Source organism: Algibacter sp. L4_22 (assembly GCF_023473045.1).
GTDB lineage: Bacteria > Bacteroidota > Bacteroidia > Flavobacteriales > Flavobacteriaceae > Algibacter.
Genome location: NZ_JAMCOK010000001.1, coordinates 807,401 through 1,038,086 on the forward strand (window position 1 = coordinate 807,401; position 230,686 = coordinate 1,038,086).

Below are 230,686 nucleotides of genomic sequence, written 5' to 3' on the forward strand. Positions count from 1 at the left end.
ATTGTTTCTAACTCCTGTAGGTTTAAGCGCAGGACAAAGTCTAGTTTCTGCTATTCAAGAACACGGTGCTGTTTTGTTTCTTTTTGGAGCTTTAATTACTTTAATTCCAATGATTACCACGGTGCTTACAGGGCGTTTCATTCTAAAAATTAATTTTTTATCTATACTAGGTGCGTTAACAGGAGGAATGACATCTACTCCTGGGTTAAGTGCTACAGATTCAATGACCGAATCTGAAGCGCCACAAATTGCCTATGCTGCAGTTTATCCTTTTTCATTAGTACTTATAATAATTGTTGCTGAAATAATGGCAATCTTATAAATGATTATGGGTTAAATATAAAATTGGAGTAATTAAAAATTAAGTGATATGGGTTATTAAACTTTTTAAGAATTTAGTAACTCGAGTATTATAATAACATTGATGATTTGGCTTTATTATTAAATTGAAGCCTATTAAAAATCATCTTAATTTTATGTAGCTTTTCGACTATCATAAATCGTGAAAACATGCGTTTATATGAAAAATTTGTAGGCGTAAAAGCTTGTGGAATAAAGAGATGTGTTGAGTTACGGGCTCTTTGTTATAACGATTCTAAATAGTTAAAAAAAGGGATTTTTATTTCAGTAAATAGTATCTAAATAGTACATTTGTTATCAACTAAAATAATTTAAAATAATGGGCGGATTTTTTAAATCTTCAATTGGAAGAAAAGTTGCTATGGCACTTTCTGCATTCTTCCTCATGTTTTTCTTAATAATACATTTAGCAGTAAATATTACTTCTTTATTTGGTGAAACGGTCTTTAACGACATGTCTCATTTTATGGGAACCAATCCTTTAATACAATTTGCTTTGCAGCCTGTATTAATTTTTGGAGTTGTATTTCACTTTGTAATGGGATTTGTATTAGAGTTGAAAAACAAAAAGGCAAATGGAGTTGCTTATGTAAAAAACAATGGTGCAGCTAATTCTACTTGGATGAGTAGAAACATGATTTACAGTGGTCTTGCTATATTAGCATTTATTGTGCTTCACTTTATTGATTTCTGGATACCAGAATTAAACACTAAATACGTAGTAGGTGATATGTCTGGTATGCATGATGGTAATTTTAGATATTACCATGAGTTGGTGGAGAAATTCCAAAACCCAGCAAGAGTTGTTGCTTACGTTGTAGCATTTGTACTTTTAGGATTGCATTTAGCACACGGATTTACATCTGCATTCCAATCGATGGGAGTAACGGCAGGACGTAAAAAAACACTTCAAAGTATAGGGAAAGGATATTCTATTATAATACCATTAGGGTTTATAATAGTAGCAATTTCTCATTATTTTAACCATTAATCTTATTATATATGGCTTTAGATTCAAAAGTACCAGAAGGTCCAATTAAAGATAAATGGACAAATTATAAAGACAAAATTAATCTTGTTAACCCTGCAAATAAACGTCATATTGATATTATTGTTGTAGGAACAGGATTAGCAGGTGGTTCTGCTGCTGCAACATTAGCAGAATTAGGATACAATGTAAAAGCTTTTGCTTATCAAGATTCTCCTCGTAGAGCGCATTCAATTGCAGCTCAAGGAGGGATTAATGCAGCAAAAAATTACATGGGAGATGGAGATTCTAATTACAGATTATTTTACGATACTGTAAAAGGAGGAGATTACCGTTCTCGTGAAGCAAATGTTTACAGGTTAGCAGAAGTTTCTTCAAATATTATTGATCAATGTGTAGCACAAGGGGTTCCTTTTGCACGTGATTATGGTGGTTTGTTAGACAATCGTTCTTTTGGAGGGGTTTTAGTTTCAAGAACTTTTTATGCAAAAGGACAAACAGGACAACAATTATTATTAGGATGTTATTCGGCAATGAACCGCCAAATTGCTCGTGGTAAAATTGAAATGTTCAATCGTCACGAAATGTTAGATGTTGTAAAAGTTGATGGTAAAGCAAGAGGTATTATTGCTCGTAATTTAATTACAGGAGAAATAGAACGCCACTCTGCACACGCTGTTGTAATTGCAACTGGAGGATATGGAAACGTTTATTTCTTATCTACCAATGCAATGGGTTCTAACGCAACTGCTGCTTGGAAAATTCATAAAAAAGGAGCGTATTTCGCAAATCCTTGTTTTACACAAATTCACCCAACGTGTATTCCACGTTCTGGAGATTACCAATCTAAATTGACGTTAATGTCAGAGTCATTACGTAATGATGGTAGAATTTGGGTTCCAGCAAAAATAGAAGATGCAAAAGCAATTCAACAAGGTACATTAAAGCCAGTACAGATTGCGGAAGAGGATAGAGATTATTATTTAGAGCGTCGTTATCCTGCATTTGGTAACTTGGTACCTCGTGATGTAGCTTCTAGAGCTGCAAAAGAACGTTGTGATGCTGGTTATGGTGTAAATGCAACAGGAGAAGCTGTTTATTTAGATTTTGCTTCTGCTTTTCAGCGTTATGGAAAACAACAAGCTAAATTAAAAGGAATAAAAAATCCTTCTAAAGAAGAAATTGTAAAATTAGGACAAGAAATTATTGAAGAAAAATATGGGAATTTATTTCAGATGTATGAAAAAATCATCGCTGAAAACCCGTATGAAACTCCAATGATGATATATCCAGCAACACACTATACAATGGGTGGTGTTTGGGTTGATTATAACTTAATGACTACTGTTGAAGGTTTATATTGTATTGGTGAAGCAAACTTCTCTGATCACGGAGCAAACAGATTAGGTGCTTCCGCATTAATGCAAGGTTTAGCCGATGGTTATTTTGTTCTACCTTATACTATTGGAGATTATTTATCTGATGATATTAGAACAGGAGAAATTGCTACGGATACAAAAGAGTTTGATGAAGCAGAAAAAGAAGTAAAAGATAAAATAGATTTCTTTATCAATAACAAAGGAACTAAAAGTGTAGATTATTTCCACAAACGTCTTGGTAAAGTAATGTGGGATAAAGTAGGAATGTCTCGTAACGAAAAAGATTTAAAAGAAGCTATGGCAGAAATTAAAGCGATTCGTAAAGAATTCTGGAAAGACGTAATGGTTCCTGGAAGCGCAAGCGAAATGAATGCTGAATTAGAAAAGGCAGGTCGTGTAGCAGACTTTTTAGAATTAGGAGAGTTATTTGCTAAAGATGCTTTAGTAAGAAATGAATCTTGCGGTGGACACTTTAGAGAAGAATCTGTAGAGTTAGATGGTGAGCAAAAAGGAGAGGCGAAACGTAATGATAAAGATTATGCTTTTGTATCTGCTTGGGAATATAAAGGAGAACCTGCAGATGCAGTTTTACATAAAGAAGAATTAGAATTTAAAGATATAGAACTAAAACAACGTTCATACAAATAATAAAGACATTATGAATTTAACACTTAAAATTTGGAGACAAAAAGACGCTGGTTCAAAGGGTCAAATGGTAGACTATAAAGTGACTGATATTTCAGAACATATGTCTTTCTTAGAAATGATGGATGTTTTAAATGAACAATTAGTAAATTCTGGTGAAGAACCTGTTGCTTTTGATCATGATTGTAGAGAAGGTATTTGTGGTGCGTGTTCTTTATACATAAATGGTGAAGCTCATGGTCCTGATAGAGGTATTACTACTTGTCAGTTACACATGCGTATGTTTAACGATGGAGACACTATTACTATAGAGCCATTTAGAGCATCAGCATTTCCTGTAATAAAAGATTTAATTGTAGATAGAATGGCTTTTGAGCGTATTCAACAATCAGGTGGTTTTATTTCTGTAAATACTTCTGGTAATACGCAAGATGCTAATGGACTTCCTATTTCTAAGCATGCAGCAGATGAAGCTATGGATGCAGCGGCTTGTATTGGTTGTGGTGCTTGTGTAGCTACTTGTAAAAACTCTTCTGCAATGTTATTTGTGGGCGCTAAAGTATCTCAATATGCTTTATTACCACAAGGGCAAGTAGAAGCTGCAGATCGTGTACAAAACATGGTTGCACAAATGGATTTAGAAGGTTTTGGAAACTGTACTAATACAGGTGCATGTGAAGTTGAGTGTCCTAAAGGAATTACTTTAGAGAGTATTGCAAGAATGAATAGAGAGCTTATGAAAGCTTCTATATAATTTCAAAATAATTTATATTTATAAAAAAAGCTTATATCTAATTGATATAAGCTTTTTTTTATGTCTTAAATTGTCGTTTAAAATAAATTAAACATATTGGCATAAGTATGAAGTTTGAACGCTAACTTTTACTTGAAACTTTTCATTAGCATCAATAGAGTAAGATGCACCGGCTTTATAAATTTTCCATTCAGGTGCGTTTGGTAGTTTAACTTCCATTTCACCTTCAATAACACTCATAGTTTCGTGTGTAGATGTGCCAAATTCGTATGTTCCAACTTCCATAACACCTATGGTCGATTTTCCTGTTGCAGATGAATAGGCTAAAGATTTTACGTTGCCATCAAAGTATTCGTTTGCAGATATCATATGTTTAAAATTTTCAATTAGTTACAAAAATAAAAAAGCACCTAAATTTTAGGTGCTTTTTTGAACTATAATTTTACGTTTTTATTATTCCTCTTCTTCAGAACCAGAAATAGTGGCCGGTTTTACCGAGGAATCATGTGCGTTATAATATTCTTCTAGTAAGCTCATTGTTGCCTTAAGTAAATCCTTAGTTTCTAACAATACACTAAAGTATAAAGTCGTGTTTTTAGGACTTGATTCTTCAGTTCTAGTACGTTCTACTTGCTTCTGGATTTTTTCGGTTACAATATTAAACACTTCATCTTTTCTGCTTAAAATTTTTCCTATTTGTTCAAATGAACGAGAATCGAAAGCTGTTTTTGTGTCAAAAAATAATTGCTCTAACGCTATATCAACTTCTTTTAATTCCTTAATTTGATTGAATTTAAGTTTTTTGTGATTGTTGTTAATATGCTTATAGCTTACTTTAGAAATGTATTCTAAAGATTGTGCCATATCTTGTAAATAGCCTAAAACATTAATGTAGAAGTTACTTGCTCCAAGACTCGATTCATCTAAATTCTTAATGAAGTAGAAAATGTTATTACGTAAATCGTCAACTTCAACAGATAGTTTCGCTACTTGTTTCTGGTTCTTTTTAAGAGATTGTAAATCTTGTTTAGCTAGACCATTTATAGCATTTGTATAGATCTTGTTTCCACGTTTAACAACGCTTGCAATATTACCTGCGCTTTCGTGAATTACTCCTTGTACAGAGCTGCTTTCAGCTTTTATTAAGCTGTCTTCTGCGCTTACTTCTTTAGATTTTTTATTATGAACAATAGAACTTCTAATAAGTAAAGCAAAGGCTGCAACTAATAAAATTGGAAACATTACTGTAATGTTCAAGTTTAATAAGTAAGCAACTAAAGCTGCTGCAGAAAAGGCACTAAAGGCAGTGAAAAACCATCCACCAATAACATTTATTACACCTGCAACACGGTAAACAGCACTTTCTGCTCCCCAAGCCCTATCGGCAAGTGAAGATCCCATGGCAACCATAAAAGTAACGTAGGTTGTAGAAAGCGGTAACTTATAAGATGTAGCTATTGAAATTAAAACGGCTGCAATCATTAAGTTTACGGCAGCTCTAACTAAATCGAAAGCAGGTAATTCTACCGTTTTGTTTTTTGAAACTTTTATTACAGGAACTTCAAATTGTTTATCTATTTTATCTTGTAAAGATTTGGGTAATATAAGGTTGGTAAATTGCGAGATTAAAAGAGCTAAACGAACAAAACCTCGTGATAAGAAGTTTGGCTCAAAGCGTTCTTTTGTTTCACTTTGACTGGCTAAATCTAACGATGTTTTTACAACGTTTTTAGCTTTAGATGAAAACCACAAGGTTAATACCATAATCATTCCTGCAGCAAATAATAACCAGTTATTGGTTGGTACTTTCTCTGCTAGAACATCCATTGGGAATTGAGTTGCCGGAACTCCAGAGGCCGACCATTCTAAAAAAGCATTATAGGCAGCAATTGGTACTCCAATAAAGTTTACTAAATCGTTACCAGCAAAGGCTAAAGCAAGGGCGAAAGTACCTACTAAGATAATAAGTTTATAAATATTAGCCTTAAGAAAAGTAATAACGGCTAATGATAATAATGACCAAAATGCAAAACTGACTAAAACTATTAAAGCGACTTGGGCTTCCAAGAAATCGTTCATAGTACGTCCTCCTAAAATATCGAAAGAATCTTTAGCGTATGATGTTCCTTTTAATCCTTTCATAAAAATGAAATAAGTAATCGCTGTTAAAGCGAAACCACCAAATAGAGCACCAACCCATGGCGCTTTACTTTCAAAATTATAAGATAAAAGTAATCTTGATACCCATTGAACAAATGCACCAACAGAGAATGCGACCACCACCGAGAGTAGAATACCGAATATAATCTGGGAGGCTTTGGAGGTATTAATGTAATTTACCACATCAGTAAAATCGCCACCATCATGACCAATTTTTATTAATGAGATGGCGACTGCAGCACCCAATAATTCGAAAACGATAGATACTGTGGTGGATGTTGGCATACCAACGGAGTTGAAAAAATCAAGCAGGAGAATATCTGTAATCATCACGGCCATAAATATGATCATGATTTCACTAAACATAAATTCACTTGGATTAAAAATTCCTTTTCTGGCAACCTCCATCATTCCACTAGAAAACACGGCACCTACGGCGACGCCTAAACTAGCAACAATCATAATAGTTTTAAAAGAAACGGCTTTAGAGCCAATAGCAGAATTTAAAAAATTTACTGCATCGTTACTAACGCCAACTACCAAATCTGCAACAGCAAGAATGGCAAGGGCGATAATCATGTATAAATAGATATTATCCATAGTGTCTGGTTGAAATAAGGTTGCAAATATCATGACTATATAAATTTAGTGTGTTATGTAAATGTTATTTCTTTAAAAGTGTATATCGCATTGTAACCGATACATGAGTTTATTGTTTCCGCTAGCAATATCCATGTAAGTTAAATCGCTTTGAATTTTTAATTTATGACCAACAATATATTTTGAAAGTCCAATTGTGTATTGGTTTTCTGCAGTTTCACCTGTAATTTTTTTATCTAATGTTACGTTAGTGTATCGTCCAGAAACTTCCCAATTGCTTTTAAGTAAATAACCAGATTGTAAATTTAAACCTTTACCTACTTGAACGATATCTCCCGTTAAAGTACCATCGGAGTTTGTTGCAAAAGGATTGTCGGCAGTTCTATCGGCATATTCAGTCATAAATGAGAAGCCTTTGTATTTAAACATGGCATCAATAAAGAGTGTTGATATGTTTGTTTCAAAAAAACCAGTATCGGTTTCCATGTAAGAACCTTGGTTGCTTCTAGTTTTTACCGCATTATTGTTATAATCGTAACTTATACCTAAAGCTAACTTTGGTGTTTGTTCACGCTTTAAATCGGCTCCTTTATAGTCACCTTTGCTCGTGAAATTTCCAAAAGGTAAAAGTTCTAGACGTCCTGTGTATTGGTGCCCGCCTAAGTTTCCAGTAGTTACGTTCCTGCCTTCGCCTTGTGCTAAAGAGAAAATTTCTTTTACTACAAATTGATGGGTAATATTAAAATAATGTCTTAATTGAAGTCCAAAATCACGATCTATATTAAAACTACTGTTCAGTAATGAGCGGTCTACTTGTTGTAAATTAGCAGAAGAAATAACGCGTTCTCTGTTGCCTGGGAGTTTTGTTTGGCCGAACCATAGTTCGAAATTTTCATAGAAATTCCACATTAAAACCGCATCCAAAATATATCTAGGCGCATTACTAGTGAATTCTGAAGCTCCAGATTGGTCTCTATTGGATAACCCTAATTCAATTTTATATTTAAGTTTTGGGCTGTAAGCAAAACCATTAAATTTTAGTCTTGACCGTCTTATTAAGAAGTTGGCTTCGTTTTTCGCGCCATCTTCCCAGGTAGAACTACCGAGAAGTTGTACTCTCAGTCCAACTTTCATTGTCCATGAACTATCTTTTCCGACAACGTTGAAAATTCCATTGCCGAATTTCCCCGATTTAATCTCTTGGGCTTGTAATGAAGTTATTACAAAGAACAATACCCCAAGAAGGATAAGTTTGCATTTCATATTAGTATTAGTTTTTGTCGCTGCAAAGAACCGATACTAATGTTAAATTAATGTTTTCTTATTGTTAAGTTTAAACAAAAAAGACTGCCTTAAGTTAAGGCAGTCCCATTAGAAATCATTATAATGTAGTCGACAAAAACTAATAGATTAAATGAATTGCTAATAATTGTCCGAAGACAAACACAAATATCTTGTATTATGTTAATTGTAATGTAATGCTAATATTAAGTAATTATTAAGAATCTGTTATTGTTTTAAAAATATAAAACACTTGAAAACAGGTGCTTATGGGTTTAATGTTAAATTAATGTTACGTAAATGTTGTGTGAGTGTAAAATGTTTCTTATATTTGTGTAGGACGTATTAATAATAAACCCAAACAAAATGAAAAATATATTAATTATCGCAATAGCATTATTTACATCAATGACTTTTGCTCAAAAAGAAAAATCTTTAACTTTAAATAAAGAAACTAACCAAATAGACGCTATTTATTATCACGATAATGGTGAAGTAAGCCAAACAGGTGCCTTTACTGCAGATGGTAAGTTAGATGGTAAATGGGTTAGCTTTGATGAAGCTGGAGAAAAAACAACTGTTGCGTATTATCAAGATGGTAAAAAAGTTGGTAAATGGATTCACTTTATCGACGGAAAGAAAAAAGTAGTGAGTTATGAAAATAACGTTGCTACGTTGTAGATAGCCATACTATTAGTGTATAAAAAAAACGCCTAAAACATATTGTTTTAGGCGTTTTACTTTTATAATATAATTCTTTTAGAATTTGTATGCATAACCAATAGAAAATTCAGTGCCAGGTTCTCTTAAAGAGAATATTTGGTCTTGAGCTTTGTAAGATTGATAAACACTTTCTCTATTGCTTCCTAAAATGTTAGATACTTTAATATCTATTGAAGATTTTTTGTTCTCTCCAAAAGCTTTGTTCAAGGTAAAGTTTAAACTCTTAAATGGTTTAGTGTAAACATCAGGAACACCACCTAAACCAACAACTTCTAAAGTTTCACCTTGCATATTAAAAAACAGACCTGTTTGTAAACCTAAATCCGAATTAGAATAGTTTAAACTCGTGTTTATTAAATATGGAGCTTGACCTTGTAATTCACGTTTTTGATCTATGGTTTGTCCGTCACGAGCATTTGCCGTTCTAGAGTTAAATTCTTCGTCAGACATCGTTAATTCGGACTCAGTAACCGACACGTTTAAAGTGAATTTTAAGTCTTCTAAACTTTCTGTAATAAAACCTAAGTTTTTTCTAAATTCAAATTCAGCACCGTAAACTTTAGCACTACCTAAGTTACCTATAGTTAATTGTGTTGGAGCAGAAGCAAAGAAAGATTTTTCTAAAGGATCTGTAAAATCTTTAAAGAACGCACTAACAGCAAACATAGCGCCAGCATCTCCAAAGTTTTCAAATCTTAAGTCGAAGTTGTTTACATACGTTGGTTTTAAATCGATATTACCAATGAATAAACGGTCTGTAACAGGATCGAAAATTTGAGATAATGATGCTTCTTTAAAAGAAGGTCTAGCCGTAGTTTTATAATAAGATGTACGAATGTTAGATTGATCAGTTACGGCGTAAATAAAGTTAGCCGATGGAAATAAATCATACACATCAATTACTTTAAATCTGTTGTATAAATCTGTTCCATCTTGTCCTGTGTAATACGATGTAAATATTTCTGCTCTTAAACCTATAATAGATTTTAATTTTTCAGAAATATTAAACTCGTTAGAAATATAAGTTGAAGAAATATGTTGCTCACCTTCATAAGCATCATTTGGGTTAAAAATATCACCAGAAATTAAGTATGTACCGTTTGTGTTATCTCTACTCCAAAGGTTTTCTGTTGCTAAAATATTATCAGGGTTTCCGTTTAGAACAGATGTACCGTTATTATCAAACGTCCAATCATCTACACTAAAATCTCTAAATTTATAAGTATGGCCACCACCAAATTTTACTTTAGCAGGCTTTCCGAATAATTCATATTTTTTACTTAAATCTATTTTACCAGCCCAGTTTTCTTCTTGTAAAAAACGCCAGATTCTAATTGGGAAAGTTGCTGCAGAAGCACTAATAAAGTAATCTCCAGATTGTGATTGTTGTAAAGGTGTTACTCTATGGTCTAAATCGTGAACTTTAGAGATTGTAGGAGATAATTTCCACTCAAAATCCCATTCGTTTTTAGCTCCAAAAGAGTGTTTTCCGTTTAAAAGAATATTAGTTACCGAACGCTCTGTATAAGTAATCGCATCTTTTGTTAAAGGCTCGTAACCAGAACCAGAACCAGAACCACCTTGCGCTACAACTTGGTTAAAGAAGCCACCAGTAGATTCTCCATTTTGAATATGAAGTACATTAACACGGTATTTTGAATTTTGAGTTTTATAGGTTAAACCTACAAGCCCGTTAACAAGCACATTGTTAATACCTTCACGACCATTAGATGTTCTATCTGCAACTAACTCGTTATTTGATTTATCGTTAGCATCTATTGAGTAAGCGCCATCTACACGGTTTTCGTAAAATGTTGTACTGTTTTTGTATGAAAACGAAGCTAAGTATCCAAATTTGTCATTTTCGCCAACCTCAAATTGATCGCCTATTGTAAAGCCAAAATTAAAGTTAGGTTTACTTGTCTCCTCTTGCGCTCTTAATTGACTATCAAAACGCCCTGTAAGGGTTGTTAATAAACCTCTATTATCAAAAGTTCCAGGAATATTTTGGTATCTGTGAATTGGTCGGCTTCGAGAGTTATCATCATAACCAAAAAAATCTGTACTACTAGAATTTCCTATTAAAAAATTACTTTTTCCGTGCATGCTAGGGTTAAAGCCAGCACCAAGAGATAATGAAGCTTCAAATTTTGTTGGGAAATCTTTAGTGATAATATCTACAACACCACCAGTAAAATCTGCAGGAAATTCTGCTGCGGCAGATTTTATAACAATAATATTGTCGATAATACTTGTAGGGAAAACATCCATTTGGATTGTGTTTCTGTCAGGATCTAAACCCGGAATATCAACACCATTTAAAGTTGTTTTTGTGTAACGATCTCCAAGACCACGTACATAAACGTATTTACCACCTTCTACAGAAACACCAGGAACAGATTTTACTGCAGCAGCAATGTTACTTGCTCCACTAGATTTAATGCTTTGTGCAGATAAACCATCTAAAAGGGTAACCGATTTTTTCTGAATGTTTAATACAGCATTTTCAGTATTTCTTTTTGCACTTGTAGTAATTACAATTTCGTCTAAAGAATTGGATTTTAAAATAACATCTAAATCAAATACTTGTCCATTTTTAATAACAATATCACTAATTTCTTTGGATTCGTATCCAACGAAAGAAAAGATTAGCGTGTAAGTTCCAGCATCTAAAGACAATTGGTATTTACCATCAAAGTCTGATGTTGTACCTGTTGTAGTGCCTTTTACTAAAATGTTGGCAAAGGCCATTGGCTCGTTGTTGTACTCACCGTCTAGCACATTTCCAGCAACAGTTCCCTGAGCATTCAAACTTAAAAATGAAGTTAAAAAAAGCGAAAGAACTATAAAAATATTTTTCATATATATAATTTATAAACTACTGCCCGCCATAAAAGCAAGCAGTAGTAAATTATGTTTTTAAAATAGAATTGAATTAAGCTTATAGTGCTAAACCTCCTTCGATTACAGCGTAAGTCCAGTTAAACTCAGAAGTAGTAGCACCTACTGTTTGAGACCCTTTAGTTACAGCTGTTCCTTCAGATCCAAAACCTGGAGCATCAACGGTTTCTGCTTTGTTTACAAAAATAGTTGTAACATCTGTTACACCTTCTGGTAACACAATTTCCCAAGCAGAGAATGTTAATAAAGTATCGTTGTAGTTTGTAGCAACACCATCGTTATCTAATTCAATATCAGAATCAGCTTTAAAACCGTAAGCGTAAACATTATTTGTTGCTCCCATTGCTGCACTTCTGTAATCGGCATATTCACCGTTAGGAGTAACGCTGTTTCCAATAATGGTTGCATTTTGTAAAGTAAAAGAACCTGTAGAAGTTCCTTCGGGACCATCAACTTCAAAAGCATGATCAGAGGCGTCTCCTAAAACAACTACAACATTGTCAATAGTTCCAGAGTAAGCTTGGTCGATATCAATAGCATCATCGCCTTGTCCCCAAACTAATACGTTTGTTACGTTTACTGTTCCTCCAAAAAACTCAACACCATCATCAACATTAGCAAGAACTTCAATATTTTCAATTACAGTTCCGTTACCAACACCACCAAGTGTTAAACCGTTAATTTCGTTTCCTTCACCAATTAAAGCCCCACCATGACGGATAGAGATGTATTTAAGAACGCCAGAGTTATCTGCAGCATCAGTTCCACCGTATAGACCAAAAGTATCATCAGCAGGAATTCCTTCAATTTGTACTTCAACTAAATCTCCTTTAAAAGAACCTGGAGCGTTACCTAAAATAATTAATCCACCCCAAAGACCTCTATTGCTTTCGTCTAAGTTTGTACCAGCAGTTTCACCAGCATCGATATTATCACTTGTAGAAGTAAAAATAATTGGGCTAGTAGAAGTTCCTTCAGCATTTATTTTAGAACCTCTCGCAATAATTAAAGCAGAAGCTAAAGAACCTGTTCCTGAAGTTCCCTTAATAATGGTTCCAGCTTCAATAGTTAAAGTTGCTCCATTATCTACAACAACTTTTTGGTTTAATTCGTAAATTTTATCGTTTGTCCAAGTTGTGTCCTCAGTAATCGCACCAGTAACAGCAACTGTTTCAGTTGTACTTGTAGAGCCATCACCGTTTTGGATAATTGTAACTTCTTCTATTATAATTGGTGTATCATCATCTTTAAGACAACCAGTAAATACTAGAGTTGATACCATTAAAAGAGGTAAAATTATTTTTTTCATGAGATTTAAATTTTGATATTTTTTTTAGTTTATTCTTTCGGCAAAGAAACCACCACATTCTTAAAATGATGTTAATTCAAGATTAAACAACCGTAACAAAAGTGTTATAAAAACGTTACCTAAGTGTTTCTAAATGTTAATAGTTGGTTACATTGAGTTAACATTAAAAAGTTATTTTGCTAGATTGAAAGCTTTTGATGAATTAAAATATGCAAAGCTATTCTATAAAATAAAAGCATAAAAAAAACAGCCTCCGTTAAACGAAGGCTGTTTTTAAAATATTTTATAAAAAACGTTTTAGTTACTAGTAGTAGTAATGTTGGACGTTTCATTATTATCTGCGCTTGCTAAGGTTAACATTAAATCTTCTAAAGATAAAGTGTTAGCGCCTAGCGATTCTTTAATTTGTGTAGTACGGTTGGCAGCTACTTTAACTTCCATCGTTTTAGTTTCGTAACCTACAAAACTAAGTGATACTGTATAAGTCCCAGGACTTAAACGCTCAAATTTAAAGTTACCGTATTCATCAGATATTGCTTTATCTCCCGTTTCGTTAATAGAGATACGAGCCATTTCTAAGGGCGCATTATTAGATTCTAAATCTAATACGTTACCATTAATAGAAGTGTCATCTTGAGCAAACGACATTACTGATGTTAAAAAAGCTATAATTAAAAAAAGATGTTTCATTGAATTTTAATAAATAAATTTTGCTCTGCAAAATAAAAGCATGAACGTAATATTAATGTTATGTAAATATTAAACAACCGTAATTAAAAGGTTACGCTAATGTTAAGCGAATTTTTATTTATTTTTTAATAGGAAATGTTATCTTGCCTGCACATAAATTTTCACCATGAACTGGGAGCAATTACTATCCTTAAAACGCTTTGGCGACACCAATAAACGCATTAGAAAAGAGCAAGACGAAACTCGTTTAGGCTTTGAAGTAGACTATGATCGCGTTATTTTTTCATCAGAATTTAGAAGTTTACAAGATAAAACTCAGGTAATCCCTTTATCCGAAACCGATTTTGTACACACCAGACTTACGCACAGTTTAGAAGTTAGTGTTGTTGGCCGATCGCTTGGCCGTTTGGTTGGTAAAAAATTATTAGAAAAACACCCACACCTACAAAGCTCATTAGGTTATCAAGCCAACGATTTTGGCGCTATTGTAGCTGCGGCAGCTTTGGCACACGATATTGGAAACCCACCTTTTGGGCATTCGGGAGAAAAAGCAATAGGCGAATACTTCATAACCGGTAAAGGCAAGAGTTTTCAAAACCAATTAACCGATAAAGAATATCAAGATCTTTGCGATTTTGAAGGTAATGCTAACGGATTCAAGATTTTAACCGAAGATAGAGTTGGTCGTTTAGGAGGACTAAGGCTTTGTTACGCCACACTTGGTGCTTTCATGAAATACCCAAAAGAGTCGTTACCTAAAAAACCAACAAAACATATAGCCGATAAAAAATACGGTTTTTTCCAAAGTGAAAAAGACGCCTTTCAAGATGTAGCAAACGAACTTGGTTTACTAAAACGAAGTGAAACAGACCTAAGTTATTCACGCCATCCATTAGCGTTTTTAGTAGAAGCTGCCGATGATATTTGTTACACCATAATCGATTTTGAAGATGGTATAAACCTTGGGCTCATTCAAGAAGAATATGCGCTAGAATACCTTTCAAAAATTATTCGTCATAACATAAAACGAGAAAATTATTATGCGCTTTCAACTAAAGAAGACCGCATAGGTTATCTACGCGCGCTGGCCATTGGCTCACTAATAAACGAAGCCGTAACCATATTTATGGAAAATGAGGACGCTATTTTAAACGGCACTTTCGATTGCGGATTACTCGATAAAAGCCAATACGAAGCCCAAATAAAAGATATTATTAAAATTAGTGTCGATAATATTTACCAATCCACCGAGGTTGTCGATAAAGAAATCGCGGGTTATGGCGTAATAAATACGCTGCTAAATACCTATGCCACGGCAGTAAATAATGGATTTAACAACACCGCATCTAATTACGATAAACTCATACTAAAAAGCCTACCGAAAAACATCAACGCCACGAGCATTAGCCTATACGAACGCCTATCTAGCGTATGTTATTACGTGTCGTTGCTGTCCGATAGTAAAGCCATTTTAGAGTACAAAAAAATAAAAGGAATAGGGTTTTAAACCATAGTTTGGGCGTTACCCGAAAAGGGTCGGGCTTTCACTACTCGCTTTTTTGTGTTGCATAGGTGCAACAACACAAAAAGAGCTCAAACAAGCCGTTCAATCCCTAACGCAAATTCGGCTAAATCTTAAGTTTTAGTCATTAAAATATTATAAATTTATCTCATGAAAATTCTACACCTCGATACCAATCACGAATTATTAATTGAGAAACTAGCACAAGCAGGATTTACAAATCACGAAGATTATACATCTACAAAAGCTGAAATAGAAGCCAAAATTGGTGATTATGATGGTATTGTACTACGTAGTCGTTTTACAATAGATAAGCAATTTCTCGATACCGCAACAAACCTTAAGTTTATTGGTAGAGTAGGTGCAGGGCTAGAAAATATAGATTGCGATTATGCCGAACAAAAAGGTGTGTATTTAGTTTCCGCACCAGAAGGTAACCGTAATGCCGTTGGCGAGCATAGTTTAGGTATGTTATTATCTTTATTCAATAAATTAAATAAAGCCGATGCCGAAGTACACCAAGGCAAATGGTTTCGCGAAGCTAATAGAGGCATTGAGCTAGATGGAAAAACCGTTGGGTTAATAGGCTATGGAAACATGGGGAAAGCCTTTGCGAAAAAACTTAGAGGTTTCGATGTTGAGGTTTTATGTTACGATATAAAAGCTAATGTGGGAGATACAAACGCAAAACAAGTAACATTAGCAGAGTTTCAAGAAAAAGTAGATGTAGTGAGCTTGCACACGCCGCAAACGCCGCTTACTGTAAACATGATAAATTCAGAATTTATAAATGCCATTAAAAAATCATTTTGGCTTATAAATACAGCACGCGGAAAAAGTGTGGTGACAAGTGATTTAATGGTTGCTCTAAAATCTGGAAAAATCTTAGGTGCAGGACTCGATGTTTTAGAATACGAAAAAGCATCTTTCGAGAATCTGTTTTCAAACACATTACCCGAAGCGTTTCAATATTTATTAGATTCAGAAAACGTACTATTAACACCTCATGTTGCAGGTTGGACCATTGAAAGTAAAGAGAAATTGGCTCAAACTATTGTCGATAAAATTCTCGCTAAATTTTGTTAACTTTAGGTTTTCAAAATAACATGCATGGCATCTAAAGTTACAACAGTCGAACAATACCTCGATGCATTACCCGACCACCGAAAAGTACCGGTTAATAAACTTCGTGAGCAAATTTTAAAAAATCTTCCAGAAGGGGTTAAAGAAACCATAAGTTATGGTATGTTGGGTTATGTAATTCCGCATACGGTATATCCAAACGGTTATCATTGCAACCCAAAACTACCATTGCCATTCATGAATTTGGCATCTCAAAAAAACTTTATTGCTGTTTATAGTATGGTGCTTTATGCTAAAAAAGACCTTATGGATTGGTTTGTTTCAGAATATAAAAAACAGAGTAAAGACAAGTTGGATATGGGTAAAGTTTGCCTTCGGTTTAAAAAAATGGAAGATATCCCATTTAAGCTTATTGGCGAATTAACAGCAAAAGTTTCTACCAAGAAATGGATTGAGCTTTATGAGAATTCAATAAAGAAATAATAACCCCCTGTCTTCAAGGGAATAAAAGCAGAACTATGAAAAGAGTTACAGGAATAGGCGGTTTGTTTTTTAAAAGCAAAGATCCAAAAGCATCAAAAGATTGGTACAGCAAACATCTAGGTTTTAATACCGACGATTATGGTAGTACCTTTTGGTGGAAAGATAAAGAAGGAAAAGATTGTTCTACACAATGGAGTCCATTTGCTGAGGATACTAAATATTACGAGCCGTCAAAAAAAGATTTCATGTTTAATTACCGTGTGGAAAATTTGCATGAGTTGCTTAAAGTTTTAAAAGAAGAAGGTGTTACCATCGTTGGCAAAGTTGAAGAATATGAATACGGAAAATTTGGCTGGATTTTAGATAACGACGGTAATAAAATTGAACTTTGGGAACCTAACGATAGTGCTTTTTTGTAAATTCGCAGTACAACTCTGCAACTTCATTTTAATTGACTTACTTAGAAATTCTTCAGGCTTATAATTTATCAGTTTTACAATGGGTTGCCATGGGTTCTGCTATGTTTTTACTCGGGATGTCTAAATCGGGAATTAAAGGTATCGGGATTATTATTGTGGTTATTATGGCTTTTGTATTTGGAGAAAAAGCATCGACAGGTGTTTTGGTTCCTATGCTTATTTGTGCCGATATTTTTGCAGTAGTTTATTATAATCAACATGCACAATGGCATATTGTTAAAAAACTTATTCCATGGATGATTGTTGGTGTTCTCGTTGGTGTTTGGGTTGGTAATGATATTTCAGAATTAATCTTTAAAAGGCTTATGGCCATAATCATTATAGCCTCGGTTTTAATTATGATTTATACCGAACGTAGAAAATCTGAGACTGTACCAGATAATAAATGGTTTTCTGCAGGAACGGGTTTTATGGCTGGTTTTACAACTATGATTGGTAATTTGGCAGGCCCAGTCGCAAATATTTATTTTCTTGCCATGCGATTTCCCAAAAATGAATTTATTGGTACAGCCGCCTGGTTGTTTTTTATAATAAATGTGTTTAAGCTTCCATTTCATGTCTTTGTTTGGGGCACGGTTACTAAAGAGACCTTGGTGTTAGATTCTGTTTTAATACCAGTAGTTATTGGTGGGTTTTTCCTCGGTACTTATATCGTGAAATTTGTTTCTAATGTAAACTATAGACGTTTTATCTTAATTGTTACTGCTGTTGGTGGTGTAATATTGTTATTTAGTTAATTATTAGTGATTTAAACAGATTGATTTTTTTATTACCTTTAACACTTAATAAATTTTAACTTATAACAATGTCAGACGAAAAAAATTTGGGCGACGATCTTAACGATATGTTAGGCGATGCTAAAGATGGTGCAAAAAAAGCAGCCGATACGGTAAACGAAAAAGCTGGAGAATTTGCAGGAGAAGCTAAAGAAGCAGCTTCAGATTTTGCAAAAGGTGCAAACGAAGTGCTAGGTGGTGAAAACAAAAAATTAGTTGCAGGTATTGTAGCTATTTTAATTGGTAGCTTAGGAATCCATAAATTTATCTTAGGATATACTAAAGAAGGTATTATTCAGCTTGTAGCTACATTTGTTACTTGTGGTATAGCAAGTATTATTCCGTTTATAGAAGGAATCATCTATTTAACTAAATCTGATGAAGAGTTTTACAATACTTACCAAGTTGGTAAAAAAGGCTGGTTTTAATTTTAATCAGTAAAATATAAAAAAAGCTGAAACATTTATGTTTCAGCTTTTTTGTTTTCAAAATATTATAGCTTTAAGAAACGCCGTTGTTTTCGGTAAACTTTCGTTCCAATTCTGCTTGAAACTCTTCCATTACAGGTCTAACGGTGCTGTCTGGTAAATCGGCAATTTTTATATACATCAAACCATCTACAGCATTATTAAATAATGGGTCTACGTTAAATGCTACTAATCTGGCATTCTGTTTTATATACTTTTTAAGCAGTACCGGCATACGTAGTGCACCTGGCTCTATCTCGTCAATAAGTTTATCAAATTTATTTAAATCGGCTTCCGTTTCATCGAAAACAAAATCTTTATCGGCATCTTTCAACTTAACCTTAAATTCTTTTTTAGGGTGCACGTATTGCGCGATGTATGGATCGTAGTAATGCGATTTCATAAACTCAATCATCAACGATTTTGAGAAATTAGAAAACTGATTACTTATACTTACCCCTCCAATTAAAAATTTATGCTCAGGAAAGCGCAACGTAATGTGCACAATACCTTTCCAAAGTAAAAATAATGGCATTGGTTTTTGTTGATATTCTTTAATAATGAAAGCACGCCCCATTTCTATAGATTGGCTCATCATTTTATATAATTCAGGCTCGAATCTAAATAAATCTTGAAGATAAAATCCGTCTATCCCATATTTTTCAAATATCTGAGAACCTAAGCCCATTCTATAAGCACCGGCGAGTATGTTGCGCTCACGATCCCATAAAAACATATGGTGATAATATTGGTCGAAGTCATCTAAATCAATAGCTTCATTGGTGCCTTCACCTACCTCCCGAAAGGTGATTTCACGTAAACGGCCAATTTCGCGAAGTATATTTGGTGTATCCTTAGCTTGCGCCAAAAACACTTCGTAATTTTTACTTTCTAAAAGTCTAGAATCGCACTCTCTAAGAGCTTCTACCTCTTTAATCATAATTCCAGAATCAACAGGAGTAATAATGTTTTTAGGTGCTTTTGGTGTTTTTAGAGTCGAAGAGATGTTATCTAATATTTTTGATTTATGTTCAAAAGAATTAGATAGCATGTAAGTCTTTTTTCTTAAGAAGTTCGAGAAATCCTCTAACGAAACATGTTCTTTTTGATCGGCAACCGAGATGGGTTTTCCTATTCTAACTTTTATAATGCGACGTTTTTGGCTAACAACCTCAGACGGTAATTTTGCAGTTCGGAATATATCGCTAATTTTAGAAAGCTTATAAAATAATTGACTGTTTTTGGCGTGAAAGTATATGGGAACCACCGGTACTTCGGCATGCTTTATTAATTTAATGGCTGCTTCTTCCCAAGGCTTATCGACTACTAGTTTACCGTCTCTATAAGTAGAAACCTCGCCTGCAGGAAATAAGCCTAACGGATGGCCGGCACGTACATGTAAAATAGCGTTTTTAAAACCTGCGATACTCGATTTTATGTCTTTCCTATCCTCGAAAGGGTTTACAGGCATCATATAAGGTTTCATCGGTTGAATACGATGTAATAAAAAATTGGCTATTATTTTAAAATCATCACGCTGTTCAAGCATTAATTTTAAAAGTAAAGCGCCATCAATACCGCCCAATGGGTGGTTTGAAACCGTTATATAAGCACCGTTTTTAGGTAGTCGTTTAAAATCTTCTTCTGGTATTTCGAATTTAATTTGAAATTCTTCTAAAATTTTGTCTAAAAACTCGACGCCTTCAAGATGATTATTACGCTTGTAAACCTTATTTATAGTCGATATTTTGAGTGCTTTCATTAGTAGCCAGCCAATAAAAGTGCCAATAAAACCATATTTGTCTAGTTTTATTGCTTTGGCTACTTCTTTGGGTGTAACTAAGCCTATGTTTGTTGCTTTCGTCATGGCTGTAAATGTACTAAAATATGTGCTTAAATTATATAGTAACTACTTGAACGGTTTCTTGAGTTAATTGTTTTAATAACACGGTTTTATCTGCTTCAATTTTATTTATGGCCGTTTCGTTATAATGTCGAATGGTGTAAAGTGATACGTTTTGGTTGCAAACCACTTTAAATTTTGACTTTAAATGATGTAATAATTTATCGAGATTATTGTAATTGTTTTCGATACAAACTGAAAAACTTATAGCCGAATTTTGCAGAAGGTCTACTTTCATTTTATACTGATGTAAAAGTCTAAAAATATCGCTAATGTTTTCTTCAACAATATATGAAAAATCTAAGGATGAAAGTGATATTAAAACCTGATTCTTCTTTACTATAAAACAAGGAATCTTGGGGTCTAAAGAGATGTTTTTACCAATTTTTGTTCCGTTAGATTCTGGATTCAAAAATGATTTTACGTATAACGGAATTTCTTTTCCCTGCAATGGCTGTAAAGTTTTTGGATGAATAACCGATGCGCCATAAAAGGCCAATTCTATCGCTTCTCTATATGATATATTGTTAAGTAATTGTGCGTTTTCAAAATAACGTGGATCGGCGTTTAAAAGGCCAGGAACATCTTTCCAAATCGTTACCCTTTCGGCGTTTAAACAATAGGCGTAAATAGCCGCTGTGTAATCGCTGCCTTCTCTGCCTAATGTCGTGGTGAAATTGTTGGCGTCACTACCTAGAAAACCTTGTGTGATATTTAAAATAGAAGGGTTAAATGTATTTGATATAAGCTGTTGAGTGGTTTCCCAGTTTACATTTGCTCGACGATAATAATTATCGGTTTTTATATGAGTTCGAACATCTATCCAATTATTATTGAGGCCTATTTGGTTTAAGTACTCGCTAATTATGGTTGTTGAAACAAGCTCACCAAAACCTATAACTTGGTCGTAAACAAAACTATTATCTGGAGATTTGTTACTAATTAAAAATTGATTTAATTCACCGAAAAATGCATCTATTTTTGAGAAGATAATATGGTTTTCGTTAGGAAATAAATCTAATAAAATTTCATTATGAAATTTTTTAACCTCTTGCAATGCGCTTTGTAATTCGGACTTGTTTTCGAAATAATTCTTAATCACAAGTTCTAAAGCATTGGTGGTTTTTCCCATAGCGGAAACTACTATTAATGTATTTTTATAGCCCACCTTTTGCAAAACAGAAGCTATGTTTTTTACTCCATTAGCATCTTTTACCGAGGCACCACCGAATTTATAGACTTGCATGTTTAGTTGTTTTGTTTAATAGATCGTTACGCTTTCAATTTTTCGATATACGTCTTTATAGCTGCTTCATCTAATTGAACTACATCCCAATCGCGCATAACGTTTGCTCCTTTTTTTTCATAGAATGCAATGGCTGGTTCGTTCCAGTCAATAACTTCCCAGTTTATGCGCTTAACGCCTTTTTTATGACCGTATTTAACAACTTCATCTAAAAGTGCTGTCCCCATACCTGTACCCCTCATTTTCTGATTTACAATTAAATCTTCTAAATGAATTATTTTACCCTTCCATGTCGAGTAACGGTTGTAAACAAGGGCAATACCTTCTACTTTTTTATCAGCTTCTGCAACAAAACAGTGAAATGCAGGATGTATTCCAAAGCCATCATTCTCTAAATCTGTTAAGGTAACTTCAACAGCATCTGGTTCTTTTTCGAACACAGCTAACTCGTTGATTAGATGGAGCACTTGTGGCATATCCTCTTTTTTTGCATTTCTTATTGTAAAATCCATAATGAACATTATATTTTTTCAAATATACTTTAAAGTTAAATATGTTTGGGTATATAACTTTAACGAAAACGTTGTAGTTTCCTAATTTTTATAGATATTTGTATAAACAAAACAAAACACTTTTATGTCTCACAAAAAACAAACTTTAGGAGAGTTTATTATTGAAAATCAGTCATCGTTTAAATATTCTTCAGGTGAATTATCAAGCCTTTTGAATTCTATTAGATTGGCGGCAAAAGTTGTAAATCATGAAGTAAATAAGGCAGGATTAGTTGATATTATTGGTGCCGCTGGTGACACTAATATTCAAGGAGAAGATCAACAAAAACTGGATGTTTACGCAAACGATAAGTTTATACAAACGTTAACTAAAAGAAATATTGTTTGTGGAATTGCAAGTGAGGAAGAGGATGATTTTATTTCTATAAATAGCCAAGATGAAAATCATCAGAATAAATATATTGTACTTATTGATCCTTTGGATGGGTCATCAAATATTGATGTAAATGTTTCGGTTGGAACTATTTTTTCTATTTACAGACGTGTAACTCCAGTAGGAACACCTGTTACTCTTGAAGATTTTTTGCAAAAAGGAAGTAAGCAAGTCGCTGCTGGTTACGTGGTTTACGGCACTTCTACTATGTTGGTTTACACAACAGGAGATGGTGTTAATGGTTTTACTTTAAACCCTGCGATTGGATCGTTTTACTTGTCGCATCCTGATATGGAATTCCCTGAAGATGGAAATATTTATTCAGTAAATGAAGGTAACTATGTTCATTTTCCTCAAGGTGTAAAAAATTATATAAAATATTGTCAAGAAGAAGAAGGAGATAGACCTTATACTTCTAGATATATAGGGTCTTTGGTATCCGATTTTCATAGAAATATGATAAAAGGTGGTATATATCTTTACCCACAAAGTTCTAAGAATCCAGATGGTAAACTACGTTTGCTTTACGAATGTAACCCAATGGCCTTTTTAGCAGAGCAAGCTAATGGTTTTGCTAGTGACGGTTTTACGAGAACTATGGATGTAGATCCAACAGAGCTTCACCAACGTGTACCGTTTATTTGCGGTAGTAAAAATATGGTTAAGAAGGCTGAAGAGTTTATGAAAAATGCTAAATAAGAAATACTTTTTATAATAAAAAAATGCGAGCTATTAGGCTCGCATTTTTTTTACATTAATATTTTATTAAAGATTACATAGCAACTAAATCACCACTCATATCTTTCGTAGGTAAATTAGATTTACCCATTAAATAAATATCTACTTGTCTAGCAGCCTCACGACCTTCAGAAATAGCCCATACAATTAGAGACTGTCCACGGCGCATATCGCCAGCAGCAAATATGTTTGGAACGTTAGTTTGGTATTTGCCGTATTCTGCTTTGTAATTAGAACGGGCATCTTTTTTAATACCTAACTTATCGGCTAATGTGCTTTCTGGGCCAGTAAAACCTAATGCTAATAAAGCTAAATCACAAGGCCAAGTTTTTTCTGTACCAGCAATTTCAATAAGTTGTGGACGTTCGCCAGGAACCATTTTCCATTCAACATTTACTGTTTTTAAAGCTGTTAATTTACCATTTTCATCTTTTATGAATTCTTTGGTGTTGATCAACCAGTTACGTTCTACACCTTCTTGATGAGAAGAAGACGTTTTTAACTGCAATGGCCAAAATGGCCAAGGTGTAGTTGGAGAACGGTGTCCAGGTGGTTTCGGCATAATTTCAAAATTAACTACCGATGTTGCTCCTTGACGGTTAGAGGTTCCAACACAATCTGATCCTGTATCACCACCACCAATTACAATAACATGTTTATCGGTTGCTAATACTTGATTTTTTACTTCTTTACCAAATAACACTTTAGTTTCTTGAGTTAAAAAGTCCATAGCTTGTACCACGCCATCGGCATCAATACCTTGTGTTGGTAAGCTACGTCTTTCGGTTGCTCCACCACATAATACTATAGAATCGAATGCTTTTAAATCTTTAACATTATAATTTACACCAACATTTACATTGGTTTTAAATATGATGCCCTCAGCTTCTAATATTTTTACACGACGATCGATAACTCCTTTTTCCATTTTGAAATTAGGAATTCCGTAGCGTAATAAACCTCCAACTTCATCGTCACGTTCAAAAACAGTAACGGTGTGTCCGGCTCTATTTAATTGTTGTGCTGTAGCTAGGCCAGCAGGACCAGAACCTACAACGGCAACTGCTTTTCCTGTTCTCGTTTTAGGTGGTTGTGGTTTTATCCAGCCTTCTTTAAAGGCACGTTCTACAATGCTTTTTTCAATATTTTCAATAGAAACGGGATCTTCAATTATACCTAGTACACACGATTTTTCGCAAGGAGCAGGACATAAACGACCTGTGAACTCTGGAAAATTGTTTGTAGAGTGCAATAACCAAGAAGCTTTATGCCATTCACCTTGGTGCACCATATGGTTAAAATCTGGTATTAAATTACCAAGTGGGCAACCACTATGGCAAAAAGGAATTCCACAATCCATACAACGAGATCCTTGTTTGGTAATCTCTTCTTCTTTTAATGGTATGGTAAATTCTTTATAGTTTTTTACACGGTCTGCTACGGGCGCGTAAGTTTCGTCTTGTCTTTCAAATTCTTTAAATCCTGTTACTTTTCCCATTGCCTATCCTATTGTTAATTCTTCTACCATTGGTTCTTCAGTTGCTAAGCGTATTAAAGCGCTTTTGTATTCTGTTGGCATAACGCGAACAAAATTGCTTAAGCTTGTATCCCAATCTTCCAGTAATCTTTTACCTAATTTACTTTCCGTGTATGTTACGTGATTTTGGATAGTTGCTCTTAAATCGGCTGCATCTTCTGCTGTAATATCTTCAAAATCTATAGTTTCAGTATTACAAAGTCCGTTTACAAATTTATTTTCTGGATCGTAAACATAAGCGATACCACCACTCATACCTGCAGCAAAGTTTCTTCCTGTAGAACCAAGAACAATTACTTTACCACCTGTCATGTATTCACAACAGTGATCACCTACACCTTCTACAACCGCAGTTGCTCCAGAGTTTCTTACTGCAAAACGTTCGCCTGCAATACCATTTATATAAGCTTCACCTTGAACGGCTCCAAATAAACAAACGTTACCAACTATAATATTTTTTTCAGCTAAGAAATCTGCTTTTTCTGGTTTCTTCACGATTAATTTAGCTCCAGATAAACCTTTACCTAAATAATCGTTGGTATTTCCATCAACCATAAATGTTAAGCCATGAGCTCCGAAAGCGCCAAAACTTTGCCCAGCAGAACCTGTGAATTTAATATTTAAAGTATCTTCTGGTAAACCAAGATGTCCGTAAATTTTAGAAATTTCATTACTTACAATCGCACCAACCGAACGGTCTGTGTTTTTAATAGGATACGATAAGTTCATTTTTTCTTTTCTGTAAAGTGCACGATGCGAATCTTTAAGAATTCTAAAATCAATAACGTTATCTAAATTATGATCTTGTTGCTCGGTGTTTTTAATAGGCATTGATTTGTATGCCTCTGGTCTGTGTAAAATAGCCGATAAATCCAAACCTTTTGCTTTATAATGGTTTATGGCTTTATTAGAATTGATTTTGTGGGTTTGCCCAACCATTTCTCCTAAAGTTCTAAAACCTAATTGCGCCATTATTGCTCTTAATTCTTCCGCTATATAGAAGAAGAAGTTAATAACGTGCTCTGGTGTGCCTTTAAAGTTTTTACGTAACTCTTTATCTTGAGTGGCGATACCAACTGGGCATGTATTTAAATGACACTTACGCATCATGATACATCCAGAAGCTACTAATGGTGCCGTTGCAAATCCAAATTCTTCTGCTCCTAATAAAGCTGCGATTGCAACATCACGACCTGTTTTTAATTGGCCATCACATTCTACAACAATACGACTTCTAAGGTTGTTTAAAACTAAAGTTTGTTGTGCTTCGGCTAAACCAAGTTCCCAAGGTAAACCAGCGTGTTTTAATGAGGTAAGCGGTGAAGCTCCTGTTCCTCCATCGTATCCAGATATAAGAACCACATCTGCTTTTGCTTTAGAAACACCGGCTGCAATTGTACCTACACCAACTTCAGAAACTAATTTTACGTTAATTCTTGCTTCACGATTCGCATTTTTTAAATCGTAGATAAGCTGCGCTAAATCTTCAATAGAATAAATATCGTGATGCGGCGGTGGTGAAATTAAACCAACAAATGGTGTTGAGTTTCTTGTTTCAGCAATCCAAGGCAATACTTTATGTCCTGGTAACTGTCCCCCTTCTCCAGGTTTTGCACCTTGAGCCATTTTTATTTGAATTTCCTTTGCACTAGTTAAATAGTGAGAAGTTACTCCAAAACGACCAGAAGCTACTTGCTTAATTGCAGAGTTTCTACTATCTCCATTACTATCTTTTTGGAAACGTCTACGATCTTCTCCACCTTCACCAGAATTAGATTTACCTCCAATACGGTTCATAGCAATCGCTAAGTTTTCGTGAGCTTCACGAGAAATAGATCCGTAAGACATAGCACCTGTTTTGAATCGTTTAACGATTTCGGTCCATGGTTCTACTTCTTCTAAAGGAATAGGATCTAAGTTGTCGAATTCAAATAAACCACGAATAGTCATTAAGTTTTCCGATTGCTCGTTGATCGCTTTTGCATAAACATCATAACTTGCCTGGTCGCTTAAGCGAACGGCTTGTTGAAGTTTAGCAACCGTTGTTGGGTTGAATAAGTGGCGTTCGCCATTTCTTCTCCAACGGTAATCGCCACCAATATTTAATCCTAAGTTTTTATCAATAGTATTATCTGGGTAGGCTTGTTTATAACGTTCGTTAATTTCTTTTTCAATTTCATATAAACCTATACCTTCAATTCTTGAAGCGGTATAAGGGAAATATTTTTCAACAAATTGAGAGTTGAAACCAACAATTTCGAAAATTTGAGAACCTCTGTATGAGTGTAATGTAGAGATTCCAATTTTGTTCATTACTTTTAAAATACCTTTTCCAATCGCTTTGTTGAAATTATCAACCGCTTTTTGCTCGTCCATACCAGTAATGAAGCCTTCTTTAACTTGCATTCTAATAATTTCGTTTACCATATAAGGGTTAACAGCACTTGCGCCATAACCAAATAAAGTTGCAAAATGATGTGGTTCACGAGGTTCTGCAGATTCGATAATGATATCGAAGTGAGAACGCTTACGTAAACGGTTTAATTGGTGGTTAACATAAGAACAAGCTAATAAACATGGAATTGGAGCAAACTCTTTATTTACACCTCTATCGGAAAGGATAATGATGTTTGTTTTGCGATCTAATGCTTTTTCTATTTGTACTATAACATCTTCCAAGGCATCTTCTAGACCGTTAAGCCCTTGTGCTTTTGGATATAACATTTGAATAGTTTCTGCCTTAAAACCTTCAACTGAAATGTTTCTTATTTTTTCTAAATCGGGATTAGAAATTACCGGATTTTGAATTCTAAGTTTTCTACATTGTCTATCGGTAATACTGAAAATGTTTCTGTCTTTACCAAGGTTTAAACTAATATCTGTTACTATTTCTTCACGAATACCATCTAATGGAGGGTTGGTAACTTGTGCAAATAATTGTTTAAAGTAGTTTGAAATAAGTTGAGGTCTATCCGATAAAACAGCTAAAGGTGTATCGATCCCCATAGAGCCTAAAGCTTCTTTTCCAACAATAGCCATTGGCGTAATAACTTCTTGAATATCTTCAAACGTATAGTTAAATAAACGTTGTCTTGTTTTTATATCAATAGTTTCTATCGAGCAAGTTTCGTTATCATAAGGTATATCTTTTAGATGAAGTCTCGTTTTGTCTAACCATTCTTTATATGGTCTTTCTGAAACGATTTTACTTTTTATTTCTTCATCTTCGATAATACGACCCTTGTTCATATCTACCAAGAACATTTTTCCTGGCTCTAAACGTCCGTGTCTTTCAATATCTTCCGGAGCGATATCAACCACACCAATTTCTGATGACATGATTAATTTTCCGCTTTTAGTAACTGTATATCTTGATGGTCTTAAACCATTTCTATCTAATAAAGCACCAACATAATCACCATCTGTAAATGGTACAGATGCAGGACCATCCCAAGGTTCCATAATACAAGCGTTATACTCGTAAAATGCTTTACGCTCCTTAGACATGGTAGCGTGTTTTTCCCAAGCTTCAGGGATCATCATCATCATGATTTCTGGTAACGATCGGCCAGTATGTGTTAATAATTCCACAACCATATCCATAGAAGCCGAATCGGATTTTCCTGGAAGAATAATTGGGAATAATTTATCTATTTGCGGTCCAAAAACATCACTTTTCATGATTTCTTCACGAACACGCATTCTACTTACATTTCCACGAAGGGTATTAATTTCACCATTCTGGCACATGTATCTAAACGGTTGTGCTAATTCCCAAGTAGGCATAGTGTTGGTCGAGAAACGTTGGTGTACCAAAGCTAAACGAGTCACTAAATCTATTTGCTGTAAGTCGGTATAATAAGGCCCAATATCTTCGGGCATAATAATACCTTTGTATATTAAGGTACTTGTAGAAAAACTTGGAACGTAAAAGTAAATGCTTTCAGAAATTTTAGAATCACGAATGGTGTGTTCTGTTATTTTTCTAGCGGCATATAATTTCGCTTTAAAATCGGCATCGGTAATGTCTTCTGTTTTACCAACAAATAATTGCTCAATGTTTGGTTCGGATGCTGCTGCAATTGGTCCTAATTGCGAAGAATCGACAGGGACTTCACGCCATCCTAAAATAGAAAGGCCTTGTGTTTTAACTTCGTTTTCGAAGGTTGTTTTACAAAAGTTATATTGATTTTTCACCTTTGGTAAAAACACCATACCTACGGCATATTCTCTTTGCTCAGGAATACTGAAATCGCATACGCGTTTAAAATAATCGTGTGGAATATCTATTAATAAACCAGCGCCATCACCGGTTTTTCCGTCGGCACTAACGCCTCCACGGTGTTCTAATTTTACTAGAATTTCTAGCGCATCATGTATGATTTGATTTGTTTTTTCTCCTTTAAGATTACAAATAAAACCAGCGCCACAGTTTTCGTGTTCAAATTCTGGTAAATAGAGTCCTTGTTTCTTCAGCATAATCGTTTAAAAACTTGAGTTGAATTGTAAAGATATGTACTAGTGTTTAAAATACAATAGGGGCAATTCATTATTTCGATTTTTTAGGCGAAGCGAAGATTAAAATAGGTATATATCAATAAGTATGATGGTTTTTTAATAAATACTCAATTCGTTTTTTTTTAATGATAATTATAGATATATGAATTAATGGTAGTATTTGTCTGTTTTAATGGAAAGAATGCTATTGTTTTTTGCAAAAGACTAACAATAATTCAAACAATGTGTTTGTTGAAAAATCAAAAAATAAAAATAATCACAAGAAGACCCCTAAAAAATTAGGGGTAAAATTGTGTAATTGATAAAAATGAGGTAAAACACCCTGTTTTTTGCAGGGTTTAAGATATTTTAACATAGTTTTGGATAGTTCTTATTAAATAAACCAAAAAACTAATAACTTAAAAATGAACACAATTATGAAAAAAATTATTACACTTTCGATGCTTTTTGTTGCTGCAATAGGCTTTGCTCAAGAAGATGAATCAAAATTATCAATAAGTGGTAGTGTTGATGCTTACTACAGAACTGTTTTAACGGCATCGGATGTTGGATCTCCTGCAACTGAGTCTTCATTTGCTGACCAAACAGGTTTTGCATTAGGAATGGCTAACATTATTGCTTCTTATGATGGGGCAACAACTGGTATGGTAGCAGATTTAGCTTTCGGAACTAGAGGTCTGCAAGCAGTAGGATCGGGTTCAGATGTTTTTATTAATCAATTATATGCTTACTGGAATGTATCTGAAAGCACAACTTTAACAATGGGTCGTTTTAATACTTACTTAGGTTATGAGGTGATTTCTCCAGTTGGAAACTTTAACTATAGTACATCTTATATGTTCTCTTATGGTCCGTTTTCTCATGTTGGTTTAAAAGCAGATTTTGCTTTATCTGATGATTTTAGCTTAATGGCTGCCTTAATGAATGTTACTGATGTTAATAATAATATGACAGGTGATTATGCTTTAGGTGCTCAATTAGGATACTCTGGACAATTCTTAAACTTTTATTATGATGGTGGTGCAGGTATTGGTTTTGAAGTAGACTATACAGGTGGTTTTGATTTATCTGATGATTTCTTTTTAGGAATAAATGCTGCTTACCAAGATAATGATGGTGCTGGTTTTTACGGTGCTGCATTATACCCTCAATTAGCAACTTCTGATTCTTTTACAGTAGGATTAAGAGCAGAATATTTTCAACAACTTGAAGATGGAGGAGTTTTAGGAAACTTACCAGCTGATGAGAGTATTTTAGGTGTTACATTAACAGGTAGTTATACTTTAGAAAACTTAATTATTAAGCCTGAATTACGTTTAGATAGTGCTTCTGAAGATGTAATTAACTTTCCAGATAGTGATGGGGTAGCTTCTAAAAGTTTAGCTGCATTTACTTTAGCTGCGATTTACTCTTTCTAAGCTTTAAAATATTATAAATCCCTGCTTAAACCAAGCAGGGATTTAATAGTGCTATTATTAACTAACCAAAAAAAATATAATATGATGTCAATATTAAATTTACCTTTATTAATTCAGGATACTGCTGCTATCGAGGGCGATATGGGAATGCTGTGGATGCTTATCTCAGGTATTCTGGTGTTCTTTATGCAAGCCGGGTTTTTCTTAGTAGAGTCAGGGATGACGGATTCTAAGAATGCCGTAAACATCGCCATGAAAAACTTCCTAGATATTGCTGTAGGTTCTTTAGCCTTCTGGTTTATAGGATACTCTTTAATGTACGGAGCAGATCAAGGTGGTGGATTTTTTCACTGGGGAGGCTTTATATTCTCTCAAGGCGCTGCCGATTTATTCTTCCAAACTGTATTTGCTGCAACCGCTGCAACTATTGTTTCTGGAGCTATAGCCGGAAGAACAAAATTTACAACGTACGCTATTTTTAGTGTTGTTTTAACTGCATTCATTTATCCAATCGCTGGTGGTTGGGAATGGAATGGTGGTTGGTTAAACAATACCGATGGAATTATGCCTGCTGAATTTATCGATTTTGCTGGATCGTCTATTGTTCACTCTGTGGGTGGATGGGCTGCACTTGTTGCTGCTTGGATGGTAGGTCCTAGAATTGGAAAATACCTTGATGGTAAACCTGTTGAAATGCACGGTCATAACCAAATGTACGCTACTTTAGGTGTATTTATTCTTTGGTTAGGATGGTTTGGTTTTAACGGTGGTTCTCAATTAGCTTGGGGTGGAGATGATGCTATTGCTGCTTCTCAAGTTGTTTTAGTAACTAACTTAGCGGCTTCTGCTGGTGCTTTAGGTGCTTTGCTTTTAACTTGGTTTAAAAATGGAAAACCAAATTTAAGTATGACTTTAAATGGTGCGCTTGCTGGTTTAGTAAGTATTACTGCTGGTTGTGGTAACATGAGCGAAGGCGGTGCTGTATTAGCTGGTCTTGTTGGTGGTATACTTGTTGTATTTGCAATTGGTTTTGTTGAAAAAACATTAAAAATTGATGATGCTGTAGGTGCTATTTCAGTACACGGTGTTTGTGGTGCTTGGGGGACTTTAGTTATTGGTCTTTGGGGTGTTGATGGTGATGCTGGAATTGGAATATTTAATGGTGGAGGTGCTGCTCAATTAGGCGCACAAGCTATCGGAGTTTTAGCATATGCTGCATGGGCTATTGGATTATCTTTTATTTTCTTAGGAATTATGAAAAAGATATGGGGCTTAAGAGTTTCTGAAAAAGAAGAAATTGATGGTCTTGACTGGTACGAACATGGATCTATCGCTTACCCTGGTAAGAGACAAAGAGAAATTGAAGAAGAATAAAATATGTTATAATTTATAAATATCCAAAAAGATGTCTGAACAAGGCATCTTTTTGGACGTTTATAACTATTTGAGAAACCACTTGAATTCTAGTTTATAGAACTTAAATATTTTTTACTTTAACGAACTAAACTTATTAAGAATTAAATTATGAAAAAAATTGAAGCGATTATTAGAAAATCTAAATACCGTGTAGTTAAAGAAGCTTTGCATGAAATAGGTGTTATCTTTTTTTCTTATTGGGACGTAACCGGTCTTGGAAATGAGAAGGAAGGGCATGTTTATCGTGGTGTTAGTTATAGCACTAGTGATATACAGCGTAGATATCTTTCCATTGTTGTAAACGATGATTTTGCTGATGCAACAGTACAAACAATTATTGATTCTGCAGGAACAGGAGAAGTTGGCGATGGCAAAATATTTGTATCCGATGTACAGGAATGCTACCGTATAAGAACCGGTGAAAAAGGAAGCGACACATTAAAATAATTATAGACTTAAACTAATAACATGGAATTACTTACAATAAATAATGTATGGATGATGATCTGTACGGCTTTAGTTTTCTTTATGCATACAGGTTTTGCATTTTTAGAAATTGGACTAACGAGACAGAAAAATACATTAAACATATTATTTAAAAATATTTTTATCGTTACTATTGGCTTACTCTTATATTGTTTAGTGGGCTTTAATTTAATGTATCCTGATTTTGCTGAAGGTTCTGCAGGGATTTTTGGTTTTGCCGGCTTTGGATTAGATTCTCCATTAACAGCAGAAGGTGCTTTAGATTTAACATATAATGAAGGGTATACATATTGGACAGACTTTTTGTTTCAAGGTATGTTTGCTGCAACCGCTGCAACTATTGTTTCTGGAGCAGTTGCCGAACGTATGAAAATTGGACCATTCATGATTTTTACTATAATCTACGTTGGATTTGTATATCCAATAGCTGGATCATGGAAATGGGGTGGCGGATTTTTAGATCAACTTGGTTTTTACGATTTCGCAGGTTCTACTTTAGTTCACTCTGTAGGTGGTTGGGCGGCATTAGTTGCTGTTTTCTTATTAGGTCCTCGTATCGGGAAATTTAAGAATGGAAAGCCTCAGGCTATTCCTGGCCATAATATACCTTTAGCAACCGCAGGTGTTTTAATCCTTTGGTTAGGGTGGTTTGGTTTTAACGGGGGTTCTGTGCTTTCTGCTAATCCAGAATTAACATCTTTAACATTAGTAACTACCTGTTTAGCTGCTTCTGCTGGTGGTATTGTTGCTGCTTTGTTTACTTTTTTAAAATACAAAAACCTTGATTTAACCATGTTTTTAAATGGTATTTTAGGTGGTTTGGTAGGTATTACTGCAGGAGCAGATGTTATGACGCCTACTAGTGCTATTATTATTGGTGCTATTGCAGGTGTACTTATTGTGTTAGCTGTTAGTTGTGTTGATGCTTTAAAACTTGATGATCCTGTTGGTGCTATTGCCGTGCATTTAATTTGTGGTATTTGGGGAACTTTAGCAGTTGGTATATTTTCAACCAACCCAGAACATAACTTTATGGCGCAATTAATTGGTGTGGCTTGTTATGCTGGTTTTTGTTTAATAACCTCGTTTATTATTATATTTACATTGAAGAAGGTTGTTGGTATTCGCGTTTCTGAGAAAGAAGAACTTGAAGGTTTGGATTCTCATGAGCATGGAATGGAAGCATATCCTGATTTTAGATCTAACGATCATTAAATTCGAACTATTTAACTAATCACTTATATTTTTTAATTGAAGGGTGTTTTGCTTTATGTGAAACACCCTTTTTTTTGTTTGAAATTTATTGATTACGATTTTGTGTTTTATGAATGATTTTTAATATTTTGATCACGCGTGCTTTTATATAGTTTAAGGAGTAGAGGTTTTAGCTTTTGATAGCCTATGTAAACCATAGCTGCAATCTATGCGCTATGCGCAAGGGATAGCAGTGGAAAGCCCACAGCTGCACCAATGGTAATTGGGGTGGCGAGGACTTGCAGCGAATAGCCCGACCCAAAGGGTTGCGCCCAAAAACACAAACTTATTTGAATTAAAAAAGCCCCCTATTTTAGGAGGCTTTTACTTGTTTTATGTAAACTTTATATTATGCTGAGTTTCTACTTGCATTAATGTTTCCGAATAATGAACGTGTAACAATTTTTTCAAATATTTTAATTTGTTCTTCGTCACGAACTTCGGCTTTTTCTAATTCTTGAATCTTTTTAAGGGCGTATTGCTGTATAGTAAGCAATGGAAGCACGATAGATTCACGAACTTGAATAGAGGCACGGCCTGCAGGCTCATTCTCCATAAGTTCTTTGTAGCCTGTTAGCTTAAGTAATAAGGCTTTGGTGGATAAATACTCGTTATGAATAATATCCCAAAAGGCTCCAAACTCTTCGTCTTTGGACATGTATTTTGTTAAATCGAAAAACGATTTTGTTAAAGACATCATACTGTTTTCTAACAGTGTTTTAAAGAATTTTGAGTTGTTATACAATTGCTCAACTTTATGAAATTCACCACGATCTTCGTATGCTTTTAATGCTTTACCTACACCAAAGAAACCTGGTACGTTTTGTTTTAACTGACTCCAAGAACCTACAAAAGGAATGGCTCTTAAATCTGAAAAGACTAACTTATCTGAACTTCCTCGTTTTGATGGACGCGAACCAATATTTGTTTTAGCATAGTATTTTAAGGTACTCATGCGTTCCAAATACGGGATAAACATGTCGTGACTTTTAAAATCTTTATAAGCGGTGTAGCTTGTTTCGGCTAGATCGTTCATTACAACTTTATCTTCTTGGCTCATGGCTTCGTTGTTTTTACCAAGTCGGTTAGAGATGCCAGAACTTATTAATTGTTCTAAATTGTATTGAGATGATTCTAAGGTACCGAAATTAGAACTAATAGTTTGCCCTTGTATGGTTAATTGTACTTCTTTATCCTCAATTGTTGGACCTAAAGATGAGTAGAATTGGTGTGTTTTTCCACCACCACGTGCTGGAGGGCCACCACGACCATCAAAGAAAATGGCTGTAATACCGTGTTCTCTAGAAATGGTAGTTAAGCGTTCTTTTGCTTTGTAAATTCCCCAGTTTGCCATAAGGTATCCACCATCTTTTGTACCGTCAGAGAAGCCTAGCATTATAGTTTGCTTGTTATCTCGTTTTTCTAAATGTGCGCGATATGTAGGGTTGTTGTATAACTGTTCCATAACGCCTGCAGCGTTTTCTAAATCTGGAATGGTTTCAAAAAGAGGAGCAACATCCACCGTTAAATCATCTTTAAACGCTACTAATTTTAGCATAGCAAAAAGTTGCATAACGTTTAATGCGGTTTGGTTGTTACTAATTATGTATCGGTTTGCACCGCGTTCACCATTTGTTTTTTGGATTTTTTTGATGGCTTTAATGGTTTTAAGCGTGTTGCTTACCATTTCGTCTTCAAAAACATCAATATCTATTTTATCACCACTTACTTCCGAAAGAATTTGAACTTGTTCTTCGTCTGATAATTTATGATAGTTTTTAGGAAATGATGGGTGGTTTTTTTCAATTAAATTATCAATAACCGTAGTAAACACCGTGTGGTGAATACGGCTATCTTGCCTGATATCTAAAGATGCAAAATTGAACCCGAACAGATGGATTTTATTAATTAAGCTATTAATTTCGTGAATGTAAAGTGACTGATGGTCGGCTTTAATTATGTCTCTAATGTTTAATAACTCTCTAAGAAGCTCTTTAGCGGTTATCGTTTTTTCGGTTTTTAAGTTTATACTGTAATTGTATAAAATAGTTTCAAGCTTAATAATACGCTCTTCTACACCTCTAAACGTTAGTTTACGTCTTAAGTTTCTAAGATCGGCATAGTATTTTTTAAGTATAGATTGTTTTAATTTATTAGCAACTTTTACTGTAGTGTTTGGCTTAACAAACGGGTTTCCGTCTCTATCTCCACCTGGCCAAAAGCCAATGTTTATTATTTCGTTATGCTTTTTAGTATCGTCGTAAATATTTGTTTGGATATAGTTGTAAATATCTCCAAACGATTCGTAAAACACATTTTCTAAATACCAAATTAAGCTTTTAGCTTCATGGTAAGGTGTTGGTTTTTCACGTTTGAAAAATGGTGTTTTTCCTAATTGTGCAAACAAATCGTTAATACCGTTTAGGTTGTTTTCTTTTACAGCGTTAGATAAATCGGTAATAATACCTAAAACAGAACCTGGGTAAAATTGTGTTGGGTGAGCCGTTAAAACAATGCGGACTTTAAACTCTTCAAGATAATCTTGAAGTGCTTCTAATTGGTTTTCCGAAGTGGCCGTTTCTTTAAGGTTTCTAAGTGTTCCAATACCATCCATATTATTTACAATAGGGAAGGCGGCATCTTCAACAGCATCAAACAATACTACTTGGCGCTCTATGTATTGAATAAAACGAAACAAAAGGTTTATTTGACTTTCCTCAGACCTACGACCTTGATATTTTTTAAAAAACGTATCTACAATGGTTGTTGGGTCGTCACCTTGCTGAAATCCTTTTTCGCAAGTTTCGTGAAACAACGGCAGTAATACGCCAGTTTTTGTTATAGTATCAAATGGTAATGTCATAAAAATACTATTGTAAATTTGGTATTTAGACAACACACTTTGATTAAATCGTGTTAATTTTGGCTCTACAGACATGATTTTGTTTCTATTCTAGAATTAAAACATAAAAGTACTAAAGCAATTCTTAATCATAGCAGGCTGTGTAAAGTTTTATTAATTTTTGTTGTTTGTAGGTTTCTTATTATGAATAATTAAAAAAAAAGTTAATTATGTCATATTGTTTATAATAAAGTGGGGTAGAATAACTGTTTTTCTTAACTGCTATGGTTAGAACAAAATCATTTTAACGGTTTAAAAGTATGATATATGTCATTTTTATGCGCCTATTCCTGTTGTACTTTTGTTGATTAATTGACTTAACATGAAAAATACACATTCATTTCATATTCCTGTAATGGGAATAGGATTTACGATAGATACGCCTTTAAAAGTTGCACAGTATGGTATGGATTCTGTAATTTCTTTGGTAGATGATATTCTACTTGAAAAATTAAGGAAAATGTACAGCGAAAAATTTGAGGTTCCTTATCATGAGATTACAGATAAAATAGAAGATTTTAGAGCCAAAAGAGTTACCTCTTATTTAAATCTAATTAGCGATTTAGCAAGCAAGAAATTTGAAGAATTAAAAAATGTTTCGGCAGAAAAAAGCGAAGAACTTTTTAATTATATCAGTATGTTGCCTGATGGATCTAAAATGAAATCTGAGTTCGAAAAATTAACATCTAAAGAATTAGATTTTTCTAAGGTTAAAAACTGGGTTGCTAGTAATTTATCTATGGGAGCCATCGATGTTAATATCATGACAAAGGTGGATAAAGATAATTACATAAAGGATGAAAAATTACCAGTAGAATTTAACGATGCACATGCTGCATTGCGTGGTTTTGCTAATAGTAAATTAAATTCTTCCGTAGTACTTTCTGCAGGGATGAACCCGAGATTGTACGCGTATATGTCTCAATTTAATGATTTTTTTCCAGATGAAAATGGACTTTTAAATAAGCGTATTATTTTGAAGGTTAGCGATTATAGATCGGCATTAATTCAAGGTAAATTTTTAGCAAAAAAAGGTTTATGGGTTTCGGAATACAGAATCGAATCTGGTTTAAATTGTGGTGGCCATGCTTTCGCAACCGAGGGATATCTTTTAGGACCTGTTTTGGCAGAGTTTAAGGCGAATAGAGATGAACTTCAAAAAGCTATTTATAGCGTATTAAATCAGGAACTTTTAAATCAAAATAGAGCAATTCCTGATGAAGAATTAAGTTTTGAAATTACAGCACAAGGCGGTGTAGGAACTTATGAAGAACATGATTTTTTACTAAACCATTATAATTTAGATTCTATAGGTTGGGGTAGTCCATTTTTATTAGTGCCAGAAGCCACAGCTGTGGATAAAGGAACTTTAGATATGTTAGCTAAAGCTGAAGAAAAAGATTTGTATTTAAGCGATGTTTCTCCGTTAGGTGTGCCTTTTAATAACCTTAGGGACAATACGAAAGATGCTGAAAAACAAGTTTTAATAGATAAAGGAAGGCCTGGTAGTTCTTGTCCTAAGAAATTTGTGGCTATGAATAAAGAGTTTAAAGAGTCTGGAGTTTGTACCGCATCAAGAGAATATCAGCATTTTAAAATAAAAGCTTTAAAAGAACAAGAGTTATCTCCAGAAAACTATCAAAATCAATACAATAAAATTATTGAAAAATCTTGCACTTGTGTAGGCTTGGGTACTTCGGCACTTTTAGCGTATGGTCTTGATACTAAAACGGAAGGAGAAGGTGTTTCTGTTTGTCCGGGACCAAACATGGCTTATTATTCTAAAATAATGAGCTTGAAGAATATTACCGATCATATTTACGGGCGTGATAATATGGTTTCTCGCACAGATAGGCCTAATTTATTTATTAAAGAGCTAGATATTTATATTGATTTTTTAAAAAATAAATTAGCAGAGGCTAGAGTTTCTATGAGTAAAAAAGATGAGAAATACTTAATCAATTTTACTAAAAATATGAAAATGGGTGTTGCGTATTATCAGTCACTTTTTAATAATTTCAAAAATGAGTTTTTAGATATTAAAGAATCTGTTTTATCAGAACTTTTTAAAGGAGAACTTACTTTAAACGAGATTCAATTAGAAATTCAAAGTTTGACTATTAAAGCATAAAATTAAAGCGCTTTGTTTGTATTATAACAAAGCGCTTTTTTCTTTTTGTTATTTATTTAAGAGTTTACTTAACAATAATTTAAAGATTTTATAAAAAGAATGCTTGTTTTTTATTCCCAAGGTTTTTTTAGGCGATTCTGAATTTAATACGCATTTTAATTAAGATATTTGTAATTAAATGAGGAATAACATGGATTTAGTAAAAGAAATAAATCGTTTAAAAAAGGAAAAAAATGCTGTTATTTTGGCGCACTATTATCAGGTGCCAGAAATCCAAGATATAGCCGATTATGTTGGTGATAGTTTAGGTTTGTCTCAAAAGGCAGCCGAAACCGATGCTGATATTATTGTATTTGCGGGTGTGCATTTTATGGCCGAAACTGCGAAGATTTTAAATCCATCTAAAACCGTTGTTTTACCAGATGTAAATGCAGGATGCTCTCTAGCCGATTCTTGTCCGCCAGCAGATTTTGAAGCGTTTACAAAAGAACATCCCAATCATGTGGTGATCACTTACGTGAATTGTTCTGCTGAAATTAAGGCATTAAGTGATATTGTTTGTACTTCTTCCAATGCATTGAAAATAGTGCAATCTATACCAAAAGAAACGCCAATTATATTTGCTCCAGATAGAAATTTAGGACAATACATAATTAATGAAACTGGGCGTGATATGTTACTTTGGGACGGTAGTTGTATTGTTCATGAAGCATTTTCTATTGATAAATTAATTGAATTACATAAAAAATATCCAGCTCATAAAATTATAGCGCATCCAGAATCTGAAACTCATATTTTGGATACAGCCACTTATATTGGCTCTACTTCAGGCATGATTAATTTTGTTAGAGAGCATGCCGATGAAAAATTTATTGTAGCTACAGAAGCTGGTATTCTGCATAAAATGCAAGAAGAAATGCCAAACACAGAATTAATTCCCGCACCAGCAAAGGAAGATAATACTTGTGCTTGTAGTGAATGTCATTTTATGAAAATGAATACCATGCAAAAATTATACGATTGTTTACTTAACGAATCGCCGCAGATTGATGTTGACGAGAAAATTCGTGAACGCGCATTATTACCAATTGAACGTATGTTAGAACTCTCAAAATAATATGGTAAAGGCAGACTATTTAGTAATTGGTTCAGGAATTGCAGGATTAACGTTTTCGGTTAAAATTGCTGAGAAATTCCCGGAAAGGAATGTTATTATAGTAACAAAATCTTCCGAGGAAGAATCGAACACTAAGTATGCTCAAGGTGGTGTTGCTATTGTTTTAAACCATGAAAAAGATTCGTTTAAAAAACATGTAGATGACACATTGATTGCGGGCGACGGACTTTGTAATAGGGAAGTCGTGGAAATGGTGGTTAATGAAGGTCCAGATCGCTTAAAAGAGTTATTGGAATGGGGTGCTAATTTTGATGAAGATGCCATTGGGAATTTAGATTTAGGTAAGGAAGGCGGGCATTCGGAATTTCGAATAGTACATCACAAAGATATTACCGGTTTGGAAATTGAAATGGCTTTATTAAAGCGTGTGCATCAATTACCAAACATTACTTTACTGCCGCATCATTTTGCAATAGATTTAATAACAAATCATCATATTAAAAAGCCAAAACCATCTAAAAAAGGCTGTTACGGCGCTTATGTTTTAAACCAGAAATCGGGAGAAATATTCACTATTAAAGCAAGTAGCACTTTATTAGCTTCTGGTGGAATAGGTCGTGTTTACGGTCATACAACCAATCCTGTTATTGCAACTGGAGATGGTATTGCTATGGCATACCGGGCTAAAACAAAGATTTCCTATATGGAGTTTGTTCAGTTTCATCCTACGGCTTTGTATGATGTTCGTGGCGATCAATCGTCCTTTTTAATATCCGAAGCTGTTCGTGGTTTTGGTGCCTATTTGCGTAATAAAAGTGGACATCGTTTTATGCCAGATTACGATGAGCGTGCCGAATTAGCATCGCGTGATATTGTATCTCAAAGTATTGATAGTGAGCTTAAAAAATCTGGAGAAACTCACGTGTTTTTGGATTGTTCTCATTTAGATATTGATGCTTTTAAAGCGCATTTTCCTAATATTTATCAAAAGTGTTTGGATAACCATATTGATATAAAAACCGATTGGATTCCTGTAGTTCCAGCTTCGCATTATTTGTGTGGTGGTATTGATGTAGATATGGATGGGAAAACATCTATTAAAAATTTATTTTCTTGTGGTGAGTGTACAAATACCGGGCTTCATGGTGCAAATAGATTGGCATCAAATTCTTTATTAGAAGCTATGGTTTATGCACATAATATTTTTAAATACCATAGCAATAAAGCTTTAGAGGTTTCAAGTTTAGAGATTCCGGATTGGGATGATAAAGGTACGAGTATCGCTAAGGAGCATGTTATTATTCAGCATAACTTAAAACAATTACAGGCTATTATGCGTGATTATGTTGGTATTGTTCGTAGCGACGACCGACTTAAGAGTGCTGTTAAACGTTTGGATTTAATTTATGATGAAGTGGAGGCGTTTTACAAAAAATCGAAGATAACAACTTCGCTATGCGAATTGCGTAATATGCTAAACGTAGCCCATTTAATTGTGAATCAATCCTTAGAACGAAAAGAAAATAAGGGTGGTTATTTTAATATTGATAATGTTTGAAAACTTCAATTTAATTTAAGCAATTTTTAAAATACTATCAGGAAAGCAGTGGGTGTATATTTTTTCGAATAATAAATCTTGATTTAGTGGTTTGGTAATGTAATCGCACATGCCAAGTTTTAGTACATGTTCTTTAGTTTCATCAATCGCATCTGCAGTAATTGCAATAATTGGAATACTTTCTATCGTTGATCCTAAACTTCCGTTTTTAATGATTTGTGTCGCTTCATAACCATCCATTATTGGCATTTGTAAATCCATTAGAATAATATCAAAATGTTCGATTTTAAGGTTTTCTATTGCTTCTTTTCCATTATTGGTTATTGTAAACGATATGTTTTTTTGCGTTTTTAGAATTCGTGATAATACCATTTGGTTTATCTTATTGTCTTCGGCTATTAGGATTTTCAAGGGTTTGTTTCTATAAGTGTTTATAATGCTTTTAACTGATTTTTGTTCTTCGGAAATGTATCTAAAGTTTAAATTGATAAATACACTTGTACCTCTATTTATCTCGCTGTTAATTTTTATTTCGCCATCAAATAATTTAACAATATGGTAGGCAATGGTTAAGCCAAGACCAATACCGCCAAATTCGCGTTTGTGGTTTAAGCGCATTTGACTAAAGCTTTCAAATACATTTTTTATGGAGTTTTCATCAATACCAATTCCGGTGTCCGAAATTTGAATGGAAAACTGGCAAGTGTCTGTGTTTATTTCATTGCAAATTAATTTAAAATAAATACTTCCTTTATCGGTAAATTTTAAGGCATTAGCTAAAACGTTATTTATAATTTGTAAAAATCGCGTAGAGTCGGCTAGTATTTTTTCTGGAATTCTATTATCTAAATCAAACTTATAAGCGAGTCCTTTTTTTGCCGCTTCAATTTGCCAATTGTCGCTAATCTCCTGTAGTTTAATGGTTGGGTTAAATACTACAGGGCTAAGTTTTAATTTGTTGTTTTCAATTTTTTCAAAGTCTATAATATCGTTTACATTGCTTAATAAACTTATGGAAGCATTTTTTATAATTTCAAAAGACTCGTTGGTTTTTTTATTTTTTTTCCGGCCTAATTCAATTTCTGCAATGCCCATTATGGCATTAATAGGCGTTCTAAGTTCGTGGCTCATATTAGACATAAAATAGGTTTTAAGTTCTCCTATTTCTTCCGATTTTATTAAAGCTTCCTCTTGTAGTTTTTCTTTTTGGATACGCATAAATTTAATTAAGTTGGTCATAGAAAGTGATAAGAAAATAACCTCTAGACCAGATCCGAATTTTGAGCTATTCAAAGTATAAAAGTTGTTGGGTACTAAGCTTAAATTGTTCATTACAAAACCTAAAAGGCCAATAACTAAGAATAAAATACCAAAAGAAAAATAAGAGTCTATTTCAATGTTTTTATAGCGTAGTGTAAAAACACTCGATAAAATTAATATTAAGCTAAATAGGCCATTTAAATTGCTAATTGGATATACAATTTCCAACGATTTTGAGTTTATAAATATTAAAATAAATAAAAGAGCGAGAATACCGTATGCAACGTAGTAAGCGGTTTTATATGATTTTAAATGAGTATTTATATGTAAAAAATGCTCGCAGTATTTAAGTAAATAGAAGTTTGAAAACAATGCAGTTATAAGTACTATTCTGCTATTAATAAAGCTAGCATTTGTAAAAATATATTCGTGTATAAAACCATCTAATGCCGCTTGCATTAAACAAATGGAAAACACGTAGAGGCCATAATACAAAAAGGCCTTTTCTTTTATAGTATTATAAAAGAATAAGTATATAATGCCAGCTAAAAGTAGTAAACCATAAAATAAACCTAGAAAAAATTGCTGTAAGTAGTTTTTTTCCCAAAATAGGGCTTCATCATATAGGTTTAAAGGCAAGTTTATGGTTTCTCCGTCGCTCTTTAAATGAATATAAATTTGCTGTGTTTCGCTTGGTGGTAGTTTAATTTTGAATATGGTAGATCTATGATTAACCTGTTTGTCTTTAAAATCAATTTGATCACCACTTTTAAAAATTTCAGTTTTGGTTTTTGAAATTTGATAAAGCTCGGCAAAATCTGTGATAGGGCGGCCAGTTTCTAAATAGTAGGTTTTAGATTCTGCATTACTATTTTCGAGTTTAAAACGAATCCAATAATTATCTGATGTGAATCCTGCACTTTGATTATTTGATTCTAATTCTTGAAAATGTAGTAATGGGCTTCTTCTAACATCTTTAAGGTTTAAATCTAAGCTTCCTGCATTTGTGAATTCGGCATATTCGTATAACTCTCCTTTGCTTTTTTCCGGGAAGTATACATCGTCTTGCGCATATGAGCATAGACTAAATATGTAGATTATAAATAAGAAACTCTTCATGTTTGGGGCATTGAAAGCGCCAAACATAAGTAAATAATTCGTTTTTATATATATTTATGATTACAATTATTACATTTAATCTATTAAAAATGTATTTCATCGATCTTTTTGTGTGTTTGAATTCCTTCAAATAAGAATTATTATTTAATTTTGAGTTTTGAAAATTAATGGATATTATTTTTTTTGCCTTGTTTTAGAGATATGAAACTGAGATTTGATAACATAATTTTATGAAAAAAATGCAGCCCTAATCCCTCAATTAAAAGCTGCATTATAAAACATATTTTAGGCTAAGTGTTATTTTATTTTCCTAGCATGAGTAATTCGTTGCAAACAATTTCTGTAACATAACGTTTGTTTCCATCTTTATCGTCGTAGCTTCGGTTTGTTAATTTACCCTCTATGGCAATTTCTTTTCCTTTGGTAACATAGCTTTCTACAACTTTTACAAGGCCACCTCTAACCACAATGTTGTGCCAGTAAGCACGCTCTACTTTGTTTCCATTTTTGTCTTTGTAACTATCGTCGGTAGCTAGCGAAAATTTCGCCATTTTATTACCATCGGTAAAGTTTACAATTTCTGGGTCTTGCCCTAATCTACCAATCAACTGTACTTTGTTTCTAAGTGCGTTCATAATTTAAATTTTTTTATGCTTACCGTCTATGGTAAGCTCGTTAAACAGTTAATACTATTGAACCTCAATCGATTCAACACTGCAAATATCTTACAGCTTCCAAGTTTTATTCGGTAATTACTTATTTAAAATCGTTTGTAAATGTTTGTAGTCGTTTGTAAACGGATGTGTTTTTGATTATATTTGGGAGTTGGTATTTGTTGGCGGAACTCACTCAAAATTGAAAAATCGGATTTAAAAAACACTAAAATTAGATTTTACACAGAGCCAGATACACTGTGGTGGAAGAAACATTATATGTCTGAATACGAAGAAATGAATGCTTACTATATTAAAAAACTTTCAGAAAATTTGAAAAAGGCTAATTTTAAAGATATTGAGTATATACAAACAAAGGATAAAGGATTTCGTTCAAATGGGGAACGGCATCCTCATAGTTGGTCAATTATAGATAGGAAGGATTTAATAGATTGGGTGTTAGAAAAGTAAAAGTATACAGATACTAAAAAAACCAAGAAAAATTATGCAGAAACAATGTCCAGAATGTGGAGATAAAATTATTGGTAGGATTGATAAAAAATTCTGTTCCGATGGTTGCAGAAATGCTTATAATAATAGGGTGAATAAGGATAGTAAAAACTTGATTCGAAATACTAATAATAGGCTTCGGAAAAATTATCGTGTTCTAGAAACTTTAAATCCTGATAAAAAAACACGAACTTCGCGAGCAAAATTAATCGAGGCGGGTTTCGATTTTAATTACTTTACAAGTATTTATACCACCAAAGCGCAAACGGTTTATTATTTTGTTTACGATCAAGGCTATTTAGAACTTGAAGGCGATTATTATGCACTTGTAAAACGCGACAGTTAATTAAATTATGGAAAATATTTTATCATTTCTTGAAGAAAATAAACAGGTTTTAATTCCTGTTTGTATGTTTTTGACTGTAATAATTATTGGTGTTTTAATTTTTTATTTCAATAAAAAAAATAGAATGCTTCGTGAATTTAAAAAAAGCCGTAAAAAAAGTGTAAATAGTATTAAAAGAAAAGAGTACGCAAAAATTATAGGTAATGCCAAACATATTGAAGTTCCTTTAATTGCTCCGCTAAGTGGTAGAAAATGCGTGTATTATCATGTAACGGTCGAGGTGAAAACTGATAAGAATTGGCGTAAAATTATAGACGATGTTAAAAGTCAAGATTTTTTTATTGCAACAAATACCGAAAAAGCAATTGTAAAAGCGTCCAATTTAGATAAGTCTTTTAAGTATATTCATTTAGTGAAAGATTTTAATAAAAACTCTGGATTTAGAAATGATGCACCAGAAAAACTAGAAGCTTATTTAAAAGAGTACAGTAAAAAAAGTATGGGGTTGTTTGGGATTAATAAGCAAATGCGTTATCGGGAAGGTGTTATTGAGTTAGACGAGGATATAGCTGTAAAAGGTGTTGCAGAATGGAAAAAATTAAACGAACCTCTCGAAGGTTATTCATATTCTAAAATACTAATACTTACGGGTACAAAAAAGCAAAAGCTTTTAGTTACAGATGAACCAAAAGCTTTGTTGCGTGTTAATGTATTGTAATATGTTTATTTCCAGTTTTGTCCTTTTAAAGTCATAGCGGCTTTTAGAACGTCTTTTTGGCTAATTTGCCCAACTAATTTACCGTTTTCTACAATAGGGAATCTTCGGCGTTTAGCTGATAAAAATTTGTTGGCAGCATCAAAAATATTCATGTTGCCATCAATAGTGTCCACATTCATGGTAATGTGGTTTTCAATAGTTTTATCCTGCATAGGCATATTGTAATAGCGACTTTCGCTAATTTGTTTAATACAATCACCTTCAGAGATTACTCCAATCAATTCGTTTTTTTCATTAACGACAGGCCCTCCAGAAATGCGGTGTGTAATTAGTTTTTGCATAACACTTTCTATAGTTTGCTGCGGGCTAAATGTAATTAAATCTCTTGTCATATAGTCACTTACCTTTAGCGGTGTGCTATCTACTGCGTTAGCTTGCTGCTTTCGCGCGCCTTGAAAACTTTTTATCCCCATAGTTGTTTAGTTTTGATTAAAGTAATTCTAAATATAGGAAATTTATTTCAATTTTCCTAAAATAACTTCAATCCAAACCTTGGCATTTATAAAAATTGTATATTTAGATATAAAAATTTATATGTTATTGTTATGATAAAAAAAGCAGTGGCTTTACTCATTATTGTTGGCGGAATTTATTGGAGTTTTTTGGCGTTACTACCTCAAAATATATCCGATTTAGATGAAGCCAACCAAAATTTTTCTACTCAGCGCGCTCTAATACATCTTAAAGAAATTTCGAAAGAACCTCATTTTTTAGGAAGTGAAGCACATTTGGAAGTTCGAAATTATATTGAAACTCAATTACAGAAATTAGGATTAGAAACTCAAATTCAAGAAGCCTATTCCATACGCGATTGGGGGAATTTGGCGAAACCAAAAAATATAATTGCTCGAATTAAAGGTCGTGAAAAAGGTAAAGCGCTTTTATTGTTAACGCATTATGATAGTAATCCGCACTCTTCATTGGGAGCGAGTGATGCAGGATCTGGCGTTGTAACTATTTTAGAAGGTTTACGTGCCTTTTTAAGTGAAAATAAAACACCTAAAAACGATATAATTATTCTTATTTCAGATGCTGAAGAATTAGGCTTAAACGGAGCCGATATTTTTGTAAATCAGCATGAATGGGCAAAAAACATAGGCTTAGTTTTAAATTTTGAAGCCCGTGGAAGTGGTGGTCCAAGTATAATGCTAGTTGAAACGAACCATGGTAATGCCGGTTTAATTGAAGGTTTTGTGAAAGCAAATCCAGAATACCCTGTTGGAAACTCATTGTTTTATAGTATTTATAAAATGTTACCAAATGATACCGATTTAACGCGGTTTCGAGAAGATGCCGATATCGATGGTTTTAATTTCGCATTTGTAGACGATCATTACGATTATCACACGGCTATGGATACTTACGAGCGGTTAGATAGAAAAACCTTAGAACATCAAGGCTCTTATTTAATGCCGTTGTTAAACTATTTTAGTGAAGCAAACCTCAGTGCTTTAAAAAGTAATGAGGATTTTATTTATTTTAATGTCCCTATTTTTAAAATGGTGAAATACCCATTTTCTTGGGTAGTTCCTATGGTAATTCTTGCCGTTGTTTTATTTATCGCACTTTTAGCCTATGGCGGAAGGAAACGTGTTTTTAACAGAAGCGACGTTGGTAAAGGTTTTTTAGCAATGTTTACTTCATTAATAATTTCGGCTGTAATTGGTTTGTATGCTTGGCGGGTTTTAAAACTTATTTATCCGGGATATGGAGAAATTCTTCAAGGGTTTAGTTATAATGGCCATACTTATATTGCTGCTTTTACTTGTCTGTCTTTAGCCATATGTTTCTTTGTTTACAATAAAGTTTACAAGCCTGAAAATACGCCGAGTTTATTAATAGCTCCGTTGTTTTTATGGTTAGTTATTTCTGTTGCAGTTGCATTTTTGTTAAAAGGAGCGAGTTTCTTAATTATTCCGTTGTTTTTCGGTTTGTTAAGCCTCTTCATGTTAATTAGAAATAGAAAATTGAGTATTATCAATCATGCTATTTTAGCTTTGCCTGTACTTTTGTTATTGTCTAATTTCGTGCAAATGTTTCCTGTAGGTTTAGGTTTAAAAATGCTCGTGTCTTCAATGGTTTTGGTTGTTTTAATTTTTGGATTATTATTACCCGTTTTTGGGATTTTCAAACATAAAAAAAGATGGTCCTATGGTTTCTTTTTGGCCACAACATATTTTTTGATTTCAGCGCATATTAATTCCGGTTTTACACCTGATAACCCTAAGCCAAATAGTTTGTGCTATATTCTTGATGCAGATGAAAACAAAGCGGTTTGGGCAACTTATGATAATGTTTTGGACGATTGGACGATTCCTTTTTTAGGTGAACACCCTATGGAAGCCACAACCATAAAAAACTATACCATTGCTAGTAAATATGGAACTAGTTTTACCTATTCTACCGAGGCTTCTATTCAAAAATTAGAAGCACCACAAATGACTATTGGTTACGATACTATTATTGGTGATTTTAGGCATGTAGAGTTATGTATTACATCACAACGAAAAGCAAATAGAATAGAAGTGTTTTCAGATTCGTTAAACGTCTTTAAAGCTGCTAAATTAAATGGCGTTGCTATTAGGGCAGATGAAAAAACAGGCTTGGTGTTCGGTAGGCGTAAAACTAATAGATTGTTTAGTTATTATATTTCAGATGAAGATCCTTTGGATATACAATTAGTACTTCCGAAGAAACAAAAAACCACATTTGTTATTTATGAAACATCTTTTGATTTGTTAGAAGATGAAAGTTTTAGCGTACCAGAACGAGCTGCTAACATGATTCCGAAACCATTTGTTTTAAATGATGCCGTTATCATTAAAAAATCAATAACCATCGAATAGCAAAATATTGGTAACCTTTTAACAGTTTAAATACTTATTTTTTATAGTTTTAGCGTTTTAATATAAAATAGATAAATGAAAAAGATTTTAATAGTTCTTGTTATCGCGTTTGGTTTTCAAATGCAAGCACAAACAAATTCAGATTTAATAAAACATTATGAAGCTTATTATAAACAAATGAGACTTCAAGGCGATGTACAAGGTATTATAAATGCTATGACACATTTAAATGTTTTGGTACCATCGGAGTCACGACAAGATACATTGGCTTATATTTATATGAGTGAAGGTAAGTATGTGCAAGCTCTAAATACTATAGGTGTTGTAAAAATGTCTACCGATTCTGATATTGCTGTTGAAGTAAAAGCAGTGTCTTTAAAAGCTGTAAAACGACCAGATTTGGCTATCGAGCATTTTAATGAAATGTTTAAAAGAAATCCAAACCCTTTAGTCGCTTACGAATTGGCTGAGCTTAATATGCAAACTAATAAGGCTGCGGAGGCTCAAAAACATATTGATTTTGGTATTGCTAATGCTACAGCTGAAATGAAAAAAGCTTTCTATGAAACACAAACGCCTTACGAAGTGCCATTAAAATCGGCTTTCATGTATTTAAATGCGTTGTCGGTTTATAATAAAGATAAAACAGCAAATATTGATGCTGCCGTAGATATTTTGGATGCTACTTTAAAAGATGCACCTAATTTTAATCTAGTACAACTTAGTAAAACAGAATTGTTAAGACAGAAACAAGTTCTGCAAGCAGCTCAAGCTAAAAAATAACACCATTTATTACAAATTAAAAAAGGCGTATTCTACATGTAGAATACGCCTTTTTTAATTTATGGATAATGTGTTTTGTTACCAGATTTTTACACGGTTTTCTGGTTCAATATACATGCTGTCTCCAGCTTTAATATTAAACGCTTCGTAAAACGTATCGATATTAAGTAAAGGTTGAACAGCTCTGTTCATACCAGGAGAATGTGGATCTGTCTTTATTCTTGTTTTTAAAGCATCGTCTCTCATTTTAGATCTCCACACAGTTGCCCAACTCATAAAAAAGCGTTGTTCCGGTGTAAAGCCATCAATTGCTTCTGGTCTGCCGTTAGCTTCCATATCCATCTGTAAGGCATCGTAAGCAGCATTTACACCACCTAAATCACCAATGTTTTCACCAAGTGTAAAAGCACCGTTAATATGCACATCGGGTAAAACTTCAATAGCACTATATTGATCGGCTAAGTTTTTACCTAAAGCTTCAAATTGTTTTAAATCTTCATCGGTCCACCAGTTATTTAGGTTTCCGTTTTTATCGTAGCGTGATCCAGAATCATCGAAGCAGTGAGAAATTTCATGACCAATTACAGCACCAATACCTCCATAATTTACAGCATCATCGGCTGTGAAGTTGTAAAATGGTGGTTGTAGAATAGCAGCAGGAAAAACAATCTCGTTGTACGGTGGGTTAAAGTAAGCATTCACTACTTGTGGTGCCATGCCCCATTCGCTTTTGTCTACTGGTTTAGATAAATCTTCAATAGTTTTTTTATGATTCCAAGCTCTAACATTAAGTATGTTTTGTAAATAAGATCCATTTTCTTCTGGACCTTCTATTTGTAACTCAGCATAATCTGTCCATTGATCAGGGTAAGCAATTTTTACTTTTAAGGCTAAAAGTTTTTCAATAGCTTTTTGCTTGGTTTCTTCCGTCATCCATGATACGTTAGAAATTCTGTTTTGAAATGCTAGAATAACATTTTTAATCATTCTTTCGGCTTTCGCTTTTGCTTCTGGTGGAAAATAGTTTTCTACATATAGTTTCCCTAAAGCTTCTCCAACTGTATTGTTTACCGTTCCTAAAGCGCGCTCGTTTAATGGTTTTTGTGCTTTTGCACCGCGAAGTTCTTTATTGTAGAATTCCCAGTTTGCTTTATCTAACTCGGTGCTTAAAAGTCCAGCAGCGTCATTAAAGGTATTCCAGCGTAAATAGGCTTTCCAATCGGCTACATTATTCTCTTTTAAAATGGTTTGTAAGGCGTCAAAGTATTTTACTTCTCCCACAATAACGGTATCGATAGATTTTACGCCAATACCTTTAAAGTAAGCGTCCCAATTTAGAGCTGGCACCATTTTTTGTAAATCTGCTATAGATCTTGGATTGTAGCGTTTACGAGCATCGCGACGCTCTACTTTGTCCATTTTAGATTCGGCTAATCGGGTTTCGAAATCTAAAACATGTTTAGCCTCTAAGGTAGCTTCTGTTTCTGGCTCTCCTAAATATTGAAGCATTTTCGAGATATGTGCAACATATTTTGCTCTAATCTCTCTAGAGTTTTCATCGTCATTAATATAATAGTCACGATCGGGTAAGCCTAAACTACCGCCTCCTATATATCCAACATTTTTGTTACTGTCTTTAGGGTGAGCACCCACGTAGAAACCAACAAATCCAGAACCACTTTTAGATTCCATTTCGATTATATAGTTTTGTAAATCTTCGATGTTTTTTATAGCGTCTATTTTTGCTAAGTATGGTTTTAATGGCTCTAAACCTTGCTTATCTCTAGCAATAGTATCCATTATGGTTTGGTATAGTTTTACCGCTTTATCTTGATCCGAGCCTGGAATAACTTCCGTTTTCTTTAAATCTTTATCTGTTGAGATTGCTGCTTTTAGAATAGTAAGTGCATCGTCATCAGTTTTTTGTCTAAGTTCATCAAAACTTCCCCAGCGTGTTCTGTCTGATGGAATTTCGTTGTTGTCTAACCATTTTCCGTTAACGTATCTAAAAAAATCGTCGTTTGGTTTTGTTTCGGTATCCATGAATTCTACATTGATTCCTGGAATGGATTTAACTTGGGCTACAGCTTCTTTTTTATCGGTTTTACAGGCAACAACAGATAAAAATGCGAGTCCACTTAGTAGTGATAAATAATTCGGTTTCATTTTCATTTTTTAGATTTATAGTAAGTTATTGTTTTAAGATGTAATCTTAACTGCTAAAATACATATAAATTCCACTTTATAGAAGTGGATTAGTTTAAAAATGAAAACGAAAGTGAAAAGTATAGTTAAGGTTTGATGATGTTAATGTTATCAGCCTCAATTTTTTGATTCATTTGAAAGTTGAGGTTCGAGAATGATTTTAAGAAATCCTTTATGGTTAAAAGCAGTTCTTTTTTACTTGTAGAATCTAAGTTTGATAAGCTTTTTAGTTTATAAAGATGAGTTTCCAAAGCGGAAATCCTGGCCAAAGTAGCAGGGCTGTTTACTTCTTTTGGGATGTCTTTCTTTAAGTCTCTTAAAAGTGTTTTAATATTTTTATCATTGTCGTAAAAAAAGGTTAAATCGGCTTTTTTTACGTTGTTTATTACGGTTTCTAATTGAAAATATTCTTGCCAATCTTGAATAGCCTTTTGTGTTTTGGCATCTAAAGCGTATTCTATATACTTTAGTTTAGCTATGTTTTTTTCTGAAAGATCTTGAGAGGTGGTTTCTTCTGTTTGAGTTTCTACCTCGGTATCTTGTACTTTTTTACAAGCCGAAAATAAGAGCAGAATACTTAATACGATTAAAATTTTAAACTTCATGGTCATTCAATTAAAAAGAATAGGTTACAAATATATACTAATCCATAATGTGTTTGATAAAATACAGGAGAAAATGGCTCTGTATTTTGTTGTGTTTTATTATTGTAGTACCCGTAAATACTTGATTTGTAAAAAAATAAAGTGTTTTTAAGATAATTGTAATTAATTGTATCTTTGAGCAATGCCAAATGTGTTTTAAATTTCCTCATAGCTTTTAGTTTTATAAGTTTAGGAATAACCTTTTAATATTACTTTGGTGTAATCCCTAAATTGTAATTAATATGTTAGAAAATTTTTGGTTTAACGTGGAGTATGGTATCAATCACGTACTTGATATAAACGCCTACGATCATGTTTTATTTTTAATTGTTTTAACGATCCCGTATTTATTTAGAGACTGGAAGCGCGTACTTTTATTAGTTACCATGTTTACTTTAGGGCATACACTTTCTCTTGTTATGGCTGCTTATGGAGTTGTTACTGTAAATGGAGCGGTTGTAGAGTTTTTAATACCGATTACCATATTAGTTGCGGCACTTTTTAACGTGTTTACGGCTGGAAAAGGCGCGCAAAAGGAAAAAATAGGTATTTTATTTTTAACCACACTTTTCTTTGGTTTAATACATGGTTTGGGTTTTGCTCGTGAATTTAAAATGCTTTTAGGTAGTAATGATAATAAGATTCTATTACTCCTAGAGTTTGCTTTGGGTATTGAGTTGGCTCAAGTAATAATTGTTTTCGTGGTATTATTTTTGGGCTATTTAATACAAACTATTTTTAGATTTTCTAAGCGCGATTGGGTTATGGTTATCTCATCTATTGTAGTTGGTTTGGTTATTCCGATGATATTGAATAGCGACTTTTTATCTTAATTTTCGTAAAACTTTAACTTACAGGTGTTGTAATTAAAATACAATCGAACTATATTCGTTTAATTGAACGAACGGGTTTGCGTTAGGGATTGATGCGGTATCCTTTTTTTTATTAGAATTACTGCCTAAGCAGGAAGGTTAATAGAAAAAAGATATAGCGGAAAGCCCGACCCGAATATGCCTTTTGTTTCATGATTAATGCTTGAAATTTAAAATGAGGGTAACGCCATAATTAAAACGAATTGATGCCAAAAAATAAACAACAAAAATACGATAAGGCTTATTTGCGTATTGCGAAAGAATGGGGGAAGTTATCGTATTGTAAGCGCCGACAGGTTGGTGCAATAATTGTAAAGGACCGAATGATTATTTCTGATGGATATAATGGTACGCCATCGGGTTTCGAGAATTTTTGTGAAGATGATGAGGGTTACACCAAATGGTATGTTTTGCATGCTGAAGCTAATGCCATTCTAAAAGTTGCGGCTTCTACGCAGTCATGCAAGGGTGCAACGTTATATATTACCATGTCGCCTTGTAAGGAATGTAGTAAATTAATCCATCAGGCTGGCGTTGTAAAGGTGGTTTATCATGACTCTTATAAAGATGATTCGGGCTTGAAATTTCTTGAAAAAGCCGGTATTGAAATAGAACAAATAGTTGATTTAACAGCAGAATGACATATCAAAAAAAATATTTGCCATTAATTTTAGGTATAGCTATAGCTGCCGGTATTTTTATTGGTGGAAAGTTGAGCTTTTCGGGGTCGTCGGATCGTGTTTTTACGAAGAATACCAAAAAAGAAAAACTTAACAGATTAATCGATTATATTGATTACGATTATGTTGATGATATAAATACAGATAGTATTGTTGATGTTACGGTAAATGGCATTTTAGAGAATTTAGATCCACATTCGGTATATATTCCGAAGGAAGAAATGGAGGGTGTTACCGAAAACATGAAAGGTGATTTTGTGGGTATCGGTGTTAGTTTTTATCCTTATAAAGATTCTATTGCGGTTATTCGTGCAATAGAAGGTGGCCCGAGTGAAAAAGCTGGGATTAAAGGTGGGGACAGAATTGTGATGGCTGATGGTGATTCGCTTTACGGAAGTAAATTGCGAGAAAATGATATGGTTAAAAAACTTAAAGGTCGCATTGATACCAATGTGAAACTTAAGATTTTTAGAAAGGGTGAGCCAGAACTTTTAGATATTACTGTAAGACGCGATAATATTCCAATTAAAAGTGTGGATGCGGCTTATATGCTTACTAATAAATTGGGGTATATTAAGGTGAATCGCTTCGCGGAATCTACTTATAAAGAATTTAAAGCAGGTTTAGATAAATTACAAGATTTAGGTGCTACGGAAATCGCTTTGGATTTACGTGATAATCCAGGAGGCTTTTTAACCATTGCAGAGCAAATTTTAGATGAGTTTCTTGAAGATGAAAAGCTCTTGTTATTTACCAAAAATAAAAGCGGACGTATTAATAAAAGTTTTGCTACAGATGAAGGTGATTTTGAAGACGGTAAAATTTACGTGCTAATTAACGAAAACTCGGCTTCGGCTAGTGAAATTGTTGCTGGTGCTATACAAGATAATGACAAGGGAATTATTGTTGGAAGGCGCTCTTACGGTAAAGGTTTGGTGCAACGCGAAATGGATTTGGGTGATGGTAGTGCTGTACGCCTAACGGTATCTCGATATTATACACCAACAGGGCGATCTATTCAACGTCCATATAAAAACGGAAATAAGGATTATTACGATGATTATTTTGAACGCTTAGAAAGTGGAGAATTACTCGACTCGGACAAGATAGAAGTTGCAGATTCCTTGAAGTTTACAACGCCTGGCGGAAAGGTGGTTTACGGTGGCGGAGGTATTATTCCCGATGTTTTTGTCCCTATTGATACGGGTATGCAAAATGAAACATTAACGTTTTTACAACGTCGTGGTTTTATGGGGTATTTTGTTTTTGAAGAATTAGAAAAAGACCGTCATAAATATGATGATATATCACGTCGAGATTTTATAGATTCTTTTGAAATTAGTGACGATATGGTATTTGCTTTTCAAGACTATTTAAATGTAAGAACAGATTCTGCTATAACTTTTGTGGCATACCATCAAGAAATTAAACAGTTTATTAAAGCAACTTTAGGAGATCAATTGTTTGGTAACGGTGCTTTTGATGAAATTTTTAATCAGAGTGACATTATGATAGATGAGGTTATTAAATTGAGTGATGATGGAGATGTGGTGGAAGAGAAGGAGTAGTGTGAGGTAATGAAAATATATAAAACTAAAAACGCCCGATTTTAATTAAATCGGGCGTTTTTGTTATCATTTAAAAAAAGGTTTTATTTTCCTTTGTTTACTTTATCAATGTATTTCTGTAAAGCCATTGTCATTGAAGGTGTTTCTGGTGTTGGCGCAGCTATATCTACACGTAAACCTTTTTCTTCAACAGCTTTAATTGTGGTATTTCCAAATACAGCAATACGAGTCTCGTTTTGTTTGAAATCTGGAAAATTTTGAAATAATGATTCAATTCCAGAAGGGCTAAAAAATACTAAAACATCGTAAAGTACATCGGCTAAATCTGTTAAATCACTAACTACAGTTTTATAAAACGTAGCTTGTTTCCAATTTACACCTAAAGCATCCAAAGTATTTGGTACTTCTGGTTTTACTTTATCTGTAGTTGGTAGTAAGAATTTTTCGTCTTTATATTTTTTAATAAGTGGCGAAAGTTCAGAAAAAGTACGTTTTCCAACATAAATCTTACGTTTTCTATAAACCACATATTTCTGTAAATAATAAGCAACTGCTTCCGATTGGCAGAAATATTTTAAGCTATCCGGAACTTTAAATCGCATTTCCTCAGCCACTCTAAAAAAGTGATCTACAGCGTTTCTACTTGTTAATATAATGGCGGTATACTGACCTAAATCTATTTTTTGATGTCTAATCTCTTTTGCAGAAACCCCTTCAACATGAATAAAAGGACGGAAATCTATTTTCACCTTTTGTTTTTCTTCTAAATCGAAGTAAGGTGAGTTTTCTATTTTAGGTTCTGGTTGAGATACTAAAATGGTTTTCACTTTCATAAGCGCAATCAGTTTTGTTCTGTTATTTTGAAGCCAAAACCTTATATAAAAATAAGTAAGGTGCGATTTCAAGTGCGCAAAGATACAAAATAAAATAAAACAAGTTGTTTTTTATTAGATTTTGATGTCTTTTAAATGAGGTTATTAGCCCTATTAAATTCACCAAAAGGAGTAGCCCGATAAAGCCGTAGATTAGCTGTGCTGTTGGCGAAAGCGTATAAAGTAAAAAGCCGTCTATAGGCAGTAAAATAAGGCCTAAAAAATTTTTGTAACTTATTTTTTGAAAAACATATTGGTCAAAGAGCTCGTCCATAGAAAAAACACTACCCAAAAGGCGTTCTAGTAGTACTTTTATTAATATAAAAACAGAAATTCCGACGGCTATTTTAAACATTAAATCAATAGAGATATTTGAGATACTATAGAAGTACTTATATATAATACAACCAAATACCGACGCTGATAGTATTAGATTTCCAAATAGAAGTGCGTCAAATTTGTCGAAAAATTTCTGATCTCGGGCATAAATATTGAGGTATTTGGAGTTTATCACTACAAAAGCAAAGTCTTTAAATCGCTTAGGTTCAATGAGTTTCGCTATGGCGATTACCACCAAGCCTATAAATAATAGGATGGTAAATAGTTCGTTTGATGGTATTGCTCTAATCACAGGTTAAAATTATTATAATTATTAATAAAACACCTAAAATATTAAGGAATTTTTAAAGAACCCGTATTTTAAAAAATGTACATTTGCTAAAAAATTGTAGGCTTTCAAAAGGATAATGATGAAGGATAGCGTTGTAATTATTCCAACATATAACGAAATAGAAAATATAGAGGCTATTATTAAGGCAGCGTTAAGTCAGTCGGAAGCAAATCATGTGCTTGTTGTTGATGATAACTCTCCGGATTTAACAGCTTTAAAGGTTAAGGAACTTCAAGACGTATTCCCTAATCGATTATTTTTGGAAGTTAGAAAAGAAAAATCGGGATTAGGCACTGCCTATATTCATGGTTTTAAATGGGCTATCGATAGAAAATATGATTATATTTTTGAAATGGATGCCGATTTTTCTCATAATCCAACAGATTTAATTAAATTATACAATGCTTGTGCGATCGAAGGAGCTGGTGTATCCATAGGGTCTCGCTATAAAACGGGTGTTAATGTTGTAAACTGGCCTATGAACCGGGTCCTTATGTCGTATTTCGCATCGAAATATGTTAGCGTTATTACTGGAATGAGAATTCATGATACCACAGCCGGTTTTGTTTGTTATAAGCGAGAAGTGCTAGAAGCTATAGATTTAAATGCTATTAAGTTTATAGGGTATGCGTTTCAAATTGAAATGAAATTTAAAGCTTATTTAAAGGAATTTAAAATTATTGAAGTTCCTGTGATTTTTACTGATAGAACAAAAGGAGTTTCTAAATTAAGCGGCGGTATTATTTCCGAAGCTATTTTTGGAGTGATTACTATGAAACTAAAAAGTCTATTTAAAAAATAGGAAGATATGAAACAAAGAACGACACTTATTAAAAACGCTCATATTGTTACCGATGGAAAAACAATAAAAGGCGATATACTAATTGAAGGCAATTATATCAAGGAGATTAACGATTCAATAAGTGCCAAATCAGCAGATGTACATGTGCTTGATGCAGAAGGTAAGTATGTTTTACCTGGTGCTATCGATGATCAGGTTCATTTTAGAGAGCCAGGTTTAACGCATAAAGCTAATATAGAAACAGAATCTAGAGCAGCTATAGCTGGTGGTATTACTTCGTTTATTGAAATGCCTAATACTAATCCGCAAACTACAACAGTAGAAAAACTAGAAGAAAAATTCGAAATTGCCGCAAAAACATCATACGCGAATTACTCGTTTATGTTTGGTGGAACTAACGATAATTTAGAAGAAATTTTAAAGGTTGATCCAAAATCGGTGGCCGGATTAAAATTGTTTTTAGGTTCCTCTACAGGGAATATGTTAGTAGACGATCCAGCAGTTTTAGAAAATATTTTTAAAAGTACCGATATGGTAATTTCGGTACACTGTGAAGATGAAGCTACAATAAAAAAGAATTTACAAGAATATGTTGATAAATTTGGTGATGATATTCCTGTAAAATATCATCCTATTATTAGAAGTGAGGAAGCTTGCTATATCTCATCATCAAAAGCGATAGAATTAGCAAAGAAAACAGGAGCAAGATTGCATGTTTTTCATCTATCTACAGGAAAGGAAACTAGCTTGTTTAGTAATAAAATACCTTTAAAAGATAAAAAAATAACAGCCGAAGTTTGTGTACATCACCTTTGGTTTAGTGATGAAGATTACGAGAAAAAAGGAACACTAATTAAGTGGAATCCTGCCGTGAAAACTAAAGAAGATCGTGAGCAACTTTGGGAAGCCTTACTAGACGATCGTATCGATGTTATAGCAACCGACCATGCACCACATACTATAGACGAGAAAAATAACGTTTATACAAAAGCGCCATCGGGTGGGCCATTAGTGCAACATGCTATGCCTGCTATGTTAGAAATGTATCATAAAGGAAAAATTTCTATTGAAAAGGTTGTTGAAAAAATGTGTCATAATCCAGCTATTTTATTTCAAGTAGAAAAACGTGGTTATGTGAAGGAAGGCTATTTTGCCGATTTAGTTTTGGTAGATTTAAACAACCCATGGACAGTAAAAAAAGACAATATTTTATATAAATGTGGTTGGTCTCCGTTTGAAGGCGCTACATTTAAATCTAGAATAACACACACCTTTTTAAACGGATCTATGGTTTACCATAACGGTAAATTTAGCGACGTAAAAGCAGCAAAACGATTAACTTTCGATAGATGATTTTAAAGCGATTTCTAACATATTTAAGCATTATACTATTGGTAACAGCTTGTTATCAATTTAAAGAACCAAAAAAACCTAAGAATTTAATTTCTAAGGAAAACATGGTCGATATTTTAATCGATGCCAAAATAGTAGGCTCAGCAAATATGGCAAATAAACGTATTATGGAAAGCCATGGTGTGGATTTAGAAAGCTACGTATTTGAAAAACATAATATTGATAGCCTTCAATTTGCTTTAAGTAATGAGTATTATACTTTTCATATTAAGGAATACGACGAGATTTACCAAAAAGTAAAGGATAGTTTAGAAGCCTTAAAAATATTTTATAAAGACTTGGAAGAAAAGGAAGAAGCCGTGGTTAAAGAAAAACGGAAGCAAGATTCGTTACAGATGTTAACAACCTTAAAAGATTCTATTTCTAACCTAAAACTTCACGATTCTATTAAAACACGTCTGAAAAAAGAAATTTTATTAGACTCAACACTATTAGTTAAAAAGTTCAAAAAAATCTTAATAGAAAATAAATCTATAACAGACGAAGCGTTAAAAAAAGTAGAAGATGTGGATCGTGAAACACTTTCCAAGATAAAATCGAAATTAGTAAAACCTATTTCAGATAAAGACGTCCGATCTCGCGAATAACATCATCAACAGCTTTAAATTCAAAATTTAAAGCTGTTTTTATTTTATCGCTATTGTACTGCGTATCGCTAGATAGCGTGCGTACTAAATTACTGGTTAATTGCCTACGCATACCCGTAAGTTTTGTTTTAAACCAATCTAATTGCCAACCTATATTTAGTAACCAACTTGGCGCTAGTTTTTTAGGCAGTTTTCCATTAACGGCTGTAGCTAAAGTTTCTAAAAAGCGTTTGTAGGTCCAATGTTCGGCCACCAAAACAAAACGCTCATTAGTAATATCGCTATTCATTAAAGTAGTCATGGCTCGCACCACATCATCAACCGTAACTAGAGCAATAGTCCCCGAAGTATAAAACGGAAATCCTTTTTTAGCTTTCTTAAATAAATTACCAGTACCATTGTCCCAAAAACCAGAACCTAAAATTACTCCAGGATTTACAATAACAGCATCTAAACCTTCCTGAGTACCGCGCCAAACTTCCATTTCAGCACCATATTTAGTAATAGCATAAGCACTATTATCATCCTCAGGGTTCCAAATCGTTTCTTCGCTAATAGGTTTATTATTTAATTCACTGCCTAATGTGGCAATCGAGCTCACATAGCATAGTTTTTTAATATTTTCAGATAAGCATAAGTTAACAATATTGGCAGTTCCATCAATATTTGTTCGTCGTAAAAGATGGTATTTATTCGGTTCGAAAGAAACTAATGCCGCACAATGATATACATGTGTAACACCAAAAAAAGCTTCAAGCAGCTCAGGGATATTCAAAATATCCGCCTCAACCCATTCGATAGAGGTAAAAAGCGTTTCAGAATTAGCGCCTAAAGATGCAAACACATTTTTAACCAACCGTAACTTGTGCTCACTCCTGTAAATAGCTCTAACCTTTTCCTTTTGGCTAGTTAATTTATACAGTAAATGTGCTCCAACTAAACCTGTACCACCCGTAACTAAAATCATGCAACTAAAGTAATAAATATTTAAACTATAGCGGCTGATTTAGTATAATTTGGGCAATTTTATTTTGGCTTTTAGTGGCCAAAATAAACCGCGCTTTCCACTATATCTTTTTGGTACAACAAGTATTAGCAAATTTTAAAAAGTATGTTTAAATGCGTTAAATTAGTTTTTGTAAAAAGAGTAGAGCTGCACCAAAAAGGATGCCGCTGCAATCGCTATCGCTGTAATTACCGTCCAACAACGGCAAAGCTACACGAATAAATAAACCACTGAATTTATATTTGTCATGGTCAATCAAAGAGAGACATCATATAAACAAACGCAGTTAGTGTGTGGTTTTTCCTCTTATCGAAATGACATTGGAACCTTAAATTTTTTTATATAAGTCTGGTGTTTTCAGGCTTCACTTTATGCTTTCAATCCAAAAACGACATATTAAGTCAGGAAAACATCACATAAAATTCTAATATTATTCTAGATTAAAAATAATTAATCCACATGGTCTTCTTCAAAATACCACCATAAACTAGAATCTATAGACGATTTCATTTTAGTAATATCGGCATGATCCTTTAAAACCACGGTAATATTTTCACTAACTCTATTTTGCCCGATACTTTCTATAATTTCAATGGTTTCAATCTCATTAAAATGTTCTAAATGTTTTTTAATTCTTGAGTCTAACGATTCATCGCTCAAAAAAATCTTGATAGCTTGCTGGTTCGGAGAATTTCTAATTTCAGATCTAAACGGTAGCATAGGCGTAAGTATTAAATTAAACATTAAGTAATTGCAAACACAATACTCTAAAGTTAATGATTTATTCAATATCTTTCAATAAAATTATTAAATTAATAGTAAATGAGTGTGATTTTAACAAAAATGTTATTTAAAATAAAACTGAACATTTCGTTTAAAGATGAAATTAATACTGAAATTTCAAAATCTACAGTAGGTTGGCAATTAGATCACGCCATAAAAGTGTTTAATGCTGTAATTGAGCAAGCTATAAATTCGAATCCAGAAGATTATAAAACAAGCTTTAATTTTAAACGATCGGTGTTATTTAGATTAGGCTTCTTGCCTAGAGGAAAAGTTAGAGCTCCCAAAGCCGTTTTACCTCCTGAAACCATTTTAGAAGCCAATATAGAAGCGCAATTGCAAAAAGCTTACGCTAACCTTAAAAAAATTGAATTATTACCTGAAACTGCTTTTTTTAATCATCATATTTTTGGTGTACTGAATAAAAAACAAACACTTCGTTTTATAGAAATACATACTAACCATCATTTAAAAATTATTCGTGATATTTTAGATAAATAAAAAAAGGTTCTTTGAAAAATTTTCAAAGAACCTTTAAAACTAGAAATGGTTAGTTTTTTATTCTAATAATTTCAATTTCGCTAAATCGTGGAAGAAGAAATTCTTTTCATCATTCATAGAAACAAAAATGCCGTTAGGGAATTTATCGCCTAAAGCGACTGTTGTAACATCACAACCGTCGGTTTCCAAAGTACCTAAATTAAGTTCTTTAATAAAAGCATTTGTTTTTAAATCGAAAACACAAAACGTATGCGCTTGTTGGTTAGATACAATTAAAAACGATTTGTCGGCGTATTTTGCAATAGCAATACCTTCAATATCTCGCTCAAAATATTCACCTCCAAAAGCATAAATTTCTTTGTCTCCTTTAGATGGTTCTGCGTGATATTTACGAATTCCATGCATTTCATCAGAATAATAAACCATACCCGTTTCATTATCTACAGCAATCGCTTCTATTTCTTTTTTGCCACTAAAGGCTCCAAAGGTTCTTACTAGTTTTGAGTGTACACCTAAACTATCTGAAGTCAATAAATATTGATGTAAATAACCTTCTTTTGGTCCGTTTTTACGACCAACAATAGCATATATATCATTCGTTTTTGGCGACTTATAAAGCGCAATACCCATTGGAGCATCAAACTCAGGTGTCGTTTCATTTTCAAAAACAGGAAAACCGCCGTTGTCTAGAGGTTGCATATCGGGCACAGAATACAAACGGATGGTTTTGTTTTCTCTTTCCGTAAAGGCAATAATATCGGTTTGGGTAGAATCGTTAAGTTTAAAACCATATTCTAAATCGATGTTGTTCGGTCGTTTTATGTTTCTAATGGTTTTATTTTCTATAATTTTCCCGTCTAAATCAAAAGCGTAAATAGCACCATTGGTTTCTTTATCTGTTCCAAAAATTATGCTTTTTGATGCATCGTTTGGGTTTACCCAAATAGCAGGATCATCAGTATCATGCAACGTGTTTTCTGTAATAACATCTGGTGCAATTTCTGGAAATTGAGTTCCGCATGCTATTAATAATGTTAAGCTTCCTATGATTATTATTTTATTGTAATTCGTCATGTTTAGTTTCTTTTAAATAGATCGTATTTTAAGCCAAAAGTTAAGCGCTGTCCATAAGACTCAGACTGCATAGTTCTCGATTTTTCACCTTGATAATAACGTAAAGCTTGGTTTGTAATGTTATTTAAACTCGCGTAAATACTTAGATTTTTGTTGAATTTATAACCAGCGTTAAAATCTAAGAAAAATTGTTTGTCGTAATAACGATCTTCAAAAGCACGACCACCAATTTCGTCTACATAAGCTCCTGAATAATTACCCGAAAGCCTAGCGTTAAACTTTTTATCGGCATAAGCTAAAGATGCGTTAAACATATTTGGCGCCGTGTTTGGTAAATCTAAATCGGTACGTTCTTCACCATCTTCATTTCTAATGCCATCTGCACTAGACGATAAATGTGTGTAATTTAAGTAAATACTTAGGTTTCTAGCAAAACTTGGTAAGAAATCTAACTGACGTTGGAAAGCAAATTCAAATCCAAGAAGAGAAGCTTTATCGCCATTAAAGGGTTGATAAACGTCGTATTCGTTTTCATCTTCATATTGAAAAACATAAATAAAATCTTGAATATCTTTATAGAAAACACCTCCAGAAATAATACCAACAGATTTGAAATAGTGTTCTGCCATAACATCAAAATTCATTGATGTTGTTGGATCAAGTTCTGAGTTTCCTAACTTAATTTCTTCATCTTCATTGTTAATCTCTCTAAAAGGAACAAGGTCTATATAGTTTGGTCTAGCCAATGTGTTTGTCCAAGCAAAACGTAACACAGTTTGTTCTGTTAAGTCGTATTTTAAGTGTAAACCAGGTAAAACATTGGTGTACGAGTTTTTATCTGTAACACTATTGCTTCCTGCAAAATCACCATCTTCATCAAAAATAATTTCGTTTCCTGTACTGTTAATACTTGTGTGTTCTAATCTAATACCAAATAGAACGTTTAGTTTTTCGGTTACTTGTTGGCTCGTCATAGCGTAGCCAGAAAACACATTTTCATCTACATCAAAGTTCGCTGTTAGGTATTCTTCTGGTAAATCTTCAGCTTCAAACAAAGTCGCATCGTTAAGATTTAATTGTCCTAGAAACTCGGTCGTTGCAAAAGATCCAATAGCATATTGACTGCCTGCTAAAAAATCTGGATTGCTGTAATTTTTAGTAGGGATACCACCTAATAAATCGAAGCTCGAACCTTCTGGGCTGTATTCAATAAAATCGTTATCTCTATTTTTATTTTTCAACCTTGTTTTTATACCAAATTTTAAAGATCCGTTATTATCATCAAATAAATTTAAAGGCAATTTGAAATTTGCTACAACATTAAAATCTTTTTCCTCCGTGTATTGGTTTTCTTCGGTTAATTCACCAAATTCAAAGCTATTGTAAAGTGCATCGTTATTGTTAACAGGAGTAAATAGAGGGTGTCTAGAGTTGTTGTTGTAGTTAATGGTGTATTCGCTCTCGTATTCTAGGTAGCGCTCGTTTAAACGCTCTTCAGAAGCTTTAGAATAAGCTGCCATCCAGTCTATTTGTAGTTTGTTAACTAAGTGTGCACCACCAATGTTATAGTTTTGCATACGTTGGTCTTCTAGTCTGGTGTTTTGGTTTCTGTCGTTGTCAATACCACCTTTAGTTTGGCGTTTTACTTCTACCGGAAACATGCTTAAGTTACTATTTGAGTCTACCGTGAAATCACCTGGCTCAATATCTTCACCGTCTAGAATTTCATGCTCTAATCTAAACCTGTTTTCACGATCGTCTCTCCAGTTGTAGATGGATTTAAAATAAATACTGTTATTTTTATCTAGTTTATAATCTAAATTAGCTGAAAAGCTACGTCGTGTACGTTGTACAATATAATCTCTAATTTCAAAGGTTTTTGCGTAAGGGTTAACGACAACTTCTTCTAAATTATCTTCGTCATCATTCGCATTATATTCAAATTCATCTTCCCACTCGGCTTCAAAATTATGACTTCCAAAATCATTATCGTTTACCGATGCAGAAAGCATCCATCCAAATTTTCCGTTATCGCTTCTGTTTCCTATTAAAAAAGAACCATTAAGTATTTTTTTATTTGAAATGTAATTAACGCCCGAGCCCGCAGTTGCTGATACACGGAAACCTTCTGGAGACGTTCTTGTTACCAAGTTTACCGAACCACCTAAAGCATCAGCATCCATATCTGGTGTTACCGCTTTGCTCACTTCAATAAGCTGAATCATATCTGCAGGAATTAAATCCATTTGTACATTACGGTTGTCGCCTTCGGCGGAAGGGATACGACTACCGTTTAAAGTTACAGAGTTTAATTGTGGTGCTAAACCACGAATAATTATGTTTCTAGCTTCACCTTGATCTACTTGCATGGTGATACCTGGTATACGTTTTATAGCGTCGCCAATATTAGCATCTGGAAATTTCCCAATTTGATCGGTAGAGACTACATTGGTAATGTTTTGCTTGTTTTTTTGAGCATTAAGCGCTTTTGCTTGACCACTTACATAACTTGTAATCGTTACACCATCTAGCTCTAATGCTTTTGGAGTAATAGTGAAGTTTAAAGTTGAAGTTGCGTTTGCTTTTACTAAAATGTTTGAGCTACTATCATCATAACCAATATATTTTACTGTTACGGTTTGTTTACCTGCAGGAACACCAATAAGTGTAAAGTTTCCGTCAACACCGGAAATTGTTCCCTTTTTTAAAGATTCGATTATAATATTACTAAAAGGTACTTTTAATCCGTCGCTATCGGTAATAACACCTTGAATATTACCTTCTTGACATATTCCTGTCAGGGAAAGTAGTAGTGTTATTATCAAAATTACATTGTTTTTTCTCATGATTATTGTTAGTTATTTCGTCGAGACGAAATAATAAAAATGAGAATGAAATCGGATTATGTATTTTTTAAGTTAACGTTAACTGTGTGGAAGAAAAATCGGTCTTTTAATCTGTAGTTAACATTAAAAAAACGTTTAGAAAACACTAATTTTGGACAACGCAAAAAACCCTTCTGTTTCCAGAAAGGTTTTTGTTTTTATTAAGAACGTTAATTTCTAAGCTTCGAAAGGCTCGATAGAAACGTAAGATTTATTATCTTTTTTCTTAGTAAATTTTACAAGACCATCAACATATGCATGTAATGTATGATCTTTTCCTTGGTATACGTTTTCACCTGGGTGATGCGTGTTACCACGTTGTCTTAAAATGATATTTCCAGCAATAGCAGCTTGTCCTCCAAATATCTTAACGCCTAAACGTTTTGATTCGGATTCTCTACCATTCTTCGAACTACCAACTCCTTTTTTATGAGCCATGATCTAAGGTTTTATATTGTTATACTTAAGTGATTGAGCGATTAAGCTTTACCACCATCTAATTCGTCTTGCCATTTTTTTAATTCATCCCATTTACCATCAGCAGCTAATTGAGCTTGTGCTGGCCATGTATCAGTTACGTGGTTTCCACGAACATCAGTGATGATTTCAGAAATTTTAGCGGCATCTGTTTTTGCTAATTCAGCAAAAGTTATAATGCCTGCAGTCGCTAACGTTTCAGCAATTTTTGGTCCAATACCTTCAACTTTTTTCAAGTCATCAGCTTTTCCTGTTGCTTTTTTAGCAGCTGGTGCAGCTTCGGTTTTTGGCTCTGCTTTTTTTACTGGTGCAGCTTTTTTAGCTCCAGAAGCAGCGATACTTTCAATTACAATTTCCGTTAAAGATTGACGGTGACCATTTTTAACACGGTAACCTTTACGTCTTTTCTTTTTGAAAACTATAACTTTGTCACCTTTAAGGTGTCTTAAGATTTTTGCACTTACTTGTGCTCCATCTATAGCTGGGGCGCCTACAGTTACATTGTCACCATCACCAAGTAGAAGTACGTTATCGAAAGAAACTTTCTTACCTTCTTCTGTTGCTAAACGGTTAACAAAAACTCTTTGGTCTTTTTCAACTTTAAATTGATGCCCTGCTATCTCTACAATTGCGTACATAGCGTAACGTTTTTATTAATTAATTTGTTTATAAAATGTGCTTATTTTGTCCATAAGCGGGTGCAAATATACTGCTAATTAATTAATTAACAAACGTTATTATTTATTTTCAAGGATATTTCGGCTTATTTTAAAGCGTTGCATGATAACAAACACCGAAACTAGCGTTGTAGCTAACCCCATTACAGCAACAATAAATGTGATTAAACCTGCATTAATATTGAAGTTTCCATTCATTGAATTGGTAAGTTCTGGTAGATATTCTTTATCTATTTCAGTTGAATAAATTAAGAAAAATCCTGTAAAAATTAGAGTAGCTATAAAACCAGTAAATATTCCAGTTTTAAAACCTTCAGCATAACTAAAAGTATTAATGTCTTGAAGTTTACGTAAACGAATAACTTCATAAATACCAAAACCAGTAATTATAGAATTGAATAAACTGTATAACGGGTTTTTGTGTAAATCAAATAGCGCTAAAACTAAGAAGTATGCAATTAAAATGGCGCTTGTAACGAGTCCGAATCTAAGTGAAAGCGATATTTTTTTCATGGTTGTTTTAGTTTAGTTCTTTTCAATTTCGTGAAAATTTATGATTTATCATAATATTATTATGTTTTCAATGTTATAAGAATCATAAAAATTGAACATTTGATGTTCTAGATAACAAGTATTTAGTAGTTTTGTAATTCCAAAAACTTAAAAAACTAGTTATGAAAATGATAAAGAATATTTTGATGCTTGCAGTTGTAGTAACTTTTGCATTTAGTTGTAAAAATGATGCTAAAGCAGAAGTGAAAACCGTTGAGCATACTAATACTAATGAAGCCGTGGCGAAATTAGATCCAAATGCGACTTATGCTAAAGCTGAATTTACAATTGAAGGGATGACGTGTGCTATAGGATGTGCTGCAACAATTGAGAAAAGGATAGCTAAAATGGAAGGAGTAAAATCTTCTAAAGTTGATTTTGATAAAAAATTAGCAATGGTTGAATATGATGAAGCTAAAGTTTCTCCAGAATCACTTACTAAAACTGTTACGAGTGTTGCAGATTTATATAGTGTAAAGGATATGAAAAAAGTTGATGCTTTTTCTTCAGAAGAAGGAGTTGTTAAGTAATCATTATTATACTTTAAAAAAAATTAACGCTTTAGTTTTTTAACTAAAGCGTTTTTTTATTTCCATTTAATGGTTTCCATAATACGCTTCATATCATTTTGTAAATAATTAGCTGCTGGAAGTATGGAGTCGTAATTAGGTTTTATATTAAAATATAGTGAAGCTGTTAAAAAATGATTCACGCTATCTGTAATATAAAATTGTGCTGGAGATGCTACGTTTCCTTTTACTTCAGAAAATAAACCGTAAACGTTGTGTTCATTGTTTTCGTAAGGATATGCTGGGATTTCATCTGCTTTTTTGGTGTGTTCTAAAGTGAGTTTTTGTGCGTCTTCAATAAAATCGGCTAAATTCTTTTTATTATTTTCAACGGCTTTGTAAGTTAAAAAAATAGTGCCTTTTAAAGTTGAATACTCAATGTTTAAGCCATAGCTTTCAGTTGAAGCACGTAATGGTTTTATTTTTATTTGTTCGGCTAATTGATTAGTTTCAAACGTAAAAGGTAATCTATCTAAATGAGATTCGGAATAATTAGGTGTCGGGTATTCTAAGCGCAAATAGGCCTTTGGTTTTGGTATATAATCTTCGTTACAAGACAAACACGCTACAGTTAAAAATAATAAGTAAAACCTTTTCATAATTATGTTATTGTGAACTTAATAAGCCTTATTCGTTTTTTATCTAAAGCTTCAATAGTAAAAACGTAATTTTTAAAATTTATTTTACTGTTCAATTTTGGGAAGCTTTTTGATATTTCTAAAACAAAGCCTGCAACCGTTTCTGCTTCACCTTTATGGTCTTCAAAAATAGTTTCATCTTCAATTTTAATAATCTTGTAGAAATCTTTTAAAGCTGTTTTACCTTCAAAAACGTAATTGTTATCATCTAGTTTGGAGTATTTTAAATCTTCATCATCAAACTCATCACTAATATCACCAACTATTTCTTCTATAATATCTTCTAAAGAAATTAAACCCGAAGTTCCACCATATTCATCCACAACAACTGCTAAATGGACTTTTTTCTCTTGAAATTCGGCCATTAAATCATCTAGTTTTTTATTCTCTGGAACAAAAAAGGGTTCACGAATTAAGGAAGACCAATCAAATTGCTTTCTATCAATAAAAGGTAGTAAATCTTTAACATAAAGAATACCTTTTATGTTATCTATATTGTCTTGATAAACGGGAATTCTTGAATAACCATTCTCTACAATTTCCGCCATAATATCCATATATTTTTGCTCGATATTTAGAGCGAAAATATCAATTCTTGGGCGCATAGCCTGCTTGGTATCGGTGTTTCCGAAAGACACAATGCCTTGCAGAATTCGTTGTTCTTCTTTGGTAGTATCCTCTTCGCTTGTAAGTTCTAATGCTTGTGATAATTGATCTATACTTAAATTAGATTTTTGCTTACCTAGCTTACTATGTATTGCGAGCGTTACACTGCGCATGGGTAAGCTAATTGGAGAAAGTAAAACATCTAAAACTTTAAGAGGATAGGCCATAAAAGTTGCAAACTTTAAATTATTACGGCTAGCATAGATTTTAGGTAAAATTTCACCAAACAATAAAATTAAAAAAGTAACAATTATAAGGTCTAAAGTGAATTTTAAAATGGGATTTGTAATACCCATAAACAAGCTGCTACTTATATAAGCGTATAAAATAACAATGGCGATATTTATAAAATTATTGGCAACTAATATAGTGGCTAATAGTTTTTTTGGACGTTCTAAAAGTTGTGAAATAATTTGAATCTTTTTAGACTTTGCTGCTAAATCGGCTTCCACATCAGATTTTGATAATGAAAACATGGCAACTTCGGCTCCTGAAATTAGCGCCGAGCAGAATAAGAGTAAAAATAATAGCAGGTATCCTAATGCAATAGAAAAATCGATTGCAATAAATAAACTGAACAAACTGGCGGGATCAGGATCCAAGAGCTGGGGTTTTAGTTAAACACAGTATTCTCGAAACAAGGTCGAGCATTATATTAAAAAGGTAAATCGTCATCGGTATCTTCAATGGGTTTGCTTTCTGGTTGCGGACTAGTGGCAGCAGGTTTTTGTTGTGCGGGTGCATTTGCAGCATTATTTTCGCTTTCTTTTTTAGTAGAAAGGAAGGTGAAATCGCTACATTGAATTTCGGTAGAATATCTATCGTTGCCTTTTTCATCTTGCCATTTTCTGGTTTTTAATCGGCCTTCAATATATACTTTGTCGCCTTTACTCAAATATTTTTCGCAAATTTCGGCACCTTTATTTCTAACCACAATATTATGCCAGTCGGTGTTTGTAACACGTTCATTAGTTTGTTTACTAACGTAGGTTTCGTTAGTTGCTAAAGGAAAACGACCAACGCATCCACCACCTTCAAAGTAGTGCATTTTTACTTCATCGCCTAAATGCCCAATTAGCATAACTTTATTTAATGTTCCAGACATAATTTCTAGTTTTTTGAGAATGCAAAAATAGATAAATAATTTCTATTAATCTTTAATATTAAATCAACCAAAGTCGATTGTCATTTTTAACAAAAAAGCATTTTATATTGCTATCTCTAAAATTAATAAAAAAATATTGTTTGCAAGTGTTAATTGATTAAAAATTAAAAGCTTCAATAAAATCACCTATTAAGATCGGTACAGCGAAATCACGAATATTATCAACAGAGATGCCATCTATAGGAAGTTTTTCAACCTTAATAATCCAAAACTTTGTGTAAAGATGCTGGTGTGATAATTTATGCACAATGGATTCCTTATTATATAGGAATAATTCAAATTTTTGATTCGCAAGTAATTCGTGGCTTTCAATTAAAGCTTTAAAGCTTTTTGAATCTACATAGTTGTCTGTTTCAACTAAAGGGAATTGATATAAGTTTTGCCAGATACCTTTGCCTTGGCGCTGTTGTATAATAGTTTTTTCGTCTTCTGAAATAAAAACTAAAAAATTGAAATGCTTCTTTTTAGCCTTAGCCGATTTAATTTTTACCGGCAATTCTCCAATTAGATGTTTGTTGAAAGCAATACAACCTTTATTAAACGGACAAACATTACAATCTGGGTTTTTTGGTTTGCACTGTGTAGCTCCAAACTCCATAATGGCTTGGTTAAATTCCGCAGGTTGCTTTTTATCAATTAATTTTTGAGCAAGTAGTTTAAATTCTTTTGCGCCTTTGCTGGAGTTTATGGCAGTGGAAATTCCAAAATATCTCGATAATACTCTATAAACATTACCATCCACCACAGCGGTAACTTCGTTAAAACAAATAGACGCTATGGCGCTTGCTGTATAATCGCCTACGCCTTTTAATTTTAGTAGTTCTTTATAGGTGTTTGGGAATTCTCCATTTAAATCGTTTGCAATATGTTTTGCTGTAGCGTGTAAATTTCTAGCGCGAGAGTAATACCCTAATCCTTGCCAAAGTTTTAAAACATCGTCTTCATTTGCATTTGCTAAATCGAAAATAGTAGAGTATTTAGCGGTAAAAGAATCATAATATGGTAACCCTTGTTTAACTTGAGTTTGCTGTAAAATAATTTCCGATAGCCAGATGTAATAGGGATTAATGGTTTTTCGCCATGGTAATTCCCGCTTGTTTATTGAGTACCAGTTAATTAAAATTTTAGAGAATATCATAATCGAATTTATAGCGGCTGCAAAAATAAACGTTTATAATCTTAAATTTTAATGAATTAGGTTTGAAATATTGAAAATTTAATTCCTATATTTGCATCCCTTTTAGAATTTATAGAAACATTAAAAATAATAGCAATAATGACAAAGGCTGATATAGTAGCAAAAATTTCTGAGAAGTTAGGAATTGAAAAAGGAGATGTTCAAGCAACTGTTGAAACATTTATGGAAGAAGTGAAAACTTCTTTAGAAGGTGGAGACAATGTATATTTAAGAGGTTTTGGTAGCTTTATTATAAAGACTAGAGCAGAAAAAACTGGTAGAAATATTTCAAAAAACACTACCATTAAAATACCTGCACACAATATCCCTGCATTTAAGCCTGCAAAAGTATTTGTAGAAGGCGTTAAAACAAATGTAGACGTAAAATAAAAACACAAGTACTGGAATCGATTCAGTATTTTAAACGGAATTATTAATTTTAAAACACTCTATTTATGCCAAGTGGTAAAAAACGTAAGAGACATAAGGTTGCAACGCACAAACGTAAAAAACGTAGACGCGCTAACCGTCACAAGAAGAAAAAATAAATCAAAAAAGTAGTTAGATTAGCTACTTTTTTTGTTTTTTAAAAAGTAACAAAGTTCTTTGAAATGAGTTCATTCAATTAAAAATAATGAACTCCACAGATTTATTAAAAAATCCTGTGAGTTTGGTAAAGTAATTTATCAAACCAAAATATTGTATAATCCATCTGTCTCGATTTTTCGAGGTGGATAAAAATTAACAAAATGGATAAAGAATTGATTATTCGATCTAGTTCCGAGCATGTTGATTTTGCCTTATTAAAAGATGGAAAACTTATTGAATTACAGAAAGATGAAGATGGTAACGATTTTTCGGTTGGCGATGTGTTTATTGCCAAAATAAGAAAAACTGTTCCAGGTCTAAATGCCTCATTTGTTAATGTAGGTTACGAGAAAGATGCATTTTTGCATTATCACGATTTAGGACCAAAACTACCTTCACTTTTAAAATTCACAAAACGTGTAAGCACAGGTAAACTTAAAGAGTTTTCTTTAAAAAATTTCCCATTTGAAAAAGACATCGATAAAGACGGTAAAATCGTTGATGCCTTAAAATCAAACCAATCGCTATTAGTACAAATAGTAAAAGAACCAATATCTACAAAAGGCCCTAGAATAAGCTCCGAGCTGTCTATTGCTGGTAGGTACATCGTTTTAGTCCCTTTCTCAAACCGTATCTCTATTTCTCAAAAAATAGAAGACCGCGAAGAAAAAGACAGATTAAAACGACTGGTAAAAAGCATAACCCCTCCGGGTTTTGGTATTATTGTTCGTACAGTAGCACAAGGCAAAAAAGTAGCCGAACTGGATAAGGATTTACAAACATTGCTAGGCCGTTGGGCCGCAATGTGTAAAAAATTACCGAAAGCACATCATCCCAGTAAAGTATTGGGCGAAATGAATAAAGCCTCATCAATTTTACGAGACATATTCAACGACACCTTTACAGGAATTACCGTGGACGATGAAACGCTTTTCGATCAAATTAAAGAATATTTGCAAGAAATTGCACCTAAAAAAGAATCTATCGTTAAATTGCACCAGTCCAAAACCCCGATTTTCGAAAAATTCGGTATCGAACGACAAATTAAAACATCGTTTGGTAAAATTGTATCTATGGCAAAAGGCGCCTATTTGGTAATAGAACATACCGAAGCCCTACACGTTATAGATGTAAACAGTGGAAACCGATCCAACAAAGCCAACAGTCAAGAAGACACAGCGCTAGAGGTTAACTTAATCGCAGCTACCGAAATGGCTCGCCAATTGCGTTTACGTGATATGGGAGGCATAATTGTAGTCGATTTTATAGATATGACCAATGCTGAAAACAGGCAAAAACTCTTCAATCACCTTCGTGACGAAATGAAGGACGACAGAGCAAAACACAAAATATTACCGCCGAGTAAATTTGGCCTAATACAAATAACGAGACAACGCGTTCGACCAGAAATGAACATTAAAACACGTGAGGAAAATCCCGATGTAATAATTAATGGTTCAGAGGTAGAAGCACCAATAGGTATCGTAGAAAAAATTACTTACGACCTAGAAAAATTATTAAAAAAAGACTATAAAAAGTTGACTTTAAACACACATCCTTTTATAGCGGCCTTTATTACCAAGGGCTTTCCATCTATGCGTTCAAAATGGTTTTTTGAACACAAGAAATGGGTTAAAATTTTACCAAGAGATGCTTACACGTATCTAGAATATCATTTTTTCGATAAAGATGGTAATCAAATTAAATAATATAAAAAACCCTTACTAATATTTAGTAAGGGTTTTTTTATGAGAAAAATTTTGGGCGTTACCCGAAAAGGGTCAGGCTTTTCACAGTCGCTTTTTTGTGTTGCATAGGTGCAACAACACAAAAAGAGCTCCAACAATGCTCCAATCCCTAACGCATTTTATCGATTAACTTGGTTATGTTTTGCTTGTTTTTAGCGATTTTATACAATCATATTTAATAAAACAGCGAATAATTAGTAATTTTACGCGCTTAAAAATATAATTCTTTTATAATACAGCCTCACATGATACGTTCCGTTTTTAACCATGAACTAAATATTTTAGAAACTCAATTTAAAGATGAAGTAGGCATGCAAGATATTGTAGACTATCTTTTGTCTTTTAAAGAGAAAACGAGTTACCCAAGACAATTACGAACCATGGTAGATGCTAGAGATGCGACCTTGACATTCTCCTACAAAGCCTTAAAATCGTTTAATAAGGCTAAAGTGGAATCTCTAAAAAGCTATACTATTGTGGTAAGTGCAGTAGTGATAAATAGCCCAACAACTGCGGCCATAAGTACTTTATATGGTGCAATAGCTCGAAATAAGAAATATAAATATAAAGTGTTTTCAACTCACGAAGCAGCAGTAGGTTGGCTTGAAGGCTTTGAGTTTATAGAAGAGTAGGTGCTTAGTTTGTTAAAAATAAACACCTACAAAAGCTAAGTAATATTTATAATATCTTGGGAATAGAAGTTTAAAATTAGTTACCTATAAAACCAATAACTTCATAAGCTCGAGCGCCATTAATTTGAATTTTTTCATAAAGCACATTATTAAACTCATAATATCTAGCACCATCTATAGTTACTTTTTCAATATCTTGTGGTAATTCGTAAACTATGGTTCCAATTTCTGGATTAATTACTTGATAATAATCATTTACTTTTACAAAGTAAATACCGTTTTGTATAAAGTAACTTCTATTGTTGTAATTTAATCTTTTGTATCCAACAGGAAGAGTTCTAATTTGGAATCCTACAGTTGGTACGGTTGGTATATATCGTCCTGCATTCAATCTAAAGAACTTGTTATTATCGTAATATATAGAAACGCCATTATGTTTTATTGCCACGGAAGATTTTGGAATACTTCTAACCGATACAACTTTTCTGGTGGGTGTTTTGTAGACTACTTTGTTACGGGAAATAGGCGTATTTCTAGAGGTCGTTTTAGTGACCGTTTTGGTGACAGTAGTTCGTTTTGATTTTTTGTTATTACTATTTTGAGCAAAACTAGTTGTTGTAAATCCTGCTACTAATAAAAGGGCTATTGTTGTTTTAAATATGGTCTTCATGTTTTTTAATTTTATTGTTATTAATACTACTAGGACCGTATTAATGTAGAAGTGTTTAATCTCGAAATTAGATTTAACATTTGTTTATGAATTAAAAGGAATGATAAATACTAAAAATAATTTGAATTTATAAACTAAGTAAAAGCGCGATAAAAAAGCATCAAAACAATTTATAATTGATGCTTAGGTAATTACATTGATTTCTTATCCCAAATATTTGTAAGAGTATTAAGAGGTCGATATACTTTCGAAGATTGTTCTTGATTGACTTCCATAAATACCATCGACCGTAATATTATTATCGGTTTGGAATTTTTTAAGTGCCTTTTCTGTGTTTGAACCAAAAACACCGTCGGCATTTCCGGTAAGATAATCTAGTTTAATTAATAGCTTTTGTAACATTTTTACGTTTTCATTACTATCACCTTTACGTAAGTACCCAGTTGGTATAATTAAAGGAGCTTCAACATTATCGGTTAAACTTCTAAATTCTAAAATACGATCTAAAGTAAAGGTTTGTATGTTAACTTCATCATTTTGGTTTCCGCCAACACAATAAATAGATTTCCCACTTTTTGTATACCCCATAAAAAAGGCAACATGCCCAAATGGACTTTTTTTATTTGTTCTCCAAAACACGACAACGTCGCCAGGTTGAGGCCAGTCGGTTTTATGACCTATCTTTAACCAACTACGAGCCATAGCACTGTTGGATCGGTCTAAATTAGCTTGTAAGGCTACCCAGTTTGCAAAAATACTACACCAAGCTACCTCGTCGTTACCAAAGTTTAGACCAGTCATTTCTTGGTATTCTAAAATACGTTCGTTGTGTTGGGCTCCGTGAATTTCTTTTTGGCCCAATTCTCCTAAAGCTATTTTTAATGTGTCTCCTAGCATAATGTAAGATTTAAATACGTTAATGCTATGTAATTAGTTGATATAGAGAACTTAAATATAGTAAATAAATTTAAAATCTTGATTTGCTTTTATTTATTTAAAGTCTTTTTCTATGGCGCTGGATTTGGAATGGCAGCATGTACTGCATTTATTTGTTCCAAAATATCTTCGCTTAAAGTAATATTAATACTATTTATATTCTCTTTTAGTTGTTCTAAGTTAGAGGCTCCAATAATGTTACTCGTAAGAAACGGACGTTGATTTACAAAGGCTAGAGACATTTGTGCAAGCGACATATTATTGTCTTCTGCAATTTTTAAGTAGCACTTTGTAGCTTTGGTAGATTGTTCGCTGCTGTATCTTGCAAATCTTGGATATAAATTAAGTCTTGAGTTTTCGATATCTATCTTTTTTACGTATTTACCAGAAAGTACTCCAAAGGCCATAGGGGAATAGGCTAAGAGACCTAAATTTTCTCGAATTGAAACTTCGGCCATATCACCTTCGAAAATACGATTTAATAAAGAATAAGCGTTCTGGATGGTCGCCATTCGTGGTAAATTATTAATGTTCGATTCTTCGAGATAACGCATAGCACCCCAAGCTTTTTCGTTCGACATGCCAATGTGACGAATTTTGCCCGATTTGATAAGTACATCTAATGAATTTAAAATTTCATTGAAGTTATCTTGCCAAGCATCATTTGGATTGTGATTGTAGTCGCGTACTCCAAAAAAATTGGTTTGTCTTTCGGGCCAATGCAGTTGAAATAAATCAATATAATCGGTTTGAAGTCTTTTTAACTCACTGTTAACAGCGTCTTGAATTGCTTCTGGACTAAAACCCGTTTTACGAATATGTGCTGTGTAATCGCCTGTTCCTGCAATTTTAGAAGCTAAAACAATTTTATCTCTATTCCCTGTTTTGTTTAACCATGTGCCAATAATTTCACTTGTTTTACCTTGTGTTTCGGCTGTTGCTGGTGTTGGGTATAGCTCTGCAGTGTCAATAAAATTTACGCCTTGTTCTAGTGCGTAATCTAGTTGAGCATGTCCTTCTGTTTCGCTGTTTTGGTTTCCCCAAGTCATGGAGCCTAAACATATTTTACTAATTTTTATATCTGTATTTGGGAGTGTTGTGTATTTCATGTTATTTTTTTGAGGGTATTTTTAAATTGGAGATCAAATATAAAAAACGTGTAAATACATTGAAAGTTTTAACGTTTTTTATGCGTTAGGGATTGAACGGTTTGTTTGAGCTCCCCGACCTTTTGGGAGGGAGCGAGTAGAGAAAGCCCGACCCTTGTGGTAACGCCCAAATTTTAAGATTTTTTAGGGCGTTGAGAGTCTTTCATTTTGTCTAAATTTTCTTTAGTTAGCATATAATCTTTAGGGTCTTTATCTTTCCATCGATAGTATGAAAATATTGGAAAAACAACTAAAAACAGCCCAGTGACACCGAAACCGATGAGTTTTTCTGAATAATTGACTTCTAAAAAGAATCCCAAAAGGATGCTTGTAAATGCTGCAATAGCTAATATTACGATAAAGTATTTCATTTTTATATTTAAATATGATTAAAGCGCTATTTGGTAAATTTTATAAGTTGTTGTCTGTATGCGGTTAATAGTTTCGATTTTGAAATATAACCGTAGTATTTGCCGTTTTTAATTACTGGTAAATTCCATGCGCCACTGGTTTTAAATTTTTCCATTATGGTGTTCATGCTATCGGCGTCGTAATCTATAATACCGGCGTCGGCATGCATGAGGCTTTGCGCGGTTACGGTTTGGTATAAATCGACGTTAAACATAATATGTCGAACATCGTCTAGGCGAATAACTCCAAGGAATTCATGTTGATCATTAACCACCGGGAAATGATTTCTAGAAGACTTTGCTACCGCATTGTTAAGGATATCTCCGAGTTTCATTTCTGGGTTTAGGATGATGAAATTGGTTTCTATAACCTTATCGATGTCTAAAACCATGAGTACGTTTTGGTCTTTATCGTGGGTCATGAGTTCACCACGTTCGGCCAATTTTAATGTGTAAATAGAATGCGAAATATAGTATTTTGTAATGGCAAATGATATGGCTGAAACTATCATTAATGGTACAAATAGTTCGTAACCGCTAGTTATTTCGGCAATTAAGAAAATAGCTGTGAGTGGTGCGTGAAGTACACCGGCCATTAAGCCCGTCATTCCTATTAATGTGAAATTGGATTCGGAAACATGAAATCCTAATCCGATATTATTGATAATTTTAGCGAAGGCATTACCTAATGCACTGCCCATAACAAGTGTTGGGATAAATATGCCGCCTACACCACCAGCTCCAAAAGTTGTAGTCATGGCGATGGCTTTAAAAATAGCAATGCCAAGTAAAAGAGCAATAACAATCCAAATGTTAGATAAATCTAAATTGAATGGTGTTTTGCCAATGGCTGCTAAGTGGTCACCTTTTAATAAGTTATTCATGATACCATATCCTTCACCGTATAATGGCGGAATAAAATAGAGTATGGTGCCGATGGCTAAACCACCAATTGCCAAACGGACTGCACGACTTTCAAATTGTTTAAAAAAGTTGGTGATTGCGAAAAATACTTTGGAAAAATAGACCGATGCTACGGCGGTTACTAATCCTAAAAGAAGGTAGAAACCAATGTCGTTTACTTCAAACTTATCTGTTAGTTCAAAACGTAATAAAAGATCAGTTCCTAAAAACATATAAGAGGTTACTACTGCTGAAACAGAGGCTAATAGTAATGGGACTAATGATGTGAAGGCAATATCTAAACTGAAAATTTCTACGGCAAAAACAATGGCTGCAATTGGAGCTTTAAACATGGATGCCATGGCTCCAGTTGCGGCACAACCTATTAAGAGTAGGCGTGTTTTTGTGCTCATGTTGAATAGGCGTGCGGCATTAGAACCCAATGCAGCACCAACGCTCACCGCTGGGCCTTGTAAACCAACAGAACCACCAAAACCGGCTGTTAATGGTGCTGTTATTAACGATGCGTAGATATTATATCTTGGAATGATGCCGTTTAATTTTGAAATAGCATGTAATGTTGATGAAATACCGTGACCAATATGTTTTTTTAACCACGTTTGTTTTATGATGTAAACTAATAACAAACCAATTATTGGGAAAATAAAATAAAGAGCATGATGATGATCTCTAAACGTTTCAAATTCAAAAAGTAAACGAATGTAATGCGTTAGGTTTTTGAGAACAACGGTGCCCATTCCTGCTAAAAAGCCTACTAAAATACTAAGTAGATATACAAACTGAAGTTCGGAAATATGTTTGTATTTCCAAATTAAGAATCTTCTTAATAGTTTTTTAGTGTTTGAAGGCATGGTTTAAAATTACTAAAACGTCTTTGTCGCTTATTTATAGCGTCTTACACTTTTATGTTTTTATCACTAATACACGAATTTCAATAATTTTTTTGGCATTACATGATATAATTGCACAAATCTTTTAGTGTTTGAAGATAATTTTAGTTTTAAGATTCCCTTTGCAAGTTAATTAATTGGCGTCTATACGATGTTAATAATTTAGATTTTGTAATGAAACCATAGTATTTTCCTTCTTTTTTTACGGGTAAATTCCAGGCGCTACTATCTTGAAATTTTTTCATAATATCGGTCATTTTATCTTTGTCTAGATTAATAACTTCAGGAGGTTTTTGCATTAAATCTGACGCTGTTATTTCTTTATATAAAGAGCGATCGAACATGATTGAGCGCAAATCATCTAATAATATAATACCTTCTAACCTTTGACTTTCTTTATTAATTACAGGATAAATGTTTCGTTTAGATTTTATAACGGCTTTTTGAATAATTTCTTCTAAAGTCATTTTTGGATATAAAATAGTAAAGTTGGTTTCAATAACTCTATCAATATCCATTAACGTTAAAACGGCATGATCTTTATCGTGGGTTATTAATTCGCCTTTTCGTCCTAATTCCATGTTATAAACAGAATGAGGTTTAAAGTATTTTGTAATACTAAATGAAATAGTTGAAGTAAGCATAAGCGGAACAAAAAGCTCGTAGCCACCAGTAAGTTCGGCAATTAGGAAAATAGCTGTTAATGGCGCATGTAGTACACCTGCTAAAAGCCCTGCCATACCAACTAATGTAAAATTACTTTCGGAAAGTTGTGTATTTAATAAGCCACTATAATTTATAATTTTAGACATGCAAAACCCCATGATACTACCCATAAATAGGGTTGGGGCAAAAATACCACCAACACCACCAGCTCCAAAAGTAAGCGAGCTAGCAATAATTTTAAAGAGCATGAGCGCTAGAAGAAGCAAAACTACATTCCAAATATTTGATAAGTCTAAGTTGAATATGTTGTTTTCTAAAGCTTTTTCGGGATTCCCGGCAATTAGATTATTAATAACGTCGAAACCTTCACCGTATAAGGGCGGAATTAAATATACCAATAAACCAATACCTACACCACCAACTAATAGTTTTTTAATAGGAGAATCTAGAGTGTGGAAAAACTTATGAATACGATCGTAAACTTCGGTAAAATATATAGATATAAATGCTGCAATAATTCCTAAAAGAATATAGAAAGGTGCATCTGCAAGATAGAATTTATCTTCAATTCTAAAAGGGAGTAATACGTCGTCTCCAAAGAAAAACTGGGATGTTAAAATAGCCGAAAGCGAAGCGAGTAATAATGGAAGCATAGAAGCTATGGTTAAATCTAAACTAAAGACTTCAATAGCAAAAATAATAGCGGCTATGGGTGCTTTAAAAATAGAACTCATGGCTCCAGCAGCAGCACAACCAACAAGTAAAGTTCTCGTGGTTTGGTTCATGTGAAACATTCTAGCTATGTTTGAACCTAATGCGGCACCTGTAGCAACGGTTGGTCCCTCTAATCCAACCGAACCACCAAAACCAACGGTTAAAGGTGCTGTTAAAATAGAACCAAACATTTGAAAGGGTTTCATAATCGCTTTACGTTTAGAAATGGCGTAAAGTGTAGATGGTATACCGTGACTCACCTTATGCCTTATAATATATTTTATACTTAAATATACTAGGCTTAAACCCAAAATTGGAAACAAAAAATAAAAGGCATGATGGTATTCTTTTACTAGTTTAGTTTCTAATAAATGTTGGATAAAGTGAGTTAAATTCTTTAGAACTACTGCACCCATCCCAGCGATGAAACCAATAATAATACTTAATAGCATTACAAATTGCTTTTTGGAAATATGTTTGGCTCTCCAAATAAGTATTTGTTTTAAAATGGTTTGTTTAGGCATGGCTATGGAACTAAAAAATCCTGCTTATGCAGGATTTTAAAATTATGATTTTAAGTTAAGTTTTAAGCTTAACTCGGTTAATTGTTTATCGTCAATAGGAGCAGGAGCATCAATCATAACATCGCGTCCTGAATTGTTTTTTGGAAATGCAATAAAATCTCGAATAGTTTCTTGGCCTCCTAATATGGCAACCAATCTGTCTAATCCAAAAGCTAAACCGCCGTGAGGTGGCGCTCCGTATTGAAAGGCATCCATTAAAAAGCCAAATTGTGCTTTTGCTTCTTCTTCAGAAAAACCTAAATGTTTAAACATAATGGCTTGGGTTTCTTTATCGTGAATACGAATAGAACCGCCTCCAATTTCGTTTCCGTTTAAAACTAAATCGTATGCATTGGCTTTTACTTCACCTGGGTTAGAATCTAATAATTCTATTTGCCCTGGTTTTGGTGATGTAAAAGGATGATGCATGGCGTGGTAATGTCCGGTTTCTTCATCTAATTCTAAAAGAGGGAAGTCGATAACCCAAAGTGGAGCAAATACCTTCGGATCACGCAATCCTAAACGCTCTGCTAATTCCATACGCAAAGCACTTAATTGTGCGCGTACTTTGTTTTTATCTCCAGAAAGCACACAAACTAAGTCGCCTGGTTTGGCACCCGTAACTTCTGCCCATTTTGCTAAATCGTCTTGATCGTAAAATTTATCTACTGAAGATTTGAAGCTTCCATCGTCATTACAACGTGAGTAAATCATGCCTAAAGCACCAACTTGAGGACGCTTAATCCAATCTATTAATTTATCAATTTCTTTTCTTGTGTAGCTATTTCCACCTGGCACTGCAATACCCACAACCAATTCTGCATTATTAAAAACACCAAATTCTTTATGTTGTGTTACCGCGTTTAATTCACCAAATTCCATTCCAAAACGGATGTCTGGTTTATCGTTTCCGTATAAACGCATGGCATCATCGTAAAGCATTCTTGGGAATTTTTCAACATCTACACCGTTCACTTCTTTTAATAAATGACGGGTTAAACCTTCAAAAACATTTAAAATATCTTCTTGGTCAACAAAGGCCATTTCACAATCTATTTGTGTGAATTCTGGCTGACGGTCGGCACGTAAATCTTCATCTCTAAAGCATTTTACAATTTGAAAATACTTATCCATACCACCAACCATAAGCAATTGCTTAAAGGTTTGAGGCGATTGTGGAAGGGCGTAAAATTCACCGGCATTCATACGAGAAGGTACTACAAAATCTCTCGCGCCTTCTGGAGTTGACTTTATTAAATAAGGCGTTTCAACTTCGATAAAACCTTCTTTAGAAAGATAACTTCTAACTTCTTGAGAAACTTTCGATCTAAAAATTAAACTATTTTTTACCGGATTACGACGAATATCTAAATAGCGATATTTCATTCTAATATCCTCACCACCATCAGTTTTATCTTCAATAGTAAATGGAGGTAATATTGATTCGTTTAGAATTTTTAGTTCGGAAACTAATATTTCTATATCTCCTGTTGGTATTTTTGAGTTTTTTGAAGCGCGTTCAATAACCGTTCCTTTAACTTGGATTACAAACTCGCGGCCTAAGTTTTGAGCTTGTTCTATTAAGTCTTTACTGGTGCGTTCTTCATCAAAAACCAATTGAGTAATACCGTAACGATCGCGTAAATCGACCCAAACAATAAAACCTTTATCTCTAGATTTTTGAACCCAACCAGATAGGGTTACTTCTGTATTAATATGTGTGGCTGTTAATTCGCCGCAATTATGACTTCTGTACATGTGTTGTAAAATTGAGGTGCAAATTTAATGAAATAGGGCGGAGTATAAATTTTTATAATTGTTTTTTTGATTAAATGAAGAGATAAAATTGAATCGCTATAATCTCTATGAAGTTTGTTTGGAAATGATAAATTGATAAGTTTTTTATCTAAACCTTGGGAATATCATGGTTTTTTGTAATTAACATTGCTAAAAAAACATATACGTGAGTAATATTTTACTAAATTTATGTTAACAAAATGATAATATGCATATATTAGTGGCAACTAACTTTAAATTAATTAACATTATGAGTAAAATTTTAAACACAAAATGGTTGATGTTGCTATTGTTTTTAGGAGCCCCTTTTTCTATACTTGCACAGCAAGTATCAGGTGTTGTTAGGGATGACTCTGGCACATTGCCGGGCGTATCCGTTGTTGTGCAGGGGACTGCTACAGGAACCACAACAGATTTTGATGGAAAGTATGCTATTAATGCTGGTAAAGGTGCTGTTTTAGTATTTTCTTATGTGGGATATGAAACTCAAGAAAATGCCGTTACCGGAAATAAAATGAATGTAACCATGCAATCGGGAGTTGCCTTAGATGCTGTGGTTTTAACAGGAAACAGGGCGAAGCCAAGAACAATATTAGATTCTCCTGTGCCTATAGATAATATTGGGTTAGAGGAAATGCGAAAAACAGGACAACCTACAATAGATAAAATGTTGACTTACAAAGTGCCATCATTTAACTCTACAACTCAAACCATATCTGATGCAACAGCTCATTTTGATCCAGCAGATTTACGTGGTTTAGGACCAAGTAGAACGTTGGTTTTGGTAAATGGAAAGCGTAAAAACCAAAGTGCCTTAGTTTATATAAACGATACGCCGGGAAAAGGTGAGGTAGGTGTAGATTTAAAAAGTATTCCTGCCGCAGCTATTGAACGTATTGAGGTTTTACGTGATGGTGCTTCTGCTCAGTACGGATCGGATGCGATAGCAGGTGTGATTAACATGGTGCTAAAAAAGAATGTAGAATACACTACGGTAAATGTAAAATCGGGTGTAACTACGGAAGGTGATGGTTTTAATTATGGAATTGATTTAAATACAGGGTTGTCTGGTGAAAACGGTGGTTATTTAAATGTGACTGCTGGGTATTATGAACAAAAAAAAACAAATAGACCAGGAAGTCCTGGCACAGATGTTTTAATAGGTGTGGGGGCCGATGATCCAACATGGGGATCGTGGTTAGCTGATAATCCAGATTTAGGTATGAATGTTGGGCAACCAGAACAAAAAACACTTGATTTGTTTTTTAATGCGGGAATTCCTTTTAAAAATGATTCGGGTGAGTTTTATACGTTTGGTGGAGTAACCTCTAGACAAGGAAAAAGTTTTGCGTTATACAGAGCACCTTACTGGGTTGGGGATCCATATAATTTATTGCATGAATCTGGTTCGGACTATAATGGTTTTCAACCAACTTTTGAAACAGATATTTTGGATAATAACTTAACAGCCGGAGTAAAATGGAAACTATTTAATTTTGATGTTGATTTTAGTGGAACTTACGGGAGAAACAGAATTGATTACGATGTGAACAACACGTTAAATCCAGATTTAGTAGCAAACAGTCCAACTGAGTTTGGTGTTGGAGGATATACGTTTAGTAACTCGTTGGCTAATCTAGATTTTTCAAGAAGTTTAGGGCAACTTAATATTGCTTTTGGAGCAGAAATTAAACAAGAAAATTTTTCTGCAAGAGCAGGAGACCCAGCGTCTTATTATAACCCTACAGGAAATGGTAATGCACAATCTTTTCCTGGTTTACAACCTTCTAATGCTGTGCGCGCCGATAGACATAATTATGGTGTTTATGGAGATTTAGAATGGGAACCAACCGATGCTTTATTGATTGGTGGCGCTATTCGTTACGAAGATTTTAGTGATTTTGGAGATAATGTTTCATGGAAGGTTAGTGGGCGTTATTCTTTAGGAGATAAAGGGGCGTTAAGAGCTTCTTATAGTACAGGGTTTAGAGCACCATCGTTACATCAAATATATTTAAGCAATGTGCAAACTTTGGTTTCTGGAGGTAGTATTTCAAACCAAGGAACATTTAATAATGTAGATCCTATTATTAGAGAAGATTTAGGTGTGCCTCAGCTTACTGCGGAAACATCTAAAAATATTTCAGCCGGTATTACTTATAAAATTAAGCCTAATTTATCGGTTTCGGCAGATTTCTATAATGTAAAAGTAGACGATCGTGTTTTGTTTACAGGAGAAATTGGTTTCGACGGGGATGCCTCATCAATAAACCCTGTGGAAACTGTATTAATTGCTAATTCTATTACTAGTTTAAAGTTTTTCGTGAATGCAGTAAATACAAATACCTCAGGTGTTGATTTAGTTGTTAACTATACTAATATCGAATTAGGTAAAGGTATTTTGAATGCAGCTTTAGCTGCTAATTTTAACGAAACTACAATTGAAGGAGAGATTGATACACCTCCTATATTTGCTGCAAACGGTTATGATATTTTTAATAGAAAGGAGCAATCTAGAATTACTTCATCTAGACCTAAGTCTAAAGTGTTATTAGGTTTGGATTATAATATAAGTAAATGGAATTTTATATTGAACAATACTTATTTTGGAGAGGTTAGCTGGCAACATTCTAACAATGGTTTAAATGGAGCAGATTTTGGAGATGGACCATTGCCTTTAGATGATGCTGCTTACGATCAAACTTTTGCTGGTAAAGTAATTACAGATTTAATTATTGGTTATGAGTTTAGCGAAAAGGTTTCGGCTAATATTTCGGTAAATAACTTACTTAATGTTTATCCAGATGAAATAGATACAAAAGGTGATTTTGTTACGGATCTTGGTGGGCGTTTTAAATATCCTTGGGAAGTAAATCAATTTGGATTTAATGGAACGGTTTTAAATGCGAGTATAGCGTTTAAGTTTTAGAGCAAATATAATCTGCTTGTAATTAGTTTTGTAGGCAAAGTATTTAACTGAATTTTTTTATATAGAAAGCCCCATAATTTGGAATTTATTCTAAATTATGGGGCTTTCTATATATTATAGTAGATTTTTTTTAAAAGTTTAAATAATTCTTTAGAATAAAAATAAACGTCTATTTAACGCTTTTTTTGTTTAATTTATAGTTTTTTTATTTCGTTATGTCATTGTAGTTCATTTAGTTATGAATATTGATGAATTCTCAGTAAATTTAATAAAGTGTTAAAAATATTATTGCAATTACGGGTCTTTTGTTATTAAAATAGAATTTATCGGTGTTATATTATTTCGCTAAGTAGCTAGTTTGTAAGATAATATGTATATATTAGCTAGAACTAATTCAAAATAAATTATAACTATGATTAAAATTCTACATTTAAAATGTCTGATGTTTCTATTTTTTATAGGTTTATCAGGAGAGGCAATAGCCCAAGAAGTTTCAGGAACTGTAACGGATGATTCTGGTGCCTTACCAGGAGTTTCTGTAATTGTAAAAGGTACCTCAACAGGTACAACCACAGATTTTGACGGAAAGTACACTATAAGTGCGAGTAAAGGCGCTATTTTGGTGTTTTCATACGTTGGTTATGAAACACAAGATAAAAAAGTTCATGGACATGTCGTGAACGCAACCATGCAATCTGGTGTAGCATTAAATGAGGTTGTTTTAATTGGTTCTAGAAATAAGTCTAGAACTTCAATCGATACCCCAGTACCGGTGGATGTTATTGATATGTCTGAGATTGCTACATCTGGACCTCAAACAACAATAACTGAAATTTTAAATTATGTTGCTCCGTCGTTTACATCAACAACTCAAACTGTTTCAGATGGAACAGATCATGTGGATCCCGCGTCATTAAGAGGTTTAGGGCCAGATCAAGTTTTAGTTCTAATTAATGGAAAAAGAAGACACAAATCTTCATTAGTAAATGTAAATGGTACTGTTGGAACGGGTACTGTTGGAACAGATATGAACTCAATTCCTACTGCTTCAATAGAAAGAATAGAAGTTTTAAGAGATGGCGCAGCAGCTCAATATGGATCTGATGCCATTGCTGGTGTTATTAACCTTGTTCTTAAAAAAGCAACGAATGAATTAACCTTAAATGTTAACTCGGGTGCAAATATGAGTAAGCATTCTAATCAGTATAATGATGGAGGTACAGATGGAGAAAAATTCCAGTTAGATGCTAACTATGGTTTAGACTTAGGAGATAATGGAGGTTATATTAATTTTACGGGGTCTTTAAGTACAAGAGGAGCAACCAATAGAAGTGATTCAATGGGACAGCCTATTTATACTATGTTTGATATTGCAACAAGAACATTAGGGTATGATGCGGCTTATGCTATGGATCCTAGTGATTTAGCTAATTACGTGGCTGGATTAGATCCAACATTACAAGCTGTTTATGATAGCGGTGTTATTGCGGGCGATTCTTTTTTAGATATTATTAGTTCGGATTCTGCAACTTTTATTGGTGATACATCAAATGCAGCTCCAATTTCAGATTACGAATTAGCGCAACGTGGTTTAACACGTGATGATTTTAGAATGAAAGTTGGACAATCTAAATTAAGAAGTGGACAATTTATGATGAATATGGAGATTCCTTTAGATGATAATGGCTCTGCTATTTATTCTTTTGGAGGCATGAGCTTTAGAGATGGTTCGGCGGCAGGTTTTTATAGAAGACCAGCTTATACAGATGGTAGAGCTAATACTGAAGCTTTTCCGAATGGGTTTTTACCGCATATAGCTTCCCGTGTTATAGATAAATCTATAGCTGCTGGTATTAAAGGTAAAATAGGTGATTGGGATATAGATTTCTCTAACACTTATGGTGTGAATAGTTTCGATTTCACCATTAAAAACACGGTTAATGCAACTTTAGGAGCTTCTTCTCCAACAGAATTTGAAGCTGGTGGCTTTTCATTTGCGCAAAACACTACAAATTTTGATTTGTCAAATTTTTATGAAGATACTTTTGAAGGTTTAAATGTAGCTTTTGGTGCTGAATATAGGCTTGAAAATTATCAATTAGTTGCTGGTGAAGAGGCTTCGTATTCAAAATATGATACAAATGGAGAAATTGTTACAAACTACACAGACCCGAGTAATATTGTAACCAGTTATTTTGGTGAAGGTGTTCCTGGTGGAGCTCAGGTTTTTCCTGGATATAGACCAGAAAATGAAGTAGATCAAAATAGAAATAGTTTTGCTGCTTATGTTGATTTAGAAGCAGATTTTACAGAAGCTTTTTTATTGAGTGCAGCATTGCGTTACGAGAATTTTAATGATTTTGGAAAAACCTTTAACTGGAAGTTGTCTTCTAGATATAAATTATCTGAGAATACGGCAATTCGTGCAGCAATAAGTACTGGATTTAGAGCTCCAGATTTACATCAAATTTATTTTAATGCTACAGCAACACAATTTGTTGGAGGTATTCCAATTGAGCAAGGGACTTTTGCAAACAATAGTAGATTGGCTGATTTGTTGTTAATACCTGAGTTGGAAGAGGAAACTTCATTTAATGCAAGTTTAGGGTTTACTGCAAAAATACCGAGTGCTGGTTTAAAAATTACTATCGACGGTTATATTGTAAATGTTGATGATAGAGTAGGTATAACAAGAAGTTATACACCATCCACAACGGAGCAACAAGCAATTTTTGATGCTGCGGCTGCTGGTGCTGCTAAATTTTTCACCAATGGTTATGATACGGAGTCTAGAGGGCTAGATATTGTAATAGATCATAAAACTAGTATTGGTACAAATGGGACTTTAAATAATATATTATCTGGAACATTTTCTAAAACTGAAGTGAAGAATGTTAAATCTATTCTTGGAACAGAAATTTTAGATGAAACCCTTAAAGGGTATATTGAAGATGCTATGCCTAGAGCTAAAGTGAATTTGACAAATAATTATTCGAATGGTGATTGGAATTTTATGTTGCGTAATGTGTATTTTGGTTCTGTAAACGATCCGGATTTTAGAGGATCCGCTACTCCAGTTACATATGGCGAAAAAATTATTACCGATTTATCTTTAACATATAATTTCTCGGATAATTTAAAACTTACAGCAGGTGCAAATAACCTGTTGGACGTTTATCCAGACGAAGTTCCTTTTGAAGGTTCTCAATACGGAGATCAATTTATTTTCTCTCGTAGAACTTCTCAATTTGGTTTTAATGGACGTTATGTTTTTGGTAGATTAACGTTTACTTTAAAATAATAAAAAGTATTTATTAATATTATTAAAAGCCTCGTAAATCTATAGATTTACGAGGCTTTTTTGTTGAGGTATAGTTTTAAAGCAAGGGGTTTAATATGAATAATAGCTTATTGTAAAATTAAGAAATAGTATTTCGTTTGGTTATAGTTATTAGCTTTTTCAAGCTGTGCTAAAGCTCGTTTTTGTCTAAAGTAAATATCGTATTCATTTACACTTCAACTAAAACAATATTAATTAAAAACCCAGACGTTTCAATTAAGAAAGTCTGGGTTTTCGCTATTAATCGAGTTAGTCACACAATTAAATTAATCTATATCTGTGCCAATTTTATCGACATTTTTATATTTAGCAGCTCTGTTTTTAAATAGCCACATTTTAAATTGTGTTACTAAATAAAACAGAATTGGTACAATAATTAGAGTTAAAAAGGTGGCTACAAAAAGCCCATATATAACCGTCCATGCTAATGGTCCCCAGAATATAACATTATCTCCACCTACATAAATGTTAGCATCAAAATCGCTAAGAAATGTAAAGAAGTTAATATTTAAACCTGTTGCTAATGGAATTAAACCTAGTATTGTTGTTATTGCGGTTAATAAAACTGGACGTAAACGTGCTTTTCCACCTTTAACTATGGCTTCTAGAAGCTCACTATTTTCAATGTATTGATCTTCTTCTAAATCGTGTTCAATCTTTTTTCTATCAATTAAAAGCTGTGTGTAATCTAAAAGTACCACACCGTTATTTACTACAATTCCTGCTAGAGATATAATTCCCATCATGGTCATCATAATAACAAAAGAACTTCCAGTAATTACAATACCACCAAATACCCCTATTAAGCTAAGGAAGATTGCTAACATGATAATAGCTGGTTTTGAAACCGAGTTAAATTGAAATATTAGAATGAAGAAAATTAAACCTAAACCGGTGAAAAATGCACCAAGTAAAAAAGCCATTTGTTTGTTTTGTTCTTCAATTTGTCCCGTATAATCAATTTTAACTTGGTCTGGCTTTGCGGTGAATCCTCTCATTTCATTTCTAATTTTTGAAACAATGGCACCTGCATCTGTAAATCCTGGAGCTAAGGCTGAATAAAGAGTTACTACACGTTTTACATCTCGATGTTTAATGGCACTAAAGCCTGAGTTGTTTTTTTGTTTAGCAACCGTAGAAACAGGAATTTCTTTTATTTGACCAGAAGCCATATCTCTAAACGTTATTTTTTGATTAAAAATTGCGCTTGTGTTATATCTGTTTTCTTCATTAAAGCGCACATAGATATCATAATCATCTCCATCTTTTTTATAAATGCCCGCTTTTGCACCAAAAATAGAGTTACGAAGTTGTTGGCCAACTTGGCTTGCAGTTACGCCTAATTCTCCTGATTTTTTTCTATCAACAACCACTTGCATGGATGGCTTAGACTTGTTAACATCAATTTTTAACTCATCAATACCTTGAATGTTTTTTGAATTAATAAAATCGCGCATTTTTTCGGCGGTGTTTATCAATTCTGTATAATCTTCACCTTCTAATTCTATATTTATTGGGTATCCTGCAGGAGGTCCAACGGCATCTTTTTCAACGGAGATAGCAACACCTGGGTAAATATCTTTCAAGTCTGCTTGTACCTTTTTCAGTAACTCGTTACTATCTTGGCCGCGTCTAAACTTAAACTCACGCATCGATGCTGTAATTTTAGCACGATGTGGCATCTCGGCTGCAGAACCACCATCGGTTTGTGGGTTTCCGGCGCCTTCACCAACTTGAGATACAGCACTTTCGGTTAAGAAATTGTAGTCTCCATCTTTGTAAATAGGATCGTTAATGATTTTGTAAACACGTTGTTCTATATCTTTCGTGATGGTATTTGTTTTTTTAATATCGGTACCTTCAGGATATTCTATGTAAACAATAATTTGGTTAGGCGTATTGGCTGGAAAAAACTCTACTTTGGTACGCTGATTACTAACTGACGACCCAAAGCCCATAAACGCAATAAATAGTAAAATGACGGTGGCAATAGTTATAAAAATTGGTTTTTTACCACTTAAGGCGAAGCGTAATGATTTTTCATATGTGCGTTCCCAAATAGGTAAAAGATTATTTTGAAAACTATTGGTCCATTTTCTTAAAAACAGTCTGAATATCCAAAGTAAAATTACTGTGATAATCATAAGTGTTCCTAAACCTTTATAGCTTCCACCAAAGATGAAAATCAAAACACCTAATACACTTAGGATTATCGTTATTCTAAAAATTTGTTTTAATGGCATGTCTACATCTTCAATAGTCATAAATTGAGAGACAATTACCGAGTTAAAAAATATGGCAACAAATAAAGATGATCCTAAAACAACGGATAACGTTATTGGAAAGTATATCATGAATTGACCCATAACACCTGGCCATAAACCTAAAGGAATAAATGCTGCAACCGTTGTAGCTGTTGATATGATAATAGGAAAAGCAATTTCTCCAATACCTTTTTTAGCCGCTTCTATACGGGTCATGCCTTCATCACTCATTAGTCGGTGTACGTTTTCTACAACAACAATACCGTTATCTACCAGCATACCTAAGCCCATAATTAACCCGAAAAGGATCATGGTGTTCATGGTGTAGCCTAAAAGTTCTAATATCATTAAAGACATAAACATAGACATTGGGATTGCAAAGCCCACGAATAGCGCACTTTTAAAGCCCATAAAGAACATTAAAACGGTAACAACTAATATGATACCAAATATAATATTGTTCACTAAATCGTCTACTTGACCAATGGTTTTAGAAGATTGATCGTTTGCAATACTTACTGTTAGATCTGGAGGAAAAACGTTTGCTATAGCATCATCAACAATAATTTGAATTTGTTCTGCCGCAGCCACCATATTTTTACCAGCACGTTTTTTCACATCTAGCATAACTACGGGATGCCCAAATTCTCTGGCGTATGTTGTTCTATCTTCATCTTTAAAGGTTACCGAGGCAACATCTTTTAAGTAAATGGGATTGTAACCTTCAGATTTTACAACAAAACTCTCAAGCTCTTTCGGATCTTCAATTTCACCGAGTATACGTATGGTACGTCGTTGTCCGCTAGTAATTAAATTACCTGCAGACATGGTTAAGTTTTCGCTGTTTATGGTGTTAATAATATCTGAAAAACTCACTTGTGCAGCCATCATTTTATAGATATCTACCGCAACTTCAACTTCTTTGTCTTGAGCACCACGAATATCTACTTTTTTAATTTCTTGAAGACTTTCAATTTCATCTTGAAGATATTCTCCAAACTCTTTAAGTTTATCTGTTGGGTAATCTCCAGAGATATTAATGTTTACAATTGGTGTTTCTTCAGATATGCTTAAATCGAAAACATCTGGTTCAACTTTGGCTCCATTAAATGAAGGCCAGTCTTCACTAGCTGTTTTAGAATCTATTTCGTCTTTAATCTTAGATTTTGCAGCCTCAACGGATATGCTTTCATCAAATTCAACAATAACAATGGAGTAATCTTCCTGTGAGGTTGAGGTGATTTCAACAATATTACTTATTGTTTTAATTTGGTCTTCAATAGGGTCTGTAATAAGTTTTTCAATATCTTCGGCGGTATTCCCTGGGTAAATCGAACTTATATAAATTTTAGTTTCTTTTATCTCAGGAAAATTCTCTCTCGGCATGCTAAAATATGCTCCAGTACCTAAAAACAGTATGGTTGCAATTAAAACATACATGGTTGTTTTGTTGTTAATAGCCCAAGTGGATAACCAAAACTCTTTATCTACGCTTTTCTTTTTATCAGTCATTTTTTGGTCTTTAAAATTATTTAGCGTCTTTGTTAACAAGAATTCTTACATCTTGTCCTTCTTTAACGCTACGCGCACCTTCAACAATAATTTCTTCATTGTGTTCAATACCCGATAAAATTTCAATAAAATCGCCTTGAGTTTTTCCTGTTTCTACAATAACACGTTTTGCTTTGGCTAAATTGTCTTTTTTGTCTGTAATGGTATAAATGTACTGTTGACCTTCTGCATTTTCCGATATAATACTTTGCGGAATTAAAAACGCTTTATTGTTGGTGTAATCGTTAATTTTAAGCTTCGCCGTAAGGTTTGGTTTTATTTGTCTCTCTTTATTTGAAATTGCAATTTCCACTCTAAATGTTCTGTTTGCTGGATTAATAAAGTTTCCTGCTTGGCGTATTTTTGCGTCTATTTCTTTTCCTAAAACAGGAAAGTTTACTTTAACCTCTTTTCCTTTTGTTACTTCAGAAATGTAGCGCTCAGGAACTTCAGTTTCAATATACATGTTATCTAGGTTTACAATTCTAAATAATTGTGATTGTCCAGGAGCTACAACACTACCTTGGTCTGTTATTACATCGTCTATAGTACCAGAAAACGGAGCGCGAACAATTGTTTTACCTACTTGTTGCTGCAATTGGTTAACAGCTTCTTGTTGTGCTTCAAAATTAGATTTAGCTTGTAAATATTGAATTTCACTACCTATTTTTTGACTCCATAAACGGTCTTGACGTTCAAAAGTTGTTTTAGCTAAATTAGTTTGTATTTTTATTTGTGCTAATTGTTGTGTTAAGCCACCATCGTCAATTTTCGCTAACATTTGGCCTTTACTTACGTGTTGACCTTCTTTTACATAAACCCGTGATAAGATGCCTGAATACTCAGGAAAAACAATTAAATTTTGCTTTGTATCTACACTACCTTGTAACTCTAGGTAGTGAGTAAAAACAATTTCTTTAGCTGTAAAGGTTGTAATTAAAGGTATTTTAGTTTGTGGATCTAATGTTTTTATTTTTGCATCTAGTTGTTTTAATTGATCTGCAATTTCTTGAGAAGAAACATCTAATTCAGCCTTCTTTTCTCTTATTAATTCCAAATTATTAGTCTCAATAATAGCTTCAACAGATTTGTTTTTTTTGCCACCACATGATGAAAGCACTAGGGTTGTGAGTAATAGTGAATATATATATTTCATTGTATTGTTGAGTTTATTAAATTATATAGTGATTAGTATATTTTTTTGATTGCGTTTTAATCTTCTTGATTTGTAATGGTTTCCAGTGCTACTTTGTTGTTTATTACATTTAGCATGGCTTGTAAAAACTCTTGTTGTGCTGTGTAAAGTTGTGTTTGTGCTTGTCTTAAATCGAAACTAGAAGCAATACCTTCAAAAAATTTAGTTTGATTTTTTTTCTCTATACGTTCCGCAAGGTTTAAGTTTTCTTTTTTATTAGAGTATTCTTCAATAGCAAATTGATAATCACTTTTTGCCGATGCAATTTCTAGTTTTAAACGTTGTTCGGTTTCTGTTAAATCGTCTTTTGCTTTTTCAAAATTGATACGGGCGCGTTGGGTTTTAGCTTTGGTACCTCCCGAACTAAAGATTGGAACGCTTAAGTTAACACCAAACAGACCATACCCATAATATTTTGTTTTATTTTGGAATAAATCGAAATCGTCACTGTAAGCAATATAACCTCCAGATAAAAAGGTGCTAAGTGTTGGTAAGTTTTTAGCTTTTTCTAGTTTTAATAATAGCTCTTTAGATGTTTTATCATTTTCTGCTATTTTGTAATCTATGGTGTTTTCTACAGAGAAAGGATTGTTTATAAAGCTTAAATCCATGTTTTTAGCCGCAAGTGTTTCTAAGTTATCAGTAAGTACGGTTTTGCTTTCAATGTCTATACCTAGATTGATGTTTAGCATTTGGTAAGCTACTTTTTTTAGTCTAATGCTGTTGTTTAAGTTGCTGTTAATACTTGATAACGTAATTTTTAGCTGCTCTACGCTTTCTTCTTCTTCTAAACCGTTTTCATAAATTTGAGTAATTTCATCTAGATTTTTTTGAAGAGTTATTTTATTACGTTCTAAGATGGCAACACTTTCTTCTGTTAATAACACATTTCCGTATGCATTAACAACGGCTTTTCTTACCTCTAAATCGGTTTTGATTTTGGCGTGTTTTGAGATTTCTAAATAAACCTTAGCAGATTGTAGTCCAACAATATAAGAACCATCAAACAATAATTGAGATAAAGTGGCTGAAGCATCTAATGAATGTTTTAAGCCAAAAGCAAAAGCTTCATTTGTACCATCTCCATCAAAATCTGCTAGAGAAACTTGCTGTTTTAGCCAGTTTTGATAATCTACAGTAGCATTAAGTTGAGGCAACCCTGTTGCTGTGGTTTCCCATTTTTGCTTTTTTGCAGCTTCAATGTCTCTGCCTGCATTTTTGGCTGTTCTATTATTTTCTAACGCAAAATTAATAGCATCCTCTAAAGAAAAGCTTTGATTATTTTCTTGCGAAATAGCTGTTATAGAAACTAATAAACTAAAAAATATAATTAGTTTGTTTTTCATTTTATGATTGAGTTTTTGTTATAAATTTATTTAAAGTTTCAAATCCTTTTTCGGTAACAATGGCTCTTAAGTGGTATTCTAAGTAACTTTCCATTAAGTAATCCATAGAGAATAATTCCGTTGGAAAAATGGTGCCATCTTTAATGCCTGTCATTCCATTAAAATACATTCTAGAAATAAAACCGATATCTATATTGGCACGAAACAATTCTGTGTCTATTCCTTTTTGAAGGCTATCACTAACGGAATCGTGCATTTTTTCAAATTGTTTTAAATGTAGAGACGCATATATTTGAGGATAATATTTTTTAAGCTGAAATTGAGGCGATGATTTTTCACTCTCCAGATGGTTCATTACAAACATTTTTATATCGTACAATTCCTCAATTGGGTTTATCGAATTACTGCAAATGTTGTCTATTCCATTACAAATAAGATCGAAAACAGAAAACGAAACCGCTTCTACTAATTTAGTTTTATTGGCGAAATGTACATAAATGGTTTTCTTCGATATGCCCATTTCGTGAGCAATATCGTCCATTGTAACACTTTTAAACCCTAGGTTTAAAAATAGATCGGTGGCTTTTTTTACTATTTTTTCTCTCATAATTCGGGGCAAATGTACAACGGGAAACTTTAAAAACAAAAATAGTTTCCTGAGTTTTAATGGTTTTTTAATATTAAATTTACTTTGAGGGTTTTTAATATGGTGAATTCCTTTATTTTTGTCCGATGCTTTCAATAGAAAAATACCAAAACGAATTTGTCTCTTATTTAGAGAAATACTCTACAGTAAAAGAACCTAAAAACCTTTACGAACCTATTCAGTATATTTTAGAGTTAGGAGGAAAAAGATTACGACCTGTTTTAACTTTAATGGCTGCCGATATATTTGGGAGTAACTACAAAGGTGCGTTAAATGCAGCATTAAGTATAGAGGTGTTTCATAATTTTTCTTTGGTTCATGATGATATTATGGACGATGCGCCATTAAGACGTGGACATGAAACCGTGCACGAAAAATGGGATATAAATACAGGGATTCTTTCTGGGGATGCTATGCTTATTATGGCATATCAGCTTTTTGAAAACTACGAAGCACCTATTTTTCTTGAACTAGCTAAGCTGTTTAGCAAAACGGCTTTAGAGGTTTGTGAAGGTCAGCAATACGATGTTGATTTTGAAACTAGAACCGATGTGAGTATTCCTGAATATTTAATTATGATTGAATATAAAACGGCTGTTTTGGTTGCTGCTGCCATGAAAATGGGAGCTATTGTTGCAAAAGCTTCAAAAGAAGATCAAGATAATATTTATAGTTTTGGACGTTATTTAGGTATCGCATTTCAATTACAAGACGATTATTTGGATGCCTTTGGAGATCCAAAAACGTTTGGAAAACAGGTTGGTGGTGATATTATTGAAAATAAAAAAACGTATTTATATTTGAAAGCGTTAGAGTTTTCTAATGATGAAGATTGTGCTACGTTAAGTCAATTGTTTGCATCGAATCCAGAAGATGTTAGCTCGAAAATAGAAATGGCAAAACAGTTTTTTGTGAATTCAGGATCGGCTGAAGCTACTAAAAAAGCGATAGAGGATTATACCTTAAAAGCCTTTGCAGTGTTGGAGTCTTTAAATATTCCGGATGATAAAAAAGCCACTCTTAAAACGTTTGGTAGTAATTTAATGAACCGTACGGTTTAAATATTTATTTTTTTCCACGGACGTGTAAACCTCAATTATGAAATTACCAACTAATTTTGATCATTTAATTGAAGAAGCAAATGCTTTGAATTTATATGAAAAACTAATTTTACAACTAAACAAAGATTTTTTGTTGGCAAATGTAGATTTGGATTTTCATGTAGAGGTTTTACCATCTAGTTTAAAATTACTTCTACACGAAACGGTTTACAGGCTTATTCAAGAAAAATTTAACGAGTATTTAAATTTACTTTACATTATTGATGTTTCTGAAAAGGAAGTAAAGGCTTTGAATGGTGATGATATTTTAGAATTATCTGAAGCTGTTACTTTTTTAATTTTGAAACGCGAATGGCAGAAGGTTTGGTTTAAAAACAAGTATTCATAATTTAATGAAGATAATTTTGTCCTATTTAAAATATCTTCATATATTTGTAGTGTAAAATTAATATTATGTTTTCTAAAGCTTGTGAATACGGAATTAAAGCAGTTATTTTTATTGCTATAAAATCCTACGAAGATTTGCGTGTTAGTCCCAAAGAAATAGCGGAAAAAATTGATTCTCCTCAAGCGTTTACTGCAAAAATTTTACAATCTTTAGTACATCATGATATTGTAAACTCTATAAAAGGAGCGCATGGTGGTTTTGAAATACAAAAAGATAGAATTAGCCAGATTAAATTAGCCGAAATTGTAAAGGCTATTGATGGCGATAGCATTTATATGGGTTGTGGATTAGGTTTAGAAAAATGTGATGAAAACCATCCGTGTCCTGCACACGACAAATTTAAAATTGTTAGGGATGAGCTTCAAAACATGCTAGAAAACACAACTCTAGAAGAATTAGCGCTTAATATTAAATCTGGAACATCATTTTTAAGAGTCTAAAAAAAATTTAAATATAAATAGGATAAATTTATCCGAAATAAAATAATTATGGAAACATTACATACAGATACACAAAAACAAATAGGACAATTTGTTGCCGAAGATTTTAGAACTGCGGCTGTTTTTTCTAAACACAAAATAGATTTTTGCTGCAATGGAAACCGATCTATTGAAGAAGCTTGCGAAAAAAAAGGAATTGATAGTAATAGATTGCTGGAAGAGCTAGAAGTGGTATTAAATACGTCTACAGGTCAATCTATAGATTATAAATCTTGGCCTTTAGATTTGCTTGCAGAATATATTGAGAAAAAACACCACAGATATGTGGAAGAGAAGATTCCGGTACTACGTCAGTTTTTGGATAAACTTTGTAAAGTGCATGGCGAGCGCCATCCCGAGCTTTTTAAAATTAATGAATTATTTACAGCTTCGGCAGGAGAATTATCGGCTCACTTGAAAAAAGAAGAACTTGTACTTTTTCCTTTCATAAAAAAAATGGTAAAAGCCACTTTAGATAAAAGTGCTGTTCAAGCACCACATTTTGGAACTGTTGAAAACCCTATCGCTATGATGATGGAAGAGCATGATACCGAAGGCGGACGTTTTAGACAGATTGCTGAACTTACTGATAATTATACGCCTCCGGCAGATGCTTGTAACACTTACAAGGTAACATATGCTATGCTAGAAGAATTTGAAAAAGACTTGCATTTACACATACATTTAGAAAATAATATTTTATTTCCTGAGGCTGTAAAATTGGAGAAACAGTTTAGTTAATATTACATATTAATTAGTATTTTAATTAAGAAATCCTGGAGCATTAATTTTAAAAATGTTCTAGGATTTTTGTTGTTAACACATATAATTATATGTGTTTCACTTTTTTTGTTGATAATCTGTTAGAGATTTAAATGCCGCCAAAACGGCAAGTAACTGAAAATGCTTAGCTGATTTTAATCATGTTTATTTGCCTTTTTTTTGAATAACTTTAAGAATTAATCGGTAACGCTATGAAAAACATACTCTTACTTTCTGATTTTTCTGCTAATTCGAAAAATGCCATACACTATGCTATGCGTTTTTTTAAAAATCAAAAATGTATATTTCATCTAATGCATGTGCATAAAACAGGTAGTTATACATCCGATGATTTAATGCATTCTCCAAAAGAAAGTATTTACGAATCCATTACGCGAGAACCTCGAGAGAAGTTAAATAGCATAAAGGAAGATTTAAAGGAAACCTATAAAAACCTTAATCATCAATTTGAAATTCATATTGATTTTGATGTATTTATAGATGCAATTAATCAGGCGGTAAAAAACAAAAAAATAGACTTTATCGTTATTGGAACAAATGGTGCTACAAGTGCTAAGGAAATTCTTTTGGGTAGCAATACTATTAATGTGATTAGAAAAGTGAACTGTAAAACTTTAGTTATTCCCGAAGATTACAGATTTACGCCAATTAAAGAATTATTGTTGCCATTAGATCCTCGAGATGTTATTGATGGAAAACAGTTTACGGACTTATTAGAGTTTATGGAAACCTATCAATTAAATCTAAATGTTTTGAGAGTTAATCCTAATAAAGAAAATGCAGAAATAGAGAAACAAGATGTATCTAATCTTTCCATTTTAAAATGTAAATATCAAGTTGTAAATAATGTCCCAATAGATTTTGCTTTACTAAGTTATTTGCAAACAAACACTATAGATTTTATTTCTTTATTTGTAAAAAACAAAGGCTTTCTAGAGCATTTATTTTCAAAAGGAAATACTAAGATTAATATTTCTAAAATACCAAAACCTATGCTTGTGTTACATGGCTAATCACCGGGCTTTTAATTTCAACCAAACAAAATAATTTTTATTTAAAATTAAAATAGAGGTTTACTATTCCGTAAAATGTAAGAATGCCCAAAAAAAGTGTGCTTATTTTAGAGTTCTAAAGTACTCTAGAATAGCTCTTGCATCTTCTTCTGTAAGGTGTTGGTTTGCCATTGGAGCTCCATTAAATTCTTTTAATAAATCTTTCGCTAATGGATCTTCTTTTACCATTTGCTCAGGATTTAAAATCATATTCATAACCCATTCTGGAGTTCTTCGTTCTAAAACACCAGTTGGAGCAGGACCTATAAATTTTTTATCGGCTCTATGGCATGCGGTGCACATTTTTTTATATACATCGGCTCCATGTGTAGCCATTTTTTGATCTACTTCTGCAGCGAGCGTTACAGATTTGATTGGTCCAATACCTTTATTGGCTAAATCTATCTTTTTAGATGCAGGAACTTGTTCTGCTTTTTGGGTAGTGGCTTTTTCAGTTGGTGCTGTTTTTTGGTATGAGAAGCCTTCTTTCTTCTTTTCGTCTTTGCTTCCACAACTTATTAGTAGTGTTACAAATAATACAGCCATTAATTTTAGTGCTCGTTTCATGTTCTACGAATTTTACTACTCAAAATTAAAGACTATTCTAGGTTTAAAACATGATAAAAATCATAGTTAATATGCGGATATTTTATTTCTTGTTGTGATCTTTATTATTTTGATGATGGTCTAAGGGAGAATGAGTCTATAGTTAGTTTTTTAGAAGATTAATTTTTTAAAATAAATACTAAATTTTTATAAAAAGCACCAATGTCTATACTTGTATTACTCGCTTAATTATATTTGTAGATAATTAAATAGGTTTGCTATATTTAGTATTCCATAAAACCTGATAATGCCTAAAAAGTTAGTAGTAGTCTGTTTATTTAATTTTCTAATTGCAGCCTTAATGGGTTTGGCTTTGCGCTATTCATTTTTAGATTCGGTAGGGTTAAATTATAGGTTTTTAACGCATGCACATTCTCATGTAGCTATGTTGGGTTGGGTGTATTTAATGCTTTACGTATGCATTGTGCATTATTTTGTACCCGAAAACAAACCAGTTTTCACGAAGTTATTTTGGTTTACGGAATTTGCCGTTATCGGGATGGTATTAAGTTTTCCCTTTCAAGGCTATGCGGTTGTTTCTATATCCTTTTCAACCTTGCATATTTTTTGTAGTTATTATTTTGTTTACCTCGTTTGGAAACATCATAAAACAGAATCTATAGTTACTAGTAGGTTATTAAAAACAGCGCTCGTTTTTATGGTTGTGTCTACAGCAGGAGTTTGGTGTTTAGGACCTGCGGTGTCTATGTTGGGGCAAGCTTCTGCATTTTACCAAATAGCAATTCAATTCTTTTTACACTTTCAGTTTAATGGATGGTTTTTAATTGCCGTTTTTGCAGTGTTTTTTCATCTATTTAAAGTTGAAAACACAAAAGTATTCAGGCTTTTTTACTGGGTGTTAATAGCATCGACCATTTTTACTTTTGCACTTCCTGTTCAATGGTTTGCTCCACATGGCTTATTGCCTTGGATTAATGGGTTTGGAGTTGTTTTGCAGCTTGTGGCACTTGTTTTGTTTATAAAACTTATTAAGTTTAAAGCTTACCAGAAACTCAATAAAGATAAAAGTATTGTGATTAACTTATACCGTTTTGCTGTTCTTTGCTTTGTTTTAAAAACTGTTTTCCAAGCATCTTCTATTTTTCCGGAATTTTCAAACGTGGTTTACACACATCGTAATTTTGTTATTGGTTTTATTCATTTGTTAATGCTTGGTGTAATTTCTGGATTTCTGTTTTCTTTTATTCTGAAAAATAATTTATTAACCTACTCCAAAATAGCTTATGTTGGACTATATAGCTTTTTAAGCGGATTTATTTTAACTGAAATTATGTTGCTTATTCAAGGTTATAAGTTTTTTGTTGGAAGTGGGATGTTGCCAAATTATTACCTGTTACTTTTTTTATGTAGTATTTTATTACCTTTCGGTATTGCTTTAATCCTGTTTAATTTAATAAAGAATAAGGTTGCTTAAAATCAATTTCAGGTAAAAATTGAGTCCTTGTTATTTAACCGTTTTTAAAATGGTTTCAATAGTTTCTTTATTGTCAACACCTAAACCTTCTTGTTGGTGTATTAATTCGCCTGCTGGATTAAATACACTTATAATATTGGAGTGAGAAAAATCTATAGGAGAAATTTCTTTGTATTTCATAGATAGTACATTCGCAAATTCACGAACTCCACTTTCTGTTCCTTGAAGAAACATCCACTGTTCGCCGTCCATAACATTTTCTATGGCAAAAGATTTTAAACGTTTTGGTGTGTCGGTTAATGGGTCTATACTTATTAAAACAAATTGAATATCTTTTATTTTTTCATCAGGAATTTGTGCTTCAATATTTCGCATATCGGCAACTAGTCTAGGGCAAGCTGCTTTACACGAGGTGTAAATCATTACCATAACTAAAGTTTTTCCTTTTAATTCTTTCAATTCAATCGTTTTGTTTTCTTCAGTTTGCCAAAGCGAGGTTAAATTGAATATCGATGTATCGGAAATTTCATTATCACTTAAAAGTTTTTCTGGTGTTGCATTAATGGATATTAAATCCATTTTACAAACAGTACAATTTCCTGGAGCGTTATAAGTTTTGTTGCCTTCGCATTTCATTGGGCATTGAAAAACTTGTGATGTTTCAATGTTTTTCTTTTTATCAGAATTACAGTTTTGTAACAGCAAACCTGAAACAAATAATATAAGGATGTATTTTAAAGGTTTCATATAAGTTTATTTTTTTATAGGTTTTACGCAACGAAATCCTAAGTTTTTCATTGAGTATTTAGCTTTTAAACTTCCGCGTATGGCGTAACGCATAAATGCAGCATAGTTCATTAAGTCGGTTGCGTTTAAAGAGGCGCTTCCACAGAATAAATTGGAATCTTTGTCTCCGTCTTTTCGCGATTCACCAGAAATTAAAACGGAATTAAAATCTAATGTCCATTCCCAAACTAAGCCATGTAGATCGTAAATGCCCCATACGTTTTTAGGGCGTAATCCAATGGTGTTTTCATTGGAGTGTGGCGCTTCATACCAAGCTAGTATTTTTTTATTGAAGGATGGTTTAACGCGAGCATCCTTTGTGGTTTCGTCTGCCATTGCTGCGTATTCCCATTCATCTATGGTGGGTAATCGTTTGTCTTGGCATTCACAATAGGCTTTGGCGGCGTACCATGAAATATAAGTTGCCGGGCTATTTAGGTTTTCAGATGGTTTTAATTCTAAATCCGATTTCCAATTCGCTAAATAACTTTTATCTGAAAATAATTTTAGGATTTTAGATTTTTGCCATTTTGGATGTTCTTTTATAAAATTTAGATATTCTGCGTTGGTAACAGGGTAAACGTCCATTTCGAAATCTTTAACTTCTACAACAGTTGAATCTCTACCATATAAAGGAAGGTATCTACTGCCTTCAATATAAACCATACCTTTAGATTGGCTAAAAGCACATGTTTGGGTAACCAACAAAACAAACAATAATCTAAAGGCTAGGTTTTTCATAATATTACTTATTAGTTACTGTTTTTTACTTTTTCTACCATGGCTTTTGTAATTACTTTTTTAGAGTTGCCCCAGCTGTTATATACGTAGGTTAACACATTTGCAATTTCATCTGAAGATAACATTTGGCGTGTCATTACGCTGTTATATTTTTCACCATTAACTGTAAGTTCTCCTGTTTTTCCATGAAGTACAATACCGATAGCGCGATCTACATCGGCGTTTAAATAATCGGATTTTGCTAAAGGAGGAAACGCATTTGGAATACCTTGACCTTCTGCTTGGTGACAAGCAAAGCAGGTTTGCATATAGGCTTGTTTGCCAAATTCCATTTGTTCGTCGAAAGATTTTGCTGGAACTTCAGAAGCTATAATTTCATCTGTTGTTGGCATGTTTTGAATTCCAGGACCTTCTGGTAAATAAATATCATCACGTATTTCTCCAGAGTAAATCTTCTTGTCGAGTTCGCCTTCAACTTTAAGCATCCCTAAGGCTCCTTTGTTGAATGCTCTAAAAATAGAGTGATCAACAATAATAAAAGTTCCAGGTACTTCTACTTTAAGTTCTACCATGGCGGCTCCACCGGCTGGAATTAAAGTAGTTTGTACATTTTTGTTTATTTGTTCGCCTCCTTCAATATGTACTCTGTCGAATATTTCACCAATAACATGAAAAGAAGATACTAATCCTGGACCACCATTTCCAACAAATAGTCTTACCGTTTCGCCCACTTTGGCTGTTAATGCATTGTCGCCTGTTAGTGCGCCTACTTTTCCGTTAAAAACAACATAATCGGCTGTTTCATTTACTGCTTTTTGCATATCAAAAGGTTGTAAACCACGTTCACCGTTGGCACCTTTGGTGTAAAAATCACCTTGCATAATGTAATATTCTTTATCTACGGGAGGTAAGCCGCCTTCTGGCTCTACTAAAATTAAACCATACATACCATTCGCAATATGCATTCCAACAGGAGCAGTAGCACAGTGGTAAACATATAAGCCAGGGTTTAACGTTTTAAAACTGAATGTTTTTTCGTGTCCAGGAGCTACAAAAGAAGATTCTGCTCCTCCACCAGGTCCCGTTACTGCATGCATATCTATATTGTGGGGTAGTTTGTTGTCTGGGTGGTTTTGTAAGTGAAATTCCACTTCATCACCAACTCTAGTTCTTATAAAACTACCAGGTACAGTTCCTCCAAATGTCCAGTACATGTATTTTACACCATCTGTCATTTCTCCTTCTTTTTCAAGAATCTCCATTTTTACGATAAGTTTTTTTGCTTTACGCCGCCCGATAGGAGTTGGTACATTTGGTGGAGATGTTAATTCTGCCATCATTTCTCTGCTTACAGGAATGTCTGCAGTGCTTTGGTATTCCTTTTCTTTAGAATCAAAGCAAGATGTTAATAATAAGGTGCTTAAAAATGTTAAGCTGCATAATAAGTGTGATTGTCTCATTAGTTTTTAGTGATTTTAATTAGTTTTCATTAATTAAGACAATTTTATCCTAATTAAGATTTCAAAAATAATGCTAACCGTAATTATAAAATATGACAAAAATCAGTTTTATAATTAAACGACTGTTTTCTAGTGTTATGTGTGCTGTATTTAGAAGTAAAACCGAACAAAGGGCGCCCAGGCTTGAGAATATATGCTTTTGTCCGTATCATATAATACATCATAGCGAATACCAAAAGTAACATTGCCATTACGATAACCTGCACCAAAATATAAAGCAGGAATCCAGTAGTTTTCGTTCGGTCGATTTAAGTTTACGTTATATCGGCGATTTACGTTGAGTTCTTCAAATTCGGCCGATATCTGAATTTCGTTTATTGGATTATAGTAACCAATTAAACTCCCTCCTAAAATAGTTGATTTATAAATATTTTTCTGACTGTTGTATGTACCATTAATCCCTAAGCCTAATGAAAATGATTTGTTAAATTCGTAAACTGCATTTGGAGCTAAAGTGCCACTAAAGAATTCGTCACCAAAATTTAAACCAATACCACCACCATATCTTACATGTTCCCAGAAATCACTTTTAAAATTTTGCGAATAGGATTGGTTAATCATAGAAATAAAAAAGATTAAAAAAACAGTAAGTGCTTTGTTTATTGGGAAAAAAAGTTTCATAAGAATAAGAAATGATTAGTAATTTAACAGTAATGACGTGTATATTCGTGAAATGTAGATTATTTGCATAAATATAGTTAAAGAAACCTCTAATTTTACTAAAAGTTGTATTTTTGAGGAATATTTTGACTAACCTACAAAGGGATTAAGAATAGCAATGGATAAATTTTCATTTTTAAATACAGCACACACAGCATATTTTGCTGACTTATACGATCAATATTTACAAAACCCAGATTCGGTGGAGCCGAGTTGGAGAGCCTTTTTTCAAGGCTATGATTTCGGTAGTGAAAACTACGGATTAGAAGGTGATAGTGTAGAAAATATTTCTGCAGAAGTGCCAGAACAGTTACAAAAAGAATTTCAAATTGTAAGGCTTATTGATGGCTACAGAATGCGAGGACACTTGTTTACCAAAACAAATCCGGTACGTGATCGTCGTACATATTCACCAACATTAGAAATCTCTAATTTCGGACTTAGCGCAAACGATTTAGATACCGTTTTTACTGCAGGAGAAATTTTGGGTATTGGTACAAAAACGCTTCGCGAAATTATTGTACACCTCGATAAAATATATTGTCATTCTATTGGTGTAGAATATATGTATTTGCGTAACCCAGAAGTTATTGCTTGGTGGCAAGAACAACTTAATGCAAATGATAATCAGCCAAATTTTTCTGCTGATACTAAAAAATATATTCTTTCAAAATTAAATCATGCGGTTACTTTCGAAAACTTTTTGCAAACTAAATATGTTGGGCAAAAACGTTTTTCTTTAGAGGGAGGAGAGTCTTTAATTCCTGCCTTGAGTAATGTGCTTTTTTATGCTGTTAAAAAATACGGCGTTAAAGAATGTGTATTAGGTATGGCACACCGTGGTCGTTTAAATACACTTATCAATATTTTCAGAAAACCTTTGCATGAACTTTTTAGCGAGTTTGATGGTAAAGATTTTGAAGATATGGATATTGATGGTGATGTTAAATATCACTTGGGTTTAACGCTTGATAAAACTTATCAAAACGGTAAAACCCTTAAGATGAACTTGGTTCCGAATCCATCGCATTTAGAAACTGTTGCACCTGTAGCCGAAGGGATTACACGAGCAAAAATTGATGCGGATTATGATGGTGACGATTCTAAAATATTACCTATAATAGTACATGGGGATGCTGCAATCGCAGGTCAAGGTATAGTTTATGAGGTTGCACAAATGAGCCAGTTAGCTGGATATAAAACAGGCGGAACTGTACATATTGTTGTAAATAACCAAATAGGATTTACAACCAATTATTTAGATGCACGATCTAGTACGTATTGTACAGATGTGGCTAAAGTAACATTGTCACCCGTGTTACACGTAAATGCAGATGATGCTGAAGCTGTTGTTCATGCTGTTGAAATGGCATTGGAATACAGAATGCGATACAAAAAAGATGTATACATCGATTTATTAGGTTATAGAAAATATGGGCATAATGAAGGTGATGAGCCTCGATTTACGCAGCCAAAATTATATAAAGAAATAGCGAAGCATTCGAATCCATTTAAAATTTATGCCGATAAATTAATAGCTGAAAAAACTGTTGATCAAGCATATGTTGATAATATTATTTCAGACTTTAAAGAAACTTTAGAAGGAGAATATACTAAGGCTAAAAAAGCAAAGTCATCTGTAGTTCGCGAGTTTATGCAAGAACGTTGGGGAGATTTTGAACGTCAAGGTATAGATTCTATGTTGAAACAAGAGGATACTACTTTTCCTAAAGAAAGATTAGAAGCTATTTCTAAAGTAGTTTCTACAGTTCCAGCAGGTGTTAAGTTTTTACGCAAAGCGGAAAAAATTCTTAAAGGTCGAGAAAAAATGGTTTTTGAAACCGATACACTCGATTGGGGAATGGGAGAAACGTTAGCATACGGAAGTTTGCTTGAAGAAGGTTTTAATGTGCGTATCTCTGGGCAAGATGTTGAGCGTGGAACATTTAGCCACCGTCATGCTATTTTACGTGACGAAATTTCAGAAGAACGTATTAATTTATTAAATATCAATCCAGAGAGTAAAGGTAAAATGGATATTTATAATTCCTTTTTATCAGAATATGGTGTACTTGGTTTCGATTATGGTTATGCCATGGCAAACCCAAATACATTAACCATTTGGGAAGCCCAATTTGGAGATTTTAGTAATGGAGCTCAAATTATATTCGATCAATATTTATCAGCAGCTGAAGATAAATGGAAATCTCAAAATGGAATTGTAGTTTTATTACCTCATGGATATGAGGGGCAAGGTTCCGAACATTCATCAGCAAGAATAGAACGTTACCTACAATTATGTGGTGAAGATAATATGACGGTTGCCGATTGTACAACACCAGGGAACATGTTCCACTTGTTACGTCGCCAAATGAAACGTAATTATAGAAAACCCTTAATTGTTTTCACTCCAAAAAGTTTATTACGTCATCCAAAAGCAGTTTCTAGTATAAAAGATTTAGCATCAGGAGAATTTCAAGAAGTTATCGACGATACTATTAACCCAACAAATGTTAAGAAATTAGTATTCTGTACAGGTAAATTTTATTACGATTTATTAGCTGAAAGAGAAGAACTAGGAAGAGAGGATGTTGCATTAGTGCGAATAGAACAGTTATTCCCGCTTCATTTAGAAAAAATACAAAGTGTTATTGATAAATATCCAAATGTTGAAAGTTACACTTGGGCGCAAGAAGAACCTAAAAACATGGGGGCTTGGATGCACATGGCACAACGTATGGATTTAGTGAAGTTAGAAGTAGCAGCACGTCCTTACAATTCTGTACCGGCACCAGGATCTAATACTAGAGATAAACGCAGACAACGTCGTGTAATCGATGAGGTTTTTGCAAATTAAATAAAAAGAATAAAATTCATATACAATTAAAATTATAAAGAATGATTTTAGAAATGAAAGTGCCTTCACCAGGCGAATCTATCACAGAAGTAGAAATAGCGACTTGGTTAGTTGAAGATGGCGATTACGTTGAAAAAGACCAAGCTATTGCCGAAGTTGATAGTGATAAAGCAACCTTAGAATTACCAGCAGAAGCAAGTGGTATTATTACGCTTAAAGCGGAAGAAGGTGATGCTGTTGAAGTTGGAGCTGTAGTTTGTTTAATTGATACAAGTGCAGAAAAACCAGCAGGTGGAGAAGCGCCAAAAGCAGAAGTTAAAGTGGAAGCACCAAAAGCAGAAGCGCCAAAAGTAGCTGAAGCAAAAACGTATGCTACAGGTTCTGCAAGTCCTGCCGCTAAAAAAGTTTTAGCTGAAAAAGGAATTGCTGCCTCATCTATTTCAGGTACGGGTAAAGCAGGCCGAATTACTAAAGACGATGCCGTAAAAGCAGTACCTTCTATGGGAACTCCAACTGGTGGTAGCCGTGGTACTTCCAGAAGTAAAATGTCTATGTTACGTAGAAAAGTAGCCGAACGTTTAGTTGAGGTGAAAAATACAACAGCGATGTTAACCACATTTAATGAGGTTGATATGTCGCCTATTTTTGCGTTACGTTCAGAATATAAAGAGACCTTTAAAACTAAACATGGTGTTGGTTTAGGGTTTATGAGTTTCTTTACTTTAGCAGTTGTTAGAGCGCTAGAAATGTATCCATCAGTGAATTCAATGATGGATGGTAAAGAAATGTTATCATACGATTTTTGTGATATTAGTATTGCTGTATCGGGTCCAAAAGGATTAATGGTACCAGTAATTCGTAATGCTGAAAACTTATCTTTTAGAGGTGTAGAGTCGGAAGTAAAACGTTTGGCACTTCGCGCAAGAGATGGTCAAATTACTGTTGATGAAATGACGGGTGGAACATTCACTATAACAAACGGAGGTGTTTTTGGTAGTATGTTATCTACGCCAATTATTAATCCACCACAAAGTGGGATTTTAGGAATGCACAACATTGTAGAGCGTCCGGTTGCTATTGATGGTCAGGTTGTAATTCGTCCAATAATGTATGTAGCATTATCTTATGATCATAGAATTATTGATGGTAAGGAAAGTGTAGGATTCTTAGTTGCTGTAAAAGAGGCTTTAGAAAACCCGATAGAATTATTAATGAATAACGATGTTAGAAAAGCTTTAGAGCTTTAAGTAATATTTAATATAGTAGTAAAAAAAGGGTGTTTCATAATTTATGAAACACCCTTTTTTTTTGGTTTAGACGTATAATGAGAGAGCCTAAAACATTATATATAAGTTAAAGGATATCATTACGATAACTAAAATAAAAACAACAATTAACACAAATTTATTCAAAGGATTCCTCTTCTCTTCCATGATTTGTTCTTTTAGCATTTGTTTAAATTTTTAGTAGTTTAACTTATGTGGCTTTGCTAAATAATAGCATTGTAAAGGTATGTTGCTTGTAGTTTTAAAAAAATAAGTTTATGTACGTATTTTTATAATCGAGCTGTTTTTTTAGTTATGAAACAGAATCATTCGTATCTAAATTATTATTATTATCTAGAACCAAATATATTTTGATGTGGTAGAGTAAAAGTTATTTCACTTTATAAAAATTTGTGATTTACATGTTTTATAAGTGAATAGTGTAATTTTAAAATGTAAAAGACTCTAAATCATTACAATTTAGAGTCTTTTTTTAATTCTCCCTAAGAACTAATTAATAGCACTGTAAAGATATAAGTTATTCCCGTAAGAAAAAATACGCACTTCTACTTATATTTATAAAAATGCTTTATTTACGGTAGCCCAGATGGCTAGAGAAGTTGGTTTTTTATCTAAATTTAATTTAGAAACTATGTTACTACGGTGTTTATCTACAGTTCTAACGGAAATAGATAATTCTTTGGCAATGGTATGGCTAGTTTTACTTTCTGAAATAAGACGCACTATTTTGAATTCAGATTTTGTTAATAGCTCTAACTTTTTCGGTTTTGTATTGTTATTATGATCTAGATACGATGCAATCTCTTCGCTAAAATAAGGTTTTCCCTCTAACACATGTTCAATACAATTTTCTATTTCTTCAACAGCAAATTCCTTTAAAATGTACCCGTAAACCCCAGCTTCAATGGCTTGGTCGTAAACTTCTTCTTCTTTATCAAAAGTAATAAGTATTATTTTTGTTGGTAAACGGTGCTTTTTACAAGTCTCAGCAATTTCTAAACCTGTTTTATGTGGCATTCTAATATCTAGAATAGCAATTTCGGGTTCTAATTTTACAATTAAGTTATAGGCAGTGTTGCCATCTTCAGCACTTCCAATGATATTAAACCCTTTGGATGTTAAAAAATCGGTAAGACCGCGTAGCATTAACGGATGATCATCAGCTATTACTATAGTTGTATTCATTGACTAGTTGCTAGGAAGGTATTAATTGCTATTGCGTCTAATTTAAACGATTATAGCTTCAAATACAAGTATTTCTTTTCATAATCAATAATGCCCTTAGCTTTTTTCAAAATGTCGGCACCAATTATACCATCTACAGGCTTTGAGTTATGGTTTATAAGGGCTGTGTTTACATGAGATAAATTAAATAAAACGAGCACTACTTTATTGTGACTCCATTTTCCAATTTTGACTTTATTTTTTTTAGACATTTTGGTGTCCATATCTGTGGCTCCAGCACCAGCAGCTTTTATTAAAGAATCTTCGGCATTGAGATTAAACGTTTCAATCCCTTCAAACCCAACGCAAGAACTAGATGCTCCTGTATCTAAAATAAACAAGCCTTTTTTTCCATTAATAGTAGCTTTTATTTCAAAATGATTTGTTTTTGTTAAATGAAGCTTTACTTTGGTGTAACCCTTGTTTATTAGGAACTCTTGAAGGTTTGTTGTCATTTAGTTTTTAATTTCAATGCTAAAAATACTATAAACAGCGCAATTAGTATCCCAATGCAAATATAAATTACTAAGTTTTTTGTTTTCGGTTCCGTAAGTTCTCCATAGTAAACAAAAGCGCTCCAGTAGTAAGGCGATTTTTTAGAATTGCTAATCGATTCATTTTCAATATAACTTATCTTAGAAGCATGATTGGCTATATTAGCCGATTGGGATGTGTTGTAGCTTTCGTAAAATGATTCCATGATTTGTGCAGTCGATAAATCGTTAATTTGCCAAAGTGAAAACAATATGTTTTGTGCGCCAGCATATTGAAACCCTCGCGCTACGCTCATAGCGCCTTCGCCTCTGTATAATTTACCAACGCCCGTTTCGCAGGCGCTTAAAACAACTAGTTTTGGACTCAAATCTAGGCTATAGAGTTCATTTAAAAACAGTGTATTATCAAAAAATGATAGATTTGATGGTTTTACAAAATCGCCACTGCTAGCATGGGTTGATAAATGAATAATATCATATTTTGAAGCATTTTTAAAAAAGTTGTTTTTGGTAGCTTCTGCTCGCATAAAAAGTTTTGAGGGCATATGTTTCTCAATCGCTTTTGCCTCGTTAACGGAATACGTTAAAGTTTGATTTGTGTTTTCAAAAACAGGAAAAAAACCTAAAACATTGTTGTTACTTCTCTTTTTAGTTTCATTTAAATATAGAGCAATACTGCTATTATAAATAATGTTATGCTTTTTGATAACAAAAGGCATTTTGGCGTAAGATGCTGTTTTTGTTTCTTCCGTTAGTAAAGCTTCAAAAGGTATAAAACTTAGTAAACCATCGGGAATAATGATGACATTCTTAAAAGATGAAAGCATATTAAAACCTAATAATTTATAAATTCTAAAACCCTGTTCTGTATAATTTGATATATCATTATTAATGGTTGAAGGCGCATTAAAAAGATTAATAAAATCTGAAATTTGTCTTTTTATTTCTGAAGTAAAATCAATTCGGTTGATGCTTATGTCTTGACTTGAAATAATAAATTGGTAAATACTGTTTTTGCCATAAAAATATTCGGTTAAAACAGTATCATCTTTTAATAATTTCGCGTTGAGAATATTGTAATTAATGGAAGATTCCTTGTCTGGAAATTTTTTAGAAATCCTTTTTTTTAAGGCTTTCAGTTGCATACTAATTGCGCTAAGTTGTATGCTTAAAGTGTTAATTTTAGAAGAACCCAAACCTTCTTTAATCAATAAACTAGTAAGTTGTTCTTGTTTTTTTAAGAGGCTGAATTCTTTAATTAGTAAACTATTGTTTGGGAAACGTTGTAAGCGTGTTTTTTTTGAAAATAAGGTTTTTAAAACTGAAGATTTACTGTTTTCTGCATATTGAAGCGCCGTTTTTAAAACCGATTTATTTTGAGTTTCACGATAAGTATCAAAAAGAATATCGATACATTTTTCACTTCGTATTCTGTTATTCGTTTCGTTTAAAATTTTGGTTTCTTGAGAGGTCCAGCTACTTTGTAATAAATTAGAAACGTAAAAACTAAGATCCAAGCTCCGTAATGCTAATTCAGGGTTCGTTTCTATTTCGGCATACAAATCGAAAATATCCATAAATTTATTGTCGGCGTATAGTTCATTTTTACTTGGCAATCCGCTGTTTTTAAATTGTGGTAATAACGTTTTTATTGCCGATTGTAAAAACGATAAAGCTTTTTTTGGTTGTTTCAAAAGAAAATAAAGTTGAGCCTCTTCAGTAAAGAGTTGGGCTTCTTCACGTTTTGTAATGTTATTTTTTAATTGAATATTTTTATAGGAATAAAAAGAGTCTAAGGCTTTTGGAAAATCTTTGTTTTTTAAATGAAATAAATAATTACTTCTTATGTTTTTAGAGTTTGAGGTCTGGTTGAATTGATTTAAAACGGTTAAGTTTTCTGTTTTTATTTGAAGTAAATGTACTTTTTGAATTTCAGAAATATTTTTAATTTTTAAACCGTCATCTATAGTTTCTATTGCCGTTTTATGCCTTCCTAAAGTGAAATATAATTTAGCTAGATTAATAACACCACTTACTTGATGTGCTGTGTTTTTAGTTTTTTCAGCTAAATATATATATTGATTTATAGTGTTTAGCGCATTGGTAAAATCGCCTGTTTTTGTGTATAAAGTACCTAGCGGGTTTAAACAATTTTCTATAATATCGAAATCTGAAATTTTTGAAAGCTGGTTATCATTAAAACGGATTAGAGCATCTTCATAAGTGTTAATCGCTTTTGTTAATTTAGATTGTTCGAATAAATAAAAGGCTTTATGTGTTTGTAGAAACACCAAAGCGAGCTGCTCATCTTTAGATGTTACTTCATTTTTAAAAGCACTTTCTTTTTTGTCTAAAACCTGAAGCGAGGTGCTATTTTGATTTCCAATAAAAGATTCCGCGGCCAAATAAATAGTTTCTTCTAAGTTTTGGGCGAAACTAAATGCGGTGATAAAAAAAAGAAGAAAGTAATGTTTTTTCATTTTATGTTTTACAACAATAATTTAGAACCTAATAGATTTTATGGATTATTAAACTTAAAATTTCCAAATAGCATAAAATTGCCAATAGTTGAAGTCTTCTTCAAAATTCATGATGAATCTTGCGCCTAAACTAGGGCCTATTCTGGCAAAACCAGCTGTAGCTTCAAATAACAACCCAGTGCGTAAATTGGTGAAGGATTCGCTGGTGCTGCTGCTTTCTTCAAAAGAATTAAAAAGATTTTTTTCTATTGCGTCGCCTTCAAACTGTTCTGTAAATGTATTTTGTGTACTTTTTTCACTTAAAGAGATAGTGTTTTGTAAACCTGCTCCTATACCTATAAAGTTATTTAAATTATAGCGTAATAAAACGGGAACATCCCAATCTATGTTTTTGTATGTGGTTTGGGTAGTTGTACGTTGTAAATACCTAAAACCTTGTGCGGCATCATCTACAAATTCTTCAATCACATCTATGTTGCTATCATAATTATGAAAATTATTCATAAGTTCAATCTGCCAATATAATCTGTACGATTTATATGGAGATAGAGTAGCACCAATAAAATAACTTTCGGAATTTCGTAAATCGGAAAATGAGTTATAACCCATTTTTGCTCCAATAGAAATTCCTGGTAAAAATCGAGTTGTAGAATAATTAGTAATTATAGGGTCGTTTTTATCAAAAATAATTGCGGTTCTACTTTTGGTTTTTACTTTATGAAAATCTTTAGCAAACTTTATGCTGTATTTTACAAAACCTTTTGTGGAATCGTATTCTTTTACGTTTTTCTGTTCGCTGCCAGGTAAATAGATGTTTTTAAAGGTGAAAATAGCTTGGGTTTTTGTGAATGTTGTATCTAGACAACTATAGAGAACATCTCGTTTGGGGCATATGTCGCATTTAGGGTACATATCGACAACTTTTAAAGTCGATTTATCTAACATTTCTGGAATATCGGTTTCTAAACGGATGGTATTTGCAGGGCCTTCACCGTTGTTTTGAAACTTAATTTTATACTTTAAAGTTTTAAAACGGACAAGGCGATAATTCATAAATGTCCCGTTAGACGACATTTTATTAGGATCGTGCGAGGTTACAATTTCCATTTCCATATCTTTTACTTTGTGGTTATCGTAATTGGCATCTGGCACATAAATACCACGAACAGAAATTATGGCACTAGTATCTTTAACCATTTCTGGAGTGGTTTTTAAACTGAAAAAAATATTACGTTCTTCTTCAGGTTCCATGTTGTCGAACTCTAAAACGCGCCAGTTTTTGTACATCGCTTGGGCTTGGGATAGGGTTAAAGGTAAATTTGTTTTTATGGTAGTATCTTGTGATATATTCCTGAAATTTGTGGCTTCATCATTTAAGGACGCTAAATACGTATTGTTGTTTTCAATGTTTTGGGTTGAAGCAAAAGCACCGGTTAAAACGCTTTTTTCATTGTGATGGAATCTAGTATCTGTTAATTCAAAATTATTGGCTTTATATTTCAATTCATTAAAAAACAGATAGATTTTCCCGTTGGTCGTGTAGTTTTTAATGTTTTTGTAACTTAAAATGGTTACAATTTCTTCTTCTGGAACAGGTTCGCGATTTCGTTTAAGAGTGAAATCGTCTTCCATAGATGCTTCATCTAGATAATCATCGGTAACGGAATTAATCTTTATTTTTTTAGGGCGAGTAGTTGGTGGTTTCCCGGTGTCGTAATTATTGGTTGCCCATAATTTTATTTCATATTCACCTTTCTGTTTGTAAGTGTGCTTTGGTGTTGCTTCTTTGCTATAGCTGCCGTCTCCCATTTCCCAGTAATGGGTGTAAAATGCTTTGGGTGCACCTGCTATTTGATTTAAAGCTGGTGTTTCTGGAGTTAACAAAACCGAATTACCTACTATGTTTGTTTTAATTGTTGCGGTTCTAGTAATGGTATCGTTAATTGGTGCTTGTCCAAAAATAAATAAAGGTAAAGTTAAAGTTAGAAAAAGGGTGAGGTATTTTTTCATAGAACCGTTTAGTTAGTTTATAAATATACAAAAGAGAATGTTTTGAAGACGAAAAAATATTTTGATGCTTCAATTCTATGTGAGGTCTACTAATTAATTGCCATGTTTTTCGTTTATTTAAAAAAGTGCATGTATATCATGGCTAGGTTTGCCCATATTATTACTATAATGCAAACGATTAATATTTTTAAAAACACGTTCTTCTTCATATTAATATATCAACCTGGAATACATTTTGTTACCCTGTTTTTTAAACTTTTTTTGAAATTAAAAACCCAGAAACAAAAAGTTTCTGGGTTAAAATTTAGGTTAAACTTAACTCGCTTTAAATTTTAGGAGAGAAAAGTGGGGCAAAAAAAGGTTTATGGTAATGCGTTTATTATTGATGTAAGTTGTGCTTGGGTAACAATAGATGTTTCGTTATCTGTAATTGTAATTATGCCGTTTTCTACTATAGTTGCAGCTTGTACAGCGTATTTCCAATCGCCAGCTTCTTCGGTTACAAAAATTACATGACATTCTAATCCTATTGGGATTTGACCGTAATGCTCGCTAAATAAACCAGAATCTACATTATAAGTATCTAAGTTTGCTAAGCCAGAGTCTTCACCATCGTAAGATAAAAACACGGAACAGTTTGTTTTGTCGTAACCTTCCGGAACACCAACTAAAATAGTTGTTTTTTCACGAGGATCATTGTAAAAACGATCTACGTTAGACCATCCAAAATCACCTAGAAAAGCATAATATTCGTTACCTTCTGCAAAAACACCACGTTGGGCAGGGTTATCTTTGTCGTCTTCTTCCCATGCAAGATCTCCATTTTCGTCAATAGTGCCTTCCCATAGAGTCATATCGTTATCAGCTCCACCAGTTAAATTGGTAGGGATTCCTAATTGCATATTGCATCCCAGTTCTAAATTAATGCCATTTTGTGTTGCATTTATAAAAAACTCACCGCCCGTTAAAAGCAATGCTTTATCTCCATCTGGTGTAAAGCCCATGGTGGGTTTGTTTGTTACAAGCATGTTTCCTTTATCAAAAAGTTCTACGAACTCTAAATCGACTTGGCCAGTAATAGCGTTTCCATTTAAAGTTAAGCAATCTCCGTTAAGCGATATAGATACGCCGTTTTCGGAGGTTAATGTAATCCATCCATCTTCCGCGTTAAACAGGAAATTTTGTGTTAAGCCTTCTAGAGCTTCATCTTGTAAATTATTATACTCATCGGCTGTTGCACGAACAATAATATCTACGTCGTCATTTTTTTCATCACAACTTGTAAAAAGAATTGCCGTTACAAATAGAGTTCCTAAAATGTGTTTTAAATTTTTCATAATTTATTGTTGTTAATTTCTGTTTTAAATTTGTTTGCCATTTTGACTGTTACACCTTTATATCAAAACCATTTTAAATTTGTTACCCTTTTATTTGAAAGTTTTTTTACATTAGTTGCAAATACAAGGGTTAATGGGTGAAAAAAAAATACACGAAGACCAGAAATATATCGATGGTTTATTAAAAAACAATAGTTTTATTATACAAGCCATCTATGATAAGTTTGTGCCGAAAGTGATTAATTACATTAAACAGAATAGTGGTAATATTGACCAAGCTCAGGATGTTATACAAGACACTCTAATAACCATTTACAACCAAGCAAGCGAAAAGAATTTGCAATTAACCTGCCCTTTCGATGCTTACTTCTTCTTGTTATGTAAAAGAAAGTGGTTGAATGTTTTAAAAAAATCTTCCAATAAAGAGGTAACAATTAATGAGGAAGTGTTATCTAAAGGAGATGAGGCTCAAGAACTAGCGTTCGAAACTTCGGTATTTGGTGAAAAACAAGCTTTATTTGCCGAAATGTTCGAAAAATTAGGTAACGCATGTCAAGATTTGTTGAAAGCAACTTTCAAAATAAAATCAATGGAAGAAGTTGCTGCAAGTTTAAATGTAACCTATGCTTATGCACGCAAAAAGAAATCACTGTGTATTGGCAAACTAACCGAGTTGGTTCGCGAGTCGCCTAAATTTAACCAATTTAAAAATTAACCATCATGGAAGAGCAAGATTATATTCAATTTGAAGATTACCTTTTCGGAAACCTTACGGAAACAGAAGCCAAAGTTTTTGAAAATAAATTAAATACCAATAGCGCTTTCGCGGAAGCGTTCCAGACTTATAAAAATCTATCTCATTATTTAAGTGATAAATATGGGAACGAAACCGAATCGGTAGCTTTTAAAGAAAATTTAAATACTATTTCAAGTAAATATTTTAAAGAAAAAATGGTTGTTACGGAAGAGAAAAGCAACGGAAAATCCTTTACATTTTATAAATATGCTATTGCAGCTTGCGTGATTTTAATGTTTGGTGTTTTTACTTTTAGCCAGTTTTCGAGTCCATCGTACAGTGATTTTAATAATTACGATGCCGTAAGTTTAACGGTTAGAGGGGAGAATGATGACCTTTTAAAAACAGCCGAAAGCGCATTTAATTCTAGAGATTTCGCTTCCGCGGAAATGGCTTTCGCTCAATTAATTCAAATAGATCAAAATAATGTAGAGTTTAATCTTTACAGTGCTATTAGCAATATAGAGTTGGATAATTATGAAAAAGCAGACGATTTATTAACGGATATAGCCAACGGAAATTCAGTATATAAAAACAAAGCTATTTGGTATTTAGCTTTAAGTAAACTGAAACAAAATGATGAATTGGTTTGTGTTGATATTTTGAAAACGATTCCTGAAGATGCTGATGATTATGAGCGGGCACAGAAATTATTAAATAAATTGGATTAACAATAACGCTAAAAAAGTAAATTATAGAAATAAAGACCTGTTAAGTTTATTGCTTTGCAGGTCTTTTTTATTAATCTAATTGCTAAATACCTCGACAAATTTAAATACTTCATTATTTTTACCGAATGATTATTACAGATACACACACTCATTTATATAGTGAAGCCTTTGATGAAGATAGAGACGAAATGATTTCTCGAGCCATTGAGCAAGGTGTTACTCGTTTTTTTATTCCAGCGATAGATTCTACATACACGGAAGCTATGTTTCAATTAGAAAAAGATTATCCCGAAAATATGTTTTTAATGTCTGGTTTGCATCCAACACATGTAAAAGATAATTATAAAGACGAGTTAGAGCATGTAGAACATATGCTCGCTAATCATAAATTTTATGCTGTTGGCGAAATTGGTATCGATTTATATTGGGATAAATCAACATTAGAGATTCAAAAAGCTGCATTTAAACATCAGATACAGTTGGCAAAAAAATATAAACTACCCATAGTTATTCATTGTAGAGAAGCTTTCAGTGAAGTTTTCGAGGTTTTAGAAAGTGAAAAAGGGGATGATTTATTTGGAGTTTTCCATTGTTTTACCGGAAGTTTAGAGCAAGCTCACCAAGCGATTTCTTATAATATGAAATTAGGTATTGGTGGGGTATCAACTTTTAAGAACGGAAAAATAGATCAATTTTTAAATGAAATAGATTTAAAACACATTGTTTTGGAAACCGATGCTCCTTATTTAGCGCCAGTACCATTCCGTGGAAAACGTAATGAAAGTGCTTATATATTAAAGGTGTTAGAAAAACTATCTGGTATATATAATGTTTCCGAAGAAAAACTAGCCGAAATCACAACAGCAAATTCAAAAGCTATTTTTAAAATTTAATATATGAAACCAAAAATACTCCTTATATATACTGGCGGTACCATTGGTATGGTGAAAGATTTTAAAACGGGAGCGCTAAAAGTGTTCAATTTTAAAAATATTATAAAACGAATTCCAGAATTACAGTTGTTGGATTGTAATATTGAAACTTTTTCATTTAAAAAGCCCATTGATTCTAGTAACATGGATCCCAAATATTGGGTGCAAATGGTTGAGGTTATTGAGGAAAAGTATAATGATTTTGATGGTTTTGTTGTGCTTCATGGTAGTGATACTATGAGCTATACAGCATCTGCTTTAAGTTTTATGCTCGAGAATCTAGCAAAACCAGTAATATTTACAGGCTCGCAATTACCAATTGGAGATTTACGAACCGATGCTAAAGAAAATTTAATTACATCAATCCAAGTGGCGTCTTTACAAGACGAAGGAAAACCAGTGGTGCAAGAAGTTTGTTTGTATTTTGAATATAAATTATATCGCGCCAATAGGACAACGAAGATTAATGCAGAGCATTTTCAGGCGTTTGCTTCATTCAATTATCCAGATTTAGCAGAATCTGGTGTTCATTTAAAAATAAAGCATAAATATTTATTTAAACCTAACGGAAGTAAAAAACTTCATGTTCATAAAAAATTAGATGAAGATATTGCTCTTATTAAACTTTATCCAGGTATTTCTAAAGTTGTATTAAAAAATATTTTTAACACTCCAAATTTAAAAGCGGTTATTTTGGAAACCTATGGTTCTGGAAATTGTACTACCGAAATGTGGTTCATAAATATGCTAAAAGAAACCATTGAAAAAGGCATACATATCATCAATATTACGCAATGTTCTGGCGGAAGTGTCATGATGGGGCACTATGAGACCAGTGATATGTTAAAAAAAGTAGGTGTAATCTCCGGGAAAGACATAACAACAGAGGCTGCAATAGCCAAGTTAATGTATTTATTAGGGAAAAACATTGAGGCTAAAAGCTTCAAAACCACCTATGAAACATCTTTAATAGGAGAATTGACTTAAAATTAACTGTTAAAATTTTAGCGTTCGGAGTTTTTTTTGTTATTTGAGCCCTAGAATAAAAGCTGTTAAAAAAAGAGAGGTGGCCGAGTGGTCGAAGGCGCACGCCTGGAAAGTGTGTATACCTCAAAAGGGTATCGAGGGTTCGAATCCCTTCCTCTCTGCTTAAATTTTTTTATTTTTAATTGCTTTTTTTTTATATCTTTAACACTTTAACTAATAAAATTAAGATTTAGAACATGAAAAGATTATTTTCTATCCTTGCCATTACAGTAATGATGGCATTCGGAACTGCAAATGCAACAACAATTGCAAACACAAGTACAGCTGTAACGACTGTAACTACTACTACTTTAACTCAAGATGATGAAGCTCCTGTAGCAGATGTTGGATTTCATCAAGATTTGAAAAAACGTTTTATTGAAGGTGGTCCAGGTTTTATGGGTATTGTACTATTATGTCTAATTCTTGGATTAGCAATCGCTATTGAGAGAATTATCTTTTTAAACTTATCAACTACAAACACAAAAAAATTAACGCAATCTGTTGAAGATGCACTTTCCTCTGGTGGTGTTGATGCTGCAAAAGAAGTTTGTAGAAACACTAAAGGACCTATCGCATCTATTTACTATCAAGGTTTAGATAGAAATGATGAAGGTATTGAAGCTGTTGAAAAAGCTGTTGTAGCTTACGGTGGTGTTCAAATGGGACAATTAGAGAAAAATGTTTCTTGGATTTCATTATTTATCGCTCTTGCACCAATGCTTGGTTTCATGGGTACGGTAATTGGTATGATTCAAGCCTTTGATAAAATTGAAGCAGCTGGTGATATGCAACCTTCTCTTGTTGCAGGTGGTATTAAAGTAGCACTTTTAACAACAGTATTTGGTCTTGTAGTAGCTATTATTCTTCAAATTTTTTACAATTATATTATTGCTAAAATTGATAGTATTGTTAACGACATGGAAGATGCTTCTATCACGTTAATGGATCTATTGATTAGACACAAAAAGTAATAATTTAAAATCTGAAAAAATTATGAATACTCACAAAATAATAAAAATCGTAGCTTTTGCTCTCGCGATTCTTGGCTCTATCTTTGCGCTGATGATCATGACGGGGTCAGACGCTATGATTGATAACATACTATATGTTACGTACGCTGTACTAGGATTAGTAATAGCGTTAGTTTTAATATTTGTTTTGAAAGGATTAGTTACAGGAGATATCAAAAAAACTTTGATGACTGTAGGAGCCTTTTTAGCAGTTATTTTTATAACTTATGCCATGTCATCGGGTACCGATTTAGACTTACAACCATTTAATGATAAAGGTCTTGGTATTACCGAAAGTATTTCTAAAAATGTAGGAGCAGGTTTATATGCTTTTTACGTTTTAGCAGTTATAGCAATTGGATCAATGCTATACGGTGGTGTGAAAAAAATATTTAATAAATAAATTATGGCAAAAAGAGCAGCACCAGAAGTTAATGCAGGCTCAATGGCCGACATTGCTTTCTTATTATTAATATTTTTCTTAGTAACAACAACTATTGAAACAGATTCTGGTATTAACAGAAAACTGCCTCCAATGGAAGAACAAACAGATCCACCTGTTATTAAGCAAAAAAATATTTTTACAGTTATTGTAAATAAGAATGATGATTTATTGGTTGAAGATGAACCAATGAAGCTTAAAGATTTACGTAAAGCAGCCATTGCTTTTTTAGATAATGGCGGTGACAAATCTTGTGATTATTGTACAGGAAAAAAAGATCCTGATTCATCTGATAATCCTGATAAAGCCATCATTTCTTTAGCAAATGATAGAGAGACCACTTACAAAACGTATATTGCTGTACAAAATGAATTAGTAGCAGCTTATAACGATTTAAGAAACAAGAGAGCCCAAGGCCTATTCGGTATGTCTTTCGTTGAAATGGAAGCCAATTCAAAGGATGTTAATTGGCCAGGGAATAAAGCAGAGTTAAAAAAGAAGATAGATCAGATTAAATCTGAATATCCTCAAAAACTCTCAGAAGTACAAAAATAATTTAACATTCATTAAATATGTCTAAATTTAAAAAGAAAAAAAGTGGCGATATGCCAGCAGTTAATACGGCGTCTTTACCAGATATTGTATTTATGTTATTATTCTTTTTCATGGTAGCCACAGTAATGAGGCAAAACACCTTAATGATTGAAAATAATTTACCTTTTGCTGATCAGGTTGAAAAACTTGATAAAAAGGATTTGGTAATGTACATTTATGCAGGTAAACCAAGTGAAAACTACAAGCAATATGGAAATGAGTCGAGAATTCAATTGAACGACAAGTTTGCTGATGTTTCTGAGATCGCTGCGTTTATTAATGCAGAGCGCGCCTCTAAAAGAGAGGAGTTAATTCCATTTTTAACTACAGCTTTAAAAGTTGATAGTAATGCTAATATGGGATTAATTGGTGATATTAAACAAGAATTACGTAAAGTTAATGCTCTTAAAATAAACTATACCACTAAAAAGGGTAGTGTTGTTGGAAGAAATTAATATTACACTCTTAATTTTATAGTAAAAGGCGTTTTGATGTAATCAAAACGCCTTTTACTATTTTATAAATTATTTGTTGGTAATTTATAATACAATACTAAACGTTATCTAGAATGATAAAAATAAGACTACTACTTGTTCTGCTGTTTTGTTCTAACGCTTATCTGTGTTTTTCACAAGAAGGTGATAATCCTACTATTGATGTAGATAATAATTATAGAGAAGATCAGTTCTATTTAGGAGTAACTTATAACTTACTTGGTTTAAGACCAGATGATGTATCACAAAGTGGGTTTTCTAGTGGTATTCATTTGGGGTTTATAAAAGATATGCCAATTAACACGGCAAGAAATAAGGCTATAGGTTTTGGAATTGGTCTTTCTGCAAATTCTTACGTTCAAAATTTATTGATTCAAAAAGATGATGATGGATTAATTAGCTATAGTGTTCTTGATTCTGATACGTATACAAAAAATAAATTTTCGCGACACTTTGTAGAAATACCTTTGGAGTTTAGATGGAGAACATCTACAGCTACCAGTTATGAGTTTTGGCGTATTTATGCGGGTTTTAAGTTCAGTTACATGTTAGCGAACACCACAAAGTATGATGGTGACTTAGGGAGCTTTAAATACACTAATATTTCAGATTTTAACAAGTTGCAATATGGTTTAACCATAAGTGCAGGTTATAACACGTGGAATTTACATTTGTATTATGCCTTAAATCCTGTTTTTTCCAAAGATGCTAAGCTTAGTGGAGAAAGCATGGATATGCATGCTATTAGGGTTGGGTTAATGTTTTACATTTTATAATTTTTTAAGAAACCCATATAAAGAAGCTTAATTGTTTTATCGATATTTTAGGAATCATTCTAATGCTTAATTGCCAAGATAAAACGGCTAAAAACAATGTTTTGAATGTTGATCCGGATAAATTTGAGTTTGTTGAGCATTTATCAGATAATATTTTAAAATCTCAAAAATCTGGTGGTTTCTATCCGTTATCAACAGATGAAGCAAGTCCTAAAATGATAAGTGAACTTGATGAAAAGCTTCAAAAAGAAACTTATCTGCAAATTAAAGACCTTTTAGGGCATTATGAATCTTTGAAATTTCATTCTATGGTGATCAAGGATACAAATGGAAGATATGAAATCTATAGGTTTAAAGGAGGTTTTAAACTTGGTTCTGATGTGGAAGTGAGGGCGGTTTTAGATACTAACGGAAAACTGGCAGGTTTTTTCGTAATTCCATGGAAAGATGCTTTGTAAAGAAAGTTACATCCAAAAATTAACCAAAACTAACTGCGGAATTAATCCAACAAAGAATCCGAAAATTAATTCTCGAGAGGTGTGAGCATTTAAATGTAATCTAGATGTTGCCACCGCACCCATTGCGAAAGCCATAAAGGCGAGTGTTCCAGAAATATTTACACTAAACTGTACGCCAAGGGCTATAAAGAACATAAATAAGCCAGATATAGCGATCATGTGTATACTTACTTTGAATTTAAAAATAGCCAGCGTTAAACACACCATATTAGAGATTAATATTCCGATAAAAAAGTAATACAATTCTAGAGATTGAGACGCTGTTATTATACGTTTTATAACCAGAATAAGTATGAAGCAATTTAATGCCAATGGATATACGCGCTCTCTAGTGGTTTTTAAATGAATAGTATGTGTTTTGCCTAATGTTTTTAATAAGAAAAATGTTAAAATGGGCAATATTACCGTAAGGATAAATAATGAAATTAGCTTGGCTTGAACAATTTCTTCAGCCACAAAGCGCGGTGAAATATAATAATAGAACGATACACCAGCTATTGGTATTAATAAAGGGTGGAAGATATATGAAATACTTCTAAGCAGTTTATCCATTATATTTTTTTACGTAATCTAGCTACAGGAATATCAAGTTGCTCTCTATATTTAGCAACTGTTCTGCGTGCAATTGGATAACCTTTTTCTTTTAAAATTGAAGCTAAAGTTTCATCTGTTAACGGTTTTTTCTTATTTTCTTCTTCAATAACCGTTTCTAAAATTTTCTTTATTTCTCTAGTAGAAACATCTTCACCTTGATCGTTTTTCATTGATTCAGAAAAGAATTCTTTAATCAATTTTGTACCATAAGGCGTATCGACATATTTACTGTTTGCCACACGAGAAACCGTAGAAACATCCATCGAAATCTCATCGGCGATGTCTTTAAGAATCATCGGTTTTAAATTACGCTCATCACCTGTTAAAAAGTATTCACTTTGGTAATGCATAATTGAACTCATCGTTACAAATAAGGTTTGTTGGCGTTGTTTTATCGCTTCAATAAACCATTTGGCTGCATCTAATTTTTGTTTAATAAAAACAACGGCATCTTTTTGGGATTTTGATTTATCGGTAGCTTCCTTGTAGCCTTTTAGCATGTTGTTATACTCTCTAGAAACATGTAGTTCTGGAGCATTACGGCCATTTAGGGTTAATTCTAATTCGCCATCTACAATTTTTATAGCAAAATCTGGAACTACGTGCTCAACAATTCGGTTGTTCCCTGCATAGGAACCACCTGGTTTTGGGTTTAAGTGTTCAATTTCTTTTATAGCATCTTTAAGTTGATCTTCGGAAATGCTAAATTTTTGAAGCAACTTTTTGTAGTGCTTTTTTGTGAATTGATCGAAAGCCGAATCTATAATATCTATAGCCAATTGAGTATCGGCTGTTTTATTTTTTCTATGTAATTGAATGCTTAAACATTCTTGAAGGTTACGAGCTCCAACACCTGCTGGATCTAATTGATGCACAATTTTTAAAACCTTTTCGATACGTTCTTCTTCTGTATATACGTTTTGAGTAAAGGCTAAATCGTCCATAATATCGCTTAGCTCACGACGTATATATCCACTTTCATCAACACTTCCTACTAGAAATTCTGCGATATCTCGCTCTTCTTCCGATAGCCTGTAAGTGTTTAATTGAGTTATTAAATGCTGTGTAAATGATGTTCCAGCTGCGTAAGGCATTGTTTTTTCTTCATCATCAGCGCTATAATTATTAGCTTGCATCCGGTAATCTGGAATTTCATCGTCACTTAAATACTCATCAACATTAATGTCTTCAGTATTTATTGTTTCGCTATCTCCAAGATCGTCTGAATTGTCTAAATCAGAATCGTAATCACTGTCGTTTTCTTCTTTACCGCCTTCTAATGCTGGGTTTTCTTCTAATTCTTGTTTTAAACGTTGTTCAAAAGCCTGCGTAGGCAACTGGATCAGTTTCATTAACTGAATTTGCTGCGGCGACAGTTTTTGCGATAGTTTAAATTGTAGATATTGCTTAAGCATGATTTGAATTAAGGTTGAATGGCCAACTAAATATAATGATTAGGAATAAATAAATCAAAGATTAGGTTTAATTAGTACCAATCAAAGATAAATAAAAGCATTGCTAATAGCCAAGTATAACCTTAATTATCAGGTTAAATTTTATTAAAATTCTGCGTTTTGTGGTGTTCTAGGGAATGGAATAACGTCTCTAATATTGCTCATACCAGTAGCGAACATTACTAAACGCTCAAAACCTAGACCAAAACCAGAGTGAACTGCTGTTCCATATTTACGTAAATCTAAGTACCACCATAGATCTTCTTCTGGAATATCAATGGCTGCCATTCTTTGTTTTAAAACGTCTAAACGTTCTTCACGTTGCGCTCCTCCAACAATTTCTCCAATACCAGGAAATAGAATATCCATTGCACGAACGGTTTTTCCATCTTCATTTAAGCGCATGTAAAAGGCTTTAATATCTGCAGGATAATCGAACAAGATTACAGGACATTTAAAGTGCTTTTCTACTAAAAAACGCTCATGTTCACTTTGTAAATCTGTTCCCCATTCATCAATTAGATATTTGAATTTCTTCTTTTTATTGGGTTTGCAGTTTCTTAAGATATCTATGGCTTCGGTATAGCTTACGCGTTTGAAGTTGTTTTCTGTAATAAAATTTAATTTTTCAATTAAACTCATTTCACTACGTTCAGCCTGTGGTTTTGTTTTTTCTTCGTCTAATAAACGCTTTTCTAAAAATTCTAAATCTTCACGATTATTTGCTAGTATATGGGTAACTACCGATTTAAGGAAATCTTCGGCTAAGTCCATATTTCCTGCTAGATCCATGAAAGCCACTTCAGGTTCTATCATCCAGAATTCGGCTAAATGCCTTGATGTATTTGAGTTTTCAGCTCTAAAAGTAGGTCCAAAAGTATATACTTTCCCTAACGACATGGCGTAAGTTTCAGCTTCTAACTGGCCAGAAACGGTTAAGTTCGTTTCCTTTCCGAAGAAATCTTTAGTATAATCTACTTTTCCTTCTTCATCTAAAGGTAATTTTTTATTGTCTAAACTTGAAACTTTAAACATTTCTCCAGCACCTTCCGCATCACTTCCTGTAATAATTGGAGCGTGCATGTAGTAAAAGCCGTTTTCGTTAAAATATTTGTGTACAGCAAAAGAAAGCGCTGAACGTAATCGCATTACGGCACTAAACGTATTTGTTCTGGTGCGCAAATGTGCATTTTCTCTTAAAAATTCAAAAGAATGTTTTTTAGGTTGAATAGGATAAGTTTCAGGATCGGAATCTCCAAGAACTTCTAAATGGGCGACTTTAATTTCAACTTTTTGGCCCTTACCTTGACTTTCTACTAATTGACCTTTTATATGTATCGCTGCACCTGTTGTTACTCGTTTTAAAAGGACTTCATCAAAATTCTCGAAATCTACAACACATTGAATGTTATTTATTGTCGAACCATCATTTAAAGCGATAAATCGATTAGCTCTAAAGGTTCTAACCCAGCCTTTTATATCAACTTCAAGTAAAGATGTGTTTTGTGATAATAATTCTGAAACTGTAGGTGATTGCATATAAACGAGTTTTGAACTGTAAATATAATGGTTTCAGTACTGAAAATTCAAATAATAAATTCGAAAAATTATGAAATTTTTGATTTAATCGGCTAAATGTTGTTCTAAAGTGTAATTAAAACAACTAATTTTCATCTGTTTGCTCGTCTTCTTCAGGAATAATGTTAATAGACGGTTTACGTAATACTTCTTTATTAGCAATACTGCGCTCTAAAGACAGCAATAAGGATGGTAGCAATAATAAATTTGAAAGCATTGCGAAAAGTAGGGTAGCGGACACTAAAGCACCAAGAGCCACTGTACCACCAAAACTTGAAATGGTAAATACAGAGAAACCGAAAAATAAGACAATAGATGTATAAAACATACTAACGCCTGTTTCGCGTAAAGCTCCATAAACTGAAACCTTGATTTTCCAGTTATTGGCTTGCAGTTCTTGGCGGTATTTTGCTAAGAAGTGAATAGTATCATCTACAGAAATACCAAAAGCAATACTGAAAACTAAAATGGTTGATGGTTTTATTGGTACACCTAAATAGCCCATTAAACCTGCCGTTATTAATAAAGGTAGTAGGTTTGGGATTAATGAAATAACTATCATCCGTATTGAACGGAACATGTATGCCATAAAAAGAGCAATTAAGAAAATTGCTAAGGATAGTGAAATGGCTAAGTTTTTAACCAAATACTTTGTTCCTTTTAGAAAAACCAATGCTTTACCAGTCATGGTAACATTGTAACGGTCTTTAGAGAAAACTTTATCAATTTTATCTTGAAGGTTTTCCTGAATACGTTCCATTCTATCCGTCCCACAGTCTTTTATAAAGGTGGTAATACGTGCATACTGTCCAGTTTTATCAACAAAATCACTAAGTAAATCACTATTAGTTGTAGAGTTTTTAGCGTATGATAAAATAAAACTATTTTCTTGTGAAGTTGGCAGTTGATAAAATTTAGTATTTCCGTTATAGTAGGCTTGTTTGGAGTATTTCACTAAACCGACTACTGATATAGGTTTTGAAAGTTCTGGAGTTTCTACAATAAGTTCTTCAAGCTCGTCCATCCGTTTTAAAGTCGATAGTTTCATGACGCCTTTTTTGCGTTTAGTATCTATCATAATTTCCAAAGGCATTATACCGTTGAACTCTTGTTCAAAAAAACGAATATCATGAACAAATTCCGATTCCTGAGGCATATCTTCTATTAAACTGCCCGAAATTTTTATTTGAAAAATTCCAATTATACTTAACGCAAGCAAAACTATAGATGTAATATAGATAGCAATACGTTTTTTTCTTACCATAAGCTCCATCCAGTTTACAAAACCTCCAATCCAACGTTTGTTTAGATGCTCTAAATGGCGGTCTTTTGGATAAGGTAAAAAGGAATATATTATTGGAATAATAAGAATGCATAATATAAAAATGGAAAAAATACTTAATGAAGCTACTAAACCAAACTCTTTTAAAAGTTTGCTTTCAGTAAGAATGAATGTAGCAAAACCACATGCTGTAGTTACATTCGTCATTAACGTGGCATTACCAATTTTTGTAATTACCCGCTGTAGAGATTTTATTTTGTTACCATGTGATTTTACTTCATGCTGATATTTATTAATCAGAAAAATACAATTTGGAATACCAATAACAATAATTAATGGAGGAATTAATGCTGTTAAAACTGTGATTTCGTAGTTTAATAAACCAATAATTCCTAGCGTCCACATGACACCAATACAGACCACAACAATTGATATAAGTGTTGCACGGAACGATCTAAAGAAGAAAAAGAATATAATAGAAGTAACTAATAAGGCAGCTCCAATAAAAAGGCCTATTTCGTCAACAATATTGGTAGAGTTCAAAGTCCGGATATAGGGCATACCCGAAATATGCACATCTAAATCGTATTTGTCTTCAAATGCTTTAACTCTTGGAATTAAAACATCCATCACAAAATCTTTTCTAGCAGATGTATTTACAATGGCTTTATTCATGTAAATAGCCGAGCGAATTGTTTTTGTGTCTTTATTAAATAAGAAATTATCGTAAAATGGATATTTTTTGAAAAGATCGTTTTCTAACGTTTCAATTTCAGCCATCGACGAAATAGAATCTTTAATAAAAGGCTCTAAATTAAATCTCTCGTTTTTGGTGTCTTTTACAAGTTTTTGAAGTTCTTTTATTGAAATTACAGATTCAACTGCATCAGATGAATTGTTAAAACTTTCAGATAGATTGTTCCAAGCATTTAGCTTTTCAACAGTAAAAAGTGTTGAATCTTTTACGCCAAGCACAATTAGATTACCTTCTTCCCCAAATACTTTTAGAAAATCTTTGTATACAATATTAACCTCGTGATTATCGGGTAATAAATTAGCTTCGGTGTAGGTAAACCGCATTTTATCCCACTGCTGGCTAAAGAAAATTGTTGTTGCAAGAATAACAACAAGTATAATGATTTTATTGCGTAAAATTAATCTCGCAATTATGTCCCAGAAGTTCTTAGTAAAAAGTTTAAACATGCTCTATTTAAAAGAAGCGCAAAGGTAGAAAAAAGGAACGGATTACTTCATAAAGTGACGTTAAATGTAAACTTAAAAGCAACATTGTCACCAATTTCCGGCAAGTGATAGGCGCCATAACGGTAAGTGAAGCTTAAACCAAAACCAAAAAGGAGTTTGTTAAGTTCAAAACCCGATTCGGTATAACCTTTTTCTAATGAACCAAAAGTAACGTTTTGGTGACGTTCAGGATTATTAATGTCTCCAATAGCATATCGTGTTATCAAAACCATTTGAGGTTTGTAACGCTCGGAAATATTGAAAGGTGTTAAGTAATGCTTAAACTGAAAAGTAGCGAACCTATCTGAAAAGAATTCGTTAAAGAACATGGTTTCAAAACTATTTAAACCAGCTACCGAGAACCGCTGTAAAATGGTTTCTTTATTAATGTTGTTTGGATAAGCGTGATATAAATGTGTTAAAGGAGTATCACCTCTAGAAAATCCTGAAACTAATGTTATTCTAGAATAGGCTCTTTTAGGATCACCAATTTGATATATAGTTCTAAAATCGAATTTCGAAAAATTAAAATCACCTTTTATAATATTTTTGAAACTTTTAGTGTATTGAAATGTGAATTTAGGAAAACCGTCTTTAGTTTCTTTTATACCATCCTCCGTGGCTTCGAATTTACTAAATGGGCTCCATTGCAATGCGGTTTTAGCGGTACTGATATTGAAATTGGTAAATACATTTCCATTAAGATTAAACCCGTAACTATAGGTTGGAGATATTTTACTAGCAGAAAATTGGGTTTCAGTTAAAATATGTGATGAAAATTGGTGCTCTATACCTATCGATTTTGTGATGTGTTTATGAAACAAATCAATATTAAGTAATCGAGGCTCGAAAAATTGGAAGAATCGATTATCAGTTAAAAATTTGGTGCTTCCTGTTTCTTGTAAATCATCAGTATAAGATAAGTTTATCCAGGTATCCGAAGCTTCGGCCAAACGAAAACCACCTCCTAAACTGTATTTAAATCTATGATCTCTAAAACCGTAAACTAAATAGGTGTTAACTCGATATTTTTCGGAAAAAGCTTTGTTTGTTTCGGCGCCTAAACCAGTTCTTATTCCTTCGTATTGATTGTATTTTATTAAATACCTTAAATCGAAATTAAAATAATTTGTAGGAAAAAAACCATTTCCAAGTTGTTTTATAAAGGCTTTCTTTTTAATAGAATCTTGCGCAGGTTCCGTTGTACCTTCATTTTCTATTTGTGCGCTTAAAGCGATAGAGAATAAAATAAATAAAAACAACACAAAATGTTTCATCTAAAATAAAAGGAATAAAATGATAAAAAAAGCGACAAATTTGCCGCTTTATATTTTTTAACTGAAATAAAAATTGGACTTAAACAGTCATGATTTCCTTCTCTTTTATATCGAAAAGTTCATCTACTTTTTTAACGTGTTTATCCGTTATATGTTGTACATCTATTTCTGTATTCTTTTTTATATCTTCCGATACATCTTCATTTTTCTTAATATCATTATTGGCATCTTTTCTAGCCGCACGTATACTTACTTTAGCGTCTTCCGCTGCCGCTTTAGCTTGTTTTGCTAAATCTATACGACGTTCTTCTGTTAATGGTGGTACATTGATAATAATAGTATCTCCATTGTTCATAGGGTTAAAACCTAAGTTTGCATATGCAATACCACGCTCAATTTCTTGGAGCATGTTTTTTTCCCATGGCTGTACGGTAATAGTTCTACCATCTGGTGTATTTATATTAGCAACTTGGCCAATTGGAGTTTGCGAACCGTAATAATTTACCATTACGCTCCCAAGCATTGCAGGGCTAGCTTTACCAGCTCTAATATTTACAAATTGTTTTATAAGATGCTTAATGGCATTATCCATCGACTCTCTTGTGCTGTCTAATATAAATTGAATGTCTTCGTTCATTGTGTTTAACTTTTATGAGGTTTAGCTATATCCAAAAATTACGCCAAGTTTTAAACGTTTACTTCTGTGCCTATTTTTTCTCCAGCAACTACTTTAAGTAAATTACCTATTTTATTCATATCGAAAACAATAATTGGTAATTTGTTTTCTTGACTTAAGGTGAATGCTGTGGTGTCCATTACTTTCAGACCTTTTTGTAATACATCATCAAAAGAAATATTATCAAATTTTATTGCTTTAGAATCTTTTTCAGGATCTACGTTGTAAATTCCATCTACACGTGTACCTTTTAAAATAACATCTGCTTCTATTTCAATAGCTCTTAGAACTGCAGCAGAATCTGTTGTAAAATAAGGGTTTCCTGTTCCACCTCCAAAAATAACAACACGCCCTTTTTCTAAGTGACGCATGGCTTTTCTTCTAATAAAAGGCTCTGCAACTTCGTTTATTTTAATAGCTGTTTGCAAACGGGTTGGTATATCGGCATCTTCCAAAGCACCTTGTAATGCTAAGCCATTAATTACGGTAGCAAGCATACCCATGTAATCGCCTTGAACGCGATCCATACCTTTACTAGCGCCAGCAACACCTCTAAAAATGTTTCCACCACCAATTACTATCGCAACTTCTACGCCTTGATCTGTGATGGTTTTAATGTCTTGTGCATATTCGGCTAAACGGTCTGGATCTATACCGTATTGACGTTCACCCATTAAGGCTTCGCCAGATAGTTTTAGAAGTATTCTTTTATATTTCATTTTATGGATTATGAGATGTTCGCTTATGCGAAAACAAAAGTTTAGCAAAGCTACATAAAATTTTTATTTTTTTGAATTTATATGAAATTAGAATTTTGCATAAAAAAACCACTACATCTTAAAAAAGAGTAGTGGTTTTAAATATGTTTGATTTTCGTGTAAACGAAAATTTAAAAACAATATTAATTATCCAACAGATACACGTTTGAAACCTGTAATTTCAACTTCGCCGTAAGATGCAACGTATTTTGCTACGTTAGATTTTTCGTCTTTAATGAAATTTTGATCTAATAAACATTTTTCTTGGTCTAATGTTGTGTTATCAGAAATGAAACGCTCCATTTTACCAGGTAAGATTCTATCCCAGATTTGCTCTGGTTTACCTTCAGCTTTTAATTCTGCTTTCGCAGCTTCTTCAGCTTTAGCTATAACCTCATCAGATAATTGTGACATAGAAATATATTGAGGAACGTTTTTAAGTGTTTTACCTAAACGACCTAACTCGATATTATCTTTTTCAATAACAGCAATTCTTGCTTCAGTTTCCGATGCTACAAAAGCAGGATCAAAATCTTTGTAAGATAATGTAGTTGCTCCCATTGATGCTACTTGCATAGCTACATCTTTAACTAAAGTATCAACGTTATCAACTTTTGCAGATAAACCAACTAAAGCAGCAATTTTGTTGATGTGAACGTAAGTTCCAACAAATGGTGCTTTTAATTTTTCAAAACTAGTAATATCTAGTTTTTCACCAATTACACCAGTTTGCTCAATTAATTTTTCAGCAACAGTCATTCCACCAAAATCAGCAGCTAAAAAAGCTTCTTTAGATTCACAGTTTAATGCAATATCACCTAATTGATTTGTTAAAGCTAAAAAGTTTTCATTTTTACCAACAAAATCAGTTTCACAACCTAAAACAATAGCAACACCTTCAGTTTGGTCTGCATTAATTTTAGAAACAGCAGCGCCTTCAGAAGAATCTCTATCGGCTCTTTTTTCAGCTACTTTTTGTCCTTTTTTACGTAAAACATCGATTGCTTTATCGAAATCGCCTCCCGCTTCAACTAAAGCTTTTTTGCAGTCCATCATTCCTGCGCCAGTAGCTTGTCTTAATTTGTTTACTTCAGCGGCTGTAACTTTTACTGTAGTACTCATAGTTATTATTATTTAAAAAAAGTCGTTCAATATATTTTCAACAAAGAAAAGTACTAAACGACTTATTTGTGTTTTGTTAATGTTATTTTATTCTTCTTCTTCAGCAGCTGCTTTTGGTGCTGGTGCAGCTTTTGCTTTAGGAGCTTCCTCTTTAGCAGATGCCGCAGCATCTTTATCAGCTTTACGCTCAGCTAGTCCTTCAGATATTGCAGAAGTTACGTGAGATAAAATTTTATCAATCGATTTAGATGCATCATCATTTGCAGGGATAACATAATCCACTTGGCGTGGATCTGAATTGGTATCAACCATTGCAAAAATTGGAATGTTTAATTTTTGTGCTTCTTTAATCGCGATATGCTCACGTTTAATATCTACAACAAATAAAGCTCCAGGTAAACGCGTCATATCGGTAATAGAACCTAAGTTTTTTTCTAACTTAGCTCTTAAACGATCAACTTGTAAACGCTCTTTTTTAGATAACGTTAAAAACGTACCATCTTTCTTCATTCTATCAATAGTAGCCATTTTTTTAACAGCTTTTCTAATAGTAACAAAGTTAGTTAACATTCCGCCTGGCCATCTTTCTGTGATGTAAGGCATGTTAATAGATCCTGCTTTTTCAGCAACGATATCTTTAGCTTGTTTCTTTGTTGCAACAAATAAAATTTTACGACCAGAGTTAGCGATTTTTGCTAATGCTTCTCCAGCTTCATCAATTTTAGCTGCTGTTTTGTATAAGTTGATAATATGGATACCGTTACGTTCCATATATACGTAAGGAGCCATATTTGGATCCCACTTACGTGTAAGGTGTCCGAAATGTACACCTGCTTCAAGTAATTCTTTTACTTCTACTGCCATTTTGTAATAATAGTTTACGTTCTGTTGAATTAGCAATGTTCCATTTGGCTCTAAGCGTTAAGCTTTTAACCTTTGGCTTCATTTAGATGCTAAACTAAATCCTAACTTGTTAATAAGGTAGGACAACAATAACTTGTTTTTTTATTTTGTTTGAAATGATAAAGACATCTGTAAAACAGATCCTGAACCACGTCCAGGATATTAACGTTTTGAGAATTGAAATTTCTTACGAGCTTTCTTCTGACCGAATTTCTTACGTTCAACCATTCTTGGATCTCTTGTTAATAAACCTTCTGGCTTAAGTATTAGTCTGTTCTCTGCATCTAACTCACACATTGCGCGAGAAATTGCTAAACGAACAGCTTCAGCTTGTCCAGTAATACCACCTCCATATACATTTACTGTAATATCAAAGTTGCTGTCATTGTTAGTCAAAACTAATGGCTGATTTACCTTGTACTGTAAAGTCGCTGTAGGGAAATAGTTAGTTAAGTCTTTTTTATTAATCGTAATGTTTCCTGTTCCTGTAGAAACATAAGCACGAGCAACAGCCGTCTTTCTACGGCCAATTTTGTGAATTACTTCCATGTTATTTAAATTCTTCTAGATTAATTACGGCTGGTTTTTGAGCTTCATGTTTATGAGCTGTTCCAACAACAACTGTAAGATTACGGAATAACTCAGCACCTAATTTGTTTTTAGGTAGCATTCCTTTAACTGATTTTTCTACTACTCTTGCTGGATCTTTTCCAAACAATTCTGTAGCAGTTAAACTTCTTTGACCTCCTGGATATCCAGTGTGACGAATGTACGTTTTATCGTTCCATTTGTTACCAGATAAACTGATTTTTTCTGCGTTGATAACAATTACGTTATCACCACAATCAACGTGAGGTGTGAAGTTTGGCTTGTGTTTACCTCTTAAAAGTTTTGCAACTTTAGAAGCTAAACGACCAAGTGCTTGACCGTCAGCGTCAACTAAAACCCACTGCTTATTAACAGTTGCTTTGTTGGCTGAAATCGTTTTGTAGCTTATTGTGTCCACGTTTTTAAATTATTTTTATTAAACATTCCTCTCTTAAAAAGAGTTTGCAAATTTACGATTATATATTTGATTACCAAATAGTGTGCTTATATTCTTTAAATAAAATTAAAAGTATTGATATTTAAGGTTTTAAGCAGTTGTAATATTGATGAAATAAAAAGGCGAGATAAATTAAGTTTATCTCGCCTTTTTATTTTAAGTAATACGTGGTTTTATTTGCCTAAGCCTATAACAAGCCCACCAGAATAGTAAGTGCCTTTACCAATATTTCTACCGCTAACTATTGTACCTGTACCAGCACTAAGACCAATTATTTTTGTAACCGGAACATAGAAGTTTAAACCAACTCTAGAGTAGTTTACTTTAGTTTCAGGGAAATTACCAGCAAAGTTTGCAGAGTTAATATCTAATCCTCCATTACTTTTTTGAGCATCGAACCACGCATCTGCATAAAAAGCTTTTCCTGCGTATCCTAATTTTATTTGTGCATTTACGCTGTTTGGAACGTCAAATTTAGTACCATCACCTAAGCCTAAGTTATTATCAGCTTCTCCTCTTATGGAATGTCCAACAAACACATTTCCGAAGAAACCAGAGTTGTTATTATATTGTAGCCCTAATTTTGTATCTATAGAAGATGCACCGTTACCAAGAGAAAGAATTCCTGTTGGCTCGTAATCGAAAGCATAAGAGCCTCCTGCAGCCACAACAACGGTAGTTGTACCGTTTTTATGTTTTGTTACAAATGGAGCCCATTTTACCAATAAGCTTAAATCTTGAATGTTAGATTGCTCTGTACTGCCGTTAACTGGATCTGCAGCACCTTTTCCTTCAGCTTCAATATAAGGTAGGTTTGCAATTACCGTAAGGTTATCTGTAATACCATAGTTTGCATATACGTTGTATATGTTTTGATCAATTTCGTTGTGAGCGGGAACTGCATCTAGTTCATCTAAGCCTAAATAAAATTTTTCATAGGTAGAGAAAGTGTAAGAAACGGCAATGTTGGCTTCTCCTTTTTTGTTGAAAAATCCATCTGGACTAATTTGTGCTTGTGCTTTTTGTCCAGCGAAAGCTAATACAGTAATCAATGTTAAAAATAATTTAGATCTCATAATTGTTTTTTTTTTATTAAGTGCATTTGGACGATGATAATAGCTACTTATTACAAAAGAAATGTTAAGTTTAATTTATGATTGCCGGTCAAGTTGTTTTTTTAAACGCTGAAGTGCTTAATACTATATAGTTAGATTCTCTATTTGGAAATTATATTTTTTTAAAATTATTATGTTTTGTAATGCATCTCTTTTGTTAGTTTTGCGCTTTCTTATACATATAATATGATTTCAGTTGATAATTTAGCCGTAGAGTTTAGCGGACACACCTTGTTTAGCGATGTATCGTTTACTATTAATGAAAACGATAAAATAGCCTTAATGGGAAAAAATGGTGCAGGAAAATCCACAATGATGAAGATTATTGCTGGTGTGCAAAATGCAACGCGAGGCCATGTGCGTTACCCCAAAGAAGCTATAATAGCCTATTTACCACAGCATTTATTAACTGAAGATGATACTACTGTTTTCGAGGAAGCATCTAAAGCCTTTAGTCACGTGTTTGATATGCGTAACGAAATGGAAGATTTGAATAAGCAGTTGGAAACGCGAACGGATTACGAATCTGACGAATACATGAAAATTATTGAACGTGTTTCCGATTTAGGTGAAAAATATTATGCGCTAGAGGATGTAAATTACGATGCTGAAGTTGAAAAAGCATTAAAAGGTCTAGGGTTTAAACAGGAAGATTTTACAAGAAACACCAACGAATTTAGCGGTGGATGGCGTATGCGGATAGAATTGGCTAAAATCCTTTTACAAAAGCCAGACCTTATACTATTAGATGAGCCTACTAATCATATAGATATAGAATCGGTTATTTGGTTGGAAGATTTTCTATTGAATAAAGCAAATGCCGTGGTCGTGATTTCTCATGATAAAGCCTTTATAGATAACATTACAAACCGAACCATAGAAGTTACTATGGGGAAAATTTACGATTACAAGGCAAATTACACACATTATTTGCAACTGCGTGAAGATAGGCGTGCACACCAAGTAAAAGCGTATCAAGAACAGCAAAGATATATTGCAGATAACCAAGCATTTATTGATCGTTTTAAAGGCACATTTTCTAAAACCAATCAAGTGTCATCGAGAGAGCGTATGCTTGAAAAGTTAGAAATTATTGAAATTGATGATATAGATACATCTGCATTAAAATTACGTTTTCCTAAAACACAACGTTCTGGAGACTATCCTGTTAGTGTAAAAGATGTTTCTAAATTATACGGTGAGCATGTGGTATTTAATAATGCGAATATGTCTATCGCTAGAGGCGAGAAAGTGTGTTTTGTTGGTAGAAATGGAGAAGGCAAATCTACAATGATAAAAGCTGTTTTAGGTGAAATTGATGTAGAAGGCGAGTGCAGTTTAGGGCATAATGTAAAGGTTGGGTATTTTGCTCAAAACCAAGCCGCTTTGTTGGATGAAGATTTAACTATTTTCCAAACCGTAGACGAGGTTGCTAAAGGCGATGTGCGTACACAGATTAAAAATATTTTAGGTCGTTTTATGTTTAAAGGCGACGATATCGATAAAAAAGTAAGTGTGCTTTCTGGTGGTGAAAAAACGAGACTAGCTATGGTGAAACTTTTATTAGAACCTGTAAACTTGCTTATTCTCGATGAACCTACAAATCATTTAGATTTAAAATCGAAAGATGTTTTAAAAGAAGCGTTGCTTGATTTTGATGGTACGCTAATTTTGGTATCTCACGATAGGGATTTTCTTCAAGGTCTATCTAACAAGGTTTTTGAATTTAAAGAAAAACGTGTTATTGAGCATTTTGAAACCATTGACGATTTCTTAGTTAGAAATAGAATTGAAAGTTTAAAGGCGATAGATTTGTAGACTTAAAATTGTTTTGTCGGTTAATTTGTTTTGGGCGTTACCCCGAAAAGGGGTCGGGCTTTCGGCAGTCGCTTTTTTGTGTTGCATAGGTGCAACAACACAAAAAGAGCTTCAACAAATGCCTCAATCCCTAACGCACGTATCCGCTTACTTTATTTTTAAATTGGATCTGTTTTGTTTTGAAGAGTATGTTCGTTTAGCGGTCTCTTGTATGATTAGTGGCGTGTTTAAGTAACTAATTTAGCAAATAAAAACCGAATAGAAAATAGAGTGCACCCAAAAGTTTAGACAAATTTATAATTAATTATAAACGTTGTTAGCTTTTAGTGCTTTTATTTCCGTTTACTTTTTTGTTAATATTTTATGTTTTATTCAGCTCGATTTTCATTCCGAAAACTTGCTCAAATTCCGCAACTTGCTAAATTCCGATTGAGTGATATTCCGAGTATCTAATTGAGTTTTCGATTCCGCAAACTTGCTCAAAATCCTTTTTATGTTTTTTCAATCGTTATTTTTTGTTCTCTACCTATTAAAAAATACAAAATCGCACCAAAAAAATTAGCGAATAAAACGACTAAAATCCAAACAATTTTATTATTCCCTTTGAATTCGCTTTTTAAAATATCTACAAGAGCAATTATTGTTGGTAAAACCCCAAGAAATAATACTACTAATATCAGAATTAGTTGCCAAGCTCCAATCATTCCTAAATATATCATTTTTTCTTTTTTTTAATTTTTAGTTCTGACGTTTCTCTAGCATTAAAGCTAACGTTTAATAAGATATGAAATCGTTTTAATGTTTTATATCTTGTGTTAAGCTAAGTTAGTTGATTTTTTTTTACAAAGTCAAGGCCTGTTTTAATTTACAGGAGATTAAAATAATCGAAAAAAAGAATTGTATGTTTCTTACAATTAAAATTATGTCTTCAAACTTTACAAGTGTATAAACTAACATTAGTTTATTACTATTAATTGTAGATATGCCCGCGTTAGGGATTGCAGTGAAAAGCCCACAGCGCCCACGAAGTTTTTAGGGCGTGAGGACTTGCAACGTAAAGCCCGACCCTTGTGGTAACGCCCAAATAATTAGCTTTCACTTTGTTGATTGAATTTATTATAATGCTGAACCATTAATTTTTAACTATTTTTGCACGATATGCAAGAATTAAAACTTTCGGATTGGTTACCTACCACAAATAAAGAGGTGAAAATACGCGGATGGGAAGCGCTAGACGTTATTCTATTTAGTGGCGACGCTTATGTGGATCATCCCACGTTTGGGCCTGCCGTTATTGGGCGTATGCTTGAGAGTTTTGGTTTGCGTGTTGCCATAGTACCACAGCCTAGTGTTACCGATAATCTTCAGGATTTTGTTAAGCTTGGTGCTCCCAAATTATTTTTTGGTGTTACTGGTGGATGTATGGACCCTATGATTAGTAATTATAATGCTAATAAAAAGCGTCGTGATAAGGATGCATATACGCCTAATGGTGATATTGGATTTCGTCCGGATTACGCAACAACGGTTTATTCTAAAATTTTAAAAGAGAAATGGCCAGATACGCCTGTTTTAATTGGTGGTATCGAGGCATCACTGCGCCGTGTAACACATTACGATTATTGGAGCGATAAGCTTATGCCTTCTATTTTAGAAACCTCGAAGGCCGATATGTTAGTTTACGGTATGGGTGAGCAACCCTTGCGTGAAGTGGTGCGTTTGCTAGAAAAAGGGGTGCCTTTTAGAAGTATAAATACGGTGTTGCAAACGGCTGTACTTTTGAATGAAGATGAAAGTATTCCGAAAAACAGTAATTGGGAAGATGTTGAAGTCGCATCGCATGAGGTATGTTTAAAGGATAAGAAAAAATACGCATCTAACTTTAAAGTGATAGAGCAGGAGAGTAATAAATTGGCTGCGCGACGTATTTTTCAGAAAATTGGAGATAAAACTTTAATGATTAATCCGCCATATCCAACCATGACGGAAGCTGAAATTGATGCTTCTTTCGATTATCCATATACACGATTACCGCACCCAAAATATAATAAACGTGGGCCTATTCCGGCCTTCGAAATGATTAAGTTTTCCATTAACATTCACCGTGGGTGTTTTGGTGGTTGTAGCTTTTGTACTATATCTGCACATCAAGGGAAATTTATTGCATCACGTAGTAAAGAGTCTATTTTAAAAGAAGTGGATACTGTGGCAAATATGCCCGATTTTAAAGGGTATTTAAGTGATATTGGTGGGCCAAGTGCTAACATGTATCAAATGAAAGGGAAAATACAATCTATTTGCGATAAGTGTATTTCGCCGAGTTGTATTTCGCCTGTTATTTGTAGCAATTTGGATACATCGCACAAACCGTTAACGGAATTATATCAGGCGGTTGATAGTCATCCAAAAGTGAAAAAATCGTTTATTGGTTCGGGAATTCGCCATGATATGTTGGTGCCGGAATTTAATAAAAACGCCGATCCTAAAGAGTTAGACGCTTACACGGAAGAGGTGATGACGAAGCATGTTTCTGGCCGACTTAAAGTAGCACCAGAGCATACTAGTGATCCGGTTTTAAAATTGATGCGTAAACCATCGTTTTCGTATTTCCATAAATTTAAGGAACGTTTCGATAAGATAAATATCGCTAAAGGATTAAAATTACAATTAATACCATACTTTATATCCAATCATCCAGCTTGTGAAGTGGAAGATATGGCTAATCTTGCTGCCGAAACTAAAGATATGGGGTTTCAGTTAGAGCAAGTACAAGGTTTTACACCAACACCAATGACGGTGGCTACCGTAATTTATTACTCTGGTTATCATCCATACACACTTAAAAAAGTAAATACGCCTATTACTAGAAAGGAAAAGGATGAACAACATCGTTTTTTCTTTTGGTATAAGGATGAAAATAAAGACTGGATTAAAAAGACTTTAAACAAATTAGGGCGTCAAGATTTACTTAAAGTGTTACTTCCTGAAAAAGAAGAGAAATGGCGTAAAAACACACCGGATGGTGATGCCAAGAATACATTTAATGATGCTGTTCCTTTTAATAAAAGGAAGAACAAGGTGAGGTATAAAGGGAAGAAGAAGCGGACGCGTTAATACTACTAATATCTCATCGAGGGGATATTGGCTCGGTCTTACTGTTTTATTTTTCGAATGATTCTAGAGCAATTTAAACTTCTAATTTACAAATGGTATCTAAATAAGTCATGAAACAGGTTGTCCTCTCGAGGGGCCGTAGGGGTGTAAACGTTGTATTTATGAGAAATAAAATAATTCCATATCACCCTAAACTAAAACTACTCGCTAGGCAATTACGAAAAAATAGTACTTTACCCGAAGTTTTACTTTGGCAGAAGATAAAGCAACGTGCTTACGGTGTTCAGTTTCATAGGCAAGTTCCTATGCTAAATTATATTACAGATTTTTATTGTCACGAAATAGGTTTAGCCGTTGAAATAGATGGTTCTAGCCACGACCACAGTTTTTTATATGATGCCAAGCGGCAAGGTGAATTGGAGGCTTATGGTGTTACCTTTTTAAGGTTTTCAAATGAAGAGGTTAAAATGAATATGTTTAGTGTTTTGTTGGTTATTGAAGAAACTGTTAAAGGGTTGATTGATTAAATTGAGGACACCCCTATAATCCCCTCGAGAGCATATTGGCTTAGTCTTATTGTTTTGTTTTTCGAACTCTTACTACTTTATTTTGAACTCCTAATTTACAAATTGCATCTAAATATTTCATGAATAGGTTTGTCCCCTTGAGGGGACCTTAGGGGTGTTTTTTTAGATAAGAGTAAGTTAAAAAAGTCTTTTGTAAACACCGCTATAATCCCCTCAAGGGGATATTGGCTTAGTATTATTGTTTTGTTTTTCGAATTTTCACTACTTTATTTTAAACTCTTAATTTACAAATTACATCCAAATATTTCATGAGTAGGGTTGTCCCCTTGAGGGGACCTTAGGGGTGTTTTTTAGATAAGAGTAAGTTATAAGAAGTCTTTTGTAAACCCCCCTATAATCCCCTCAAGGGGATATTGGCTTAGTCTTATTGTTTTGTTTTTCGAATTTTCACTACTTTATTTTGAACTCCTAATTTACAAATTGCATCCAAATATTTCATGAGTAGGGTTGTCCCCTTGAGGGGACCGTAGGAGTGTTTTTTTAGATAAGAGTAAGTTAAAAAAGTCTTTTGTAAACACCCCTATAATCCCCTCGAGGGGATATTGGCTCAGTTTTATTGTTTTGTTTTCTGGGTTTTTACTACTTTATTTTAAACTCTTAATTTATAAATTACATCCAAATATTTCATGAATAGGGCTGTCCCCTTGAGGGGACCGTAGGGGTGTTTTTTAGATAAGAGTAAGTTATAAGAAGTCTTTTGTAAACACCTCTATAATCCCCTCAAGGGGATATTGGCTCGGTCTTATTGTTTTGTTTTTCGAATTCTTACTACTTTATTTTGAACTCCTAATTTACAAATTACATCCAAATATTTCATGAGTAGGGTTGTCCCCTTGAGGGGACCTTAGGGGTGTTTTTTAGATAAGAGTAAGTTAAGAAGTCTTTTGTAAACGCCCCTATAATCTCCTCGAGGGGATATTGGCTCAGTATTATTGTTTTGTTTTCCGGGTTTTTACTACTTTATTTTGAACTCCAAATACATAAATTACATCCAAATATTTCATGAATAGGCTTGTCCCCTTGAGGGGACCGTAGGAGTGTTTTTTTAGATAAGAGTAAGTTAAAAAAGTCTTTTGTAAACACCGCTATAATCCCCTCAAGGGGATATTGACTCAGTATTATTGTTTTGTTTTTCGGATTTTTACTACTTTATTTTGAACTCCTAATTTACAAATTGCATCTAAATATTTCATGAATAGGTTTGTCCCCTTGAGGGGACCGTAGGGGTGTTTTAAAACAATATGTTTAACCTATTGTAACTTTCCCTCTTTACGCACCAAAATGTAATACTTTAGTATTATTCTTAATTGTGAGATTTAATAAAGTATCTTTGGCGCTAGATATTATTTATCTGTTGATATTAATTATTTTTTAGTCCCCACTTTGGCGATGTTATAGGCTACCTTTTAAAGGTGCTATTTTGATTAATTTAAACACTAGTGGCCAACTTAATGCCTGTTTACTAGTTAGTAACTATTTATAGTGATATTAATCTACGCCTTGCTAACGTCATTACTCTGCAATCCGTTTCAATTTAGAATAACGATGATTACAGATATAATTGTAAACAAACCTGAGCCTTTTTTTTCAGAACAACCCTTACCACAATTTAATCGCTCAATAAATGTTGCGCGTACCATTAGAGGTTTAGAAGCTGGTAAGCCTATAATGATAACCGAATTTTATAGTAACGGTTTGCAGTTGCTTAAAGAGTTGCAAATGCATCTTAGAGTTAAATTTCCTGGTCTTACTTTCGATGAGCAACGTGCAAATCGTTCGGCATTTAGAGCGTTATCTAGTCTTATTTATATAAAAATTGTAGATCATAAATTAACCGTAAAAAAAGCACCATCTATTGGTTGGTTAGAGAAACTTTATCCAGACGAAAATAATTTTCTATTACCATTTACCAAAGTACAAGGCCTTAATAGTGCTTGGCAATGGTATCAAAATGGCATGATGCTTCCGGTGTTACGAAACAAAATACATCCATATTATGGGGTGTATTTCCCAACACGTTTCGATCATTTAATACTGTTCGATAATTGGCTAAAACGTTACGAAGGACCAAAAAAATCGGCCATAGATGTGGGTATTGGTAGTGGCGTGTTGTCTTTTCAGATGGTAAAGTATGGTTTTCAGAAGGTATTTGGAACCGATACAAACCCCAATGCAATTGTTGGATTAACAGAGTCTATGGGAGATACCAAAATGTCTCGAAAAATAGAACTCGAATTTGCACCGCTTTTTGGAACTATTGAAAAGCAAACCGAACTTATTGTTTTTAATCCGCCTTGGTTGCCAGCACCTCAAGATATAGATACCAATGACGAAGCTATTTATTACAACGAAAACTTGTTTTTAGATTTTTTTACTGAAGCTAAAAAACGATTATTGCCAGAAGGTAAGCTTGTTGTCCTATTCTCTAATATGGCACAAATTACCGATGTTACAAAAGAACACCCTATAGAAAAGGAACTTGCCGAAGGCGGACGCTTTAAATTACTAAACTGTTTAAAGAAGCCAGTAAAAGCAGCATCGGATAAAACAAAACGTAATCAAAATTGGCGTGCAGACGAAGAAGTTGAACTTTGGGAATTGGTGCATGCTTAGAGTTAACTTTAACGGAATGTTATTCTTTTTAATAAACAATATTAAAGCTAATTTAAAAGAAAGAAGAAACCACGTTAGATAAAACCTAAAAGGTGAACCTAATGTTTTTTTATGTAGATAATTTTAAGTAAATTTTACTTCCATAAAATGAATACGATGAAAAAACTACTGCAAATAATTAATGGCGTTGCGTTTGTGTGTGTTATAGTCATGAACTATTTATCTAATACCGGTTTGTTAAACAATACAACTATTGGAGAAGTTTCTAGAGAATATAACACCCTATTTACACCATCAGGTTATGCATTTTCAATTTGGGGAATTATCTATTTACTTGTATTAGGGTTTGTTATTTACCAAGGCAGAAGTCTGTTTGTAAAAGTAAGAGACGATGCTTTTATAATAAATACCGGTTGGTGGTTTTTAGTATCCTGTATAGCCAATTGTTTATGGATAGTAGCTTGGATTTATGGCTATACCTTATGGTCTTCCATATTTATTTTTACACTACTATTCTCATTAATCCAAATTGTGCTTAAAAACAGCATGGAATTGGTAGACGAACCTATATCTGTTATTGTGTTCCTATGGTGGCCATTTGTAATTTATAGTGGTTGGGTTACTGTTGCTAGTATAGCAAACGTATCGGCTGTTTTAGTAAAATATAATTGGGCTGGTTTTGGTTTATCTCCAACATTTTGGACGGTTTTACTTATCGTTATCGCAGCCATAATAAACCTAACAATTACTTGGAAACGAAACATGCGCGAATTTGCCCTTGTTGGCGCTTGGGCTTTAATTGCCATTTATGTTGCTAATAGCGATGTAAACAATGTTGTGGCTTATACTGCATTAGTTGCTGCTGCTATTTTGATACTTAGCAGTTCTACTCATGCCTTTATAAACCGAAAAACCAATCCTGCGATTAAGTGTAAGGAGTATTTAGAGCGGAGGAAATAATTATCTCAAGTAGAAGTTTACTATTGATTTAAAACTTTTACAAATTCTCCAATAATTCTCATTTCATTGCTGTTTTCTGAAGTAAGAATTATATTTTTAAAACTCTTATCATAGGAATTAGGTTTTAATACAATTGAATTATGCTCCCAACCTTCTTCAGAAACAGTTTTTTTACTTGAATACGTTTTTACTGTAAATGCTGAATTGAAATCGGGGTCAAACGAATCTCTATTTTCTATTAGTAAAATTTTGCCACTACGAGAACCTGTTACACTCTTTTTGAATATGCATATTGAGTTATTTGGAATAACCTTATTCATTGATTCTCCTATTACTTTACAAGCAAAATAGTCATCTACTGCATATCTTTCTTGTACAGGGATTAAATTATATTCCTTTTCATCTTGCATTTCACTAAAACTACCTGCTGCTGCGTGAAAATTATATAACGGAATAGCGTTAATCGAATCTGTTGTTGTTTCTGGAATATCCATTTTAAGTTGAATAACTTGATTTTCAATTGGATTTTGAATAACTGTTTTGTTATTTAAATTTTCCTCTAAATATTGATACATAGAATCAGAAACTGGATTTTCTAAATCAAAACGAATTTTGACTACAGAAACTTGTTTTCCACTATCACTATTCATTTTTGATTGTTCAACATTATTTTTTTGGGGATTAATATCTCCCATATAATAGAAATCAGTTCCTTCATCGTTATTTTTTTTGATAAAAAGAGGAAGGCGAATTACACCATTATTACCAAGAATAGATTGAACATCTTTACTCTCTATTTTTCTGTTGGATTTTGACATCCAATCGAATTCTTTTTGATTCACGAATTCGTCTTCATATTTAGTAGATTCAGAGATATCCTCTTCTTTATGGTAGTTTACAAATATTGGACAATATTTATTGTCAGGACTAACCAAATAACCACCAACATTTTGAGCAACTGGATTTTCAGAAAAATTTAAAATCCTAAAAACATCTTTTCTTGAATATTTTCTATATAAATGAAATCCATCGTTCCATTGGTTTGGATCAAATTTTCTATTGAAATTATATATAGAATATTCTATTGTGTCAAGTAAAAAAGCTTTAAAATCGGAATCGTTTAAAAGAGTTTTAAATTCATTTTCTAATGAGAATATACTGTTTTCTATTTTTAGAATATTCAAATTGTAAATATTCTTAACAGATACCAATTTCCCGTCTTTTTTCTCTCTTACGAATTCAAAATTAATATTTGAAACACAAGAATAAATAGTCTCTTTTGAAATGTTATAGTTGTATTTTTCTTTGATTTTAACTTTTAGTTTTTGGATATCAAAGCTTCCAGAAATAATCGTTTCTTTTAGTATGATTGACTCTTCTATTCGTTTAGAATTATTTATTTCTTTTGAAAATAATTCCAATAGTTTTATTTGATTTGCGTTTAAATCTGAATTAAAATCTTTTTCAGTTTTAGATAAAAAGTTAAAATACGACTTTGAATGGTTAACATATAAATAAGGATCTCTAGAATCATTTTTGACAAAGTCCATCATCATTGGAATACGCCCGATTCTACTTTTTAAATTATTGTAATCTATTTTTAAACCTGTCAGCAATTGCATCTTTGCAGAATCAATTGAAGCATATATTTTTTCCTTAGTAATTTCATCAAAATTAATAGTTGATTCTCCTGGAATCATACTGCTGCCTTCGGAAATTAACTTTCTTATTTTGTCTTTATTGTAAGAGGTGTCACCGTATAAAGCTATTGGTATTAAATAGTTGTTTTTGTAGTTGCCAATAAAATCAATGATAGTTAAGTAGTATTTGTTATCTGTTTTTCTTAATCCTCGTCCTAATTGTTGAATGAATATTATAGCGGATTGAGTTGGTCGAATCATAATGATTTGATTGATTTTTGGTATGTCAATTCCTTCATTAAATATATCAACAGTAAAAATGTAATCTAGTTTTATTAATAAATCATCACTTTCTAATAGCTTTATGGCATCTGTTCTTTCGTATTCTGAACTATCACTAGTTAAAGCAACTGTTTTATAACCTCTTTTATTAAATTTTTCTGATAATTCTTTAGCTTCAAATTTTTTAGAACAAAAAATTAAACCTCTTGTTATTCCATTATCAGAACCATAAAAATCAATTTTAGAAATAATTTTATTAACTCTTTCTTCAGCTGTTAAAAGCCTGAAGTCAGATTCATTTTCAAGTATTTCGTTGTTAACGGATAAATCTGTTACGCCATAATAATGGAATGGAATAAGCATATTCTCTTCCATTGCTTTATTTAGTCTAATCTCGTAAGCTATATTATGGTCAAACAAACTATAAATGTCTTTGTCGTCCGTTCTGTCTGGTGTTGCAGTCATACCAAGAAGGAAACTTGGGGTGAAGTATTCTATTAGTCTTATGTATGAATCGGCTCCTGAACGATGTGATTCATCTATAATGATGTAATCAAAAAAATCTTGGTCAAATTGTTCTAAATGATATGATTTTGAAATTGTTTGAATAGTTGAAAAAACAAAATCTTTATCTAGTTCTCTTTGATTACCGGAGTATAATCCCATTTTTTTAGACTTTCCAAAAATAGTTTTAAAAGTCTTCATTGCTTTTTCTGCTATATTTCGTCTATGTACAACAAATAAGAGTTTTTTTGGATTAAAAACTTTGGCATCAAAAGCCGCTAAATATGTTTTACCTGTTCCTGTTGCAGAAATTATTAAAGCTTTATTGTTTTGTTTTCTTAAGTTTTTTAAGTTTTCTAATGCATCTATTTGCATTGAGTTTGGAGTTATTTCTAAATTAAGCTCTGAAGATAATTCTGCTTCACTTTTTTTATATATTAGAAATTGTTTTTTATAAATCTCTTCATATTTTTTTATATATGTTTCATTAACTATTTCTCCTATTTCAAAGTCATTATTAAACTCGTTAATTACTTTATGGACTATAGAACTTGAGTTTCTTGCCGAAACTTTCATGTTCCATTCTTTATTAGTAGATAGAGCGGAAGAGGTTAAATTACTGCTTCCAATAACTAAATTGTAGTATTCTGAATGTTTAAAAATGTAACCTTTAGAGTGTGAATTTTCTTTTGTTATTATTTTTAATTCAATGTTTCTAAATTGTGAAAGCCTCCTCAAGGCTTCTGGTTGTGTGAAGTTTAGATACTGCGAAACAAGAATTTTTCCTTTTACACCTTTTTCTTCAAGGGATTTAAAAGTATTTATTAGTGCTGCGACACCACTTGTCGTAACAAAAGCAACAGATATAAAGAAGCTTTCACAATTTTCTAATTCTTTTATAATTGTAGATAATACTTTAGTTCTGGGTATTTTTCTATTTACAAGTAATTCAGGTTGATAAAGAGCATCTGAACCTATTGACTTGTCAATGAATCCGGTTAATAGGCTGTCTTTAAAATTATCATTAAATACTCTGTCCATTTTTAATCAGTCTATTAACTATTGGGATATCAGCTTCCGCCCAATCCAATTCATTTAAGTCTTTTAGTGTAAGCCATTTAGAGGAAATATGTTCATTTAATTGAATATTTTTTGTTTCAGAATAACATTTAAAACTGTGCATTGTTAATTCAAAGTCGTGATATTCATGAACTACTGTTAGAAATAAACTGTCAATTTTAGTGGGGATAAAATTTAATTCTTCAATAAGCTCTCTTCTTAATGCTTCTTCTTTTGTTTCTCCTTTTTCAATTTTTCCTCCAGGAAACTCAAATTTTTTAGAGATATAACTTAACTTGTTTTCAGGCCTTTGAACGCAGAAAATTTCATTTCTGAAATATATGATTGCCGCAACAACTTCAATTTTTTTCATTTTCAAAATTCTATTATTTTATTTGCAAACCTAAATTCTGAATTCAAATATAAACTATGATTATTAGATTGTTTTACGGGTTTCCGTAGTTTCTTTTTTTATTAACTCTAAAAAAAACACCAATCAATCCTTCAAAATTTCCTTTTCCAATAGAAAAAGTATTTTTTTATCCTTTTCAGTTAGTTTTTTAGAAACGGCTTCAGAATTAAAATGGAGTTTAAACGAATAAATAGCACTTTCAAGATTGGTTGTATTATAGCCAATAAGTTTTAAGGCTCTAATGGCGTTAAAATCATCTGAGAGTTCTAAGTCTTGCAGTTCTTCTTCATTATACCAAATACCATATCCGCTTTGAGCTAATGTTTTCCATGGAAAAAATGCGCTTGGATCTACTTTTCTGCCAGGTGCTATATCGGCATGACCAATAATGTTTTCTTTCGGTATTTTGTACTTCTTGGTTAAATCTTCCAGTAGCCAAATTAAGCTATTTATTTGAGCATATGAGAATGCTTCTTCGCCATCATTATCGAGCTCAATACCTAAAGACACACTGTTTATATCGCTTACATGTCCCCAATTGGAGTTTCCTGCATGCCAACCTCGCAATAAATCGTTTAGCATTTGGGTAATGGTACCATCGTCGCAAATAACGTAATGCGAGCTCACTTGGGTACGCTTTAGAGCAAATGTTTTGTAGGTTTGTTCGCAACTGTTTTGTTCTGTATGGTGAATAACAATAAAGTTAGGTTTGCGTAAACTAAAATTTTGAGATTCAATAACGTTTACAGTTTTGTTATGAATAGTATCTGGCTGAATATACCTCAAACTCTTACCAAGTGTTTTAGCCTGTTTTTTGTAAGCTGTTTTAGAAACTTTGTATAAGTCTTTAGAACAGCTAACCAATAATAAAAAAATAAAAAGAGTCTTTAAGTATTTCAAAATCACAAATTTTTAATGTGCCTCCAACCAATTCAGTCCAGTATCAATTTCAACATCTAATGGTACTTCTAGTTTATAAGCGTTTTCCATTTCGGTTTTAACTAAAGTTTTAATGCTTTCTAATTCTGGTTTAAAGACATCGAAAACCAATTCATCATGCACTTGTAGGAGCATTTTAGTTTTAAAATCGCCAGCATTTAGTTTATTGAAAATATTAATCATGGCAATTTTGATAATATCGGCAGCGCTACCTTGTATAGGTGCGTTTACGGCATTACGTTCTGCGGCACCACGAACTACGGCGTTTCGGGAATTGATGTCTTTTAAATAACGACGACGCCCTAAAACGGTTTGCACATAACCATTATCGCGAGCAAAATCGACTTGCTCGCTAATATATTTTCTAAGTTTCGGGTACGTTTCGTAATAGGTATCAATTAGTTCTTTGGCTTCACCACGAGATAAATCGGTTTGGTTACTTAAGCCAAAGGCAGACACACCATAAATAATTCCGAAGTTTACCGTTTTTGCATTGCTACGTTGTTCACGAGTTACTTCATCTAAAGGTACATTAAATACTTTAGAAGCGGTAGAGGCGTGAATATCTTCGCCATTTTTAAAGGCTTCAATCATGGTTTCTTCCTTACTTAACGCGGCAATAATACGCAATTCTATCTGGCTATAATCGGCAGCTAACAGTGTGTATTCTTCGTTTCTTGGCACAAAGGCTTTACGTACTTGACGACCACGTTCTGTACGGATTGGGATATTCTGTAAGTTGGGGTTGTTGCTGCTTAAACGTCCTGTAGCTGCAACGGTTTGCATATAATCTGTATGTACGCGACCTGTGGCTTCTTCCACTTGTAGCGGTAAGGCATCCACATAGGTGCTTTTTAATTTGGCTAAACCACGATATTTTAAAATATGTTGAATAATTTCATGGTCTTTGGCTAAATAACTTAAAATTTCTTCGCCTGTTGCATACTGCCCAGTTTTGGTTTTTTTGGGTTTATCAACCAGTTTTAGTTTTTCAAAAAGAATGATTCCCAATTGTTTTGGAGAACCAATATTAAATTCTTCGCCAGCGGCATCATAAATACTTTTTTCTAAAGTTGAAATATCGTTGTTTAAGGCTTCAGCTAGAGAAAGCAGGAAGTCTTTATCTAAATTAATACCTTCTAGTTCCATGGCTGCAAGCACACGAAGTAAAGGGATTTCAATCTCATCGAATAATTTTTGAGTATTGGCATCGCCTAATTCTTTAGAGAAATGTTCTTTTAGTTGTAAGGTAATATCGGCATCTTCAACTGCATATTCTGTTTGTTTTTCTAACGGCACATCGCGCATTGATAATTGGTTTTTACCTTTTTTACCAATAAGTTCTATAATAGAAATTGGTGTGTAATTTAAATAGGTTTCGGCCAATACGTCCATATTGTGGCGCATATCTGGATTAATAAGGTAATGCGCTAACATGGTATCGAACAATTTACCCTTTACGTCTACATTGTATTTTGCTAATACTTTGATGTCGTATTTTAAATTCTGGCCCACTTTTTCGATGGTTTCACTTTCAAAAAACGGACGTAATTGCTCGATAAGTTCTTGTGCTTCGTTTTTGTTTTCTGGAAATGGTAAGTAAAAGCCTTTGCCAACTTCCCATGAAAATGAAATACCAACCAACTCGGCAATCAACGGGTTTAATCCCGTAGTTTCAGTATCGAAACATACCGAAGTTTGACTCATTAGGTTTTTAAGAAACAGTTTGGTTCCCATTCCTGGAGCAATACTTTGGTAAAAATGCGATGTATTTTCGTTTGTTTTTCTAGTATGTTCGGTTATGGTTTCTTCTTTAGCTGTACTAGAAGGATCGCCACCAAAAAGTGAAAATTGTCCAGCACCTGCCGAAGCGGTTTCCTTTGGTGTAGCTTTTTCTTCTGTACTTTTTTCAGTATTTTCAGTTGAAGTCGCTGTGGCTTGAATCGCAAAAGTTTTGGTGAAATTATCTATTAAGCGTCTAAATTCTAACTCTTCGAAAATCTCTGTAACCTTCGGGATATCGGGTTGATCTAATTGGAAGTCTTTCGCATGGAATTCCACCGGAACATCCAACATTATGGTTGCTAGTTTTTTAGATAATAAACCGAGTTCTTTATTGGCTTCAATTTTTTCTTTCATTTTACCTTTAAGCTCGTGAGTATTGGCTAAAAGATTTTCCATACTGCCATAAGCGGCTAAGAATTTTTTGGCTGTTTTTTCGCCAACACCAGGTAATCCTGGGATATTATCACTGGCATCACCCATCATACCAAGGAAATCGATAACTTGTAAGGGATCGGTAACTTCAAACTTTTTCTGAACTTCGGGAATGCCCCAAGTTTCGTATCCGCCACCAAACATAGGTCTGTACATAAATATATTTTCGCTTACCAATTGCGCGAAATCTTTATCTGGCGTTACCATAAAGGTTTGGTAACCTTCTTTTTCGGCTTGTTTAGCAAGGGTTCCAATAACATCATCGGCCTCGAAACCTGCTTTTACCATAATTGGGATGTGCATGGCCTTTAAAATCTCTTGGATAATAGGCACAGCAATTTTTATGGCTTCGGGTGTTTCATCTCTGTTGGCTTTGTAGGCTTCAAACATTTCTACCCGATCGGCACTGCCACCTTTATCGAAACAAACGGCTAAATGATCTGGTCGTTCACGTTTTATTACGTCTAAAAGTGAGTTCATAAATCCTAATATAGCTGAGGTATCTGTGCCTTTAGAGTTTATTCTTGGGTTCTTTATAAAGGCATAGTAGCCACGGAAAATTAATGCAAAAGCATCAACTAGAAATACGCGTTTGTTATCGGACATGTTGTAAATTTTGATAGAATTTCAAAACTACAAAAAGTTATGGTTATAATTTAAGGTTTGAATGCTCTAAACGTGTTAAAATGTTTTAGTCGAAACTTCCCGATTTCATTTTAATAAAAACTTCAGAAATTATTATGGAATTCTTGATGATAATACGGCGTTTTGCCTTTAAAATAAGGGTGTTTGTTTTAAATAGATACTCTTAACAATTCGTTAAATCCATTTGCTATGGTAAACATTAATCGTTAATACCTTTATCTTTGGCAAAAAAAGAGCAAATGCTACGTTGGATTATATTTATAGGCGCTTTTCTAATTGCCGATTATTATGCCTTTCAGGCTTTTAAAACCGTTACAAAAAACCATTGGATTCATATTTTATATTGGGTAATTACCGCTTTAATTTTAGGGAATTTTGTGTATCAATTTTATGGGTTTAGCCGTCGTAATGGTTTTTCGCATGCGCACTCTTACGCTATTGGTTTGTTTATCGCGCTTTTGGTGCCAAAAATGGTGCTTGTTTTAGGTGTGTTTTTTGAAGATGTATTTCGTGTTCCGCAAGCTATTTATCGTTATTTTACAGTGGGAGAAACTGCTAAAGGAAACTACTTTCCTTCACGCAGGCAGTTTGTAAGTAGAATTGCTTTGGGGTTAGCAGCTATCCCGTTGGCTTCTATAATTTACGGGATTTATAAAGGAAAATACAATTATAAAGTTTTAAAATACACGTTGCATTTTGAAGATTTACCGGCAGCTTTTGATGGTTATAAAGTAACACAAATTAGTGATATCCATTCTGGGAGTTTTGATAATATGGAAAAGGTAAAATATGCCGTAGATTTAATTAACGAACAGGAAAGTGATGTTATTCTTTTTACTGGCGATATTGTAAATAATAAGTGTGAAGAATTGGTGCCTTACAAAACGGTTTTTAATAAATTGAAAGCTAAAGATGGCTTATATTCTATACTCGGAAATCATGATTATGGCGATTATATAAACTGGGATTCCGATGCAGAAAAACAGCAGAATTTAGAAGATTTAAAAGCGCTTCAAAAAGAAATAGGATTTAATTTACTTTTAAATGAAAGTACATATCTTGAAAAAAATGGTGAACGTATAGCTTTAGTTGGTGTTGAAAACTGGGGTGCTGGTGGTTTTAAAACGGCTGGCGATTTGCATAAAGCTGCTGAAAAAATTGATAAAAACGATTTTAAAATTTTGATGAGTCACGATCCATCGCACTGGGAGAAAAAGGTGATTGATGATGAGTATCATTATCATTTAACCCTAAGTGGGCATACGCATGGTATGCAGTTTGGTATAGAAATTCCAGGTTGGTTTAAATGGAGCCCGGTAAAATGGCGTTACAAATATTGGGCTGGTATTTATCAAGAAATGGGACAATATATTAACGTAAACCGTGGTTTTGGTTATCTAGCTTTTCCTGGTCGTGTTGGTATTTGGCCAGAAATTACAGTAATTGAATTGAAAAAAGGCACAAAAACGGTATAAACACCCTTTAGTATTGCTGTTTCTGTGAAATTGTTTATATTTATAATTATCAAACAAAATCTATAATCACTATTTTCTATCCAATTAGAAAACTATTAAATAGACTTAAAACCTTATAGTATGTCAAAATTTGGGGAACTTATCGATGTTGATATTCCAGTATTATTAGACTTTTTTACAGAAGATAATGAAGAATCTAAAGCCATGCACGTCGTTTTACGCGATGTAGCGGCAGCGATTGGTAATAAAGCTAAGGTAATAAAAATTGATGTCGAAAAAAACCAAGAACTTACCGAAGCATTGAGTGTTAAAGGTCTGCCAACATTAATTGTTTATAAAGATGGCGAAATGAAATGGCGCCACAGCGGGCAGCAAGATGCCAATACGCTTATAGATATCATTGAGCAATACGTATAATTTTATAATCTCTTATATTTTGAAATATTAGAATTCTCTAAAAGGCTTACAATGGCTATGCTTTTTAGAGGACACTTTAGCGTGAGGTATCCACAATAATTTTCCATTCGCCGTTAATACGCTTAAAAATTAGCATAAAAATACCATCTGCATTCCCGACTTCACGTTTTAAGTGAAATTCTCCTAGCACATAATATGCATCCTCACTTATTTTAGTAATATCGTTTATTTTGAAGCTTAAAGTACCTGTGTGTTCTTTGGTTGGATAACTTTTCTCGTAACGATCAAAGGTGTCTTCCCAGCCGTAAGTGATACCGTTTTTACCGTAAAACTTTAAAGAATCACTTTTCCAGTAGCCTTCCATATAACCTTCTAAGTTGTTTTTAGACCAAGCTATACGTTGAGCTTTTAAAACTTTATGAATGGCTTTTATATCTTTTTCTTCATTTTGAGAATAACTATTAAAAGCTGAAATAAGACAGATGAGTAGAACGAGTTTTTTCATTTTGCAATTTATATAAAAATTTGATACCAAATCTATGCCGAAATTATATAGTAAACGGAAAATCAAGTATCAAGTAATGAATTTTTTATGATGAGAAATAGATTAGAATGAGGTAAAGTCAACAATAAAACCTAAAAAAGGTTATTCAACGATTAAATTGACGTGTAGTCATTTTTCGTCCAAGTATAAATTCTTTTAATCGAAAAAATTGTTTATTTAACTTCTTGAAGATGTATTTTTAACTCATAATCAAATGTTTATACTCCCTCAGGTCTATTGTTTAATTATAAAAAAATTAACTTATTATGGATTTACGTATTACAAATTGCAACAATTTTTTCAGAATTAAAGGGGAACTAAATAAAAAAAGTTTATCAATTTTTCAAAACGAATTTCAAGACATTTTTAATCGTGTAAGTAAACTTACTATTAGTGTTGAAGATATTAAAAGTATGGATCGTCACGGTGTAAAAGCGTTGACAGAATTACATAACGAAGCTATAGCAAAAAATAAAAGCATGGCTATTATTGGTTTTGGAAGCAAAGATTTATATAATTATTTTAAAACAAATACGGCTGCGTAATTGTTAAAGTTTGCGTACAAATTATAGAATGTTCTTTTGGTGTTTAAAAAAAGCATCGGCCTGTAACTGCATAAGTTCTCTCGTTTTTTTGCGTTTATAGGTGTAAAGTTCGTCTTCGGTTTTTATGTCGGCATATACACGATCGTTAATTGCATTATCCGTTTTTAGTAAAGCTTCTCTTTGACTTTTATTTTGAAGAACATGGGTTTTAATAGCCGTTTCTAGATCTTCTAATTTAAAATCGTAAGGTCCTTTTGGTGATAATAATTTTGCTAATATAGGCGAGGTTTCTATGGCTAAAAATAACAGAAATATAAAAAAGGAAGGCATCCAAGATAATTTTCCTAAAGCATTTATGCGAGCCATTAATCCATCAAAATTATTAATTATAGGTTGTGTGCTATCAACTTGTAATTGGTAATCAGTTTTTAGTGAAGCTATTTGCAGCTCTAAGGCGGTTATTTTTACTTTGTTTTCTAATTTTAATTCCTGAAGCTCGGTAAGTAAGCCATCATGTTTATCACGTTTTTCTTTATAGACAGGCCCTTTGCCAAGTTTGTTGGTTCCTGCTGTGCCTTCGGCTTCTGCGATATAGGTGTTGTAAAGCGTGTTTACTTCAGCTTCTTTAGTGTTAACTTCACTTTGTAACGTTGCTATGTCTGTTTCTAGAGCCGTTATGTTTGGATTAAATTGCTCTAATATTTGATTTTGATTCGCTAGCGTTAAATCGTTTTTCTGCTCTAATAAAACCTGATTAATTTCTTTCTCAAAAATCTTTAATTCTAAAGGTTTAGAGATTACTATAGCAATAATTACGGCTAACATAATTCTCGGTGTTGCCTGTAAAAGCTCATCAAGAAAACGACCTGTTTTTTTAATTGTAGAAACTATATAACGGTCTAAATTAAAAATTAATAAACCCCAAATAAAACCAAACCCAATAGCTGCGAAATAATTATCGAAAACAGTGTAGAGTGCATAGCTAGCAGCTATAAAAGCCATAAGTGCAGTAAAGAAAACGGTTGCGCCAATGCCCGCGTATTTATTTTGTTCACCTTTAGAGCATTGCTCTAGAATATCGGTGTCGGCGCCAGAGCAAATGATGAAGAATTGCTTTAGCATAATGTGATTGATTTGATTGATGATTGACTGTTAAACGTTAAAAAGATTGTTTTGTTACATCTTTTTATAAAAAAAAACCTCGAATTAACGAGGCTTTCAAAGTTTAGAGGGAATGGTTTAATATTATGACGTTGCAATTATTTTTTTGTTATGCAGTTTAAGTCTGTTCTAATAAGCTTGATGAAGCAACTTTATTTTAATTAAGAATTAGCTTTTCTAGATCGTACGCTTTCTATAACAACCGTGGCTAGAATTAAAGCGCCACCGATAAAAGTGTTTATTGTTGGAATCTCTTTTAAAAAGAAATAGGCGATTATAATACCACAGATAGGCTGGGCGCTACCAATGATGCTAGCTGTACTTACCGAAAAATATTTTAAACTGCCAATAAATAATGAATGACCAATTGCTGTAGTTACTAAACCTAAAATGATGAGGTAGGGGAATTGTGTAGAGATATTACTAATATCCATAGTAAACATAACGGGAATAAGTATTATGGCGACTATTATGGCTTGCTGCGTCATCAATACTGTGCCGTTGTAATTATTTACATGTCCTTTTAGAATTAAATTTCTTAACGCGTAGCATAAGGCTGAAAACACACCGAATAGTACCCCTTCTAGATGTGTGTTTTCTAGATTTAAATCTGGTGCAAGTATGTAAATACCTAATAACACGATAAGCGCTAAAAAGATATGAATTGGGTTTAATTTTGTTTTAGTAAAAAAAGGCTCTAGCAAAGCCGTTATTACCGGAAAGGTAAACATGGCGAGCATACCAATGGCCACGTTAGATAGTTTTAAAGCATAAAAATAAGTAACCCAATGTGTTGCTAAAAGTGCTGCCCCTAGTATAATGGTTGGAGCATCTTTCTTTGATTTTATTTTAATACTGAATTTTTTAAATCTGCAGTAAGCAAACAGAAATACTGCTGCTATTGCACTGCGACCCCAAATAATTACGGGTGTTGGCAGGTCTATAAATTTACCAAGTGCTCCCGATGTGCTAATAAGTAATGTGGCTAAAGCGAGTAGAAATAAATGATTGCTATGTTGGTTTTTCATTATAATTTATTGCAAATATGCTTCCTACTTTGGGTTGGTTCTTGGTGTTTTCGGGTTGGGCTGCGTTAGGGATTGAGGCTTTGTTGGAGCTCTTTTTGTGTGAGCTTTAATTTTTATTAATAATTAAGTTGTTGCCTATATATTAACTAAACGTTGAAAGATATTGCGCACAAAAAAGCGACTGCCGAAAGCCCGACCTTAACCTCGCCATGAAAGCGAGGTTAAGGTAACGCCCAAATTGTTTATTTTGAAAATTTGGTAAAATATTTATAAAATAATGGAATGGTTTCAATGCCTTTTAAGTAGTTCCAAACACCAAAATGTTCGTTTGGCGAGTGGATGGCATCGCTGTCTAAACCAAAGCCCATGAGTATGGTTTTACTTTTTAATTCTTGCTCGAATAGGGCAACGATTGGAATACTACCGCCGCTACGTTGTGGTATTGGGGTTTTTCCAAAAGTGTCTTGGTAGGCGTGGCTGGCCGCTTTGTAGCCAATACTGTCTATTGGTGTTACGTAACCTTGGCCGCCGTGATGTGGTGTTACTTTTACGGTTACACCTTGTGGTGCGATGCTTTCAAAATGGGTTTTGAATAATTGAGTTATGGTTTCCCAATCTTGATTTGGCACTAAACGCATAGATATTTTTGCATAGGCTTTGCTCGCGATTACGGTTTTTGCGCCTTCGCCTGTGTAGCCTCCCCATATTCCGTTTACATCTAGTGTTGGACGTATGGCGTTGCGCTCGTTTGTAGTGTATCCAGTTTCACCATAAACAGCATTGATATCTAAGGCTTTTTTATAGTTTTCTAAACTGAAGGGGGCTTTTGCCATTTGAGCACGCTCTTCGGTTGATAAGTCTTCTACGTTATCGTAAAACCCAGGAATTGTAATGTGATTGTCTTCGTCGTGAAGGGATGCTATCATTTTTGTTAGCACGTTTATTGGGTTGGCTACTGCGCCACCGTAAAGTCCAGAATGTAAATCGCGATTTGGACCTGTAACTTCTACTTCTACATAACTTAAGCCACGTAAACCTGTGGTTATGGATGGCACATCGTTAGCAATCATTCCTGTATCGGAAATTAAAATGACGTCGTTTTTAAGTTTATCGTGGTTGTTTTTTACGAAAGTAGCTAGGTTGGCACTGCCAACTTCTTCCTCACCTTCTATCATGAATTTCACGTTACATGGTAGTTGGTTTGTTGCCGTCATTAATTCCATGGCTTTAACATGCATGTACATTTGACCTTTATCATCGCAGGCTCCACGGGCAAAAATAGCACCATCGGGATGTTTTTCAGTTGTTTTTATTACAGGCTCGAATGGTGGCGAGTCCCAAAGATTTATTGGATCTGGCGGTTGCACATCATAATGACCGTAAACAAGTATGGTTGGTAAATTTTTATCGATTGTTTTTTGTCCGTAAACAATAGGGTAGCCGTCGGTTTCGCAAATCTCTACCGTATCGCATCCTGCTTGTTCTAATCTGGTTTTTACGGCTTTGGCTGTTTTTAATACATCGTTTTTATATGCAGAGTCTGCACTTATAGATGGTATTTTAAGTAGCTCAATAAGTTCGTCCAAGAACCTGTTTTTGTGTTCGAATATGTAATTTTGAATTTTATTCATGAGGTTGTTTTTCTTTATTTTATCAAAAGTATTAAAAAAAGAATGTTTTTTTGACGAAAGAAGTTTGCAATTTGAAAATGTTGTTTATATTTGCAATCCTTAAGCGGGCGTGGTGGAATTGGTAGACACGCTAGACTTAGGATCTAGTGCCTCACGGTGTGGGAGTTCGAGTCTCCCCGCCCGCACAGTAACAAAAAAAGCCGACTTATTTTAAGTCGGCTTTTTTGTGTTTAAAAGTTTTTTTTCATCCATTCAAATTTTCAAGATAAAATACTGCTAGGTATATCATTGCAATTTAGGGTTGCGTTGGGTAAAGTTGGTCTAATAGAGGTATTGCGTTTAATCGAAATATAGAGTTTCATATCTTTCATCTATAGTATTGCGTTTTTTTAATGCAAGTGTTTGATGTATAAATAGGAATAGGGGATCGTGCGTGAAATAAAAACAGCCACGTAAAATACGTTTTAATTATTCAAATTAAAAAGAATACTATTAACAAATACCTCGGTTTTGTTGTATAAAACGTTACATTTTTATTGTGCCTATCGTTTTATTAGATGTATTTTTACGGCGCAAAATTATGTATTTTAAAAATAAGTGTTTCAATGACACTCATTTGTTTTTATATTACTATATTTGCAGAAGTGAATTTTAAAATAATTTAAGAAGCTTTTCTTTTGGGTGGTTTCCGAATTTAAAAATTCCATTCAAGTTATAGTTATTAAAATTTAACCATAAATTAAAAATGAACAAACAAATTGATCAACAAGCGGCAGATAATATCAGAGCATTAGCTGTAGCCATGGTAGAAAAAGCAAAATCAGGTCATCCAGGTGGTCCAATGGGTGGTGGCGATTTTATGCACATCTTATACTCAGAGTTCTTTAATTATGATCCAACGGATATGGAATGGGCGTTTAGAGATCGTTTTTTCATGGATGCTGGTCACTTATCAACCTTAATGTATGCACAGTATTACCTTTTAGGAAACTATGCAAAGGATGATGTTGCTAATTTTAGACAATGGGGTTCTAATACTCCAGGTCACCCAGAAGTTGATGTAAAACGCGGTATTGAAAATACGTCTGGACCATTAGGTCAAGGGCACACTATGGGTGTGGGAGCAGCAATTGCAGCGAAGTTTTTAGAAGCTCGTTTTGGTGATTGGATGAATCATAAAATATATGGTTTTATTTCTGATGGAGGTGTTCAAGAAGAAATTTCTCAAGGTGCTGGGCGTATTGCTGGGCATTTAGGATTGAGTAACTTTATTATGTTTTTCGATTCTAACGATATTCAATTATCTACACCAACAGATGAGGTAACTACAGAAGATACTGCCATGAAGTACGAAGCTTGGGGTTGGAACGTAGTAACTATCGATGGGCATAACCACGATGAGATAAGAAAAGCTTTGGCAGATGCTAATAACCAAACCGAAAAACCAACGTTAATTATTGGTAAAACAATAATGGGTAAAGGTTGTGTTACTGCAGATGGTAGCATGTTTGAAGGTCACTGTGAATTACACGGACAACCAATTGGAGCAACTGGAGCAGATTACACAAAAACGTTAATCAATTTAGGAGCAAATCCTGAAAGTCCTTTCGATATTTTCGATGACGTTCAAGAATTTTATAAAAATCTTATCGCTGAAAAAACTGAGCAAGCAGCAGAAAAGAAAGCTGTAATTTCTACTTGGAGAAAAGCAAACGAAGCTTTAGCTACAAAATTAGATTTCTTCTTATCTGGCGAATTACCGGAATTAGATTTCGCTTCAATAGAACATAAAGCAGGTTTAGCAACTAGAGCAGCATCTTCTGGTGTTTTAGGCTATTTAGCTGACCATGTAGAAAACATGATTGTTTCTTCTGCAGATTTATCAAACTCTGATAAAACAGACGGATTCTTAAAGAAAACACATGCTCTTAAAAAAGGTGATTTTACAGGGTCGTTTTTACAAGCAGGTGTTGCTGAGTTAACTATGTCATGTATCGCGAATGGTATTGCACTTCACGGTGGAATTATTCCAGTTGTAGCCACATTCTTCGTGTTTTCAGATTATATGAAACCGGCTATTCGTTTAAGTGGAATTCAAGAATTAGGTGTAAAATATGTTTGGACTCATGATGCTTTTAGAGTAGGTGAAGATGGACCAACACACCAACCAGTAGAACAAGAAGCTCAAATTCGTTTATTAGAAAAATTAAAGAACCATAGCGGAAACCCAAGTTTCTTAGCATTACGTCCTGCAGATTCTGCAGAAACTAGCGTAGCTTGGAAAATGGCTTTAGAAAATAAAAATACACCAACAGGACTAATCCTTTCTCGACAAGGTATTAAAGATATCGAGGCTCAAGGATCTTCAAGATACGAAGAGGCATTAGCAGCGGAAAAAGGTGGTTATTTAGTGAAAGAAGTTGAAAATCCAGATGTAGTTTTAATTGCAAACGGATCTGAAGTTGCTACATTATTTGCAGCAGCCGAAATATTAGAATCTCAAAATAACTTAAAAGTGAATATTGCTTCGGTAATTTCAGAAGGTGTTTTCAGATTACAATCTAAAGCATACCAAAACTCTGTAATTCCTAAAAAGACACCGTTATTTGGTTTAACAGCAGGCTTACCAGTAAACTTAGAAGGTTTAGTTGGTGCTGATGGTAAAGTATTTGGTTTAGAGCACTTCGGGTATTCTGCACCAGCATCTGTACTCGATGAAAAATTTGGTTTTACAGGCGAAAAAGTAAGCAACCAAGTATTAGAATATTTAAAAACAGTTTAAAAGATTAAAATTATGAAACACCCAGAATTATAAATTAATTATGTTTTGGGTGTTACATAAACCAATTACTAAACAATAACAACGAACAATATGAAATTTTTTATTGACACAGCAAACCTAGGTGATATTGCAGAAGCACAAGCTTTAGGCGTTTTAGATGGCGTAACAACAAACCCATCATTAATGGCAAAAGAAGGAATCACTGGTTCTGAAAATATTTTAGCACACTACCAAAAAATATGTGATTTAGTAGATGGCGATGTTTCTGCCGAAGTTATTTCTACCAATTTTGAAGGTATGGTAAAAGAAGGTGAAGCATTAGCAGCTTTACATCCACAAATTGTAGTGAAATTACCTATGATTGCCGATGGTGTAAAAGCTTGTAAATATTTCTCTGATAAAGGAATTAGAACCAATGTAACTTTAGTGTTTTCAGCTGGTCAAGCTTTATTAGCAGCAAAAGCTGGAGCAACTTATGTGTCTCCGTTTTTAGGTCGTTTAGACGATATTTCTACCGATGGTTTAGGTCTTATCGAAGAAATTAGACTTATTTATGATAACTACGGTTTCCCAACACAAATATTAGCAGCTTCTATTCGTAATACTATGCATGTAATTAACTGTGCAAAATTAGGATCGGATGTTATGACGGGACCTTTATCTTCAATTACAGGATTGTTAAAACATCCTTTAACAGATAGTGGTTTAGCTAAGTTTTTAGAAGATTACAACAAAGGGAATAAATAAGAGCTGCATATTAATTTGTTGAATTTCACTTTTAACTGAATGATTGAATCGAACAGAGCGAATAAAGATATTCAGCACATTAAAGTGTCGGTAGATTGTATTATTTTCGGATTTAATGATAACAAATTAGAACTGTTATTGATTAAAAAGAAAGATGATCCCGAAAAAGGAAAATGGTCTCTAATTGGCGGTTTTGTTAGCTTCGATGAAGATTTAGACGAAGCCGCCAATAGGATTCTATCCGATTTATCAGGTTTGCATGATATTTATATGGAGCAAATTAAAACCTTCGGAAAAGTAGATCGTTGTTCCTTCGATCGTATTATATCTTCAACCTATAGCGCCATGATTTTAAAGTCGCGATATACCGAAGATAAAATTAGTAAATATAATGCGCAATGGTTTCCTATAACCGAAGTTCCAGAGCTTATTTTCGACCATAACGATATGGTTGATATTGCTATAAAAAGAATGCGTCGCCGAGTTAGGAACTTTCCAATTGCATTCAACTTATTGCCTTCAAAATTTACGCTTCCACAATTGCAAGCACTTTACGAAGGTATTTTAGATGAACAATTAGATAAGCGAAATTTTCGTAGAAAGGTGTCACAAATGAATTATTTAGTAAGGCTAGAAGAGAAAGATATGACCGAGTCCCGAAGAGGTGCTTTTTTATATCGTTTTGATGAAGCTTTATTTGAAAAAGAACAAAATTTTAATCTGTAACTTAATTATTTCTAAAATAATTAAGTTACAGATTTTTTTTTGAAAATTTCATAAGTGTTCAAGAAACACTCATTTGAAATATATTAGTATATGCAAAAATAGTCTGAATAGCTTATTAACACTGAAAATGTTTTAAAACGCGTCTATTTCGATAAGCATGCTCTATAAGATTTTTTTTAGAAAAAAACGTGGTAATATGCCTGTTTTGGGTAAGTAAGCTAAATAAAAAAACGATTATCAGTGCAGTCGTTTCAATATTTTTCATGACATTGTAGCACCTATTGTTTTATTGAAATTAAAATAATAAATACATTAACTAGAAATAGAATATTAACTAAACCAAACTAAATTTATTATGATGGGTATTATCTCTTTTGCAGGGTTTACTTTACTGGTTGCACTTATCGCTTGGTGGTCAACACGTAAAACGGACGAAACATCTTCAGATGGTTACTTTTTAGGAGGAAGAAGCCTAACAGGGCCAGTTATTGCTGGTTCTTTATTACTAACTAATCTATCAACAGAGCAAATTGTTGGGATGAATGGTGTCTCGTTTAGAGACGGAGCACCTATTATGGCATACGAAGTTCTAGCAGCTATTGCCATGGTGTTTACGGCCTTTGTATTATTACCAAAATACCTTAAAAGTGGTATTGCAACTATTCCGCAGTTTTTAGAAAACCGTTATGGAAAAACGACTAAAACTATTGTTTCACTTTTATTCCTCTTAGGTTATGCTATTTCTATGTTGCCTACTGTTTTATATTCGGGAGCATTAGCGTTAAATACCATGTTTAATATTCCGGAAATGATAGGTATGGGGCCAGAAGCTACGCTTTGGGTTACCGTAATTTCTATTGGAGTTATTGGTAGTATCTATGCTATTTTTGGTGGATTAAAGGCCGTTGCAGTATCCGATTCTATTAATGCCGTTGGATTAATTGTTGGAGGTTCGTTAATACCAATTTTTGGATTAATGTATATTGGAGACGGAAATGTGCTTACAGGTTTAGATACTTTAACCACAGCATTACCAGAGAAATTTAATGTTATTGGAGGCCCAGATTCCGATGTGCCATTTTGGACACTGTTCACAGGTATGATAATTGTAAACTTCTACTATTGGGGAACAAACCAAGCTATTATTCAACGTGCTTTAGGAGCAAAAAGTTTAAAAGAAGGTCAAAAAGGACTTTTATTAGCTGCTTTTGTCAAAATATTAGGTCCAATTATTGTGATTTTGCCTGGTATTATTGCATATTATATTTTTAATGGCGATTTAGCAAATGCCGATGAGGCCTACCCAATGCTAGTTAAAAAAGTATTACCAGTGGCTTATATTGGTTTCTTTGCAGCTGTACTTTTTGGCGCTATTTTAAGTTCTTTTAATAGTGCATTAAATAGTTCGGTTACACTTTTTGGTTTAGATTTTTATAAAGAATACATTAATAAAGAAGCAACGGAATTACAAGTTGTAAAAGCTGGTAAAATATTCGGTATTGTATTGGCCATATTTTCTATTGGAATTGCACCATTATTGTATGGTGTAGAAGGTGGTATTTTCACCTATTTACAACAGCTTAATGGTACCCACAGTGTGCCAATTTTAGCAATTGTTGTTATTGGAGTGTTTTCTAAACGTGTTTCTGGAAAAGCTGCAAACATCGCTATACTATTTAGTGTTGTAACTTATTTAATTACGTTGTATGTTATTAAACCAGATCTTAGTTTCTTACACCTAATGGGGATTTTGTTTGTGTTAACGATTATCATTATGTACGTAGTTAGTTACTTTTATCCTAGAGAAACAGATTATGTTCAAGAATATACGAAACAAGTGGATATTGCAAACTGGAAATATTTAAAACCAGTAGGCTTTATTGTTGTAGCTATGGTTATAGGTGTGTATATCGCGATGTCTTAAAGACGAAATGAATTGAGACTTTTAAATAGATTTTATTTAAAAGCTTAATATCAATAAATTAGAACGCTTTAATTTTTTTGAATTTTCATTTTAAATGAAGTTTCAAAAAGGTTAAAGCGTTTCTTATTAAAAATTGCCTGTAGTCCAAATTTGGGCAATGCAATGCGGAGTTAACCATACAACGTTATTTAGCGTTAGTAATAGCTAAAAGAAGCGACTAATCCAATTAATTCGTAACTTTGCAAGCGCTATTATTATAATTAAATGGACATAAACGATAACATAGAATCCCCTTTACATATAAAAATAAGTTTCAATAAATTGTTACAACAATATGAAACTTTGGTGTCTAGTAAAGATGCTTTTATAGCAAATAAGGCAAAAGGTATTTTGGATATAGCCAAACAATACCCAGAGTTACGCGATGGCGTAAGTGATGTTTCTACTATCAAAAAACGTGAAAAAGAAATTGCTTTTATTCTTCAAGATACATTTAGTCCGTTATTAACAAGTAACGAAATTAAAACAGCCGCGGCGCCTTTTCATGATTTAATTTTTAATGCCTCCGAACGTTTTAAAGACATTATAAAAACGGCAGGTAAGGATTTTAAGCTTGAAATAAAAAACATAGCGGAAGATGATACTTATATTGTGGCATGTGCCATTATTTTGAGTTTTTGTCATGGATTTCATATCAATTTTAAGCGTCCGTTTTATTACGAAATTCCCGATGCAAATGGGATTATGCGATATTATAAAATATTGTACAATGCCGATTTTTGCGAAATTACTCCTAATGAGAATGCTCCGGAAATAACAAATGAAGATTACAATGAGCTACTCGATAATTTTGAAAACATAGAACTTTGGAAAAAGAAATTTCCACCAAATAGTTATACCTTCAAAGGGTTTGCTATTTCAAATATTTTTGATGTTACAGATGATCAATCGATTTCCAATATAAAATCGAACTTGATTAGTGATGAGAAAAGTATGAAATCTGAACTAATCGAAAGTTTTCACGGAATTTTTAGTTCGCTTTTTGGAATTAAAGATTTGAAAGTTGGTTTTTCAATTTATAATGAAGAAGATGATGTTTTTGAGCGTATTTATGGAGAAGGCATGAGTAGTTACCTTTTAGGTGAAGATGAAACTAAAAAATGTGCTGATGCACTGTGTAGTTTTTCTTATCACCGTCTGTTAAAGGAGAATAAAGTATTTTCTATCTCTAATATTGATGCCGATTCTAAGTGCTCAATGGGAGAAGCACCGCATATAACTAGTTTAAAAAAACAGGGGATTAAAAGCGCAATATTTGCGCCTATTGCTAATGATGATGGTTTAATGGGAATCATTGAAATAGTTTCAACTAAAGCCCAAGAACTTAATAGTATTAATGCAAATAAATTGGCAGATGTTATGCCGTATATTGTTTCGGCTGTTGAGCGTTCTAAAAAAGAGGAAGAAAATTTAATTGAAGCTATTATTCAAAAAGAATGTACTTCCATTCACTCTAGTGTGCATTGGCGATTTGTTAAAGAAGCCAAGAACTTTATAAAGTCTGATGTATATGGAGAACAAGCTTCTTTTAAAAAGATAGCCTTCGAAAATGTATATCCGCTTTACGGTCAAATGGATATCAAAGGTTCTTCGGAAGCTCGAAATTTGGCAACCAAAAAGGATTTAAGCTTACAATTAAATGTAGCCAAATCTATTTTTGAAAAAGCATTACAAATTGAAAGTCTGCCTATCTATGAACAATTTATTTATCAAATTGATGATTATTTAAGTGGTTTAAACCAATTCCAAGTAGATAGTGAACAGCAAATTTCTTCGTTTTTCAAAAATGAGATGGAAACTGCTTTTGAGCATATGAAGGTTTTAAAAGATTTGAAACCAGAAATTGAATCTTATTTCAATTCCATTGATGACAAGGTTGATGTGCTTTACAATTTTAGAAAACAATATGATGATACGGTTGCTTTGATTAATAAATCCATGGCAGCATTGCTAGATAAAAAGCAAGTAGAAGCGCAAAAAATGTATCCTCATTATTTTGAGCGTTTTAAAACGGATGGGGTAGAGCATAACATGTATATTGGTGAATCCATAACTAAAGAAGACTCTTTTAATCCAATTTATTTATACAATTTACGTTTGTGGCAATTGCAAGTGATGTGCGAAATGGAAAACGATTTTTATCAAATGCAACCCGAGTTTCCGGTAGCTTTAGATGTGGCCTCTATGGTTTTGGTGTTTAATCAACCTTTAACCATTAGTTTTAGAATGGATGAAAAGCAATTTGATGTAGATGGCACTTATAACGCACGATACGAAATTGTTAAAAAACGTGTAGATAAGGCTCATATAAAAGGAACCTCTGAACGGGTTACCCAAAAAGGGAAAATTAGTATTGTATATTCTCAGAAACAAGATGAAATTGAGTATTTGCAGTATATTAAATTCCTACAAGCTAAGCATTATGTAGATGCCGATGTAGAAATTGTGGAGCTTGAAGATTTACAGGCTGTAACAGGGCTAAAAGCCATTCGTGTAAGCGTGTTGTATCATAAAAACGAAGTGGATAAAGCATTCTATACTTACGATGATTTAATGACGGAGATTAAAGCTTAATCTCTTTCATTAATGTATCCTTATCATAACAAGATTAAATCTCGAATTGCAAATAATGAGCTTATTCGTTGGGAATATGTTGAAGCTTACAAGGCTATTTCTCCATGTTTAGTGCTGTATTTTAATACAGAACCTTATGTGCGTCCAATTAGAGAACATCGATTTGAAGAATATGAAATAATCCTCAAAGATATAAATCTTTAACCAACTTTTGTCTTTTTATAATGTCTACCATACCATAAAAGAACACCGGTAACGGGTAAACTTGCGGTTAATAAACTTATTATAAAAGCAATTATTTTTCCAACAATACCTCCAATAGCACCTATGTGGATATCATAATTCATACGAAGTATTTTATCCGGAACTTTGGCGTCAACGTATTTTCCGAAAATGGCTGGTGTTTCTATTTCTTCCAAAGTATTTTGATCGAAAAATCTAAAATCAGAATCGTAAAATAAATCGTTGCTGTTTGATACTTCAACGTAAACACTAGAAGAATCGGATTTTGGGTAATGCAATTCAAAATTTTCTGCTTCTGGCGATTCTTTTCTAAGGTTCACCATTAATTGATCAATAGGTAATACATCAGTATCGTTATTGGCTAAACCACTTGTGTTATCTGGTATGATAAATGCTGGAACTTTATCGCCTCCTGTAGATACGTAAACTACATATTTTAACCAATTATAAGACATTACAGAGCCTGTAAAAGCTAAAACTAGAGCTAAAGAACAAATGTAAAAACCAACAACGGTATGTAAGTCGAAGTTTTTACGTTTCCATCGGGTTGTAGATTTCCAGTCGAATTTTAATCGCTGTTTTAAATTTTTACGCTTTTTAGGAATCCAAAGTATAAACCCGGAAATAATAATGAAAATAAATATTAAAATGGATGCACCTACCACTTGTTCTCCAATGGCTTTTGGAAGCCATACGCGTGTGTGCCCTTTTAGAATAAAAGCAAAGAAACCACTAAGGTGATTGTCTACTTGAATAATGGCGCCAGAATATGGATTTAAAAATACACTTTGGTAAAATTCGGGTTCTGCATCGTAAAAAATAACTTCAATAGCATCATCTGCTTTTCCAAATACACTCCCGTGAATGGTATTGTTTGGAAAGACTCTTTCTGCAGTTTTTTTTACTTCCGTTGGTGTTAAAAAAGCCTGACTCTGCGGTATAACTTTTTTGTAATCGTTATACTGGTTTTCAATTTCGGTTCTAAATGCCCAGCAGCAACCAGTTATGGAAACTATAAAAACAATTAGGCCGGTAGCTAACCCTAATATTTTATGTAACGTTAATATGTTTTTTTTAAATGCCATGGTTATTTAATAAAAGGCAACTTTTTAGGGTTGTCTTTGTTTGTGTATGGTTAAAATTTGTAATCGAAAGATGCTAAGAATGTTCTGTTTTGTTGAGGAGTCAATGTACTCCAACCAGAGTAGTATTCTTCATCTGTGATGTTGTTTCCTTTAACACTTATTCTAAAGGTGTCATTTTCATAATAGATAGAAGCGTTAAAAACCGTGTATGCTGGTAAAGTAAAACCACCAGAGGTTGTATAATCATTCATGGTATTGTAATCGCTAGAACCATTAAATCCTGCTCCAAAACCAAAGTTTTTGGCAAAACCTTGAGTAAATTGGTAATCACCCCAAAAGTTGTATAATATATCGGCTCCAGCTTCAGCAGGGCGTAAGCCTATTAAATCTGATCTTGATGCCGATTTTGTAACTTCAGAATCATTAAAACTAAAACCACCACGTACGTTTAAACCATTTACCGGGCTTGCGTTTACCTCTAGTTCAATACCGCTACCTTTTACGGTGCCATCTTGTTGTTTGCTAGCACCAAAGCCCATAACTTTATCGTCTACTGTAATGTTATAGTAGTTTACGGTAGCTTCTAATCTATTGTTGAATAAGTTGGTTTTTACACCAAATTCTAATTGATTGGCTTGCTCTAAATTGAAAGATTGTAATTGAGTTCCAGCTGTTGGATCATTATCATCTATAGCTGTTAATTCTGGATTGATATAAGAAAAACTATTCTGGTAGTTCGCAAATACAGAAAGTTGATTTAATATAGGCTGAAATACAATTCCGAATTTAGGTGAAAATGTAGATTCATCATAAGCCTGATGATCATCCGACGGATCGTTTATATCACCTTTATATTCAAACCTGTCGTAACGTAAACTTGCCATGGCAGAAAGGCTAGGTGTTATGTTTAAAATATTAGAAATATAAGCGCCAAATACGTTTTGTTTCGTTTCAATATTATTGCGATCTAAACCGGATAGAATAGCATCTAAGTTATCGGCATTAACCTCTGGTTCATTATAGATTAAATCACCTTGTGCATTTACACTGTGCATGTATCCCCAACCCGAACTTTGGTCTATTATAGTAGACTCTAAATAATCTACGCCAATTAATATTTTGTTTTGTAAATCGCCTATTTTAAAATCTCCGGTGAAATTTTGTTGTAGGTTCATGGTTCTCGTTTTTGCATCGGTGTCTTGTGCGTACAAAGCAAAATTAGCTGTGTTGGCAGAATTAAATAAATAGGTGTAAAACCCATTAGATTTAGCAAGGCCACCGGCTACAATAGATTGAGAAGACCAGTTGTCTGAAATTTTATAAACGGCTTCACCTCTATAATTTTGTGTAATGTTTTTAATAACGACATCGTTATTGGTTAACGACTTGTCTTTGTCGTAATTTAATTCTTCAACGGTGTTAAATAGTAAAGGTGCGCTTCTGTTAAAGAATAAAAAAGTTTGATTAGTTTGCTCGTTATCCGAAGCTTCGTAAGCAAAATTTAACGTCAGTTTGTTATTTACTTTATATGAAATTGAAGGGGCAACAAAAACCGATTTTTTAAAGCCATAGTCCTGAAAACTATTATCCTTTTGGTAACCAGCATTAAAACGTAACGATACTTTGTCGCTTGCGCTTACATTAACATCGGCATTTAGTTTTCTAAAATCATTAGAACCTCCAGCTACTGAAATACTTCCGCCTGTACCGTTGTAAGGTTTTTTTGTAACAATATTTATTAATCCACCGTATGAGGTAATTGAACTCCCAAACAAAGTTGCAGATGGCCCTTTAATAACTTCTACACGTTCTACATTCGATGGGTTTATAAATCCATTTGTAATCCCTGAAACACCGTTAACTAACTGTGGTTGTACCGAAAAACCACGAATAGAATAGTAACCTGCGCCATCTCCACTTCGGCCGGTAGACGACCATAATTTGTTCACACCTACCGCATTTTTTAGAGCATCTTCAAAATTATTAACAGACTGAGATACTAGTAATTGATTGGTTACTGTGCTGTAAACTTGTGAGTTTTCAATGTTTTTAAGCGGCATTTTAGACACATAGGCGCTTTGTTTTCTTGAGAATTTATTTTTACGTTTTGTATCTAGAACAACTTCTTGTAAAAGCTCATTTCCTTCGTAAAGTGCTATTTTCCCTAAGTCGAAAGTGTTGTTGTTGAATATGGAAAATGCCATTTCTTTAGTTTTATAACCTAAGTATGATATGGATAGTATGTAATTGCCGTTGCTAATATTCGAAATTTCGAATGCGCCATCTTCATTAGTTTGAGCGCCTTTTATGGTGTTTTTAATAATGGTGTTTACTCCAAATATAGGAGATGAAGAGGTGTTAGTTACTGTTCCTTTTAGAGTTCCAGATTGCGCAAAAGTGAAAATGCTAAGCAACAAAAAGGTTGTTAAAGTGAATAATGTTTTCATTTGTTTTTATTTAGACTTAATATAAATAAGTTAGATTTTCGTGCAAATATATATTCTAGGTTGAATATAACCAAGCTATTTGTATTAATTCTAAATAAGATTTTTAAAAGGTATTGTTTTACTTGAATGTGTTAAAGAAATGGACTACACTAGTATTCCTGCGGAGTAAAATGAAATAATAAAGGCTATAACACTAACAATAATACCAACCATAAACACGCTATATGTAAGTCTAAGTATTTTGTATTTTTTATCTAAAACCAATCCCAAAAAGTATAAATCTTTTTTCATTGAAGAATATAGATAATCACGATCTTGCATCATCTCTCCCATAGCCCATTCAAAATCCTGAAGGCTCATTTTATGGAAATTTCCGAAGAATAATAAATTTACTTTTTTATTAGCAACATCTTCTTTTGTGAACTTTCCTCTGGTAACATTTGGTCGTGTTGCCATAATCGATAAAATAATGGAAGCTACTGTAAATAGTATAAAAATGATTGTTGGCGCAATTAAATAGTCGTTGGAAGGTTTATCGAGTTTAGATGCTAAATTTGATAACACTAACGATACTATAATCGCATTTACAGATAGTAAAATATTGGCTTTGGTATCGGCTATATTACTTAAGGTAATATGGTTTTTTAGGGTAACACGAAACATGGTTTCAATACCGCGTTCTGGTAATTCTATTTTTTCTTTTTTAAATTTTAACTCTGCTTTTTTCTGAGTTAGTTTACTTTTATTTAGGTCAATTTTTTTCTTACTACTTAATAAGTTTGAAAGATTTTTACCCTTCCGTTTTTCCCAACTTGACGATGCTTCGCTGGTGAAAAAGCGATGTTTTTCTGATAAAAAAGTAATGTTTTCTTCTAGCCATTCACTTTCAGATAGCTTGCGGTTACAGGTAAGCTCCCATTCTTTTCTAAGTAATTCAGAAATATCGGCATAATTTTTACTACCAACATGAGAACAGTCGGCATCTTTTATTATTTTTTCTGATAACGTACTTGGAACAACTCCTATTTTTGTTGCTGCAATAATATTGGAGATTGTAATAATATCTTCATTACTACATTTTTGAGCTTTAAGGAACTCTTTTGCTATTAATACACTAGCTTCTTCATGGTTTTCTGTACCTTTTGTATAGCCAGTATCATGAAACCATGCGGCGATTATTAGTAATTCCTTTTGTTTGTCATCAATTTTCGCGAGTTTGGCCAATTTTGTAGCTTTGTCTACAACAAGTTGCGTATGCGCAATGTTATGGTAGGTAAACTCTGTGTTCAACTTTTCGTTGAGAAGATTAATAACAAATTTTTCAGCTTTAGCTATAAGCATATGTAAAACGTGTAAAAAGATTATTTAGTAAAAGTACGAAACTTTAAAAGATCAAAATATAATTACTATAGTAACGCTATTATTTGTCGTAAATTTAGTGAATACTTTCATCTTAAAGTGATGTGTGGAAATAGTAAGGTTTTTGACTAATTTCCGACTACATTTTAGTGTGAAAGCATAGTTTAATTAAACAAAAGAAAGGAATAGAATATGCTAACTTGGAAAGATATTATTAGTTTTTCGGTAAACGGAAACCCAACACCAGATAAGCGTGTTGAAAAAACGGAAACCGAATGGAAAGCTCAATTAACACCTGAGCAATTTAGAGTAACACGATTAAAAGGTACCGAGAGTCCGCATAGTGGAGCGCTTTGTACAGCTCACGATGCTGGTAAATATAGTTGTGTGTGTTGTGATACACCTCTTTTTGATTCTACTATAAAGTTTAGTTCAGGAACAGGATGGCCGAGTTTTACACAACCTATAAAAGAAAACGCTATTAAATACGAGCGTGATACCACTTATGGTATGGTTCGCGTTGAGGCTATGTGTAATACTTGCGACGCACATTTAGGGCATATATTTCCCGATGGGCCAGAGCCTAGTGGTTTACGTTATTGCGTAAACTCGGAGTCTATGCAATTAGAAAAAGCATAATTAAAACAAAATACCTGTTTAGTTTTTGGCTAAGCAGGTTTAAATTAAAAAAAATGCAAAATAAAAAAATACAATTAGCCACTTTTGGTGGAGGCTGTTTTTGGTGTACAGAAGCTGTTTTTCAAGAGGTGATAGGTGTCGAGAAAGTCGTTTCTGGTTATGCTGGCGGTAATGTGCCTGGGCATCCTACATATCGAGAAATTTGTTCTGGTTCAACAGGGCATGCCGAGGTAATCCAATTAACTTTCGATGCTAACGAAATTTCATATGTCGATTTATTAACCATTTTCATGACCACTCACGACCCTACAACTTTAAACAGACAAGGAGCAGATAGAGGGACACAGTATCGTTCGGTAATTTATTATCATAATAACGAGCAAAAGGAGTTGGCAGAAGTGGTTTTAAAAGAAATGGATCCTTATTTTGAAGACCCAATAGTTACCGAATTAACAGAGCTTCCTAAGTTTTTTGAAGCTGAAAAGGAACACCAGAATTATTATAGAGATAATGAAACACAAGGATATTGCAGTTTTGTAATTACTCCTAAATTGGCTAAATTACGAAGCCTACACGCCGATAAATTAAAAAAATAATGCCTTTCGGTAAATATCTAAAAATAGTATAGATTTTATTTTAGGCATTAAAATGAGCACACCATGAAACTGAATATAAAAGATACGTTTACTAAACAACTACCTGCCGACCCGAAGTTAGAAAACACAAGGAGGCAGGTAGAAAAGGCTTGCTTTTCTTTTGTAACACCAAAACAAACGGCGAAGCCAGAACTGCTGCATGTATCTCCCGAAATGCTTGAAAATTTAGGGTTAACAGAAGCAGATGCTAAAAGCGATACATTTTTAAACATGTTAACAGGAAATGACGTTTATCCAAACACAAAGCCTTTTGCTATGTGCTATGGTGGGCATCAATTTGGTAATTGGGCAGGTCAATTAGGTGATGGCCGTGCTATTAATTTATTTGAAGTAGAACACAATAATAAACATTGGGCCGTACAATTAAAAGGGTCTGGCGAAACTCCATATTCTAGAACTGCCGATGGTTTAGCAGTGCTAAGATCTTCTGTTCGGGAGTATTTGTGCAGCGAAGCTATGTTCCATTTAGGGGTTCCAACTACGCGAGCATTGTCTTTAGCATTATCTGGCGATCAGGTTATGAGAGATATGCTTTATGATGGTAATCCGGCTTACGAAAAAGGCGCTATTGTTTCTCGTGTTGCGCCTAGTTTTTTACGCTTCGGAAGTTTTCAAATATTAGCCGCTAGAGGCGATACTGAAACTTTAAAGACACTTACAGATTATACCATCTCTAACTTTTTTCCTGAGTTAGGTAAACCTTCAAAAGAAACTTATATCGCATTTTTTAATGGGGTTGCACAACGGACCTTAAAAATGATTGTAGATTGGCAACGTGTTGGTTTTGTACATGGCGTAATGAATACCGATAATATGTCTATCCTTGGTTTAACCATAGATTACGGGCCTTACGGTTGGTTAGAAGATTTTAGTTATGGCTGGACACCAAACACTACAGATAGCCAACATAAAAGATATCGTTACGGAAATCAACCCAACATGGGACTTTGGAATTTATACCAACTCGCTAATGCGGTTTATCTTCTAATTGAAGATGTAGAGCCGTTGCAAGCTATTCTCGATAGATATCAAACTGGTTTTGATGAACAATCTTTTGCCATGATGCGCAATAAATTAGGGTTTGAAGAAGAAGATGAAAATGATAAAATTTTAATTCAGCAATTAGAAGAAAACCTTCATTTAACAGAAACGGATATGACGATTTTCTTCAGAAGTTTAAGTAACTTTTCAGAAGAAAATCCTTCCGAAGGTATTTCAATAGTGAAAGATGCTTTTTATAATTTAAATGAAGTTGAAGGTGCTATTGAAACCAAATGGCAGATTTGGTTTGATGCTTATGCCAAACGTTTAAATGTTGAAACAGTTTCTTCCGAAGAAAGAAAAGTTAAAATGAATGCTGTAAATCCGAAGTATGTTTTACGAAATTATATGTCGCAGCTAGCTATAGATGATGCAGATAAAGGCAATTATAAATTAATAGATGAATTATTCAATCTTCTAAAAAAACCATACGCAGAACAACCGGAAAACGAAAAATGGTTTGCTAAAAGACCAGAATGGGCGCGTCATAAAGCAGGCTGTTCTATGTTGTCTTGTAGCTCGTAATAACAATAGTTAAACAAAAAAACAGATGCAATTAGGTTTAGGAACAGCAGCTTTAGGACGGCCACAATATATTAATGTGCGTCAAGATGCTACAAACACGTCTGATCTAGAAGTTTTTAAAAAAGACAGTTTTTCTGTTTTAGAAGAAGCTTATCAATCGGGTGTTCGGTATTTTGATACCGCACCAGGTTATGGTTTAGCAGAGCAGTTACTTATAGATTGGTTGGCTACTAAAAATGATGATACTATAAAAGTAGCCACGAAATGGGGTTATACATACACGGCTAACTTTAATCCCGATGCTAAAATTCATGAAGTAAAGGAGCATAGTTTAGAAAAACTACAAGAACAATGGCAGGTTTCTAAACAATTACTACCATATTTAAAAGTGTATCAAATTCATTCGGCAACGCTAGAAACTGGTGTTTTGGAAAATGAAGATGTTTTAAAATATTTGGCTTTTTTAAAAAACACGCATCATATCAAAATGGGGATAAGCACAACAGGAGCTAACCAAGTTGAGGTTATCAAAAAAGCTCTGGATGTAAAAGTAGATGGCGAGAATTTGTTTGATGTTTTTCAAGTAACTTATAATTTGCTGGATCAAAGTTTAAAAGAAGTATCTAGCCTTTTATTGAAAGAGAACAAAACTGTTGTTATTAAAGAAGCTTTGGCTAACGGGCGCATTTTTAGAAATGAAAATTATCCAAATTATAATACGATGTATACGGCTTTAGAGCGTTTGGCAAATGTTCATCATGTTGGAGTAGATGCTATTTGTTTACAGTATGCTGCGCAAACTATTCCTGGGAGCACGGTTTTAAGTGGAGCAAGCAATAGAGAACAAATACAAGAGAATTTAAAAATGAATGGGTTTGTTTTATCTCAATTAGAATTAAAGGAACTTTCCAGTTTTAAGGTAGACTCTACTCAATATTGGGCAGAGCGCAAAGCCTTACAATGGAACTAGTTTAAATGGATACACATGCAAAAATAGCTTTAGGAGGTGGCTGCCATTGGTGTACCGAGGCTGTTTTTCAGGCTTTAAAAGGTGTTGTAAAAGTTGAACAAGGTTATGTGGCTTCTGTAGATTCAAGTACCTCTTTTTCCGAAGCCGTAATTATTCATTTTAATGAAGCTATTATAGCCTTAAGTGTGTTGATAGAAATTCATTTACATACACACAAAAGCACAAGCAATCACTCGATGCGCGATAAGTATCGATCGGCTATTTATTACTTTTCCGAAGTACAAGAAAAGGAAGCTATTGATGTTTTAAATAATGTTAAAAAGACTTTTGAAGAGGAAGTTATAACTGAAGTTTTGCCCTTTTCGGAATTTAAATTATCGCGAGAGGCTATTCAAAATTATTATAAAAAGAATCCTGAAAAACCGTTTTGTAAACAATTTATTAATCCTAAATTAGAATTACTGGTTAACAAGTTTTCAAAATACTTAAATAAAAATTAAGGAGTTTGATTTTCAAACGACTGATACTCAAAATAAATTCATGAAAAGTACTAAACTAAAAATTCAGAATAAAAAAGGCTTGGCATTACAAGCTCAGTTAGAGTTGCCTGCAAACCAAAAACCGAATCGTTACGCTATTTTTGCACACTGTTTTACCTGTACAAGCTCATTAAGTGCAGTAAAAAATATTAGCAGAGCCTTAACTAATTATGGTTTTGGAGTACTCCGTTTTGATTTTACGGGATTAGGAAGAAGCGAAGGTGAGTTTGCTGATAGTCACTTTTCTGCAAATGTAGAAGATTTAATAGCTGTTAGTGATTTTATGGCTGCTAATTATCAGGCGCCATCATTATTAGTGGGGCATTCGTTAGGTGGAGCAGCGGTGCTTTCTGCAGCAGCTAAATTAGATAATATAAAAGCTGTGGCTACTATTGGGGCGCCATCTACGGTAGGGCATGTTACTCATTTGTTTTCTCATGGTTTAGACAATGTTAAAGAAAAAGGTGAAGTTGAAGTAAATATTGGAGGGCGACCTTTTAAAATTGATAATGAATTTGTTGAAGATTTTGGTAAAACCGATTTGCCTTCAGTAGTGGAGAATTTACGTAAACCACTCTTAATTATGCATTCACCTACAGATCAGGTTGTAGGGATAAAAAATGCTGAAGAACTTTACCATAAAGCGATGCACCCTAAAAGTTTTGTTACTTTGGATGATGCCGATCATTTACTTTCAAAATCTAGAGATAGTAATTACGCTGGTAATGTTATCGGAACTTGGGTACAGCGTTATTTTGAGTCTCAAGAGAATGATATGCTAGAAACAAACGGCGAGCAACTTGTTGGGCATTTAAACCTTACGGAAGATAATTTCACAACCAATATACAAACGAAAAACCATAGCCTAATTGCCGATGAGCCTGCTTCTGTTGGTGGAGATAATTTTGGACCATCACCTTACGAGTATTTAAATGCTGGTTTGATAGCTTGTACGGCCATGACATTAAAAATGTATGCCGAACGTAAAAAATGGGATCTGCAAGAGGTTTTTGTTTACGTTACACATTCTAAAAAACATAGTGACGATTTAGGTTTAGAGCAAGAAAAATCTGGGTATTTGGACCATATTACTAAAAAAATAAAGTTAATTGGTAATTTAGATGAAAAGCAAAAGGCACGATTAAAAGAAATTTCGTCGCGTTGCCCAGTTCATAAAACTTTGGCTGGTGGTGTTGTTTTTGATACTACATTAATCGAAGACTAAGTGCCTTTAATAAAACATAGGTGTATTTCATTTATTATACTTTTAATTACAATTAAGTAAAAGAGGTTTTCTTAAGTAATATCAAGAAGATTTTCTTTGTAATCAATTATTTTTGCAGAAATTAATATCATTAGTTATGACTAAAACTTTACGCTACATTACATTATCCCTCTCAGTGTTTTTTATTAATGCTTGCGCAACTTATAAAACTCAAATTAATGATGTTAGCGATGCTAAATTTCCTAATAAGGAAATTAGTTATTCATTTTACTTAATAGGAGATGCTGGAAATTCGCCAATAGGTTCTGAGTCCGCTGGATTAAGAGCATTTAGAGAGGAAATTAATAAAGCTCCCGAACAAAGCACAGTATTCTTTTTGGGCGATAATATTTACCCTAAAGGATTACCAAAAAAAGGAGATAAAGGTCGTGAATTTGCTGAGTATCAATTAAAAATTCAAACGGAAGCCGTTAAAGATTTTAAGGGTGAAACTATTTTTATTCCTGGAAATCACGATTGGTATAGTAACGGATTAAAAGGTTTAAAGCGTCAAGAAAAGTACGTGGAAGATGCCTTAGGAAAAAATACGTTTTTACCAGAAGATGGCTGCCCTATTGAAAAAGTAGAGATTTCAGATGAGATTGAAATGATTATTATTGATACCGAATGGTATTTGGCTAATTGGGATAAGCACCCTACAATAAATGATGATTGCGAAATAAAAACACGATCTCGATTTTTTGAAGAGTTAGAAAGTTTAATAAAAAAGGCTCGCGGAAAATCGACTATAATTGCCATGCATCATCCTATGTTTACTAATGGTTTGCATGGAGGCGAGTACGATTTTAAATCGCACATGAAACCTTTACCGGTTTTAGGAACTTTAAAAAATGTATTACGCGAAACTACAGGTGTATCTCCAGAAGATCTTCAAAACAAAAAATATAACGAGTTACAAAAACGCGTAGTAACCTTAGCGCAAGAGAATGATAAGGTAATTTTAGTTTCTGGTCATGAACATAATTTACAGTATTTCGAAAAGTATAATTTAGCTCAAATTGTAAGTGGAGCTGGCTCTAAATCTACTCCAACACATAATGTAGCAGATGCGTTTTCGGCTAGTGTTCCTGGTTATGCGAGGTTAGATATTTTTAAAGATGGATCGTCGTTTGTTAGATTTTATTCAGCTGAAGAAAATAGAGTTATTTTTCAAACTGAAGTTCATGGTCCTGATAAAAAACTAGACGAGTCTGCCTTCGAAGATTCATTTGTAAAAACTAAAAAAGCATCGATTTACAGTGCTGAAGAGGTAGATAAAAGTGGTTTTCATAAAGTCATTTGGGGCGATCGTTATCGTGAGTTTTATGGTACAAAAGTAGAAGCACCTGTGGTAAACTTGGATACTATGTTTGGTGGATTAACACCTTCTAGAAAAGGAGGCGGACATCAATCTAAATCGCTTCAGTTAAAAGATAAAACAGGGAAACGCTACGTTATGCGAGCGCTTAGAAAAAGTGCTACGGTTTATTTACAAGCCATGGCTTTTAAAGATCAATATATCGCTGATGAGTTTGAAGATACGGTAACCGAGAGTGTTCTTTTAGATTTTTACACAGGTTCACATCCTTATGCGCCTTTTGTAACAGGGACATTGTCTGATGCTATTAATTTATTTCATACCAATCCAACTATTTATTATGTGCCTAAGCAAAAAGCTTTAATAGGTTTTAATGATGATTTTGGTGATGAGTTATATATGATTGAAGAGCATGTATCCGACGGTCATGGCGATGTTGCAAGTTTTGGTTTTTCGAATAAAATTGAAAGTACCGATGATTTAATGAAAAAACTTCGAAAGGACGAAAAGTATAAAGTAGATGAAGAATCGTATTTAAGAGCGCGTTTGTTCGATATGGTTATTGGCGATTGGGATAGGCATAGAGATCAATGGCGTTGGGCAGAATTTGAAAATGAAGAAACGGGTGAAGTTATTTATAAACCCATTCCGAGAGATCGTGATCAAGCATTTTCTATAATGGGAGATGGCGCATTAATGCAAGTTGCTACCAGAATTATTCCTTCGTTAAAATTAATGGAAGGTTTTAATGATGATATCCGAAATGTAAAAGGTTTCAACTTTAGTCCGTATTCTTTAGATATGACTTTCCTAAACCAAACAAGTAAAGCACAGTGGGAAGAACAAATTAAATTCATCCAAAATAATTTGACAGAAGCCGTTATTGATGACGCTTTTACTCATTTCCCAAAGGAGGTTCAAGGTGAAACGATTACCGAAATGAAACGAGTGCTACTAGAGCGCATTAAAAATTTATCAACTTTTGGAGTAGAATACTATAAGTTGCTTAATGAGTATGCTGTAGTAACAGGTACAGATAAAGATGATTTATTCGAAATTGAAAGGCTGCCTAAAGGAGAAACAAGATTGATTGCTAGTAGAATAAAAAATGGAGACAAGGGTATTGTGTTTTTTGATAAAACCTACTCCAAAGACGATACTAAAGAAATTTGGATTTATGGTTTAGATGATGAAGATGAGTTTCATGCTTTTGGAGAAGACGATCACTTAATTAAAGTACGTTTAATTGGTGGGCAAAATAATGATACTTATAATATTGAAAATGGTAAGAAAGTTGTTTTTTACGATTATAAATCTAAGAAAAACACCATTGTTGTTAATAATGGTAGAGATAAATTAACCGATGATTATGATACTAATGTATACGATTTCGCTAAACTTAAAACAAGCACTAATCAATTTATACCTGTTTTAGGAGCTAATCCAGATGATGGTTTTAAAATTGGCTTTTTAAATACGCTAACCAATTATGGTTTTGAGAGTAATCCGTTTAGTTCTCAACATACTTTTGGTGCATCATATTATTTTGCAACGAGTGGTTTTGATTTAGAATATACAGGCGAGTTTTCTAACGTAATAGGAAAATGGAATTTAGGTTTAAACGCTAAGGTTACAAGTCCAAATTATGCTATCAATTTCTTTGGTTTTGGAAATAGCACACCAAATTTAAATGTAGATAATGAGGATGTGTATAGTTTAGATTATAACCGTGTAAAGTATAGTACGTTATCTTTTGCGCCGTCTTTAAACTGGCGAGGTAAAATGGGAGGTCACTTTAAAGTAAGTTTAAGTTACGAGGCTATAGAAGTAGAAGAATCTACAGATAGATTTATTAATACATTTTATGTAGAAAATGGAGATGATAACCATAAACAATTTGCAGGTTTAGATGCCTTGTATACTTTTCAGAATAAAGATAATGAGGCTTTTCCAACTATGGGTATGCAAACAAGTTTACAGGTGGGTTATAAAACAAATTTAGAGGCTTCTAGAGGTTTTGGATATTTAATACCAGGACTTGGTTTCGATTATAAATTAATCCCTAGTGGGCAATTGGTTTTAGCGACTCAAGTTAAAGCGCATCTTATTTTTGGTGATGATTTTGAATTTTATCAAGCAGCAAGTTTAGGTGGAGACAATGGATTAAGAGGTTACAGGAATGAAAGATTCTCTGGTAAAAATGCATTCTATCAAAGTACAGATTTACGCTTAAATCTAACAAAACTTCGTACAGGCTTATTACCTATGAATATTGGGGTTTACGGAGGTTTTGATTACGGTCGTGTATGGATTGATAATAATTTAGCTTTAGAAAATAATGCCGCCTTTAATTCTAATAGATGGAACACCTCTGTTGGTGGTGGTGTGTTTGCTAATGCTGCCGATATTATGACGTTAAATTTATCGGCCTTTAATAGTGACGATGGTTTACGTTTTGCTTTTAAAGTTGGTTTTGGTTTCTAAGTATTAATTTAAGCTAAATTCATAGAGGTTACCATCGCTCCCGTGTGCTTTTTCATCGGTAATGTATAGCGTGTTATTGTCTTTAAAGCAAATGCTCTCTTTTTGAGATACGCGACCGTCAAGCGGAATTTCTTTGGAAGTTCCGTTAAAAAAACCGTCACCTTTAAAGTCTGTAAATACCCATACAGATTTTGGGCTTAACAACACGATAGATTTTCCGTCGTTACTAATATCTGCCGATGTTATCCAGCAATCAATATCGCTGCAAGTATTAAATGTTCCTAAAAGTTCAGCAACATGTTTTCCTTTTTTAGCAGGGACTTTATAGAGGGAGGTTTTTCCAAAATCGTTTTTCACACGGCTTTTAGTAAATAGGTAAAAGTTGTTGTTATGGAAGAAAAAAGCTTCGCAATCAAAATATAAGTTTTTGTTTTTAGGAGGAAATTTTTCTTGGTTAGGATAAGAGAACGAAATACGATCGATATCAACTTTTCCTTTATCATTCAGTGTCGATTTTTTAACTTTTAAAATAGCTAAATTTTCACGTTTACTATCGTTGTTTCCAAAGTCACCAATGTAAAGATTGCCTTCTTCATCTGAAGTTAAATCTTCCCAATCATGATTTTTAGCATCTATTTTTATTTCTTCTTTAATATTTCCTTTAGCTGAAACGCCGTAAAGTTTTGAGGAATTACCGCCGTCGTTAAGCATCCAAATATAGTCTGAGTTAACCGTGGTTTCTGCTCCAGAAACTTCATCTAAAGATTTTGGCAATTCCGCTAGAAATTTAATATTCTTGTTTTGGCAACCTGCACTAAGAATTAATAATGATATTATAAGTTTGTTCATCTGAGCTTTAAAATTTAAATGGTAAATTTACTGAGTTTTTTAAACTTATGAAGGAATACAATGTTATAATTATTGGCGGAGGCGCTGCGGGTTTTTTTAGTGCTATTAATATTGCGGAACAAAATCCCGATTTAAAAGTTGCTGTTTTAGAGCGTGGGAGCGAAGTGCTAACCAAGGTTAAGGTTTCTGGTGGCGGACGCTGTAATGTGACGCATGCTGAGTTTATGCCTGATGAATTAGTTAAAAACTATCCGCGTGGCGAAAAAGAATTACGAGGGCCTTTTCATCAATTTATGACGGGAGATACCATTGAGTGGTTTGAAAATAGAGGTGTACCTCTTAAAATTGAAGATGATGGGCGTATGTTTCCCGAAAGTAATTCTTCGCAAACCATTATCGATTGCTTTTTAGGTGAAGCTGAAAAGCATGGTGTAGAGGTTTTAAAGAATCACGCTGTAAAATCCTTAAAACATTTAGAAACTCATTATCAAATAGAAACAACTCAAGGTGATTTTTCAGCTGAAAAAATTGTGGTTGCAACAGGAAGTAATCCGAAAATTTGGAAACTTTTAGAAAGTCTAGGTCATACGGTTGCACAGCCTGTGCCGTCGCTGTTTACGTTTAATATTAAAGACGAACGTATTGCAGATATTCCTGGTGTTGTGGCTTTAAACGTAGAGGTAATCGTTGTAGATACTAATTTATGGAGTGAAGGTCCGTTGCTTATTACGCATTGGGGTATGAGTGCGCCTGCAATTTTAAAGTTGTCGGCCTTTGGGGCTATAGAATTAGCCAAAAGAGATTATAAGTTTGCTATTGAAGTTAATTTTATTCGTCAGGATTTTGAAACTTGTATGAATGCTTTAAAAGTCTTAAAACTCGATTTAGCTAAAAAAACCGTGTTTAAATCTACACAGTTTGATTTACCAAAACGCCTTTGGCATAAATTAGTTTTAGCATCTCAAATGACAGAAGATACCCGTTGGGCAGATTTAAATAAAATGCAATTAGAAGCTTTGGCTGGTCAACTTACTGCAGCTACGTTTCATGTAGATGGAAAAAGCACTTTTAAAGAGGAGTTTGTAACGGCAGGTGGTGTAAATTTAAAAGAGGTTAACTTTAAAACTTTTGAAAGTAAAAAACACGAAAACCTTTATTTTGCTGGCGAAGTTTTAAATATTGATGCTGTAACTGGAGGGTTTAATTTCCAGAATGCTTGGACGAGTGGTTTTATTGTGGCTAAGGCGATTTCTGCTTAAGGTTGAAAAAAACTTGCTATTTCGGAAGAAGTATAGTTTTTGAAAGGGTTTATACTATAGTCTAAAATAACATATGATATGTTGTGTTAGCTTCGTAGTTTTTGGAGATTTATTTCTTGAACTTACTCAAAATCCCTTTCCAGCGTAGATCTCTAATAAAGTTACCTTCTTCAGTAGAAACTAAAGGTGTAATATTTTCTTTTTTAGCTTTGAAATAACCCGACATATAATCTTTAAACAAGGCAATGCTTCCTTTTTTATAAGCAAGTTTTACTGCGGAAATTAAAGTAATTGTAAAACCATAACGCATTTTGTACATGGCTTCTCCTTGGAGATATTTGGAAGCTTTATTATAGCTAATGCCTGTAGGTTTTAGATGTTTTACATGCAGAGATTCATCAGTTACAAGTTCCCATCCATAATATTTTGCAAGTAACTCATCGACGGTATCCCAACCCATAGATGGTTTTAGTTTTCCTATTTGTAAGAAGCAAGATTTTCGATAAGCTTTTAAAGCGCCACGAATATGATCTTTATTAGTTAAGTTTTCTAAAACCCAATCGTTGTTTTTTTCTATGTAGCAAAAACCGGCTGCCATACCTAGTTTGGTATTTGCTTTAAAATGATTAGAAATTTGTTCTAAATAGTTCTCAGGAAAAATTAAATCGGCATCAAATTTACAAATGATATCGTAATCTTCATCTAAAACTTCAAAACCTTTATAAAAAGCATTTATAATTTTCGAGCCTGGTAAATGTGCTTCGGAAGATTGATTGTTTATTAAAGTGATAAACGGATACTTTTCCGCGTAAGCGCTAACAATGTTTTCTGTGTTATCGGTTGAGTTATCATTAACAATCACCACGCGTTTTGGTAAAAGGGTTTGCTTTACCAAAGATTCTAAGGTGAGTCCGATAGAACTTTCTTCGTTGTGCGCTGGGATTATTATGTGGATGTTCAACTGTTTAAATTTTAAGATTCAAAGTTAAACTTATTTATTCCGATTTATAATGGAATAGCCTAAATTCTTTCAGCATAAACAATATAATAACGCGGTGTAAAATGTCTTAAAATGGGACGAATTCCTAATTTTTTAGGAGGGTTCGTCCATTTTTTACGATCTATAATTTTCCAGCCGGCTTTCTCTAAAAGCCAATCGAATTGCCAATCTTCAAACTCATGATAATGACGATCTAGCATATCTGTTTTGCTTCTATATGCTGAAGAAAACCATAATTTAAGAGGTACACTGGCTACTAGTTTATCGCCTTTAATAGCTTTTAAAACCGTATAAGGTGAAAGTAAGTGTTCAAAAATTTCGAAGGCTGTAACAACTTCTGCATTTGCGTTTTTTATGGTTGAAGTATCTTCATCTAAATCTTCACCTTTTGTGTTTTCTACTATAAAACCATGGTCTTTCATGATTTTTGTAAACGGATTTACAACACCTAAATCTAAAACGGTTTCAGAGTTTGAAACATGTTTTTTTAAGAATTCAATGGTGTGTTTGAATCGTTTATTAGGAAAACTATTTTCGTACATTTTTAGTGTTTATAGGCAATAGCATTAATATTCATGCCGGCACCAACACTTGCGAAAATGATAATATCCCCTTTATTAATCTCTTGATTCTCTAGTTCTCCTTTTAAAATGATATCTAACAAAGTGGGGATTGTAGCAACGCTAGAGTTTCCTAATTTGCCGATAGACATTGGCATAATACCTTTAGGCATTTCTAAATTATAAAGTTTATAGAAGCGTTTTACAATAGCCTCATCCATTTTTTCGTTTGCCTGATGTATCAATATTTTTTTCACATCCTTTATATCTACTCCGATTTCATCGATACAAGATTTCATGGCTAGAGGCACATTTGTTAATGCGAATTCGTATATCTTACGGCCATACATTTTAATATAACGGCGATCTTCTTTTACCGTTGGATTATTGGTTTCCCCGAAATAAATGTAATGTGCTTCGTCTAAAGCGTAAGTAGCCGATTTGTGATTAAGGATTCCGCCTTCTTTATCTGTAGATTCAACAACTACTGCTCCAGCTCCATCAGCATAAATCATAGAATCGCGATCGTGTGGGTCTAAAATACGTGATAATGTTTCAGCTCCAATAACGAGACATTTTTTTGCTATTCCAGCTTTAATAAAAGCATTGGCTTGTATTACGCCTTGTATCCAGCCTGGACATCCAAAAAGGAGGTCGTAAGCAACGCAACTTGGGTTTTTAATACGTAATAAATGTTTAACACGCGATGCCATACTTGGCACGGTATCACTCTGGATACTATCATGGCGTACATCGCCATAATTATGGGCTACTATAATATAATCTAAATCTTCTCGATTAATTTTAGCGTTTTCAATAGCTTTTTCGGCTGCAAAAGATGCTAAATCAGATGTGTTTAAGTGATTTTTAGCATAACGACGTTCATCAATGCCAGTAATGGCCTTAAATTTTCTAACAATTACTTCATTAGGCGCGTTTATAACTGTGCCGTCGCTATTTAAAAATTGGTTACTGTGAAAATTTTCATTTTTTTCAACATTGTCAGGAATATAACTTCCTGTTCCGGTGATTTTAATATTCATATGTACTACTTCTTAATTTAAAAGGACTGCAATTGGAGTCCTCTTTACCTCTACATTTCTTTAAAAGAATACCGTAGTTAAGGCTAGGCTATTTTTTTAAAACTTTATATAACCAAAAACATCGATTAATTTTAAGCTCATTCAATTAAGAAAAAGGATGTAAAATTGCCGATATGGTTAATGTGCCGGCAATATAGAATCTTCTTAAAAATTGGCGAAATGCTTTTATTTTATTTTACGATGTTCAAGGCTTGTTTATGCTTCCATGTAAGCCTCAATTGGTGTACATGAACACACTAAATTTCGATCTCCATAAGCATCATCAACACGTCGAACACTTGGCCAAAATTTGTTTTCTCTAACGTAATCTAGCGGAAAAGCTGCTGTTTCACGAGAATAAGGGAAAACCCATTCGTCTGCTGTAATCATATCAAGCGTATGTGGTGCGTTTTTTAAAACGTTATTATCATCTTCTTTAGATACACTGTCTATTTCTGTTTTTATTGAAATTAAAGCATCACAAAAACGATCAATTTCAGCTTTACTTTCACTTTCTGTTGGTTCAATCATTAATGTTCCTGCAACAGGAAAAGAAACGGTTGGAGCATGAAAACCATAATCCATTAAACGTTTTGCTATATCGGTAACTTCGATGCCGTTAGCTTTAAAAGGACGACAATCTACAATCATTTCGTGAGCTGCACGTCCGCGTTCTCCAGAATAAAGCGTATCGAAACTACCCTGTAAGCGTTGTTTTATGTAATTGGCGTTTAAAATGGCGATTTTAGTTGATTCGGTTAAACCTTCTGCTCCTAACATTTTAATGTAACCATAAGAAATTAAACAAGCTAAAGCTGAACCAAAAGGTGCGGCAGAAATCGCTGTAATTGCTTTTTTTCCTCCTGTTTTAATAATAGGGTTTCCTGGTAAAAAAGGAACGAGTTGTTTGGCTACGCAAATTGGACCAACACCAGGGCCACCGCCACCATGAGGAATTGCGAAGGTTTTATGTAGGTTTAGGTGACAAACATCGGCTCCAATATTTCCTGGATTTGTTAACCCAACTTGAGCGTTCATATTCGCACCATCCATATAAACCTGTCCGCCGTTATCGTGAATAATTTGTGTAATTTCTTTAATAGCCGACTCATAAACCCCGTGTGTAGATGGGTAAGTAACCATTAAACATGCTAAATTATCTTTATGTAGTTCTGCTTTTTCGCGCAAATCATCAACATCAATATTACCTTCTGCGGTAGATTTTGTAACCACCACTTTCATACCGGCCATAACAGCACTTGCGGGATTTGTTCCGTGTGCTGAAGATGGGATTAAACAAATATTTCTATGATGATCTTTACGAGATTCGTGATACGCTTTTATTACCATTAAACCAGCAAACTCACCTTGAGCTCCAGAGTTTGGTTGTAATGATGTTGCTGCAAAACCAGTAATTTCGGTAAGTTGGTCTTCTAGTTTTTTGATAACTGTTAAATATCCTTTAGCCTGTTTAGCAGGAACAAAAGGGTGGATGTTTGCCCATTTAAAAATACTTAACGGTAACATTTCCGATGCAGCATTAAGTTTCATGGTACAAGATCCTAAAGAAATCATAGAGTGATTTAACGATAAATCCTTACGTTCTAGTAATTTTATGTAACGCATCAATTCGGTTTCTGAATGATGGGAATTAAAAATACCATTCGTTAAGAAATCTGATTGACGTTGAATAGTCTCTTCAATATTATTAAAAGCTTCAATAGCAGAAATTGTAATTGTTTTTTTATCGGCTGCTTTAGCAAAAACGGAAATTAAATAATTAATATCTCTAATTGATGTGGTTTCATTTATTGAAATAGTTACCGTTTTTTTATCAGGATAATAAAAATTCACCTTTTTTTCGGTAGCTACTTTCTTGATTTTTTTAGCTTTCGTTTTTATTTGAAGCGTATCAAAATAAGAAGAGTTTACTTGTTTGTATCCTAATTTCTCTAATTCATTAGCTAAAGTTACCGTTTTGTTGTGTACTTTATTAGCAATATGCTTTAAGCCTTTTGGACCGTGATAAACAGCATACATACTAGCCATAACAGCAAGTAATACTTGTGCTGTACAGATGTTTGATGTTGCTCTGTCTCGCTTAATATGCTGCTCGCGTGTTTGTAATGCCATTCGTAAGGCACGATTACCATTAGCATCTTTGGTAATACCAATAATGCGACCTGGAAGATCACGTTTGTAAGCTTCTTTTGTAGCAAAGTAAGCGGCATGAGGACCTCCGTAGCCCATTGGAATTCCAAAACGTTGTGTAGTTCCAAGAACTACATCTGCTCCAAATTTACCTGGTGCTTCTAGTTTTACTAAGCTTAGAATATCGGCAGCAACTGCAACTTTTATTCTGTTGCTATTAGCTTTTGAAATGAATGATTTTATATCGGTAATTTGTCCGTCTTTGCCAGGGTACTGTAAAATAGCACCGAAAAATTCTTCAGAAAAATTAAACTCTTCTTCTTTTCCAACAACTAATTCTATACCAATAGGGTTTGATCTTGTTTTTAGTAAAGACAGTGTTTGTGGCAATATGTTTTCAGAAACAAAAAATTTATTGATTCCTGCTTTTTTCTGATCACGCTCTCTAACAGCAAACAATAGACTCATTGCTTCAGCTGCAGCAGTACTTTCGTCAAGTAACGATGCATTTGCAATTTCCATTCCGGTTAAATCGATAACCATGGTTTGGAAATTTAAAAGAGCTTCTAGTCTACCTTGTGCAATTTCTGCTTGGTAAGGGGTGTAAGCTGTGTACCAACCCGGGTTTTCTAAGATGTTACGTTGGATAACCGCAGGTAAAATAGTTGGATGGTAGCCTAAACCAATATATGTTGTGTAGGCTTTATTTTTTTTCGATAACTCATGGATATGCAATAAATACTCATGCTCCGTCATCGGTTGATCCAAATCAAGGTCTTTTTTTAATCGAATATCATTTGGTACGGTTTCGTATATGAGTTGGTCTAAAGAATCGACACCAATTGTTGTTAACATTTTATTTTGATCGTCTGCACGAGGACCAATATGACGCAAAGCGAAAGCGTTTGTATTCATTATAGTTACGATTTGTTATAGATTTCGCAAAAATAAATAATAATTGATATTTTTTATGGAAGAAACGGGAAAGTTTTTAACCATTTAAAAGTGTTATCAACAGTTTGTTTATTTTTACAGCATGAAGCTAGTAAAACAACTTTTAAATTTTTATTTGAATAGCAGTATTCACGTGGCCTTATCGGTGTATGCTTTAACTTATATAACACTTTTGGAGTTTGGTTTTTCTTACGAGGAAAATGTGCTAAATTTTGTTTTTTACGCGTCGGTTACCGGATATAATTTTGTAAAGTATTTTGGAGTAGCCAAATTTCACCATCGCCGCTTGGCGAATTGGTTAAAAGCGATTCAAGTTTTTTCGTTTTTCGCTTTTATTTTGATGTGTTATTATGGGTTACAACTAAGCTTAATGACGCTAATGTGTATTGCAGGATTTGGGGTGGTTACTTTTTTATATGCTATTCCATTTTTACCAAAAGAATTGTTTTTAGATCAGCAGAATAATTTACGAAGTATTGGTGGTCTTAAAATTTACCTCATTGGCTTAGTTTGGATGGGTGTAACCGTATGTCTTCCTATAATAGAAAATGAATATGCTGTGTGTACCGATGTAATTATAACGGCTTTGCAACGCTATGTTTATGTACTTGTTTTAATGTTGCCTTTTGAAATTCGTGATTTGCAATACGATAGTTTGAAGTTATCTACCGTGCCACAAAAAATTGGAGTAAAGGGAACCAAGTTAATGGGGGTTATATTGCTGTTTGTTTTTTTTGTATTAGAATTTTTTAAAGATGAAACTCACCAAATAAAAATATTAGTACTGCTTATGTTGTCAATCCTTACAGGGGTATTGGTGTTGCTGTCTAGTAAAAAGCAAAATGTTTACTATGCTTCATTTTGGGTGGAAGCTTTACCTATTTTATGGCTTATTTTAATGCTTTTGTTTGATTAGCTAGTTTGTTCTGTTATAGCTTTATCTAAATCTTTTTTCATCTTTTCTTTACATTGCAGATCTAAACATTCTAAGTTAGATTTGTCGATAGTTTTTGTTAGCTCTGCGTTGTTTTTAGAATAGCATCTACAAGCTTTACAGTAAGTTAAATGCAAGTTAAGTTTTATTTTCTCCCATAAAGAAGCTTCTTTATATTGGGCTTTGTCGCATACCAGATTTGCTTCGTCGCAAGGCATGAATATGTTTATTTTTTTACTCATAATTAAAACCAATTTTCTTTTAAGCAATCGGCCATAGCAGTTCGTGCTCTGTGGATAATTACCCATAGGTTAGACGCAGTGATATTTAGTTCATTACAAATTACCTCTGTTTCATAATTAAGAATGGTTTTCATCTTAAAAACATTGGATTGCTTCTTTGGTAATTTGCTTAAACAATTATGTATGGCATCGCCTAACTCGCTGTTCTGCATACTGTCTTCGGCTGTTTTATCGAATGGGTCGGCAACACGTTCTTCTAGCCAATCACCTTCAGATTCTGCATCATTATATTGAATTCTAACTTCTGCTTTACCTTTGTTAGAATTAATTTTCCGGTAATGATCAATGATTTTTCGTTTTAAAATAGATATCAACCAAGTACGCTCACTTGCTTCTCCTTTAAAGTTTTTCATTGATTTTAAGCCAGCTAAAAATGTATCCTGTACCAAATCTTGCGCGATTTCACGGTCGCTTACACGGGTTACTGTGTAATTAAACAAGTAATCTGCATATAAATCTATCCACTTATCGGGATGTATTTCGTGTTTGGGCATAGTGTTACAATTTTCACCAAAAATAGGGTAAAAAAATGAATGATTAAAAGTGTTAACTATTAATTGAAGGATATTGCTAAAAATACGCTGCTAAAGTAACCCCATAAAAGCGAAAATAGAATATGCATTGCGGTTTCAAATGTTTTTCCTGTCCAAAGTTGTTTTGAGTAGATGAAGAATTGGAAAAATAAGCGAACTATCCAAAATACACCTAAGCCTAATGCTATTTTTTTACCTAAAACGGTTTCAATAATTTCTGATGCAGAGGTTAAACATAGAAGCCCCATTAAAAAAACGGTGAAAGCAATGAAAAATGTATGTGTTGTCATCATTTGTCGGTTTATTAAACTTAAAGACGACAATTCTTTTTTCCAACTAAAATATTTTGGAAAAAACGCATGTATTAGGGCTAAGAAGATTAATAGCGTTCCAATTATTTTTAAATGAATATACATGGTGTTGAATAAATTAAACGTTAATGTGAACAATTAAATATAGACATGAAAGGCGTGAATTTTACCTCGTTAAATGATGTGAATCCGGCACTTTTAAATGCTTGTTGCCAAGTTTTTCTTGAGAAGAAATGAGTAAAGCCGATTGAGAATGCTAGAAAATTAGGGAAATCTCGAAGGTGCTCTATCATAATTACATTCCCGTTAGGTTTGCATATTCTTTGGCATTCTTTTAAAAATTGTATTTTTTCTTCAAGAGACCGTATTTCGTGTGCTGCCGAAAGTAGAAAAACCACATCTACACTTTTGTCGTGAAGGGGAATGTGGTTGGTTTTTATTTGTTGCGTATTTGGATAAGTTAAACTCACTTTTCTTGCTCTTATAATTGCTGGTTCTGTATGCTTTTCAGCATTATAAAAATCAAATACTGCTAAATTAGATTTTGCTAATTTATCTTTAATAATATAGCTTGTTTCATCAAAGCCTGCATTAATATTAACTATTTTAGTGGTTTTTGAATTATTTAATTTTAAGTCTTTTAACCAATTGAAATCGTAATATCCAGAATAGTCATACACATAAGCTGAAACAATTAGTGGCATTATTAATCCGTAGCTAAAGGAGATAATAATTACCCAAAATAAAATAGCGTTCCATTGAAAGATGATATAACTCGATATTATTAGAGCTAAAACAAGTAAACCATAAACGTAAAAATGTCTATTGAAACTCAAAATATTTAAAACTCCTTGAAATTTTCTTCTTTTTAATTCCATAATTCTTTTCTTCCTTTTTTCCAGTAATACTGTATGTTTTCAATTATAAAAGCATTTGCTAATACTAGGTTGTTAAGTTTAAGCGTTTCTAAAAAATTCACATGATATGTGTTGATTTTTACTGGTTTGGGTTTCCAGTTCTGTCTTACACCTTCAATAATTAATACTTCTTTTGTTTTATCATTATATGTGAATGTAAATGGGAGTGGTCCGGCAAAACGTCTTGCTTCTTTCCAGTTTTTAAATGGAGAACCTTCGGGTAAAGGGATATCATCATTTTCCGAAGTATCTAGTTCTATTTTAAAATTAGATTTTACAGATGAAATTTCCTTAGTATGATGTTTATTGTAATGGTTTATATCGGTTGTTGTGTAGTTGTAATGGGTGAATATATTGCCTAAATACTCCATTTTTTTCTTATTGGTTTCAGATTTTATAATGTATAGTCCACGTAAGCGTTTGCCTTTATTGTTTGTATAAGTCACGAATATGCGAAAGCCAATCAAAAAGAAGTCGTTTCCCATAAACTTCGGAAATCTTTTCGGGCGTAATCCTTTTGTTTGTACCATGGCAACAGCAATAAAAGCATACTTGTTTTTAAAAACATCAAGCTCTAAGCAATCTGGAATTAAATCTTGAAGTTCTTCTTTCGGGACTGAAAACGTGAGTACTAGCGAGCTTTCAAAAAATGATTGAACTGCAAATGGATGGTTTTTAAGAAAAGTTAGCATGTTCTTTGTTGATTTTAAAGTTCGTGTAATAGATTATACTTATAAATAGTATCGCAAACAGCGAATTAAATGGGCCCCAAAGTAATAGGTCTGGAGCTAATAATAACTCAATTAAATTCATTATGGCTATTATAATAATTTGGGTATTTGCATTTAGTTTTGTTTTATATCGGCTTATAATCCAGATTGCCATTATAATTTCTGAGATTCCAATTAATATTGTTATAAATCTTGAGTTGGTATTCCCTAAAATACGTTCCACAATGTCTTGATGCCTTGGTACAAGATTTAGTACTTTGCAAAAGAGGCCGTTTGCTATCCAAACTAATGCAAAGAAATAGGTTAATAATTTTTGCGTATTCATTTTCTAAATATTTTAAACTTTCAGGAATTACTGAAAGTTTTATTTAAATTTTTTTATTTAATCAATTTCAATAAAGATTTGGTAATCCAGGTTTGTTCTTGATTTACAATTTTATTCATCATCGCATCGGCAGTTTCAGCTAAATCGTGAAGTGCTTTGGTTTGTTTAATAAGTTCTTTGGTTTTTTCGGTACCATCATCTTCAATAGAAGACACATCTTTAAGAATTTTGATAACCGGTTTAATTTCTCTTCGGCTACGTTCTTTTGCAATGTGTCTGGCAAGTTCTTGGACGTCTTTTTCTGTAGAAAAATATTCTTTACGTTCACCCGGAATAAGTTCTTTGGTAACAATCCCCCAATCCATTAACTGGCGTAAATTCATGCTAGTATTACCACGAGAAATTTTAAGTTCTCTCATGATTTCTTCCATAGATAATGCTTTGGTAGAAATAAAAAGTAAAGATTGTATTTGTGCCATAGCCTTGTTTATGCCCCATAATGTGCCTAAACTTCCCCATGTGCTAATAAATTTATCTTTCGCTTCTTGGTAATCCATACAGCAAAGATATATAATATTTCTAAACTTTCAGTAATTATTGAAAGTTTATTTTGTTGTCCTAAAATTATTTAACTGTATCCTTTGTTTTTTTCTTTAAGAAACCACCAAGTACATTTTTTACAGCATTGGTAGTTGTTGTATTCGATGTCGTTTTTGTAGAATCTGTTTGTGTTGTTTTATTCCCCAGAATACCACCTAAAACATCTTTAACCGCATTTGTTTGTTCGGTTTTGGTAGAATCGGTTTTGGTTTTGTTTCCGCTTATAATACCACCAATTAAGTCGGTAACTTGGTCTTTTCCTTTGTTAAGTAGTTTTTGTTTTTCTATTTCAACCAATTGTTTCGTAAGGTTGGTAACACCATTTGTTAAATCGGTTTTCACGGTTGGGCTCGTGTAAGATCCTCCAATATTTGCAGTAACAGGAATTGTAATGTTTTTAGCTTCGTCGCTATCAATTTTACTAATAAGTTGGGTAACCTCGCTACCTAAATATTTTGCTGGTACATTAAAAACGGCATTGTAATTTAGCGTTTTATCAAAACCATGCGAACCAGAAACGGTGATTGCAATATCTTTATATTTTAAATCGAAAGGTTTTACACTCACCTGTCCGTTAGCAAATTCAAGTTTTGTTTTTAGATCTTTTAAATCTAGTTTACTAAAATCGATAAAACTGATTGAGCTTTCTAGTTTACTTATTAACCCATCTTTGTTTTCGTCTATGTTTGTCGTTAATAATTCGGCTAATGCATTCCCTGAAACTGTACTTAAGTTTGGAGCGAATTCTTTATCTAAACTACCAGCTAAATTAATGTTTGTGTTTAATTTACCTTGTAATAATTTAGCTATAGGTGCTAGGTTTTGCAATAATTCTAAACCTTGAAACGATTTAGAAATATCGAAATTATTAGCATCTAAATTAAAACTAAAAGTTGGTGTTTCTGTTTTAGTAGAAACATCGCCAGAAATGGAAAGTGCACCATCAAAAATACTAGAAGTTACATTGCTTAACGTAGCTTGTTGGTCTTTAATTAATAGTTTGCCCTTAACATCGGTTAACTTTAAATTATCATAAATTACCGTTTTAGCATTGGCGTTTATTGTACAATCTAAAAATGCTGGAATCTTTAACGATTCACCATCAGTTGTGGTTTTATTATCGGTAGTAGCTGTTTCGCTTTCCGTCATAAAATCACTCATTTTAAATAGGTTTGAATTTAAATCGAAATTACCTTTAAGTTCCGTGTCGCTGAGTACAAAACCAAGTAAATTGTTTATAGTTCCGCTAGCGTTTATATCACTTTCACCAGTTTTAGCTTTAAAATGATTTAGAGTTACCGATTGTGAGTTAAAGGTTAAGTCGGCTTCGGAAATATTAATAGGGTTTGCCATATCTTCTGAAGCGTAAACAAAATTACTAAGGCTTGCAGTTCCGCTACTTTTGATGCGTTCGAAAGCATTTGTTTCAATCGCATTCATATCGAAAGCCGTATTTAATTTGGCTTTTAAAATTCCGGTAAGTTCGTTTTCAAGCTTCACAGGGTAAGCTTTAGATATGTTTGCTAAGTTTAAAACACCATCTAAATTTGCTTTTACAAGCATATTCTTCGTGATGTTTTTTATGCTGGCAGACGATTTAAAAACATCATCATCAATTTTAAAATTCAGTGTTTTTATATCCACAAAAGTATCATCTAAAAATCCTGTTGTGTTTTTTATCGTGGTGTTAATTACAATGTTTTTTACGCTTTTTGGTAAATCGGGGTATTTAAAAGATGCGTTATTTGATGCAATGTTAATATCGAACGTTGGTATAGTTTTGTCTGAGTTTACGCCTTTTACAATACCATTAATTGTAAAATCACCACTAGTTTGAACACCATCAAGACTTCCTGAGTATGTTTCCGGAATTAAGGCCAAGAAGTTTTTAAAGTCAGATTCTGGATTTTTAAATGTTAAATCAATATTCTGGCCTTCGTCTAATAACTGAACAAAACCATTAAATTCTATAGGTAGTTTATTAATATAACCTTTGTTTTCTTTAAAAGTATATTTACTGTTCGTTAAGTCTAAATCTATTAAAGCATCTAGTTTTATAGCATTATGGTTGAGGTAATTGGTGCCATCCATAGTAAAGCTGACGTTTGCATCTGTTTCCGTATCAAGTTCCGATGTTTCTCCCGAGAATGTTCCGCTTCCAGTGTGGTTTAATTCTGAGATTTGCATCATCATTTTAGAACTTTCATCTATATAGTTAAAAGCACTGTTTTCAATGCTGTAATTGTCTATACTAAATGCAAAACTGCTGCTTTCTGTCTCGCTACTTGTTGTTTCGGTTTCGCTTGCTTTTGCAATATCGTAGTTGGTTTGTCCTTCGGTGTTGGTTTTTAGAGTAACCAAGGCTTCATCTATAGAAATACTATTAATAACAATAGGGTCTTCGCCGGCTGTTTTAAATAATTCTGGAATAGATACCGTGAAAGCAATTGTTTTTGCGGCAACAAGGGTGTCACCTTTAAATGGTTCAAAGTTGGTAATAACAAAATCATTTATACTAACATGTGCTTCTGGGAAGCGACGAAGAAAACTAAGGCTTACATCGCTAAACTCTACGTTAGCGTTTACGTTTTCGTTTATAAATTGTTTTACCATTCCTTGGATTTTCCCTTGGAAAACAAATGGAATAACAATTAATAAAATAAGTATGGTAAGTATGGTGAAACCGGTGATTTTTAAAACTTTCTTCATAAGGAGGTGTTTGTAAGATATTTACGCAAAAAACGGACTAAAGGATGAGAATAGTAGCGGGTTTAAGTTAATTTTAACGGAATGCTAAAGTAAGTGAATCTCTTCATTTACTTTTAGCCTGAATCGTTTTCGGAATAAAAATACACCTAAATATAAAAAAGGTGTGTCGAAAAGGGCAATAATTATTTTAAATATAAACCCACTAAGCAACAACCCCAAAAAACGTTCCCAGGCAATAATCTCGAAAATACAGAGTAAACCAACTACGGTAAACGTGTCTAAAAACTGAGATAAGAAGGTTGAAAAATTATTTCTTAGCCATAGATGCTTGCCTTTGGTGAGTTGTTTCCAGAAATGATAAATTTGAATGTCAATAAATTGAGCAAATAAATATGCCATCATACTCGCGAAAACAGCCAAAACAGTATTGCCAAATACGGTATTAAACATGCCGTTTTGAACGGGCGACCATGGTGTTGCAGGTACTAAATCGGAAACATAAACGATTAAAAGAGAAAAAAACGAAGCGAAAATTCCTGCTGTAACGATTTGGTTGGCTCTCTTTTTTCCATAAATTTCACTTATTAAATCGGTTATTAAAAAAGTAATGGGATAGGGGAGAATGCCTACTGAAACTTCAAAAAGTTTTGATCCAAAAATTTCAACCTCAAAAGGATACCAATAGAAAAATTTCTGAAAAATAAGGTTAGAAACAACTAACGAGGTAATAAATAAAGCTCCCAAAAGCATATAAATTCGTTGGGCAGCGAGTTTGTCTTTTAAAGTCATATAAAGTTGTGAATAAATACCTTGGGTAAATATACAATGAAACCATTTAGTTTTCATTATTTTGCACTTACTTATGATGAGAACAACAAAATTTCACATTGCTTTAGGAAGTAATAAAGGCGATAAATTTAAAAATTTGCAAAACGCCGTGAATGCTATTTACCTGAAAATTGGTAGTATTAAGTTGATTTCCAATGTGTATAAGGCGCCTGCTTTCGGGTTTGAAAGTGAAGATTTTTTAAATTGTTGCTTGGTTTTAGAAAGTGATTTAGAGCCGCAAACGGTGCTCGACATATTATTAACTATTGAAACTGAATTAGGTAGAACTCGAAAATTAAAAGACGCTTACGAAGCACGAATTATAGACTTAGATATTGTTTTTGCTGAAGAAGAAATAATAAGTACCGAAACGCTAAAGGTACCACATCCTGAAATGCAAAAGCGAAAATTTGTGTTGATGCCGCTTAACGATATTGCTGCTAAGGTGAAACATGCTAAATTAGGTAAAACAGTTTCAGAATTATTAGATGCTTGTAGAGATGATTCTGATTTAGAAGCTATAAATATTTTGTTAAAGAACCCTAGTGAAAACCTAGATTTTTCAAAATATAATTACATTGCTATAGAAGGAAATATTGGTGCGGGAAAAACGAGTTTGGCAAATAAAATTGCACAAGATTTTAATGCAAGACTGCTTAAGGAGCGTTTTGCAGATAATCCATTTTTACCAAAATTTTATAAAGATGCACAGCGTTATGCCTTTACGTTAGAAATGTCTTTTTTGGCAGATCGCTATCAGCAAATTTCGGAAGATTTAGCACAACTCGATTTGTTTAAGCAGTTTGTTGTAAGTGATTATGATGTGTTTAAATCGCTTATTTTCTCAAAAATAACCTTAAATACAGATGAATATGGTTTGTATAGAAAGTTGTTTTACTTAATGTATAAAGATATTCCGAAACCAGAATTATATATTTATTTATACCAAAACACAGAGCGCTTACAGCAAAATATTAAAAAACGAGGACGTGATTACGAGCAAAATATAGCGGACGATTATTTAGAAAAAATTAACTCGGGGTATTTAGCGTTTCTAAAAAGTCAAACTGATTTTAACGTGAAAATTATTGACATTTCCGATCGCGATTTTGTTACGAATAGGAGTGACTATTTGTGGGTTTTGGGTGAAATTTGTGGCGAATAACTTTAAAATAAAAAACCCCATTAAAATTCATGTTATTTATGAAATTCTAATGGAATAGATTTAATATTTTTTTGATAAAACAGAAATTAGTCCTTGTCCATTTCCATAATTAAATTAGCAATAAGCGATGTCCATCCTGTTTGGTGAGATGCTCCAAGCCCTCTGCCAGTATTGCCATCAAAAAATTCATAGAAAAAGTGTTCCTTTTTAAAATGTTCGTCTTTTGTGAAAACCTTGTCAGGATCATCAGAATGGTATTGATATCTACCATCTTTATTTGGTTCAAAAAGCTTTATCAGTCTTTTGGTTAATTCATTAGCAATTTGCTTTAAATTAAGTTTGTTTCCGGAACCTGTTGGGAATTCATAAGTATAATCATCGCCATAAAATTCATAGTATTTACGTAACGATTGGATAATCATGTAATTTAAAGGCATCCAAATCGGTCCACGCCAATTTGAGTTGCCTCCAAACATATTCGAACGACTTTCTCCAGGTTCATATTGAATTTGATGATGCCCGTTATGGTGAAACACAAAAGGATATTTTTCGTGATATTTTGAAAGCGAACGAATCCCGAAATCAGACAAAAATTCATCTTCATCCAGTAAACGTTTTAATAAGTGTTCTAATCTAAAACCACGCATAATAGAGAACATAAAGTTGCCGTCTTTGTTGGCTTCTTCTAAATTTGAAATTAGTGATGCTAAATCTGGTCGTGTTTTTATAATGTTGTTTGCTCTTCTTCTAAATTCTTTTAATTCTTTAAATAAATCCTTGTTAATAATTTCTACAGCAAACATTGGGATAACACCTACCAAAGAACGCACTCTTAAACGGTCGGTTCTTCCGTCATTCATCTCAACAACATCATAATAGAAATTATCATCATCATCCCAAAGCGAAATATCTTTTTTTCCAATATGGTGCATAGCCCAAGCGATGTTCAAAAAGTGTCTGAAAAACTTAACAGCAGGCTCTTCGTAAACTTTATTGTTTTTGGCAAGCTCAAGAGACATGCGCAGCATATTAATAGAGAACATAGCCATCCAGCTAGTCGCATCTGCTTGTTGCATTCTGGCGATACCTTCTGGCATGTGGTTTCTGTCGAAAACACCAATATTATCTAAACCCAAAAAGCCGCCCTCAAATAAATCTGTTCCGTTTTTGTCTTTTTGGTTAACCCACCATGTGTAGTTAATCATAAGTTTTTGGAATGCTTTTTCTAAAAATGGAAGGTCTCCTTTTCCTGTTTTTTCTTTATCTTTTTCGTAAACTTTCCATACAGCATAACTGTGTACAGGCGGGTTAACATCGCTAAAGTTCCACTCGTAAGCAGGGATTTGACCGTTAGGGTGCATGTAGTTTTCCTGCAAGACCAATAGTAATTGGTCTTTAGCGAAATAGGGATCGATTTCTACAAACGAGGCCATGTGGAAAGCTAAATCCCAAGCTGCATACCAAGGGTATTCCCATTTGTCGGGCATAGAAATAATATGTCTATTGGTAAGGTGTTGCCAACTATAATTTCTCATGTTGGTTCTTTTTGGTTTGTTTTCTCCAGGGCCTCCAAAAAGCCATTTAAAAACATCGAAATAATAAAACTGCTTAGTCCATAACAAGCCAGAAAAGGCTTTTTTAGCAAGATCTTGTTGTGCTTCTGGTAAATCCTTTTTTATGATGTCTGCATAGAATTCTTCGCATTCCGCTTTTCTTAGATCAAAAATAGAATCAAAAGCTTCCCAAGGATTATCTAATTGATTTTTGCTAAGGCGTATTTTAATACTTTTCTCTTCTCCTGCTTTTAGATTAAACTTATGCCAAACGGCCATTTTAGAACCTGTATTCTTTGGGTTTACAGTTTTCTTTTTGTTTACAACATGTTCATGAATACCATCCTTAACATAAGGTGTTTCATTTTTTACATTATAAATAAGCTCATTGTTGGTTTCATTTTCACAATATAAGGGTTTTCCATTTTCATGATATAAATAGTACTCTCCATTTCTACTGCTGCTAGATTGTGCGCAGCCTTCTTTTGTAGATTTTATAATTGGGCGAACAAATTTATCATTGTGTTTCCAAACATTTCGAAACCATAAGTGTGGTAATACATGAATATCTGCCGCTTTCGAGCCTCTGTTTACAACAGTAACTTTCATTAAGATATCTTCGATGTCTCCTTTCGCGTATTCAATAAAGCAATCAAAATAAGCGTTGTCTTTAAAACAACCTGTGTCTAATATTTCATATTCGTCTTCGTCCCGACCTTTTCTGTTTCCTTCTACCAAATCGCCGTAAGGAAATTTACAATGCGGATATTTATATAGGTATTTATTGTATGAATGTGTTGGTGTAGATACTTGATGAAAATAAAGTTCCTTAACATCTTCCCCGTGGTTTCCTTGGTTGTTAGTAAGGCCGAACAATCGCTCTTTTAAAATGGTGTCTTTTCCATTCCAAAATGCAGGTGCCAAACATAAAATTTCTTTGGCATCACAAAAGCCTCCTATACCTTCTTCTCCCCATCTATAGGCGTTACTCCTAGCTTTTTCATGATCTATAAATTCCCACGATTCTCCATGTTCGCTATAATCCTCTCTAACGGTTCCCCATTGCCTTTCTGCTAAATATGGTCCCCAGTTTTTCCAGTTTTTATAATTATTAGGAGTTGCTAAACGTTCTGATTCAGGATTTTTATCAGCCATGAGTTCTAGGTGTAATTATTAATAAAGTTGAAACCATAAATTAAGAACGCTTATCATGCATATATCAAAGTTGATTTTTGATGCCTTTTCGTTTTTATTAGGTTTTGAATAAAAATAAAACTTTTTTCAGTAAGTCGTTGCTTGATTTGTAAGTATTTCTTTATTGGCGGTTTTAATACAATTCTTTTGATTTCTTTTTAAAAAAATACAGGATTTGTTGATGAAGCTGTATTTTGTTGCAAATAGAAGAGATTATTTGTGAGATTAGCGGAGAGTAATTAAAATCTTTCAAATTAAATAACCTCATATAACTTCGTTACAATTCGTCCTTTATGGTGTTCTAAAATATATTCTCCAAGTATAGTTTCTGTTTTAACTTCTAAATTAAAAGGAGCTTCTAGTAGGTTAACGCCGCTGTTTTGTTTCAATCTAATACCTTGTCCAGAAATAATATCTTTATTAGGTGTAAAGTTGCCTAACGGTAAATGTTCTGTCAGTATAATGTATTTATAATTAGCTAGTTTTTCTACTACACGTTCTATTTCTGCATTAGATAAATGCTGCAATACTTGGCGTAGAATAATACAGTCACCTGTTGGAAGTTTGTCTTTAGCGATATCTAGGCAATGGAATTCTAAGTTATCGGCTTGGTGTAATTGTTTGTTTCTTTCAATAAGGTTTTCAACAATATCTATGGCAATATATTTTTTGGTGAATTGGGTAAGCTCTTTACCAATATTAAAATCACCACAACCTAAATCGCAAACCGTTAATGCTCTATTGTTCGATTCTAAAAAAGCAGTTAAAACATCTAAATACGGGTTTATAATGTCCGGATCGTGAGAGCCAGATCCAGAATAGAAATCGAATTCGGTGCCACCCCAAAGATTCAATTCGTAAATTTGATGCATGGCGTCTTTAGTTGGCCATGGTTTTTTAATTCTTTTAGTCACCTGTTTTAGGTTTTCAATTTATAAAAAAAACAAACGGATAATTTTTGAAACATTTTAAATGTTATTTCAAAAACTATCCGTTTGTAATATATGTTTATTGTAAAATAAGGTTGTTTTACTAGTCGTCTTTGTTATGTGTTTTTAACCACTCTTCTCCGTCTTTATCAACAAAGAAATCCATCCAAACATAATACATTTCATTATCAGCTTCTACACTCACTGAGTGGCTTGAACCTCTTGGGATGTGTAGTAATGAATATTCTGGGAAATCAACCTGAGCTTCATCTGCATAAACAACGCTGTTGTTATCTGTAAGACCTAAAAACAATTGCTCGAGCATACCATGTACGTGCGCACCAACTTTATCTGGACCAATAGTTCTAACTGTTCCCATGGCTACTCTTGGTATGTATTTGTTAGGTAATATGGTTCTACTTGTAGTTTGCGGACTCTTAATTGGTTCCGTGTACGATTCGCAATCTGTAAATTGTTTAAAATAAATATTATCTACATTTTCTTTCGGGAACGTTTTAATATCTACAAGGTCTAATTCTGTTTGTAAAACCGATATTTTTAGGTAATGTAGCGTTTCATCTTCATTAGCTTTAAATTCAATATCATCTACATTGTTAGGTAACATAATAGTTTCCGGAACAATCTCGTAAGTTTTACCGCCAGAAGTTAATGTTGCATTACCCGTTATAAATAAATAAATGGTTTTGTGCGTTGCATCGATATCTACTTTTTGGGTAATATCACTATTAATGGTAATGTGGTCGGTGGTAACACCGTCAATCTCATTGGTTAAAATGTTTTTACTTTGTTCTTGTTGGTCTTCTTGCAATTCCATATCAAGGTGTTTGATAGGGATTTCTTGCGCGTAAACGGCTGCAGCAGCGAAAAGAAGTGCTGCTAAAAAGGATAATTTTAGTTTAGTTTTCATTATTGTTTAAATTGGTTTACCAATTTACTAAATATATCCCAAACAACAACACCACAACTCACAGAAATATTTAAAGAGTGCTTTGTACCATACTGCGGAATTTCAATTACCACATCGCTAGCGCTAACCACATTTTGCGCCACACCCTTAACTTCGTTACCAAAAACAAGTGCATATTTCGTGTTCTCTTCTGGAGTAAAATTGTTAAGCATGGTTGCGTTTTCGGCCTGCTCAATAGAGCAAATTTGGACCTTGTCAGCTTTAAGTTTTTCAACCAAATCCATGGTGTTTTCAACGTGCTCCCAAGCTACAGTATCCGTGCTTCCAAGTGCGGTTTTATGAATGTCTTTATGTGGTGGCGTTGCCGTAATACCGCAGAGGTAAATTTTCTCAACCAAAAACGCATCACTCGTTCTAAATACAGAACCAATATTATTTAAACTTCTAATATTATCGAGAACAATAATAATAGGTGTTTTTTTTGCCTCCTTAAAAGCATCAACACTCAGTCTGTCTAGCTCGTTATTTTTTAATTTACGCATGGTACCTTATCTGTTTTTTATTTCCGCGAAAGCGAAAACCTATCTAATTTAACGTGTTTATTTCTTTTGGCGTTCCCCAAGGGTCGGGCTTGCACTACTCGCTTTTTTGTGTTGCATAGGTGCAACCACACAAAAAGAGCTCAAACAGGCCGTTTAATCCCTAACGCGCCACTGTTGTGTGCTTACTCCGTTCTAATATTCGGTTTAATAAATAATATTCGTGAATTTGTGAACAAATAGCAATAACTTCTATGGTTTCAACTTCAAAAAAAATAGAATAATAGTTACTTTAGCAAACTTACTAAAACAGAAAACCATTGGCAACAAAAAGTAAAAAAGTAACACCGTTAATGAAACAGTACAACGCCATCAAGGCTAAATATCCTGATGCTTTGTTGCTGTTTAGAGTGGGCGATTTTTACGAAACCTTTGGTTCTGATGCAGTAAAAACGGCAGGGATTTTAGGTATTATTTTAACCAAGCGTGGTGCAGGTAGCGAAAGTGAGATTGAATTGGCTGGTTTTCCGCATCATTCATTAAACACCTATTTACCTAAATTGGTAAAGGCTGGGGAGCGTGTGGCTATTTGCGATCAACTCGAAGACCCGAAACAAACTAAAAATATTGTAAAGCGTGGTGTAACAGAACTTGTAACACCTGGTGTAGCATTAAACGATGAGGTTTTAGTGTCTAAATCGAACAATTTTTTATGTTCGGTTTATTTCGATAAAAAATATATAGGTATTTCATTTTTAGATATTTCTACAGGTGAGTTTTTAACATCGCAAGGTAATGCCGAGTATATCGATAAATTACTTCAAAATTTTAGTCCGAGTGAAGTTTTAGTATCTAAGCAAAAACGAGCGAAGTTTAATGAAACCTTTGGAGACGATTTTCATACCTTTTATTTAGAAGATTGGGTGTATCAAACCGATTATGCCTACGAAACCTTAACAAAGCACTTTGATACTAAAACATTAAAAGGTTTTGGAATAGAAGATTTGTACGAAGGTATTATTGCTTCTGGTTCTATCCTGCATTATTTAGGAGAAACGCAGCACCATAAACTACAGCATATTACATCTATTTCACGTATTGCAGAAGATGATTATGTGTGGATGGATCGATTTACTATTCGTAACCTCGAACTTTATAATTCTACAAATAATAATGCCGTAACCCTTTTAAACGTTATCGATAAAACTATTTCACCAATGGGTGGTAGGTTATTAAAGCGTTGGTTGGCTTTGCCTTTGAAAAATGTGGCGAAAATAAAACAGCGTCATGAAGTAGTTAAGTTTTTAACTACAGAAGATGTTACGCTGCAAACTGTTCAAAACCATATAAAAGGAATTGGAGATTTAGAGCGTTTAATTTCTAAAGTGGCTACCACTAAAGTGAATCCGCGTGAGGTTATTCAACTTAAAAATTCATTAGAAGCTATTGTGCCAATAAAAACGTTGGCATCCGATTGCGATAATGAATCTCTGAGAATTATTGGAGACACACTGCAAAGTTGTGAAGTGCTTCGTTCTAAAATTATAGAAACTTTAAATGAAGAAGCCCCAGTAAATGTTTTAAAAGGGAATAGTATTGCTGAGGGTTTTTCGAAAGAATTAGATGAGTTACGAGCGCTATCAACTTCCGGGAAAGATTATTTAAACGGTATGTTAGCCCGCGAAAGTGAGCGTACAGGTATTACATCACTTAAAATAGCGTCGAACAATGTGTTTGGTTACTATATAGAAGTTCGAAATACGCATAAAGATAAAGTGCCAGAAGAATGGATTAGAAAACAAACTTTGGTAAATGCCGAACGTTATATTACTGAAGAATTAAAAGAATATGAAGCCAAAATTTTAGGGGCCGAAGATAAAATACAAGCCATTGAGCAAAAACTGTTTGCTGATTTGGTGAGTTGGATGAACCAATATATAAAGGCTGTGCAACAAAACGCTTATTTAATAGGGCAAATAGATTGCTTATGCGGTTTTGCTCAATTGGCAAAAGATAATAGTTACATCTATCCTGTGATAGATGAGTCTCACGATTTAGAAATTAAGGAAGGGCGCCACCCAGTAATTGAAAAGCAATTACCTATTGGTGAAGCTTATATTGCCAATGATGTGTTTTTAGATAGAACTACACAACAACTTATTATGATTACTGGGCCTAATATGTCTGGTAAGTCGGCTATTTTACGTCAAACAGCACTTATTGTGCTCTTGGCTCAAATGGGAAGTTTTGTACCTGCAAAAGAGGCTAGAATAGGTTTGGTAGATAAAATATTTACTAGAGTAGGAGCTAGTGATAATATTTCGATGGGCGAGTCTACTTTTATGGTGGAAATGAATGAGACGGCTTCTATTCTAAATAACATCTCAGAGCGTAGTTTGGTGTTGCTAGATGAAATTGGTCGTGGAACAAGTACATACGATGGCATTTCTATTGCTTGGGCTATTAGTGAATATTTACACGAGCATCCAGCAAAACCGAAAACCTTGTTTGCAACACATTACCATGAGTTGAATGAAATGACGGAAACTTTTGGGCGCATTAAAAACTTTAATGTTTCTGTAAAAGAATTAAAAGACAATGTACTTTTCTTAAGAAAGCTAGTTGAAGGAGGAAGTGCGCATAGTTTTGGTATACATGTGGCAAAAATGGCGGGTATGCCACAGCAAGTTTTGCACCGCGCCAACAAAATTCTACAAAAATTAGAGAAGTCGCATTCTAGTGAAGAACTCACAAATAAGGTAAAATCGATGCAAGACGATATGCAACTCAGTTTTTTTAATTTAGACGATCCATTACTTGAAAATATTAAAGAAGAAATTTTAGATATTGATATTGATACACTTACACCGGTAGAAGCACTTATGAAACTTAATGAAATTAAGCGCATGTTGGTTAAGAAAAAGCAAGCTTAAAATTTTTTTTATTTTTTTTTTTGAAAAAGGCTTTGGTAATCCAATAAAAGGCTTAAATTTGCAACCGCAATAGCAATATTGCTCGTTCATTAAAAGACTGCGAAAGTAGCTCAGGGGTAGAGCATCACCTTGCCAAGGTGGGGGTCGCGGGTTCAAATCCCGTCTTTCGCTCTGAGAATTTTTCGATTAAAATATTCCAATGCTGAAGTGGTGGAATTGGTAGACACGTTGGACTTAAAATCCAATGTCCATTAGGACGTACGGGTTCAAGTCCCGTCTTCAGTACAAAAGCCTTATCTTTTATTAGATAAGGCTTTTTTTTATGCACAAAATTTAAAATATTCTATTTTTTAACGTATTGTAAAAGAGGTCGTATAAGCGAACTTCACTTTTATTAGCCATAGTTGGAAAACTATATAGTATAGGTGTTGCATTTAAGCTCTAAACGCATGTATTTAGGTTCTGTTGTTATATAATAAGAAGGGTGAAATTAGGGATTATACGCCCAAGCGTTTCATAACGGTTTCCTTATAAGTTTCGCCTACGGGAATTCGGATATCGCCAACTAGAATTTTAGATTTTTGTATGGCTTTTATATGTTCAATACTAACTACATAAGATTTATGAACACGAATAAATTTTGAAGCTGGCAGTTTATCTAGTATATCTTTAAAGCTCGATAAAGTTAATACGGGCTTTTGCGTATTAGATGTGTAAATTTTTATATAATCTTTTAAGCCTTGAAGATAAATAATAGTGTCAATATTTATTTTAATATTTTCGTATTCCGATTTTACAAAAATAAAATTATCAACATTAACAGGTGTCGTTCCTTCTTTTAAAGGTGTGCTTATAATCACTTTGTTTTCTAGCTCGTATTTTTCTTTAGCACGAGAAATCGCTTTCAGAAACCGATGAAACGGAATAGGTTTAACCAAATAATCGGTAGCATTCAAGTTAAAACCATCTAAAGCGTATTCTGGATATGCCGTCGTGAAAATAAATTGTGGTATGTTATCAATAGCTTTTACCAAATCTATTCCGGTAAGGTTAGGCATTTCAATATCTAGAAATACTAAATCTACTTGATGCTTATTTAAAAGTGTAATAGCTTCTAGAGGATTTGTGCATTTTGCAACAATTTCTATACCACCAACTTGCTGAACGTATGATTCTACAACGTCAATAGCTAGAGGTTCATCGTCTATAATAATACATTTCATACTCTTATATTTTACTCCAGTTTCAATGTTAATTTTACAACAAATTCATTTTCAACTTCATTAACCGTTAACCAATGGCTATTTGGGTATAATAAATTTAAACGATCGCGGGTGTTTTGTAACCCAATTCCAGAACTGCCTTTATCGTTCTTTCTACTGCCTATCAAGTTAACACATGTAAATTGAAGTTCATCATCTTTAACATAAATTTCAATTTTTATTTTAGTGTTGCCTTTAAAATCGGTGCCATATTTAAATGCATTTTCAATAAAGGAAATAAGTAGTAAAGGTCTTATTTTTTGGCTATTTATGCCTCCGTGAATGTTTATGGTGACATGTTCGTTATTGGCAATACGTAAACGTTGAAGCTTTAAATAATTCTGAATATAATCTAGTTCGTTACTCAATAACACAAAATCTTGATTAGTTTGATACAGCATATAGCGCAATAATTCCGAGAGTGTAATCACAGCTTCTGGTGCATCGTTAGATTTTTTTGTGGTAAGCGAATAAATGCTGTTTAAGGAGTTAAATAAAAAGTGAGGACTAATTTGATTTTTTAAAAAATGAAGTTCGGATGATGATTTTTGTGCTTCAATTTGTTTTTTTGTTATTTCGTTGCTACTCCATTCGGTATACATTCTTATTATGGTACCAATAGCTAATATTAAAAAACTATTAATTGCTATCATGGCGCCTTTAAGTCCCCAAAAAAAATGTCTTGGTCTTGGGCCTCTATCTAGTTCAAGGTTTCTATCGAAAAGATTAAATGTTTTATTTACTTCAAAACTTAATTCTTTAAACAAAAAAGTGAAAAATGCAATAAACACAATAGCACAGAAAACATATAAGCCTGTTTTTTTTTGAAGTAGTAATTTGGGAACTAATATTAAATAGTTGAGATAAAATAAAATAATATTTATTACAAAAAGCGAACTATTACTAAAATTTATTAAATCTTGCCCTGGCCTGGCTTGAATTAAATGCATAAAAATAAAAATGGTCCATATAGAGATATGGAGCATAATTTGTTTTCTGTTCTTTATTCCAAAAAAGGAAGACTGGGCCATGGTTTCCATTTAATTATTGCAGTTGAGGTTTACGTTTAATTGATTTAAGTTTTCTAGCGTTATCTGCGGGTTTTCTTTATTATATAGTTTTTGGCTAACCAAATGTGCTACTCGATCTGCATCTTCTGCAGTACAAAATGTTTTGTTTAGATTAATTGCGGGAATATAATTTTGCTTAATCAATAATTTTGCATTGTACTTTATTTGATATCCATAACCATTTTCAATACTAAAAACTTCAGTTTCGTATGGGTTTAATTTGTTAAACATATCCGAATTAGCAACATAAAAAGCACTAGCAGCGACCAAAATTACCATTAAAACTATTACTACTTTTCTTTTAAGCATTATTTATATTTTTTTAAAAGTAAAAAACCAAAGTGATTGCTACAAATTAATGCGCATAAACACTTTGGTTTTTAATTAAAGGATGAAATAGAATATGCTATTAATCTTCATCATCATAATCATCCTGAGGGAACACTTCGAATGTGTCATCTAAATATAAGGTACCTGTTTTTCCTAAAGTTACAAAAGCACGAGTTCCGGTAGAGAACGCTGTAGCATCTTGTCTTGCGGTAGCCTCTAAATTTGTTATTTCTTCCCAATCGTCATTAAATGGATCATATTCCCATATTGATGTCATACTACCACCGTAGTATCCTGTTGCGATATATCCTAACCCATTCATGCTAAAACCAACAGCATTAGATCTTACAACATTATAATCATCGTCATCATCCAAATCAGTTAAGCTCGTCCAAACTTCTGTTGTTGGATCAAAAACCCAGAAATCAGTTTTGTAAGAACCATTACTAATACCTGTACCTAAATATACTTTATCATCTATTGTAAAGGTTGTTGCGTCTCTTCTTTTGTCTCCTCCAAAGCCAACAAGTTCGCTCCAAGTATCATTTCCGGGTGTATATTTCCAGAAATCTTTTAAATCGTTATCACCATCGTAACCGGTACCTACATACCCAGTTCCGTTAACTCCAAAACTAACAGCAGCTCGCCTAACGCCTCCGCCAAAATCTGCTATTTGCGACCATGAGTTGGCTGCAACATCGTATTTCCAGAAATCACTTAATTCATCAACACCATCATAACCACCACCGATGTAACCATCGCCGCTAATATTCATTCCGGAAGCAGAACTTCTTTCTGTTCCTGGAAAATTTGCTTTTTGAGACCAGTAGTTACCTTCAATATTAAATTGCCAAAAGTCACTTAAATAATCATCACCATCATAACCGGTACCCATGTACCCTAAATCGTCTATTACAAAACTAGCAGCATTACTTCTTGGTACGCCATCAAAAATAGAGCGTTCTATCCAGTTTCCTCTTTCATCGTCATCATCGTCGCTACTGCAACTTGCAAATAGACCTACAAAAACGCTTAAACCTAAAAGGATTTTTAATTTATTTCTCATAATTTGGTATCTCTTCTTTTATTAATCTTTCGTCAAAAGTATTTCTTACTAACGCGATATAAAAACATAATTGATATTCTAGCAATTAGTCTATACCAACACGGTTATTTTCTAGACCAACCGGTTTAATAAGTGTTGGTCTGGAAAATAACCGATTTGGCATATTAAAACATGCACTTTGTATAACATGTTTTATTTAATAGAAGTGTTTATTTAGGTTCGCATAAATTTTAATTTATATGAATATTAAACAGCTGTTTTCTGCTCTATTATTTTTCCTAAGTATAGGAGTTGTAATTTCTTGTGAAGAAGATGAAGATCTTGTTCCAGTAGGAGAAGATTGGATTAAGGTAGACACGAAAATCTATTTTATCGATTCTATGACGGTGGAGTCTTCAACCTTTAAATTCGATTCTATTTCAGTTTCAAATACCAGTCGCTTATTAGTTGGCTCTTATACAGACCCTGTTTTTGGGAAAGTAAAAGCTAAAAGTTTTATGCAATTGGCATATCCGTTTTCTAGTATTAGTGATGATGCTGTTTACGATTCTATTGCTTTAGTTTTAAATTATGATAATTACTATTATAATGATACTACACAGACGCAGAGTATTGAGGTGTTTAATGTTTTAGATGATATTAAAACGGATGATGGTTACTTTTATAATACAACAACTTTTGACGTAAGTGAAACATCAATAGGTTCCCGAACTTTTACACCTTACCCAACAAAAGAAGATTCTATTCATGTTAGAATTAGTGATGTTTTTGGTGAAGAATTGTATGAAAAAATTAGAGATAATGAGATTACTACAAGTGATGAGTTTTTAAATCAATACCAAGGAATTTTAGTAAGTCCGGATGAAAATAACACGAGTGTTTTAGGGTTTTCAACTACCAGCTCTTTGCGTTTATATTATTCGTATGATGATGAAACCGAGGCCGAAGAAAGTGAAATTATAGAATTTTCTTTAAATTCTACTAACAGTTTTCATAATATTGCTACCGATTATTCTGGTACTTATTTTGATACACTTGAAAGTGAAGAAACACAGATTGCAAGTACGGATACCGATGATAACGTTTTTACTCAATCTGGAACGGGGCTTGCTACTAGAATTGATATCCCTTTTGTTGAAAGAATAAATGATATTGCTGGAACCGGAAGCATTTTAGATGCTAATTTAAAAATATCTATTAAACAAAATTCATCTACAGAAAACCTTTTTACTAGAGATTCTTTAAGTGTGTATTTAATTGATAGGAAGGGAGATGTTTATGGTGTGCTTACCGATACTTCGAGCGAGACTGTTTATGCTGTTTTAGAAGATAGTGATGAAGAATTCGAGACCTTAACATATTTTATCCCTGTTACTTACTTTTTAAACTTAAAGTTAGATGCAACTTATAAAGACAACTTGTATTTAGCCATATACGGACAAGACTTTAACCAATCTGTGGATCGCTATATTTTAAATGGAGAAGAAACTCCGAGCGATGATTTAAAGCTGAAACTAGAATTAACTTATGCTATTTATGAAGATTAAATATATAACACTTTATACCTTTTTGCTTATTGTTTCGAGCAAGGTTTACGCGCAATCAAATGCGTTGTCAAGTTCACCGTACTCATTATATGGTTTAGGTTTAACTAACGATATTGGTACAGGAAAAATAAACGGTTTAGGGAAATCTGGTATCGCTATACCATCTAGTACTTTTATAAATAATTCCAATCCAGCATCGTTTGGAGCAATACCTAAGAATTCTTTTTTTTACGATTTTGGTTTTAAAGGTGAAACAAATACTTCTGCGGAAGGTGGAAGCTCTAACTCTAATATTACGGCCAATTTTTCTAATATAGGGATTGCTTTTCCTATTAATGAAAAATCGGGTTTCGGAGTTACATTAATCCCCTTTACCAGTGTAGGTTATACTATTTCTGGAATAGAAAGTTATATTGAAGGTAGTAGTGATTTATTTGTCACAACTATTGACGGTGAAGGCGGAATCAATGATTTAAAAATAAATTATGGTTATGCTTTAACTAATAAATTTAGATTAGGATTAACGCTTTCGGCTCTTTTTGGTAAAATTACCGAAACAGAAACTAATTATATTCTTACCAATAGTATTAACTCTATTTTAATAGAGGAAGATAATCGTTATTCTGGAGTGCGTTTGGGTGCAGGGTTTCAATATGATATTACGACCGATACCTCTATTGGTGGGATAATAAATTTACCAACTACTCTTGGAGGAGATGCAGAAGGAACTACTACTGTTAGTACCAGTTCTGTTTATGAAGTTATTGAAACAGATTCTGATCTTGATGATTTTAAGCTACCGTTGGAACTTGGGTTTGGTTTACAAACAAAAATTAAAGAGGCTTTTACTGTAAGTTTAGACTATAAGAAGAGTTTTTGGAATAATACCAATCAATCCGATCAAATAGGAACTTTTGTAGATCAGGATTTCTTTGGAGCAGGTTTGCAATTTAAAAGCAGGAGTAATCAATCGAAATTTTTTAATAGATTGGAATATCGCGCCGGATTTAATTATGATAACGGAAACATTGAGATTGATAATACTCGAATTAGTAATTCTGCTTTAAACTTCGGAATAGGAGTTCCTTTAAAACATAATTCGAGCTCTATGATAAATTTTAGCTACTCTTACGGTAATAAAGGCACAATTTCTAACGGTTTGATAAAGGAAAACTATCATTTGTTTTCAATAAATTTAAGCTTAGAAGGTATTTGGTTTCAAAAACGTAAAATTAATTAAGGTTTTAACGATAAGAGGAAGGCACTAGCTGGGTGTTTAATTCAAATAAAAAGTTGCTTTAAGCTTATGCTTTTTATTTACATATAACCTAGCCATCGCACAAAAAAAATGCACAAAGACAACTCCTGTTTTTGTGCGTTTTTTTTATGTTAATGAAAAAACTTCTTAGAAGTTAAATCCAAAACTTCCTGTAATTCCAAATTTTCTGGCATCAGGATAAGTGGTTTCATTTAAATAATTTCCTCTAAAGTTAAAGTCAATTCTAAATACTTTAAAAATATTTCCAATACCAAATCCATACTCGTAATATGGATTTTTGTTTGGTGCGCTTAGTGGTATACTGTTTGGTAATCCTGTATTGTTTAAAGCTATATTCTCATCAGATAACCCGCCAATAACGCCACGAAAACTCACAATCTCTCTCAGATTTAATTTGCGTAAAAATGGAATCCTAGAAAATAGGCGTCCGTTAAAATTATGCTCTAAATGTACCGATGTATAAGTATCAGAAACAAACTCGTAATAATCAAGCTGAGAAAACGTATTGTATATTGAGAAATACGATTGATTTCCAGGAATAACACTTAACAAGCCTAATGGAACTTCGCCAAAGGTTTTACCTGCTTCTACAGTTGTTGTTAAGCGACCAAAACCACCAATTTGCCAAGGCTGAATGTACGAGAATTGAAGTTTTGTATAATTAAAGTCACCATCAAGAATACCTTTGTCTCCACGTGATATTTGGGTGAATAAACGTGCGAAATCGTCGTTAGCATTTAAACGCTCAACGCCAAAACCTGTCATTTTACGTTTTGGAAAATATGATATCGATAAAGAAGATTCAAATTGTTTAATTTCCGATTCTAGTCCATCTGGAGTATTATAGTCTAAACTAAAGGTTGGCGATGCCGATTCTAACGTTCTGTAATTTCCACCTATTCTAAATATAACATTACGCCAAGGCTCAGCTTCAACAGCTAAACTAGTTAAGTTAATCGAGGTTAGCTTATCGTTTGTGCTAGTGCCCACTAAAGATGAAGATGCTAAACTTCGTCCTAAAACATCAGAACTTGTTGTTAAACTGGCTCCAATTTGCTCGACATCTCTTCTGTTTCCACCAGAAACAATTAATCGACTTTTTTTATCTATCAGCCATTTTCCAGATATGCCATATTTAAATTTATCATCTTTAAAGCCATAAGCCATAAAACCTTCTAAACGCCATAAATCATTTTTTCCAAAATAAGTTCTACCTCCAGCTCGCAAACGTAAACCTTCAACATCGTTAAAACCAAAGGTTGAAAATATAGGTCCATAATCTAGTGGTAGCGAATTAAATTCGATATACCCAGAGGTTAATATACTTCCTAAATTATAGAGACGCTTAAACTTTTTAACGGTTTTTAAAGTATCTAGCATTTTATAAACGCCTTGTTCATCTTTATTTAAGTTTTCTAATCTGTTTTCCGACCAAAAGGTGTCATCACGATCGTAGATGTCTTTGTCAAAATTATAAACTTCAACATCGTAGAATTTTTTATCCTTTTCAACATCAAACATATAATTATTGTACAAAGTAGTACGTTTGCCGTAAACACCTCGCGATTTTTCTTTTTTACTGAAAGAGAAATCACTCATCATATAATCACGTTTTACTAAAAATAGAGAGTCGTTTAATACTTCGAATTCTTGTTCAATATAAATATCTTTTACCCAGTTTATATTGGCGCTTTTTGAAGCTTGCATATTAATTTCTTTAATAGCATAGGTGCTGTCGGCAACCCAAAAATCACCTTTAAAAGTCAATTCATTTTTACGGCGTGGATAATAAATAATATTATAACACCATTTGTTGTCAATAAACGAGCTATCGGATAGCACATAGTTATAGGTGCTAATTCCTGTTTTAGATAGCGGACTTACAAAACTCTTGTCAAAGAATTTTAAGTAATTATCATACACGTTAAAATCGTTGTATAAATCATCAACAAAATCTATTATAATTTGGTTGTCGCTAAATCCAGAGTTTTTATTTCCTTTTAAATCGTTTTTTTCTTTGTTTATAATATTGTCGCCATAAACGGTAGATACGGCTTCGTTTATAAACATAGGTAAGTAGGTTTTACCAGTAACACTTGAGGTGTCCACTTGGTCAAAAACGAATTCCATACCTCTAAATAGTTTACTTTTTATAAGCGCACTATCAATGGTATTAATATCGAATTCTACTTTTTCGTATTTATCGTATTCGTATTGTTTAAATTGTTTTAGGCCGTTACTTCTCTTGTTTTCCCAAATTTTACGAAGTAAATCTATGGCAGGATTGTTTTTCTTAGATTGTTTACCTGTAACAATTAATACTTGGCCTAGGGCAGAGGCTTCTTCTTTTAGCGTAAAGTTTAAATTGTAATTAACCTTTTTATTTAAAGGGATATCTAAGGTTTCGTAGCCTATAAAAGATACAATTAGGTTACTCCAAGTTTCACCAGATTCTAGATAGAATTTTCCGTTTTCATCTGTTATTGTTCCTTGTGTAGATCCTTTAAACAAAACGTTTGCAAAAGATACGGGTTCCTTATATTCGTCAAAAATATAACCGCTTACTTTAGTTTGCGCTACAATTGAAGTTAATCCAAAAAAGAAAAATATGATAATTAATTTTATTTTCATTTGGGGTATTTAAATAATGTTTTCAAAAAAGAAGTAATGGTCTGTATATATTAACATTCCTTTCAAAAAACAATAATAGGTTATTATATTATACGAAAAAACTTCATCAACAATTATGCTAATGAAGTTTTAATAACGTAAAATATGCAGTTTTATTTGTATAATACTTTTTTTACTGCCTTGATAACCTCATCCTTATTAGGTAACCATTCTGCTAAAAGAACAGGAGAATAAGGTGCTGGAGTATCAGCAGTGTTAATTTTTATAATTGGAGCATCTAAATAATCGAATGCTTCACTTTGCACTAAATAAGTGATTTCCGTAGCTACATTCCCAAAAGGCCAAGCTTCTTCTAAAATCACTAATCTGTTTGTTTTCTTAACAGAATCTACAATCGCTTTTCTATCCAACGGACGAACAGTACGTAAATCGATAATTTCACAAGAGATACCTTCTTTCTCTAACTCGTCTGCAGCTTTATAAGCTTCTTTAATAATTTTACCGAAAGATACGATAGTAACATCGGTACCTTCACGTTTAATATCTGCAACACCTATTGGAACAATGTATTCGCCTTCTGGAACTTCTCCTTTATCACCATACATTTGCTCACTTTCCATAAAAATAACAGGATCATCGTCGCGAATAGCTGCTTTTAAAAGTCCTTTTGCATCATATGGGTTAGATGGTACAACAACTTTTAAACCTGGAGTGTTTGCAAACCAGTTTTCAAATGCTTGTGAGTGTGTTGCTCCTAATTGTCCCGCAGATCCCGTTGGGCCACGAAATACAATAGGACAATTGAACTGCCCACCAGACATTTGTCTAATTTTTGCAGCATTGTTTATAATTTGATCAATTCCAACTAAGGAGAAGTTGAATGTCATGTATTCCACAATTGGGCGGTTACCTGTCATGGTAGAACCAATGGCTATACCTGCAAAACCAAGCTCAGCAATTGGTGTATCAATAACACGTTTTGCTCCAAACTCATCTAGCATTCCTTTTGATGCTTTGTAAGCACCATTATATTCTGCTACTTCTTCTCCCATTAGGTAAATGCTTTCGTCACGACGCATTTCTTCGCTCATGGCTTCACAAATAGCTTCTCTAAATTGAATTGTCTTCATTCTATCTATTTTAAATCAAGTTGCTAAATTAAATATTTTCTACGAGAAAAATATTGTTTTTTACATTTTGATTTAGGTTAATTTTCGAGATATACCTAAGTAGACTGTTTTTTTGTCAAATTATTAGTGAAAAATCGATTTTAAAGCATACTTTCAAATTGTGCTTTAGTAAATATTGGGTCAAGTCAATTAAAAAGAAATTAAAATTTATTATGCACGCATAGTACTTTTGTGAAAAAATATAATTAACTTCGTAGACTCAAACAAACATATTCTTACTAAATAGCGATTATTATGAAAATATTAGTGTGCATTAGTCACGTTCCTGACACCACATCCAAGATTAATTTTACAGAAGATAATACTAAATTTGATGCCAATGGCGTGCAATTTGTGATAAATCCTTACGATGAATTTGGATTAACACGTGCCATGTGGTTTAAAGAAAAACAAGGTGCAAGTATAGATGTTATAAATGTTGGAGGTCCTGAAACCGAACCTACGTTACGTAAAGCCTTAGCTATTGGAGCAGATGCTGCAATACGAGTTAATACGGTTGCAACCGATGCTTTTTCTGTGGCTAAACAAATTGCTAATGTTTTTAGTAATGGTGGTTACGATTTAGTAATGGCTGGTCGTGAATCTATTGATTATAATGGAGGAATGGTTCCAGGTATGATTGCTGGGTTAACTAATGCAAATTTTGTTAATAGCTGTATTAGTCTTGAAATAGACGGTGCAAATGCTACAGCGATAAGAGAAATTGATGGCGGTAAAGAAACAGTTTCTACTTCACTACCATTAGTAATTGGTGGACAAAAAGGATTGGTGGAAGAAAGCGATTTGCGTATCCCGAATATGCGTGGTATCATGATGGCGCGTAAAAAACCTTTAACAGTTGTAGAGCCTGTAGATGCGTCTCCTGAAACAATTTCTGTTTCTTTTGAAAAACCCGCTCCAAAAGGTGCCGTTACTTTGGTTTCTCCAGATAATTTAGACGAATTAATTAATTTACTTCATAATGAAGCTAAAGTAATTTAGTTGGAAATTGAATTATCCCAAAATTTATTTGGAATCTTTTTAACGTAAAGTAAAAATTTAAAAAAAAATTATGTCAGTTTTAGTATATACAGAATCAGAACAAGGTCACTTTAAAAAAGCAGCATTAGAAGTTGCTTCTTACGCAAAAGCCGTTGCCGACCAATTAGGCACAACAGTTACAGCCGTTAGTGTAAACGCTACCGATACATCCGTTTTAGGTAATTACGGAGTAGATAAAGTGTTACATGTTACTAGTGATCAATTAAATAGTTTTAACGCTAGTGCTTATGCAAGTGTTATTAAGCAAGCTGCCGAAAACGAAAACGCAAAAGTAATTATTGTTAGTTCTAGTGCAGATAGTAAATATTTGGCACCACTTTTAGCAGTGGGTTTAAATGCAGGTTATGCTTCTAATGTAGTGGCAGCACCATCAGGCACGAGTCCTTTTACGGTAAAACGTCCGGCGTTTACAAATAAAGCATTCGAAAATATTCAAATTAATACCGAAGTAAAAATTATTGGAGTTTCTAATAATGCTTTCGGATTAGTTGAAACTAGTGGTAGCGCTTCCGCGGAAGATTTTTCGCCTACCATTCCAGGATTTGCTGTAAAAGTTGAGTCTGTAGATAAAGCCACAGATAAAGTAACCATTGCCGATGCTGAAATTGTAGTATCTGGTGGTCGTGGATTGAAAGGTCCTGAAAATTGGGGGATGATAGAAGAATTGGCCGAAGTTTTAGGCGCAGCAACAGCTTGCTCTAAACCAGTGTCAGATTTAGGATGGAGACCACACGGCGAGCATGTAGGACAAACAGGAAAACCTGTGGCATCTAACTTATATATTGCCATCGGTATTTCTGGAGCGATACAACATTTAGCTGGTATTAACGCTTCTAAAGTAAAAGTTGTAGTTAATACCGACCCGGAAGCACCGTTTTTTAAAGCAGCCGATTACGGTGTAGTTGGAGATGCTTTTCAGGTTATTCCGGAGCTCATCACGAAATTAAAAGCTTTTAAAGCGCAACAATAAATTATTTTTTTTTAAATTGTAATGTTATTCAGAACTGATTAAATTAGAATTTATCCATCATGCAGTTGGTAAAGTCCTAATTTAAACAGTTCTTTGCGTTTTTATTAATTATGAGTTTAGTAAGATTAAACATAAAGGGAATTTCCTATAGTCAAACACAAAATGGTGCATATGCATTAATTTTAAATGAGGTAGATGGTGATCGTAAACTCCCTATAGTTATTGGTGCTTTCGAGGCGCAATCTATTGCTATTGCTTTAGAGAAAGAAATTAGTCCTCCAAGACCTTTAACCCATGATTTATTTAAAAATTTCGCAGACCGTTTTGATATTGTTGTAAAGCAGGTTATCATCCACAAGTTGGTTGATGGTGTTTTTTATTCAAGTTTAATTTGCGAACGCGATAAAATTGAAGAAATTATAGATGCTCGAACTAGTGATGCTATTGCTTTAGCCCTTCGCTTTCAGGCACCTATTTTTACCTTTAAAAACATTCTTGATAAAGCTGGTATTTACTTAAAAGTGAATCCGAAAAAAGAGGATGAAGAAACCGAAGACAGTATTTTAATGGATGAGTTGGTGGCAAATGAGTTAGAGCCTCAAGAGTCTGGTGAAAATTATAAAGCCAAATCACTCGAAGAACTTAACAATTTGTTAGAAGAAGCGGTTTCTAATGAAGATTACGAAAAGGCAGCACATATTCGTGACGAAATTTCCAAAAGAGAATAATTCCACATCAAAGTTTTTTATATGAAAAAGTTGTTTTTGATTACTGTTGCTTTTTTTCTGTTTCTTACAACAACAATAGCAGCACAGAATGTAAACGAAACAATAACTACAGAGGTTACTCAAACTATAGAAAAAGTTGGCGGTACTTCTAAAGATTCCTTAGAGGTTATTACGGCAGAGCTGAAGGTAGTAGAACAAATTACCGAACCTGCGGTTACCAAACCACAAGAATCATCTACCTCAATCATAATCCCTAGTGAAGGATTTACAATCACTAGTTTATGGCGAGGTGTTTTAGGTATGGTTACTTTAATTTTTGTAGCCTTTCTTTTTAGTAGTAACCGAAAAGCTATCGATTGGAAAATTGTTGTTATTGGTTTAGCCTTTCAACTTTTAATTGCTATTGGTGTTTTAAAAGTAGAATTTATAAAAACAATCTTTGAATTTATAGGTAGCTTATTTGTAAATGTACTAGATTTCACAAGGGCAGGAAGTAAATTTCTTTTCGAAGGCTTGGTAGTCGATATGGATACTTTTGGGTTCATATTCGCGTTTCAAGTCCTTCCAACTATCATATTCTTTTCTGCATTAACATCTGTCTTATTTTATTTAGGCATTATTCAAAGAGTAGTTAAAGCTATGGCTTGGCTGCTTTCAAAAACCTTAAAAATATCTGGAGCAGAAAGTTTAAGTGTTGCTGGAAATATCTTTTTAGGTCAAACTGAAGCACCGCTTTTAATAAAGGCGTATTTGGAGAAAATGAATAAATCTGAAATGCTATTGGTTATGATTGGTGGTATGGCAACCGTTGCAGGTGCTGTATTAGCGGCATACATTGGTTTTTTAGGTGGAGATGATCCTGAATTAAGATTGTTTTATGCAAAACACTTGTTGGCTGCGTCTGTTATGGCGGCGCCAGGAGCTATTGTTATTTCAAAAATATTATACCCGCAAACGGAAGATGTAAATACCGATGTTTCTGTTTCTCAAGAAAAAATAGGATCTAACTTTTTAGATGCCATTGCAAACGGAACTACCGAAGGTTTAAAGCTCGCAGTTAATGTTGGTGCCATGTTGCTCGTGTTTGTGGCATTTATAGCTATGTTTAATGGTATTCTTGGCTGGGTTGGAGATGTAACATCTGTAAACGGTTGGATTGCTAGTAATACATCATACACTAAATTATCTATTGAACTTATTTTAGGTTATGCTTTTGCGCCGCTTATGTGGCTTATTGGAGTAGCTAAAGAAGATATGGCTTTAATGGGGCAGCTATTAGGTATTAAATTGGCCGCAAGTGAATTTATTGGGTATATTCAATTAAGAGAATTAAAAGATGTAGCAAGCGCAACACATTTAAGTTACGAGAAATCAATAATTATGGCTACCTATATGCTTTGTGGTTTTGCTAACTTTGCATCTATTGGAATTCAAATTGGAGGTATTGGATCTCTAGCTCCTGGGCAACGTAAAACCTTATCTAAATTTGGGATAAAGGCTCTAATTGGCGGTACTATTGCGTCATTAATTTCTGCAACGATTGCTGGAATGATTATTGGATAAAAAATTCCTGCGCAGATAATAATTTTAGAATACATCTTAATATTTTACAGCAGTATTAAATAAACAATTGTTTTTACTAATTTTGTTACTAACTATTTATAGTTATTTCATGGTAATAAACAATCACTAAATAATAGAACCCTGTTTCCGCAGGAGCGAAAATTATGAAACAATATCACGACTTAGTAAAACACGTTTTAGAAAACGGAAACGAAAAAGGAGACCGTACTGGTACTGGTACAAAAAGTGTTTTTGGTTATCAAATGCGTTTCGATTTACGCGAAGGTTTTCCAATGGTGACAACCAAAAAACTTCACCTTAAATCTATCATTTACGAACTGCTTTGGTTTCTAAAAGGAGATACTAACACTAAGTATTTAAACGAAAACGGTGTTCGTATTTGGAACGAATGGGCAGATGAAAATGGCGATCTTGGTCCTGTTTACGGATATCAATGGCGCAATTGGAATGGCGATGAAATAGATCAAATTAAGGAAGTTATTCATAGCTTAAAGACTAATCCAAATAGCCGAAGAATGCTCGTCTCTGCATGGAATCCTTCGGTTTTACCAGATAATTCTAAATCGTTCAGTGAAAATGTAGCTAACGGAAAAGCTGCGCTTCCTCCATGTCATGCATTTTTTCAGTTTTATGTGGCTAATGGTAAATTATCATGTCAGCTTTATCAACGTAGTGCCGATATCTTTTTAGGAGTGCCATTCAATATTGCTTCCTATGCATTATTCACCATGATGATGGCTCAGGTTTGTGGTTACGAGGCTGGTGAATTTATACATACCTTTGGAGATGCACATATATACAGTAACCATTACGAGCAATTAGAATTGCAATTATCTAGAGATATTCGTCCGTTGCCAAAAATGAAAATGAATCCAGAAATTAAAGATATTTTCGATTTCGGTTTTAGTGATTTTACTTTAGAGGATTACAATCCGCATCCACATATTAAAGGGAAAGTTGCTATTTAAAATATAAAGTACATAAAAAAGGGCTTCTAAAATTTTAGAAGCCCTTTTTTATAAAATATAGTTATGTAATTATACACTAACTACACTATTCTCAGCAGAAGCAAAATCACTCCAAACATAAGAATCGGCAGCAGTATCATTAACGTAAGCTCCGTCAACTAGGTATTTAAATTCGTAAGAATTTTCAGCATCTAAATCAACAGTACCTTTAAATGTTCCGTTTTTTAATTTTTTTAGCGGTGTTGCTTTTTCATTCCATTCATTAAAGCTTCCAACAATAGAAACTTTTTTTGCTGCCTCAGCTTCTAAAGTAAAAGTTACTTTACAAACAGGTTTGCTTTTTAAATATTGTTTTTTAATAGCCATAGTAAAAAATGTTGTTTATGTTACAAATTTATAAAAGTTTATTAAATGCATTATCATTTAGAAGCCTTAACATCAAAAAATTATCAATTTATTAATATGCATTCCCATTAATTCACGGTAAATAATAAAATCAGCAAAATTTTTATAAAATCAGCAATGAAAAAAACGCCTTTTTGCTTGATTTTCAAATAGTTTTGAGAGTTTAAGTCTTAGTGTTTCTCTAAAATACAACAAATTAAATAAACTTCGGCATATCATTAAAAAGTTATAACTTTACATCTATTATTTTTATATTATGTTCGGAAAAAAAAGACCCACTCCACAAATAGATAAAGACCAATTAGAGCTTATAGAAAATGCTCAAAAACGCATTAAGCAAAAGAAAGGATTATATATTCATTTTGTTATATTTTTGCTTGGCGCAGTTTTTTTAATAATCGCTAATACCGTTTTAGGTATTGGTAAAGACATTACTTTTTTTGGAAAAGAATGGTTTTTGTATGCTATTTTGGCTTGGTCATTTTTCTTTTTATACCATTTATTAAATGTGTTTATTACGCATCAATTTATGGGTAAAGCATGGGAGAAACAACAATTAGAAAAACTAGTAGCCAAACAACAAGCTCGTATTGAAACTCTAAAGACCACTTTAGCTAAAGAAGAAAAGCATATTGTTAAAAGTGAAGTCTTTAAGAGTGAGCAAAATGCAATAGAACCGTTAAGTTCTAATAAACAGGAACTCACTATTATTGTCGCTGCAGCGGAAAACGATGCGATAGGGAAAGGTAATAAGCTAATATGGCATTTAAGCGACGATTTAAAACGATTTAAAAGCTTAACGAACAATCACCATATTATTATGGGGCGTAAAACGTTTGAAAGCTTCCCAAAGCCTTTACCAAACCGTGCACATGTTGTAATTACGCGCCAAAGTGATTATAAAGCACCTGAGGGCGTTATTTTAGTAAATAGCTTAGAAGAAGCTGTTATAGCTTGTAAAAGCGATTTACAACCTTACATTATAGGTGGTGGTGAAATTTATAGACAAGCACTGGCGATAGCAGATAAAATTGAGATTACAAGAGTGCATGAAAGTTTTGAGGCCGATACGTACTTCCCGAAAATTGATATGTCGATTTGGAAAGAAACGGCACATAAGTTTCATAGTAAAGATGGAAAGCATGATTACGAATTTACTTTTCAGACTTACGAAAGAAAATAATCAGCATATTTTCTCATTTAATTTCTATACAGAATTTCAATATTTATGGTAAAAGAACTTCAACTTCGTATTTCATTAAAAGAAGAAGAACGCAGTGATATTCTCGTTTTAAAGTCTGCTTTAAAATTAGATATTGATCGTGAAGATATTACGGGTGTAAAAGTTTTACGAAAATCTATAGATGCTAGAAAACCTAAAATAATTCTCAACTATAAAGTAGCTGTTTATATTCGCGAAGCTTTACCGGAAAAATCCGATTATACTTTCGATTACAAAGATGTTTCAAAAGCTAAGCCCATTCATATTATTGGTTTTGGACCTGCAGGCATGTATGCGGCGTTGCGTTGTATAGAACTAGGTTTTAAACCTATTGTTTTAGAACGTGGAAAAAATGTTAAAGATCGTCGTCGTGATTTAAAAGCTATAAACCAAGATCATTTTGTAAACGAAGATTCTAACTATTGTTTTGGAGAAGGTGGAGCAGGAACTTATAGTGATGGAAAACTTTACACACGAAGTTTAAAACGTGGTGATGTACGCCGTATTTTTGAAAACTTAGTTTTTCATGGAGCAACCGATCAAATTTTAGTTGATGCACATCCACATATAGGAACAAATAAACTTCCAAAAGTGGTACAGAATATTCGTGAAACCATTTTAAATTATGGTGGAGAAGTGCATTTTGAAACACGAGTTACCGATTTCATTATAAAAGATAATAGCATCAAAGCTATTCAACTTCTTAATAAAGAAGAAATCCCAGTAGATCAAGTTATCTTAGCAACTGGTCATTCTGCAAGAGACATCTTTTATTTACTTCATAAAAAAGAAATAGCCTTAGAAGCAAAATCATTTGCAATGGGTGTTCGTGTTGAGCACCCGCAACATATTATCGATTCTATTCAATACCATTGTTCTGGAGATCGTCACGAGCTTTTGCCTGCCGCATCTTATGGGTTAGTGCAACAAGTTAACGAACGTGGTGTTTATTCATTTTGTATGTGTCCAGGCGGATTTATTGTTCCGGCAGCGACTGCAAATGGTGAAGTTGTAGTAAATGGTATGTCGCCGTCGAAGCGGAATAATTTATTTGCCAATTCGGGTATTGTGGTTGAAATTGATGTGAACAAAGATTTACCTAAATACGAGCAATTCGGCCCATTAAAAGGTTTAGAATATCAAAAGAATTTAGAGCGATTAGCTTTTACTGCAGGCGGAAGAAGTCAAGTAGCTCCAGCCCAGAGATTAACCGATTTTGTAAAAGGTAATCTATCGTCAAGTTTAAATCCAACTTCATACCAACCGGGATTAAATTCAGCGCCATTACATTCGCTTTTACCAAAATTTATAGGAAGCAGATTAAGAAAAGGGTTTGAAGCTTTCGGACAAAAAATGAAAGGGTATTACACCGAAGAGGCTAATGTTGTTGGTGTGGAATCTAGAACATCGTCTCCAGTTTCTATTCCTCGAAAAGAAAATTTGGCGCACCCTCAAATTTCTAATTTATTTCCTTGTGGTGAAGGTGGTGGTTATGCAGGCGGTATTGTTTCAGCTGCTATGGATGGTGAGCGTTGTGCAGAAGCGGCAACGGAAAACTTATAGTCTCCAGGGTCTTTATACTTCATTTTTATGACTGAAAAAGAAAAAATGATTGCGGGAAATTTATTCAATACCGAAGATGAAACGCTTATTTAAGAACGTTTCGAAATCCGAATTCATTTAGATAAAATAAACACACTTAGTGTTATAGAGAAAATATAATGCGAAGCTGTTTTTAAAGTGTTGATGCCTAATACAGGAGAAAAACTTTATATAAAAACGCTTCTTATTGCGATTATAGTTACAACATAAAAACAGGTAATAACATTTGGATTGGTTGAAATATTACTATTTGTCTAGGTATCGTTATTGGATATAATGTAGTGTTTGGTGTAGGTTCGGTGGTTACTAGAATTTTTTTAGATGATGTTTTTATTGCAGGAAATCCGGCTAAAATGATTAAATCCATAGATAATAGTTAATAATTGTTATTTTTGCAGCACTAAAAAATAGATCAACTTATGAACGCATATATTTTTCCAGGCCAAGGCGCACAATTTTC

General features: G+C 33.4%; 191 protein-coding genes and 4 tRNA genes (2 of these 195 cut by a window edge). 94 read left to right on the forward strand and 101 right to left on the reverse strand.

The genetic code is table 11. The annotated features are described in order from the left end of the window. From M4I23_RS03385 to M4I23_RS03400, 4 genes are all read left to right on the forward strand, one after another. A protein-coding gene (locus M4I23_RS03385) for an aspartate:alanine exchanger family transporter (RefSeq protein ID WP_158846847.1) crosses the window boundary here: on the forward strand, positions 1–322 show its final stretch. Its footprint begins 1,295 nt before the window's first position; 322 of the gene's 1,617 nt are visible here — the last part of the coding sequence; the start codon falls outside the window, past its left edge; its stop codon occupies positions 320–322. Between the two features lie 357 nt (positions 323–679). After that, positions 680–1,351 (forward strand): succinate dehydrogenase cytochrome b subunit, encoded by a 672-nt coding sequence (locus M4I23_RS03390; RefSeq protein ID WP_249753449.1) that lies wholly within the window; start codon positions 680–682, stop codon positions 1,349–1,351. A gap of 11 nt (positions 1,352–1,362) precedes the next feature. Then, complete coding sequence (locus tag M4I23_RS03395) at positions 1,363–3,375, forward strand: fumarate reductase/succinate dehydrogenase flavoprotein subunit (protein ID WP_249753450.1); 2,013 nt, start codon at positions 1,363–1,365, stop codon at positions 3,373–3,375. Positions 3,376–3,385: 10 nt separating this feature from the next. Beyond that, positions 3,386–4,126, forward strand: a complete 741-nt coding sequence (locus M4I23_RS03400) for a succinate dehydrogenase/fumarate reductase iron-sulfur subunit (protein WP_249753451.1) — start codon at positions 3,386–3,388, stop codon at positions 4,124–4,126. A gap of 87 nt (positions 4,127–4,213) precedes the next feature. Here M4I23_RS03400 and M4I23_RS03405 read toward each other — a convergent pair whose 3' ends face one another. From M4I23_RS03405 to M4I23_RS03415, 3 genes are all read right to left on the reverse strand, one after another. Beyond that, positions 4,214–4,495 carry a pyrimidine/purine nucleoside phosphorylase gene (locus M4I23_RS03405; RefSeq protein ID WP_158846855.1) on the reverse strand — a complete coding sequence of 94 codons (282 nt, stop codon included), beginning with the start codon at positions 4,493–4,495 and terminating at the stop codon, positions 4,214–4,216. Between the two features lie 84 nt (positions 4,496–4,579). Further along, positions 4,580–6,886, reverse strand: a complete 2,307-nt coding sequence (locus M4I23_RS03410) for an inorganic phosphate transporter (RefSeq protein ID WP_158851649.1) — start codon at positions 6,884–6,886, stop codon at positions 4,580–4,582. Between the two features lie 72 nt (positions 6,887–6,958). Next, on the reverse strand, positions 6,959–8,149 hold the full coding sequence (locus M4I23_RS03415) for a porin (RefSeq protein ID WP_249753452.1): 1,191 nt from the start codon (positions 8,147–8,149) through the stop codon (positions 6,959–6,961). Positions 8,150–8,533: 384 nt separating this feature from the next. Between M4I23_RS03415 and M4I23_RS03420 the strand changes: the two genes are divergently transcribed. Continuing rightward, a complete protein-coding gene (locus M4I23_RS03420) occupies positions 8,534–8,848 on the forward strand; it encodes a nicotinic acid mononucleotide adenyltransferase (protein WP_158846859.1) in 315 nt (104 codons plus the stop codon). 78 nt (positions 8,849–8,926) lie between these two features. Here the strand turns inward: M4I23_RS03420 and M4I23_RS03425 are convergent, their stop codons facing one another. From M4I23_RS03425 to M4I23_RS03435, 3 genes are all read right to left on the reverse strand, one after another. Further along, entirely contained in the window at positions 8,927–11,752 is a 2,826-nt protein-coding gene (locus M4I23_RS03425) for a TonB-dependent receptor (RefSeq protein WP_249753453.1), read from the reverse strand. A gap of 79 nt (positions 11,753–11,831) precedes the next feature. Continuing rightward, positions 11,832–13,100, reverse strand: coding sequence for a hypothetical protein (locus M4I23_RS03430; protein ID WP_158846863.1), 1,269 nt, complete (start codon positions 13,098–13,100; stop codon positions 11,832–11,834). 297 nt (positions 13,101–13,397) lie between these two features. Further along, complete coding sequence (locus M4I23_RS03435) at positions 13,398–13,790, reverse strand: carboxypeptidase-like regulatory domain-containing protein (protein WP_249753454.1); 393 nt, start codon at positions 13,788–13,790, stop codon at positions 13,398–13,400. 166 nt (positions 13,791–13,956) lie between these two features. Between M4I23_RS03435 and dgt the strand changes: the two genes are divergently transcribed. From dgt to M4I23_RS03465, 6 genes are all read left to right on the forward strand, one after another. Next, complete coding sequence (dgt, locus tag M4I23_RS03440) at positions 13,957–15,297, forward strand: dGTP triphosphohydrolase (RefSeq protein ID WP_249753455.1); 1,341 nt, start codon at positions 13,957–13,959, stop codon at positions 15,295–15,297. A gap of 165 nt (positions 15,298–15,462) precedes the next feature. Further along, positions 15,463–16,398: a 2-hydroxyacid dehydrogenase gene (locus tag M4I23_RS03445; protein WP_249753456.1), complete on the forward strand. Its 936-nt coding sequence runs from the start codon at positions 15,463–15,465 to the stop codon at positions 16,396–16,398. Between the two features lie 24 nt (positions 16,399–16,422). Beyond that, complete coding sequence (locus tag M4I23_RS03450) at positions 16,423–16,878, forward strand: DUF1801 domain-containing protein (protein WP_158846871.1); 456 nt, start codon at positions 16,423–16,425, stop codon at positions 16,876–16,878. 35 nt (positions 16,879–16,913) lie between these two features. Further along, positions 16,914–17,297, forward strand: a complete 384-nt coding sequence (locus M4I23_RS03455) for a VOC family protein (RefSeq protein WP_158846873.1) — start codon at positions 16,914–16,916, stop codon at positions 17,295–17,297. A 32-nt stretch (positions 17,298–17,329) separates the two neighbouring features. Beyond that, positions 17,330–18,094, forward strand: a complete 765-nt coding sequence (locus M4I23_RS03460; RefSeq protein ID WP_158846875.1) for a sulfite exporter TauE/SafE family protein — start codon at positions 17,330–17,332, stop codon at positions 18,092–18,094. Between the two features lie 68 nt (positions 18,095–18,162). Beyond that, positions 18,163–18,561 (forward strand): NINE protein, encoded by a 399-nt coding sequence (locus M4I23_RS03465; protein ID WP_158846877.1) that lies wholly within the window; start codon positions 18,163–18,165, stop codon positions 18,559–18,561. A gap of 73 nt (positions 18,562–18,634) precedes the next feature. Here the strand turns inward: M4I23_RS03465 and M4I23_RS03470 are convergent, their stop codons facing one another. The 3 genes from M4I23_RS03470 to M4I23_RS03480 are packed head-to-tail and all read right to left on the reverse strand — an operon-like array spanning position 18,635 to position 22,261. After that, the gene (locus tag M4I23_RS03470) at positions 18,635–20,467 is read right to left on the reverse strand and encodes a lysophospholipid acyltransferase family protein (protein ID WP_199269916.1); all 1,833 of its coding nucleotides are present in this window, start codon (positions 20,465–20,467) and stop codon (positions 18,635–18,637) included. A 31-nt stretch (positions 20,468–20,498) separates the two neighbouring features. Next, a complete protein-coding gene (locus tag M4I23_RS03475) occupies positions 20,499–21,749 on the reverse strand; it encodes an aspartate kinase (RefSeq protein WP_249753457.1) in 1,251 nt (416 codons plus the stop codon). A 26-nt stretch (positions 21,750–21,775) separates the two neighbouring features. Next, entirely contained in the window at positions 21,776–22,261 is a 486-nt protein-coding gene (locus tag M4I23_RS03480; RefSeq protein WP_158846881.1) for a GNAT family N-acetyltransferase, read from the reverse strand. 124 nt (positions 22,262–22,385) lie between these two features. Between M4I23_RS03480 and fbp the strand changes: the two genes are divergently transcribed. Continuing rightward, on the forward strand, positions 22,386–23,393 hold the full coding sequence (gene fbp, locus M4I23_RS03485; RefSeq protein WP_158846883.1) for a class 1 fructose-bisphosphatase: 1,008 nt from the start codon (positions 22,386–22,388) through the stop codon (positions 23,391–23,393). A 73-nt stretch (positions 23,394–23,466) separates the two neighbouring features. Here fbp and M4I23_RS03490 read toward each other — a convergent pair whose 3' ends face one another. Together M4I23_RS03490 and gltB are read right to left on the reverse strand one after the other, a co-directional pair. Then, positions 23,467–24,930 carry a glutamate synthase subunit beta gene (locus tag M4I23_RS03490; RefSeq protein ID WP_158846885.1) on the reverse strand — a complete coding sequence of 488 codons (1,464 nt, stop codon included), beginning with the start codon at positions 24,928–24,930 and terminating at the stop codon, positions 23,467–23,469. Positions 24,931–24,933: 3 nt separating this feature from the next. Further along, the gene (gene gltB / locus M4I23_RS03495) at positions 24,934–29,448 is read right to left on the reverse strand and encodes a glutamate synthase large subunit (RefSeq protein ID WP_233267622.1); all 4,515 of its coding nucleotides are present in this window, start codon (positions 29,446–29,448) and stop codon (positions 24,934–24,936) included. A gap of 455 nt (positions 29,449–29,903) precedes the next feature. Here gltB and M4I23_RS03500 point away from each other — a divergent pair, with 455 nt between their 5' ends. From M4I23_RS03500 to M4I23_RS03515, 4 genes are all read left to right on the forward strand, one after another. After that, positions 29,904–30,905: an outer membrane beta-barrel protein gene (locus M4I23_RS03500; RefSeq protein ID WP_158846887.1), complete on the forward strand. Its 1,002-nt coding sequence runs from the start codon at positions 29,904–29,906 to the stop codon at positions 30,903–30,905. Between the two features lie 84 nt (positions 30,906–30,989). Beyond that, positions 30,990–32,279 (forward strand): ammonium transporter, encoded by a 1,290-nt coding sequence (locus tag M4I23_RS03505; RefSeq protein WP_249753598.1) that lies wholly within the window; start codon positions 30,990–30,992, stop codon positions 32,277–32,279. Positions 32,280–32,429: 150 nt separating this feature from the next. Then, positions 32,430–32,768: a P-II family nitrogen regulator gene (locus M4I23_RS03510; RefSeq protein WP_158846889.1), complete on the forward strand. Its 339-nt coding sequence runs from the start codon at positions 32,430–32,432 to the stop codon at positions 32,766–32,768. A gap of 21 nt (positions 32,769–32,789) precedes the next feature. Next, entirely contained in the window at positions 32,790–34,022 is a 1,233-nt protein-coding gene (locus tag M4I23_RS03515) for an ammonium transporter (protein ID WP_249753458.1), read from the forward strand. A gap of 388 nt (positions 34,023–34,410) precedes the next feature. Here the strand turns inward: M4I23_RS03515 and M4I23_RS03520 are convergent, their stop codons facing one another. After that, positions 34,411–36,999, reverse strand: coding sequence for a phosphoenolpyruvate carboxylase (locus M4I23_RS03520; RefSeq protein WP_249753459.1), 2,589 nt, complete (start codon positions 36,997–36,999; stop codon positions 34,411–34,413). 286 nt (positions 37,000–37,285) lie between these two features. On the opposite strand from M4I23_RS03520, the gene M4I23_RS03525 reads away from it, so the two are divergent. The 3 genes from M4I23_RS03525 (at position 37,286) to nadB (ending at position 41,769) form a co-directional block, all read left to right on the forward strand. Next, positions 37,286–39,094: a hypothetical protein gene (locus tag M4I23_RS03525; protein ID WP_249753460.1), complete on the forward strand. Its 1,809-nt coding sequence runs from the start codon at positions 37,286–37,288 to the stop codon at positions 39,092–39,094. A gap of 190 nt (positions 39,095–39,284) precedes the next feature. Continuing rightward, positions 39,285–40,211, forward strand: coding sequence for a quinolinate synthase NadA (gene nadA / locus M4I23_RS03530; protein ID WP_249753461.1), 927 nt, complete (start codon positions 39,285–39,287; stop codon positions 40,209–40,211). Between the two features lies 1 nt (position 40,212). After that, on the forward strand, positions 40,213–41,769 hold the full coding sequence (gene nadB, locus M4I23_RS03535) for an L-aspartate oxidase (RefSeq protein WP_249753462.1): 1,557 nt from the start codon (positions 40,213–40,215) through the stop codon (positions 41,767–41,769). Between the two features lie 15 nt (positions 41,770–41,784). On the opposite strand, the gene M4I23_RS03540 is transcribed toward nadB, so the two are convergent. Together M4I23_RS03540 and M4I23_RS03545 are read right to left on the reverse strand one after the other, a co-directional pair. Continuing rightward, the gene (locus tag M4I23_RS03540) at positions 41,785–44,148 is read right to left on the reverse strand and encodes a hybrid sensor histidine kinase/response regulator (RefSeq protein ID WP_249753463.1); all 2,364 of its coding nucleotides are present in this window, start codon (positions 44,146–44,148) and stop codon (positions 41,785–41,787) included. 302 nt (positions 44,149–44,450) lie between these two features. Next, on the reverse strand, positions 44,451–44,783 hold the full coding sequence (locus M4I23_RS03545) for a single-stranded DNA-binding protein (protein WP_158846901.1): 333 nt from the start codon (positions 44,781–44,783) through the stop codon (positions 44,451–44,453). A gap of 297 nt (positions 44,784–45,080) precedes the next feature. On the opposite strand from M4I23_RS03545, the gene M4I23_RS03550 reads away from it, so the two are divergent. Genes M4I23_RS03550 through M4I23_RS03560 form a run of 3 tightly spaced genes read left to right on the forward strand, consistent with a single transcriptional unit; the run spans position 45,081 to position 46,375 of the window. Beyond that, entirely contained in the window at positions 45,081–45,272 is a 192-nt protein-coding gene (locus M4I23_RS03550; protein ID WP_249753464.1) for a hypothetical protein, read from the forward strand. A gap of 34 nt (positions 45,273–45,306) precedes the next feature. Then, a complete protein-coding gene (locus M4I23_RS03555; RefSeq protein ID WP_158846904.1) occupies positions 45,307–45,657 on the forward strand; it encodes a hypothetical protein in 351 nt (116 codons plus the stop codon). A gap of 7 nt (positions 45,658–45,664) precedes the next feature. Continuing rightward, complete coding sequence (locus tag M4I23_RS03560; RefSeq protein ID WP_249753465.1) at positions 45,665–46,375, forward strand: hypothetical protein; 711 nt, start codon at positions 45,665–45,667, stop codon at positions 46,373–46,375. A gap of 5 nt (positions 46,376–46,380) precedes the next feature. On the opposite strand, the gene M4I23_RS03565 is transcribed toward M4I23_RS03560, so the two are convergent. Next, on the reverse strand, positions 46,381–46,848 hold the full coding sequence (locus M4I23_RS03565; RefSeq protein WP_158846916.1) for a CBS domain-containing protein: 468 nt from the start codon (positions 46,846–46,848) through the stop codon (positions 46,381–46,383). Positions 46,849–46,980: 132 nt separating this feature from the next. Between M4I23_RS03565 and M4I23_RS03570 the strand changes: the two genes are divergently transcribed. Beyond that, entirely contained in the window at positions 46,981–49,281 is a 2,301-nt protein-coding gene (locus M4I23_RS03570; protein WP_249753466.1) for a M28 family peptidase, read from the forward strand. A 75-nt stretch (positions 49,282–49,356) separates the two neighbouring features. Further along, a complete protein-coding gene (locus M4I23_RS03575) occupies positions 49,357–50,064 on the forward strand; it encodes a M48 family metallopeptidase (protein ID WP_249753467.1) in 708 nt (235 codons plus the stop codon). Positions 50,065–50,142: 78 nt separating this feature from the next. On the opposite strand, the gene M4I23_RS03580 is transcribed toward M4I23_RS03575, so the two are convergent. Continuing rightward, positions 50,143–52,230, reverse strand: a complete 2,088-nt coding sequence (locus M4I23_RS03580) for a M13 family metallopeptidase (RefSeq protein ID WP_158846922.1) — start codon at positions 52,228–52,230, stop codon at positions 50,143–50,145. A 125-nt stretch (positions 52,231–52,355) separates the two neighbouring features. Continuing rightward, positions 52,356–52,874: a hypothetical protein gene (locus M4I23_RS03585; protein WP_249753468.1), complete on the reverse strand. Its 519-nt coding sequence runs from the start codon at positions 52,872–52,874 to the stop codon at positions 52,356–52,358. Between the two features lie 281 nt (positions 52,875–53,155). Here M4I23_RS03585 and M4I23_RS03590 point away from each other — a divergent pair, with 281 nt between their 5' ends. From M4I23_RS03590 to M4I23_RS03600, 3 genes are all read left to right on the forward strand, one after another. Beyond that, a complete protein-coding gene (locus M4I23_RS03590) occupies positions 53,156–53,746 on the forward strand; it encodes a HupE/UreJ family protein (protein ID WP_158846926.1) in 591 nt (196 codons plus the stop codon). Positions 53,747–53,991: 245 nt separating this feature from the next. Next, positions 53,992–54,426, forward strand: coding sequence for a dCMP deaminase family protein (locus M4I23_RS03595; protein ID WP_249753469.1), 435 nt, complete (start codon positions 53,992–53,994; stop codon positions 54,424–54,426). Further along, the gene (locus M4I23_RS03600) at positions 54,423–56,033 is read left to right on the forward strand and encodes a S41 family peptidase (protein ID WP_249753470.1); all 1,611 of its coding nucleotides are present in this window, start codon (positions 54,423–54,425) and stop codon (positions 56,031–56,033) included. The genes M4I23_RS03595 and M4I23_RS03600 overlap by 4 nt, the downstream gene beginning before the upstream one ends. A gap of 83 nt (positions 56,034–56,116) precedes the next feature. Here the strand turns inward: M4I23_RS03600 and M4I23_RS03605 are convergent, their stop codons facing one another. Both M4I23_RS03605 and M4I23_RS03610 read right to left on the reverse strand, forming a co-directional pair. Then, a complete protein-coding gene (locus M4I23_RS03605) occupies positions 56,117–56,866 on the reverse strand; it encodes a uroporphyrinogen-III synthase (protein WP_158846932.1) in 750 nt (249 codons plus the stop codon). 22 nt (positions 56,867–56,888) lie between these two features. Beyond that, a complete protein-coding gene (locus M4I23_RS03610) occupies positions 56,889–57,536 on the reverse strand; it encodes a DUF4271 domain-containing protein (RefSeq protein ID WP_158846934.1) in 648 nt (215 codons plus the stop codon). 118 nt (positions 57,537–57,654) lie between these two features. Between M4I23_RS03610 and M4I23_RS03615 the strand changes: the two genes are divergently transcribed. From M4I23_RS03615 to M4I23_RS03625, 3 genes are read left to right on the forward strand one after another with little or no spacing between them, the layout of a single operon-like run. After that, the gene (locus M4I23_RS03615) at positions 57,655–58,377 is read left to right on the forward strand and encodes a polyprenol monophosphomannose synthase (protein ID WP_249753599.1); all 723 of its coding nucleotides are present in this window, start codon (positions 57,655–57,657) and stop codon (positions 58,375–58,377) included. Positions 58,378–58,383: 6 nt separating this feature from the next. Then, the gene (locus tag M4I23_RS03620) at positions 58,384–59,730 is read left to right on the forward strand and encodes a dihydroorotase (RefSeq protein WP_158846936.1); all 1,347 of its coding nucleotides are present in this window, start codon (positions 58,384–58,386) and stop codon (positions 59,728–59,730) included. Continuing rightward, complete coding sequence (locus M4I23_RS03625) at positions 59,727–60,377, forward strand: DUF4296 domain-containing protein (RefSeq protein ID WP_249753471.1); 651 nt, start codon at positions 59,727–59,729, stop codon at positions 60,375–60,377. The genes M4I23_RS03620 and M4I23_RS03625 overlap by 4 nt, the downstream gene beginning before the upstream one ends. On the opposite strand, the gene M4I23_RS03630 is transcribed toward M4I23_RS03625, so the two are convergent. Beyond that, positions 60,343–61,344 (reverse strand): NAD-dependent epimerase/dehydratase family protein, encoded by a 1,002-nt coding sequence (locus M4I23_RS03630; RefSeq protein ID WP_249753472.1) that lies wholly within the window; start codon positions 61,342–61,344, stop codon positions 60,343–60,345. The genes M4I23_RS03625 and M4I23_RS03630 overlap by 35 nt on opposite strands. Positions 61,345–61,833: 489 nt before the next feature. Further along, positions 61,834–62,103: a hypothetical protein gene (locus tag M4I23_RS03635; RefSeq protein ID WP_158846942.1), complete on the reverse strand. Its 270-nt coding sequence runs from the start codon at positions 62,101–62,103 to the stop codon at positions 61,834–61,836. A 102-nt stretch (positions 62,104–62,205) separates the two neighbouring features. On the opposite strand from M4I23_RS03635, the gene M4I23_RS03640 reads away from it, so the two are divergent. After that, positions 62,206–62,667 (forward strand): DUF1569 domain-containing protein, encoded by a 462-nt coding sequence (locus M4I23_RS03640; protein ID WP_249753473.1) that lies wholly within the window; start codon positions 62,206–62,208, stop codon positions 62,665–62,667. A gap of 57 nt (positions 62,668–62,724) precedes the next feature. On the opposite strand, the gene M4I23_RS03645 is transcribed toward M4I23_RS03640, so the two are convergent. The 5 genes from M4I23_RS03645 to M4I23_RS03665 all read right to left on the reverse strand — a co-directional run bounded on the left by M4I23_RS03645 (position 62,725) and on the right by M4I23_RS03665 (position 68,293). Continuing rightward, positions 62,725–63,741 carry a phytase gene (locus M4I23_RS03645; protein ID WP_249753474.1) on the reverse strand — a complete coding sequence of 339 codons (1,017 nt, stop codon included), beginning with the start codon at positions 63,739–63,741 and terminating at the stop codon, positions 62,725–62,727. Between the two features lie 2 nt (positions 63,742–63,743). Beyond that, the gene (locus tag M4I23_RS03650; RefSeq protein ID WP_249753475.1) at positions 63,744–66,587 is read right to left on the reverse strand and encodes a TonB-dependent receptor; all 2,844 of its coding nucleotides are present in this window, start codon (positions 66,585–66,587) and stop codon (positions 63,744–63,746) included. 216 nt (positions 66,588–66,803) lie between these two features. Continuing rightward, positions 66,804–67,064 (reverse strand): 50S ribosomal protein L27, encoded by a 261-nt coding sequence (rpmA, locus tag M4I23_RS03655; RefSeq protein ID WP_158846950.1) that lies wholly within the window; start codon positions 67,062–67,064, stop codon positions 66,804–66,806. Between the two features lie 41 nt (positions 67,065–67,105). Further along, a complete protein-coding gene (gene rplU, locus M4I23_RS03660; protein ID WP_249753476.1) occupies positions 67,106–67,741 on the reverse strand; it encodes a 50S ribosomal protein L21 in 636 nt (211 codons plus the stop codon). A 99-nt stretch (positions 67,742–67,840) separates the two neighbouring features. Beyond that, positions 67,841–68,293, reverse strand: coding sequence for a DUF4199 domain-containing protein (locus M4I23_RS03665; protein ID WP_158846955.1), 453 nt, complete (start codon positions 68,291–68,293; stop codon positions 67,841–67,843). A gap of 161 nt (positions 68,294–68,454) precedes the next feature. On the opposite strand from M4I23_RS03665, the gene M4I23_RS03670 reads away from it, so the two are divergent. Next, a complete protein-coding gene (locus tag M4I23_RS03670; protein WP_158846957.1) occupies positions 68,455–68,862 on the forward strand; it encodes a heavy-metal-associated domain-containing protein in 408 nt (135 codons plus the stop codon). A 56-nt stretch (positions 68,863–68,918) separates the two neighbouring features. On the opposite strand, the gene gldD is transcribed toward M4I23_RS03670, so the two are convergent. The 4 genes from gldD to mutY all read right to left on the reverse strand — a co-directional run bounded on the left by gldD (position 68,919) and on the right by mutY (position 72,508). Beyond that, entirely contained in the window at positions 68,919–69,500 is a 582-nt protein-coding gene (gene gldD / locus M4I23_RS03675) for a gliding motility lipoprotein GldD (protein WP_158846959.1), read from the reverse strand. 2 nt (positions 69,501–69,502) lie between these two features. Then, positions 69,503–70,807 carry a gliding motility-associated protein GldE gene (locus M4I23_RS03680; protein ID WP_158846961.1) on the reverse strand — a complete coding sequence of 435 codons (1,305 nt, stop codon included), beginning with the start codon at positions 70,805–70,807 and terminating at the stop codon, positions 69,503–69,505. Between the two features lie 53 nt (positions 70,808–70,860). Continuing rightward, complete coding sequence (locus M4I23_RS03685) at positions 70,861–71,310, reverse strand: single-stranded DNA-binding protein (protein ID WP_158846963.1); 450 nt, start codon at positions 71,308–71,310, stop codon at positions 70,861–70,863. Positions 71,311–71,467: 157 nt separating this feature from the next. Beyond that, a complete protein-coding gene (gene mutY / locus M4I23_RS03690) occupies positions 71,468–72,508 on the reverse strand; it encodes an A/G-specific adenine glycosylase (protein ID WP_158846965.1) in 1,041 nt (346 codons plus the stop codon). A 138-nt stretch (positions 72,509–72,646) separates the two neighbouring features. Between mutY and M4I23_RS03695 the strand changes: the two genes are divergently transcribed. The 3 genes from M4I23_RS03695 to M4I23_RS03705 all read left to right on the forward strand — a co-directional run bounded on the left by M4I23_RS03695 (position 72,647) and on the right by M4I23_RS03705 (position 75,515). Continuing rightward, entirely contained in the window at positions 72,647–72,937 is a 291-nt protein-coding gene (locus M4I23_RS03695) for an HU family DNA-binding protein (protein ID WP_042496479.1), read from the forward strand. Positions 72,938–73,296: 359 nt separating this feature from the next. Further along, positions 73,297–74,844 carry a ribonuclease E/G gene (locus M4I23_RS03700; RefSeq protein ID WP_158846967.1) on the forward strand — a complete coding sequence of 516 codons (1,548 nt, stop codon included), beginning with the start codon at positions 73,297–73,299 and terminating at the stop codon, positions 74,842–74,844. 284 nt (positions 74,845–75,128) lie between these two features. Next, complete coding sequence (locus M4I23_RS03705; RefSeq protein WP_249753477.1) at positions 75,129–75,515, forward strand: hypothetical protein; 387 nt, start codon at positions 75,129–75,131, stop codon at positions 75,513–75,515. Positions 75,516–75,591: 76 nt separating this feature from the next. Here M4I23_RS03705 and M4I23_RS03710 read toward each other — a convergent pair whose 3' ends face one another. The 7 genes from M4I23_RS03710 to aspS all read right to left on the reverse strand — a co-directional run bounded on the left by M4I23_RS03710 (position 75,592) and on the right by aspS (position 84,194). Then, a complete protein-coding gene (locus tag M4I23_RS03710; RefSeq protein ID WP_158846971.1) occupies positions 75,592–76,185 on the reverse strand; it encodes a DUF6515 family protein in 594 nt (197 codons plus the stop codon). A 228-nt stretch (positions 76,186–76,413) separates the two neighbouring features. Beyond that, complete coding sequence (locus M4I23_RS03715) at positions 76,414–77,082, reverse strand: TIGR02594 family protein (RefSeq protein WP_158846973.1); 669 nt, start codon at positions 77,080–77,082, stop codon at positions 76,414–76,416. Between the two features lie 110 nt (positions 77,083–77,192). Next, positions 77,193–78,230, reverse strand: a complete 1,038-nt coding sequence (locus tag M4I23_RS03720; RefSeq protein WP_249753478.1) for an aldo/keto reductase — start codon at positions 78,228–78,230, stop codon at positions 77,193–77,195. A 173-nt stretch (positions 78,231–78,403) separates the two neighbouring features. Then, positions 78,404–78,640, reverse strand: a complete 237-nt coding sequence (locus tag M4I23_RS03725) for a hypothetical protein (protein ID WP_158846977.1) — start codon at positions 78,638–78,640, stop codon at positions 78,404–78,406. A 26-nt stretch (positions 78,641–78,666) separates the two neighbouring features. Continuing rightward, positions 78,667–80,454 (reverse strand): chloride channel protein, encoded by a 1,788-nt coding sequence (locus M4I23_RS03730; protein ID WP_249753479.1) that lies wholly within the window; start codon positions 80,452–80,454, stop codon positions 78,667–78,669. Positions 80,455–80,603: 149 nt separating this feature from the next. Further along, entirely contained in the window at positions 80,604–82,397 is a 1,794-nt protein-coding gene (locus tag M4I23_RS03735; protein WP_158846989.1) for a chloride channel protein, read from the reverse strand. Positions 82,398–82,439: 42 nt separating this feature from the next. Beyond that, a complete protein-coding gene (gene aspS / locus M4I23_RS03740; RefSeq protein WP_249753480.1) occupies positions 82,440–84,194 on the reverse strand; it encodes an aspartate--tRNA ligase in 1,755 nt (584 codons plus the stop codon). A 289-nt stretch (positions 84,195–84,483) separates the two neighbouring features. Here aspS and M4I23_RS03745 point away from each other — a divergent pair, with 289 nt between their 5' ends. Both M4I23_RS03745 and M4I23_RS03750 read left to right on the forward strand, forming a co-directional pair. After that, complete coding sequence (locus M4I23_RS03745; RefSeq protein WP_249753481.1) at positions 84,484–87,162, forward strand: TonB-dependent receptor; 2,679 nt, start codon at positions 84,484–84,486, stop codon at positions 87,160–87,162. A 412-nt stretch (positions 87,163–87,574) separates the two neighbouring features. Continuing rightward, complete coding sequence (locus tag M4I23_RS03750) at positions 87,575–90,463, forward strand: TonB-dependent receptor (protein ID WP_249753482.1); 2,889 nt, start codon at positions 87,575–87,577, stop codon at positions 90,461–90,463. Positions 90,464–90,768: 305 nt separating this feature from the next. On the opposite strand, the gene M4I23_RS03755 is transcribed toward M4I23_RS03750, so the two are convergent. From M4I23_RS03755 to M4I23_RS03770, 4 genes are read right to left on the reverse strand one after another with little or no spacing between them, the layout of a single operon-like run. After that, positions 90,769–94,278 carry an efflux RND transporter permease subunit gene (locus M4I23_RS03755; protein WP_249753483.1) on the reverse strand — a complete coding sequence of 1,170 codons (3,510 nt, stop codon included), beginning with the start codon at positions 94,276–94,278 and terminating at the stop codon, positions 90,769–90,771. 16 nt (positions 94,279–94,294) lie between these two features. Continuing rightward, positions 94,295–95,473 carry an efflux RND transporter periplasmic adaptor subunit gene (locus tag M4I23_RS03760; protein ID WP_158846999.1) on the reverse strand — a complete coding sequence of 393 codons (1,179 nt, stop codon included), beginning with the start codon at positions 95,471–95,473 and terminating at the stop codon, positions 94,295–94,297. Positions 95,474–95,529: 56 nt separating this feature from the next. After that, entirely contained in the window at positions 95,530–96,858 is a 1,329-nt protein-coding gene (locus tag M4I23_RS03765) for a TolC family protein (protein ID WP_249753484.1), read from the reverse strand. 1 nt (position 96,859) lies between these two features. Then, the gene (locus M4I23_RS03770; protein ID WP_158847003.1) at positions 96,860–97,465 is read right to left on the reverse strand and encodes a TetR/AcrR family transcriptional regulator; all 606 of its coding nucleotides are present in this window, start codon (positions 97,463–97,465) and stop codon (positions 96,860–96,862) included. Between the two features lie 125 nt (positions 97,466–97,590). On the opposite strand from M4I23_RS03770, the gene M4I23_RS03775 reads away from it, so the two are divergent. The 5 genes from M4I23_RS03775 to M4I23_RS03795 all read left to right on the forward strand — a co-directional run bounded on the left by M4I23_RS03775 (position 97,591) and on the right by M4I23_RS03795 (position 101,288). Further along, on the forward strand, positions 97,591–98,565 hold the full coding sequence (locus M4I23_RS03775; RefSeq protein WP_249753485.1) for a polyprenyl synthetase family protein: 975 nt from the start codon (positions 97,591–97,593) through the stop codon (positions 98,563–98,565). A 37-nt stretch (positions 98,566–98,602) separates the two neighbouring features. Further along, positions 98,603–98,953 carry a hypothetical protein gene (locus M4I23_RS03780; RefSeq protein WP_158847007.1) on the forward strand — a complete coding sequence of 117 codons (351 nt, stop codon included), beginning with the start codon at positions 98,603–98,605 and terminating at the stop codon, positions 98,951–98,953. Between the two features lie 65 nt (positions 98,954–99,018). Beyond that, positions 99,019–99,453 carry an Rrf2 family transcriptional regulator gene (locus M4I23_RS03785; protein ID WP_158847009.1) on the forward strand — a complete coding sequence of 145 codons (435 nt, stop codon included), beginning with the start codon at positions 99,019–99,021 and terminating at the stop codon, positions 99,451–99,453. Between the two features lie 48 nt (positions 99,454–99,501). Then, complete coding sequence (ric, locus tag M4I23_RS03790) at positions 99,502–100,233, forward strand: iron-sulfur cluster repair di-iron protein (RefSeq protein ID WP_249753486.1); 732 nt, start codon at positions 99,502–99,504, stop codon at positions 100,231–100,233. 233 nt (positions 100,234–100,466) lie between these two features. After that, positions 100,467–101,288 carry a universal stress protein gene (locus tag M4I23_RS03795; RefSeq protein WP_249753487.1) on the forward strand — a complete coding sequence of 274 codons (822 nt, stop codon included), beginning with the start codon at positions 100,467–100,469 and terminating at the stop codon, positions 101,286–101,288. Between the two features lie 102 nt (positions 101,289–101,390). Here the strand turns inward: M4I23_RS03795 and M4I23_RS03800 are convergent, their stop codons facing one another. After that, on the reverse strand, positions 101,391–101,894 hold the full coding sequence (locus M4I23_RS03800; protein WP_158847015.1) for a cytochrome c: 504 nt from the start codon (positions 101,892–101,894) through the stop codon (positions 101,391–101,393). A gap of 286 nt (positions 101,895–102,180) precedes the next feature. On the opposite strand from M4I23_RS03800, the gene M4I23_RS03805 reads away from it, so the two are divergent. Beyond that, positions 102,181–103,368 carry a hypothetical protein gene (locus M4I23_RS03805; RefSeq protein ID WP_158847017.1) on the forward strand — a complete coding sequence of 396 codons (1,188 nt, stop codon included), beginning with the start codon at positions 102,181–102,183 and terminating at the stop codon, positions 103,366–103,368. 30 nt (positions 103,369–103,398) lie between these two features. On the opposite strand, the gene M4I23_RS03810 is transcribed toward M4I23_RS03805, so the two are convergent. From M4I23_RS03810 to M4I23_RS03825, 4 genes are all read right to left on the reverse strand, one after another. Continuing rightward, on the reverse strand, positions 103,399–104,115 hold the full coding sequence (locus M4I23_RS03810) for an SCO family protein (RefSeq protein WP_249753488.1): 717 nt from the start codon (positions 104,113–104,115) through the stop codon (positions 103,399–103,401). Between the two features lie 6 nt (positions 104,116–104,121). Then, entirely contained in the window at positions 104,122–104,895 is a 774-nt protein-coding gene (locus M4I23_RS03815; RefSeq protein ID WP_158847028.1) for a formylglycine-generating enzyme family protein, read from the reverse strand. 11 nt (positions 104,896–104,906) lie between these two features. Next, the gene (gene nirK, locus M4I23_RS03820) at positions 104,907–106,355 is read right to left on the reverse strand and encodes a copper-containing nitrite reductase (RefSeq protein WP_249753489.1); all 1,449 of its coding nucleotides are present in this window, start codon (positions 106,353–106,355) and stop codon (positions 104,907–104,909) included. Positions 106,356–106,505: 150 nt separating this feature from the next. Further along, positions 106,506–107,036, reverse strand: coding sequence for an alpha-ketoglutarate decarboxylase (locus tag M4I23_RS03825; protein ID WP_249753490.1), 531 nt, complete (start codon positions 107,034–107,036; stop codon positions 106,506–106,508). Positions 107,037–107,193: 157 nt separating this feature from the next. On the opposite strand from M4I23_RS03825, the gene M4I23_RS03830 reads away from it, so the two are divergent. Next, on the forward strand, positions 107,194–109,932 hold the full coding sequence (locus M4I23_RS03830; protein WP_249753491.1) for a 2-oxoglutarate dehydrogenase E1 component: 2,739 nt from the start codon (positions 107,194–107,196) through the stop codon (positions 109,930–109,932). A gap of 41 nt (positions 109,933–109,973) precedes the next feature. Next, a complete protein-coding gene (gene odhB, locus M4I23_RS03835) occupies positions 109,974–111,179 on the forward strand; it encodes a 2-oxoglutarate dehydrogenase complex dihydrolipoyllysine-residue succinyltransferase (RefSeq protein WP_158847034.1) in 1,206 nt (401 codons plus the stop codon). Positions 111,180–111,773: 594 nt separating this feature from the next. Here odhB and M4I23_RS03840 read toward each other — a convergent pair. The 5 genes from M4I23_RS03840 to M4I23_RS03860 form a co-directional block, all read right to left on the reverse strand. Beyond that, complete coding sequence (locus tag M4I23_RS03840; RefSeq protein ID WP_249753492.1) at positions 111,774–112,403, reverse strand: response regulator transcription factor; 630 nt, start codon at positions 112,401–112,403, stop codon at positions 111,774–111,776. Positions 112,404–112,453: 50 nt separating this feature from the next. Continuing rightward, positions 112,454–112,897: a TIGR02281 family clan AA aspartic protease gene (locus M4I23_RS03845; protein WP_158847038.1), complete on the reverse strand. Its 444-nt coding sequence runs from the start codon at positions 112,895–112,897 to the stop codon at positions 112,454–112,456. After that, entirely contained in the window at positions 112,894–115,416 is a 2,523-nt protein-coding gene (locus M4I23_RS03850) for a CHAT domain-containing protein (protein ID WP_249753493.1), read from the reverse strand. Before M4I23_RS03850 ends, M4I23_RS03845 begins: the two co-directional genes overlap by 4 nt. A gap of 54 nt (positions 115,417–115,470) precedes the next feature. After that, positions 115,471–117,426, reverse strand: coding sequence for a PKD domain-containing protein (locus M4I23_RS03855; protein ID WP_249753494.1), 1,956 nt, complete (start codon positions 117,424–117,426; stop codon positions 115,471–115,473). 362 nt (positions 117,427–117,788) lie between these two features. Next, complete coding sequence (locus M4I23_RS03860; RefSeq protein ID WP_249753495.1) at positions 117,789–118,763, reverse strand: hypothetical protein; 975 nt, start codon at positions 118,761–118,763, stop codon at positions 117,789–117,791. Positions 118,764–118,896: 133 nt separating this feature from the next. Here M4I23_RS03860 and M4I23_RS03865 point away from each other — a divergent pair, with 133 nt between their 5' ends. The 11 genes from M4I23_RS03865 to M4I23_RS03915 all read left to right on the forward strand — a co-directional run bounded on the left by M4I23_RS03865 (position 118,897) and on the right by M4I23_RS03915 (position 125,965). Further along, on the forward strand, positions 118,897–119,478 hold the full coding sequence (locus M4I23_RS03865; RefSeq protein WP_249753496.1) for an RNA polymerase sigma factor: 582 nt from the start codon (positions 118,897–118,899) through the stop codon (positions 119,476–119,478). 5 nt (positions 119,479–119,483) lie between these two features. Beyond that, positions 119,484–120,230, forward strand: a complete 747-nt coding sequence (locus M4I23_RS03870) for a hypothetical protein (RefSeq protein ID WP_249753497.1) — start codon at positions 119,484–119,486, stop codon at positions 120,228–120,230. Between the two features lie 125 nt (positions 120,231–120,355). After that, positions 120,356–121,123: a TatD family hydrolase gene (locus M4I23_RS03875; RefSeq protein ID WP_249753498.1), complete on the forward strand. Its 768-nt coding sequence runs from the start codon at positions 120,356–120,358 to the stop codon at positions 121,121–121,123. Positions 121,124–121,126: 3 nt separating this feature from the next. Then, complete coding sequence (locus tag M4I23_RS03880) at positions 121,127–122,149, forward strand: asparaginase (RefSeq protein WP_158847065.1); 1,023 nt, start codon at positions 121,127–121,129, stop codon at positions 122,147–122,149. A 73-nt stretch (positions 122,150–122,222) separates the two neighbouring features. Further along, positions 122,223–122,310: transfer RNA gene (locus tag M4I23_RS03885), tRNA-Ser, on the forward strand. 75 nt (positions 122,311–122,385) lie between these two features. After that, positions 122,386–123,162, forward strand: a complete 777-nt coding sequence (locus M4I23_RS03890; protein WP_249753499.1) for a MotA/TolQ/ExbB proton channel family protein — start codon at positions 122,386–122,388, stop codon at positions 123,160–123,162. Between the two features lie 22 nt (positions 123,163–123,184). Continuing rightward, positions 123,185–123,604: a hypothetical protein gene (locus tag M4I23_RS03895; protein ID WP_158847069.1), complete on the forward strand. Its 420-nt coding sequence runs from the start codon at positions 123,185–123,187 to the stop codon at positions 123,602–123,604. A 3-nt stretch (positions 123,605–123,607) separates the two neighbouring features. Beyond that, positions 123,608–124,198: a biopolymer transporter ExbD gene (locus M4I23_RS03900; protein WP_249753500.1), complete on the forward strand. Its 591-nt coding sequence runs from the start codon at positions 123,608–123,610 to the stop codon at positions 124,196–124,198. A 17-nt stretch (positions 124,199–124,215) separates the two neighbouring features. Further along, the gene (locus M4I23_RS03905; RefSeq protein ID WP_158847073.1) at positions 124,216–124,692 is read left to right on the forward strand and encodes a biopolymer transporter ExbD; all 477 of its coding nucleotides are present in this window, start codon (positions 124,216–124,218) and stop codon (positions 124,690–124,692) included. A gap of 113 nt (positions 124,693–124,805) precedes the next feature. Beyond that, positions 124,806–125,507 carry a porin family protein gene (locus M4I23_RS03910; RefSeq protein ID WP_249753501.1) on the forward strand — a complete coding sequence of 234 codons (702 nt, stop codon included), beginning with the start codon at positions 124,806–124,808 and terminating at the stop codon, positions 125,505–125,507. 62 nt (positions 125,508–125,569) lie between these two features. Next, positions 125,570–125,965 (forward strand): DUF3887 domain-containing protein, encoded by a 396-nt coding sequence (locus M4I23_RS03915; protein ID WP_249753502.1) that lies wholly within the window; start codon positions 125,570–125,572, stop codon positions 125,963–125,965. A 6-nt stretch (positions 125,966–125,971) separates the two neighbouring features. Here M4I23_RS03915 and M4I23_RS03920 read toward each other — a convergent pair whose 3' ends face one another. From M4I23_RS03920 to M4I23_RS03975, 12 genes are all read right to left on the reverse strand, one after another. Further along, positions 125,972–126,577: a hypothetical protein gene (locus M4I23_RS03920; protein ID WP_249753503.1), complete on the reverse strand. Its 606-nt coding sequence runs from the start codon at positions 126,575–126,577 to the stop codon at positions 125,972–125,974. Beyond that, on the reverse strand, positions 126,577–128,034 hold the full coding sequence (gene rpoN / locus M4I23_RS03925; protein WP_158847081.1) for an RNA polymerase factor sigma-54: 1,458 nt from the start codon (positions 128,032–128,034) through the stop codon (positions 126,577–126,579). The genes M4I23_RS03920 and rpoN overlap by 1 nt, the downstream gene beginning before the upstream one ends. A 144-nt stretch (positions 128,035–128,178) precedes the next feature. Next, entirely contained in the window at positions 128,179–129,612 is a 1,434-nt protein-coding gene (gene asnS / locus M4I23_RS03930; protein WP_249753504.1) for an asparagine--tRNA ligase, read from the reverse strand. Between the two features lie 124 nt (positions 129,613–129,736). Further along, a complete protein-coding gene (locus tag M4I23_RS03935; RefSeq protein ID WP_158847085.1) occupies positions 129,737–132,136 on the reverse strand; it encodes an RND family transporter in 2,400 nt (799 codons plus the stop codon). Positions 132,137–132,183: 47 nt separating this feature from the next. After that, a complete protein-coding gene (locus tag M4I23_RS03940) occupies positions 132,184–133,452 on the reverse strand; it encodes a hypothetical protein (protein ID WP_158847087.1) in 1,269 nt (422 codons plus the stop codon). Positions 133,453–133,531: 79 nt separating this feature from the next. After that, positions 133,532–134,089, reverse strand: coding sequence for a ribosome recycling factor (gene frr, locus M4I23_RS03945; RefSeq protein ID WP_158847089.1), 558 nt, complete (start codon positions 134,087–134,089; stop codon positions 133,532–133,534). A 50-nt stretch (positions 134,090–134,139) separates the two neighbouring features. Further along, complete coding sequence (pyrH, locus tag M4I23_RS03950) at positions 134,140–134,847, reverse strand: UMP kinase (RefSeq protein WP_158847091.1); 708 nt, start codon at positions 134,845–134,847, stop codon at positions 134,140–134,142. 186 nt (positions 134,848–135,033) lie between these two features. Then, complete coding sequence (gene tsf / locus M4I23_RS03955) at positions 135,034–136,008, reverse strand: translation elongation factor Ts (RefSeq protein ID WP_158847093.1); 975 nt, start codon at positions 136,006–136,008, stop codon at positions 135,034–135,036. Positions 136,009–136,095: 87 nt separating this feature from the next. After that, the gene (gene rpsB, locus M4I23_RS03960; RefSeq protein WP_158847095.1) at positions 136,096–136,872 is read right to left on the reverse strand and encodes a 30S ribosomal protein S2; all 777 of its coding nucleotides are present in this window, start codon (positions 136,870–136,872) and stop codon (positions 136,096–136,098) included. Positions 136,873–137,073: 201 nt separating this feature from the next. Further along, entirely contained in the window at positions 137,074–137,460 is a 387-nt protein-coding gene (rpsI, locus tag M4I23_RS03965) for a 30S ribosomal protein S9 (RefSeq protein ID WP_042496568.1), read from the reverse strand. Position 137,461: 1 nt separating this feature from the next. Further along, positions 137,462–137,917: a 50S ribosomal protein L13 gene (gene rplM, locus M4I23_RS03970; protein WP_158847097.1), complete on the reverse strand. Its 456-nt coding sequence runs from the start codon at positions 137,915–137,917 to the stop codon at positions 137,462–137,464. A gap of 212 nt (positions 137,918–138,129) precedes the next feature. Beyond that, on the reverse strand, positions 138,130–139,032 hold the full coding sequence (locus M4I23_RS03975) for a hypothetical protein (RefSeq protein WP_158847099.1): 903 nt from the start codon (positions 139,030–139,032) through the stop codon (positions 138,130–138,132). A 225-nt stretch (positions 139,033–139,257) separates the two neighbouring features. Between M4I23_RS03975 and M4I23_RS03980 the strand changes: the two genes are divergently transcribed. Further along, positions 139,258–140,889 carry an ABC-F family ATP-binding cassette domain-containing protein gene (locus tag M4I23_RS03980; protein ID WP_249753505.1) on the forward strand — a complete coding sequence of 544 codons (1,632 nt, stop codon included), beginning with the start codon at positions 139,258–139,260 and terminating at the stop codon, positions 140,887–140,889. A 491-nt stretch (positions 140,890–141,380) separates the two neighbouring features. Here M4I23_RS03980 and M4I23_RS03985 read toward each other — a convergent pair whose 3' ends face one another. Then, positions 141,381–141,608 (reverse strand): PLD nuclease N-terminal domain-containing protein, encoded by a 228-nt coding sequence (locus tag M4I23_RS03985; protein ID WP_158847103.1) that lies wholly within the window; start codon positions 141,606–141,608, stop codon positions 141,381–141,383. A 439-nt stretch (positions 141,609–142,047) separates the two neighbouring features. On the opposite strand from M4I23_RS03985, the gene M4I23_RS03990 reads away from it, so the two are divergent. The 4 genes from M4I23_RS03990 (at position 142,048) to M4I23_RS04005 (ending at position 148,163) form a co-directional block, all read left to right on the forward strand. After that, positions 142,048–144,003, forward strand: a complete 1,956-nt coding sequence (locus tag M4I23_RS03990) for a YgiQ family radical SAM protein (protein ID WP_158847105.1) — start codon at positions 142,048–142,050, stop codon at positions 144,001–144,003. Positions 144,004–144,164: 161 nt separating this feature from the next. Then, positions 144,165–144,530 (forward strand): endonuclease domain-containing protein, encoded by a 366-nt coding sequence (locus M4I23_RS03995; RefSeq protein ID WP_249753506.1) that lies wholly within the window; start codon positions 144,165–144,167, stop codon positions 144,528–144,530. A 1,605-nt stretch (positions 144,531–146,135) separates the two neighbouring features. Continuing rightward, the gene (locus M4I23_RS04000; RefSeq protein ID WP_249753507.1) at positions 146,136–147,203 is read left to right on the forward strand and encodes a methyltransferase; all 1,068 of its coding nucleotides are present in this window, start codon (positions 146,136–146,138) and stop codon (positions 147,201–147,203) included. Positions 147,204–147,359: 156 nt separating this feature from the next. After that, positions 147,360–148,163 (forward strand): tryptophan-rich sensory protein, encoded by an 804-nt coding sequence (locus tag M4I23_RS04005; RefSeq protein WP_249753508.1) that lies wholly within the window; start codon positions 147,360–147,362, stop codon positions 148,161–148,163. Positions 148,164–148,183: 20 nt separating this feature from the next. Here the strand turns inward: M4I23_RS04005 and M4I23_RS04010 are convergent, their stop codons facing one another. The 4 genes from M4I23_RS04010 to polA all read right to left on the reverse strand — a co-directional run bounded on the left by M4I23_RS04010 (position 148,184) and on the right by polA (position 155,822). Continuing rightward, complete coding sequence (locus tag M4I23_RS04010) at positions 148,184–151,630, reverse strand: DUF3427 domain-containing protein (RefSeq protein ID WP_249753509.1); 3,447 nt, start codon at positions 151,628–151,630, stop codon at positions 148,184–148,186. Then, positions 151,614–152,021, reverse strand: a complete 408-nt coding sequence (locus M4I23_RS04015; RefSeq protein ID WP_249753510.1) for a (deoxy)nucleoside triphosphate pyrophosphohydrolase — start codon at positions 152,019–152,021, stop codon at positions 151,614–151,616. Before M4I23_RS04015 ends, M4I23_RS04010 begins: the two co-directional genes overlap by 17 nt. 123 nt (positions 152,022–152,144) lie before the next feature. After that, positions 152,145–152,960, reverse strand: a complete 816-nt coding sequence (locus tag M4I23_RS04020) for an N-acetylmuramoyl-L-alanine amidase (RefSeq protein ID WP_249753511.1) — start codon at positions 152,958–152,960, stop codon at positions 152,145–152,147. A gap of 12 nt (positions 152,961–152,972) precedes the next feature. Then, positions 152,973–155,822, reverse strand: coding sequence for a DNA polymerase I (gene polA, locus M4I23_RS04025; protein ID WP_249753512.1), 2,850 nt, complete (start codon positions 155,820–155,822; stop codon positions 152,973–152,975). 278 nt (positions 155,823–156,100) lie between these two features. Between polA and M4I23_RS04030 the strand changes: the two genes are divergently transcribed. Further along, complete coding sequence (locus M4I23_RS04030; protein ID WP_158847123.1) at positions 156,101–157,336, forward strand: metallophosphoesterase; 1,236 nt, start codon at positions 156,101–156,103, stop codon at positions 157,334–157,336. A gap of 120 nt (positions 157,337–157,456) precedes the next feature. After that, the gene (locus M4I23_RS04035) at positions 157,457–157,753 is read left to right on the forward strand and encodes a co-chaperone YbbN (protein ID WP_158847125.1); all 297 of its coding nucleotides are present in this window, start codon (positions 157,457–157,459) and stop codon (positions 157,751–157,753) included. 76 nt (positions 157,754–157,829) lie between these two features. Here M4I23_RS04035 and M4I23_RS04040 read toward each other — a convergent pair whose 3' ends face one another. After that, positions 157,830–158,258: a nuclear transport factor 2 family protein gene (locus M4I23_RS04040; RefSeq protein ID WP_158847127.1), complete on the reverse strand. Its 429-nt coding sequence runs from the start codon at positions 158,256–158,258 to the stop codon at positions 157,830–157,832. 305 nt (positions 158,259–158,563) lie between these two features. Here M4I23_RS04040 and M4I23_RS04045 point away from each other — a divergent pair, with 305 nt between their 5' ends. Beyond that, complete coding sequence (locus tag M4I23_RS04045; RefSeq protein ID WP_249753513.1) at positions 158,564–158,842, forward strand: hypothetical protein; 279 nt, start codon at positions 158,564–158,566, stop codon at positions 158,840–158,842. A 21-nt stretch (positions 158,843–158,863) separates the two neighbouring features. On the opposite strand, the gene M4I23_RS04050 is transcribed toward M4I23_RS04045, so the two are convergent. The 3 genes from M4I23_RS04050 to M4I23_RS04060 all read right to left on the reverse strand — a co-directional run bounded on the left by M4I23_RS04050 (position 158,864) and on the right by M4I23_RS04060 (position 162,662). Next, positions 158,864–159,964 (reverse strand): DUF4407 domain-containing protein, encoded by a 1,101-nt coding sequence (locus M4I23_RS04050; RefSeq protein WP_249753514.1) that lies wholly within the window; start codon positions 159,962–159,964, stop codon positions 158,864–158,866. 200 nt (positions 159,965–160,164) lie between these two features. After that, on the reverse strand, positions 160,165–161,031 hold the full coding sequence (locus M4I23_RS04055) for a DMT family transporter (protein WP_158847133.1): 867 nt from the start codon (positions 161,029–161,031) through the stop codon (positions 160,165–160,167). Positions 161,032–161,273: 242 nt separating this feature from the next. Next, the gene (locus tag M4I23_RS04060; protein ID WP_249753515.1) at positions 161,274–162,662 is read right to left on the reverse strand and encodes a dipeptidase; all 1,389 of its coding nucleotides are present in this window, start codon (positions 162,660–162,662) and stop codon (positions 161,274–161,276) included. A 103-nt stretch (positions 162,663–162,765) separates the two neighbouring features. On the opposite strand from M4I23_RS04060, the gene M4I23_RS04065 reads away from it, so the two are divergent. From M4I23_RS04065 to M4I23_RS04095, 7 genes are all read left to right on the forward strand, one after another. Continuing rightward, positions 162,766–162,847 (forward strand) — tRNA-Leu (locus M4I23_RS04065). A gap of 560 nt (positions 162,848–163,407) precedes the next feature. Beyond that, positions 163,408–165,444: a transketolase gene (locus tag M4I23_RS04070; RefSeq protein WP_249753516.1), complete on the forward strand. Its 2,037-nt coding sequence runs from the start codon at positions 163,408–163,410 to the stop codon at positions 165,442–165,444. A 90-nt stretch (positions 165,445–165,534) separates the two neighbouring features. Then, on the forward strand, positions 165,535–166,191 hold the full coding sequence (gene fsa / locus M4I23_RS04075; protein ID WP_158847139.1) for a fructose-6-phosphate aldolase: 657 nt from the start codon (positions 165,535–165,537) through the stop codon (positions 166,189–166,191). A gap of 39 nt (positions 166,192–166,230) precedes the next feature. Continuing rightward, positions 166,231–166,917: an NUDIX domain-containing protein gene (locus M4I23_RS04080; RefSeq protein ID WP_158847141.1), complete on the forward strand. Its 687-nt coding sequence runs from the start codon at positions 166,231–166,233 to the stop codon at positions 166,915–166,917. Between the two features lie 358 nt (positions 166,918–167,275). Next, positions 167,276–168,841 (forward strand): solute:sodium symporter family transporter, encoded by a 1,566-nt coding sequence (locus M4I23_RS04085; protein ID WP_158851661.1) that lies wholly within the window; start codon positions 167,276–167,278, stop codon positions 168,839–168,841. A 264-nt stretch (positions 168,842–169,105) separates the two neighbouring features. Next, positions 169,106–171,475 (forward strand): GAF domain-containing protein, encoded by a 2,370-nt coding sequence (locus tag M4I23_RS04090; RefSeq protein ID WP_249753517.1) that lies wholly within the window; start codon positions 169,106–169,108, stop codon positions 171,473–171,475. Between the two features lie 12 nt (positions 171,476–171,487). Then, on the forward strand, positions 171,488–171,679 hold the full coding sequence (locus M4I23_RS04095) for a hypothetical protein (RefSeq protein ID WP_249753518.1): 192 nt from the start codon (positions 171,488–171,490) through the stop codon (positions 171,677–171,679). Here M4I23_RS04095 and M4I23_RS04100 read toward each other — a convergent pair. The 3 genes from M4I23_RS04100 to M4I23_RS04110 form a co-directional block, all read right to left on the reverse strand. Then, positions 171,676–172,803 (reverse strand): PepSY domain-containing protein, encoded by a 1,128-nt coding sequence (locus M4I23_RS04100; protein WP_249753519.1) that lies wholly within the window; start codon positions 172,801–172,803, stop codon positions 171,676–171,678. The two genes, M4I23_RS04095 and M4I23_RS04100, sit on opposite strands and share 4 nt — an antisense overlap. A 50-nt stretch (positions 172,804–172,853) precedes the next feature. Beyond that, complete coding sequence (locus M4I23_RS04105) at positions 172,854–175,250, reverse strand: TonB-dependent receptor (RefSeq protein ID WP_249753520.1); 2,397 nt, start codon at positions 175,248–175,250, stop codon at positions 172,854–172,856. Positions 175,251–175,394: 144 nt separating this feature from the next. Then, a complete protein-coding gene (locus M4I23_RS04110; protein ID WP_158847151.1) occupies positions 175,395–176,591 on the reverse strand; it encodes a Pycsar system effector family protein in 1,197 nt (398 codons plus the stop codon). Between the two features lie 210 nt (positions 176,592–176,801). On the opposite strand from M4I23_RS04110, the gene msrB reads away from it, so the two are divergent. The 7 genes from msrB (at position 176,802) to M4I23_RS04145 (ending at position 186,045) form a co-directional block, all read left to right on the forward strand. Next, positions 176,802–177,248: a peptide-methionine (R)-S-oxide reductase MsrB gene (gene msrB, locus M4I23_RS04115; protein ID WP_249753521.1), complete on the forward strand. Its 447-nt coding sequence runs from the start codon at positions 176,802–176,804 to the stop codon at positions 177,246–177,248. A gap of 53 nt (positions 177,249–177,301) precedes the next feature. Then, entirely contained in the window at positions 177,302–177,844 is a 543-nt protein-coding gene (gene msrA / locus M4I23_RS04120; protein WP_249753522.1) for a peptide-methionine (S)-S-oxide reductase MsrA, read from the forward strand. A 63-nt stretch (positions 177,845–177,907) separates the two neighbouring features. After that, a complete protein-coding gene (locus tag M4I23_RS04125) occupies positions 177,908–179,470 on the forward strand; it encodes a YdiU family protein (RefSeq protein ID WP_249753523.1) in 1,563 nt (520 codons plus the stop codon). A 25-nt stretch (positions 179,471–179,495) separates the two neighbouring features. Continuing rightward, complete coding sequence (locus M4I23_RS04130; protein WP_249753524.1) at positions 179,496–180,440, forward strand: aldo/keto reductase; 945 nt, start codon at positions 179,496–179,498, stop codon at positions 180,438–180,440. A gap of 5 nt (positions 180,441–180,445) precedes the next feature. Continuing rightward, on the forward strand, positions 180,446–180,940 hold the full coding sequence (locus M4I23_RS04135) for a peptide-methionine (S)-S-oxide reductase (protein WP_249753525.1): 495 nt from the start codon (positions 180,446–180,448) through the stop codon (positions 180,938–180,940). A 40-nt stretch (positions 180,941–180,980) separates the two neighbouring features. Beyond that, positions 180,981–182,204: a bifunctional alpha/beta hydrolase/OsmC family protein gene (locus tag M4I23_RS04140; RefSeq protein ID WP_249753526.1), complete on the forward strand. Its 1,224-nt coding sequence runs from the start codon at positions 180,981–180,983 to the stop codon at positions 182,202–182,204. A 136-nt stretch (positions 182,205–182,340) separates the two neighbouring features. Further along, entirely contained in the window at positions 182,341–186,045 is a 3,705-nt protein-coding gene (locus M4I23_RS04145) for a metallophosphoesterase (RefSeq protein WP_249753527.1), read from the forward strand. 3 nt (positions 186,046–186,048) lie between these two features. Here M4I23_RS04145 and M4I23_RS04150 read toward each other — a convergent pair whose 3' ends face one another. Beyond that, the gene (locus M4I23_RS04150) at positions 186,049–186,894 is read right to left on the reverse strand and encodes a hypothetical protein (protein ID WP_249753528.1); all 846 of its coding nucleotides are present in this window, start codon (positions 186,892–186,894) and stop codon (positions 186,049–186,051) included. 47 nt (positions 186,895–186,941) lie between these two features. Here M4I23_RS04150 and M4I23_RS04155 point away from each other — a divergent pair, with 47 nt between their 5' ends. Continuing rightward, positions 186,942–188,153: an NAD(P)/FAD-dependent oxidoreductase gene (locus tag M4I23_RS04155; RefSeq protein WP_249753529.1), complete on the forward strand. Its 1,212-nt coding sequence runs from the start codon at positions 186,942–186,944 to the stop codon at positions 188,151–188,153. A 109-nt stretch (positions 188,154–188,262) separates the two neighbouring features. Here M4I23_RS04155 and M4I23_RS04160 read toward each other — a convergent pair whose 3' ends face one another. The 4 genes from M4I23_RS04160 to gcvP all read right to left on the reverse strand — a co-directional run bounded on the left by M4I23_RS04160 (position 188,263) and on the right by gcvP (position 193,861). After that, on the reverse strand, positions 188,263–189,114 hold the full coding sequence (locus M4I23_RS04160; protein ID WP_249753530.1) for a glycosyltransferase family 2 protein: 852 nt from the start codon (positions 189,112–189,114) through the stop codon (positions 188,263–188,265). Positions 189,115–189,173: 59 nt separating this feature from the next. After that, positions 189,174–189,695, reverse strand: coding sequence for a methyltransferase (locus M4I23_RS04165; RefSeq protein WP_249753531.1), 522 nt, complete (start codon positions 189,693–189,695; stop codon positions 189,174–189,176). Between the two features lie 2 nt (positions 189,696–189,697). Continuing rightward, entirely contained in the window at positions 189,698–190,756 is a 1,059-nt protein-coding gene (locus tag M4I23_RS04170; RefSeq protein WP_249753532.1) for a 3-oxoacyl-ACP synthase III family protein, read from the reverse strand. Positions 190,757–191,011: 255 nt separating this feature from the next. Next, positions 191,012–193,861, reverse strand: a complete 2,850-nt coding sequence (gene gcvP / locus M4I23_RS04175) for an aminomethyl-transferring glycine dehydrogenase (RefSeq protein WP_249753533.1) — start codon at positions 193,859–193,861, stop codon at positions 191,012–191,014. Between the two features lie 121 nt (positions 193,862–193,982). Between gcvP and M4I23_RS04180 the strand changes: the two genes are divergently transcribed. Further along, on the forward strand, positions 193,983–194,816 hold the full coding sequence (locus M4I23_RS04180; protein WP_249753534.1) for a hypothetical protein: 834 nt from the start codon (positions 193,983–193,985) through the stop codon (positions 194,814–194,816). Here M4I23_RS04180 and M4I23_RS04185 read toward each other — a convergent pair. From M4I23_RS04185 to M4I23_RS04225, 9 genes are all read right to left on the reverse strand, one after another. Beyond that, the gene (locus M4I23_RS04185; protein ID WP_233267626.1) at positions 194,813–195,076 is read right to left on the reverse strand and encodes a hypothetical protein; all 264 of its coding nucleotides are present in this window, start codon (positions 195,074–195,076) and stop codon (positions 194,813–194,815) included. The genes M4I23_RS04180 and M4I23_RS04185 overlap by 4 nt on opposite strands. Before the next feature lie 2 nt (positions 195,077–195,078). After that, the gene (locus M4I23_RS04190) at positions 195,079–195,630 is read right to left on the reverse strand and encodes a sigma-70 family RNA polymerase sigma factor (protein WP_158847182.1); all 552 of its coding nucleotides are present in this window, start codon (positions 195,628–195,630) and stop codon (positions 195,079–195,081) included. Between the two features lie 59 nt (positions 195,631–195,689). Continuing rightward, positions 195,690–195,962: a hypothetical protein gene (locus tag M4I23_RS04195; RefSeq protein WP_306799982.1), complete on the reverse strand. Its 273-nt coding sequence runs from the start codon at positions 195,960–195,962 to the stop codon at positions 195,690–195,692. A 143-nt stretch (positions 195,963–196,105) separates the two neighbouring features. After that, entirely contained in the window at positions 196,106–196,858 is a 753-nt protein-coding gene (locus M4I23_RS04200; RefSeq protein WP_249753536.1) for a class I SAM-dependent methyltransferase, read from the reverse strand. Then, a complete protein-coding gene (locus M4I23_RS04205) occupies positions 196,849–197,589 on the reverse strand; it encodes a DUF2071 domain-containing protein (RefSeq protein ID WP_249753537.1) in 741 nt (246 codons plus the stop codon). Before M4I23_RS04205 ends, M4I23_RS04200 begins: the two co-directional genes overlap by 10 nt. Beyond that, on the reverse strand, positions 197,573–197,953 hold the full coding sequence (locus tag M4I23_RS04210) for a DoxX-like family protein (RefSeq protein ID WP_249753538.1): 381 nt from the start codon (positions 197,951–197,953) through the stop codon (positions 197,573–197,575). Before M4I23_RS04210 ends, M4I23_RS04205 begins: the two co-directional genes overlap by 17 nt. A gap of 53 nt (positions 197,954–198,006) precedes the next feature. Next, positions 198,007–198,510, reverse strand: coding sequence for a GbsR/MarR family transcriptional regulator (locus M4I23_RS04215; protein ID WP_158847192.1), 504 nt, complete (start codon positions 198,508–198,510; stop codon positions 198,007–198,009). A gap of 67 nt (positions 198,511–198,577) precedes the next feature. After that, positions 198,578–201,262 (reverse strand): AsmA-like C-terminal region-containing protein, encoded by a 2,685-nt coding sequence (locus M4I23_RS04220; protein ID WP_249753539.1) that lies wholly within the window; start codon positions 201,260–201,262, stop codon positions 198,578–198,580. 84 nt (positions 201,263–201,346) lie between these two features. Continuing rightward, the gene (locus M4I23_RS04225; RefSeq protein ID WP_249753600.1) at positions 201,347–202,051 is read right to left on the reverse strand and encodes a queuosine precursor transporter; all 705 of its coding nucleotides are present in this window, start codon (positions 202,049–202,051) and stop codon (positions 201,347–201,349) included. Positions 202,052–202,127: 76 nt separating this feature from the next. Between M4I23_RS04225 and folK the strand changes: the two genes are divergently transcribed. Then, positions 202,128–203,255 carry a 2-amino-4-hydroxy-6-hydroxymethyldihydropteridine diphosphokinase gene (gene folK, locus M4I23_RS04230; RefSeq protein WP_249753601.1) on the forward strand — a complete coding sequence of 376 codons (1,128 nt, stop codon included), beginning with the start codon at positions 202,128–202,130 and terminating at the stop codon, positions 203,253–203,255. Between the two features lie 86 nt (positions 203,256–203,341). Here the strand turns inward: folK and M4I23_RS04235 are convergent, their stop codons facing one another. From M4I23_RS04235 to M4I23_RS04250, 4 genes are all read right to left on the reverse strand, one after another. Beyond that, positions 203,342–205,963 carry a glucosidase gene (locus M4I23_RS04235; protein ID WP_249753540.1) on the reverse strand — a complete coding sequence of 874 codons (2,622 nt, stop codon included), beginning with the start codon at positions 205,961–205,963 and terminating at the stop codon, positions 203,342–203,344. Between the two features lie 293 nt (positions 205,964–206,256). Further along, entirely contained in the window at positions 206,257–206,916 is a 660-nt protein-coding gene (locus M4I23_RS04240) for a class I SAM-dependent methyltransferase (protein ID WP_249753541.1), read from the reverse strand. 118 nt (positions 206,917–207,034) lie between these two features. Next, a complete protein-coding gene (locus tag M4I23_RS04245) occupies positions 207,035–207,859 on the reverse strand; it encodes a cupin domain-containing protein (protein ID WP_249753542.1) in 825 nt (274 codons plus the stop codon). Beyond that, complete coding sequence (locus M4I23_RS04250) at positions 207,859–208,401, reverse strand: RNA methyltransferase (protein ID WP_249753543.1); 543 nt, start codon at positions 208,399–208,401, stop codon at positions 207,859–207,861. Before M4I23_RS04250 ends, M4I23_RS04245 begins: the two co-directional genes overlap by 1 nt. Before the next feature lie 317 nt (positions 208,402–208,718). Here M4I23_RS04250 and mutS point away from each other — a divergent pair, with 317 nt between their 5' ends. The 3 genes from mutS (at position 208,719) to M4I23_RS04265 (ending at position 211,616) form a co-directional block, all read left to right on the forward strand. Continuing rightward, positions 208,719–211,331, forward strand: coding sequence for a DNA mismatch repair protein MutS (gene mutS, locus M4I23_RS04255; RefSeq protein ID WP_249753544.1), 2,613 nt, complete (start codon positions 208,719–208,721; stop codon positions 211,329–211,331). Positions 211,332–211,430: 99 nt separating this feature from the next. Beyond that, positions 211,431–211,502, forward strand: a tRNA-Gly gene (locus tag M4I23_RS04260). 30 nt (positions 211,503–211,532) lie between these two features. Further along, a tRNA-Leu gene (locus tag M4I23_RS04265) sits at positions 211,533–211,616 on the forward strand. A gap of 212 nt (positions 211,617–211,828) precedes the next feature. Here M4I23_RS04265 and M4I23_RS04270 read toward each other — a convergent pair. From M4I23_RS04270 to M4I23_RS04285, 4 genes are all read right to left on the reverse strand, one after another. Beyond that, entirely contained in the window at positions 211,829–212,554 is a 726-nt protein-coding gene (locus M4I23_RS04270; protein ID WP_249753545.1) for a LytTR family DNA-binding domain-containing protein, read from the reverse strand. An 11-nt stretch (positions 212,555–212,565) separates the two neighbouring features. Next, a complete protein-coding gene (locus M4I23_RS04275; RefSeq protein ID WP_249753546.1) occupies positions 212,566–213,624 on the reverse strand; it encodes a sensor histidine kinase in 1,059 nt (352 codons plus the stop codon). 9 nt (positions 213,625–213,633) lie between these two features. Then, entirely contained in the window at positions 213,634–213,972 is a 339-nt protein-coding gene (locus M4I23_RS04280; protein WP_249753547.1) for a DUF4907 domain-containing protein, read from the reverse strand. Between the two features lie 100 nt (positions 213,973–214,072). Next, positions 214,073–215,059, reverse strand: a complete 987-nt coding sequence (locus M4I23_RS04285; protein ID WP_249753548.1) for a kelch repeat-containing protein — start codon at positions 215,057–215,059, stop codon at positions 214,073–214,075. A gap of 239 nt (positions 215,060–215,298) precedes the next feature. Between M4I23_RS04285 and M4I23_RS04290 the strand changes: the two genes are divergently transcribed. Then, on the forward strand, positions 215,299–216,606 hold the full coding sequence (locus M4I23_RS04290; RefSeq protein ID WP_249753549.1) for a DUF4270 family protein: 1,308 nt from the start codon (positions 215,299–215,301) through the stop codon (positions 216,604–216,606). After that, positions 216,596–217,846, forward strand: a complete 1,251-nt coding sequence (locus M4I23_RS04295; RefSeq protein WP_249753550.1) for a hypothetical protein — start codon at positions 216,596–216,598, stop codon at positions 217,844–217,846. The genes M4I23_RS04290 and M4I23_RS04295 overlap by 11 nt, the downstream gene beginning before the upstream one ends. A 165-nt stretch (positions 217,847–218,011) precedes the next feature. Here the strand turns inward: M4I23_RS04295 and M4I23_RS04300 are convergent, their stop codons facing one another. Both M4I23_RS04300 and M4I23_RS04305 read right to left on the reverse strand, forming a co-directional pair. After that, on the reverse strand, positions 218,012–220,516 hold the full coding sequence (locus tag M4I23_RS04300; protein ID WP_158847218.1) for a DUF5686 and carboxypeptidase-like regulatory domain-containing protein: 2,505 nt from the start codon (positions 220,514–220,516) through the stop codon (positions 218,012–218,014). Between the two features lie 152 nt (positions 220,517–220,668). Continuing rightward, complete coding sequence (locus tag M4I23_RS04305) at positions 220,669–221,646, reverse strand: pyruvate dehydrogenase complex E1 component subunit beta (RefSeq protein ID WP_158847220.1); 978 nt, start codon at positions 221,644–221,646, stop codon at positions 220,669–220,671. A 294-nt stretch (positions 221,647–221,940) separates the two neighbouring features. Here M4I23_RS04305 and M4I23_RS04310 point away from each other — a divergent pair, with 294 nt between their 5' ends. The 5 genes from M4I23_RS04310 (at position 221,941) to M4I23_RS04330 (ending at position 226,997) form a co-directional block, all read left to right on the forward strand. Continuing rightward, entirely contained in the window at positions 221,941–222,687 is a 747-nt protein-coding gene (locus M4I23_RS04310; protein WP_249753551.1) for an electron transfer flavoprotein subunit beta/FixA family protein, read from the forward strand. A gap of 70 nt (positions 222,688–222,757) precedes the next feature. Then, positions 222,758–223,717 carry an electron transfer flavoprotein subunit alpha/FixB family protein gene (locus M4I23_RS04315; RefSeq protein ID WP_249753552.1) on the forward strand — a complete coding sequence of 320 codons (960 nt, stop codon included), beginning with the start codon at positions 222,758–222,760 and terminating at the stop codon, positions 223,715–223,717. Positions 223,718–223,827: 110 nt separating this feature from the next. Then, positions 223,828–224,445, forward strand: a complete 618-nt coding sequence (locus tag M4I23_RS04320; protein WP_158847226.1) for a bifunctional nuclease family protein — start codon at positions 223,828–223,830, stop codon at positions 224,443–224,445. A gap of 21 nt (positions 224,446–224,466) precedes the next feature. Beyond that, on the forward strand, positions 224,467–226,008 hold the full coding sequence (locus tag M4I23_RS04325; RefSeq protein ID WP_233267628.1) for a NupC/NupG family nucleoside CNT transporter: 1,542 nt from the start codon (positions 224,467–224,469) through the stop codon (positions 226,006–226,008). A 164-nt stretch (positions 226,009–226,172) separates the two neighbouring features. After that, positions 226,173–226,997 carry a thymidylate synthase gene (locus M4I23_RS04330; RefSeq protein WP_249753553.1) on the forward strand — a complete coding sequence of 275 codons (825 nt, stop codon included), beginning with the start codon at positions 226,173–226,175 and terminating at the stop codon, positions 226,995–226,997. Positions 226,998–227,066: 69 nt separating this feature from the next. On the opposite strand, the gene M4I23_RS04335 is transcribed toward M4I23_RS04330, so the two are convergent. Next, positions 227,067–227,363: an isoamylase early set domain-containing protein gene (locus tag M4I23_RS04335; protein WP_158847230.1), complete on the reverse strand. Its 297-nt coding sequence runs from the start codon at positions 227,361–227,363 to the stop codon at positions 227,067–227,069. Positions 227,364–227,658: 295 nt separating this feature from the next. On the opposite strand from M4I23_RS04335, the gene M4I23_RS04340 reads away from it, so the two are divergent. Together M4I23_RS04340 and M4I23_RS04345 are read left to right on the forward strand one after the other, a co-directional pair. After that, positions 227,659–228,585, forward strand: a complete 927-nt coding sequence (locus tag M4I23_RS04340; RefSeq protein WP_249753554.1) for a dihydrofolate reductase — start codon at positions 227,659–227,661, stop codon at positions 228,583–228,585. Between the two features lie 45 nt (positions 228,586–228,630). Then, entirely contained in the window at positions 228,631–230,187 is a 1,557-nt protein-coding gene (locus tag M4I23_RS04345) for an NAD(P)/FAD-dependent oxidoreductase (protein WP_249753555.1), read from the forward strand. Positions 230,188–230,425: 238 nt separating this feature from the next. Here M4I23_RS04345 and M4I23_RS04350 read toward each other — a convergent pair whose 3' ends face one another. Continuing rightward, a complete protein-coding gene (locus M4I23_RS04350; protein ID WP_249753556.1) occupies positions 230,426–230,593 on the reverse strand; it encodes a hypothetical protein in 168 nt (55 codons plus the stop codon). A 52-nt stretch (positions 230,594–230,645) separates the two neighbouring features. Here M4I23_RS04350 and fabD point away from each other — a divergent pair, with 52 nt between their 5' ends. After that, positions 230,646–230,686: the 5' portion of an ACP S-malonyltransferase gene (fabD, locus tag M4I23_RS04355; protein ID WP_158847238.1), read on the forward strand. It continues 853 nt past the right edge of the window; the window shows 41 of its 894 coding nt (coding positions 1–41); the start codon lies at positions 230,646–230,648; the stop codon falls past the right edge of the window.

What these genes read in the sequence shown, in the direction of transcription:
- M4I23_RS03390 (WP_249753449.1), top strand. Translation starts at nt 680, where the DNA reads ATGGGCGGATTTTTTAAATCTTCAATTGGAAGAAAAGTTGCTATGGCA.
- M4I23_RS03395 (WP_249753450.1), top strand. Translation starts at nt 1,363, where the DNA reads ATGGCTTTAGATTCAAAAGTACCAGAAGGTCCAATTAAAGATAAATGG.
- M4I23_RS03400 (WP_249753451.1), top strand. Translation starts at nt 3,386, where the DNA reads ATGAATTTAACACTTAAAATTTGGAGACAAAAAGACGCTGGTTCAAAG.
- M4I23_RS03405 (WP_158846855.1), bottom strand. Translation starts at nt 4,495, where the DNA reads ATGATATCTGCAAACGAATACTTTGATGGCAACGTAAAATCTTTAGCC.
- M4I23_RS03410 (WP_158851649.1), bottom strand. Translation starts at nt 6,886, where the DNA reads ATGGATAATATCTATTTATACATGATTATCGCCCTTGCCATTCTTGCT.
- M4I23_RS03415 (WP_249753452.1), bottom strand. Translation starts at nt 8,149, where the DNA reads ATGAAATGCAAACTTATCCTTCTTGGGGTATTGTTCTTTGTAATAACT.
- M4I23_RS03420 (WP_158846859.1), top strand. Translation starts at nt 8,534, where the DNA reads ATGAAAAATATATTAATTATCGCAATAGCATTATTTACATCAATGACT.
- M4I23_RS03425 (WP_249753453.1), bottom strand. Translation starts at nt 11,752, where the DNA reads ATGAAAAATATTTTTATAGTTCTTTCGCTTTTTTTAACTTCATTTTTA.
- M4I23_RS03430 (WP_158846863.1), bottom strand. Translation starts at nt 13,100, where the DNA reads ATGAAAAAAATAATTTTACCTCTTTTAATGGTATCAACTCTAGTATTT.
- M4I23_RS03435 (WP_249753454.1), bottom strand. Translation starts at nt 13,790, where the DNA reads ATGAAACATCTTTTTTTAATTATAGCTTTTTTAACATCAGTAATGTCG.
- dgt (WP_249753455.1), top strand. Translation starts at nt 13,957, where the DNA reads ATGAACTGGGAGCAATTACTATCCTTAAAACGCTTTGGCGACACCAAT.
- M4I23_RS03445 (WP_249753456.1), top strand. Translation starts at nt 15,463, where the DNA reads ATGAAAATTCTACACCTCGATACCAATCACGAATTATTAATTGAGAAA.
- M4I23_RS03450 (WP_158846871.1), top strand. Translation starts at nt 16,423, where the DNA reads ATGGCATCTAAAGTTACAACAGTCGAACAATACCTCGATGCATTACCC.
- M4I23_RS03455 (WP_158846873.1), top strand. Translation starts at nt 16,914, where the DNA reads ATGAAAAGAGTTACAGGAATAGGCGGTTTGTTTTTTAAAAGCAAAGAT.
- M4I23_RS03465 (WP_158846877.1), top strand. Translation starts at nt 18,163, where the DNA reads ATGTCAGACGAAAAAAATTTGGGCGACGATCTTAACGATATGTTAGGC.
- M4I23_RS03470 (WP_199269916.1), bottom strand. Translation starts at nt 20,467, where the DNA reads ATGACGAAAGCAACAAACATAGGCTTAGTTACACCCAAAGAAGTAGCC.
- M4I23_RS03475 (WP_249753457.1), bottom strand. Translation starts at nt 21,749, where the DNA reads ATGCAAGTCTATAAATTCGGTGGTGCCTCGGTAAAAGATGCTAATGGA.
- M4I23_RS03480 (WP_158846881.1), bottom strand. Translation starts at nt 22,261, where the DNA reads ATGGATTTTACAATAAGAAATGCAAAAAAAGAGGATATGCCACAAGTG.
- fbp (WP_158846883.1), top strand. Translation starts at nt 22,386, where the DNA reads ATGTCTCACAAAAAACAAACTTTAGGAGAGTTTATTATTGAAAATCAG.
- M4I23_RS03490 (WP_158846885.1), bottom strand. Translation starts at nt 24,930, where the DNA reads ATGGGAAAAGTAACAGGATTTAAAGAATTTGAAAGACAAGACGAAACT.
- gltB (WP_233267622.1), bottom strand. Translation starts at nt 29,448, where the DNA reads ATGCTGAAGAAACAAGGACTCTATTTACCAGAATTTGAACACGAAAAC.
- M4I23_RS03500 (WP_158846887.1), top strand. Translation starts at nt 29,904, where the DNA reads ATGAAAAAAATTATTACACTTTCGATGCTTTTTGTTGCTGCAATAGGC.
- M4I23_RS03505 (WP_249753598.1), top strand. Translation starts at nt 30,990, where the DNA reads ATGTCAATATTAAATTTACCTTTATTAATTCAGGATACTGCTGCTATC.
- M4I23_RS03510 (WP_158846889.1), top strand. Translation starts at nt 32,430, where the DNA reads ATGAAAAAAATTGAAGCGATTATTAGAAAATCTAAATACCGTGTAGTT.
- M4I23_RS03515 (WP_249753458.1), top strand. Translation starts at nt 32,790, where the DNA reads ATGGAATTACTTACAATAAATAATGTATGGATGATGATCTGTACGGCT.
- M4I23_RS03520 (WP_249753459.1), bottom strand. Translation starts at nt 36,999, where the DNA reads ATGTCTGTAGAGCCAAAATTAACACGATTTAATCAAAGTGTGTTGTCT.
- M4I23_RS03525 (WP_249753460.1), top strand. Translation starts at nt 37,286, where the DNA reads ATGAAAAATACACATTCATTTCATATTCCTGTAATGGGAATAGGATTT.
- nadA (WP_249753461.1), top strand. Translation starts at nt 39,285, where the DNA reads ATGGATTTAGTAAAAGAAATAAATCGTTTAAAAAAGGAAAAAAATGCT.
- nadB (WP_249753462.1), top strand. Translation starts at nt 40,213, where the DNA reads ATGGTAAAGGCAGACTATTTAGTAATTGGTTCAGGAATTGCAGGATTA.
- M4I23_RS03540 (WP_249753463.1), bottom strand. Translation starts at nt 44,148, where the DNA reads ATGAAGAGTTTCTTATTTATAATCTACATATTTAGTCTATGCTCATAT.
- M4I23_RS03545 (WP_158846901.1), bottom strand. Translation starts at nt 44,783, where the DNA reads ATGAACGCACTTAGAAACAAAGTACAGTTGATTGGTAGATTAGGGCAA.
- M4I23_RS03550 (WP_249753464.1), top strand. Translation starts at nt 45,081, where the DNA reads ATGTCTGAATACGAAGAAATGAATGCTTACTATATTAAAAAACTTTCA.
- M4I23_RS03555 (WP_158846904.1), top strand. Translation starts at nt 45,307, where the DNA reads ATGCAGAAACAATGTCCAGAATGTGGAGATAAAATTATTGGTAGGATT.
- M4I23_RS03560 (WP_249753465.1), top strand. Translation starts at nt 45,665, where the DNA reads ATGGAAAATATTTTATCATTTCTTGAAGAAAATAAACAGGTTTTAATT.
- M4I23_RS03565 (WP_158846916.1), bottom strand. Translation starts at nt 46,848, where the DNA reads ATGGGGATAAAAAGTTTTCAAGGCGCGCGAAAGCAGCAAGCTAACGCA.
- M4I23_RS03570 (WP_249753466.1), top strand. Translation starts at nt 46,981, where the DNA reads ATGATAAAAAAAGCAGTGGCTTTACTCATTATTGTTGGCGGAATTTAT.
- M4I23_RS03575 (WP_249753467.1), top strand. Translation starts at nt 49,357, where the DNA reads ATGAAAAAGATTTTAATAGTTCTTGTTATCGCGTTTGGTTTTCAAATG.
- M4I23_RS03580 (WP_158846922.1), bottom strand. Translation starts at nt 52,230, where the DNA reads ATGAAACCGAATTATTTATCACTACTAAGTGGACTCGCATTTTTATCT.
- M4I23_RS03585 (WP_249753468.1), bottom strand. Translation starts at nt 52,874, where the DNA reads ATGAAGTTTAAAATTTTAATCGTATTAAGTATTCTGCTCTTATTTTCG.
- M4I23_RS03590 (WP_158846926.1), top strand. Translation starts at nt 53,156, where the DNA reads ATGTTAGAAAATTTTTGGTTTAACGTGGAGTATGGTATCAATCACGTA.
- M4I23_RS03595 (WP_249753469.1), top strand. Translation starts at nt 53,992, where the DNA reads ATGCCAAAAAATAAACAACAAAAATACGATAAGGCTTATTTGCGTATT.
- M4I23_RS03600 (WP_249753470.1), top strand. Translation starts at nt 54,423, where the DNA reads ATGACATATCAAAAAAAATATTTGCCATTAATTTTAGGTATAGCTATA.
- M4I23_RS03605 (WP_158846932.1), bottom strand. Translation starts at nt 56,866, where the DNA reads ATGAAAGTGAAAACCATTTTAGTATCTCAACCAGAACCTAAAATAGAA.
- M4I23_RS03615 (WP_249753599.1), top strand. Translation starts at nt 57,655, where the DNA reads ATGAAGGATAGCGTTGTAATTATTCCAACATATAACGAAATAGAAAAT.
- M4I23_RS03620 (WP_158846936.1), top strand. Translation starts at nt 58,384, where the DNA reads ATGAAACAAAGAACGACACTTATTAAAAACGCTCATATTGTTACCGAT.
- M4I23_RS03625 (WP_249753471.1), top strand. Translation starts at nt 59,727, where the DNA reads ATGATTTTAAAGCGATTTCTAACATATTTAAGCATTATACTATTGGTA.
- M4I23_RS03630 (WP_249753472.1), bottom strand. Translation starts at nt 61,344, where the DNA reads ATGATTTTAGTTACGGGTGGTACAGGTTTAGTTGGAGCACATTTACTG.
- M4I23_RS03635 (WP_158846942.1), bottom strand. Translation starts at nt 62,103, where the DNA reads ATGCTACCGTTTAGATCTGAAATTAGAAATTCTCCGAACCAGCAAGCT.
- M4I23_RS03640 (WP_249753473.1), top strand. Translation starts at nt 62,206, where the DNA reads ATGAGTGTGATTTTAACAAAAATGTTATTTAAAATAAAACTGAACATT.
- M4I23_RS03645 (WP_249753474.1), bottom strand. Translation starts at nt 63,741, where the DNA reads ATGACGAATTACAATAAAATAATAATCATAGGAAGCTTAACATTATTA.
- M4I23_RS03650 (WP_249753475.1), bottom strand. Translation starts at nt 66,587, where the DNA reads ATGAGAAAAAACAATGTAATTTTGATAATAACACTACTACTTTCCCTG.
- rpmA (WP_158846950.1), bottom strand. Translation starts at nt 67,064, where the DNA reads ATGGCTCATAAAAAAGGAGTTGGTAGTTCGAAGAATGGTAGAGAATCC.
- rplU (WP_249753476.1), bottom strand. Translation starts at nt 67,741, where the DNA reads ATGTACGCAATTGTAGAGATAGCAGGGCATCAATTTAAAGTTGAAAAA.
- M4I23_RS03665 (WP_158846955.1), bottom strand. Translation starts at nt 68,293, where the DNA reads ATGAAAAAAATATCGCTTTCACTTAGATTCGGACTCGTTACAAGCGCC.
- M4I23_RS03670 (WP_158846957.1), top strand. Translation starts at nt 68,455, where the DNA reads ATGAAAATGATAAAGAATATTTTGATGCTTGCAGTTGTAGTAACTTTT.
- gldD (WP_158846959.1), bottom strand. Translation starts at nt 69,500, where the DNA reads ATGAAAAGGTTTTACTTATTATTTTTAACTGTAGCGTGTTTGTCTTGT.
- M4I23_RS03685 (WP_158846963.1), bottom strand. Translation starts at nt 71,310, where the DNA reads ATGTCTGGAACATTAAATAAAGTTATGCTAATTGGGCATTTAGGCGAT.
- mutY (WP_158846965.1), bottom strand. Translation starts at nt 72,508, where the DNA reads ATGATATTCTCTAAAATTTTAATTAACTGGTACTCAATAAACAAGCGG.
- M4I23_RS03695 (WP_042496479.1), top strand. Translation starts at nt 72,647, where the DNA reads ATGACAAAGGCTGATATAGTAGCAAAAATTTCTGAGAAGTTAGGAATT.
- M4I23_RS03700 (WP_158846967.1), top strand. Translation starts at nt 73,297, where the DNA reads ATGGATAAAGAATTGATTATTCGATCTAGTTCCGAGCATGTTGATTTT.
- M4I23_RS03705 (WP_249753477.1), top strand. Translation starts at nt 75,129, where the DNA reads ATGATACGTTCCGTTTTTAACCATGAACTAAATATTTTAGAAACTCAA.
- M4I23_RS03710 (WP_158846971.1), bottom strand. Translation starts at nt 76,185, where the DNA reads ATGAAGACCATATTTAAAACAACAATAGCCCTTTTATTAGTAGCAGGA.
- M4I23_RS03715 (WP_158846973.1), bottom strand. Translation starts at nt 77,082, where the DNA reads ATGCTAGGAGACACATTAAAAATAGCTTTAGGAGAATTGGGCCAAAAA.
- M4I23_RS03720 (WP_249753478.1), bottom strand. Translation starts at nt 78,230, where the DNA reads ATGAAATACACAACACTCCCAAATACAGATATAAAAATTAGTAAAATA.
- M4I23_RS03725 (WP_158846977.1), bottom strand. Translation starts at nt 78,640, where the DNA reads ATGAAATACTTTATCGTAATATTAGCTATTGCAGCATTTACAAGCATC.
- M4I23_RS03730 (WP_249753479.1), bottom strand. Translation starts at nt 80,454, where the DNA reads ATGCCTTCAAACACTAAAAAACTATTAAGAAGATTCTTAATTTGGAAA.
- M4I23_RS03735 (WP_158846989.1), bottom strand. Translation starts at nt 82,397, where the DNA reads ATGCCTAAACAAACCATTTTAAAACAAATACTTATTTGGAGAGCCAAA.
- aspS (WP_249753480.1), bottom strand. Translation starts at nt 84,194, where the DNA reads ATGTACAGAAGTCATAATTGCGGCGAATTAACAGCCACACATATTAAT.
- M4I23_RS03745 (WP_249753481.1), top strand. Translation starts at nt 84,484, where the DNA reads ATGAGTAAAATTTTAAACACAAAATGGTTGATGTTGCTATTGTTTTTA.
- M4I23_RS03750 (WP_249753482.1), top strand. Translation starts at nt 87,575, where the DNA reads ATGATTAAAATTCTACATTTAAAATGTCTGATGTTTCTATTTTTTATA.
- M4I23_RS03755 (WP_249753483.1), bottom strand. Translation starts at nt 94,278, where the DNA reads ATGACTGATAAAAAGAAAAGCGTAGATAAAGAGTTTTGGTTATCCACT.
- M4I23_RS03760 (WP_158846999.1), bottom strand. Translation starts at nt 95,473, where the DNA reads ATGAAATATATATATTCACTATTACTCACAACCCTAGTGCTTTCATCA.
- M4I23_RS03765 (WP_249753484.1), bottom strand. Translation starts at nt 96,858, where the DNA reads ATGAAAAACAAACTAATTATATTTTTTAGTTTATTAGTTTCTATAACA.
- M4I23_RS03770 (WP_158847003.1), bottom strand. Translation starts at nt 97,465, where the DNA reads ATGAGAGAAAAAATAGTAAAAAAAGCCACCGATCTATTTTTAAACCTA.
- M4I23_RS03775 (WP_249753485.1), top strand. Translation starts at nt 97,591, where the DNA reads ATGCTTTCAATAGAAAAATACCAAAACGAATTTGTCTCTTATTTAGAG.
- M4I23_RS03780 (WP_158847007.1), top strand. Translation starts at nt 98,603, where the DNA reads ATGAAATTACCAACTAATTTTGATCATTTAATTGAAGAAGCAAATGCT.
- M4I23_RS03785 (WP_158847009.1), top strand. Translation starts at nt 99,019, where the DNA reads ATGTTTTCTAAAGCTTGTGAATACGGAATTAAAGCAGTTATTTTTATT.
- ric (WP_249753486.1), top strand. Translation starts at nt 99,502, where the DNA reads ATGGAAACATTACATACAGATACACAAAAACAAATAGGACAATTTGTT.
- M4I23_RS03795 (WP_249753487.1), top strand. Translation starts at nt 100,467, where the DNA reads ATGAAAAACATACTCTTACTTTCTGATTTTTCTGCTAATTCGAAAAAT.
- M4I23_RS03800 (WP_158847015.1), bottom strand. Translation starts at nt 101,894, where the DNA reads ATGAAACGAGCACTAAAATTAATGGCTGTATTATTTGTAACACTACTA.
- M4I23_RS03805 (WP_158847017.1), top strand. Translation starts at nt 102,181, where the DNA reads ATGCCTAAAAAGTTAGTAGTAGTCTGTTTATTTAATTTTCTAATTGCA.
- M4I23_RS03810 (WP_249753488.1), bottom strand. Translation starts at nt 104,115, where the DNA reads ATGAAACCTTTAAAATACATCCTTATATTATTTGTTTCAGGTTTGCTG.
- M4I23_RS03815 (WP_158847028.1), bottom strand. Translation starts at nt 104,895, where the DNA reads ATGAAAAACCTAGCCTTTAGATTATTGTTTGTTTTGTTGGTTACCCAA.
- nirK (WP_249753489.1), bottom strand. Translation starts at nt 106,355, where the DNA reads ATGAGACAATCACACTTATTATGCAGCTTAACATTTTTAAGCACCTTA.
- M4I23_RS03825 (WP_249753490.1), bottom strand. Translation starts at nt 107,036, where the DNA reads ATGAAACTTTTTTTCCCAATAAACAAAGCACTTACTGTTTTTTTAATC.
- M4I23_RS03830 (WP_249753491.1), top strand. Translation starts at nt 107,194, where the DNA reads ATGGATAAATTTTCATTTTTAAATACAGCACACACAGCATATTTTGCT.
- odhB (WP_158847034.1), top strand. Translation starts at nt 109,974, where the DNA reads ATGATTTTAGAAATGAAAGTGCCTTCACCAGGCGAATCTATCACAGAA.
- M4I23_RS03840 (WP_249753492.1), bottom strand. Translation starts at nt 112,403, where the DNA reads ATGAATACAACTATAGTAATAGCTGATGATCATCCGTTAATGCTACGC.
- M4I23_RS03845 (WP_158847038.1), bottom strand. Translation starts at nt 112,897, where the DNA reads ATGACAACAAACCTTCAAGAGTTCCTAATAAACAAGGGTTACACCAAA.
- M4I23_RS03850 (WP_249753493.1), bottom strand. Translation starts at nt 115,416, where the DNA reads ATGAAAAAACATTACTTTCTTCTTTTTTTTATCACCGCATTTAGTTTC.
- M4I23_RS03855 (WP_249753494.1), bottom strand. Translation starts at nt 117,426, where the DNA reads ATGAAAAAATACCTCACCCTTTTTCTAACTTTAACTTTACCTTTATTT.
- M4I23_RS03860 (WP_249753495.1), bottom strand. Translation starts at nt 118,763, where the DNA reads ATGAAAAATTTAAAACACATTTTAGGAACTCTATTTGTAACGGCAATT.
- M4I23_RS03865 (WP_249753496.1), top strand. Translation starts at nt 118,897, where the DNA reads ATGGGTGAAAAAAAAATACACGAAGACCAGAAATATATCGATGGTTTA.
- M4I23_RS03870 (WP_249753497.1), top strand. Translation starts at nt 119,484, where the DNA reads ATGGAAGAGCAAGATTATATTCAATTTGAAGATTACCTTTTCGGAAAC.
- M4I23_RS03875 (WP_249753498.1), top strand. Translation starts at nt 120,356, where the DNA reads ATGATTATTACAGATACACACACTCATTTATATAGTGAAGCCTTTGAT.
- M4I23_RS03880 (WP_158847065.1), top strand. Translation starts at nt 121,127, where the DNA reads ATGAAACCAAAAATACTCCTTATATATACTGGCGGTACCATTGGTATG.
- M4I23_RS03890 (WP_249753499.1), top strand. Translation starts at nt 122,386, where the DNA reads ATGAAAAGATTATTTTCTATCCTTGCCATTACAGTAATGATGGCATTC.
- M4I23_RS03895 (WP_158847069.1), top strand. Translation starts at nt 123,185, where the DNA reads ATGAATACTCACAAAATAATAAAAATCGTAGCTTTTGCTCTCGCGATT.
- M4I23_RS03900 (WP_249753500.1), top strand. Translation starts at nt 123,608, where the DNA reads ATGGCAAAAAGAGCAGCACCAGAAGTTAATGCAGGCTCAATGGCCGAC.
- M4I23_RS03905 (WP_158847073.1), top strand. Translation starts at nt 124,216, where the DNA reads ATGTCTAAATTTAAAAAGAAAAAAAGTGGCGATATGCCAGCAGTTAAT.
- M4I23_RS03910 (WP_249753501.1), top strand. Translation starts at nt 124,806, where the DNA reads ATGATAAAAATAAGACTACTACTTGTTCTGCTGTTTTGTTCTAACGCT.
- M4I23_RS03915 (WP_249753502.1), top strand. Translation starts at nt 125,570, where the DNA reads ATGCTTAATTGCCAAGATAAAACGGCTAAAAACAATGTTTTGAATGTT.
- M4I23_RS03920 (WP_249753503.1), bottom strand. Translation starts at nt 126,577, where the DNA reads ATGGATAAACTGCTTAGAAGTATTTCATATATCTTCCACCCTTTATTA.
- rpoN (WP_158847081.1), bottom strand. Translation starts at nt 128,034, where the DNA reads ATGCTTAAGCAATATCTACAATTTAAACTATCGCAAAAACTGTCGCCG.
- asnS (WP_249753504.1), bottom strand. Translation starts at nt 129,612, where the DNA reads ATGCAATCACCTACAGTTTCAGAATTATTATCACAAAACACATCTTTA.
- M4I23_RS03935 (WP_158847085.1), bottom strand. Translation starts at nt 132,136, where the DNA reads ATGTTTAAACTTTTTACTAAGAACTTCTGGGACATAATTGCGAGATTA.
- M4I23_RS03940 (WP_158847087.1), bottom strand. Translation starts at nt 133,452, where the DNA reads ATGAAACATTTTGTGTTGTTTTTATTTATTTTATTCTCTATCGCTTTA.
- frr (WP_158847089.1), bottom strand. Translation starts at nt 134,089, where the DNA reads ATGAACGAAGACATTCAATTTATATTAGACAGCACAAGAGAGTCGATG.
- pyrH (WP_158847091.1), bottom strand. Translation starts at nt 134,847, where the DNA reads ATGAAATATAAAAGAATACTTCTAAAACTATCTGGCGAAGCCTTAATG.
- tsf (WP_158847093.1), bottom strand. Translation starts at nt 136,008, where the DNA reads ATGAGTACTACAGTAAAAGTTACAGCCGCTGAAGTAAACAAATTAAGA.
- rpsB (WP_158847095.1), bottom strand. Translation starts at nt 136,872, where the DNA reads ATGGCAGTAGAAGTAAAAGAATTACTTGAAGCAGGTGTACATTTCGGA.
- rpsI (WP_042496568.1), bottom strand. Translation starts at nt 137,460, where the DNA reads ATGGAAGTAATTCACAAAATTGGCCGTAGAAAGACGGCTGTTGCTCGT.
- M4I23_RS03975 (WP_158847099.1), bottom strand. Translation starts at nt 139,032, where the DNA reads ATGAGATCTAAATTATTTTTAACATTGATTACTGTATTAGCTTTCGCT.
- M4I23_RS03980 (WP_249753505.1), top strand. Translation starts at nt 139,258, where the DNA reads ATGATTTCAGTTGATAATTTAGCCGTAGAGTTTAGCGGACACACCTTG.
- M4I23_RS03985 (WP_158847103.1), bottom strand. Translation starts at nt 141,608, where the DNA reads ATGATATATTTAGGAATGATTGGAGCTTGGCAACTAATTCTGATATTA.
- M4I23_RS03990 (WP_158847105.1), top strand. Translation starts at nt 142,048, where the DNA reads ATGCAAGAATTAAAACTTTCGGATTGGTTACCTACCACAAATAAAGAG.
- M4I23_RS03995 (WP_249753506.1), top strand. Translation starts at nt 144,165, where the DNA reads ATGAGAAATAAAATAATTCCATATCACCCTAAACTAAAACTACTCGCT.
- M4I23_RS04000 (WP_249753507.1), top strand. Translation starts at nt 146,136, where the DNA reads ATGATTACAGATATAATTGTAAACAAACCTGAGCCTTTTTTTTCAGAA.
- M4I23_RS04005 (WP_249753508.1), top strand. Translation starts at nt 147,360, where the DNA reads ATGAAAAAACTACTGCAAATAATTAATGGCGTTGCGTTTGTGTGTGTT.
- M4I23_RS04010 (WP_249753509.1), bottom strand. Translation starts at nt 151,630, where the DNA reads ATGGACAGAGTATTTAATGATAATTTTAAAGACAGCCTATTAACCGGA.
- M4I23_RS04015 (WP_249753510.1), bottom strand. Translation starts at nt 152,021, where the DNA reads ATGAAAAAAATTGAAGTTGTTGCGGCAATCATATATTTCAGAAATGAA.
- polA (WP_249753512.1), bottom strand. Translation starts at nt 155,822, where the DNA reads ATGTCCGATAACAAACGCGTATTTCTAGTTGATGCTTTTGCATTAATT.
- M4I23_RS04030 (WP_158847123.1), top strand. Translation starts at nt 156,101, where the DNA reads ATGCTACGTTGGATTATATTTATAGGCGCTTTTCTAATTGCCGATTAT.
- M4I23_RS04035 (WP_158847125.1), top strand. Translation starts at nt 157,457, where the DNA reads ATGTCAAAATTTGGGGAACTTATCGATGTTGATATTCCAGTATTATTA.
- M4I23_RS04040 (WP_158847127.1), bottom strand. Translation starts at nt 158,258, where the DNA reads ATGAAAAAACTCGTTCTACTCATCTGTCTTATTTCAGCTTTTAATAGT.
- M4I23_RS04045 (WP_249753513.1), top strand. Translation starts at nt 158,564, where the DNA reads ATGGATTTACGTATTACAAATTGCAACAATTTTTTCAGAATTAAAGGG.
- M4I23_RS04050 (WP_249753514.1), bottom strand. Translation starts at nt 159,964, where the DNA reads ATGCTAAAGCAATTCTTCATCATTTGCTCTGGCGCCGACACCGATATT.
- M4I23_RS04055 (WP_158847133.1), bottom strand. Translation starts at nt 161,031, where the DNA reads ATGAAAAACCAACATAGCAATCATTTATTTCTACTCGCTTTAGCCACA.
- M4I23_RS04060 (WP_249753515.1), bottom strand. Translation starts at nt 162,662, where the DNA reads ATGAATAAAATTCAAAATTACATATTCGAACACAAAAACAGGTTCTTG.
- M4I23_RS04070 (WP_249753516.1), top strand. Translation starts at nt 163,408, where the DNA reads ATGAACAAACAAATTGATCAACAAGCGGCAGATAATATCAGAGCATTA.
- fsa (WP_158847139.1), top strand. Translation starts at nt 165,535, where the DNA reads ATGAAATTTTTTATTGACACAGCAAACCTAGGTGATATTGCAGAAGCA.
- M4I23_RS04080 (WP_158847141.1), top strand. Translation starts at nt 166,231, where the DNA reads ATGATTGAATCGAACAGAGCGAATAAAGATATTCAGCACATTAAAGTG.
- M4I23_RS04085 (WP_158851661.1), top strand. Translation starts at nt 167,276, where the DNA reads ATGGGTATTATCTCTTTTGCAGGGTTTACTTTACTGGTTGCACTTATC.
- M4I23_RS04090 (WP_249753517.1), top strand. Translation starts at nt 169,106, where the DNA reads ATGGACATAAACGATAACATAGAATCCCCTTTACATATAAAAATAAGT.
- M4I23_RS04095 (WP_249753518.1), top strand. Translation starts at nt 171,488, where the DNA reads ATGTATCCTTATCATAACAAGATTAAATCTCGAATTGCAAATAATGAG.
- M4I23_RS04100 (WP_249753519.1), bottom strand. Translation starts at nt 172,803, where the DNA reads ATGGCATTTAAAAAAAACATATTAACGTTACATAAAATATTAGGGTTA.
- M4I23_RS04105 (WP_249753520.1), bottom strand. Translation starts at nt 175,250, where the DNA reads ATGAAAACATTATTCACTTTAACAACCTTTTTGTTGCTTAGCATTTTC.
- M4I23_RS04110 (WP_158847151.1), bottom strand. Translation starts at nt 176,591, where the DNA reads ATGCTTATAGCTAAAGCTGAAAAATTTGTTATTAATCTTCTCAACGAA.
- msrB (WP_249753521.1), top strand. Translation starts at nt 176,802, where the DNA reads ATGCTAACTTGGAAAGATATTATTAGTTTTTCGGTAAACGGAAACCCA.
- msrA (WP_249753522.1), top strand. Translation starts at nt 177,302, where the DNA reads ATGCAAAATAAAAAAATACAATTAGCCACTTTTGGTGGAGGCTGTTTT.
- M4I23_RS04125 (WP_249753523.1), top strand. Translation starts at nt 177,908, where the DNA reads ATGAAACTGAATATAAAAGATACGTTTACTAAACAACTACCTGCCGAC.
- M4I23_RS04130 (WP_249753524.1), top strand. Translation starts at nt 179,496, where the DNA reads ATGCAATTAGGTTTAGGAACAGCAGCTTTAGGACGGCCACAATATATT.
- M4I23_RS04135 (WP_249753525.1), top strand. Translation starts at nt 180,446, where the DNA reads ATGGATACACATGCAAAAATAGCTTTAGGAGGTGGCTGCCATTGGTGT.
- M4I23_RS04140 (WP_249753526.1), top strand. Translation starts at nt 180,981, where the DNA reads ATGAAAAGTACTAAACTAAAAATTCAGAATAAAAAAGGCTTGGCATTA.
- M4I23_RS04145 (WP_249753527.1), top strand. Translation starts at nt 182,341, where the DNA reads ATGACTAAAACTTTACGCTACATTACATTATCCCTCTCAGTGTTTTTT.
- M4I23_RS04150 (WP_249753528.1), bottom strand. Translation starts at nt 186,894, where the DNA reads ATGAACAAACTTATAATATCATTATTAATTCTTAGTGCAGGTTGCCAA.
- M4I23_RS04155 (WP_249753529.1), top strand. Translation starts at nt 186,942, where the DNA reads ATGAAGGAATACAATGTTATAATTATTGGCGGAGGCGCTGCGGGTTTT.
- M4I23_RS04165 (WP_249753531.1), bottom strand. Translation starts at nt 189,695, where the DNA reads ATGTACGAAAATAGTTTTCCTAATAAACGATTCAAACACACCATTGAA.
- M4I23_RS04170 (WP_249753532.1), bottom strand. Translation starts at nt 190,756, where the DNA reads ATGAATATTAAAATCACCGGAACAGGAAGTTATATTCCTGACAATGTT.
- gcvP (WP_249753533.1), bottom strand. Translation starts at nt 193,861, where the DNA reads ATGAATACAAACGCTTTCGCTTTGCGTCATATTGGTCCTCGTGCAGAC.
- M4I23_RS04180 (WP_249753534.1), top strand. Translation starts at nt 193,983, where the DNA reads ATGAAGCTAGTAAAACAACTTTTAAATTTTTATTTGAATAGCAGTATT.
- M4I23_RS04185 (WP_233267626.1), bottom strand. Translation starts at nt 195,076, where the DNA reads ATGAGTAAAAAAATAAACATATTCATGCCTTGCGACGAAGCAAATCTG.
- M4I23_RS04190 (WP_158847182.1), bottom strand. Translation starts at nt 195,630, where the DNA reads ATGCCCAAACACGAAATACATCCCGATAAGTGGATAGATTTATATGCA.
- M4I23_RS04195 (WP_306799982.1), bottom strand. Translation starts at nt 195,962, where the DNA reads ATGATGACAACACATACATTTTTCATTGCTTTCACCGTTTTTTTAATG.
- M4I23_RS04200 (WP_249753536.1), bottom strand. Translation starts at nt 196,858, where the DNA reads ATGGAATTAAAAAGAAGAAAATTTCAAGGAGTTTTAAATATTTTGAGT.
- M4I23_RS04205 (WP_249753537.1), bottom strand. Translation starts at nt 197,589, where the DNA reads ATGCTAACTTTTCTTAAAAACCATCCATTTGCAGTTCAATCATTTTTT.
- M4I23_RS04210 (WP_249753538.1), bottom strand. Translation starts at nt 197,953, where the DNA reads ATGAATACGCAAAAATTATTAACCTATTTCTTTGCATTAGTTTGGATA.
- M4I23_RS04215 (WP_158847192.1), bottom strand. Translation starts at nt 198,510, where the DNA reads ATGGATTACCAAGAAGCGAAAGATAAATTTATTAGCACATGGGGAAGT.
- M4I23_RS04220 (WP_249753539.1), bottom strand. Translation starts at nt 201,262, where the DNA reads ATGAAGAAAGTTTTAAAAATCACCGGTTTCACCATACTTACCATACTT.
- M4I23_RS04225 (WP_249753600.1), bottom strand. Translation starts at nt 202,051, where the DNA reads ATGACTTTAAAAGACAAACTCGCTGCCCAACGAATTTATATGCTTTTG.
- folK (WP_249753601.1), top strand. Translation starts at nt 202,128, where the DNA reads ATGAGAACAACAAAATTTCACATTGCTTTAGGAAGTAATAAAGGCGAT.
- M4I23_RS04235 (WP_249753540.1), bottom strand. Translation starts at nt 205,963, where the DNA reads ATGGCTGATAAAAATCCTGAATCAGAACGTTTAGCAACTCCTAATAAT.
- M4I23_RS04245 (WP_249753542.1), bottom strand. Translation starts at nt 207,859, where the DNA reads ATGAAAACTAAACTAAAATTATCCTTTTTAGCAGCACTTCTTTTCGCT.
- M4I23_RS04250 (WP_249753543.1), bottom strand. Translation starts at nt 208,401, where the DNA reads ATGCGTAAATTAAAAAATAACGAGCTAGACAGACTGAGTGTTGATGCT.
- M4I23_RS04270 (WP_249753545.1), bottom strand. Translation starts at nt 212,554, where the DNA reads ATGAAATGTATTATTATAGACGATGAACCTCTAGCTATTGACGTTGTA.
- M4I23_RS04275 (WP_249753546.1), bottom strand. Translation starts at nt 213,624, where the DNA reads ATGGCCCAGTCTTCCTTTTTTGGAATAAAGAACAGAAAACAAATTATG.
- M4I23_RS04280 (WP_249753547.1), bottom strand. Translation starts at nt 213,972, where the DNA reads ATGCTTAAAAGAAAAGTAGTAATAGTTTTAATGGTAATTTTGGTCGCT.
- M4I23_RS04285 (WP_249753548.1), bottom strand. Translation starts at nt 215,059, where the DNA reads ATGAGAAATAAATTAAAAATCCTTTTAGGTTTAAGCGTTTTTGTAGGT.
- M4I23_RS04290 (WP_249753549.1), top strand. Translation starts at nt 215,299, where the DNA reads ATGAATATTAAACAGCTGTTTTCTGCTCTATTATTTTTCCTAAGTATA.
- M4I23_RS04295 (WP_249753550.1), top strand. Translation starts at nt 216,596, where the DNA reads ATGAAGATTAAATATATAACACTTTATACCTTTTTGCTTATTGTTTCG.
- M4I23_RS04300 (WP_158847218.1), bottom strand. Translation starts at nt 220,516, where the DNA reads ATGAAAATAAAATTAATTATCATATTTTTCTTTTTTGGATTAACTTCA.
- M4I23_RS04305 (WP_158847220.1), bottom strand. Translation starts at nt 221,646, where the DNA reads ATGAAGACAATTCAATTTAGAGAAGCTATTTGTGAAGCCATGAGCGAA.
- M4I23_RS04310 (WP_249753551.1), top strand. Translation starts at nt 221,941, where the DNA reads ATGAAAATATTAGTGTGCATTAGTCACGTTCCTGACACCACATCCAAG.
- M4I23_RS04315 (WP_249753552.1), top strand. Translation starts at nt 222,758, where the DNA reads ATGTCAGTTTTAGTATATACAGAATCAGAACAAGGTCACTTTAAAAAA.
- M4I23_RS04320 (WP_158847226.1), top strand. Translation starts at nt 223,828, where the DNA reads ATGAGTTTAGTAAGATTAAACATAAAGGGAATTTCCTATAGTCAAACA.
- M4I23_RS04325 (WP_233267628.1), top strand. Translation starts at nt 224,467, where the DNA reads ATGAAAAAGTTGTTTTTGATTACTGTTGCTTTTTTTCTGTTTCTTACA.
- M4I23_RS04330 (WP_249753553.1), top strand. Translation starts at nt 226,173, where the DNA reads ATGAAACAATATCACGACTTAGTAAAACACGTTTTAGAAAACGGAAAC.
- M4I23_RS04335 (WP_158847230.1), bottom strand. Translation starts at nt 227,363, where the DNA reads ATGGCTATTAAAAAACAATATTTAAAAAGCAAACCTGTTTGTAAAGTA.
- M4I23_RS04340 (WP_249753554.1), top strand. Translation starts at nt 227,659, where the DNA reads ATGTTCGGAAAAAAAAGACCCACTCCACAAATAGATAAAGACCAATTA.
- M4I23_RS04345 (WP_249753555.1), top strand. Translation starts at nt 228,631, where the DNA reads ATGGTAAAAGAACTTCAACTTCGTATTTCATTAAAAGAAGAAGAACGC.
- M4I23_RS04350 (WP_249753556.1), bottom strand. Translation starts at nt 230,593, where the DNA reads ATGGATTTAATCATTTTAGCCGGATTTCCTGCAATAAAAACATCATCT.